Source organism: Allorhizobium sp. nf9_anc, from assembly GCF_056323085.1.
Genome location: NZ_CM150481.1, coordinates 4,126,972 through 4,340,000 on the forward strand (window position 1 = coordinate 4,126,972; position 213,029 = coordinate 4,340,000).

General features: G+C 62.1%; 211 protein-coding genes and 2 tRNA genes (2 of these 213 only partly in view). 119 read left to right on the forward strand and 94 right to left on the reverse strand.

Features of this window, described 5'->3' with window-relative positions; genetic code table 11:
* A protein-coding gene (locus tag AC02Y0_RS20065) for a TetR family transcriptional regulator C-terminal domain-containing protein (protein WP_476380766.1) crosses the window boundary here: on the reverse strand, positions 1-511 show its 5' portion. Its footprint begins 125 nt before the window's first position; only the first 511 of its 636 coding nucleotides appear in the window; the start codon lies at positions 509-511; the stop codon falls past the left edge of the window.
* A gap of 135 nt (positions 512-646) precedes the next feature.
* Here AC02Y0_RS20065 and AC02Y0_RS20070 point away from each other — a divergent pair, with 135 nt between their 5' ends.
* Positions 647-1,810, forward strand: a complete 1,164-nt coding sequence (locus AC02Y0_RS20070) for a M20 aminoacylase family protein (RefSeq protein WP_476380767.1) — start codon at positions 647-649, stop codon at positions 1,808-1,810.
* On the opposite strand, the gene AC02Y0_RS20075 is transcribed toward AC02Y0_RS20070, so the two are convergent.
* A complete protein-coding gene (locus tag AC02Y0_RS20075) occupies positions 1,792-2,670 on the reverse strand; it encodes a DMT family transporter (RefSeq protein WP_476380769.1) in 879 nt (292 codons plus the stop codon). The two genes, AC02Y0_RS20070 and AC02Y0_RS20075, sit on opposite strands and share 19 nt — an antisense overlap.
* Before the next feature lie 203 nt (positions 2,671-2,873).
* Here AC02Y0_RS20075 and AC02Y0_RS20080 point away from each other — a divergent pair, with 203 nt between their 5' ends.
* The 3 genes from AC02Y0_RS20080 to AC02Y0_RS20090 all read left to right on the forward strand — a co-directional run bounded on the left by AC02Y0_RS20080 (position 2,874) and on the right by AC02Y0_RS20090 (position 6,209).
* Complete coding sequence (locus AC02Y0_RS20080) at positions 2,874-4,067, forward strand: MFS transporter (protein ID WP_476380771.1); 1,194 nt, start codon at positions 2,874-2,876, stop codon at positions 4,065-4,067.
* Positions 4,068-4,202: 135 nt separating this feature from the next.
* Positions 4,203-5,468, forward strand: a complete 1,266-nt coding sequence (ispG, locus tag AC02Y0_RS20085; RefSeq protein WP_172450204.1) for a flavodoxin-dependent (E)-4-hydroxy-3-methylbut-2-enyl-diphosphate synthase — start codon at positions 4,203-4,205, stop codon at positions 5,466-5,468.
* Positions 5,469-5,543: 75 nt separating this feature from the next.
* Positions 5,544-6,209 carry a YiaD family glycine zipper/OmpA-like lipoprotein gene (locus AC02Y0_RS20090; protein ID WP_444556878.1) on the forward strand — a complete coding sequence of 222 codons (666 nt, stop codon included), beginning with the start codon at positions 5,544-5,546 and terminating at the stop codon, positions 6,207-6,209.
* A gap of 55 nt (positions 6,210-6,264) precedes the next feature.
* Here AC02Y0_RS20090 and AC02Y0_RS20095 read toward each other — a convergent pair whose 3' ends face one another.
* From AC02Y0_RS20095 to AC02Y0_RS20105, 3 genes are all read right to left on the reverse strand, one after another.
* Positions 6,265-6,897, reverse strand: a complete 633-nt coding sequence (locus AC02Y0_RS20095) for a LysE family translocator (protein WP_476380772.1) — start codon at positions 6,895-6,897, stop codon at positions 6,265-6,267.
* Positions 6,898-6,959: 62 nt separating this feature from the next.
* Positions 6,960-8,015 (reverse strand): histidinol-phosphate transaminase, encoded by a 1,056-nt coding sequence (hisC, locus tag AC02Y0_RS20100; RefSeq protein WP_476380773.1) that lies wholly within the window; start codon positions 8,013-8,015, stop codon positions 6,960-6,962.
* Position 8,016: 1 nt separating this feature from the next.
* Positions 8,017-8,931: a polyprenyl synthetase family protein gene (locus tag AC02Y0_RS20105; protein ID WP_476380775.1), complete on the reverse strand. Its 915-nt coding sequence runs from the start codon at positions 8,929-8,931 to the stop codon at positions 8,017-8,019.
* 211 nt (positions 8,932-9,142) lie between these two features.
* On the opposite strand from AC02Y0_RS20105, the gene mtgA reads away from it, so the two are divergent.
* The 4 genes from mtgA to AC02Y0_RS20125 all read left to right on the forward strand — a co-directional run bounded on the left by mtgA (position 9,143) and on the right by AC02Y0_RS20125 (position 11,399).
* Positions 9,143-9,808, forward strand: coding sequence for a monofunctional biosynthetic peptidoglycan transglycosylase (gene mtgA, locus AC02Y0_RS20110; protein ID WP_476384100.1), 666 nt, complete (start codon positions 9,143-9,145; stop codon positions 9,806-9,808).
* Between the two features lie 71 nt (positions 9,809-9,879).
* A complete protein-coding gene (locus AC02Y0_RS20115; RefSeq protein ID WP_476380777.1) occupies positions 9,880-10,527 on the forward strand; it encodes a glutathione S-transferase family protein in 648 nt (215 codons plus the stop codon).
* A gap of 156 nt (positions 10,528-10,683) precedes the next feature.
* Positions 10,684-10,869: a 50S ribosomal protein L32 gene (rpmF, locus tag AC02Y0_RS20120; protein WP_006724402.1), complete on the forward strand. Its 186-nt coding sequence runs from the start codon at positions 10,684-10,686 to the stop codon at positions 10,867-10,869.
* Positions 10,870-11,003: 134 nt separating this feature from the next.
* On the forward strand, positions 11,004-11,399 hold the full coding sequence (locus AC02Y0_RS20125) for a hypothetical protein (protein ID WP_102021040.1): 396 nt from the start codon (positions 11,004-11,006) through the stop codon (positions 11,397-11,399).
* Between the two features lie 41 nt (positions 11,400-11,440).
* Here AC02Y0_RS20125 and phaR read toward each other — a convergent pair whose 3' ends face one another.
* Positions 11,441-12,019 carry a polyhydroxyalkanoate synthesis repressor PhaR gene (phaR, locus tag AC02Y0_RS20130; RefSeq protein ID WP_102021039.1) on the reverse strand — a complete coding sequence of 193 codons (579 nt, stop codon included), beginning with the start codon at positions 12,017-12,019 and terminating at the stop codon, positions 11,441-11,443.
* 224 nt (positions 12,020-12,243) lie between these two features.
* Between phaR and AC02Y0_RS20135 the strand changes: the two genes are divergently transcribed.
* Together AC02Y0_RS20135 and phbB are read left to right on the forward strand one after the other, a co-directional pair.
* Positions 12,244-13,425, forward strand: coding sequence for an acetyl-CoA C-acetyltransferase (locus AC02Y0_RS20135; protein WP_476380779.1), 1,182 nt, complete (start codon positions 12,244-12,246; stop codon positions 13,423-13,425).
* Between the two features lie 150 nt (positions 13,426-13,575).
* Positions 13,576-14,301 carry an acetoacetyl-CoA reductase gene (phbB, locus tag AC02Y0_RS20140; protein ID WP_476380781.1) on the forward strand — a complete coding sequence of 242 codons (726 nt, stop codon included), beginning with the start codon at positions 13,576-13,578 and terminating at the stop codon, positions 14,299-14,301.
* Positions 14,302-14,640: 339 nt separating this feature from the next.
* Here phbB and AC02Y0_RS20145 read toward each other — a convergent pair whose 3' ends face one another.
* The 3 genes from AC02Y0_RS20145 to AC02Y0_RS20155 are packed head-to-tail and all read right to left on the reverse strand — an operon-like array spanning position 14,641 to position 16,089.
* On the reverse strand, positions 14,641-14,895 hold the full coding sequence (locus AC02Y0_RS20145) for a glycine zipper domain-containing protein (protein ID WP_102021036.1): 255 nt from the start codon (positions 14,893-14,895) through the stop codon (positions 14,641-14,643).
* Between the two features lie 41 nt (positions 14,896-14,936).
* Positions 14,937-15,089 (reverse strand): DUF3309 family protein, encoded by a 153-nt coding sequence (locus tag AC02Y0_RS20150; RefSeq protein WP_476380783.1) that lies wholly within the window; start codon positions 15,087-15,089, stop codon positions 14,937-14,939.
* Positions 15,022-16,089 carry an alpha/beta fold hydrolase gene (locus AC02Y0_RS20155; protein ID WP_476380784.1) on the reverse strand — a complete coding sequence of 356 codons (1,068 nt, stop codon included), beginning with the start codon at positions 16,087-16,089 and terminating at the stop codon, positions 15,022-15,024. Before AC02Y0_RS20155 ends, AC02Y0_RS20150 begins: the two co-directional genes overlap by 68 nt.
* 358 nt (positions 16,090-16,447) lie before the next feature.
* Between AC02Y0_RS20155 and AC02Y0_RS20160 the strand changes: the two genes are divergently transcribed.
* From AC02Y0_RS20160 to AC02Y0_RS20175, 4 genes are all read left to right on the forward strand, one after another.
* A complete protein-coding gene (locus AC02Y0_RS20160) occupies positions 16,448-19,498 on the forward strand; it encodes a helicase-related protein (protein WP_476384101.1) in 3,051 nt (1,016 codons plus the stop codon).
* Positions 19,498-19,908 (forward strand): RNA-binding S4 domain-containing protein, encoded by a 411-nt coding sequence (locus AC02Y0_RS20165; RefSeq protein ID WP_102021032.1) that lies wholly within the window; start codon positions 19,498-19,500, stop codon positions 19,906-19,908. The genes AC02Y0_RS20160 and AC02Y0_RS20165 overlap by 1 nt, the downstream gene beginning before the upstream one ends.
* A 189-nt stretch (positions 19,909-20,097) precedes the next feature.
* Complete coding sequence (fdxA, locus tag AC02Y0_RS20170) at positions 20,098-20,436, forward strand: ferredoxin FdxA (protein ID WP_102021031.1); 339 nt, start codon at positions 20,098-20,100, stop codon at positions 20,434-20,436.
* A 381-nt stretch (positions 20,437-20,817) separates the two neighbouring features.
* Positions 20,818-21,393 (forward strand): CarD family transcriptional regulator, encoded by a 576-nt coding sequence (locus AC02Y0_RS20175; RefSeq protein WP_102021030.1) that lies wholly within the window; start codon positions 20,818-20,820, stop codon positions 21,391-21,393.
* Between the two features lie 141 nt (positions 21,394-21,534).
* Here AC02Y0_RS20175 and AC02Y0_RS20180 read toward each other — a convergent pair whose 3' ends face one another.
* From AC02Y0_RS20180 to AC02Y0_RS20190, 3 genes are all read right to left on the reverse strand, one after another.
* Positions 21,535-22,272: a Bax inhibitor-1/YccA family protein gene (locus tag AC02Y0_RS20180; RefSeq protein WP_148166131.1), complete on the reverse strand. Its 738-nt coding sequence runs from the start codon at positions 22,270-22,272 to the stop codon at positions 21,535-21,537.
* Positions 22,273-22,448: 176 nt separating this feature from the next.
* On the reverse strand, positions 22,449-24,995 hold the full coding sequence (locus tag AC02Y0_RS20185) for an ABC transporter permease (protein ID WP_476380787.1): 2,547 nt from the start codon (positions 24,993-24,995) through the stop codon (positions 22,449-22,451).
* Positions 24,992-25,705, reverse strand: a complete 714-nt coding sequence (locus tag AC02Y0_RS20190) for an ABC transporter ATP-binding protein (RefSeq protein WP_476380789.1) — start codon at positions 25,703-25,705, stop codon at positions 24,992-24,994. Before AC02Y0_RS20190 ends, AC02Y0_RS20185 begins: the two co-directional genes overlap by 4 nt.
* Before the next feature lie 75 nt (positions 25,706-25,780).
* Between AC02Y0_RS20190 and AC02Y0_RS20195 the strand changes: the two genes are divergently transcribed.
* Both AC02Y0_RS20195 and thpR read left to right on the forward strand, forming a co-directional pair.
* Positions 25,781-26,428: an arylesterase gene (locus tag AC02Y0_RS20195; RefSeq protein ID WP_476380791.1), complete on the forward strand. Its 648-nt coding sequence runs from the start codon at positions 25,781-25,783 to the stop codon at positions 26,426-26,428.
* A gap of 66 nt (positions 26,429-26,494) precedes the next feature.
* Entirely contained in the window at positions 26,495-27,088 is a 594-nt protein-coding gene (gene thpR / locus AC02Y0_RS20200; protein WP_476380793.1) for an RNA 2',3'-cyclic phosphodiesterase, read from the forward strand.
* Here the strand turns inward: thpR and AC02Y0_RS20205 are convergent.
* Complete coding sequence (locus AC02Y0_RS20205; protein WP_476380795.1) at positions 27,037-27,495, reverse strand: low molecular weight protein-tyrosine-phosphatase; 459 nt, start codon at positions 27,493-27,495, stop codon at positions 27,037-27,039. The genes thpR and AC02Y0_RS20205 overlap by 52 nt on opposite strands.
* 36 nt (positions 27,496-27,531) lie before the next feature.
* Here AC02Y0_RS20205 and AC02Y0_RS20210 point away from each other — a divergent pair, with 36 nt between their 5' ends.
* The 4 genes from AC02Y0_RS20210 to rlmN all read left to right on the forward strand — a co-directional run bounded on the left by AC02Y0_RS20210 (position 27,532) and on the right by rlmN (position 30,534).
* Positions 27,532-27,834, forward strand: coding sequence for a 4a-hydroxytetrahydrobiopterin dehydratase (locus tag AC02Y0_RS20210; RefSeq protein ID WP_476380797.1), 303 nt, complete (start codon positions 27,532-27,534; stop codon positions 27,832-27,834).
* Positions 27,835-27,910: 76 nt separating this feature from the next.
* Complete coding sequence (locus tag AC02Y0_RS20215; protein ID WP_444556891.1) at positions 27,911-28,291, forward strand: YkvA family protein; 381 nt, start codon at positions 27,911-27,913, stop codon at positions 28,289-28,291.
* A gap of 264 nt (positions 28,292-28,555) precedes the next feature.
* A complete protein-coding gene (locus AC02Y0_RS20220) occupies positions 28,556-29,059 on the forward strand; it encodes an invasion associated locus B family protein (protein ID WP_102021262.1) in 504 nt (167 codons plus the stop codon).
* A gap of 236 nt (positions 29,060-29,295) precedes the next feature.
* The gene (rlmN, locus tag AC02Y0_RS20225; protein WP_476380799.1) at positions 29,296-30,534 is read left to right on the forward strand and encodes a dual-specificity RNA methyltransferase RlmN; all 1,239 of its coding nucleotides are present in this window, start codon (positions 29,296-29,298) and stop codon (positions 30,532-30,534) included.
* Between the two features lie 33 nt (positions 30,535-30,567).
* Here the strand turns inward: rlmN and AC02Y0_RS20230 are convergent, their stop codons facing one another.
* Together AC02Y0_RS20230 and AC02Y0_RS20235 are read right to left on the reverse strand one after the other, a co-directional pair.
* Positions 30,568-31,209: a LysE family translocator gene (locus tag AC02Y0_RS20230; RefSeq protein ID WP_476380800.1), complete on the reverse strand. Its 642-nt coding sequence runs from the start codon at positions 31,207-31,209 to the stop codon at positions 30,568-30,570.
* A gap of 74 nt (positions 31,210-31,283) precedes the next feature.
* The gene (locus tag AC02Y0_RS20235) at positions 31,284-32,147 is read right to left on the reverse strand and encodes an SDR family NAD(P)-dependent oxidoreductase (protein WP_476380802.1); all 864 of its coding nucleotides are present in this window, start codon (positions 32,145-32,147) and stop codon (positions 31,284-31,286) included.
* A 238-nt stretch (positions 32,148-32,385) separates the two neighbouring features.
* Here AC02Y0_RS20235 and AC02Y0_RS20240 point away from each other — a divergent pair, with 238 nt between their 5' ends.
* Positions 32,386-33,609: an argininosuccinate synthase gene (locus tag AC02Y0_RS20240; RefSeq protein WP_476380803.1), complete on the forward strand. Its 1,224-nt coding sequence runs from the start codon at positions 32,386-32,388 to the stop codon at positions 33,607-33,609.
* 56 nt (positions 33,610-33,665) lie between these two features.
* On the opposite strand, the gene AC02Y0_RS20245 is transcribed toward AC02Y0_RS20240, so the two are convergent.
* Both AC02Y0_RS20245 and AC02Y0_RS20250 read right to left on the reverse strand, forming a co-directional pair.
* A complete protein-coding gene (locus AC02Y0_RS20245; RefSeq protein WP_476380805.1) occupies positions 33,666-34,856 on the reverse strand; it encodes a multidrug effflux MFS transporter in 1,191 nt (396 codons plus the stop codon).
* Positions 34,857-34,975: 119 nt separating this feature from the next.
* A complete protein-coding gene (locus AC02Y0_RS20250) occupies positions 34,976-35,410 on the reverse strand; it encodes a hypothetical protein (protein WP_245408002.1) in 435 nt (144 codons plus the stop codon).
* A gap of 190 nt (positions 35,411-35,600) precedes the next feature.
* Here AC02Y0_RS20250 and AC02Y0_RS20255 point away from each other — a divergent pair, with 190 nt between their 5' ends.
* From AC02Y0_RS20255 to AC02Y0_RS20265, 3 genes are all read left to right on the forward strand, one after another.
* Positions 35,601-37,664 carry a M3 family metallopeptidase gene (locus AC02Y0_RS20255; RefSeq protein WP_476380807.1) on the forward strand — a complete coding sequence of 688 codons (2,064 nt, stop codon included), beginning with the start codon at positions 35,601-35,603 and terminating at the stop codon, positions 37,662-37,664.
* Between the two features lie 157 nt (positions 37,665-37,821).
* Complete coding sequence (typA, locus tag AC02Y0_RS20260; RefSeq protein WP_444556897.1) at positions 37,822-39,642, forward strand: translational GTPase TypA; 1,821 nt, start codon at positions 37,822-37,824, stop codon at positions 39,640-39,642.
* A gap of 185 nt (positions 39,643-39,827) precedes the next feature.
* Positions 39,828-40,334 carry a GNAT family N-acetyltransferase gene (locus tag AC02Y0_RS20265; protein WP_102021017.1) on the forward strand — a complete coding sequence of 169 codons (507 nt, stop codon included), beginning with the start codon at positions 39,828-39,830 and terminating at the stop codon, positions 40,332-40,334.
* A 14-nt stretch (positions 40,335-40,348) separates the two neighbouring features.
* Here the strand turns inward: AC02Y0_RS20265 and AC02Y0_RS20270 are convergent, their stop codons facing one another.
* A complete protein-coding gene (locus AC02Y0_RS20270) occupies positions 40,349-40,975 on the reverse strand; it encodes a hypothetical protein (RefSeq protein WP_476380810.1) in 627 nt (208 codons plus the stop codon).
* Between the two features lie 121 nt (positions 40,976-41,096).
* Here AC02Y0_RS20270 and ppa point away from each other — a divergent pair, with 121 nt between their 5' ends.
* Positions 41,097-41,633, forward strand: coding sequence for an inorganic diphosphatase (gene ppa / locus AC02Y0_RS20275; RefSeq protein WP_102021015.1), 537 nt, complete (start codon positions 41,097-41,099; stop codon positions 41,631-41,633).
* Positions 41,634-41,635: 2 nt separating this feature from the next.
* Here the strand turns inward: ppa and AC02Y0_RS20280 are convergent, their stop codons facing one another.
* Both AC02Y0_RS20280 and AC02Y0_RS20285 read right to left on the reverse strand, forming a co-directional pair.
* On the reverse strand, positions 41,636-41,950 hold the full coding sequence (locus tag AC02Y0_RS20280; RefSeq protein ID WP_476380811.1) for a DUF167 domain-containing protein: 315 nt from the start codon (positions 41,948-41,950) through the stop codon (positions 41,636-41,638).
* Positions 41,947-42,237 carry a YggT family protein gene (locus AC02Y0_RS20285; protein ID WP_102021013.1) on the reverse strand — a complete coding sequence of 97 codons (291 nt, stop codon included), beginning with the start codon at positions 42,235-42,237 and terminating at the stop codon, positions 41,947-41,949. Before AC02Y0_RS20285 ends, AC02Y0_RS20280 begins: the two co-directional genes overlap by 4 nt.
* Before the next feature lie 126 nt (positions 42,238-42,363).
* On the opposite strand from AC02Y0_RS20285, the gene AC02Y0_RS20290 reads away from it, so the two are divergent.
* Complete coding sequence (locus AC02Y0_RS20290) at positions 42,364-43,611, forward strand: MFS transporter (protein WP_476380813.1); 1,248 nt, start codon at positions 42,364-42,366, stop codon at positions 43,609-43,611.
* Here the strand turns inward: AC02Y0_RS20290 and AC02Y0_RS20295 are convergent.
* The 6 genes from AC02Y0_RS20295 to hemC all read right to left on the reverse strand — a co-directional run bounded on the left by AC02Y0_RS20295 (position 43,596) and on the right by hemC (position 49,484).
* Complete coding sequence (locus tag AC02Y0_RS20295; RefSeq protein WP_476380815.1) at positions 43,596-44,330, reverse strand: glutamine amidotransferase; 735 nt, start codon at positions 44,328-44,330, stop codon at positions 43,596-43,598. The two genes, AC02Y0_RS20290 and AC02Y0_RS20295, sit on opposite strands and share 16 nt — an antisense overlap.
* Entirely contained in the window at positions 44,320-44,799 is a 480-nt protein-coding gene (locus tag AC02Y0_RS20300) for a tellurite resistance TerB family protein (RefSeq protein ID WP_476380817.1), read from the reverse strand. Before AC02Y0_RS20300 ends, AC02Y0_RS20295 begins: the two co-directional genes overlap by 11 nt.
* A gap of 11 nt (positions 44,800-44,810) precedes the next feature.
* Positions 44,811-46,475 (reverse strand): heme biosynthesis HemY N-terminal domain-containing protein, encoded by a 1,665-nt coding sequence (locus AC02Y0_RS20305; protein WP_476380818.1) that lies wholly within the window; start codon positions 46,473-46,475, stop codon positions 44,811-44,813.
* Between the two features lie 3 nt (positions 46,476-46,478).
* Positions 46,479-47,747 (reverse strand): COG4223 family protein, encoded by a 1,269-nt coding sequence (locus AC02Y0_RS20310; protein ID WP_476380820.1) that lies wholly within the window; start codon positions 47,745-47,747, stop codon positions 46,479-46,481.
* Between the two features lie 90 nt (positions 47,748-47,837).
* On the reverse strand, positions 47,838-48,551 hold the full coding sequence (locus AC02Y0_RS20315; RefSeq protein ID WP_476380822.1) for a uroporphyrinogen-III synthase: 714 nt from the start codon (positions 48,549-48,551) through the stop codon (positions 47,838-47,840).
* A 3-nt stretch (positions 48,552-48,554) separates the two neighbouring features.
* Positions 48,555-49,484 (reverse strand): hydroxymethylbilane synthase, encoded by a 930-nt coding sequence (gene hemC / locus AC02Y0_RS20320; RefSeq protein WP_476380823.1) that lies wholly within the window; start codon positions 49,482-49,484, stop codon positions 48,555-48,557.
* Between the two features lie 73 nt (positions 49,485-49,557).
* Here hemC and tsaD point away from each other — a divergent pair, with 73 nt between their 5' ends.
* Genes tsaD through AC02Y0_RS20345 form a run of 5 tightly spaced genes read left to right on the forward strand, consistent with a single transcriptional unit; the run spans position 49,558 to position 53,043 of the window.
* On the forward strand, positions 49,558-50,652 hold the full coding sequence (gene tsaD / locus AC02Y0_RS20325; protein WP_476380825.1) for a tRNA (adenosine(37)-N6)-threonylcarbamoyltransferase complex transferase subunit TsaD: 1,095 nt from the start codon (positions 49,558-49,560) through the stop codon (positions 50,650-50,652).
* A complete protein-coding gene (locus tag AC02Y0_RS20330) occupies positions 50,649-51,638 on the forward strand; it encodes an NAD(P)H-dependent glycerol-3-phosphate dehydrogenase (protein WP_476380827.1) in 990 nt (329 codons plus the stop codon). The genes tsaD and AC02Y0_RS20330 overlap by 4 nt, the downstream gene beginning before the upstream one ends.
* Positions 51,639-51,660: 22 nt before the next feature.
* Positions 51,661-51,954, forward strand: coding sequence for a YciI-like protein (locus AC02Y0_RS20335; protein WP_476380828.1), 294 nt, complete (start codon positions 51,661-51,663; stop codon positions 51,952-51,954).
* Positions 51,955-51,959: 5 nt separating this feature from the next.
* A complete protein-coding gene (locus AC02Y0_RS20340) occupies positions 51,960-52,391 on the forward strand; it encodes an EVE domain-containing protein (RefSeq protein WP_102021003.1) in 432 nt (143 codons plus the stop codon).
* Positions 52,392-52,398: 7 nt separating this feature from the next.
* Positions 52,399-53,043, forward strand: coding sequence for a class I SAM-dependent methyltransferase (locus tag AC02Y0_RS20345; protein WP_476380831.1), 645 nt, complete (start codon positions 52,399-52,401; stop codon positions 53,041-53,043).
* On the opposite strand, the gene AC02Y0_RS20350 is transcribed toward AC02Y0_RS20345, so the two are convergent.
* Positions 53,040-53,387, reverse strand: coding sequence for a hypothetical protein (locus AC02Y0_RS20350; protein ID WP_476380833.1), 348 nt, complete (start codon positions 53,385-53,387; stop codon positions 53,040-53,042). The two genes, AC02Y0_RS20345 and AC02Y0_RS20350, sit on opposite strands and share 4 nt — an antisense overlap.
* Before the next feature lie 288 nt (positions 53,388-53,675).
* On the opposite strand from AC02Y0_RS20350, the gene sdhC reads away from it, so the two are divergent.
* The 17 genes from sdhC to AC02Y0_RS20435 all read left to right on the forward strand — a co-directional run bounded on the left by sdhC (position 53,676) and on the right by AC02Y0_RS20435 (position 71,026).
* A complete protein-coding gene (gene sdhC / locus AC02Y0_RS20355; RefSeq protein WP_102021000.1) occupies positions 53,676-54,071 on the forward strand; it encodes a succinate dehydrogenase, cytochrome b556 subunit in 396 nt (131 codons plus the stop codon).
* An 11-nt stretch (positions 54,072-54,082) separates the two neighbouring features.
* Positions 54,083-54,463: a succinate dehydrogenase, hydrophobic membrane anchor protein gene (sdhD, locus tag AC02Y0_RS20360; protein ID WP_102020999.1), complete on the forward strand. Its 381-nt coding sequence runs from the start codon at positions 54,083-54,085 to the stop codon at positions 54,461-54,463.
* Between the two features lie 6 nt (positions 54,464-54,469).
* Positions 54,470-56,314: a succinate dehydrogenase flavoprotein subunit gene (gene sdhA / locus AC02Y0_RS20365; RefSeq protein ID WP_476380835.1), complete on the forward strand. Its 1,845-nt coding sequence runs from the start codon at positions 54,470-54,472 to the stop codon at positions 56,312-56,314.
* Between the two features lie 17 nt (positions 56,315-56,331).
* A complete protein-coding gene (locus AC02Y0_RS20370) occupies positions 56,332-57,111 on the forward strand; it encodes a succinate dehydrogenase iron-sulfur subunit (RefSeq protein ID WP_476380837.1) in 780 nt (259 codons plus the stop codon).
* 183 nt (positions 57,112-57,294) lie between these two features.
* Positions 57,295-57,822: a protease inhibitor Inh/omp19 family protein gene (locus AC02Y0_RS20375; protein ID WP_102021258.1), complete on the forward strand. Its 528-nt coding sequence runs from the start codon at positions 57,295-57,297 to the stop codon at positions 57,820-57,822.
* A gap of 60 nt (positions 57,823-57,882) precedes the next feature.
* On the forward strand, positions 57,883-59,058 hold the full coding sequence (zapE, locus tag AC02Y0_RS20380) for a cell division protein ZapE (protein ID WP_476380839.1): 1,176 nt from the start codon (positions 57,883-57,885) through the stop codon (positions 59,056-59,058).
* Positions 59,059-59,220: 162 nt separating this feature from the next.
* Complete coding sequence (gene mdh / locus AC02Y0_RS20385; RefSeq protein ID WP_476380841.1) at positions 59,221-60,183, forward strand: malate dehydrogenase; 963 nt, start codon at positions 59,221-59,223, stop codon at positions 60,181-60,183.
* A gap of 31 nt (positions 60,184-60,214) precedes the next feature.
* Positions 60,215-61,408 carry an ADP-forming succinate--CoA ligase subunit beta gene (gene sucC, locus AC02Y0_RS20390; RefSeq protein ID WP_102020994.1) on the forward strand — a complete coding sequence of 398 codons (1,194 nt, stop codon included), beginning with the start codon at positions 60,215-60,217 and terminating at the stop codon, positions 61,406-61,408.
* An 18-nt stretch (positions 61,409-61,426) separates the two neighbouring features.
* Entirely contained in the window at positions 61,427-62,329 is a 903-nt protein-coding gene (sucD, locus tag AC02Y0_RS20395; protein WP_006724463.1) for a succinate--CoA ligase subunit alpha, read from the forward strand.
* A gap of 159 nt (positions 62,330-62,488) precedes the next feature.
* Positions 62,489-65,485, forward strand: a complete 2,997-nt coding sequence (locus tag AC02Y0_RS20400; RefSeq protein WP_476380843.1) for a 2-oxoglutarate dehydrogenase E1 component — start codon at positions 62,489-62,491, stop codon at positions 65,483-65,485.
* Between the two features lie 57 nt (positions 65,486-65,542).
* The gene (gene odhB, locus AC02Y0_RS20405) at positions 65,543-66,772 is read left to right on the forward strand and encodes a 2-oxoglutarate dehydrogenase complex dihydrolipoyllysine-residue succinyltransferase (protein ID WP_444556917.1); all 1,230 of its coding nucleotides are present in this window, start codon (positions 65,543-65,545) and stop codon (positions 66,770-66,772) included.
* Between the two features lie 12 nt (positions 66,773-66,784).
* Positions 66,785-67,198 (forward strand): MAPEG family protein, encoded by a 414-nt coding sequence (locus AC02Y0_RS20410; RefSeq protein ID WP_444556918.1) that lies wholly within the window; start codon positions 66,785-66,787, stop codon positions 67,196-67,198.
* Positions 67,199-67,206: 8 nt separating this feature from the next.
* The gene (locus AC02Y0_RS20415; protein WP_476380846.1) at positions 67,207-67,701 is read left to right on the forward strand and encodes a hypothetical protein; all 495 of its coding nucleotides are present in this window, start codon (positions 67,207-67,209) and stop codon (positions 67,699-67,701) included.
* The gene (locus AC02Y0_RS20420; protein ID WP_476380848.1) at positions 67,698-68,447 is read left to right on the forward strand and encodes an SDR family oxidoreductase; all 750 of its coding nucleotides are present in this window, start codon (positions 67,698-67,700) and stop codon (positions 68,445-68,447) included. Before AC02Y0_RS20415 ends, AC02Y0_RS20420 begins: the two co-directional genes overlap by 4 nt.
* A 25-nt stretch (positions 68,448-68,472) precedes the next feature.
* Complete coding sequence (gene lpdA / locus AC02Y0_RS20425) at positions 68,473-69,879, forward strand: dihydrolipoyl dehydrogenase (protein ID WP_476380849.1); 1,407 nt, start codon at positions 68,473-68,475, stop codon at positions 69,877-69,879.
* Between the two features lie 128 nt (positions 69,880-70,007).
* A complete protein-coding gene (locus AC02Y0_RS20430) occupies positions 70,008-70,508 on the forward strand; it encodes a cytochrome b (RefSeq protein WP_476380851.1) in 501 nt (166 codons plus the stop codon).
* A gap of 17 nt (positions 70,509-70,525) precedes the next feature.
* Positions 70,526-71,026 carry a DUF2867 domain-containing protein gene (locus AC02Y0_RS20435; RefSeq protein WP_476380853.1) on the forward strand — a complete coding sequence of 167 codons (501 nt, stop codon included), beginning with the start codon at positions 70,526-70,528 and terminating at the stop codon, positions 71,024-71,026.
* Here the strand turns inward: AC02Y0_RS20435 and AC02Y0_RS20440 are convergent.
* Complete coding sequence (locus AC02Y0_RS20440) at positions 71,007-72,098, reverse strand: TraB/GumN family protein (RefSeq protein WP_476380854.1); 1,092 nt, start codon at positions 72,096-72,098, stop codon at positions 71,007-71,009. The genes AC02Y0_RS20435 and AC02Y0_RS20440 overlap by 20 nt on opposite strands.
* A gap of 90 nt (positions 72,099-72,188) precedes the next feature.
* Complete coding sequence (locus AC02Y0_RS20445; protein ID WP_476380856.1) at positions 72,189-73,112, reverse strand: tyrosine recombinase XerC; 924 nt, start codon at positions 73,110-73,112, stop codon at positions 72,189-72,191.
* Positions 73,113-73,257: 145 nt separating this feature from the next.
* On the opposite strand from AC02Y0_RS20445, the gene AC02Y0_RS20450 reads away from it, so the two are divergent.
* From AC02Y0_RS20450 to AC02Y0_RS20485, 8 genes are all read left to right on the forward strand, one after another.
* Positions 73,258-74,151, forward strand: coding sequence for a GNAT family N-acetyltransferase (locus AC02Y0_RS20450; RefSeq protein WP_476380858.1), 894 nt, complete (start codon positions 73,258-73,260; stop codon positions 74,149-74,151).
* A gap of 60 nt (positions 74,152-74,211) precedes the next feature.
* The gene (locus tag AC02Y0_RS20455; RefSeq protein WP_476380860.1) at positions 74,212-76,425 is read left to right on the forward strand and encodes a primosomal protein N'; all 2,214 of its coding nucleotides are present in this window, start codon (positions 74,212-74,214) and stop codon (positions 76,423-76,425) included.
* Between the two features lie 113 nt (positions 76,426-76,538).
* Entirely contained in the window at positions 76,539-76,922 is a 384-nt protein-coding gene (locus AC02Y0_RS20460; protein WP_476380862.1) for an AGROH133_08824 family phage infection protein, read from the forward strand.
* Positions 76,923-77,185: 263 nt separating this feature from the next.
* A complete protein-coding gene (locus tag AC02Y0_RS20465) occupies positions 77,186-77,752 on the forward strand; it encodes a F0F1 ATP synthase subunit delta (protein WP_476380863.1) in 567 nt (188 codons plus the stop codon).
* Entirely contained in the window at positions 77,752-79,281 is a 1,530-nt protein-coding gene (gene atpA, locus AC02Y0_RS20470) for a F0F1 ATP synthase subunit alpha (protein ID WP_476380865.1), read from the forward strand. Before AC02Y0_RS20465 ends, atpA begins: the two co-directional genes overlap by 1 nt.
* Positions 79,282-79,310: 29 nt before the next feature.
* Positions 79,311-80,189 (forward strand): F0F1 ATP synthase subunit gamma, encoded by an 879-nt coding sequence (locus AC02Y0_RS20475; RefSeq protein ID WP_307371454.1) that lies wholly within the window; start codon positions 79,311-79,313, stop codon positions 80,187-80,189.
* 24 nt (positions 80,190-80,213) lie between these two features.
* On the forward strand, positions 80,214-81,677 hold the full coding sequence (atpD, locus tag AC02Y0_RS20480) for a F0F1 ATP synthase subunit beta (RefSeq protein WP_476380866.1): 1,464 nt from the start codon (positions 80,214-80,216) through the stop codon (positions 81,675-81,677).
* Positions 81,678-81,748: 71 nt separating this feature from the next.
* Positions 81,749-82,156: a F0F1 ATP synthase subunit epsilon gene (locus AC02Y0_RS20485; protein WP_476380868.1), complete on the forward strand. Its 408-nt coding sequence runs from the start codon at positions 81,749-81,751 to the stop codon at positions 82,154-82,156.
* A gap of 67 nt (positions 82,157-82,223) precedes the next feature.
* Here the strand turns inward: AC02Y0_RS20485 and AC02Y0_RS20490 are convergent, their stop codons facing one another.
* The 4 genes from AC02Y0_RS20490 to AC02Y0_RS20505 all read right to left on the reverse strand — a co-directional run bounded on the left by AC02Y0_RS20490 (position 82,224) and on the right by AC02Y0_RS20505 (position 87,567).
* The gene (locus AC02Y0_RS20490; protein WP_476380870.1) at positions 82,224-83,843 is read right to left on the reverse strand and encodes a GMC family oxidoreductase; all 1,620 of its coding nucleotides are present in this window, start codon (positions 83,841-83,843) and stop codon (positions 82,224-82,226) included.
* A gap of 11 nt (positions 83,844-83,854) precedes the next feature.
* Positions 83,855-85,072, reverse strand: coding sequence for a mandelate racemase/muconate lactonizing enzyme family protein (locus tag AC02Y0_RS20495; protein WP_476380871.1), 1,218 nt, complete (start codon positions 85,070-85,072; stop codon positions 83,855-83,857).
* A gap of 42 nt (positions 85,073-85,114) precedes the next feature.
* Positions 85,115-86,539 carry an aldehyde dehydrogenase gene (aldA, locus tag AC02Y0_RS20500; RefSeq protein ID WP_476380873.1) on the reverse strand — a complete coding sequence of 475 codons (1,425 nt, stop codon included), beginning with the start codon at positions 86,537-86,539 and terminating at the stop codon, positions 85,115-85,117.
* Positions 86,540-86,640: 101 nt separating this feature from the next.
* Complete coding sequence (locus AC02Y0_RS20505) at positions 86,641-87,567, reverse strand: LysR substrate-binding domain-containing protein (protein ID WP_476380875.1); 927 nt, start codon at positions 87,565-87,567, stop codon at positions 86,641-86,643.
* A gap of 170 nt (positions 87,568-87,737) precedes the next feature.
* On the opposite strand from AC02Y0_RS20505, the gene AC02Y0_RS20510 reads away from it, so the two are divergent.
* The 9 genes from AC02Y0_RS20510 (at position 87,738) to AC02Y0_RS20550 (ending at position 96,512) form a co-directional block, all read left to right on the forward strand.
* The gene (locus AC02Y0_RS20510; RefSeq protein WP_476380877.1) at positions 87,738-88,670 is read left to right on the forward strand and encodes an L-lactate dehydrogenase; all 933 of its coding nucleotides are present in this window, start codon (positions 87,738-87,740) and stop codon (positions 88,668-88,670) included.
* An 87-nt stretch (positions 88,671-88,757) separates the two neighbouring features.
* Positions 88,758-89,123, forward strand: a complete 366-nt coding sequence (locus AC02Y0_RS20515; protein ID WP_102021255.1) for an ArsR/SmtB family transcription factor — start codon at positions 88,758-88,760, stop codon at positions 89,121-89,123.
* A gap of 29 nt (positions 89,124-89,152) precedes the next feature.
* Positions 89,153-90,091: a LysR family transcriptional regulator gene (locus AC02Y0_RS20520; protein ID WP_476380880.1), complete on the forward strand. Its 939-nt coding sequence runs from the start codon at positions 89,153-89,155 to the stop codon at positions 90,089-90,091.
* Between the two features lie 66 nt (positions 90,092-90,157).
* Complete coding sequence (locus tag AC02Y0_RS20525; protein ID WP_476380882.1) at positions 90,158-90,637, forward strand: formate dehydrogenase subunit gamma; 480 nt, start codon at positions 90,158-90,160, stop codon at positions 90,635-90,637.
* Positions 90,634-92,190, forward strand: coding sequence for a formate dehydrogenase beta subunit (locus AC02Y0_RS20530; protein ID WP_476380884.1), 1,557 nt, complete (start codon positions 90,634-90,636; stop codon positions 92,188-92,190). The genes AC02Y0_RS20525 and AC02Y0_RS20530 overlap by 4 nt, the downstream gene beginning before the upstream one ends.
* Positions 92,187-92,402, forward strand: a complete 216-nt coding sequence (locus tag AC02Y0_RS20535) for a DUF4287 domain-containing protein (protein ID WP_476380886.1) — start codon at positions 92,187-92,189, stop codon at positions 92,400-92,402. The genes AC02Y0_RS20530 and AC02Y0_RS20535 overlap by 4 nt, the downstream gene beginning before the upstream one ends.
* A gap of 63 nt (positions 92,403-92,465) precedes the next feature.
* Positions 92,466-95,348, forward strand: coding sequence for a formate dehydrogenase subunit alpha (gene fdhF / locus AC02Y0_RS20540; protein ID WP_476380887.1), 2,883 nt, complete (start codon positions 92,466-92,468; stop codon positions 95,346-95,348).
* Entirely contained in the window at positions 95,345-96,175 is an 831-nt protein-coding gene (fdhD, locus tag AC02Y0_RS20545; RefSeq protein ID WP_476380889.1) for a formate dehydrogenase accessory sulfurtransferase FdhD, read from the forward strand. Before fdhF ends, fdhD begins: the two co-directional genes overlap by 4 nt.
* Positions 96,168-96,512, forward strand: coding sequence for a formate dehydrogenase subunit delta (locus tag AC02Y0_RS20550; protein WP_476380891.1), 345 nt, complete (start codon positions 96,168-96,170; stop codon positions 96,510-96,512). The genes fdhD and AC02Y0_RS20550 overlap by 8 nt, the downstream gene beginning before the upstream one ends.
* A gap of 63 nt (positions 96,513-96,575) precedes the next feature.
* Here the strand turns inward: AC02Y0_RS20550 and AC02Y0_RS20555 are convergent, their stop codons facing one another.
* From AC02Y0_RS20555 to rocF, 4 genes are all read right to left on the reverse strand, one after another.
* Entirely contained in the window at positions 96,576-97,421 is an 846-nt protein-coding gene (locus AC02Y0_RS20555; RefSeq protein WP_476380893.1) for an asparaginase domain-containing protein, read from the reverse strand.
* A gap of 127 nt (positions 97,422-97,548) precedes the next feature.
* A complete protein-coding gene (locus AC02Y0_RS20560) occupies positions 97,549-98,025 on the reverse strand; it encodes a chemotaxis protein CheW (RefSeq protein WP_006724495.1) in 477 nt (158 codons plus the stop codon).
* Positions 98,025-99,809, reverse strand: a complete 1,785-nt coding sequence (locus AC02Y0_RS20565; protein ID WP_476380895.1) for a methyl-accepting chemotaxis protein — start codon at positions 99,807-99,809, stop codon at positions 98,025-98,027. Before AC02Y0_RS20565 ends, AC02Y0_RS20560 begins: the two co-directional genes overlap by 1 nt.
* A 218-nt stretch (positions 99,810-100,027) precedes the next feature.
* Positions 100,028-100,963, reverse strand: coding sequence for an arginase (rocF, locus tag AC02Y0_RS20570; RefSeq protein ID WP_476380897.1), 936 nt, complete (start codon positions 100,961-100,963; stop codon positions 100,028-100,030).
* A 124-nt stretch (positions 100,964-101,087) separates the two neighbouring features.
* Here rocF and AC02Y0_RS20575 point away from each other — a divergent pair, with 124 nt between their 5' ends.
* The gene (locus AC02Y0_RS20575) at positions 101,088-101,513 is read left to right on the forward strand and encodes an Lrp/AsnC family transcriptional regulator (protein WP_102020963.1); all 426 of its coding nucleotides are present in this window, start codon (positions 101,088-101,090) and stop codon (positions 101,511-101,513) included.
* 29 nt (positions 101,514-101,542) lie between these two features.
* On the opposite strand, the gene AC02Y0_RS20580 is transcribed toward AC02Y0_RS20575, so the two are convergent.
* The 3 genes from AC02Y0_RS20580 to AC02Y0_RS20590 form a co-directional block, all read right to left on the reverse strand.
* Positions 101,543-105,706, reverse strand: a complete 4,164-nt coding sequence (locus tag AC02Y0_RS20580) for a translocation/assembly module TamB domain-containing protein (RefSeq protein ID WP_476380899.1) — start codon at positions 105,704-105,706, stop codon at positions 101,543-101,545.
* Positions 105,707-105,732: 26 nt separating this feature from the next.
* A complete protein-coding gene (locus AC02Y0_RS20585; protein ID WP_476380900.1) occupies positions 105,733-107,667 on the reverse strand; it encodes an autotransporter assembly complex protein TamA in 1,935 nt (644 codons plus the stop codon).
* Positions 107,668-107,816: 149 nt separating this feature from the next.
* The gene (locus tag AC02Y0_RS20590; protein WP_102021253.1) at positions 107,817-108,080 is read right to left on the reverse strand and encodes a glycine zipper domain-containing protein; all 264 of its coding nucleotides are present in this window, start codon (positions 108,078-108,080) and stop codon (positions 107,817-107,819) included.
* A gap of 320 nt (positions 108,081-108,400) precedes the next feature.
* Between AC02Y0_RS20590 and AC02Y0_RS20595 the strand changes: the two genes are divergently transcribed.
* From AC02Y0_RS20595 to AC02Y0_RS20615, 5 genes are all read left to right on the forward strand, one after another.
* On the forward strand, positions 108,401-108,889 hold the full coding sequence (locus AC02Y0_RS20595; RefSeq protein ID WP_054149870.1) for a (2Fe-2S)-binding protein: 489 nt from the start codon (positions 108,401-108,403) through the stop codon (positions 108,887-108,889).
* 115 nt (positions 108,890-109,004) lie between these two features.
* Positions 109,005-111,371, forward strand: a complete 2,367-nt coding sequence (locus AC02Y0_RS20600; RefSeq protein WP_476380903.1) for a xanthine dehydrogenase family protein molybdopterin-binding subunit — start codon at positions 109,005-109,007, stop codon at positions 111,369-111,371.
* A 14-nt stretch (positions 111,372-111,385) separates the two neighbouring features.
* Complete coding sequence (locus AC02Y0_RS20605; RefSeq protein WP_476380905.1) at positions 111,386-112,186, forward strand: FAD binding domain-containing protein; 801 nt, start codon at positions 111,386-111,388, stop codon at positions 112,184-112,186.
* A 222-nt stretch (positions 112,187-112,408) separates the two neighbouring features.
* A complete protein-coding gene (hemA, locus tag AC02Y0_RS20610; RefSeq protein WP_444556951.1) occupies positions 112,409-113,623 on the forward strand; it encodes a 5-aminolevulinate synthase in 1,215 nt (404 codons plus the stop codon).
* A gap of 78 nt (positions 113,624-113,701) precedes the next feature.
* Complete coding sequence (locus AC02Y0_RS20615; RefSeq protein WP_476380907.1) at positions 113,702-114,820, forward strand: serine hydrolase domain-containing protein; 1,119 nt, start codon at positions 113,702-113,704, stop codon at positions 114,818-114,820.
* A gap of 8 nt (positions 114,821-114,828) precedes the next feature.
* Here the strand turns inward: AC02Y0_RS20615 and dxr are convergent, their stop codons facing one another.
* The gene (gene dxr / locus AC02Y0_RS20620; RefSeq protein WP_476380909.1) at positions 114,829-116,007 is read right to left on the reverse strand and encodes a 1-deoxy-D-xylulose-5-phosphate reductoisomerase; all 1,179 of its coding nucleotides are present in this window, start codon (positions 116,005-116,007) and stop codon (positions 114,829-114,831) included.
* Between the two features lie 107 nt (positions 116,008-116,114).
* Between dxr and AC02Y0_RS20625 the strand changes: the two genes are divergently transcribed.
* Positions 116,115-117,962: a heavy metal translocating P-type ATPase gene (locus tag AC02Y0_RS20625; protein ID WP_476380910.1), complete on the forward strand. Its 1,848-nt coding sequence runs from the start codon at positions 116,115-116,117 to the stop codon at positions 117,960-117,962.
* A 9-nt stretch (positions 117,963-117,971) separates the two neighbouring features.
* On the opposite strand, the gene AC02Y0_RS20630 is transcribed toward AC02Y0_RS20625, so the two are convergent.
* Entirely contained in the window at positions 117,972-118,715 is a 744-nt protein-coding gene (locus AC02Y0_RS20630; protein ID WP_476380912.1) for a BON domain-containing protein, read from the reverse strand.
* A gap of 163 nt (positions 118,716-118,878) precedes the next feature.
* On the opposite strand from AC02Y0_RS20630, the gene AC02Y0_RS20635 reads away from it, so the two are divergent.
* On the forward strand, positions 118,879-119,379 hold the full coding sequence (locus AC02Y0_RS20635; RefSeq protein ID WP_476380914.1) for a YciE/YciF ferroxidase family protein: 501 nt from the start codon (positions 118,879-118,881) through the stop codon (positions 119,377-119,379).
* Between the two features lie 69 nt (positions 119,380-119,448).
* Here AC02Y0_RS20635 and AC02Y0_RS20640 read toward each other — a convergent pair whose 3' ends face one another.
* From AC02Y0_RS20640 to AC02Y0_RS20650, 3 genes are all read right to left on the reverse strand, one after another.
* A complete protein-coding gene (locus tag AC02Y0_RS20640; protein WP_476380916.1) occupies positions 119,449-120,534 on the reverse strand; it encodes a DNA topoisomerase IB in 1,086 nt (361 codons plus the stop codon).
* On the reverse strand, positions 120,531-121,058 hold the full coding sequence (locus AC02Y0_RS20645; protein WP_476380918.1) for a sigma-70 family RNA polymerase sigma factor: 528 nt from the start codon (positions 121,056-121,058) through the stop codon (positions 120,531-120,533). The genes AC02Y0_RS20640 and AC02Y0_RS20645 overlap by 4 nt, the downstream gene beginning before the upstream one ends.
* 100 nt (positions 121,059-121,158) lie before the next feature.
* Positions 121,159-121,422, reverse strand: a complete 264-nt coding sequence (locus AC02Y0_RS20650; RefSeq protein WP_444556959.1) for a hypothetical protein — start codon at positions 121,420-121,422, stop codon at positions 121,159-121,161.
* A gap of 156 nt (positions 121,423-121,578) precedes the next feature.
* Here AC02Y0_RS20650 and AC02Y0_RS20655 point away from each other — a divergent pair, with 156 nt between their 5' ends.
* Together AC02Y0_RS20655 and AC02Y0_RS20660 are read left to right on the forward strand one after the other, a co-directional pair.
* Positions 121,579-121,911, forward strand: a complete 333-nt coding sequence (locus AC02Y0_RS20655; RefSeq protein WP_476380920.1) for a hypothetical protein — start codon at positions 121,579-121,581, stop codon at positions 121,909-121,911.
* Between the two features lie 117 nt (positions 121,912-122,028).
* Positions 122,029-122,217, forward strand: a complete 189-nt coding sequence (locus AC02Y0_RS20660) for a hypothetical protein (protein WP_476380922.1) — start codon at positions 122,029-122,031, stop codon at positions 122,215-122,217.
* Between the two features lie 73 nt (positions 122,218-122,290).
* Here AC02Y0_RS20660 and AC02Y0_RS20665 read toward each other — a convergent pair whose 3' ends face one another.
* From AC02Y0_RS20665 to AC02Y0_RS20675, 3 genes are all read right to left on the reverse strand, one after another.
* A complete protein-coding gene (locus tag AC02Y0_RS20665) occupies positions 122,291-122,518 on the reverse strand; it encodes a hypothetical protein (protein ID WP_102020950.1) in 228 nt (75 codons plus the stop codon).
* Positions 122,519-122,648: 130 nt separating this feature from the next.
* Positions 122,649-122,725: transfer RNA gene (locus AC02Y0_RS20670), tRNA-Arg, on the reverse strand.
* Positions 122,726-122,791: 66 nt separating this feature from the next.
* Entirely contained in the window at positions 122,792-123,955 is a 1,164-nt protein-coding gene (locus AC02Y0_RS20675; protein ID WP_476380924.1) for a M20 aminoacylase family protein, read from the reverse strand.
* Between the two features lie 189 nt (positions 123,956-124,144).
* Here AC02Y0_RS20675 and AC02Y0_RS20680 point away from each other — a divergent pair, with 189 nt between their 5' ends.
* Both AC02Y0_RS20680 and AC02Y0_RS20685 read left to right on the forward strand, forming a co-directional pair.
* Complete coding sequence (locus AC02Y0_RS20680; RefSeq protein WP_476380926.1) at positions 124,145-125,236, forward strand: serine hydrolase; 1,092 nt, start codon at positions 124,145-124,147, stop codon at positions 125,234-125,236.
* An 8-nt stretch (positions 125,237-125,244) separates the two neighbouring features.
* Entirely contained in the window at positions 125,245-126,375 is a 1,131-nt protein-coding gene (locus AC02Y0_RS20685) for a CobW family GTP-binding protein (protein WP_476380928.1), read from the forward strand.
* On the opposite strand, the gene AC02Y0_RS20690 is transcribed toward AC02Y0_RS20685, so the two are convergent.
* The 5 genes from AC02Y0_RS20690 to AC02Y0_RS20710 all read right to left on the reverse strand — a co-directional run bounded on the left by AC02Y0_RS20690 (position 126,372) and on the right by AC02Y0_RS20710 (position 130,181).
* Positions 126,372-126,626, reverse strand: a complete 255-nt coding sequence (locus AC02Y0_RS20690; RefSeq protein WP_476380929.1) for a sulfurtransferase TusA family protein — start codon at positions 126,624-126,626, stop codon at positions 126,372-126,374. The genes AC02Y0_RS20685 and AC02Y0_RS20690 overlap by 4 nt on opposite strands.
* 4 nt (positions 126,627-126,630) lie before the next feature.
* On the reverse strand, positions 126,631-127,875 hold the full coding sequence (locus AC02Y0_RS20695; RefSeq protein WP_476380931.1) for a L,D-transpeptidase family protein: 1,245 nt from the start codon (positions 127,873-127,875) through the stop codon (positions 126,631-126,633).
* Between the two features lie 182 nt (positions 127,876-128,057).
* Positions 128,058-129,011, reverse strand: coding sequence for an acetyl-CoA carboxylase carboxyltransferase subunit alpha (locus tag AC02Y0_RS20700; RefSeq protein ID WP_054149889.1), 954 nt, complete (start codon positions 129,009-129,011; stop codon positions 128,058-128,060).
* A gap of 62 nt (positions 129,012-129,073) precedes the next feature.
* Positions 129,074-130,015, reverse strand: a complete 942-nt coding sequence (gene xerD / locus AC02Y0_RS20705; protein WP_476380933.1) for a site-specific tyrosine recombinase XerD — start codon at positions 130,013-130,015, stop codon at positions 129,074-129,076.
* 13 nt (positions 130,016-130,028) lie between these two features.
* Positions 130,029-130,181 (reverse strand): hypothetical protein, encoded by a 153-nt coding sequence (locus tag AC02Y0_RS20710; protein WP_172450198.1) that lies wholly within the window; start codon positions 130,179-130,181, stop codon positions 130,029-130,031.
* 144 nt (positions 130,182-130,325) lie between these two features.
* On the opposite strand from AC02Y0_RS20710, the gene AC02Y0_RS20715 reads away from it, so the two are divergent.
* From AC02Y0_RS20715 to AC02Y0_RS20725, 3 genes are read left to right on the forward strand one after another with little or no spacing between them, the layout of a single operon-like run.
* The gene (locus AC02Y0_RS20715) at positions 130,326-130,916 is read left to right on the forward strand and encodes a shikimate kinase (RefSeq protein WP_102020934.1); all 591 of its coding nucleotides are present in this window, start codon (positions 130,326-130,328) and stop codon (positions 130,914-130,916) included.
* The gene (gene aroB, locus AC02Y0_RS20720; RefSeq protein ID WP_102020933.1) at positions 130,913-132,037 is read left to right on the forward strand and encodes a 3-dehydroquinate synthase; all 1,125 of its coding nucleotides are present in this window, start codon (positions 130,913-130,915) and stop codon (positions 132,035-132,037) included. The genes AC02Y0_RS20715 and aroB overlap by 4 nt, the downstream gene beginning before the upstream one ends.
* A 2-nt stretch (positions 132,038-132,039) precedes the next feature.
* On the forward strand, positions 132,040-133,344 hold the full coding sequence (locus AC02Y0_RS20725) for an HlyC/CorC family transporter (RefSeq protein WP_476384102.1): 1,305 nt from the start codon (positions 132,040-132,042) through the stop codon (positions 133,342-133,344).
* A 12-nt stretch (positions 133,345-133,356) separates the two neighbouring features.
* Here AC02Y0_RS20725 and AC02Y0_RS20730 read toward each other — a convergent pair whose 3' ends face one another.
* Entirely contained in the window at positions 133,357-133,638 is a 282-nt protein-coding gene (locus tag AC02Y0_RS20730) for a BolA family protein (RefSeq protein ID WP_113461457.1), read from the reverse strand.
* 102 nt (positions 133,639-133,740) lie between these two features.
* On the opposite strand from AC02Y0_RS20730, the gene AC02Y0_RS20735 reads away from it, so the two are divergent.
* The 5 genes from AC02Y0_RS20735 to AC02Y0_RS20755 all read left to right on the forward strand — a co-directional run bounded on the left by AC02Y0_RS20735 (position 133,741) and on the right by AC02Y0_RS20755 (position 139,036).
* Positions 133,741-134,367, forward strand: a complete 627-nt coding sequence (locus AC02Y0_RS20735) for a J domain-containing protein (protein WP_166600343.1) — start codon at positions 133,741-133,743, stop codon at positions 134,365-134,367.
* Positions 134,368-134,426: 59 nt separating this feature from the next.
* Positions 134,427-135,419 (forward strand): cobaltochelatase subunit CobS, encoded by a 993-nt coding sequence (cobS, locus tag AC02Y0_RS20740; protein ID WP_102020930.1) that lies wholly within the window; start codon positions 134,427-134,429, stop codon positions 135,417-135,419.
* Positions 135,420-135,431: 12 nt separating this feature from the next.
* Entirely contained in the window at positions 135,432-137,327 is a 1,896-nt protein-coding gene (cobT, locus tag AC02Y0_RS20745) for a cobaltochelatase subunit CobT (RefSeq protein ID WP_476380935.1), read from the forward strand.
* 13 nt (positions 137,328-137,340) lie between these two features.
* Entirely contained in the window at positions 137,341-138,336 is a 996-nt protein-coding gene (locus AC02Y0_RS20750; RefSeq protein WP_476384103.1) for an esterase-like activity of phytase family protein, read from the forward strand.
* 145 nt (positions 138,337-138,481) lie between these two features.
* Positions 138,482-139,036 (forward strand): hypothetical protein, encoded by a 555-nt coding sequence (locus AC02Y0_RS20755; RefSeq protein ID WP_476380937.1) that lies wholly within the window; start codon positions 138,482-138,484, stop codon positions 139,034-139,036.
* Between the two features lie 27 nt (positions 139,037-139,063).
* Here AC02Y0_RS20755 and AC02Y0_RS20760 read toward each other — a convergent pair whose 3' ends face one another.
* Positions 139,064-139,702 (reverse strand): queuosine precursor transporter, encoded by a 639-nt coding sequence (locus AC02Y0_RS20760; RefSeq protein ID WP_444556970.1) that lies wholly within the window; start codon positions 139,700-139,702, stop codon positions 139,064-139,066.
* 152 nt (positions 139,703-139,854) lie between these two features.
* Positions 139,855-140,145 carry a 50S ribosomal protein L28 gene (gene rpmB / locus AC02Y0_RS20765; protein ID WP_102020925.1) on the reverse strand — a complete coding sequence of 97 codons (291 nt, stop codon included), beginning with the start codon at positions 140,143-140,145 and terminating at the stop codon, positions 139,855-139,857.
* Positions 140,146-140,384: 239 nt separating this feature from the next.
* Here rpmB and AC02Y0_RS20770 point away from each other — a divergent pair, with 239 nt between their 5' ends.
* The 3 genes from AC02Y0_RS20770 to AC02Y0_RS20780 are packed head-to-tail and all read left to right on the forward strand — an operon-like array spanning position 140,385 to position 142,711.
* The gene (locus AC02Y0_RS20770; protein ID WP_476380939.1) at positions 140,385-141,146 is read left to right on the forward strand and encodes a DUF3108 domain-containing protein; all 762 of its coding nucleotides are present in this window, start codon (positions 140,385-140,387) and stop codon (positions 141,144-141,146) included.
* Positions 141,147-141,179: 33 nt separating this feature from the next.
* Positions 141,180-142,058: an aromatic amino acid exporter YddG gene (gene yddG / locus AC02Y0_RS20775; protein ID WP_476380941.1), complete on the forward strand. Its 879-nt coding sequence runs from the start codon at positions 141,180-141,182 to the stop codon at positions 142,056-142,058.
* An 11-nt stretch (positions 142,059-142,069) separates the two neighbouring features.
* Positions 142,070-142,711: a lysoplasmalogenase family protein gene (locus AC02Y0_RS20780; RefSeq protein WP_476380943.1), complete on the forward strand. Its 642-nt coding sequence runs from the start codon at positions 142,070-142,072 to the stop codon at positions 142,709-142,711.
* 3 nt (positions 142,712-142,714) lie between these two features.
* Here AC02Y0_RS20780 and AC02Y0_RS20785 read toward each other — a convergent pair whose 3' ends face one another.
* Positions 142,715-143,143: a cupin domain-containing protein gene (locus AC02Y0_RS20785; RefSeq protein WP_444556974.1), complete on the reverse strand. Its 429-nt coding sequence runs from the start codon at positions 143,141-143,143 to the stop codon at positions 142,715-142,717.
* Positions 143,143-143,913 carry a hydroxyacylglutathione hydrolase gene (gene gloB / locus AC02Y0_RS20790; protein ID WP_476380945.1) on the reverse strand — a complete coding sequence of 257 codons (771 nt, stop codon included), beginning with the start codon at positions 143,911-143,913 and terminating at the stop codon, positions 143,143-143,145. The genes AC02Y0_RS20785 and gloB overlap by 1 nt, the downstream gene beginning before the upstream one ends.
* Positions 143,914-144,004: 91 nt before the next feature.
* On the opposite strand from gloB, the gene AC02Y0_RS20795 reads away from it, so the two are divergent.
* From AC02Y0_RS20795 to AC02Y0_RS20805, 3 genes are all read left to right on the forward strand, one after another.
* A complete protein-coding gene (locus AC02Y0_RS20795; protein WP_102020919.1) occupies positions 144,005-144,757 on the forward strand; it encodes a class I SAM-dependent methyltransferase in 753 nt (250 codons plus the stop codon).
* A gap of 134 nt (positions 144,758-144,891) precedes the next feature.
* A complete protein-coding gene (hisC, locus tag AC02Y0_RS20800) occupies positions 144,892-145,995 on the forward strand; it encodes a histidinol-phosphate transaminase (protein ID WP_476380947.1) in 1,104 nt (367 codons plus the stop codon).
* Entirely contained in the window at positions 145,995-146,918 is a 924-nt protein-coding gene (locus AC02Y0_RS20805; RefSeq protein ID WP_476380949.1) for a prephenate/arogenate dehydrogenase family protein, read from the forward strand. Before hisC (AC02Y0_RS20800) ends, AC02Y0_RS20805 begins: the two co-directional genes overlap by 1 nt.
* A gap of 15 nt (positions 146,919-146,933) precedes the next feature.
* Here AC02Y0_RS20805 and AC02Y0_RS20810 read toward each other — a convergent pair whose 3' ends face one another.
* On the reverse strand, positions 146,934-147,944 hold the full coding sequence (locus AC02Y0_RS20810) for a DUF2125 domain-containing protein (RefSeq protein WP_476380951.1): 1,011 nt from the start codon (positions 147,942-147,944) through the stop codon (positions 146,934-146,936).
* 47 nt (positions 147,945-147,991) lie between these two features.
* On the opposite strand from AC02Y0_RS20810, the gene AC02Y0_RS20815 reads away from it, so the two are divergent.
* Complete coding sequence (locus AC02Y0_RS20815; RefSeq protein ID WP_476380953.1) at positions 147,992-148,525, forward strand: gamma-glutamylcyclotransferase; 534 nt, start codon at positions 147,992-147,994, stop codon at positions 148,523-148,525.
* 20 nt (positions 148,526-148,545) lie between these two features.
* Here the strand turns inward: AC02Y0_RS20815 and AC02Y0_RS20820 are convergent, their stop codons facing one another.
* From AC02Y0_RS20820 to ftsE, 4 genes are all read right to left on the reverse strand, one after another.
* Complete coding sequence (locus AC02Y0_RS20820) at positions 148,546-149,331, reverse strand: lysophospholipid acyltransferase family protein (protein ID WP_476380954.1); 786 nt, start codon at positions 149,329-149,331, stop codon at positions 148,546-148,548.
* Positions 149,332-149,412: 81 nt separating this feature from the next.
* On the reverse strand, positions 149,413-150,138 hold the full coding sequence (locus AC02Y0_RS20825) for a YdcF family protein (RefSeq protein WP_476380956.1): 726 nt from the start codon (positions 150,136-150,138) through the stop codon (positions 149,413-149,415).
* 76 nt (positions 150,139-150,214) lie between these two features.
* Positions 150,215-151,225, reverse strand: coding sequence for a cell division protein FtsX (locus AC02Y0_RS20830; protein ID WP_476380958.1), 1,011 nt, complete (start codon positions 151,223-151,225; stop codon positions 150,215-150,217).
* The gene (ftsE, locus tag AC02Y0_RS20835; RefSeq protein WP_476380960.1) at positions 151,218-151,877 is read right to left on the reverse strand and encodes a cell division ATP-binding protein FtsE; all 660 of its coding nucleotides are present in this window, start codon (positions 151,875-151,877) and stop codon (positions 151,218-151,220) included. Before ftsE ends, AC02Y0_RS20830 begins: the two co-directional genes overlap by 8 nt.
* A 199-nt stretch (positions 151,878-152,076) precedes the next feature.
* Between ftsE and AC02Y0_RS20840 the strand changes: the two genes are divergently transcribed.
* The 3 genes from AC02Y0_RS20840 (at position 152,077) to AC02Y0_RS20850 (ending at position 153,863) form a co-directional block, all read left to right on the forward strand.
* Positions 152,077-152,727 (forward strand): hypothetical protein, encoded by a 651-nt coding sequence (locus AC02Y0_RS20840; RefSeq protein WP_476380962.1) that lies wholly within the window; start codon positions 152,077-152,079, stop codon positions 152,725-152,727.
* Positions 152,728-152,810: 83 nt separating this feature from the next.
* Positions 152,811-153,353, forward strand: coding sequence for a hypoxanthine phosphoribosyltransferase (hpt, locus tag AC02Y0_RS20845; RefSeq protein ID WP_102020912.1), 543 nt, complete (start codon positions 152,811-152,813; stop codon positions 153,351-153,353).
* Positions 153,354-153,503: 150 nt separating this feature from the next.
* Positions 153,504-153,863 (forward strand): response regulator, encoded by a 360-nt coding sequence (locus AC02Y0_RS20850; RefSeq protein ID WP_476380964.1) that lies wholly within the window; start codon positions 153,504-153,506, stop codon positions 153,861-153,863.
* Positions 153,864-153,939: 76 nt separating this feature from the next.
* Here the strand turns inward: AC02Y0_RS20850 and AC02Y0_RS20855 are convergent, their stop codons facing one another.
* The 4 genes from AC02Y0_RS20855 to argH all read right to left on the reverse strand — a co-directional run bounded on the left by AC02Y0_RS20855 (position 153,940) and on the right by argH (position 159,739).
* Positions 153,940-156,621: a TIGR02302 family protein gene (locus AC02Y0_RS20855; protein ID WP_476380966.1), complete on the reverse strand. Its 2,682-nt coding sequence runs from the start codon at positions 156,619-156,621 to the stop codon at positions 153,940-153,942.
* A gap of 134 nt (positions 156,622-156,755) precedes the next feature.
* Positions 156,756-158,024, reverse strand: coding sequence for a diaminopimelate decarboxylase (gene lysA, locus AC02Y0_RS20860; protein WP_444556987.1), 1,269 nt, complete (start codon positions 158,022-158,024; stop codon positions 156,756-156,758).
* Between the two features lie 13 nt (positions 158,025-158,037).
* Positions 158,038-158,226, reverse strand: coding sequence for an LPS translocon maturation chaperone LptM (gene lptM, locus AC02Y0_RS20865; protein WP_246699803.1), 189 nt, complete (start codon positions 158,224-158,226; stop codon positions 158,038-158,040).
* Positions 158,227-158,335: 109 nt separating this feature from the next.
* Complete coding sequence (argH, locus tag AC02Y0_RS20870) at positions 158,336-159,739, reverse strand: argininosuccinate lyase (RefSeq protein ID WP_307371293.1); 1,404 nt, start codon at positions 159,737-159,739, stop codon at positions 158,336-158,338.
* Between the two features lie 24 nt (positions 159,740-159,763).
* Between argH and tlpA the strand changes: the two genes are divergently transcribed.
* Positions 159,764-160,429 (forward strand): thiol:disulfide interchange protein TlpA, encoded by a 666-nt coding sequence (tlpA, locus tag AC02Y0_RS20875; RefSeq protein WP_476380969.1) that lies wholly within the window; start codon positions 159,764-159,766, stop codon positions 160,427-160,429.
* 24 nt (positions 160,430-160,453) lie between these two features.
* Here the strand turns inward: tlpA and AC02Y0_RS20880 are convergent, their stop codons facing one another.
* The 11 genes from AC02Y0_RS20880 to AC02Y0_RS20930 form a co-directional block, all read right to left on the reverse strand.
* Entirely contained in the window at positions 160,454-161,476 is a 1,023-nt protein-coding gene (locus tag AC02Y0_RS20880) for a sulfate/molybdate ABC transporter ATP-binding protein (protein WP_476380971.1), read from the reverse strand.
* Positions 161,473-162,363 carry a sulfate ABC transporter permease subunit CysW gene (gene cysW, locus AC02Y0_RS20885; RefSeq protein WP_476380973.1) on the reverse strand — a complete coding sequence of 297 codons (891 nt, stop codon included), beginning with the start codon at positions 162,361-162,363 and terminating at the stop codon, positions 161,473-161,475. Before cysW ends, AC02Y0_RS20880 begins: the two co-directional genes overlap by 4 nt.
* A 3-nt stretch (positions 162,364-162,366) precedes the next feature.
* Positions 162,367-163,188 carry a sulfate ABC transporter permease subunit CysT gene (cysT, locus tag AC02Y0_RS20890; protein WP_476380975.1) on the reverse strand — a complete coding sequence of 274 codons (822 nt, stop codon included), beginning with the start codon at positions 163,186-163,188 and terminating at the stop codon, positions 162,367-162,369.
* Positions 163,189-163,256: 68 nt separating this feature from the next.
* Positions 163,257-164,240 carry a thiosulfate ABC transporter substrate-binding protein CysP gene (gene cysP, locus AC02Y0_RS20895; RefSeq protein WP_476380977.1) on the reverse strand — a complete coding sequence of 328 codons (984 nt, stop codon included), beginning with the start codon at positions 164,238-164,240 and terminating at the stop codon, positions 163,257-163,259.
* A 144-nt stretch (positions 164,241-164,384) separates the two neighbouring features.
* Positions 164,385-165,266: a 3-hydroxybutyryl-CoA dehydrogenase gene (locus AC02Y0_RS20900; protein WP_476380979.1), complete on the reverse strand. Its 882-nt coding sequence runs from the start codon at positions 165,264-165,266 to the stop codon at positions 164,385-164,387.
* A 140-nt stretch (positions 165,267-165,406) separates the two neighbouring features.
* Positions 165,407-166,336 (reverse strand): electron transfer flavoprotein subunit alpha/FixB family protein, encoded by a 930-nt coding sequence (locus AC02Y0_RS20905; RefSeq protein ID WP_476380981.1) that lies wholly within the window; start codon positions 166,334-166,336, stop codon positions 165,407-165,409.
* A 25-nt stretch (positions 166,337-166,361) separates the two neighbouring features.
* Complete coding sequence (locus tag AC02Y0_RS20910) at positions 166,362-167,111, reverse strand: electron transfer flavoprotein subunit beta/FixA family protein (protein WP_476380983.1); 750 nt, start codon at positions 167,109-167,111, stop codon at positions 166,362-166,364.
* Between the two features lie 174 nt (positions 167,112-167,285).
* Positions 167,286-168,143: a rhomboid family intramembrane serine protease gene (locus AC02Y0_RS20915; RefSeq protein WP_476380985.1), complete on the reverse strand. Its 858-nt coding sequence runs from the start codon at positions 168,141-168,143 to the stop codon at positions 167,286-167,288.
* A gap of 1,476 nt (positions 168,144-169,619) precedes the next feature.
* A complete protein-coding gene (locus AC02Y0_RS20920) occupies positions 169,620-170,198 on the reverse strand; it encodes a cob(I)yrinic acid a,c-diamide adenosyltransferase (RefSeq protein ID WP_476380987.1) in 579 nt (192 codons plus the stop codon).
* 3 nt (positions 170,199-170,201) lie between these two features.
* Positions 170,202-170,399, reverse strand: a complete 198-nt coding sequence (locus tag AC02Y0_RS20925) for a twin transmembrane helix small protein (protein ID WP_076396652.1) — start codon at positions 170,397-170,399, stop codon at positions 170,202-170,204.
* 30 nt (positions 170,400-170,429) lie between these two features.
* A complete protein-coding gene (locus AC02Y0_RS20930) occupies positions 170,430-171,254 on the reverse strand; it encodes an SDR family oxidoreductase (protein ID WP_476380989.1) in 825 nt (274 codons plus the stop codon).
* 93 nt (positions 171,255-171,347) lie between these two features.
* On the opposite strand from AC02Y0_RS20930, the gene AC02Y0_RS20935 reads away from it, so the two are divergent.
* Positions 171,348-172,238: a YihY/virulence factor BrkB family protein gene (locus AC02Y0_RS20935; protein ID WP_476380991.1), complete on the forward strand. Its 891-nt coding sequence runs from the start codon at positions 171,348-171,350 to the stop codon at positions 172,236-172,238.
* On the opposite strand, the gene gluQRS is transcribed toward AC02Y0_RS20935, so the two are convergent.
* A complete protein-coding gene (gene gluQRS / locus AC02Y0_RS20940) occupies positions 172,209-173,105 on the reverse strand; it encodes a tRNA glutamyl-Q(34) synthetase GluQRS (RefSeq protein WP_476380993.1) in 897 nt (298 codons plus the stop codon). The genes AC02Y0_RS20935 and gluQRS overlap by 30 nt on opposite strands.
* A gap of 44 nt (positions 173,106-173,149) precedes the next feature.
* Between gluQRS and AC02Y0_RS20945 the strand changes: the two genes are divergently transcribed.
* Positions 173,150-173,794: a DNA-3-methyladenine glycosylase family protein gene (locus tag AC02Y0_RS20945; RefSeq protein WP_476380995.1), complete on the forward strand. Its 645-nt coding sequence runs from the start codon at positions 173,150-173,152 to the stop codon at positions 173,792-173,794.
* A gap of 107 nt (positions 173,795-173,901) precedes the next feature.
* Positions 173,902-174,459, forward strand: coding sequence for an HNH endonuclease (locus tag AC02Y0_RS20950; RefSeq protein WP_062282563.1), 558 nt, complete (start codon positions 173,902-173,904; stop codon positions 174,457-174,459).
* 52 nt (positions 174,460-174,511) lie between these two features.
* Here the strand turns inward: AC02Y0_RS20950 and AC02Y0_RS20955 are convergent, their stop codons facing one another.
* The 4 genes from AC02Y0_RS20955 to AC02Y0_RS20970 all read right to left on the reverse strand — a co-directional run bounded on the left by AC02Y0_RS20955 (position 174,512) and on the right by AC02Y0_RS20970 (position 178,010).
* Positions 174,512-175,024 carry a disulfide bond formation protein B gene (locus tag AC02Y0_RS20955; protein ID WP_476380997.1) on the reverse strand — a complete coding sequence of 171 codons (513 nt, stop codon included), beginning with the start codon at positions 175,022-175,024 and terminating at the stop codon, positions 174,512-174,514.
* A 223-nt stretch (positions 175,025-175,247) separates the two neighbouring features.
* Entirely contained in the window at positions 175,248-176,738 is a 1,491-nt protein-coding gene (locus tag AC02Y0_RS20960; RefSeq protein WP_476380999.1) for a sensor histidine kinase, read from the reverse strand.
* A gap of 422 nt (positions 176,739-177,160) precedes the next feature.
* Positions 177,161-177,646, reverse strand: a complete 486-nt coding sequence (locus tag AC02Y0_RS20965) for a hypothetical protein (RefSeq protein WP_476381001.1) — start codon at positions 177,644-177,646, stop codon at positions 177,161-177,163.
* A gap of 279 nt (positions 177,647-177,925) precedes the next feature.
* Positions 177,926-178,010 (reverse strand) — tRNA-Leu (locus AC02Y0_RS20970).
* 239 nt (positions 178,011-178,249) lie between these two features.
* On the opposite strand from AC02Y0_RS20970, the gene AC02Y0_RS20975 reads away from it, so the two are divergent.
* Together AC02Y0_RS20975 and AC02Y0_RS20980 are read left to right on the forward strand one after the other, a co-directional pair.
* Complete coding sequence (locus AC02Y0_RS20975) at positions 178,250-178,741, forward strand: hypothetical protein (protein ID WP_476381003.1); 492 nt, start codon at positions 178,250-178,252, stop codon at positions 178,739-178,741.
* A gap of 195 nt (positions 178,742-178,936) precedes the next feature.
* Complete coding sequence (locus AC02Y0_RS20980) at positions 178,937-180,571, forward strand: AMP-binding protein (RefSeq protein ID WP_476381005.1); 1,635 nt, start codon at positions 178,937-178,939, stop codon at positions 180,569-180,571.
* Between the two features lie 37 nt (positions 180,572-180,608).
* Here AC02Y0_RS20980 and AC02Y0_RS20985 read toward each other — a convergent pair whose 3' ends face one another.
* The 4 genes from AC02Y0_RS20985 to secA form a co-directional block, all read right to left on the reverse strand.
* On the reverse strand, positions 180,609-181,880 hold the full coding sequence (locus AC02Y0_RS20985; RefSeq protein WP_476381007.1) for a GNAT family N-acetyltransferase: 1,272 nt from the start codon (positions 181,878-181,880) through the stop codon (positions 180,609-180,611).
* Positions 181,877-183,271: a lipopolysaccharide biosynthesis protein gene (locus AC02Y0_RS20990; RefSeq protein ID WP_476381009.1), complete on the reverse strand. Its 1,395-nt coding sequence runs from the start codon at positions 183,269-183,271 to the stop codon at positions 181,877-181,879. Before AC02Y0_RS20990 ends, AC02Y0_RS20985 begins: the two co-directional genes overlap by 4 nt.
* A 61-nt stretch (positions 183,272-183,332) precedes the next feature.
* Positions 183,333-184,538: an acyltransferase family protein gene (locus tag AC02Y0_RS20995; protein WP_476381011.1), complete on the reverse strand. Its 1,206-nt coding sequence runs from the start codon at positions 184,536-184,538 to the stop codon at positions 183,333-183,335.
* 109 nt (positions 184,539-184,647) lie between these two features.
* Positions 184,648-187,344 carry a preprotein translocase subunit SecA gene (secA, locus tag AC02Y0_RS21000; protein ID WP_476381013.1) on the reverse strand — a complete coding sequence of 899 codons (2,697 nt, stop codon included), beginning with the start codon at positions 187,342-187,344 and terminating at the stop codon, positions 184,648-184,650.
* A gap of 245 nt (positions 187,345-187,589) precedes the next feature.
* Between secA and AC02Y0_RS21005 the strand changes: the two genes are divergently transcribed.
* The 6 genes from AC02Y0_RS21005 to AC02Y0_RS21030 all read left to right on the forward strand — a co-directional run bounded on the left by AC02Y0_RS21005 (position 187,590) and on the right by AC02Y0_RS21030 (position 191,596).
* The gene (locus AC02Y0_RS21005) at positions 187,590-188,444 is read left to right on the forward strand and encodes a peptidylprolyl isomerase (protein ID WP_444557006.1); all 855 of its coding nucleotides are present in this window, start codon (positions 187,590-187,592) and stop codon (positions 188,442-188,444) included.
* Positions 188,445-188,509: 65 nt separating this feature from the next.
* Positions 188,510-189,751 (forward strand): bifunctional glutamate N-acetyltransferase/amino-acid acetyltransferase ArgJ, encoded by a 1,242-nt coding sequence (gene argJ, locus AC02Y0_RS21010; protein ID WP_476381015.1) that lies wholly within the window; start codon positions 188,510-188,512, stop codon positions 189,749-189,751.
* Complete coding sequence (locus tag AC02Y0_RS21015) at positions 189,732-190,532, forward strand: GNAT family N-acetyltransferase (RefSeq protein ID WP_476381017.1); 801 nt, start codon at positions 189,732-189,734, stop codon at positions 190,530-190,532. Before argJ ends, AC02Y0_RS21015 begins: the two co-directional genes overlap by 20 nt.
* Positions 190,532-190,945, forward strand: coding sequence for an 8-oxo-dGTP diphosphatase MutT (gene mutT / locus AC02Y0_RS21020; RefSeq protein WP_476381019.1), 414 nt, complete (start codon positions 190,532-190,534; stop codon positions 190,943-190,945). Before AC02Y0_RS21015 ends, mutT begins: the two co-directional genes overlap by 1 nt.
* A gap of 98 nt (positions 190,946-191,043) precedes the next feature.
* Complete coding sequence (locus AC02Y0_RS21025) at positions 191,044-191,364, forward strand: hypothetical protein (RefSeq protein WP_444557010.1); 321 nt, start codon at positions 191,044-191,046, stop codon at positions 191,362-191,364.
* 58 nt (positions 191,365-191,422) lie between these two features.
* Positions 191,423-191,596, forward strand: coding sequence for a Flp family type IVb pilin (locus AC02Y0_RS21030; protein ID WP_102020877.1), 174 nt, complete (start codon positions 191,423-191,425; stop codon positions 191,594-191,596).
* 9 nt (positions 191,597-191,605) lie between these two features.
* On the opposite strand, the gene AC02Y0_RS21035 is transcribed toward AC02Y0_RS21030, so the two are convergent.
* Positions 191,606-192,490 (reverse strand): methyltransferase domain-containing protein, encoded by an 885-nt coding sequence (locus AC02Y0_RS21035; protein WP_476381021.1) that lies wholly within the window; start codon positions 192,488-192,490, stop codon positions 191,606-191,608.
* Positions 192,491-192,626: 136 nt separating this feature from the next.
* Here AC02Y0_RS21035 and AC02Y0_RS21040 point away from each other — a divergent pair, with 136 nt between their 5' ends.
* Genes AC02Y0_RS21040 through AC02Y0_RS21060 form a run of 5 tightly spaced genes read left to right on the forward strand, consistent with a single transcriptional unit; the run spans position 192,627 to position 195,517 of the window.
* Positions 192,627-193,346 (forward strand): ComF family protein, encoded by a 720-nt coding sequence (locus tag AC02Y0_RS21040; RefSeq protein ID WP_444557045.1) that lies wholly within the window; start codon positions 192,627-192,629, stop codon positions 193,344-193,346.
* A gap of 45 nt (positions 193,347-193,391) precedes the next feature.
* Entirely contained in the window at positions 193,392-193,646 is a 255-nt protein-coding gene (gene grxC / locus AC02Y0_RS21045) for a glutaredoxin 3 (RefSeq protein ID WP_102020874.1), read from the forward strand.
* 10 nt (positions 193,647-193,656) lie between these two features.
* Positions 193,657-194,514 (forward strand): carbon-nitrogen hydrolase family protein, encoded by an 858-nt coding sequence (locus AC02Y0_RS21050; protein ID WP_476381023.1) that lies wholly within the window; start codon positions 193,657-193,659, stop codon positions 194,512-194,514.
* The gene (locus AC02Y0_RS21055) at positions 194,511-194,939 is read left to right on the forward strand and encodes a DUF1178 family protein (protein ID WP_476381025.1); all 429 of its coding nucleotides are present in this window, start codon (positions 194,511-194,513) and stop codon (positions 194,937-194,939) included. The genes AC02Y0_RS21050 and AC02Y0_RS21055 overlap by 4 nt, the downstream gene beginning before the upstream one ends.
* A complete protein-coding gene (locus AC02Y0_RS21060; RefSeq protein ID WP_476381027.1) occupies positions 194,936-195,517 on the forward strand; it encodes a DUF3291 domain-containing protein in 582 nt (193 codons plus the stop codon). The genes AC02Y0_RS21055 and AC02Y0_RS21060 overlap by 4 nt, the downstream gene beginning before the upstream one ends.
* Before the next feature lie 7 nt (positions 195,518-195,524).
* On the opposite strand, the gene AC02Y0_RS21065 is transcribed toward AC02Y0_RS21060, so the two are convergent.
* A complete protein-coding gene (locus AC02Y0_RS21065; RefSeq protein WP_476381029.1) occupies positions 195,525-196,076 on the reverse strand; it encodes a DUF924 family protein in 552 nt (183 codons plus the stop codon).
* Positions 196,073-196,828, reverse strand: coding sequence for a bifunctional 2-polyprenyl-6-hydroxyphenol methylase/3-demethylubiquinol 3-O-methyltransferase UbiG (gene ubiG / locus AC02Y0_RS21070; RefSeq protein WP_102021243.1), 756 nt, complete (start codon positions 196,826-196,828; stop codon positions 196,073-196,075). The genes AC02Y0_RS21065 and ubiG overlap by 4 nt, the downstream gene beginning before the upstream one ends.
* A gap of 164 nt (positions 196,829-196,992) precedes the next feature.
* On the opposite strand from ubiG, the gene AC02Y0_RS21075 reads away from it, so the two are divergent.
* The gene (locus AC02Y0_RS21075; protein WP_476381030.1) at positions 196,993-197,574 is read left to right on the forward strand and encodes an SH3 domain-containing protein; all 582 of its coding nucleotides are present in this window, start codon (positions 196,993-196,995) and stop codon (positions 197,572-197,574) included.
* Positions 197,575-197,629: 55 nt separating this feature from the next.
* Here the strand turns inward: AC02Y0_RS21075 and AC02Y0_RS21080 are convergent, their stop codons facing one another.
* Together AC02Y0_RS21080 and mprF are read right to left on the reverse strand one after the other, a co-directional pair.
* Positions 197,630-199,006, reverse strand: coding sequence for a virulence factor family protein (locus AC02Y0_RS21080; RefSeq protein ID WP_476381032.1), 1,377 nt, complete (start codon positions 199,004-199,006; stop codon positions 197,630-197,632).
* A complete protein-coding gene (gene mprF, locus AC02Y0_RS21085; RefSeq protein WP_476381034.1) occupies positions 199,003-201,603 on the reverse strand; it encodes a bifunctional lysylphosphatidylglycerol flippase/synthetase MprF in 2,601 nt (866 codons plus the stop codon). Before mprF ends, AC02Y0_RS21080 begins: the two co-directional genes overlap by 4 nt.
* Before the next feature lie 281 nt (positions 201,604-201,884).
* On the opposite strand from mprF, the gene AC02Y0_RS21090 reads away from it, so the two are divergent.
* The 6 genes from AC02Y0_RS21090 to clpB all read left to right on the forward strand — a co-directional run bounded on the left by AC02Y0_RS21090 (position 201,885) and on the right by clpB (position 211,405).
* Entirely contained in the window at positions 201,885-203,159 is a 1,275-nt protein-coding gene (locus tag AC02Y0_RS21090; protein WP_102020866.1) for an aspartate kinase, read from the forward strand.
* Positions 203,160-203,245: 86 nt separating this feature from the next.
* Positions 203,246-205,513 (forward strand): phosphoenolpyruvate--protein phosphotransferase, encoded by a 2,268-nt coding sequence (ptsP, locus tag AC02Y0_RS21095; protein WP_112248052.1) that lies wholly within the window; start codon positions 203,246-203,248, stop codon positions 205,511-205,513.
* Between the two features lie 39 nt (positions 205,514-205,552).
* The gene (gene prfA, locus AC02Y0_RS21100) at positions 205,553-206,632 is read left to right on the forward strand and encodes a peptide chain release factor 1 (protein ID WP_102020864.1); all 1,080 of its coding nucleotides are present in this window, start codon (positions 205,553-205,555) and stop codon (positions 206,630-206,632) included.
* Between the two features lie 29 nt (positions 206,633-206,661).
* Positions 206,662-207,504 (forward strand): peptide chain release factor N(5)-glutamine methyltransferase, encoded by an 843-nt coding sequence (gene prmC / locus AC02Y0_RS21105; protein WP_476381036.1) that lies wholly within the window; start codon positions 206,662-206,664, stop codon positions 207,502-207,504.
* A gap of 330 nt (positions 207,505-207,834) precedes the next feature.
* Entirely contained in the window at positions 207,835-208,593 is a 759-nt protein-coding gene (locus AC02Y0_RS21110; protein ID WP_476381038.1) for a DUF4167 domain-containing protein, read from the forward strand.
* A gap of 208 nt (positions 208,594-208,801) precedes the next feature.
* Positions 208,802-211,405 (forward strand): ATP-dependent chaperone ClpB, encoded by a 2,604-nt coding sequence (gene clpB / locus AC02Y0_RS21115; RefSeq protein ID WP_476381040.1) that lies wholly within the window; start codon positions 208,802-208,804, stop codon positions 211,403-211,405.
* Positions 211,406-211,472: 67 nt separating this feature from the next.
* Here clpB and AC02Y0_RS21120 read toward each other — a convergent pair whose 3' ends face one another.
* On the reverse strand, positions 211,473-212,078 hold the full coding sequence (locus tag AC02Y0_RS21120) for a DUF805 domain-containing protein (RefSeq protein WP_476381042.1): 606 nt from the start codon (positions 212,076-212,078) through the stop codon (positions 211,473-211,475).
* 66 nt (positions 212,079-212,144) lie between these two features.
* Positions 212,145-213,029, reverse strand: the end of a protein-coding gene (locus AC02Y0_RS21125; protein WP_476381044.1) for a M23 family metallopeptidase. Its footprint extends 1,059 nt past the window's final position; 885 of the gene's 1,944 nt are visible here — the last part of the coding sequence; the start codon falls outside the window, past its right edge — the gene reads right to left on this strand; it ends in the stop codon at positions 212,145-212,147.

The following is a 213,029-nucleotide window of genomic DNA, read 5'->3' on the forward strand; positions in this document are numbered from 1 at the left end:
TCAGGCCGTTGATCGCGACGGCGAGATGGCGTGTCTCGGAGAAAGGCGCTTCATGTCGGTGCACCGTCAGCACCGCTCCGACGAGCTCTTCGAGAAGTCCGATAAAGACGAGATAGTTTTCCCGATGAATGCGGGCGAGTTCGTCGTCCGAGCGGACACGGCCGATGAAAGCTGCCCAAAGGGAAAGGGCCTTCGGGTCGGCAATCGGCGGGCTGACATTGGCGACGATGAAGTCATGGAGGCGCCGGCGAGGGTCGTCGCCTGCCTCGGCCATGGCGTCCACCGCAGTCCCGGTCATCCCGGCCAGCATTTCGCGATAGGCCGCCTGGACCATCTCGTCCTTGCCGGAGAAATAATGGCGGATCAGCCCGCCGGTCACGCCTGCACGGGCCGCGATGTCACGCACGGTGGCACCTTCCAGGCCATGCTCGGAGATGCTGTCCAGGGTCGCCGCGATGAGATCCTTCCGGCGCTCGGCTTCACCGGCACGTTGGAACGTGCGTCGTGTCATAGGTCTCTCCGGCGAGGATAAAGGGGGCGGCTGGTGGCGACCGCTCCCGCCCTTTTTATACGGTTGAACAACTAGCCGGCAAGTGCCACAGTTCGCGCCTCAACGAATGCCCTAGACGCCCGAAAGGTGAATTCCATGACGATCCACGCTCCCAATGTGATGGCAGAAGTGCTCGCGACGCGCCATCATCTGCATCGGTTTCCGGAGATCGGCCTGTCTGAGTTCAAGACGTCGGACTATGTGGCCGAGCAGCTTACGGCTCTCGGCTACGAGGTCACGCGTGGCCTCGCCAAGACCGGGGTGGTCGCGACGCTTCGAAACGGTTCAAGCGATCGCAGCATCGGCATCAGGGCCGACTTTGACGCGCTGCCGATCCTCGAAGAGACGGGGCTGCCCTATGCCAGCGAAATCCCGGGCGTCATGCATGCCTGCGGGCATGATGGTCATACCGCGATGCTGCTTGGTGCAGCGAAGATCCTTGCCGAGCGCCGGAATTTCGACGGTGTCATCCATCTGATCTTCCAACCTGCCGAGGAAAATTTCGGCGGTGCCCGCATCATGATCGAAGATGGATTGTTTGATCGCTTCCCCTGCGATGCGGTGTTTGCGCTTCACAACGATCCGGAGATCCCTTTTGGCCACATCGCCCTTCGCGAAGGCCCGATCATGGCTGCCGTCGACGAGTGCAAGATCACGGTCAACGGCCGCGGCGGTCACGGCGCCGAGCCGCAATCGACAGCCGATCCGATCGTGTGTGGCGCTTCGATCGTCATGGCCCTGCAGACGATCGTGTCGCGCAACATCCACCCGCTCGATCCGACTGTCATTACGGTTGGCGGTTTCCATGCCGGTGCTGCGAGCAATGTCATTCCGGAACGGGCCGAGATGGTGCTGTCGATCCGCTCCTTCGATCCCAAGGTTCGCGACCAGCTGGAAAGCCGGATCCGGGCCGTGGCCGAGGGACAGGCTGCTAGTTACGGGATGGGTGTTACCATCGACTACGAGCGTGGCTATGACCCGACCGTCAACCACAAGGCGGAAACGGACTTCGTCCGCGATCTTGCGGTGAGCTTTGCGGGTAACGACAAGGTATACGACCTGCCGCGACCGATGATGGGCAGTGAGGACTTCGCCTATATGCTGGCTAAACGTCCGGGCAGCTATTTCTTCCTCGGCACGCAGCGCACGCCCAATGACCCGCCGCTGCATCATCCGCGTTACGACTTCAACGACGACATTCTCCCCGTCGGCACCACCCTGTGGGTGGAACTCGCGGAACGTTATCTCTCGAGGTCCTGAGAGGGCGTGCTTCGCCGGGCGGCGAAGAGAATGATCAAGCCGGCGCCGGCGATGAGCACGGCGCCTGCCCATACGTTCGGGCCGGGCACGTCGCGCCAGATCGCGTAACCGAGCGCGAAGGCCCAGATCAGCGCGGTGTATTCGAGCGGCGCGATCACCGAGATTGGTGCGCGGCGCAACGCCTCGAAATAGCTCATCTGGCCGAGGCCGCCGATGAAGCCGACCGCAAGCAGCAGGATCTGCGTTGCCCCGCTCGGCATGGTCCATGTCATGAGGGCCATGGGTGTGGTCAGCATCAGGAAGAAGACATTGGTTATGGCCATCTGCACCATGCTGCTGGCGCTCTGGCTGGTGGTTCGCAGAAGCGTCGTCGCGATTGCCCAGCAGACGGCGGCGATCAATGCGAGATAGACCGGCCAGCCGGTGGCGAGGCCTGTCGGGTTGCTGGCGATGACCACGCCGACAAAGCCGGTTATGACCGCGATCCAGCTGCTCGGCGGGACCTTTTCGCCGAGGATCGGGATTGCGAGCAGGATCGCGGCAATCGGGGCTGCGAAATAGAGCGTCGTCAGGTCCGCAAGCGGCAAGTGCTTGGCCGCGTTGAAGTAGCAGAGCCATGCCGCCAGCAGGAAGAGGCTGCGCAGCATCATCGGGCGCAGGGCCGGCGACGTGACGGTTTCGCGGGCAAGCGACCGGCCACCCAGGATGTAGCATCCGAGCAGGATCGCAATGCTTCGGCAAAACAGGATCTGCCACACAGTCGTAGACTCCACGAGCAGCTTGATCATGGCGTCATGCATGGCGAAGAAGAGATAGGCGAGACTGGACAGCAAAATACCAGCGCCGACTGCGGTTTTCACGGACGTGTCTTTCGGGTAGGGCGGCCCCAGCATGTGGTCGCATCGGGTTTCTTGTTTCGGGTGTCGATGGACGACTGTCAATCCCCGGTTGGCGTTGCCGAGATTGTTGTCGCGCGAAACAAAAATTTACAGCCGCGGGATGCATGGGGCGTTGTCGTTTAAATCGATTTAATTAAAGTGCGCCCCGACCACGGGAGCAGGACATGAACGATATTTCGCAGACAATTACTTCCCCAGCCGCACCGGCGCCGATCGTGACGAGGGAGCGCGCAGCCGTCGCGTTGCTGTTCTTTCTGAACGGTCTCGTGATTGGCGCCTGGGCGCCGAAGATCCCGTTCTTTTCGCAGGCGCTTGGGCTTTCGGAATTGATGCTGGGGGTGATGATTTTCGTCTTCGGCGTGGGCTCGCTGGTTCTGATGCCGATCGCCGGTATGCAGATCGCTCGCTACGGCTCGCGTCGCGTGGTTGAGATCACCACGCTCCTGTTCATCCCGACGATCGTGCTCGTGACGCTCGTCGACAATATCTGGACGGGTGCCGTCGCGATCTTCCTGTTCGGTGGCCTGACCGGGGCGATGGACGTTGCGATGAATGCCAATGCCGTCGAAGTCGAGCGCAACATGCGCCGCTCGATCATGTCCTCCTGCCACGCCTTCTGGAGCCTGGGTGGTCTGTGCGGTGCGGCGACCGGTGGTTTCCTGATCGCCTCGCTCGGCGTAACCGGTCACGTGCTGCTGCTGGCTGCCGTCTGTGTCGTCCTCTTCCTTGTCGCCCGTCCGATGATCCTTGCCGATGCGCCGCATCCGAGTGACGAGCCCGCCAAGGCCAAGCTGCCGATGACGCCGCTGCCCTGGCTGATCGGCACGATCGCGCTGTTCTGCATGATCCCTGAGGGCACCGTGCTCGACTGGAGCGCGCTTTATCTGCGCAACGAGCTGAATGCTTCGACCGAAATGTCGGGCTTTGCCTTCGCCGCCTTCTCTTTCACCATGGCCGTCTGCCGCTTTGCCGGTGACTTCGTTCGTGACCGGTTCGGTGCCGTCAATACGCTGCGCTTCTGCGGGGTCGCGGCGATCATCGGCCTTGTGATCGCCGGGCAGTCGAGCAATGTGACACTCGCCCTGATCGGGTTTGCGATCACCGGGATCGGGATCTCGAACATGGTGCCGATCGCCTTTTCGGCCGGTGGCAATATCCCGGGACTGGCTCCGGGCGTCGGTCTCTCCGTGGTCACGACCATGGGCTATTCCGGCATTCTCTTCGCGCCGTCGCTGATCGGTTTCATCGCCGAGTTTACCTCCCTGTCGACGGTTTACACCGCGATCCCCTCCCTGTTGATCGTCGTGTTGGCTCTGTCCGGCCTTGCCCGGCATGCTGACCGGTCAACGGGTCACTGAACTGATGCGAGTGCGCAGCTCGCCTGAGCGATGCCTGCGCACTCGTGCATGTGATTGCGTTCCGATGTCTTGCGGTTGACAAGCGATCGGCTTTGATCCACCTCCATGGCGATTGAGGCTTGCAGAGAAACAGCCATGACCGCACCCATCATCCAGCCCGCCGACGCCTTTGATCCCAAGCCGCGCCGCTCATCGGTCGCCGTTGAAGTCGGAGGCGTTATCATCGGCGGCGGGGCGCCCGTCGTCGTTCAGTCGATGACCAATACCGATACGGCCGATATCGATGCGACCGTCGCCCAGGTGGCCGCCCTCTACAAGGCCGGTTCCGAGGTGGTGCGCATCACGGTTGACCGCGACGAGAGTGCGGCCGCCGTGCCGAAGATCCGGGAGCGCCTGCTGCGCCTCGGCATGGATGTGCCGCTGATCGGCGACTTCCACTATATCGGCCACAAGCTGCTCGCCGATCACCCTGGTTGCGCCGAGGCGCTGGCGAAATATCGCATCAATCCGGGCAATGTCGGCTTCAAGGACAAGAAGGACAAGCAGTTCGCCGAGATCGTCGAGATGGCGATCCGCTACGACAAGCCTGTCCGCATCGGCGTCAATTGGGGTTCCCTCGACCAGGAACTGCTGACGCGTTTGATGGATCAGAATGCGGCTCAGGGCTCGCCGCTGTCGGCGCGTCAGGTGACGCGCGAGGCGATCGTGCAATCGGCGCTGCTCTCGGCCGAACTGGCTGAGGAGATCGGCCTGCCGCGCAACCGCATAATCCTGTCCGCCAAGGTCAGCCAGGTACAGGATCTGATCGCCGTTTACTCGATGCTTGCCGAGCGCTCGAACCATGCGCTGCATCTGGGGCTGACCGAGGCCGGCATGGGCTCGAAGGGCATCGTCGCCTCTTCGGCTGCGATGGGCTATGTGCTGCAGCATGGCATCGGCGACACCGTGCGCGTTTCGCTGACCCCCGAGCCGAATGGCGATCGCACCCGTGAAGTGCAGGTGGCGCAGGAGCTGCTGCAGGTGATGGGGTTCCGGCAATTCGTGCCCGTGGTCGCTGCATGTCCCGGCTGTGGGCGCACCACGTCCACCGTGTTCCAGGAGCTCGCCCAGAAGATCCAGGACGATCTGCGCAAGAACATGCCGGTCTGGCGCGAAAAGTATCCCGGCGTCGAAGGTCTGAACGTCGCGGTCATGGGCTGCATCGTCAATGGTCCGGGCGAAAGCAAACACGCCGATATCGGCATCTCGCTCCCCGGCACCGGTGAAAACCCAGCGGCGCCTGTCTTCATCGATGGCGAAAAAGCCATGACCTTGCGCGGTCCGAACATCGCGGCGGATTTCGAGGCGCTGGTGGCGGACTATATTCAGAAGCGCTATGGACAAAAGTCGGCGGCGGAGTGAGCCTGCTGGTAACTTTTTGTTGCCGCAATTTCACGGTTGACGGATGATCAGCCGAATCCTGGAGGGACCCCGAGCATGATCAAGAAGATCGCTATTCTCGCGCTTTGCGCGACCTATCTGAGTGCCTGCACGACGACAGATCCCTATACGGGTCAGCAGAAGGTGTCGAACACGACGGGCGGCGCCGCACTTGGCGCGGCCGTGGGCGCGCTCGGTGGTCTCGCCGTCGGTGGTTCGCCGGTAGGCCGGCGCAATGCAGCGCTCATCGGTGCCGGTATCGGCGCGCTCGCCGGTGGCGCCATCGGCAACTACATGGACCAGCAGGAATCGGAACTGCGCGCACAGCTGCAGGGCACCGGCATTTCGGTCACCCGCGTCGGCGACCGCATCATCCTGAACATGCCGTCCAACATCACCTTCAACACGGATCAGGATGCGGTCATGCCGCAGTTCTATCCGACGCTGAACTCGGTCGCGATCGTGCTGCGCAAGTTCGACCGCACGCTGATCGACATCAACGGTCACACCGATTCGACCGGCAGCCAGGGTTACAATCAGGGTCTGTCCGAGCGCCGTGCGATGTCCGTTGCCGGTTACCTCAACAGCCAGGGCGTCGACCCACGGCGTGTATCCGCAGTCGGCTTTGGCCCGAACCAGCCGGTCGCGTCCAACGCAACGCCGGATGGCCGCGCGCAGAACCGCCGCGTGGAAATCCAGATCTCGCCGCTCACCCAGGGCTGAGGTCTGTCCACTTCAAGGATCAGAGGCGCCGCATCCGTGCGGCGCCTTTTTCGTTTCAGCGCAAGGTGAGCAGCTTCACGCCGGCAAAGGTGAAGAGGACGGCGAGCGTCCCGTCGATATAGCGACGCGCGGCGCGATAGATCCGGAGCGCGCCCGGCGTTGAGAAGAGCAGCGCATAACCCATGAAGACGATGAAGCCGGTCACCAGGCAACCGCAGACGACGATGGCGACCGCAGACGGCGTCGCCCCGGCGGGCAGTCCCAGCGAGATAATGGCCAGCCAGGCGAAGATCGCCTTGGGGTTCGTCAGGTGGATCGCATAGCCCATCAGAAAGGTACGCTTTAGGCTCGCTGTCGCCTTGGTGACGCCAAGCGGATCGATCTTGCTCGCAGCGGAGCGGAAGGCGCGCCAGGCGAGATAGAGCAAGTAGAGACCGCCCAGGATCCGCATCAGCACCAGCGCCTGCGCATATTGGGAAAGGATGGCGGCAAGACCGAGAGAGGCGGCGATAGCCCAGGTCATCGAGCCGCAGAAGATGCCGGCTGCAATCGTCAATCCATGCCGACGCCCCTGGCCAAGCGAGGCGGAGGCAATCGCCATGGTCGCCGGACCCGGGCTCAAGACCGCGACCAGGTAGACGAGGTAGGCTGCCGCAACCTGCGGCCAGTATTGAAGGATTTCAGTCAAGGATGTGCTCCGGCGCTTGCAACAGGGGCCGGAGACTAGCCGCTATCGGTCAATTCCACACGTCAGATGATTGGATCGATCGCCTTCAGAAACTGATGGCATTCCTCTGTCGTGCCGATCGTAACCCGCAGGAAATCGGAAACCCGTGGCTTGTTGAAATGCCGTACGAGGACAGCGCGCTCGCGCAGGCCCTTTTGAAGATCCGCACCCTGATGCGCTGGATGACGCGCAAAGACGAAGTTTGTCGACGAGGGCAGGACCTCGAAGCCGCGGGCCTTCAACGCTTCCGTGACCATCGCGCGGTTGGCGATGATCTTGCCGCAGGCGTCGTCGAACCAGGCTTCGTCCTCGATCGCGGCGGTTGCCGCTGCCTGGGCCAGCATGTCGACGGGATAGGAGTTGAAGCTGTCCTTCATCCGCTCCAGCGCCTCGATCAGCGGCCGCTGGCCGAGCGCGAAGCCGACGCGCAGGCCAGCCAGCGATCGGGACTTGGAGAAGGTCTGGACGACGAGCAGGTTCTCATAGCGCGAGATGAGCGATGCCGCGGTCTCCGCGCCGAAATCCACATAGGCCTCGTCGATCACCACGACCTGATCCGGGTGGGCGGCGACGAGCTTCTCGATCTCGGAGAGCGGCAGGGCGATGCCCGTCGGCGCGTTCGGATTGGCGAGGATAATGGCGCCGCAGGGACGGTCGTAGTCCTCGATGCGGACCTGCAGGCCGTCATCCAGCGCGATCTCCTCGACCTTCACTTCGAAGAGCCGGGCATAGGTCTTGTAGAAGCTGTATGTGATGTCAGGGTAGAGCAGGGGAGCGTCGTGCTTGAGCAAGGCAGCGAAGGTGAAGGCCAGGACTTCGTCCGAGCCGTTGCCGACAAAAACCTCGTCCATCGTCAGGCCGTAGCGCTTCGCAATCGCCTTGCGCAGGTCCGTGGAGGCCGGATCGGGGTAGAGGCGCAGTCCTTCACCGGAGGCAGCTGCGATCGCGTCCAGCACGCGCTGCGATGGGCCGTAGGGGCTCTCATTGGTGTTGAGCTTCACCAGGCCCGGGATTTTGGGCTGTTCACCCGCGACATAGGGCTCCAGCGCATGGACGGCAGACGACCAGAAACGGCTCATACTATTTCTTCCTGTAGGCGATGAAGTGGGCGGCTTCCTTCAGCGGCTCGGCCTTAGCGCCATAGGGATCGAGCAGCGCATTGGCTTCAGTGACCAGTCGGTCGAGTTCGGCCCGGGCCCAGTCCGTGCCCTTCAGACCAACGAGGGTCGCCTTGCCTTTGGCCGCGTCCTTGCCGGTCGCTTTGCCGAGGGTCGCGGCGTCCGAGGTTATATCTAGGAGATCGTCGGCCACCTGGAAGGCGCGGCCGATGATTTCACCGAAGCGGCGCAGGCGATCGCGGTCTTCCGCCGGTTGACTGGCGATGATCGCCCCGGCCTCGCAGGCGAAGCGCAGGAGTGCGCCGGTCTTCATCGCCTGGAGCGTGACGATGCCTGCTTCATCGGGCTGGTCTTTGTCTGCAGCAAGATCGAGCATCTGGCCACCGGCCATGCCGCCGATCCCGGCTGCGCGCGAAAGCTCGAGCAACAGTGCCACCTTGGCGGCATCGGCCAAGGGCGTTTCCGGCGACGCGATAATGTCGAAGGCATAGGTGAGCAGGCCGTCGCCGGCCAGGATCGCTGTCGCTTCGTCGTACTTCTTGTGCACGGTCGGCTTTCCACGGCGCAGGTCGTCGTCGTCCATGGCCGGCAGGTCGTCATGGACCAGCGAGTAGCTGTGCAGGCATTCTAGCGCGCAACCGACCTGAAGAGCCGCCTCGTCGCTTCCGCCAAACAGGCGCGTAGCCTGCATTACGAGATAGGGGCGCAGGCGTTTTCCGCCGTTCAGTGCGCCGTAATGCATGGCTTCGATCAGTTGTCGGGGGCGCGCCAGTTCCGCGTGACGAGGGGTCCCGTCCAACAGGGTTGCGAGCCTTGCCTCGACGATCTCGGCATAGGCGGACAAGCTTTGTTCAAAGGCATCGGCGCTCTTGGTCATGCGGGCTATTTGGCACGCGGCCCCCTGTCAGGCAACGGGAAATTGACGTTGATGAAAGGCTACTGGCCCTAGCCTGTCTGGTCATTTCGTCACGGGGCCGCTAAGAGGAGGCATCATCGATCATGGACCCACCTCATTGACACTGGAAGTCGAGGCATTGGAGCAAGACGAGCAGTTTGCGCCGGCGGAAGAGCGGAGGCGGCGGCCCCCGATCATCCGGGCCGTGCTGATTGCTCTGCTTCTGTTGCTCGTCGGGCCTTATCTCCTGATCCTCGTTTATCGCGTGGACTTTATCCGCCCGGTGTCCACGCTGATGCTGGCGGATCTTGCCACCTTTCAGGGCTATGATCGTCGCTGGGTCGATTTCGAGGATATTTCGCCGAATGTCGTGCGTGCGGTGATGATGTCGGAGGACGGGCAGTTCTGCAATCACGGCGGCGTCGACTGGAACCAGCTGCAGTCGGTCATCGACGATGCCATGGCCGGAGAGGCGACGCGGGGCGCCAGCACCATCCCGATGCAGACGGCGAAGAACCTTTTCCTCTGGAACGGCCGATCCTTTGTCCGCAAGGGCCTGGAGCTGCCGCTTGCCATTGCCGCTGACACCGTCTGGCCCAAGCAGCGGATGATGGAGATCTACCTCAACGTCGCGGAATGGGGTCCTGGCATCTACGGGATCGAGGCCGCCGCGCGGTATCACTTCAAGACATCGGCCGCAAAGCTCAGCCGTCAGCAGGCGGCGCTGCTGGCCGTCTCCTTGCCCAACCCGATCGACCGCGTGGCGAGCAAGCCTGGTCCGGGCTTGAAGCGGTTGGCCGGGGTCGTGGATCGACGGGCCCGCGCTTCGGGTGAATACATCACCTGCCTTTATGATTGAAATCAGAAGCTTTCGTTGGTCCGCAAGCCGGTTATGGGTCTAGGTTGGAGCTCAACTGTTCGGAGAGCCTGATGGACGAACTGACCCTTTACATCGCCAACAAGAACTATTCCTCCTGGTCGTTCCGGCCGTGGATCGCAATGACCGCCGCAGGCATCCCGTTTCGCGAGGAACTGATCCCGTTCGGGCCAGGTGCCACCCATCCGCGCTTTCGGGAGATGTCGCCGACCGGGCGGGTACCGGTGTTGCACCACGCCTCGGTCCGGGTCTGGGAATCGCTTGCCATCATCGAATATGTTGCAGAGCTCTATCCGGATGCCGGGCTCTGGCCTGCCGACTGCGAGAGCCGCTCGCTGGCGCGCTCCATCTCCATGGAAATGCTATCCGGCTTTCGGGCTTTGCGCGGGGCCTGCCCGATGAACATGCGTCGGCCGGTGAAAGCGATCCCACTGCCCGACGGCGTGACGGCCGATGTCGCTCGCATCGAGGCGATCTGGCGGGACATGCTGCAGCGCTCCGGCGGTCCCTTCCTGTTTGGCGCTTTCTCCGCGGCCGACGCCATGTTCGCACCGGTCGTCAATCGCTTCAGCGCCTATGATCTGGTTCGCAATGCCGAGACGATCGCCTATATGGATGGGATGCGTGCGCATCCGGCCTGGCGGGCCTGGGAAGACGCGGCGCTGGCCGAACCCTGGATCGTGCCCGAGGACGAGGCCTGATCGGCCTTGTCACGGATTCGAAAAAAGTGACCTGGGGACTGGTCAAACCCACTTCGGGCATGTATAAGCCCGCCAAATTCCGAGATCGAGACAGGTTCTGTCCGGCCTCATCGAGGCCGCATAAACCCGTCTTGTCCGTCACGTGGAGTAACGAAAATGGCTGTACCGAAAAGAAAAACAAGCCCGTCCAAGCGCGGTATGCGCCGCTCTGCTGACGCGCTGAAGGCATCGACCTATGTCGAAGACAAGAACTCCGGCGAACTGCGCCGTCCGCACCATATCGATCTGAAGACCGGTATGTATCGCGGCCGCCAGGTTCTGACGCCGAAGGAAAGCGCATAACTTCTGCGCTTCGACTGACTGTTTTGAAAGGCCGGCGCTTGCGCCGGCCTTTTCATTTGTCATTAGGCATAGTTAAATCGCGCGGCTGATCGCCCCCGAGCGCGGTGCGATCGCATTGTCAGGAAGGATTCTGCATGCTGGTCGCCATTCCACTCATGGTCGTGCCGTTCATCTTTTATAATGCCGTGATGCTGGGAAGCGGGGTTTCGGCATTCTCCGGCGTGATCATGACTGTGCCAATGCTGTCCGGGGCCGTCTGGACAATGACGCTCGGCGACCTCGTCATCCTGTCCGCCCTCATCTGCCTGTTTTTCGAGATGCTGAAGGCGACGCTCAGCAATCGTGGTTCGTTGATGAACCATATGCTGTCGATGCTGGTCTTCGTCGGATTTCTCGTGGAATTCCTGCTCGTGCGCGATGCGGCCACGCAGCTCTTTTTCAGCCTGATGGTGATCGCCTTCATCGATGTCGTCGCTGGCTTCACAATCTCCAACCGGGCTGCAGGTCGCGACGTTTCGATCGGGCTTTGATCCCGTCGTGAAAAAGGCCCCTTCCGGGGCCTCGTCTCGTTTTACAGATTGTCGAGCTTGTTCTGCAGGGAGCGCAATTGCTCCTTCAGTTCGTCGATATCCTTGGCCTCGGCCTTTTTCGTTTCCTTGGCTGGCTGCTGGCCGCCGAGGAAGGGCGAGAACATCTGCATGGCCTGCTGGAACATCTCGGTGTTGCGCTTCACCTGCTCTTCCATCAGTTGTATCGGCATCTGCAGGTTCTTCGACAGCGGATGGTCGCCGAAGGCCTTGGTCATCTGCTCGCGCATCTGGGTCTGCTGCTCGGTGAAGGCCTTCATCGAATGTTCGAGAAAGCTCGGAACGACCATCTGCATCTGGTCGCCGTAATAGCTGATGAGCTGGCGCAGGAAGGAAATCGGCAGCAGCGTGTTGCCGGTCTTGGATTCCTGCTCGAAGATGATCTGGGTCAGGACGGAATGCGTGATGTCTTCACCGGACTTGGCGTCCTGCACCAGGAAATCCTCTCCCTTCTTGACCATCTTGGCCAAGTCCTCGAGGGTGACATAGGTGCTCGTGCCGGTGTTGTAGAGGCGTCGATTGGCGTATTTCTTGATAACGATTTCGCCATCGGCTTTGGCCATTTCTGTCTCCTAACCCGTCGTTTTTCGATTGTTTTTGCTCTTCCCGGTCAGGAGTGTAAGCGCAAATTCAGTCCGGTGACAATCTCTTTGTGCGATGCATGATCGGCATTTGACGAAAGACAGGGAAGCGCAACCAAAGAACGAGAAGTGAGGGTTTATCTTGTTTGACACCGGCGGGAGTCTTTGTCAGTTTCTCCTCAATCACAAAACCCGAGGAGACGTCCATGAGCACCCCGTCCATCGTCATCGCGAGCGCTGCCCGAACCCCGGTCGGATCTTTCAACGGTGCCCTGTCGTCCGTCGCGGCGCATGATCTCGGTGCCATCGCCATCAAGGCCGTGCTGGAGCGCGCCGGCGTCGAGGCTGGTGAAGTCGACGAAGTCATCCTCGGCCAGATCCTGACAGCGGGTCAGGGCCAGAACCCGGCGCGTCAGGCCGCCATGAAGGCCGGCATTCCGCAGGAAGCGACCGCATGGGGGCTCAACCAGCTCTGCGGCTCGGGCCTGCGCGCGGTTGCCATCGGCATGCAGCAGATCGCAACCGGTGATGCGAAGATCATCATTGCCGGCGGTCAGGAATCCATGTCCATGGCGCCGCATTGCGCGCATCTGCGCAATGGCACCAAGATGGGCGACCTGAAGATGGTCGACACCATGATCAAGGACGGCCTGACCGACGCCTTCTACGGCTATCACATGGGCACGACGGCAGAAAATGTCGCTCGCCAGTGGCAGCTTACCCGCGACGAGCAGGACGCATTCGCCGTCGCTTCCCAGAACAAGGCCGAGGCCGCCCAGGTCGCCGGTCGCTTCAGGGACGAGATCGTGCCGGTCATCGTGCCGGGTCGCAAGGGTGACGTCACCGTCGACCAGGACGAATACATCCGTATCGGTGCGACGCTCGAAAGCATGCAGAAGCTGAAGCCGGCCTTCGACAAGGAAGGCACTGTTACCGCCGGCAATGCATCCGGTATCAACGACGGCGCTGCCGCAGCACTCCTGATGACCGAGGCAGAAGCCTCGCGTCGTGGTATCGCGCCGCTTGCCCGCGTCGTTTCCTGGGCGACTGCCGGCGTCGACCCGAAGATCATGGGCACCGGCCCGATCCCGGCCTCGCGCAAAGCGCTTGAAAAGGCCGGCTGGAAGATCTCCGATCTCGATCTCGTCGAGGCCAACGAGGCCTTTGCAGCACAGGCCTGCGCCGTCAACAAGGACCTCGGCTGGGATACGTCGATCGTCAACGTCAATGGCGGCGCAATCGCGATCGGCCATCCGGTCGGCGCATCGGGTGCGCGTATCCTCAATACGCTTCTGTTCGAGATGAAGCGCCGCGGCGCCAAGAAGGGCCTCGCCACGCTCTGCATCGGCGGCGGCATGGGCGTTGCCATGTGCCTCGAGGCCTTCTGATCCGGGCAGCCAGGATGGCGCCGGCTCATCATTGACATCACCAAGTTCTGTCCCGGCCTGAAGCCGGGATGGCGAAGTCATGCCGTTGCGATGGGAACCGCAGCGGTTGATCCAGACGGGAACCCATACAGAAAAAACGGGGAGGACAGCATGAGCAGAGTGGCTTTGGTAACCGGCGGTACGCGCGGTATTGGTGCTGCGATTTCGATCGCTCTGAAGAATGCCGGCTACACGGTGGCCGCAAACTTCGCCGGAAACGAGGAAAAGGCGAAGGCCTTTGAAGCAGAGACCGGCATTCCGGTCTTCAAGTGGGACGTCTCCAACTACCAGGCCTGCGTTGACGGGATCGCTGCCGTCGAGGCTGCCCTCGGCCCGGTCGACGTGCTGGTCAATAATGCCGGCATCACGCGGGACACCATGTTCCACAAGATGACGCCGGACCAGTGGAACGAGGTCATCAACACGAACCTCACCGGCCTCTTCAACATGACGCATCCGGTCTGGACAGGCATGCGCGACCGCAGTTTCGGACGCGTGATCAACATCTCGTCGATCAATGGCCAGAAGGGCCAGATGGGCCAGGCCAACTACTCTGCCGCCAAGGCGGGTGACCTCGGCTTCACCAAGGCGCTGGCGCAGGAAGGCGCTGCCAAGGGCATCACGGTCAACGCCATTTGCCCCGGTTATATCGGCACGGAGATGGTGCGCGCGATCCCTGAGAAGGTGCTCAACGAGCGCATCATCCCGCAGATCCCGGTCGGCAGACTCGGTGAACCGGAAGAAATCGCCCGCTGCGTTGTCTTCCTCGCTTCGGATGATGCCGGCTTCATTACGGGATCGACGATTTCGGCGAATGGTGGCCAGTTCTTCGTCTGAGCAACCGTCAGTGTTTCGCCTCGGGGCCGGCCTAGTGCCGGCCTCTTGCATTTGTATGGCGTGAACTATCTCAAGACTGGGTAGCGTTTCGGATCTCCGATGGGAGGTCGGTTAGGCCGTTAAGGATTGCCCTCTTTTCTGCCGGCAAAGTTCTTAATATCCACCGCGCCCTATGGTTAACTAATTGTTATTCAACAATATCTAGCGGTGAACAAACCGGGAAGATGCTTAAGTCCGCGATTCGTCGTTGATTCGTTCCGGATTTGATCGCGAAGTTAATTCCGCGCACAAAAAAAGCCGCCGAACCCGAGGTTCGGCGGCTTTTTGCAGATATGCCTATTAGCGGCAACGTGCTTCGTAGGTGCGGCCGTAGCGATCGCGGTAGACGCAATAGCCGGAACGTTCCTGAGAATTGCCGATCAGGGCGCCGGCGACACCGCCGACTGCTGCGCCAACGGCTGCGCCGCGGACGTTACCGGTAGCAACGCCACCGATGACTGCGCCAGAAGCCGCGCCGATGCCGGCGCCACGTTCAGTTGCCGTGCAGGATGCGAGCGGGGCGATCAATGCGAGTGCCAGAAGGGTCTTTTTCATCGTCCTATACCTTTTATGTCGAGTTGGATTTTCACTTCAGGTCAAATTCGACCCATCAACATCAGGATGATGAGGATGAGCAGTACGAGGCCCAAGCCTCCCGACGGGCCGTAGCCCCATCTGCGGCTATGTCCCCAGTTTGGCAGGGCGCCGATCAGCAACAGAATAAGAATGACGATGAGGATAGTACTCATGGGGGCCCTCTCCTAAGCCTTGGTGCAGAATGCTGTCTTGTGCGGTCTGAACGCGACCAGCCGGACTTTGTTCCGTCCGGTTCAGGCTCATGCTCATGAACTGAAACATCTGGGCTGCGGCTTTGCCTGCCATGGGGCGGCGGTTTTTCGCCTGCAGCGTGGCAATGCCGTCAACGAATGCGCTGATGGCGCTTGCGGTCAGGGTCTGATGCTCGACCATCGGCAGATGCCCGCAATTGCGCAGAAGGACCGTCTGCACCTGCGGAAGCAGCTTGGACACGCGCAGCTGATGGGCCGGCGGCACGATGGCGTCATCGGCCCCGACAATGTTGAGAACCGGTACACGGATTGACGGCAGGTCCGCGACCAGGGTCGTCGCCGACATGAAATGAATGCAGGCCGCGATGTCTTCGGGCCTCGCCTGCAGCAATTGCAGCCGCACATCTTCCATGGCCTCGACCGCGCGATCGTTCTGCCAGGGGCATCCCTTGTCGAAAACGCATTCGACAGAGCCCCAGCGAAACTGCTCACTCGTGGAGATCCAGCGCTGGAAGAACTGGCGAAATAGGAAGTATCCAACCCGCGGAACGCGCAAAAGCTTGGCCGGCAGGCGCTCCTGGCCCTCGAAGCGACCGCAGGCGAAGGCGCCGATCAAGACGATCGACTTCACCAGTTCGGGATAATGCCGTGCAATCAGCAGCGAGACGAAGCCGCCCGTGGAGTGGCCGATCAGCGTGACTGGCCTGCCGCCGAAATCGCGCCTGAGCGCCTCAGCATAGGCTGCAGCTACCGCCTCGGGCGTAATCAACTGGCCAGGTGCTGAGAGTTTCCAGGGGTGGTGGCCGGGTAGGGCGTAGGCCGCGCTCTTTGATTTTCGCACAACGTCCGGCGCATAGGTGCGCCAAAAGGATGGCGCCATGACCATGCCGTGGATCAGGGCGTAGTCCTGAGCCAACTCGTTGTTTCCGATCCATTCTGGGGGCGGCGGGGATAGCGTCATCAGTTTCACCTCGGCGGCGGAACGTGAAGATGTTCCCGATTGTTCCATCGACCGGCTGTTGGGAAGGTTGATGCGGTCGGAGGGTGATTCAGCATCTGGTGTGGCGGAGCCCAGAAGGCTTCCAGATCTAGCCGTGAACAAACACTGAATCAGCCGGAGTCACCGATTCGTCGCTGATTCGTTCGCAGAGTGTTCCTGATTCAGAAAGATGATTCTGATCAAGGGTTTGCGAGGAATTCTGGGGTGTTTGCGACAAGCGCCTTGCCTTTGCCCCTGTTCGTCGCCATGTGTTGGCCAAGGGTGCCGGAATGCAGAAGCGCGGTCCCGGCAAGCGGAGCGGTCCTTGAATACCCAACCCATGATCTTGAGTGGCCGCGGCGTCAACGCTGTGCTGGGGCCAACGAACACTGGCAAGACCCATTTCGCCATCGAACGTATGGTCGCGCACGGGTCGGGCATGATCGGGTTGCCGCTCAGACTTCTGGCCCGCGAGGTCTATACCCGTGTTGTCGAGCGGGTCGGCGTCAAGAACGTCGCTCTCGTCACCGGTGAAGAGAAGATCAGCCCTCCGAATGCCCGCTTTTCCGTCTGCACCGTCGAGGCTATGCCGCGGGAAACGAAAGTGGCCTTCGTCGCGATCGACGAGATCCAGCTCGCCGGCGATCTTGAGAGAGGGCATATCTTCACGGATCGTCTGCTGCATCTGAGAGGGCGTGAAGAGACGCTGCTGCTCGGCTCGGCGACGATGAAGTCGATCCTCATCCAGCTGCTGCCCGGCATCACCATCGTCGAGCGCCCCCGGCTTTCGCAGATCTTCTATGCGGGCCAGAAAAAGATTACCCGCCTGCCGCAGCGCACCGCCATCGTCGCCTTCTCCGCCGACGAGGTCTATGCGATCGCCGAGCTCATTCGGCGCCAGCGCGGCGGAGCAGCCGTCGTGCTGGGTGCTCTCAGCCCGCGGACGCGCAACGCCCAGGTTGGCCTCTACCAGGAAGGCGATGTCGATTATCTCGTTGCCACCGATGCCATTGGCATGGGGCTCAACCTCGATGTCGACCATGTCGCCTTTGCCCAGGACCGCAAGTTCGACGGCTACCAGTTCCGCAATCTTAATCCAGGCGAACTGGGCCAGATTGCCGGTCGCGCCGGTCGACACATCAAGGATGGCACGTTCGGCGTTACGGGCCGCGTCGATCCGTTCGATGAGGAACTGGTCGAGCGGCTTGAGACCCATCAATTCGATCCCGTCAAAGTTCTGCAATGGCGGACCGAGAAGTTCGACTTCTCGTCGATTGCCGGCCTGCAGCGAAGCCTTGATGCGGTACCCCGCGTCGAAGGACTGACGCGCGCCCTGCCGGCGACCGATCAGCAGGCGCTTGAGTATCTGTCGCGCTATCCTGAGATTTCCGACATCACGGACCGACCGGAACGCGTGGAAAAACTCTGGGAAGCCTGTGCTCTGCCTGACTATCGGCGCATTACGCCTGCACAGCATGCAGATCTGATTCAGAGTCTCTATTTTGATTTGGTCAGGCGGGGCACCGTGAACGAGGATTTCCTCGGCGAACAGGTGCGCCGGGCAGACCGGACCGATGGCGAGATCGACACGCTTTCGGCGCGGATCGCCCAGATCAGAACATGGACTTACGTGTCGAACCGGCCCGGCTGGCTTGCCGATCCGACACACTGGCAAGAAAAGACGCGGGAAATCGAAGACCGATTGTCCGATGCGTTACATGAACGGTTGACGAAACGCTTTGTTGATCGCAGGACATCTGTGCTCATGAAGCGCTTAAGAGAGAATGCAATGTTGGAAGCTGAAATCAGTGTGAACGGCGATGTCTTCGTGGAAGGCCATGCCATGGGACAACTCTCCGGTTTCCGGTTCACGCCGATCTCCGGCATGGAAGGTCCGGATGCCAAGGCAGTTCAGGCCGCCGCATACAAGGCTCTGGCGCTGGAGTTCGAAGCGCGGGCAGCACGCCTGCATGCTTCTGGCAACAATGACCTTGCCATCGGCTCGGATGGTCTCGTCCGCTGGCTCGGCGACCCGGTTGCCCGTCTCACCGGTACGGATCACATCCTGCATCCGCGTGTCATTCTGCTTGCCGACGAACAGCTGACCGGCATTGCCCGTGATCATGTTGCTGCGCGCGTCGAGCGCTACGTCAATCATCACATCTCGACCGTGCTGAAGCCGCTCGATGACCTCTCCCGCGCAGAAGACCTGCAGGGCCTGGCCAAGGGTCTCGCCTTCCAGCTCGTCGAGAACCTGGGCGTGCTCTTCCGCCGTGACGTGGCAGACGACGTCAAGACGCTCGACCAGGATGGTCGCGCATCGATGCGCCGCTACGGCGTGCGCTTCGGCGCCTACCACATCTTCATGCCGGCTCTGCTGAAGCCGGCTCCGGCCGAACTGATCACGCTGCTCTGGGCGCTGAAGAACGACGGCCTCGACAAGCCGGGTTATGGCGATCTGATCCCGGTGCTGGCTGCCGGCCGTACCTCTGTCGTCACGGATCCGAGCTTCGAGCGCATGTTCTACAAGCTTGCCGGCTTCCGCTTCCTCGGCAAGCGTGCGGTGCGCATCGACATTCTCGAGCGTCTCGCAGATCTCATTCGTCCGCTGCTGCAGTGGAAGCCCGGTTCGCCGGCGCGTCCTGACGGCGCTTATGACGGCCGCCGCTTCACGACAACGACGGCCATGCTCTCCATTCTGGGTGCCACCCCTGACGACATGGAAGAGATCCTCAAGGGTCTCGGCTATCGTGCTGACAGCGTTTCGGCCGAAGAGGCTGCTGCTTTCCTCGCTGCTCAGACGGGGTCGGCTGCGGCTGAGGCTCCGGCGGCTACTGAAAAGAGCGACGACGCCGTTGATGATGCCGACCAATCCGCCGAGGCTTCTGCCGAAGGCGAGGCACCGGCTGTTGTGACTGAAGAACCTGCTGCAGCGGTTGCCGCTGAAGTGGTTGAGCCTGCCGCTGCCGAAGAGCAGTCGGCCGAGCCGACCGAGCCGAAGCCCGTTCTTCTCTGGCGTCCGGGTGGTCGTAACGACAACCAGCGTGGCACGGGCCGTCCGGCTGGCGATCGCCGTCCGCAGGGCCAGCGCAACCCGGCCCCGCGCGAAGGCGGCGAGGCTGCTGGCGAGAAGCGCGGCGAAGGCCGTCGCGATGATCGTCGGTCGGACAATCGCGGCGAGCGTCGAGACGACAATCGTGGCAAGTTTGCCGGCAAGGGTGATCGCCAGGATCGTGGTGACCGCAAGGACCGTGGTCCGCGGCCGGAGCGCGACAACAACAAGTCGCAGCCGGCACGCTTCGAAGCAAAGCCGCCGCGCAAGGAGAAGCCGATCGATCCGGATTCGCCTTTCGCCAAGCTCGCGGCTCTCAAGGAGCAGCTGAAGAAGTAATGGACGACAAGCAGTCACAAAGCGGTTCGCGCCAGCGCATCGACAAGTGGCTGTTCTTCGCCCGTGTGGCAAAATCACGCAGCCTCGCGCAAGAGCGCGTGGCTTCCGGCCATGTCAGCGTCAATGGCCAGAAAATTCGCCAGGTCAGCCACCAGGTCAAGCCTGGCGACAAGCTTGAGATCGCAATGCCCGAGCGCGACCTTGTGCTGGTCGTGAAACTACCCGGCGAGCGGCGAGGCCCTTACGAGGAAGCAAAGCTCCTCTACGAGGATCTCACGCCTCCGGCCGAGAAGAAGCCCTTCAGCCCATCCGAGCCTGGTGTTCGGGCGCCCGGAGCCGGGAGGCCGACGAAGAAGGAGCGCCGCGCGCTCGATGAACTGCGTGGCGAGCCGGATTGGTCGGCGGATTAGAAAATTTCTACAAAGGCGCCAGAATTGAGGGTGTTTATCCTTGCCTTGTCGGGGATTCCGCTTTAGCTCACATGCCGTCCGACATTAATTCCCGGTGGGGCGCGAGCCTTCCGAACAGGGTGTCACCCGATCGGAATACCCGCATTCGTCTCTCTCCTGCCGTTCGAGAACGTCATCCTGGAGTGCCGCATGACCTATATCGTCACTGACAACTGCATTCGCTGCAAATACACCGATTGTGTCGAGGTCTGCCCCGTCGATTGCTTCTATGAGGGCGAAAACTTCCTCGTCATCCATCCGGATGAATGCATCGACTGTGGTGTCTGCGAGCCGGAATGTCCTGCTGAGGCGATCAAGCCGGATACCGAGCCGGGTCTCGACAAGTGGCTCAAGATCAACGCCGATTACGCGAAGATCTGGCCGAATATCACTGTCAAGAAAGAGCCGATGCCGGAAGCCAAGGAGATGGACGGCGTTGACGGCAAGTTCGAGCAGTTCTTCTCGGAGAATCCTGGTTCGGGCGACTGATACCAGGACTAAGGTTGGGCCTGAGTGAATCCTGCCCAAATTTCCATCACTTGACGGCGGATTCGCCCTTGTGTGCGTCACGATTGTGGCGCACTGCACTAAAATATTGATTTCCTCGTCTTTTTGTGATAGCCTCTTGGAACTGTTCCACTTTGCGGCATAGCTATGCCCTGAACCATCACGAAAGCAACTTCACCAACGCGCGATTTCCGTGACATCGGCGACACCGCTTGTGTCGTGTCTCCGTCGCGACGAGGTGGCTTTGACTGTGTGGCGGACTGGATCAGGATGACAAGTTTCGCAGTCTTGTCGTCTCATCCGGGCCTGACCGACCCGGCGCCGGCATCTCGCCGGGAGCAAAACAGGGAGTATTTGAATAGAATGACGACCCAGCAGAAGAAGAATTCCTCGGCGCGCCACGGCTTCAAGACCGGCGAGTCGATCGTATACCCCGCTCACGGCGTGGGTACCATCACCGCCATCGAAGAGCAAGAAGTGGCCGGGATGAAGCTCGAGCTTTTTGTGATCGATTTCGAGAAGGACAAGATGCGTCTGAAGGTTCCGGTCGCCAAGGCCGTGAGCATCGGAATGCGCAAGCTCTCCGAGACCGATTTCGTCGATCGCGCTCTCAAGGTCGTGCAGGGCAAGGCCCGCGTCAAGCGCACCATGTGGTCGCGTCGCGCCCAGGAATATGATGCCAAGATCAATTCCGGTGACCTGATTTCGATCGCAGAAGTCGTTCGCGACCTCTATCGCGCCGAGAACCAGCCGGAGCAGTCTTATTCCGAGCGTCAGCTTTATGAAGCTGCCCTCGACCGCATGGCTCGCGAAATCGCTGCCGTGAACAAGATGTCCGAGACGGAAGCCGTTCGCCTTGTCGAGGTCAACCTCGCCAAGGGTCCCAAGCGCGGGAAGACGATCGAAGAAGACGATACCCAGGAAGAAGAAGCGGCGTAAAGCAGCTTCAGTGCATGGTCATGAAAAAACCTCCGGTGAGAACCGGAGGTTTTTTTGTATCTGTCGCCCGCTCGTCGGCTACATCGCGGACAAAGAAAAACCCCGCCGGAGCGGGGTTTCCCAGAACTTGCCTCTCAGCTGTTACTCGCGGTTTCCGAGGAAACGCAGCAGGAACAGGAAGAGGTTGATGAAGTCGAGATAGAGGCGCAGCGCGCCCATGATGGCGTTGCGGCCAGCCATCTCGCTGGAGTGGCTCTCGTGGTAGGACTCCTTGATCGACTGCGTGTCGTAGGCGGTCAGGCCTGCAAAGATCAGGACGCCAATCACCGAGATCGCGAAGTCGAGGGCCGAGGAGGCCATGAACAGGTTGACCAGCGACGCGATGATCAGGCCGAAGAGACCCATCATCAGGAACGAGCCCATGGCCGACAGGTCACGCTTGGTGGTGTAGCCGTAGAGCGACAGGGCACCAAAGGAGGCCGCGGTCACGAAGAAGGTCTGCACGATGCTCGCGCCGGTGTAGATCAGGAAGATCGACGACAGCGACAGGCCCATCATCGCAGCATAGACCCAGAAGGTCGTCTGTGCGGCTGCGACGCTCATCTTGTGAATGCGGAAGCTGAGGAAGAACACCATGGCGACCGGCGCCAGGATGACCACCCACTTCAGCGGGCTCAGGAAGATTGCCTGGCCGAAAGCGGTCAGCTCGCCGTTCGATACGGCCATCTGGAAGGTTGCGAAGGCTGCGATACCGGTGATGGCGAGGCCCAGTGCCATCAGGTTGTAGACCTTCAGCATATAGGCGCGCAGACCTTCGTCGATCATCGTGGCCGACTGGGTCTGACCCGTGCGGCTCTGATAGTTACGAAGTTCGGACATGTTTTCCTCTCTCAAAGCTTCGATGTTGGACGGCAGAGCCTTTAGAAAGGCGCCCGCACCGCTGCGAAGCCCAGCATGCGTGATCTCAATATGAGGGGTTCCCGTGTCCTCGACAAGGGCCGCAAGCTTAAATCGCGGTAATGCTGAGCGGATGGCAGATCCATCCGCCCTTGGCATCATAACTCGCGAAGCACGGGAGCTGCCTTCTGGCCGAGGATGCGCCAGGTCCCAGCAAGGCCGATGCCGATCGTGACGACGAGTGCGATGGCAAGCGTCATCAAGGCAACATCGGGCAGGAAGTTGGACGGCAGGTTCATGATCTGGCTCAACACGAACCAGGCAATGCCGCCGCCGGCGATCAATGCGAAGATCGCAGTCGCCGCCCCAAGCAGCATATACTCATAGGTGAAGGCCCGGATCAGCATGGCACGCGTGGCGCCGAGCGTTTTCAGGATGACGGCGTCGTGTGTGCGAGCCCGGTTGCCGGCTGCCAGTGCGCCGGAGAGGACGAGAACCGAGGCGATGAGTGCAATTGCCGCTGCTGCCCGGATGGCGGTTGCCAACTGCCCTACGAGGCGGTCGACAATATCCAGTGCATCCTTGACCCGGACCGTCGTGATTGTCGGGAATTGCTGGGTGACCGATCGCAGGATCGAGGCTTCCTCAGCCGCCGTCGCTTCCTGATCGATCAAGGTTGCCAGCCAGGCATGGGGAGCACCGGCGAAGGTGTTCGGCGAGAAAACCATGACGAAGTTCATCGACAGGCTTTCCCACTCCACCGTGCGGAAGTTGGCGATCTTTGCTGTGATGTTGCGGCCGAGCACGTTGATAGTGATCGTGTCGCCGATCTTCAGGCCGAGTTCGCGGCCTTCCTGTTCTGCGAAGGATACGAGCGGTTCGCCTGTGTAGTCGTCGGTCCACCATTCGCCTTCGGTGACGGTGCTGTTCTCAGGTACGTTGCGGGCATAGGTCAGGCCTCGGTCGCCACGCAACACCCAGCGTCCTTCCGGCGGCACCTCGACCTTGGCCACATCGGTGCCATTGAGCTCGACGATACGGCCGCGCAGCATCGGCACTTCGATCAACTTGCCTTCGGGCGCCATGCCTTCAACCAGGGTTCGGAAACCGTCGATTTCGCCGCTCTGAATGTCGACGAAGAAGAAATTGGGTGCGCGCTCCGGGAGGTTACCTGTCAATTCACGTCGCAGGTTGCCGTCGATCAAGGCGAGTGCCACGAGGAGGCTGAGGCCGAGGCCGAGCGAGAGCGTCACCGCAGGAGTCAATGCACCGGGACGGTGGATGTTGCCGACTGCCAGTCTGAGCGCTGCCGAGTGGATGGGGGGGCTGCGCTTGGCAAGCCAGGCGATGCCCATGGCGACCACCCGCAGCAGTACGAAGCCGGCTGCCATGGCGGCAAGGAAGATCGTCGCGATCCGCTGCTGTTCAGAGGTGAAGATCGCAAGCGCCGCCAGTGCGCCAAGCGACATCGCCATGGCGAGCAGGTACGGCCACGACGGCAGCCCTGCGGCCTCGAAGCCCTGTTCGCGGAAGAGTGCCGTTGCCGGAACCTTGCGCGCATGGCCGAGCGGCAGGATGGCGAAGGCGAACGTCACCAGCATGCCAAACACCGCTGCCAGCAACAACGCGCGCGGGTATATCGTCGCTTCGGCAGAAATCGGCAGGAGGCCAGACAGGTAATTCGCGACGATTGGCGGGGCGATGATGCCAAGCAAGAGGCCGGCCACGATGCCGATCGAGGCGACCAGCGTGATCTGGATCAGATAGACCATGACCACCACGGAGGCCGGCGCGCCAACGCATTTGAGCGTTGCGATCACGGTGCGCTTGGAATCGAGGAAGGCGCGCACGGCATTGGCAACGCCAACCCCGCCGACCACGAGGGCCGTCAGGCCGACGAGCGTCAGGAACTGCGAGAAGCGTTCGATGTTTTCGGTGAGCGCGGGCGCTGCGCGGTCGCTGCCGCGAATGGACCAGCCGGCGGTGGGGAATTCGGCTTGCGCTTGCTGGCGGATCGTCTCCGTGGCGGGCGCAGGATCGGCGTAGCGGATCTTGTAGGCATGCTCGACGAGGCTGCCGGTCGCCACGAGACCACTTGCAAACAGCCCTTCGCGGCTGGTGAGGAAGCGCGGGGCAAAGCCGAAACCGTCGGAGATGCTATCCGGCTCGGTTATGATCGTGCCATTGATGCGGAACCGCGCATTGCCGACGAGCAATTCGTCGCCGACCTTCATGTTCATGCGTTCCAGCAGCAGAGGGGCGACGACCGCGCCATAGGCGCCGTTGTCGGTGGCCAGAAGTTCGCCGAGGGGGCGATCGGGTTCGGCGACGAGGCGGCCGTAAAGCGGATAGGCTTCATCGACGGCCTTTATCTCGACCAGAGACTGGTCGGAGCCATCGGCGAGGCGGGCCATCGAGCGCAGGTTTGTCGTAACTGACACCGCACCGAAGCGCTCGAGGAAGGCGAGTTCTTCCGGCGTTGCCTCTCTGTTGTCGAGCTCGAAGCGCACATCGCCAGCCAGCAGGGTGCGTCCCTCCGAGGAGATCGCATCGGTTATCGCCGTCGACACGGAATTCACGGCCGCAATGGCGCCGGTCCCGAGCGCAATACAGGCGAGGAAAATGTAAAATCCCTTCAGGCCGCCACGCAGTTCACGCAGCGCGATGCGGAAGGCGATGGAGAAGCGTGCGCCGAAGGACGTCATGCGGACACCGAAGCGAGACGGGCCTGCTCGGTTCGGCTATCGCCTGCGATCTGGCCGGATGCGACCCGGATCTGGCGCGTGCAGCGTGCGGCGAGTGACGGATCATGGGTGACGAGGATCAGCGTCATGCCGCGCTCCTTCTGCTTTGAAAACAGAAGATCGGCGATCTGGCGGCCAGTTTCGGTATCCAGGTTGCCGGTCGGCTCATCGGCGATCAGCACTGCCGGCGATGGTGCAAGGGCTCGAGCGATCGCAACGCGCTGCTGCTCACCGCCGGACAACTGGCCAGGGTAGTGGCTGAGGCGCTCGCCGAGCCCGACGGCTTCCAGCTCCTTGCGGGCAATGTCGAAGGCGCCCCTTACGTTGGCGAGTTCCAAGGGGACGGCGACATTTTCGAGCGCCGTCATGTTGGCGATCAGATGGAAAGACTGGAAGACGATGCCGATGTTCTTGCCCCGGAAGTCGGCAAGGCGGTCTTCACTCAACGTGTGCAGCGGCGTGTTGCGGACATGGATTTCGCCGCTGTCGAGGCGTTCGAGACCTGCCAGCACCATCAGAAGCGTCGACTTGCCAGACCCGGACGGCCCGACAATCCCCACCGCCTCGCTTTCCGCGATGGAAAGGTCGATGCTCTTCAGAACGTGAACGGAGGCTGCGGCATTGCCCAGGGTGAGATCGGCGCTTTTCAGTTCGATGATGCTGTTTCTCACACTCATCCATCCTATATCTGCGGGGACTGAAGCTTCGCCGCACTGCGGCATTCTTGCCAATCTAGGGAAGCCACCATGACATTTAAAGCAGCGTTCCTTCATTTCGCCGTGATACTGCTCGCCACCCTTGCCGGGCCCAGGATTGCTGCGGCTGAACCGCTCCAGCTCGTCGGTCTCGGGGACAGCCTGATGGCGGGCTATCAATTGCCTCAGGAAGACGCCTTGCCGGCCCAGCTGCAGCGGGAGCTTGTGGCCAAGGGCCATGACGTCGTGATCAGCAATGCCGGCGTTTCCGGAGACACGACTTCGGGCGGACTTTCCCGCGTCGACTGGTCAGTGCCGGAGGGGACAGACGGGGTCATTCTCGAACTGGGCGCCAACGACGCGCTGCGCGGCATTCCACCGGAGCAGACCGAGAAGAACCTCGAACAGATCATTACCCGGCTGAAGGAGCGCAATATCCCGATCCTGCTCGTGGGCATGCTGGCGCCGCCGAACATGGGTGAGGACTACGGCAACAGGTTCAATGCGATCTATCCGCGGCTTGCGGAGAAGCATAATCTGCCGCTCTACCCCTTCGTGCTCGACGGCGTGATCACCGAACGCAGTCTGCTGCTCGAGGACGGGATGCACCCCAACACGGAAGGCTTGAAGCTGATGGCGGAACGCATCTTGCCTCTCGCCGAATCTTGGGTGGCAGGCATCAAGGGTCAGTCGAATTAAACGCTTGCGCCTGATGCCGTTGCATGATTCGCTGTGAGCACCTGCAAAAGATTCGGGGAGCGCTCCATGCCGAGATTGTTCACTGCCCTCGAAATTCCACGCAACGCTGCCATGAGCCTCTCATTGCTGCGCGGTGGCCTGCCTGGAGCGCGCTGGATCGATGTGGAGAATTACCACATCACACTGCGCTTCATCGGTGACGTAGACGGCAGGACAGCGGACGAGATTGTCGACAGGCTCGATCGGATCGATCGTCCCGAGTTTTCCCTGACCTTGAACAGCATCGGCTCCTTCGGATCGAAGAAGCCACACTCCATTTGGGCCGGTGTCTCGGCCGCGCCGGAGCTCTATGCGCTGCAGGGCGAGATCGAACGGATCTGCCAGAGGATCGGCCTGCCACCCGATCCGCGCAAATTCACCCCGCATGTCACGCTTGCCCGGCTCAAGGCGTCTCGTGTCGAGGATGTCGTGCACTACCTCGGCGGTCGCGGCGATTTCCACACCATGCCGTTCCGGATCGGACGCTTCGTGCTTCTCTCTTCCCGGGAATCAGTTGGTGGTGGGCCCTATCTGACCGAAGAGGTCTTCCCGCTTCGCGAGGCGGCCGGCTACTCGAATTTTGCGACGACTGCGCTGCAGCCTGAAAAGAGCATGCTGTAAACCGCTTCGAAGTCTTCCAGGTCGCCGTAATAGGGATCGGGGACGTCCTGTCGCGTGCCGAAGGCGAGCTCTGAAAACAGGTGCAGTCGAGCCGTTGCCTCCGATGGCATCAGGCTTTCAAGTCTCGCGAGATTGCTGCTGTCCATCGCGACTATAAGATCGAATTTGAGGAAATCCTCGGGGCGGACCTGCCGCGCGCGCTGACGCGAGATGTCGATCCCCTTCGCGGCTGCCACCTTGATCGATCGCCGGTCGGGCGGGTTGCCGACATGCCAGCCACCGATACCAGCGGACGCAATCACAGGCTTTCCGCTTCCAGCCTCGGTCAGGTGGCGATAGATTCCTTCCGCCAGCGGTGAGCGGCAGATATTGCCCAGGCAGACGAAGAGAATTGATGGTGCCGGCATTGGTTGATCCTGCAAGGCAAACGAGGAGTGAGGCCTTTGAAATACGAAAAACTGAATGCGGCGTCCATCGCAGCGCGCCTTGGCGAGATGCATGGCTGGGCGGTCGGGCGCGACGGTGCTGCCATCGAAAAGCACTATGTGTTTCGCGACTTCCGCCAGGCCTTCGGCTTTATGGCCGAATGTGCGCTTGCCGCCGAGAAGCTCGACCACCATCCGGAGTGGTTCAACGTCTACAAAAAGGTCGATGTGACGCTGACGACCCATTCGGCTGGCGGCGTGACGGAACTCGACTTCAAGCTTGCCGTTCTCATGGATCTGGCCGCGGCCCGAAACGGATAAGTGTGTGCGGCGATTGAATTCGGCTTCCTCGCTTCACATATGATTGATCGGGTCCGAACGAAGGGATCGATGGGCTATGGATGATGTGAAGATCGGTGAGATTCTGCTTCCGGGCGACGAAAAGACGCAGGAAAAGCAGGAAGCGAAGGTGCGCAGCCGTTTCTGGCCGACCTTCAAGAAGGCTGCACGGCAGATCCCTTTTTCACGGGATCTGGTGGCTGCGTATTACTGCGCGACGGACCGCGAAACCCCGTTCCGCGTCAGGGGTATCCTGCTGGCGGCCCTGGGCTATTTCGTCCTACCGATCGATGTCGTGCCGGACATTCTTGCGGTGGTTGGCTTCACCGATGACATCGCGGTGCTGACCACAGCGATCGCCTTGATAAACAGGCATATCAAGGATCGTCACTACGACGAGGCCGATAAAGCCCTTGCGGACGACGTCCAGCCGACCTGAATGGTCACGAGGCCGCCTTGGTGTCCAAGGCAGCCCAACTCTTGCCTTTTTCTTTCATTCTACATCGTCAGCAGGATCGAGGTCCGAAAACCGTTTTTTGCCGGATTTCGGGGCGCCAGACAGGACGTTGACGCCAAATATGACAACAAGGCGTGCGCCGTTCATCGTTTGGTAAGGTAAATTAAGTCAAACTGAACACAGGTTTTGACGATGAGCGCCCGGCCGCATGGTCGGGTGATGGATGGAAACAACCGGCAGGAAGACATGTTCGTAAGAAGTAGCGTAACCGCACTGGCAATCCTCCTGGCGAGCAGCGGGCTCGCCAACGCGCAATCGCCCACGCGGATCGAGCAGTTCAAGGCCTGGGGCGCCTATTCCTACAAGTCGAATGGCGGCACTGTTTGCTACGTGCTGTCCGTTCCGACCACCAAGGAACCGGCCAGCGTCAATCACGGCGACATCTTCTTTGTCGTGTCGCAGCGTCCCGGCCAGAACATCTCGTATGAGCCGCAGGCCATGATGGGTTACCCGATGAAGGGCGACTCCAAGGTCAATGTGAAGATCGACAACAAGAACTTCGTCTTGTTCGTCAAGGATACCTCCGCCTGGGTCGAGAATGCAGCTGAAGAGCCTGCGCTCGTCGCTGCGATGAAGGGTGGCTCGTCGATGACCGTCACCGCGACATCGGCTCGTGGTACGGCCACAAACTACACCTATTCGCTTTCCGGTATCTCGGCAGCTCTGCAGAAGATCCAGAACTGCAACTAAGGCCGGAACGCCTGAATTTTACGGAAGGGGCCGGCAGCATCTGCCGGCCCCTTTCATTTGCGCATGGCCGCCCCGCAGGCGGTTGGGGTGACGGAAGCTAAAAAAGCTGCTATTGGCCGCTGCAAATTAGGGCATGGGCTCGATCCCCTGTCCGCCATGATCCATGAATTCACACCTGCCAGCCGGGACGCGCTCGATCCGAGCATGCTTCTCCATATGGTCCAGAGGTCCAGACGATGACAGTTTCAGTGACGCTTCCTGAGCGTAGCCAGACTGCGGCTCCGGTTCGCCCCACCGCTTTCGCCGAGAAGCCGAGCCTGCTCGGCCTCGACCGCGAGGAGCTGGGTGAGGCCCTGCGCGGCAAGGGTGTGCCGGAAAAGCAGATCAAGATGCGCGTGGCGCAGATCTGGAACTGGCTCTATGTCCGCGGCATCTCCGACTTCGACCATATGGCGAATGTCTCCAAGGACATGCGTGAAATGCTGAAGACGCATTTCACCATCGCGCGTCCCGAGATCGTCGAAGAGCAGGTGTCGAATGATGGCACCCGCAAATGGCTGCTGCGCTTTCCGCCGCGTGGCGCGGGTCGGCCTGTGGAAGTTGAAAGCGTCTACATTCCGGAAGAGGGTCGCGGGACGCTCTGCATTTCGAGCCAGGTCGGCTGTACGCTCACCTGCTCCTTCTGCCACACCGGCACGCAGAAGCTGGTGCGCAATCTGACGGCTGAGGAAATCCTCTCTCAGCTTCTGCTCGCGCGTGACCGTCTCGGCGATTTCCCGGACCGCGAGATCCCGGTGGGCACCATGATGCCGTCGAGCGATCGCAAGATCACCAACATCGTGATGATGGGCATGGGTGAGCCGCTCTACAATTTCGAAGAGGTGAAGAAGGCGCTGCTGATCGCGACCGATGGCGATGGCCTGTCGCTGTCCAAGCGTCGCGTCACCCTGTCGACCTCGGGCGTGGTGCCGGAGATCTACCGGACCGGCGACGAGATCGGCGTCATGCTGGCGATCTCGCTGCACGCCGTCCGTGATGAACTCCGCGACATGCTGGTGCCGATCAACAAGAAGTACCCGCTGAAGGAGCTGATCGAAGCCTGTCGTAACTATCCGGGCCTGTCGAATGCCCGCCGCATCACCTTCGAATATGTGATGCTGAAGGACGTCAACGACAGCCTCGAAGATGCCAAGGGTCTGATCCAGTTGCTCAAGGGCGTACCGGCGAAGATCAATCTGATCCCGTTCAACCCGTGGCCGGGCACCAATTATCAGTGTTCCGACTGGGCGACGATCGAGAAGTTCGCTGATTTCATCAACCAGGCCGGCTATGCCTCGCCGATCCGCACACCGCGCGGCCGGGATATTCTGGCCGCCTGCGGTCAGCTGAAGTCGGAATCCGAGCGCATGCGCAAGACCGAGCGCCTGGCGTTTGAAGCGATGATGATCGCCAATCACGGCGAAGACGACGATTGAGGGTGAGGCGGGGCCGCTGTCCCGCCGACCAGCCTATTTGGCCTGCGTCATGAAGATCTTCACCGCGAAAATGGAGAAGACACCGGCAAAGGTGTAATCGATGCCGCGCAGAACCTTGCGGTTCGCCTGCAGCCAGCTCGACATGAAATCCGCCCCATAGACGATGCCGACGCCGATCGGCAGCGACAGGATTATCGACCACATGCCGAGGAAGATCAGCTTTCCGGTGACGTTGGGGTCGGTCGCGGTGACGAATTGCGGCAGGAAGGTCATGAAGAAGATGATGACCTTGGGGTTCAAGAGATTGACCCAGAGCCCGTTCAGGAAGGCGCCCTTTTTCGAGATGACCGCATCACCATCCGCCTTGATGACGAAATTCGATCCATGTCTGACAGCCTGGAGCGCCAGCCACAACAGATAGGCGGCGCCACCCGTCTTGAGCAGCATGAATGCCGTCGGTGAGGCGACGATAAGCGCCGAAATACCGAAGGCAACCAGCAGGGTGTGGATCGAGATCCCGAAGCTGGTTCCGGCGAGAGTCATCAGGCCAATCGCACGACCATCGCGGAGTGAGCGGCTGATCCAGAGCGTCATGTCCGGACCGGGAGTGATGGCAAGGAGCAGCAGCGCCAGGCTGAAGGCGAGGAAGACGGGAAGGCTCGGGATAAAATCCATTGATGTCACCGCATGATGAAGCACCCGCTAGCTGCGGGTGATCAATCCATAACGGCCTTCATCGACCTTGCCAATCAGCCTCTGGGGATCGACAGGTAGGTCTTGAAGGCATCGGCATAGTCCGGGTGCCAGCGCGAGAGGGGCGGGCGGTTTTCGATGATGTCGCCGGCGGCCCAGGCGATCCGCTTTTCGTCCAGGGCGCGGTTCACATCATTGTCAGGGCAGAGGATATAGAAGTCGCCTCTGACAAGGCTTTCCAGCATGAACTCGACCGTTTCCTCTGGTGTCCAGGCGCCTGCCGGCTTCTCGGTGCGGCCGTTTGCGGTCAGGCCCGTGAAGACGAAGCCGGGGATCAGCAGGTGGGCTGTGACATTGCAGTCCGGCGTGTTGCGCAACTCGTGCTGAAGCGCCTCGGTGAACGCCTTCACGCCCGCCTTGGAGACATTGTAGGCGGGATCGCCGGGCGGGGTTGTGATGCCCTGCTTCGAGCCGGTGTTGATGATCAAGGCCGCATCCTTGTGGGCGACCATGCCGGGGCCAAAGGTGCGGGTGCCATTAATGACGCCCATCAGGTTGACGCCGAGAACGTTCTCCCAGTTTGCCTGCGGCCCGAAGAGCGCACTGCCCGGCTGGATGCCGGCATTGTTCATCAGTACATGCACGCGTCCGAACCGCTGGATGACGGCGCGCTCCAGCGCTTCGAGTTCATCCAGCTTCGACACATCCGTGCCGATGGCGACGACATCCGTGTCGCCGTTTGCGGACAGCGGGGCGACTTCCAAGGCTGCGGCGGCCAGCTGATCGCCGTCGAGGTCAACCAGAACGACGCAGAGACCCATGCCAGCAAAGGCCTTGGCGGTTGCGAGGCCAATGCCAGAGGCGGCGCCGGTGATGACGGCGACATGACCTTTCACGAGTGCTGGATGTGGGGTCATCATGGGCAAATTCCTTCCAGGTCAATGGCTTTGGCAGTGATGGCGATATGGTACCCGTGTTCGGCTTCGTCAACATGACGGCAAATCGGTCCCTGGCTTGCCCGGCTATCAGACCCAACCGATCTTGGCCGCCACCTCGGCCGGTCGATGCCCTTGCGTACCGGCGGAATCTCGCTAAAAGTGCCGCCATTCTTGATCCAGGCGGGGTTTGAGCCTCGCTCCTTCCAGACGGAACATCGACATGGCACTCCCCAAAGACGTGAAGAAAGTCGTCCTCGCCTATTCCGGCGGTCTCGACACCTCGATCATCCTGAAATGGCTTCAGACCGAACTCGGTGCAGAAGTCGTCACCTTCACGGCCGACCTCGGCCAGGGTGAAGAACTCGAGCCGGCCCGCAAGAAGGCCGAGATGCTCGGCATCAAGGAGATCTTCATCGAGGACGTGCGCGAAGAGTTCGTCCGCGATTTCGTCTTCCCGATGTTCCGTGCCAATGCCGTCTATGAAGGCGTCTACCTGCTCGGCACCTCGATCGCCCGTCCGCTGATCTCCAAGCACCTGATCGATATCGCCAAGAAGACCGGCGCCGATGCCATCGCTCACGGCGCGACCGGCAAGGGCAATGACCAGGTTCGCTTCGAACTCTCGGCCTATGCACTGAACCCCGATATTAAGATCATCGCTCCGTGGCGCGACTGGGCCTTCAAGAGCCGCACTGATCTGCTCGCCTTCGCCGAGCAGAACCAGATCCCGGTTGCCAAGGACAAGAAGGGCGAGGCGCCGTTCTCGGTCGACGCCAACCTCCTGCACTCCTCGTCCGAGGGCAAGGTTCTCGAAGATCCGTCCGTCGAGGCTCCCGAATACGTGCACATGCGCACGATTTCTCCGGAAGCCGCTCCGGACAAGGCCACCATCATCAAGGTCGGCTTCGAAAAGGGTGATGCTGTCTCGATCAACGGCGTTCGCATGAGCCCGGCAACGCTTCTCGCCGCACTCAACGACTACGGCCGCGACAACGGCATCGGTCGCCTTGACCTCGTCGAAAACCGCTTCGTCGGCATGAAGTCGCGCGGCGTCTACGAGACCCCCGGCGGTACGATCCTGCTTTCGGCACACCGCGCGATCGAATCGATCACGCTCGACCGGGGTGCAGCCCATCTCAAGGACGAGATCATGCCGCGCTACGCCGAGCTGATCTATTACGGCTTCTGGTTCTCGCCGGAGCGGGAGATGCTGCAGGCCCTGATCGACAAGAGCCAGGAGCATGTCGAAGGCGAAGTGACGCTGAAGCTCTACAAGGGCAATGTCATGGTCATCGGCCGTGAGTCGTCGAAGTCGCTGTATTCCGACCAGCTCGTCACCTTCGAGGACGACCAGGGCGCCTACGACCAGAAGGATGCGGCCGGCTTCATCAAGCTGAATGCGCTGCGCCTGCGCACGCTCGCCAAGCGCAATCTCGGCAAGTAAGCCCTACTCAGCAAAGACGACAGATAGCCCGTCTGCCCTTTGGCAGGCGGGCTTTTTTATGCCCGTCGTTCGAGGTGGCGCAACCAGAGGAAGCCGGCAACAGCGCTCAGTTCCATGAAGGGAATGATGATGCCGAAGGCGGTGAGCGGATCGCCGATCGAGGCTGCGGCGACACCGCCTGCGAAGCCTGCACTCATCTGCAGGAAGCCTGTCAGGGCAGACGCTGACCCCGCGATATGCGGGAACGGGGCCATGCTCATCGTCACGACATGAGGGCTCAAGAAGGCGAGCCCGAAAGTGCAGACCGCCACCGGTCCCATGACCGACAGGAAGAAGGGTGGCACGAAGGCGACCGACAATGCCATTGCGATGGCACCCGTGCCGCAGAGTGCGATGCCGATCCTCGACGCGGTGAGACCGGAAATCTTGCGAGAGACGAGTTTCAGCGTCAGTGATCCCGTCAGATAGGCGCCTGATTGCATCAGCATGCCCAGGCCGAACTGGGTAGGTGTCAGGCCGACCTCGTTGATCAGGACAAAGGGCAGCATCGTGGACTGGGCGTAGAGGGCGCCGATCGTGCCACTGAGCACCAGGGAGGCGGCGATGAAGCGGGCATTGCCGGCGACTTCGATATAGTTGCGCCACAACTGGCCTGGCCTCAGGCGCCCCAAGTCCGGAACGATCGTTTCCCGGAGTAGAAGCAGTGTGAAGGCCATGGCCATCAGGCCGAAGGCGACCATCAGCAGGAACACCGCATTCCAGCCGAAGGCAGCAAGGGTCAGACCGCCGAGAGTTGGCCCCATGGCCGGACCGACCGCGAGGAAGATGCCGATCGTGTTGAGGATGCGTGCTGCATCGGCGCCTGTATAGAGGTCGCGAACGATGGCGCGGCCGACGACGACGCCGACGGATGCGCCGATACCCTGCACAAGGCGTGCCGCCAGGATGAATTCGACGCTCGGCGCCACGAAGGCCAGAAGCGAGCCGGCCAGATAGATCGCCAGAAAGATCAGCGTTGCCTTTTTTCGACCGAGCGCATCGGCAAGCGGTCCGGCAACCAGCTGGGCGAGGGCGAAGCCTGCGAAGAACATCGAGAGACTGAGCTTGATTGCGGCGTCCGTCGTTCCGAAGGCGCGTACGAGTTCGGGCATCGCCGGCGTGTAGATCGCCATGGAAATGGGGCCGAGCGTGGTCAGGAAGGCACCGAGAAACGTGGTGCGGCGCTCGCTCATGCGCATTTGGGTCATGAAAACTCGCTCAGTGTATCGCTGTTGGCGCGGCATGCATGCCAGCGCCTGTGTGCACTTAGAGCGAATGCGTGTCCGGATCGAGTCCCACTTCAAGAGAAGTCGGGACGATCGGGTAATCAGGTGTTGCGGGCGAAGAAGTCGAGGACCTTCGAATACGAGTCTGCCACGTCCATGTCGCCGATCATTTCGGCGAGGGATTGCTGGGTCCTGTAATATTCGGCGTAGTCGAACTGCGAATCGTCAGTGAGGGTGGAGAGATCCGTGACGTTTCCGTTGCGATCGACCATCTGCAAGGGCAGCTCGGTCGAGAGTTCGCGATAGGTATTTTCGTCGATCTCGTCGCGCTGGAAGCTCTCGCTTGCGATTTCACGCATGCGCCGCGGTGTCATGCTGGCGAAGACGGACAGAGCCTCTTCGAAAACTTCCGTCTCACGGCTTACGAGCTTCTTCGGCTCGAGATCGGAGAGGCGGATGTCTGTCTGAGTATTGCTCTCTTGGACGCGGAACGACGACGCGCCGACCGGCTTGATCGGAAAGATTTCCATGGCCATGGACCGTCCTTTCATAGGATCCATCGATCTATGGGCCTATTCGAATGTACGTCAATGTTGCGAGAAAGCGGCGTTGGAAAATTCTGTTCTTTTTCACTGATTTTTGCGTGCGCGTCTTTATTCGGCCGGGATAGCATGGGGCAAATCAGTGCGCCGCCGCTGCCATGCGGTGCCCAAGGAGGTATCTGAAATGACTGAGTCGTCCGTGTTCAATCCCGCTGTCGTCGACTGGAAAGGCCTGCATGGCCTGCCGCAATTCGAGAAGGTCGGTGACGACGACTATGCGCCGGCCTTCGAGGCTGCCCTCAAGGATCATGACGCCGAGATCGATGCGATCGCGGATAATCCGGAGCCGGCCACCTTCGCCAACACCATTGTGGCGCTTGAGATTGCCGGCGATGCGCTCTCGCGCGTCTCGGCCCTGTTCTGGAACCGGGCCGGTGCCCATACCAATCCGGGCATCCAGGCGCTGGAACGCGAGATCGCGCCGAAAATGTCGCGCCACTATTCGAAGATCGGCATGAACGCAGCCCTCTTCCGCCGCATCGACGACCTCTGGACCCGGCGTGATGAGCTCGGGCTCACGCTCGAGGAGACGCGCGTTCTCGAACGTCACTGGAAGGGCTTCGTCAAGTCGGGCGCCAAGCTGCCCAAGGCCGAGCAGGAGCGCCTCGCCGCGATCAACGAGCGGCTGGCGAGCCTTGGCGCAAACTTCGGCCAGAATGTCTTGGCGGATGAATCCTCCTGGATCCTGCCGCTGTCTGATGAAGACGACCTCGCCGGTATCCCCGCCTTCCTGCGCGATGCAATGGCGTCGGCCGCTGCCGCGAATGGTAACGGCCATACCCACGTGGTCACGCTCTCCCGATCGATCATCGAGCCATTCCTCACCTTCTCTGAGCGCCGTGACCTGCGCGAGATCGCCTTCAAGGCCTGGACCTCGCGTGGGATCAATGGTGGCGAGACTGACAATCGGGAGATCGTCAAGGAGACGCTCGCGCTTCGGGCGGAAAAGGCGCAGCTGCTCGGCTACAAGGACTTCGCGTCCTTGAAGCTCGACAATACGATGGCGAAGACGCCTGAGGCGGTGAACGGGCTTCTGATGCAGGTCTGGGAAAAGGCCGTTTCGCAGGCCCGGACTGAAGAGGCTGAACTCGCAGCCTTGATTGCCGAAGAGGGCAAGAACCACGAAGTCGCGCCCTGGGACTGGCGTCATTATGCGGAGAAGCTGCGGGCGCAGAAGTTCAACTTCTCGGAAGCCGAGCTGAAACCCTATCTGCAGCTTGAGAAGATCATCGAGGCCTGCTTCGACGTTGCCGGCCGCATCTTCGGGATCCGTGCGGTGCCTCTCACCAATGTCGTCGGCTATCACCCCGATGTTCGCGTCTTCGAGATCCGCGACCGCAACGATACGCTGGTTGCTCTCTTCCTCGGCGACTATTTCGCCAGGCCGTCCAAGCGCTCGGGTGCCTGGATGAGCAGCTTCCAGGCCCAGCACCAGCTGACCTTGAAGAACGGTCGGAAGGGCGAATTGCCGATCATCTACAATGTCTGCAATTTCGCAAAGCCAGAGCCGGGCAAGCCGGCGCTGCTGTCGCTCGACGACGCACGGACGCTCTTCCATGAATTCGGCCATGCCGCGCATGGCATGCTGTCTAATGTCACTTATCCCTCGGTGTCCGGCACGGGCGTCTCGCGCGACTTCGTCGAACTGCCCTCGCAGCTTTACGAGCACTGGCTGACCGTGCCCGAGATCCTGAAGACCTACGCGGTGCACTATCAGACGGGCGAGCCGATGCCGCAGGCCCTGCTCGACAAGGTGTTGGCAGCGCGCACCTTCAATGCCGGGTTCAATACGGTCGAGTTCACGTCGTCTGCGCTCGTCGACATGGCCTTTCATACGCAAGGGGCCGTCGAGGATCCGATCGCCGTGCAGGCCGAGGTGCTGGCGAAGATCGGCATGCCGGCCTCGATCGTGATGCGCCATGCGACGCCGCACTTCCAGCACGTGTTCTCCGGTGACGGTTATTCGGCCGGCTACTATTCCTACATGTGGTCGGAAGTGCTCGATGCCGATGCCTTCGCCGCCTTCGAGGAAACCGGCAATCCCTTCGATCCGGAGATGGCACGAAAGCTCAAGACCCATATCTATGCATCGGGAGGATCGGTCGATCCGGAGGATGCCTACAAGGCCTTCCGTGGCAAGATGCCGAGCCCGGAAGCTATGCTGAAGAAGAAAGGGCTTGCGGCTTAAGGCAGGCAGCACCGAGCAAAACCGACGCCGGCGGTAACCATCGCCGGCGCATCGGGCGTTTCCCCCTTTCGCAAATGCAAAAAACAAGGTATGAGCGCGCCAAAGTAAATCGGCGCCTCTCTCCCGTATTGCGCCCCAGCTATCAGAGATCACAAACATGAAAATGCGCAACATCGCGATTATCGCGCACGTCGACCATGGAAAAACGACCCTTGTGGACGAGCTTCTGAAGCAGTCCGGCTCTTTCCGTGAGAACCAGCGCACCGCCGAGCGCATGATGGATTCGAACGATCTCGAAAAGGAACGTGGCATCACGATCCTGGCCAAGGCGACCTCGATCGAGTGGAAGGGTCACCGCATCAACATCGTCGACACCCCCGGCCACGCCGACTTCGGCGGCGAAGTTGAGCGTATCCTGTCGATGGTTGATGGCGCGATTGTTCTGGTCGATAGCTCGGAAGGCCCGATGCCGCAGACCAAGTTCGTTGTCGGCAAGGCGCTGAAGGTTGGTCTTCGCCCGATCGTCGCGATCAACAAGATCGACCGTCCGGACGGCCGCCACGAAGAAGTCATCAACGAAGTCTTCGACCTTTTTGCCAATCTCGACGCGACCGACGATCAGCTCGACTTCCCGATCCTTTACGGCTCTGGTCGCGATGGCTGGATGAACGTCAATCCGGAAGGCCCGAAGGATCAGGGCCTGGCCCCGCTTCTCGACCTCGTTCTGGAACATGTTCCGGAGCCGAATGTTGAAGAAGGCCCGTTCCGCATGATCGGTACGCTTCTGGAAGCCAACCCCTTCCTCGGCCGTATCATCACCGGTCGTATCGCTTCCGGCTCGATCAAGCCGAACCAGGCCGTCAAGGTTCTTTCCCAGGACGGCAAGACCGTTGAAACCGGCCGTATCTCGAAGATCCTCGCGTTCCGCGGCATCGAGCGCCAGCCGATCGAAGAAGCCCATGCAGGTGACATCGTCGCCATCGCCGGCCTCTCCAAGGGCACCGTTGCCGACACCTTCTGCGATCCGTCGATCACCGAAGCCATGACCGCGCAGCCGATCGACCCGCCGACGGTCACCATGTCCTTCCTCGTCAACGACAGCCCGCTTGCCGGCACCGAAGGCGACAAGGTCACGAGCCGCGTTATCCGCGATCGTCTGTTCAAGGAAGCCGAAGGCAACGTCGCGCTGAAGATCGAAGAATCTGACGGCAAGGACTCGTTCTTCGTGTCCGGCCGTGGCGAATTGCAGCTGGCCGTTCTCATCGAGACCATGCGCCGCGAAGGCTTCGAGCTTGCCGTGTCGCGTCCGCGCGTCGTCATGCACAAGGACGAGAACGGCACCACCATGGAGCCGATCGAAGAAGTCGTCATCGACGTCGACGAAGAGCATTCCGGCGTCGTCGTTCAGAAGATGTCCGAGCGCAAGGGCGAAATGGTCGAGCTTCGTCCGTCGGGCGGCAGCCGCGTTCGTCTGCGTTTCTACGCACCGACCCGTGGCCTGATCGGATACCAGTCGGAACTGCTGACCGACACGCGTGGCACGGCGATCATGAACCGCCTGTTCCACGACTACCAGCCCTTCAAGGGTGCGATCACTGGTCGCGTCAACGGCGTCCTTCTTTCCAACCAGTCCGGTGAAGCCGTCGCCTATGCGATGTTCAACCTGGAAGATCGCGGCCCGATGATCATCGAGCCAGGCGAGAAGGTCTATGCCGGCATGATCATCGGCATTCACACCCGTGACAACGACCTTGAGGTCAACGTCCTCAAGGGCAAGCAGCTGACCAACATCCGTTCGGCCGGCAAGGACGAAGCCGTAAAGCTCACACCGCCGATCCGCATGACGCTCGACCGCGCGCTGTCCTGGATCCAGGACGACGAACTGATGGAAGTCACGCCGAAGTCGATCCGCCTGCGCAAGATGTTCCTCGATGCGAACGATCGCAAGCGCATGGAAAAGTCCAAGGCTGCCATCTGAGGCGCAAGTCTCTGAAAATATGTATCGTTTTGAAACCCCGGTCTTCCAGGCCGGGGTTTTGTTTGTGCATCCCCCTCCTTCTGCCTTGCGAGTAATCTTAAAAAAGCGTTAAATTTTCCCCGTGGACCGATGCAGGTCCAGGCTCCGCGTCTCCTTAGTCGGGCGCGCCAGGGTGGGTTTACGTTATGAAGACGTTGTCGATCGACATGCGCTTGGCAGGTCCCGGTGATGCCGCAGCGATCGCTGACGCTCACCGCAATGCCTGGACACACGCCTATTCCGGCATCATTCCCTATCGTGCCCTGACCCGGATGATCGAGCGCCGCGGCGAAAGCTGGTGGCGCAAGGCGACGCGTGGCCCCGCCACCATCCTGCTTGCCGAGGTCGCTGGCACGGTCGCAGGCTACGCCTCACTGGGCTATAACCGCGCCCGCGCCTTGCCGCATGAAGGCGAGATCTACGAGATTTACTTGCGCCCCGAATATCAGGGCATCGGCCTCGGCTATCAGCTGTTCCATGAGGCAAAGCGCACGCTGAAATCGCTCGGCTGCAATGGAATGGTCGTCTGGTGCCTCGAGGACAGCGAAATTGCCGCCAATTTCTTCCGCTCCAATGGCGGCGTGGATGCCGTCGAAGGCATGGAAGACTTCGACGATGTGCATCTGAAGAAGCTCGGCTTCATCTGGAACTGACAGCGCGCGATCGTCTATTCCACCACATATCCTTCGGGCCAGTTGAACGTCCTGTCGCTGGTGAGTTGGCCACGCTCGCCGTACCAGGCCGGTGACTGCATGCCGCAATCGAACCCGGGCGCAACCTGATCTGCCACCTGACGGGCCAAGAGGTTTGCATTGGCATTGGCCTTCGCATCGACCATCCCGACAAAGCACGAGCCCGGATAATCAGGTGTGGCGACGCGGGAGATGACCAGAACCTGGCCCGTGCTTTCTGGGCTCGGTGAGCCGTCCGGTCCGGGGTTTTCGATGAACCAGCGCAGGATTGCCGCGAAGGGCTTGCCGGACGCATCCCGCCGCCACTCGATCTTGTCATTGACCCGGTTGAAGGCACTGAAACTCTCGAAGGCGCCGTGCTGCAATTCTCGATCGACGGGACCAAAGAGTACGCTCTGGCGCAGGTCGCCCTCTTTGAAATGCACCTCCAGACCCTTGAAGCCTTTGCACAGTAAGCTGGCACCCATCGCGTCGGCTTCGATGGTCTGGCAGTTGTCGAGGTTGAGATCGGTATAGGCGCTGTCGTTGGCGTGGACTGCTGCCGCGACGAACATGCTTGCGGCAAACATCACCGCGATCGGCAAAGGGCTGGTGGCATGCATTGTCTGGCATCCTCATATTCCGCCGGCTTGTGCGGGGCGGCTTCTCCCAAAGCCGTGTTGCATTGCGCCATATTTCGCATTAGGTAGCGCAGGAATTCAACACTCTACGGGGTCCAATAATATGCGTATTGATGCAATTGCCATCGGCAAGAACCCGCCGGAAGACATCAACGTCATCGTCGAAGTTCCTGTCGGCGGCCAGCCGATCAAGTATGAGATGGACAAGGACGCCGGCACGCTGGTCGTCGACCGCTTCCTCTACACCCCGATGACCTATCCGGGCAATTACGGCTTCGTGCCGCACACGCTCTGCAAGGACGGCGACCCGCTCGACGTTCTCATCTGCAACACGCGTCCGCTCGTTCCGGGCTGCGTCATCAATGTTCGCCCGATCGGCGTGATGATGATGGAAGACGATGGCGGTATGGACGAGAAGATCCTCGCCGTTCCGGTGCCGAAGCTGACGCGTCGCTACGACAAGATCGCCAACTACACGGATCTTCCGGAAATCACGCTCAAGCAGATCCAGCACTTCTTCGAGCACTACAAGGATCTGGAGCCCGGCAAGTGGGTGAAGATCGGCGACTGGATGGATGTCGATGCTGCAAAGCAGATCATCCTGGACTCGATCCAGCGCGCCAAGGACGAAGGTAAGTAAGCTCAGGCTGAGGCCAGCGCTTCTATCCGCGATTGCAAATCCTCCGGGTCGCCCTCGATCCGGAGGATTTTTTGTCTCGAGGTCTCGCCTGAAGCGACTGATATCGAGGACTTCGGGACCTTCAAGGCTTTCGAAAGCAGGGCGACAAGGGCCTTGTTGGCCTTGCCCTTTTCCGGCACGGCGGTCACGCGCGCCTTGAGGTGTGCCAGACCGTCAGCGGCAACCTCCACCCCGTCAAACGCATCGCGCCCGCCGTTCGGTGTCAGCCGGACGGCGAGAAGGATATGGTCATTGCCAATACGGCAGGGGCTTGTCACGCCACCAGCGGGTAGATGCTGTTCCAGAGGAAGGAACGCAGGAAAAAGATGATCAGCAGCAAGACGATCGGCGAGATGTCGATGCCGCCAAGATCCGGCATGAAGCGGCGGATCGGGCGCAGCACTGGCTCGGTGACGTTGTAGAAGAACTGTCCGAGCGTCGCCACGAAGCGATTGCTGGAATTGATCACGTTGAAGGCAAAGAGCCAGGAGAAGATGGCACTGCCGATCAGAATCCAGGTGAAGATGCTCAAGGCAAGGTCGATCGTCTGAAACAGTGCGTACATTCAGGTCTCCATTTCTCGGTTGACAGAGATGTAGACATTGGCGACTTAACGGACAAGTGGATGGGGCCCACGCAATCCGAATCATGTTTAACGGCGGGCCCGTCCCGCAGTCCAAGGTATTGTTCGATGCACGCCTCCTCAGCCGACGACCGTTTTGCTGCGTTCCGGCATTCTTCCTACACGCGCTTCTTCTTTGCCCGCTTCCTCGGCGCCTTCGCCACCCAGATCCTCAGCGTCTCGGTCGGTTGGCAGATGTACGACATGACGGGGAATGTATTCTATCTCGGCCTGATCGGTCTGGTGCAGTTCCTGCCATCGCTCCTCTTGATCCTGGTGACCGGATCCGTGGCCGACCGGTATAATCGTCGTGCCATCGTCTCCATCTGCATGATCGTCAGCGCCATCTGCGCCGGTGCGTTGCTTGGGCTTACGATCGCCGACGCTTTCGAGCCGACCATCGTCTTTGCTATTCTCGTCGTCTTCGGCATCGAGCGCGCCTTTGCAGCGCCTGCGGTGCAGTCGCTCGCGCCCAATCTGGTGCCGCAGAAGGATCTGTCGAACGCAGTCGCCTGGAATTCATCCTCCTGGCAGACGGCTTCGATTGTCGGTCCGGTCGCTGGCGGCCTGCTCTACGGGGCAAGTCCCGTCGTTGCCTATTCCGTGTCCTTCGGCTTCTTTGCGGCCGCAGCGATCCTCGTCTTCCTGGTCAAGCGTCCGCCGCAGCGGAAGTCCGAAAAGGCCGTGACGCTCGATACGCTGTTTGCCGGCTTCCGCTTCATCTTCGGTGAAAAGGTCGTGCTGGGTGCGATTTCGCTCGATCTGTTCGCGGTGCTCCTCGGTGGCGCCGTGGCGCTGATGCCGGTCTTTGCGCGTGACATTCTCGATCTCGGCCCCTGGGGCCTCGGCCTTTTGCGCGCCGCACCCGGGATCGGCGCCATCATCGTCGCGATCGCGCTGGCAAGCTTCCCCATCCGCCACAATGCCGGGACCTTCATGTTCATCGGTGTCGCCCTCTTCGGCGTCGGGACGATCCTTTTCGGCTTCTCCGAGACGGCCTGGCTGTCGATCTTCGCGCTGATGCTGATGGGCGCTGCCGACATGGCGTCCGTCTATGTTCGCGAGACGCTGATTGCGCTCTGGACGCCTGATGAGGTCCGCGGCCGCGTCAACGCCGTCAACATGGTCTTTGTCGGCGCCTCAAACGAACTGGGTGAGTTCCGGGCCGGCACCATGGCGCATTTCATCGGGCCGGTGCCTGCCGTCGTGCTTGGTGGCTTTGGGACGCTGGCCGTTGCCGCCGTCTGGGCGCTCGGCTTCCCGCAATTGCGCAAGATCGACAATCTCGAGGCGCCGGAGCGTCAGGAAGCCCGCTGATCGCGATTGAAGATCAGGTCGAGGTAATCGGAGAGCCAGGCACGCAGCGGCGCGTCGAAGATCATCCGGCCTTCCAGATGTTCGCGCCCCTGCTGGGCATTCGGTAGCACGAAACGATGGGCACCATGGACCACCCAGCGGTGCATCATGGCGCGGGTCAGTTCTGCATGGAACTGCACGGCCCAGGCGTTCTCACCATAGCGGAATGCCTGGTTCGGATAGATCTCTCCGGTCGCCAACAGCTTGGCGCCCTGTGGCAGGCTGAAGCCTTCGCGGTGGAAGTGATAGACCATCTTCGGCCAGTGCATCAGCAGGCGGCCATGTTCGGTCGGCTTGATCGGATACCAGCCGATTTCGGTGCGCTCATCCCTGTCAGCCTCAACCTTGCCGCCGAGGTGACGAACGAGCATCTGGGCGCCGAGGCAGATGCCGAGGAAGGGCTTGTTTTCCTTCAGCGGCACGTCGAGCCAGTTGATTTCGGTCTTGATGTAGTCGTCGGGATCGTTCGCGCTCATCGGACCGCCAAAGACGACAGCGCCCGCATGGTTCGCCAAGGTTTTTGGCAGAGCCTGCCCAAGTACCGGACGGCGGATGTCGAGGGGATAACCTTTCTCCTCCAGCATCTGGCCGACACGGCCGGGGCTCGATCGCTCCTGGTGCAGGACGATCAGAACAGGCTGCTTGCGATCGCGCGGGCGCGATCGTTCGTCACTTGGCATCGTCGATCGCTCCAAGGCCGGCTCGTTCGGCGGCTTCCTGCCGTTGGACGATGCGTTCACGCCCGGATACGCCGAGCAGGTCCGCGACCCGCCAGATGGCGTGGTCTTCCATCTCGCTGCGGCTGCCGTCTGCATAGACGATGTCCCAGAGGATGCCGACCAGATGTTGGCGCTCGTCCTCGTTCAACTGTCGCTTCAGTTCCGTCGTGAAGCGGTAGTAGTCGACCGCCTCGCTCTCGGCGTCTTGACCGGCCGCGATCAAGGCGTCGAGGTCGCTTTCTTCGAGCCCGTATTCCTCCTTGAGGATTTCCCGCAGTTTTGCCTTTTCAGCGTCGCGGACGACGCCGTCCGCTTCCATGACCTGGAGACAGAGGGCGGCAACGGCGATCCGAGGGTCGTCAGGTGCAAAGACCGCCTTGGGGCGGTCCTGCATTACGGATTGGAAGAAGGATTGCAGGCGATCGAGCATGCCGGTTCCTGTCAGAAGAGTTTCAGGCGGGTCTTGGGTTCTGGTGCTGCGAGCGCCGGATCCTTGACGCCGGGATCATCGGGGGGGCGGCCGAAGAAGGGTTCGACGACCGCTGGCTCCTTTGCGGGCGTGCTTTCCTTCGTCGCATCGACCACTTGTGCCCCCTGCTTCGTCGGCTTTGCCAAAGGCACCTCTGGCTCTGCCGATTTTGCCGAAACCTCACCGTCGATCACCTGGCCTTTTGTCTCCACCACCATCGGGCGTGTCGGCTCGACCGCAGGCTCGGGCTTGGCTGCAGTTTCCGTCCGCGCAACAGGCGGAAGGGATGCGAGCGCTTTTTCGCCTTGGGACGCAGAGCCTTCCTCGATCGGGCCGGCCAACTGGTCGAAGGGCGTCTTCCATTCGAAGGCGTCGAGGCGGCCGGTGACCGGAGAGATCGGCATCCAGCGCTCCGACACGTGGCCGTCGGCCACCCAGGATGGATCGCGCGGCGCTTTGAGAGCCTGACCCATCCAGTGGCGGATACGGCCCTGGTCACCGGTCTCGGCTTCCTCGATGTCAGCCAGCAGCAGATAGACGCGTTCGCGCGAGGCAATGCGAGCCGCTGCTTCGGCCTTGGCACGGGCCTTCTTGAAGTCCTGCGTGTCGAGCGCTGCTTCCGCTACCGCGAGCAGGGATTCGTAGTTGTTCGGCTTCAGAGCTTCCAGCTTCTCGGCCTTCTTGAGGCGGTCGACGGCGCTGTCGCCGCTGCGGGCACGGACATAGGCTCGGGCGATTTCCGGATGCGGCTCGATCTTCCAGACCTGCTCCAAGGTGTTCGACGCCTTGCGCAGATTGTCTTCGCGCATGTAGGCCTTGGCAGCGACGATGGCTGCGGGCACCAGATCTTTGGCGAGTTTCAATGCCTTCAAGGCGCTGTCGCGGGCGCCGGCCGGATCGGCTTCCAGCTGGTCTTCAGCCTTTGCGGTGAGCAGGACCGCCTTCAGGCGTTCGGCTTCATGACGTTCAAGGACATGGGCGATCTTCTGCTGATCGAGCAGGCGGATCGCATCGTCCCAATGACCGGCGCGGCAGCGATGCTCCAGCGTCGCCTTCGCTGCCCATGGCAGGTAGGGCGCAGCTTCTGCTGCGGTTTCGGCATATTGCCGGGCAGCCTCATGCGCGCCGAGGCGGTTCGCTTCCACATATAGGCCGCGCAGGCCGAGCTCCCGGGTCTCGGGATCCTCCGACATCTCCTGGAACAGGCGACGCGCCTCGTCGTGACGTCCCTCGATCAGGGCAGCCTGAGCGTCCAGCACGCGGATCAACGGTTCCTGGTCGGCGCGGATCAGCCCACGGGCGCGGGCGCTCATCTTCCGAGCGAGAATGGCATTGCCGGCGCCCGCTGCGATCAGGCCGGTAGAGATTGCCTGGTAGCCACGGTCCCGTTTGCGGGCGCGGAAAAAGCGGCGGACCGAATGGGGCGAGGTCCACAATGTGCGGAGCAGCCACCACAGCAGCATGAGGGTGGCGACGAGGGCGACGAGCGCCGTCACCGCGACGATGAGGTCGGTATTGTATTGTTGGCCTTCCCAGATCAGCGAGATTTCACCGGGACGATCGGCGATCCAGGAAAAGCCGAAGCCCAGCGCCAGGATAAAGCCGAAGAAGAAGAGGATCTTGAGGATGGTGGTCATGCGTCAGCCTCCGTTCCCGGCCACGGTCTGGGACAGGGCGGCGGCAACGCGCTCCTCGGCCTCAATTCTGTTTTTCAGCTTGGTCGAAAACTCGAAGGATGCCTGCTTGCCAGCCTCGGGCAGCGTCTCCCATTCAAGGGCAGCGCCCTTCAGGTCGCCGTTTTGCAGCTTGTTCTCGACGCGGGCAACGATGGCCTCAGGCGTCTCGCCTTCGACATTGCCGACGGGCCGAACCTTGACCAGAGACCGAGCGCTTGCGAGCAGACGGTCCGTCCAGCCTTCGCCGGTTGCCGGCTGGTTGATAGCGGCAAGGATGTCCTCTGCGACCTGGTTGAAGTCGCGAGCAAGATCCGAGCGGGACGGCACACCGGCGCTCGCAAGCGGGGTGAGTGCCGCAACAGCCGGATCTTCCGGCGACACGCTCTTTAGTGCATCGAGCTCGGACAGGAAGGGGCCGCCGCGATCGATGGCGGTCTTGAGGCCTGCCAAGGCAATCGCCCGCGCCATTTCCACATCGCTGCGCGGCTCTTCGAGCTTGCGCTCGGCTTCCGTCAGACGGGTCGTGCTCTGGTCCAGCACCTGCTTGTTGCTGGCGATTTCGGCACGCAGCGATTCGATTGCCTGTTCGGCGGCTACAAGCTGGGTCTTCAATGCTTCAACCGCTGCGGCATCGGCTGCAGGAGCCGAGCCGGCATTTGCAACGCTGGTTTCCAACGCCGCTATGCGCTCAGCAAGGGCAGGGTCGGTCGCCGGTGCCGCCGGTTGCGCAGCCAGACGCGCGACGTCCGCCTTCAGGGCATCCAACTCTGCCGTGTCGATGGCGGGTGCTTCGGTCCTCTGCTCCGGTCCGATGCCCGGAACGATCCCTGCATATTGCATGCTGCCGGCAAGCGCGAGCGCCACAAGGCCACCGAAGATACCGGAGGCGACCAGCGTCGAGGTCGGGGGCGACTGGCGGACGGGCGCCTTGGCAGGGGAGGTTTCGGTGTTCGCCGTGATGTCGGCGGGCGTATCACTCTCGTCGGTCGACGTGGTTGCTTCCGAAGGCTCGGGCGCCGGTGTCCATGGATCGGCAGGCGCATCGGCTGGGGCGTCGCTTGCTGCCGCGGCGTTTGTTGCCGCTTCGTCTGTCACTAAAGACGAGGCCGTGGCATCGGAATTCGTACCCGAGGTGCCATCTTCCTTCGGCGTCGCGGTTTCCTGAGCGGTCAGGTCGATTGTCACCGGATCATCGGTGGCTTTCGATCGACGGGGTGGCTTTCCGGAAACCATGGCAACCTCTTCATTTCGCGCGTGTGATTAAACCTAGTCAGTCCTCATGGCGAAGGAAAGGCCTGAGGTTCCATTTCACGCGGCACTGCATCAAAGCAGAAGAAGCAGTTGATCCTCCCGAGGTTCCATCGACCACTGGCTCTTGGGCTGAATTTCTGCGGGGAGGGCCCTGGCGATTTTTTCGCTGAGACAGAGGAAGCGCACATGTTGCCAGTCGAGCAGGGCACACGTGGCATGATGAAGTTCGCCGAGGCGGCGGGCCGTTTCCGCGGAATAGACGAGAATTGCGTCCGGCATCGGCGTCAGTGTCTTGAGGACCTCCCGATTGTCGGGAGTGGCAGGGACCATCCGGTAACATTCGCGCACATCGATTACTCGACCTGCTTGCTGCAGGTCGGTTTCGAAGTCGGGTGAGCGGGGGGTGCCGGTCAGGTAGAGGATCGGCGTTGCTGCATCGTGTGTCGCGACCAAGAGGCTCGCCAGGGATCTCCCGTCGCCATCTGCGACCGAGACATCCGTAAATCCGGCATCACTGGCCGCGCGTGCGGTCGCGCGACCGACTGCGAAGAGCGGCAGGGCGAGCAAAGCTTGCCTGGCTTCCTCGGGCAATGTCTCGAGAACCCGGATCGCCTCGGCGCTGGTGACGGCGATGGCAGCCGTGTCGGGCAGGGCAGGCGTTACCAGCGCGTGCGGCTCATGGATTGCCTGCATTAGCGGCAGCAGGACCGGCTCATGGCCACGACGCTTGAGCTCGGCGGCGGTTCTGGCCGATGCCGGCTCGGGGCGCGTCACCAGAACGCGCATTTGTCAGTTCCAGCTATCGAAGAAATCGCTGCTAGCCTTGCTGCGCACCGTTCCGCCTGCCGTGGCGCCGAGCACTGCGGCCGCCGTGCGGCTGCCTTCGATCTCTACATCGTGCCAGCGGCTGCCATCGGGCGTCAGGATCATGCCGGCAAAGCGGATTGCGTCCCCATCGACCGTCGCATGGCCCGCAATCGGGGTGCGGCAGGAGCCGTCGAGAGCGCCGAGGAAGGCTCGCTCGCAGCTGACCGCATCGAAGGTGTCATGGTGGTTGATCGCCTCCAGCAGCTCGCTCACCCTGGTATCGCCGATGCGGCTCTCGATGCAGATCGCGCCCTGGGCGGGGGCCGGAGGAAAATCGCTGGGGTCGAGCAGTTCGGTCGGAACGTCCGGCTTGCCGAGGCGCTTCAGGCCGGCGAAGGCGAGCAGGGTCGCATCCACCTCACCGTCGGCAAGCTTGCGCAGGCGGGTGTCGACAAGGCCACGGAAAGTGATGACGTTGATGTCAGGGCGGATGCGGCGGATGAGGGCCTGGCGACGCAGTGAAGACGAGCCGACGGTCGCACCGTGCGGGAGTTCCTTCAGCGTCGGTGCGGTGCGTCCGACGACGGCGTCGCGAACATCCTCGCGCGGCAGGAAGGCCGAGAGAAACAGGCCTTCGGGCAGCTTGGTCGGCATATCCTTGGAGGAATGGACCGCGAAGTCGAGATCGCCCGAGAGGAGCTGATCCTCCAGCTCCTCGGTGAACAGCCCCTTGCCGCCGATTTCGGACAGCGCACGATCGGTGATGCGGTCGCCCTTGGTCGAGAGCACCACGATCTCGAACATGTCTTCGGGAAGGCCATGCGCTACCATGAGGCGTGCGCGTGTCTCAGAAGCCTGGGCCAGAGCGAGCGGGCTGCCCCGCGTGCCGATGCGAAAAGGTTTTGTTTGCATCCGAACTTGTCCGTTGTTACCGACAGATTTCGTAGACCGGTTTCTCGGCGACCGCAATCAATGAACAGGTTCCATGACATCCAAACTGCGCATCCTCGGCATCGAAACCAGCTGTGACGAGACGGCGGCGGCTGTCGTCACGCGGCTTGCGGACGGCTCTGCCATCACAGAGGCTGATGTCGTGTTGAGCCAGCTCGACGAACACAGCGCCTATGGCGGCGTGGTGCCGGAGATCGCAGCGCGTGCGCATGTCGATGCGCTCGATACGCTGATCGAGGAGGCGCTGACCCGGGCTGGCATCACGCTGGCCGAGGTCGATGCGATCGCGGCCACGTCCGGCCCTGGCCTGATCGGTGGATTGCTGGTTGGCCTGATGACTGGCAAGGCGATCGCACGAGCGACGGGCAAGCCGCTTTACGCCGTCAATCATCTCGAAGGCCATGCGCTGACGGCCCGCCTGACGGATGGCGTTCCATTTCCCTATCTGATGCTGCTTGTTTCCGGTGGTCACACCCAGCTCGTGCTGGTCAAAGGCGTTGGCGAATACGAGCGCTGGGGCACGACCATTGACGATGCTCTGGGCGAGGCCTTCGACAAGACGGCGAAGCTTCTCGGTCTTCCATATCCGGGTGGTCCGGCTGTCGAGCGGGCGGCGGCCACGGGCAATCCCAAGCGCTTTGCCTTTCCCCGGCCATTGGTTGGCGAGGCCCGCCTCGATTTTTCCTTCTCGGGGCTCAAGACCGCCGTGCGCCAGGCGGCAGAGGGCATCGCGCCTGTCACCGACCAGGACATTGCCGATATCTGCGCCTCCTTCCAGCATGCCATCTCGCGAACGCTGAAAGATCGCATTGGCCGAGGCCTGCAGCGGTTCAAGGAAACCTTTCCCGATGTGGCCGAGCCTGCGCTGGTCGTCGCCGGCGGTGTCGCTGCCAACAAAGAAGTGCGCCAGACGCTCGATACACTCTGCACCGAGCACCGCTTCCGCTTCGTCGCTCCGCCGCATCATCTGTGCACCGACAATGCCGTAATGATCGCCTGGGCCGGTCTTGAGCGCATGGCGCTCGGAATGCCCTCGGATGATCTTGCGATCGCCCCACGGTCGCGCTGGCCGCTGGACCAGGATGCCAAGGCGCTGCTCGCCTATGGCAAGCGGGGAGCCAAGGCATGAGCGGGATGCAGCGTATCGCCGTCATCGGCGCGGGTGCTTTTGGTACCGCGCTTGCCGCCGTGGTGGCGCAGACGGGGAGGGCGCAGGCCCTGCTGATCGGTCGCGATGCCTCGGTCATGGCCGATCTTGCTGCAAGCCGCATGCATGAGTCCGCACTGCCGGGCATTCAATTGCCTGCCTCGCTGTCCTTTTCCGCCCGGGCGGAGGATCTCGGCGAGGCTGATATCGTGCTCTTCGCCATGCCGTCTCAGGCGCAGGTCGCGGCCGCTGAAACCTATGGGCCGCATCTCAAGCAGGGCGTACCCGTCGTCATCTGCGCCAAGGGCATCGAGAAACAGAGCTCACGCCTGCTCACCGACGTGCTGGAAACAGCTCTTCCCGGCCATCCGATCGCCATGCTTTCCGGCCCCGGTTTCGCGGCCGATATCGCCAAGGGCCTGCCGACGGCCATGGCGATCGCGGCAGAGGATCTGTCCCTTGCCGAACACTTAGCCAAGGCGATCTCCGGCCAGACTTTCCGTCTTTACGCCTCGGATGATCGGATCGGGGTGCAGCTCGGCGGCGCGCTGAAAAACGTGCTGGCGATTGCCTGCGGCATCGTCGAGGGCATGGGGCTTGGCGATTCGGCCCGTGCTGCCCTGATCGCCCGTGGCCTTGCGGAGATGTCGCGGCTTGTTGATGCGATGGGCGGGCGAGGCGATACGGTGCGGGGCTTGTCTGGCCTCGGGGACCTTGTTCTAACGGCAACCAGCCATCAGTCGCGCAATCTGCGCTTCGGCATAGGGCTCGGCAAAGGTGAACCGATTGCTGCCCAGCAAGGCGCGCTGGTCGAAGGCGCTTTTGCAGCGGCAGTCGCTGCCCGGCTTGCCGAAGGTTACCAGATCGAGATGCCGATCACGGAAGCCGTTGCCGCGATCATCGATGGCAGACTGGACATCCCGACCGCGATCACCCAACTGATGTCGCGACCGATCACCACCGAATAAGAGACCCCTTAGGAGAGACAAGATGCTGTTTGCCGTCATCTGCGCCGACAAGCCAGGCCACCTGAACCTTCGGATGGAAACACGTCCGCCGCATATCGAGTGGCTGAACGGGCTTAATGCCGCCGGCCAGTTGAAGATCGCCGGCCCGTTTCTCGATGCCGACGGCAAGCCCTGTGGTTCGATGCTGATCATCGCTGCCGATGATATCGAGGCTGCAAAGGCGCTGGCAGCACAGGACCCCTATGCCAAGGCCGGCCTGTTCGAGACGGTTGAGATCAAGCCCTATAACTGGGTCTTCAACAATCCGGAGGCGTGAACTGCATGGCATTCTGGCTCTACAAGTCCGAACCCTTCAAGTGGTCCTGGGAAATGCAGAAGGCCAAGGGTGACGTCGGCGAAGAATGGACCGGCGTTCGCAATTATCTCGCGCGCAACAACATGCGGGCGATGAAAATCGGCGACAAGGGCTTCTTCTACCACTCCAACGAGGGTCTGGAGGTCGTCGGTATCGTCGAAGTCTGCGCCCTTTCCCATCCGGATTCGACCGCCGAGGGGGACGCCCGCTGGGACTGCGTCGATATTCGCGCCGTCTGCGACATGCCCAAACCGGTAAGCCTGAAAGATGTCAAGGCGAACGAGAAGCTGTCGAAGATGGCGCTCGTCACCTCCATGCGGCTCTCGGTCCAGCCGGTGACGGACGACGAATATTTCGAGGTCTGCCGCATGGGTGGTCTCGAGAATCCGCCGGTCTGAGCCGCCCGTGAAGACCGATCCCGATCGCTTCATCCTCGAGAACACCAGCGCGATTGCGCCGCCGCATGTGCCGGAGATCCGGCTTCATCTGGCGAGCGAAGTGCATGACCTCTGGCAAAAGACGGAAGAGGATCTTGAGGCGATCGGCCTGCCGCCGCCGTTCTGGGCCTTTGCCTGGGCGGGTGGCCAGGGGCTGGCGCGCTATGTGCTCGATCATCCGGAGACGGTTCGGGGCAAGCGGGTGCTGGATTTCGCCAGCGGATCTGGTCTGGTCGCAATCGCTGCGGCCATGGCGGGCGCAGTCGAGGTTCTTGCGGCCGATATCGATCCCTGGGCGAAAACTGCGGTGCGGCTGAATGCCGCTCTCAACGGGGTGACGCTGGCCTTCACCGATGATGATCTCATTGGTCGGTCGGTCGATTTCGACGTGATCCTGGCGGGCGACGTATTTTACGACAGCGAATTTGCGCGCGCGCTGGTCAGCTGGTTTGCCACGCTGGCCAAGAGTGGGTGCCTCGTTCTGGTGGGTGATCCCGGGCGAAGCTATCGCCCCACAGACCATCTCGAGCCGCTTGCGACCTACGAGGTTCCGGTGACGCGGATCCTCGAAGACAGCGAAGTGAAGAAGACGACGGTCTGGAAGTTTCTTTAGTTCTTCGGCCTGATAACGCAGACATCGGCTTCGAAAGAGCACGCGTCCTCAGGGTTTTCTGCTGAGATTTCAATGATTTTCGCCTTCGGCGCGCGGTAGGCAATCACCTTCGGTCCCGTGGCCCGGTCGATGGCGAAGAAGACACCGTTGCCCTTGATGCGCAGACCGGAAATGCTGCCGGCAAAGGTGCCGATGCCAGGAATGACGGAGGGCAGACCATTGCTGCCGACGACCGCTTCGCCGCGTCCGTGATAATGGCCGTAGCTATCGCCAGCCTGAGCGATGCCGCCTGCGGATCCGAGCGCGACGGTCAAAACCGTCATGGCGAGACGATACTTTAGCATGGGGCGACCTCCGGAACGCGGTTAACAAATCGTTAACGCAACATGCCGCAAGTGGTTGCTAAAGTCATCCACCTCAACGCTTTTTTCGTATTGCGTCATGCGGTTCGCAGTGACGCTAAAGTTCTATTCACGCGAATCGATTAAATTGAAATCGTCAAGCGAATGTGCTTGTCGTCCGGGAGTTCGAGGATTAAACGTCCCCCTGATGCGATGCACAACAATCGTTATGGCGCATTGCAAACAATATGTCCGTATGATCGGACCGCATCGAGACGCCGCGAGGTTTAGATGGCGAATGTGACTAAAAACCGGCCTATGTCGCCGCATCTGCAAGTTTACAAGCTTATTCCCACCATGTTGATGTCGATCGTGCACCGCATTACCGGCGGCGCGCTCTATTTCGGCACCATCCTGGTTGCGTGGTGGCTGGTGGCCGCTTCGACGGGTGCCGAATACTTCGAATGGGTCAACTGGTTCATGGGCACCATCATCGGTCGCCTGATCCTGCTCGGCTATACCTGGGCGCTCATCCATCACATGCTCGGCGGTCTGCGCCATCTGATGTGGGATGTCGGCTATGGTTTCGACAAGCATTTCTCGACGAAGCTCGCCAAGGCGAACATCATCGCATCTGTCGTCCTGACGCTCCTCGTCTGGATCGTCGCCTATATCATTCGCACCTGAGGCACCATTCCATGGATATGCGCACTCCGCTCGGCAAGGTCCGCGGTCTCGGCTCGGCCAAGGAAGGCACTGAGCATTTCTGGCGTCAGCGCGTAACGGCCGTCGCCAACATTCCGCTGATCCTCTTCTTCATCGGCTTCCTCGTCATGTACAACGGCGCGCCTTACGCCGAGGTGGTTGGCGCATTGTCGCACCCGCTCGTTGCCGTCGTCATGGCTCTGGTCGTGCTGTCGGCCCTGATCCATATGAAGCTCGGCATGCAGGTGGTCATCGAGGACTATGTCCACACGGAGATCGCCAAGCTTTTGCTTCTGATGCTGAACACGTTCTTTGCAATCCTGATCGGTGGCCTCTGTCTTTTCGCCATCTTGAAGATCGCATTCGTAGGGTAAATCAACATGGCAACCATTCATAACTTCGCCCAGACCGGCAAGGCCTACACCTATGTTGACCATTCCTACGACGTCGTGGTCGTCGGTGCCGGTGGCGCAGGTCTGCGCGCAACGCTCGGCATGGCCGAACAGGGCTTCAAGACGGCCTGCATCACCAAGGTTTTCCCGACCCGTTCGCACACGGTCGCAGCCCAGGGCGGTATCGCCGCCTCGCTGAACAACATGACGCCCGATTGCTGGCAGTGGCACCTCTATGACACCGTCAAGGGTTCCGACTGGCTCGGCGACGTCGACGCCATGCAGTATCTCGCCATGGAAGCTCCGAAGGCGGTCTATGAGCTCGAGCATTACGGCGTGCCGTTCTCGCGTAACGAGGAAGGCAAGATCTATCAGCGCCCGTTCGGCGGTCACATGCAGAACTATGGCGAAGGCCCGCCGGTACAGCGCACCTGCGCTGCCGCCGACCGTACCGGTCACGCCATTCTGCACACACTTTATGGCCAGTCGCTGCGCAACAATGCAGAGTTCTTCATCGAGTATTTCGCGCTCGACCTGATCATGTCTGATGACGGCAGCCGCTGCACCGGCGTCGTTGCTTGGAACCTCGACGATGGCACGATTCATCGCTTCTCGGCCAAGATGGTCGTGCTGGCGACGGGCGGTTATGGCCGCGCCTACTTCTCGGCGACATCGGCTCACACCTGCACCGGCGACGGCGGCGGCATGGTCGCCCGCGCGGGTCTTCCGCTGCAGGACATGGAATTCGTCCAGTTCCACCCGACCGGCATTTACGGTGCTGGCTGTCTGATCACCGAAGGCGCACGCGGCGAAGGCGGCTATCTCGTCAACTCCGAAGGTGAGCGCTTCATGGAGCGTTACGCTCCGTCGGCCAAGGACCTTGCCTCGCGTGACGTCGTGTCGCGCTGCATGACGATGGAAATCCGTGAGGGCCGCGGCGTCGGCAAGAACAAGGATCACATCTTCCTGCATCTCGACCACCTCGACCCGGCTGTTCTTCACGAGCGCCTGCCGGGCATTTCGGAATCGGCGAAGATCTTCGCCGGCGTCGATGTGACCCGCGAGCCGATCCCGGTCCTGCCGACCGTTCACTACAACATGGGCGGCATTCCCACGAACTATTGGGGTGAAGTGCTGAACGCCGATTCCAGCAATCCGGAGCGGATCATCCCCGGTCTGATGGCCGTCGGTGAAGCCGGTTGCGCCTCGGTTCACGGTGCGAACCGCCTCGGCTCCAACTCGCTGATCGACCTCGTGGTCTTCGGCCGTGCGGCTGCGATCCGGGCTGCGGAAGTCATCGACCGTACGTCGCCGATCCCGGCGCTCAACATCGCCGCCTGCGATAAGATCATGGATCGCTTCGACGGTACCCGTCACGCTTCCGGCCAGACGCCCACCGCCGTGCTGCGCGACAAGATGCAGCGCGCCATGCAGGACGATGCGGCCGTGTTCCGCACGCAGGAATCGCTGGAAAGCGGTTGCAAGCGGCTGTCGGCGATCTGGAAGGAACTGCCGGACATCAAGGTCACCGACCGCTCGATGATCTGGAATTCGGATCTGGTCGAGACGCTCGAACTGCACAACCTGATGGCCAACGCCATCACCACGGTCTATGGCGCGGAAGCGCGCAAGGAAAGCCGCGGCAGTCACGCGCGCGAGGACTACGTTGACGGTCCCTTCGGCGGCCGTGACGACGTCAACTGGCGCAAGCACACCCTTGCCTGGGTCAACGAGGCTGGCGATGTGAAGCTCGACTACCGTCCCGTCCACACCGAACTCATCGCCGAAGGCATCGATCCCTACAAGATCGCGCCGAAGGCACGTGTTTATTGATTTGAGAGGAACTGGACATGGTTGAACTTGCTCTTCCCAAAAACTCTCAGGTCACCGAAGGCAAAGTCTGGCCGAAGCCGGCCGGTGCCAAGAACATTCGGGAATACCGGGTCTATCGCTGGAGCCCTGATGATGGCGCCAACCCGCGCATCGATACCTATTACATCGATGTCGACGATTGCGGTCCGATGGTTCTCGATGGTCTCTTGTACATCAAGAACAATATCGACCCGACGCTGACGCTGCGCCGTTCCTGCCGCGAAGGCATCTGCGGTTCTTGCGCGATGAACATCGACGGCACCAATACGCTGGCCTGCACCAAGGGCATGGATGAGGTGAACGGGACGGTGAAGGTCTATCCGCTGCCGCATCTGCCAGTCGTCAAGGATCTAGTGCCGGATCTGACGAATTTCTACGCCCAGCACCGCTCCATCGAGCCCTGGCTGAAGACAGTGTCTCCGGCGCCGGCCAAGGAATGGAAGCAGAGCCACGAGGATCGCCAGAAGCTCGACGGTCTCTACGAGTGCATTCTCTGCGCCTGCTGCTCGACGTCCTGTCCGAGCTACTGGTGGAACGGCGACCGTTATCTCGGTCCGGCCGTGCTGCTGCAGGCCTATCGCTGGCTGATCGACAGCCGCGACGAAGCGACCGGCGAGCGCCTCGACAACCTCGAGGACCCCTTCCGCCTTTATCGTTGCCACACGATCATGAACTGCGCACAGGCATGCCCGAAGGGTCTGAACCCGGCCAAGGCGATTGCCGAGATCAAGAAGATGATGGTCGAGCGTCGCGCTTAAGCCACATCGTCAAAACATTGAGAGGCCGTCCGGGAACTGTTTCGGGCGGCCTTAATTTATCCGTATAGTGCCGGCTATCGATCGGACGCGAGATGGAACTTGATTAACCATATTCGCGTAACATATTTCTAACCCAGTTGTACGGCAGGTTGCGGCGCAGGTCGCGAGAGCGGGAGTATAATGATGAAATTCAGCCATGCAGTCACCGGAGCAGCCATCCTTCTGGCGCTCGCAGGTTGCCAGCGCACATCCTATAGCAGCATGAATGCCGCCAACAGTGCGCTTCCGCCGCTGCAGGCGCAGCCCGTGCCTTCGGTGCAGTCGGGCCAGCTGCCGCCTCCTGGTGCTGCAGGTTCCGCCCAGTTCCCGGCAGCGCCCACCACGACGACTGCAGCACTCGACCCGGCCGCTGGTGCGCCTGCGACCGCGCTCGATGTCACCAAGGAATCGATGGTCGGCAACTGGCGCGTCCAGAGTGCGGGATCGAGCTGTGACATGTTCCTGACGCTGACCAATCTCGGCAGTGGTTCGCGTGGCGGCACCCGCGGTTGCGCCGGCGAACTCACGGCAATGGGATCCTGGGAAGTCTCGGGCAAGTCGGTTGTCCTCAAGGACCGCAACGGCAATACCATCGGCAGCCTCTACAAGACGGCCGATGCCCGTTTCGACGGCAGCACCGCTTCCGGTCAGCCGGTCAGCCTGAGCCGCTGATTCATCTCTCATCCCAGCGGTGGCCCTTGACGGGCCACCCACCCGGCGGGACATCATTCCATGCAGCCAGTTCCTGACTACGGCTTGAGCGTCGCCGAGCAGTTGCGCGCGATGACGGAGGCGGGGACCCTTCAGCCTGATCGTTACCAGTTCGGCGTGGCTGAAAAGCTCGACCGCATCCTGACGGAGTTCAAGGCGCGCAAGCCGGCAGCGAAAAAGAGTGCGCTCGGCTGGATGTTTGCCCAGAAGCGCAAGCCGCAAATCCCGATCCAGGGTTTGTACATTCATGGCAGCGTTGGTCGCGGTAAGACGATGCTGATGGATCTGTTCTTCAAGCTCGCGCCTGTCGAGAAGAAACGCCGCGCCCATTTCCATGAATTCATGGCCGATGTGCATTCGCGCATCCATGCCCATCGGCAGAAGTTGAAAGCCGGGGAAACGAAGGAGGCGGATCCTGTTCCTCCGGTGGCAGCGGCCCTGCGCGACGAAGCCCAGCTTTTGTGCTTCGACGAGTTCACGGTGACCGACATCGCCGATGCGATGCTCCTTGCGCGGCTGTTCACCGAGCTTTTCGCCCGCGGCTGCACGCTGGTGGCGACCTCGAATGTCGAGCCGGACAGTCTTTATCGGGACGGGCTCAATCGCGGGCTGTTTCTGCCTTTTGTCGACCTGCTCAAGAAGAATGTGCAAGTATCGACGCTGGACTCGCCGACGGATTACCGGCTCGAGAAGATGGAGAGCCTCCCCGTCTACGTCTCGCCGCTCGATGACGCGCCCAAGATGATGGATATCGCCTGGAAGCGTGTGACAGAGGGCTCTCCCGAGCAGCCGGTCTCGATCGCCATGAAGGGGCGGACCATCGAGATCCCCCGCGCCGCTGGCCGATGCGCCCGGTTCACTTTCAGCGATCTGTGCGAGAAGCCACTCGGGGCATCGGACTACCTGGCGATTGCCAAGCGCTTCGATGTTGTCTTCGTGGAGAACATTCCGCATCTCGGCCCCGAGAAACGCAACGAGACGAAGCGCTTCATCATCCTGATCGATGCCCTCTACGATGCCAGCGTGCGGCTTTTTGCGTCCGCAGTCGCACTGCCGGAGACTCTCCTCACCGAGAAGAAGGGTACCGAAGGCTTCGAATTCGATCGTACAGTTTCACGCCTTTTCGAGATGCGCAGCGCAGATTATCTCGAACTACACCAGTCGAAGCGTGACAAACATGACGAAGCTGTGACGTAGTATTTGACGTTTACGTAAGAATTTTATCTTCTAACCGATTGAAATTGATACACCGAAAATTATCGTTTGCGGTTTAGACCCTTTGGAGCTATGCGGTTTGTCCACAAGGGCAGGCTAACACTCGCCCTCGGCCTTGGTCGCGGATCCAAAAGGAAGTCTACAATGGCGCGCAAGAAGATCGCTCTTATCGGTTCTGGAATGATTGGTGGAACGCTGGCGCATCTCGCCAGTCTGAAGGAACTGGGCGACATCGTCCTGTTCGACATTGCCGACGGTATCCCGCAGGGCAAGGGTCTGGATATTGCGCAGTCGGGTCCGGTCGAGGGCTTCAATGCCAAGCTGTCCGGTGCCAGCGATTACGCCGCCATTGAAGGCGCTGATGTCTGCATCGTGACTGCCGGTGTTGCCCGTAAGCCTGGCATGAGCCGCGACGATCTGCTCGGTATCAACCTCAAGGTCATGGAACAGGTCGGCGCCGGCATCAAGAAGTATGCCCCGAACGCCTTCGTCATCTGCATCACCAACCCGCTCGACGCGATGGTCTGGGCCCTGCAGAAGTTCTCGGGCCTCCCGACCAACAAGGTCGTCGGCATGGCCGGCGTTCTCGACTCCGGTCGTTTCCGCCACTTCCTGTCTGAAGAATTCAACGTGTCCGTCCAGGACGTTACCGCTTTCGTTCTCGGCGGTCACGGCGACACTATGGTGCCGCTCGCTCGTTACTCGACCGTTGGCGGCATCCCGCTGACCGACCTCGTCAAGATGGGTTGGGTCACCAAGGAGCGTCTGGAAGAAATCATCCAGCGCACCCGTGATGGCGGCGCCGAAATCGTCGGCCTGCTGAAGACCGGCTCGGCCTACTATGCACCTGCTGCTTCCGCCATCGAAATGGCCGAGTCCTACCTCAAGGACAAGAAGCGCGTTCTGCCCTGCGCCGCTTACCTCACCGGCCAGTATGGCGTGAAGGACATGTATGTCGGCGTTCCTGTCATCATCGGCGAAGGTGGTGTCGAGCGCGTCATCGAGATCGACCTGAACAAGGCCGAGGAAGAGGCCTTCCAGAAGTCCGTCGGCGCCGTTGCCGGCCTCTGCGAAGCCTGCATCAACATCGCGCCGGCTCTCAAGTAATTGCCATTTCGCCCAAAACAGGGACACGACAATGAACATTCATGAATATCAGGCCAAGGCTCTTCTGAAGAGCTTCGGCGCACCGGTCGCCGAAGGTGTGGCGATCTTCTCCGCAGAAGAAGCCGAAGCTGCCGCAAAGCAGCTTCCCGGCCCGCTCTACGTGGTCAAGAGCCAGATCCATGCTGGCGGTCGCGGCAAGGGCAAGTTCAAGGAACTGTCGCCGGAAGCCAAGGGCGGTGTTCGCCTCGCTTTCTCGATCGACGAGGCCAAGGCACATGCCAAGGAAATGTTCGGCAACACGCTGGTGACGGCCCAGACCGGCGACGCCGGCAAGCAGGTCAACCGCCTCTACATCGAAGATGGCGCGGACATCGCTCGGGAACTCTATTGCTCGCTGCTCGTCGACCGCTCGGTCGGCCAGGTTGCCTTCGTCGTCTCGACCGAAGGCGGCATGGACATCGAAGCCGTCGCGCATGACACGCCGGAAAAGATCCACACGATCGCGATCGACCCGGAAGCTGGCGTAACCGCCGCTGACGTGGCCAAGATCTCTGCTGCTCTCGAGCTCTCGGGTGCTGCTGCAGAAGACGCCAAGGCGCTCTTCCCGATCCTCTACAAGGCCTTCGTCGAGAAGGACATGGCCCTGCTCGAAGTCAACCCGCTGATCGTCATGAAGAATGACCATCTGCGCGTGCTCGACGCCAAGATGTCCTTCGACGGCAACGCGCTGTTCCGCCATGACGACGTTCGTGCACTGCGCGACGAAACCGAAGAAGACGCCAAGGAAATCGAAGCCTCCAAGTGGGACCTCGCTTACGTGGCCCTCGACGGCAACATCGGCTGCATGGTCAATGGTGCCGGTCTCGCCATGGCGACGATGGACATCATCAAGCTGTACGGCAAGGAGCCGGCAAACTTCTGCGACGTCGGCGGTGGCGCTGGCAAGGAGAAGGTGGCTGCTGCCTTCAAGATCATCACGGCTGACCCGAAGGTCGAGGGCATCCTCGTCAACATCTTCGGCGGCATCATGAAGTGCGACGTCATCGCGGAAGGCGTGATCGCCGCCGTGAAGGAAGTCGGCCTAAAGGTTCCGCTCGTTGTTCGCCTCGAAGGCACCAATGTCGAACTTGGCAAGAAACTCCTGAACGAATCCGGCCTCGCGATCACCGCAGCCGACGATCTGGACGACGCAGCCAAGAAGATCGTTGCGGCGATCAACGGCTAATCTCAAGGGACCTAACTGATGTCTATTCTTGTAAACAAGAACACCAAGGTCCTCGTTCAGGGCCTGACCGGCAAGACCGGCACCTTCCACACCGAACAGGCGCTAGCCTACTACGGCACGCAGATGGTCGGCGGTATCCATCCGAAGAAGGGTGGCGAAAACTGGACCGGCTCCAAGGGTGAAACCCTGCCGATCTTCGCGACCGTCGCCGAAGCCAAGGAAAAGACCGGCGCTGACGCGTCCGTCATCTACGTTCCGCCGGCTGGTGCAGCCGACGCCATCATCGAGGCGATCGACGCCGAGATCCCGTTCATCACCTGCATCACCGAGGGCATCCCGGTCATGGACATGGTTCGGGTCAAGGCGAAGCTCGACAAGTCGAAGTCGCGCCTGCTCGGCCCGAACTGCCCGGGCATCCTGACGCCGGAAGAATGCAAGATCGGCATCATGCCGGGCTCGATCTTCCGCAAGGGTTCGGTCGGCATTGTGTCGCGCTCGGGAACACTTACATACGAAGCTGTGTTTCAGACCTCGAACGAAGGCCTCGGCCAGACGACGGCTGTCGGTATTGGTGGCGACCCGGTCAAGGGTACCGAATTCATCGACGTGCTCGAGATGTTCCTGGCCGATCCTGCCACGACCTCGATCATCATGATCGGCGAAATCGGCGGTTCGGCTGAAGAAGATGCAGCCCAGTTCCTGATCGACGAAGCCAAGAAGGGCCGCAAGAAGCCGATGGCCGGCTTCATTGCAGGCCGTACGGCTCCGAAGGGCCGCACCATGGGCCACGCCGGCGCTGTCGTTTCCGGCGGCAAGGGCGACGCAGAATCGAAGATCGAAGCCATGGAAGCTGCAGGCATCAAGGTTTCGCCTTCGCCAGCACGCCTCGGCAAGACCCTGGTCGAAGTCCTCAAGGGCTGAGACCTGACGAAAATCAAGCCAGGCGAAGGGTTGGTCCCCCAATCCTTCGCCTGGACTTCGCATATTTGAGACGATTCGCTTTTGCGATCGTGAGCGGCAGGCCGGGCATCCGGCCATCAATTCAAGTCGGGAGGCGAGCCGAGACGCTCGCGAAGCACCATGGGTAGGCAAGAAGCCAACGAGCAGTTTCTGATCACGTCCTTCCTCGACGGATCGAATGCGGCCTATATCGAACAGCTTTACGCGCGCTATCAGGAAGACCCCTCTTCGGTCTCCGATGAGTGGCAGGCCTTTTTCAAGGCGCTGGCCGACAATCCGACCGATGTGACGAAGGCCGCGAAGGGCGCTTCCTGGCAGCGCAAGAACTGGCCGATCGCCGAGGGCGGCGATCTCGTCAACGCGCTCGACGGCAACTGGGGCGTGGTCGAGAAGGCCATCGAAAAGAAGGTCCAGGCCAAGGTTGAAGCGACCGCCGCTTCGACGGGCAAGGCCCCTTCCGAAGCTGAAGTCCTGCAGGCAACGCGCGATTCGGTTCGCGCCATCATGATGATCCGTGCCTACCGCATGCGTGGTCACCTGCATGCCAAGCTGGACCCGCTCGGCCTCGCAGCGCCTGTCGACGATTACAACGAACTTTCTCCGACGGCCTACGGCTTCACCGAGGCCGATTACAGCCGCAAGATTTTCATCGACAACGTGTTGGGTCTGGAATACGCCACGATCCCGCAGATGCTCGACATCCTGCAGCGCACCTATTGCTCGACGCTCGGCGTCGAATTCATGCACATCTCCAATCCGGAAGAAAAAGCCTGGATCCAGGAGCGCATCGAAGGCCCCGGCAAGGGCGTCGAATTCACGCCAAACGGCAAGAAGGCCATCCTTCAGAAGCTGATCGAGGCCGAGGGCTTCGAGCAGTTCATCGACGTCAAGTACAAGGGCACCAAGCGCTTCGGCCTTGATGGCGGTGAATCGCTGATCCCGGCGCTTGAGCAGATCATCAAGCGTGGCGGCCAGGAAGGTCTCGAGCAGGTTGTTCTCGGCATGGCCCATCGTGGCCGTCTTAACGTCCTGACCAACGTCATGCACAAGCCGCATCGCGCGGTCTTCCACGAATTCAAGGGCGGTTCCTTCAAGCCCGATGAAGTCGAAGGTTCCGGTGACGTGAAGTACCACCTCGGCGCTTCCTCCGACCGCGAGTTCGACGGCAACAAGGTTCACCTGTCGCTGACGGCCAACCCGTCGCATCTGGAAATCGTCAACCCTGTCGTCATGGGCAAGGCCCGCGCCAAGCAGGACCAGCTCGCCAAGGTCTGGGAAGGCGACGTCATCCCGCTCAAGGAGCGCGCCAAGGTTCTGCCGCTTCTCCTGCATGGTGATGCAGCCTTTGCCGGCCAGGGTGTGACTGCCGAAATTCTCGGCCTGTCGGGCCTGCGCGGCCACCGCGTGGCCGGCACGCTGCACGTGATCATCAACAACCAGATCGGTTTCACTACCAATCCGGCCTTCTCGCGTTCGTCGCCTTATCCGTCCGACGTCGCGAAGATGATCGAAGCGCCGATCTTCCACGTCAACGGTGACGATCCGGAAGCCGTCGTCTATGCGGCCAAGGTCGCGACCGAATACCGGATGAAGTTCCACAAGCCTGTCGTCGTCGACATGTTCTGCTACCGCCGCTTCGGTCACAACGAAGGCGACGAGCCGAGCTTCACCCAGCCGAAGATGTACAAGGAAATCCGCGCCCACAAGACCGTGGTGAACATCTATGGCGAGCGTCTGATCGCCGAAGGCCTGATCACCGAGGGCGAACTCGAGAAGATGAAGGCCGACTGGCGCGCCCATCTCGAGCAGGAGTTCGAGGCCGGCCAGAGCTACAAGCCGAACAAGGCCGACTGGCTGGATGGTGCCTGGTCGGGTCTGCGGACCGCTGACAATGCCGACGAACAGCGTCGCGGCAAGACCGCGGTGCCGATGAAGCAGCTTAAGGAGATCGGCCGCAAGCTGTCGACCATTCCGGAAGGCTTCAAGGCACACCGCACGATCCAGCGCTTCATGGAAAACCGCGCGCAGATGATCGAGACCGGCGAAGGCATCGACTGGGCCATGGGCGAAGCACTCGCCTTCGGTTCGCTGTGCCTCGACGGCCACAAGATTCGTCTGTCGGGTCAGGATTGCGAACGCGGCACCTTCTCGCAGCGTCATTCGGTTCTCTACGATCAGGAGACCGAAGACCGCTACATCCCGCTCGCCAACCTGGCGCCGAACCAGGCTCGCTACGAAGTCATCAACTCAATGCTTTCGGAAGAAGCCGTGCTCGGCTTCGAATACGGCTATTCGCTGGCCCGTCCGAATGCGCTGACGCTCTGGGAAGCGCAGTTCGGTGACTTCGCCAACGGTGCACAGGTCGTCTTCGACCAGTTCATCTCGTCGGGCGAACGCAAGTGGCTGCGCATGTCGGGCCTCGTCTGCCTTCTGCCGCATGGCTATGAAGGTCAGGGTCCGGAACACTCTTCTGCCCGCCTCGAGCGCTGGCTGCAGATGTGCGCCGAAGACAACATGCAGGTCGCGAACGTCACGACGCCGTCGAACTACTTCCACATCCTGCGCCGTCAGATGAAGCGTGACTTCCGCAAGCCGCTGATCATGATGACGCCGAAGTCGCTGCTGCGCCACAAGCGCGCAACGTCCAGCCTTGCCGAACTGGCTGGCGAAAGCTCGTTCCACCGCCTGCTGTGGGACGATGCCGAAGTCATCAAGGACGGCCCGATCAAGCTGCAGAAGGATGCCAAGATCCGTCGCGTCGTCATGTGCTCGGGCAAGGTCTATTACGACCTTCTGGAAGAGCGCGAGAAGCGTGGCATCGACGATGTCTACCTGCTGCGCATCGAACAGCTCTACCCGTTCCCGGCCAAGGCGCTCATCAACGAGCTCAGCCGCTTCCGCAATGCGGAGATGGTCTGGTGCCAGGAAGAGCCGAAGAACATGGGCGCCTGGTCGTTCATCGATCCGTATCTGGAATGGGTGCTTGCCCATATCGACGCCAAGTACCAGCGGGTGCGCTACACCGGTCGTCCGGCTGCCGCCTCGCCGGCAACCGGCCTGATGTCCAAGCATCTTGCCCAGCTCGAAGCCTTCCTCGAGGACGCACTGGGCGGTTGATCCGCCCCGTCACTCCCTCGCAGACCGAAACGTTCTCTGACCAACGGAATTGAGATCATGGCCACTGAAATCCGCGTACCCACCCTCGGCGAATCCGTCAGCGAAGCCACTATTGGCACCTGGTTCAAGAAGGTCGGTGACACCGTCAAGGCCGACGAGCCCCTCGTCGAGCTGGAAACCGACAAGGTGACCGTCGAAGTCCCGTCGCCGGTCTCGGGCGTTCTGACCGAAATCGTCGCCCAGAACGGCGAGACTGTCGGTCTCGGCGCGCTTCTCGGCCAGATCGCTGAAGGTGCTGCAGGCTCCGCCGGTGCAGCCGCTCCGGCCCCTGCCGCAGCACCGGCTCCTGCTGCTGCGCCTGCTCCGGCCGCCGCTGCTCCGGCTGCTCCCTCGGCCATGCCGGCCGCTCCGGCTGCCGCGAAGCTCGCTGCCGACAACAACATCGCGACCTCCGACGTCGACGGCTCCGGCAAGCGTGGCCAGGTCCTCAAGGGTGACGTGCTCGCTGCGATCGCCAAGGGTACGGCTGCTCCGGCTGTTGCCGCAGCCCCCGCTGCTCCGCGTCCGGCCTCTTCCGGCGACGACGCATCGCGCGAAGAGCGCGTGAAGATGACCCGTCTGCGCCAGACGATCGCCAAGCGCCTCAAGGACGCCCAGAATACGGCTGCCATGCTCACCACCTACAACGAGGTGGACATGAAGGCGGTCATGGATCTGCGCAACCGCTACAAGGACATCTTCGAGAAGAAGCATGGCGTGAAGCTCGGCTTCATGGGCTTCTTCACCAAGGCCGTGACGCACGCCCTGAAGGAACTGCCGGCCGTCAACGCCGAAATCGACGGTACCGACATCATCTACAAGAACTACTGCCACATCGGCGTTGCCGTTGGCACGGACAAGGGCCTGGTCGTTCCGATCGTGCGCGATGCCGATCAGATGTCGATCGCCGAAATCGAGAAGGACATCGGTCGTCTCGGCAAGGCTGCACGTGACGGTCAGCTCTCGATGGCCGACATGCAGGGCGGTACCTTCACCATCTCCAACGGTGGCGTCTACGGCTCGCTGATGTCCTCGCCGATCCTGAATGCACCGCAGTCGGGTATCCTCGGCATGCACAAGATCCAGGAGCGTCCGGTTGTTGTCGGCGGCCAGATCGTCATCCGCCCGATGATGTATCTCGCGCTCTCCTACGATCACCGTATCGTCGACGGCAAGGAAGCAGTCACCTTCCTCGTCCGCGTCAAGGAAAGCCTTGAGGATCCGGAACGTCTGGTTCTCGATCTCTAAGGAAATTTCACGATGGAGCCGGTATCCGCTTCCGCCTCTCCGCTTGTCCTGCTCCTTGCCTGGAGCGTGGTCCTGCTGGTCGCGCATGTCCTCTTGCAGGGCATGCTCGCCACCAAGGAGCTGGGCACGGAGTGGAATGCCGGCCCGCGTGACGACGACAAGCAGCCGGCGAGCAAACTCGCCGGCCGTGCTGCCCGGGCGTCCTCGAACTTCCGCGAGACCTATCCGGCCTTCGTCGCACTTGCGGCAGGCCTTCTGTTTACAGGCGAGACGTCGGGCCTCGCTCTGATCGGCGCCATCATCTGGTTTGTCGGCCGCATCGTCTATTACCCGCTCTATCTGGCTGGCATCCCCTATATCCGCTCGCTCGTCTGGACTGGCGCTATGGCCGGCCTCGGCCTGATGTTCCTCGCACTGGCGTTTTGAGGTGAGGCATGGGCGCGTCGTCAGGAGCAGCCGTTCTTCTTGCCGCGCTTGCGTTCTCTCACGCGGCCTCGGCCGCCGATTGCCGGATTGAGAAAGCCACCTATCGCGAAGCCGAAACCGGGGTCGAGCTCGTCTTTGCTGCGGCCAGCGGCGAGAACACGCCGGTCAGCCATGGTTTCAAGACTGAAATCGGCAAGTTCAAGCTTGATGGTCATGTGATGTTCGATCCCGAGATCGAACGGCCCGTCGGCATGCTGATGAACAATTGCCCGGACGGCGACGTCACTGGCGCAACCATTGCCGCCTGCACCGTCTGGAAGGGTATCGTCTACGGCATCGACGAGGCGACAGGCCATGTCGACCTTCTACCGCCGGAAGGGGCCGACGCGCCCGATGTGCTTGTCCTGCCTGGCTTTGGCCCGGCCATCCTGTCGTCTGCTGTCGGCAAGGGCATGGAAAGCGCCCCATGGGATGTCTTCGAGTTCAAGGGATGCGCCTCATGACCAGCCGTCCTCTCCTTCTCGTCACCGGCGGCAGCCGCGGCATCGGCGCTGCCGTCTGCCGCAAGGCCGCAGCGCAGGGTTATGACCTGCTCGTCAATTATCGCTCGGACAAGGCGGCCGCCGAGGCCGTCGCCGCGGATTGCCGAACGCTCGGCGCCAAGGCCGAGATTGTGCAGGGCGACACCGCCACCGAAGAGGGCATTGCCGCGATCTTCGCCGCCGCCGATCTCCTCGGACCGCTCCATGGTCTGGTCAACAATGCCGGCGTGGTCGATGTCACGGCGCGGGTCGAGGAATTCGACCGGGCGCGGCTCGACCGCATGTTCGCCGTCAATGTGATCGGCAAAATCCGCTGCGCCACGGAAGCGGTGAAGCGCATGTCGACGAAGCATGGCGGGCAGGGTGGCGTGATCGTCAACATCTCGTCCATGGCCGCCGTGATCGGAAGTTCGGGCCAGTATGTTGACTATGCCGCCGCCAAGGCCGCGGTTGACACCTTTACTGTGGGCTTGTCCCGCGAAGTCGCGACCGAAGGCATCCGGGTCAATGCCATCAGGCCCGGGATCATCGACACCGAAATTCATGCATCCGGCGGATTGCCGGACAGGGCGCGCGATCTGGCTCCCATCGTGCCGATGCAAAGGCCCGGAACGGCGGACGAAGTGGCCGACAGCGTTCTTTATCTCCTCTCGCCTCAGGCATCCTATGTGACGGGTGCCCTCTTGAATGTCAGCGGCGGTCGGTAACCGTCGAAAACGAAGGAAGCTTCCCATGTCTTATGATGTCATCGTTATCGGCTCCGGCCCCGGCGGCTATGTCTGCGCCATCAAGGCGGCCCAGCTCGGCATGAAGGTTGCCGTCGTCGAGAAGCGCGCCACCTATGGCGGCACCTGCCTCAACATCGGCTGCATTCCGTCCAAGGCCCTGCTGCACGCGTCGGAAGTCTTCCACCAGGCCGCTCATGGCATGGCGGACCTCGGTGTCGAAGTCGGCGCACCAACGCTGAACCTTTCGAAGATGATGGCCCACAAGGACGCGACCGTGAAGTCGAACGTCGAGGGCGTCGCCTTCCTCTTCAAGAAGAACAAGATTGAGGGCATTCAGGGCACGGGCAAGATCCTCGGGGCCGGCAAGGTTGAGGTCACCAACGACGCCGGTGAAGTCAAGGTTCTCGAAACCAAGAACATCGTTATCGCTACTGGTTCCGATGTCGCCGGCATCCCGGGCGTTGCCGTCGAGATCGACGAGAAGATCATCGTGTCCTCGACCGGCGGCATCGCGCTTGAAAAGGTCCCGGCCAAGATGATCGTCGTCGGCGGCGGTGTTATCGGCCTCGAGCTCGGCTCGGTCTGGTCGCGCCTTGGCGCCAAGGTCACCGTCATCGAATATCTCGACACGATCCTCGGCGGCATGGATGGTGAAGTCTCCAAGCAGTTCCAGCGCATCCTTGCCAAGCAGGGCATGGAATTCAATCTCGGCGCCAAGGTCACCGGCGTGGTCAAGTCGGGTGATGGCGCCAAGGTCACGTTCGAGCCGGTCAAGGGCGGCGAAGCCCAGACGCTCGACGCCGACGTGGTGCTCGTCGCCACTGGCCGCAAGCCCTACACGGCTGGTCTCGGCCTTGAAGAATCCGGCGTTGCGCTGGACAATCGTGGTCGCGTCGAGATCGACGGCCACTACCGCACCAATGTCGCCGGCATCTATGCCATCGGCGACGTGGTCAAGGGTCCGATGCTCGCCCACAAGGCGGAAGACGAAGGCGTGGCGCTTGCCGAAATCCTCGCTGGACAGCATGGCCATGTGAACTACGAGGTCATCCCCGGCGTCGTCTACACCCAGCCGGAAGTTGCTTCCGTAGGCAAGACCGAGGAAGAGCTCAAGGCTGCAGGCGTCGCTTACAAGGTCGGCAAGTTCCCGTTCACGGCGAACGGCCGTGCGCGCGCGATGCAGGCGATGGACGGTTTCGTCAAGGTTCTCGCCGACAAGGACACCGACCGCGTGCTCGGCGTTCACATCATCGGCCTCGGCGCCGGCGAGATGATCCACGAGGCTGCCGTGCTGATGGAGTTCGGCGGTTCGTCGGAAGATCTCGGCCGCACCTGCCACGCCCACCCGACCATGTCGGAAGCCGTGAAGGAAGCCGCTCTCGCGACCTTCTTCAAGCCGCTGCATATGTGAGCCAGCTGACCTGACATAGGTCAATGATTATATTTCGGTAAGGTTGAAGGCCGTCGCTTGTGCCTCAAGCGGCGGCCTTTATCATGCGTGGTCAGTGCCTCCCTTTGCTCCTCCCGAAAGGCAAGACCATGGCCCATGTCGCGCCCGCTTCCTATTCCATCCCGCAGAAGGCCCTTCACTGGTTGATGGCCTTGCTCATCCTGTTCAATCTCATCTTCTCCGATGCGATGGAGGAGGTTGCCGAAGCCTATGAACGCGGGGAGGTCCCTTCGCCTGAGGACCTGACCTTCGCTAATATCCATGCCTATGTCGGGATCGCCGTGATCTGTCTCGGGCTTGTCCGGCTCGCGGTCCGGCTGACACGCGGTGCGCCACCCGCGCCGGCCGAGGAGCCGCCGCTGTTGGCACTCGCTGCCAAGCTGGCGCATGGCACCTTCTACGCGCTCTTTTTCCTCATTCCGCTGAGCGGCATCGGCGCCTACTACTTCGGCAATGAGACGGCGGGCTTCGTGCATGGTGGCCCGCTGAAAAGCCTCATGTGGCTTTTGATCGCAGTGCACATCCTGGCGCTTCTGATACATCAGTTCTACTGGAAGACGCCGGTCGCCAAGCGCATGACGCGGGGGTGATCGCTAAGGGGGACAGGATGGGTGTTGTCGTCGAACAGCGCGTGACGCTTCCGCATCACGACCTTCCCGAGGCCGACTGGGCTGATAGCTACGCAGTGCGGCTAGATCGGTCCGACCTCGATCCTATGGAGGTCGCGAGGGATCTCATGGGTCGAGCGCCGCGCTGGGTCGGGGTTCTGCTCAAGATCCGCAATCGGATTGTCGGTCTCTTCGGATTAAAATCGGCTGAGCTTGAACTGACCGGCCAGGATAAGATCGGCGGCTTTCCGGTGATTGATCATGATGGCGAGCGCGTCCTGCTCGGCTTTAACGACAAGCATCTGGATTTCCGGATCATCGTGACGGTCGAGCCAGAGGGTGCCGGCCATCAACACGTGTCGCTGACGACGCTCGTCAATCGACACAATCTGTTTGGCCGGATCTACATCCTTGTCGTCACGCCGTTCCACAAGCTGATCGTGAAGACCTTCCTGAAGCGCTTTGCCGCTTCGAAAGGCCTCAGCCGTCGATCCGCGTAACGGTGTAGCCCTGGCCGCGCAGAAGTTCGACCAAGCCTTCTTCGCCCGGCAGATGCAGTGCACCGACGGCGATGAAGGCATTGCCCTTTTCGAGATGCTGCTTGCTGCCTTCGGCCATGACCAGATTGCGGTCGCGGACGATCCGCGTCTCGAAGGCGGCATAGGCGCTTTCGTCTTCACCTGACTCGGTCGGGGCCACGGCCTTCAGCATGGGCATGGTCATGCCGATGTCACCGGCGAGATAAAGCTCGGTCATCGTCTCGATGACGTCTTCCATCTTCTCGCCGAGCGCGATTGTCTCGATCAGAGCCTTGAAATGAAAGTCGACCGGCAGGTCGGCCATGGCTTCGAGCTGCTCAACAAGGGTTTCCAGCCCGGCGATCGGCTTGCCGGCTTTGACCGCATCTTCCGCGATCTGCTTGTCGAGGAAGGAGGCGCCGGCTGCCTTGCGCGACATCTCGCAGGCGGGGAGCGCAACGAAGCTCGCGAGGATCCAAGGCTTCATCCGGGCAACGGCGCCGAGCGCCAAGCCGCGCTCCTTCAGGCCGGATTCCAGTTTGGCCAGTTCTTCGGCGTCGAGGTGGTCCTTCACGGACTTGCCGTCCGTGAACATGGTGAGTTCGGGATGCATGAGCAGGGAAGCGGCGGCCTTCTGCTCGTCGAGGATCTCGTCTGATTCGATGACAACAACATCTGCCGCTGCAGCCGCTTCGCGGGCGCCGTTGGGCATGGTGAGAACGCGCGGATCAGTGACATGCATGGTGCCGAGCAGGTAGGAGGGCTTCAGGCCCTCCCTCTCGACCTTCCAGAAGATACCCTGGCCATTTGGCACCTTGGCGGCTTCCGCGCGGATCTTCGCAAGCTCTTCCGGCTTTTCCTTTTCCATGGCCACAAGCAGGTTCTCGCCATGGCAGGCAGTGTCGGAGGCTCGGGCAGGGCTGACTGCAAGCAGGGTAGCCAGCAGCAGGGCGACAAGCACAAGCGGCAGCGCGCCAGCGATCCAGAGGCCGATCTCGGACGGCGAAAGGCGCGGCAAGGTCGGCCGCAGCGTGAAAAGGCGATGCGCGTTCATGTCGTCTCCTGTCAGAAGTGGGGAGAATAGGAGCGATCGCCCTCACGTTCGATTAAGGATCTTGGTTAACGCAGGCGCGATCGGGACGCGTCAGGCGCGCGGATGGGCGCGGTCGTAGATGTCCAGAAGCCGTGCGCTGTCGACGCCGGTATAGATCTGCGTGGTCGAGAGGCTCGCATGGCCAAGCAGTTCCTGGATCGTCCTCAAGTCCCCGCCACTGCCCAGAAGATGTGTCGCGAAGGAATGGCGCAGAGCATGGGGCGTGGCCGAATCCGGCAGGCCAAGGGCCGAGCGCAGCTTCTGCATCTCGCGCTGGATGATCGCCGGCTGAAGCGGTCCACCACGGGCACCCCGAAAGAGGGGAGCATCGCCTTCGAGATAATAAGGGCAGAGGCCATAATAGGTTTCGACCGCCTCCATGACGACAGGTAGCAGCGGTACGAGCCGCATTTTGCCGCCCTTGCCGGTGATGCGCAGGCTGGTCGGCCTGCCCTGGAAAACGTCGGGTGTCAGTCCGAGAGCCTCAGAGATACGAAGGCCGCATCCATACAGGAGCGAGAGCACGGCTGCGTCACGGGCGGCGATCCAGGGCTCTTCGTGCATCTGCGTGTCGATCGCGACGACGGCCAGAGCCTGACGGCCGCTGAGTGGCTTGGGCAGGGACTTCGGCTGCTTCGGTGAGCGGATCGCACTCGCACCCGCCGCATTGACCAGGCCCTTGCGTTCCAGGTGGCGCAGGAAGGAGCGCAGGCCTGCCAGATGGCGACCGAGCGTTCGCGCACCGGCCCCGTCCTTGCGGCGATGGGCGAGGAAGCCGCGCAGATCCGCCGGGCGCAGCGCCTCGATATCGCGGATCTTCACCATGCCCCCGACATGCGTGGACAGGAACTGAAGGAATTGCCGCGTGTCGCGTTCATAGGCTTCCAGCGTATTGCCCGACAGCCGACGCTCGGCGCCCAGGCTTTCCAGCCAGGCGGCGCGTTCGCCTAGGAGTTTTTCGTCTGCCTGGATCAATTTCCCGCCTTCCGCGTTGTTGGGTGTCGGCCAGCCCTCGCACGATGGCGCGGGAGGGTTAACGAAGGACGAATATCGGGGCTGTCATGATCGGATCACAAATCGCTGCCAGAACCCCTCTGGAACTCTGGCGAGGTATTTGCTGATGCGCCGCTCTCCCGTCTCCACCTTCGCAAGCGTCACCGACACCCTGTCGCTTCTTTCCCACGGTCGCCCCGGGCATATCGTCGACACGCTGATTGCCGAGCGTGGGCAGAAGCTCGTCGAGCATCCGCTTTGGCCCGCGATGCGGCCCTTCCTTTATAGCGTTCTGCGCTACGACAAGGCGATCCAGTTCGCCAATGACGTTGCCAACCTGCCGGGTCCGCAGGTGTTCGACTATCTGAGCGCTGCTCTCGGCCTCGATATCCAGGTCCGACATGCCGATCGCATCCCGTCATCCGGCGGGTTCATCCTGGTCAGCAATCATCCGACCGGCATTGCCGACGGGGTTGCGATGTATGACCTGCTGAAGGATCCCCGTCCCGACATGACCTTCTTCGCCAACCGCGATGCCGTCAGGGTCAATCCGCGGCTTGCCGAAATCATCATCCCGGTCGAATGGCGCGAAGAGCACAAGTCGAAGCTCAAGGCACGCGAGACGCTGAAGCTCACCACGCGGGCCGTGGAAGAGGGCAGGGCTACCGTGCTCTTCCCGTCCGGCCGTATCGCCTATTGGGATGAGGGCAAGCTGAACGAGCGGCCCTGGAAGACGTCGGCCATCTCACTTGCGCGCAAATATAATCTGCCGATCCTGCCGGTGAACATGAAGGCCCGCAATTCTGGCCTGTTCTACTGGTTCGCCCGCTGGTCGACAGAGCTGCGCGACATGACCGTCTTTTACGAGCTTCTGAACAAGCGCGGCGGGCGTTTCGATTTCACCGTCGGTAATCTGATTCCGGTCGAGGCGCTCGACGGTGATCCCGCCGAGGTGACCAAGGCGCTGGAAGACTACACGGTCCACCAACTGCCTGCCGATCCCGACCGCAGCTTCCGCTGATCTCCTCCGTCACATAAAGCCTGTTTTCTTTCTGTTCTTCCGGGGGCAAGTTGCAGCCCGATGAAGGACGATTCGAAAAGCCTGTTTGGGGAACTGTTTGAGACACCGCGCCGCAAGGTGGTGCCGGTGCTCGTGCCTATGCCCGCGCCGACGGCCTACAGCTATGCCGTGCCTGAGAACCTGACGGTCGAGCCGGGTGCGATCGTACAGGTGCCGCTCGGGCCGCGTCAGGTGATCGGTGTGGTCTGGGATGGCGGCGAGGACACATCAGTCGATCCGAAGAAGCTCAGGGAAATCACCAAGGTCTTCGATTGCCCGCCGCTCGATCAGGACATGCGCACCTTCCTCGACTGGGTCGCTGCCTACACGCTCTCTCCGCCCGGCTATGTGGCCCGCATGGCGCTCCGGGCGCCTGCCGCATTTGATCCCGAACCTATGATCGAGGGACTGCGCTATGCCGGTTACGAGCCGGAGCGCCTGACCCCTGCACGACAGAAGGTGCTGGAGATGGCGGCGGACGGTCTCTCCTGGACGAAGAGCGGGCTTGCTCACGCGAGCGGCGTCTCGACGAGCGTCATCGATGGTCTGGTCAAGCAGGGCGTGTTCGAACAGGTCTTCCTGCCGCCGCCGCCGCTGGTTGCGGCTCCCGATCCGGACTATGCGGAGAACCGGCTCGCCGGTCCGCAGAAGGAGGCGGCCGAAGAGATCCTCGACAGCCTGCGCAAGGGCGGCTTTGCCGTTTCCCTGATCGATGGCGTGACGGGCTCCGGCAAGACGGAGGTCTACTTCGAGGCGATTGCCGAGACGCTGAAACAGGGCAAGCAGGTGCTGATCCTGCTGCCGGAAATTGCACTCACCGCCAACTTCCTCGAGCGCTTCCAGGATCGCTTCGGCTCCAAGCCCGGGGAATGGCATTCGGATCTCGCGACACGCACGCGTGAAAAGGTCTGGCGCCAGGTGGCGACCGGCGAGATCCGCGTCGTTGCCGGTGCGCGCTCGGCGCTCTTCCTGCCCTTCGAAAATCTGGGCTTGATCATCGTCGACGAAGAGCATGATCCGGCCTTCAAGCAGGAAGACCGTGTCTTTTATAATGCGCGGGACATGGCGGTCGTGCGGGCGCGGATCGCGAACTTCCCGGTCGTGCTTGTCTCGGCGACGCCATCTGTCGAGAGCCAGGTCAACTGCATCGCCGGTCGCTACACGCGCATCCATCTGCCGACGCGCTTTGCCGATGCCGCAATGCCGGATCTGCATCTCATCGACATGCGGCGTGCGCCGCCCGAGCGGGGCGGCTTTCTGTCGCCGATCCTGCTTCGCTCCGTCGGTAAGGCCGTGGAGCGCGGCGAACAGGCGCTCCTCTTCCTCAATCGACGGGGATATGCGCCGCTCACGCTCTGCCGGGTCTGCGGCCACCGATTCCAGTGCCCGCAATGTTCGAGCTGGCTGGTCGAGCATCGTTTTCGCGGTCAGATCCAGTGCCACCAATGCGGCTATCACGAGCCGACGCCGAATTCCTGCCCGGAATGCGGCACGCTCGATCATCTCGTCGCCTGCGGCCCCGGTGTCGAGCGCATCGCCGAGGAAGTGGAGAAGCACTTTCCCGATGCGCGCACACTGGTGCTCTCTTCGGATATCGGTGGAGTGAAGCGTCTGAGACTGGAGCTTGAGGCCATCGCCAATGGTGAGGCCGATATCGTCATCGGCACCCAGCTCGTCGCCAAGGGGCATAACTTCCCGCTGATGACGCTGGTCGGCATTATCGATGCGGATATCGGTTTGTCGAACGGCGATCCCAGAGCTGCCGAGCGGACCTTCCAGCTGCTTTCCCAGGTCACAGGCCGCGCGGGCCGAACCGGGCGCAAGAGCCTTGGTCTCCTGCAGACCTTCCAGCCACAGCATCCTGTCATGCAGGCGATCGTATCGGGGGATGCGGGCGCCTTCTATGAACGCGAGATCACCGAGCGCGAGCGAGCGCAGCTCCCGCCTTACGGGCGGCTGGTCTCGATCATCGTCTCCGCTGATACCCGCGCCGAAGCGGAAGGCCATGCCCGCGGCCTCCGACAGGCTGCGCCGCAGGAAAGCGGGATCATGATCCTCGGGCCTGCAGAGGCGCCGCTTGCCCTGATCCGGGGGCGGCATCGCTTCCGGCTGCTGGTGCACGGGCGCCGCAACAGCGACATGCAGGCTTTCGTGAAAAGCATGTTGGAGCGGGGGCCGAAAGAGCGGCGCTCGATCCAGGTGCAGGTCGATGTCGATCCGCAAAGCTTCCTGTGAGCGTTTTTCAGCCGATTGAGGTCGCATCGTCCTCAGAATGAGCCGCAAAGCCCATACCGCCACCGCGCGTTTCGTGCCATAAGCCCCGCGATTTCTTTCACGCGGGTCGATCCATGGAATTCTACTTCCCCACTGAACTTGGCGAGCAACTGGCCTTCCTCTCCGCTGCCGCTGCCGCGCTCATCGGCTGCTTCGTTCTCTTTGCTCCAGGCCTCACCCTGAAGGCGCTGGGTCTCACCGCCGGCGACGGGCGACCGGAAGGTCTGGGTGCTGCGCGGTCCATCGGCGGGCTCATTGTCGGTTTCGCCGGAACGGCACTCCTGCTCGCTCAGCCGACTGTCTATCTGGCCTTTGGCGCGGCTGTCGGGCTGTCTGCCTTTGCCCGTGTCCTGTCGATCATGTCGGACCATGGCGGCACCTGGCGCAATCTTCTCCTTCTGGTTGTGCAGGCGGTCATCGCTTCTCTCGCACTTGCCTATGTCTTTGGTCTGACATGAAGATCGGTCAGGAATTGGATCTCCGAACAATCCCGCCAATTTGACGCAGATTTGGACAAAAAACGCCGCAAGGCCTTGCTCTGAAGTAGCAAACCTTTAATACGCGTGTTGCGAGTCTAGACCTGCTATGCTAGACGGACCGCGAAATTCGGAAAACGCAAGTGCAACATGCTTGTGTTTCTGGGGAAAAACAAAACGATATCAGGAGTTTGAGAGGCCTCAATCGAGGTGTCCGGCATCCTGGATCAAGATCAGGGAATTTTTTGCCCGTGGCAGACGCATCCCAAGTGATTTCAGGCGTGGCGGAGCGTTACGCTTCGTCGCTTTTCGAGCTCGCGCTCGAAGGCGGCGCAATTGACGCCGTTGCTGCCGATCTCAACCGTTTCCAGGCGATGATCGACGAAAGCGGCGATCTGAAGCGTCTGGTCCTGTCGCCCGTCTTCACGGCTGAAGATCAGGTCAAGGCCATCAACGTTATCGGCGAAAAGGCCGGTTTCAACGCGCTGGTGTTGAACTTCCTGAAGGTCGTTGCAAGCAATCGCCGCCTGTTTGCCGTTCCTGGCATGGTGGCTGCCTATCGCCAGATCGCTGCCCGTCACAAGGGTGAGATCACGGCTGACGTCACCTCTGCTCATGCCCTTACGGCTGAGCAGGAAACCGAACTGAAAGCGGCGCTGAAGGGCGTTACCGGCAAGGAAGTCTCGATCTCCGTCACGGTCGATCCCTCCCTGCTCGGCGGCCTGATCGTGAAGGTCGGCTCCCGCCAGATCGACACGTCCCTTCGCACCAAACTTTCCACCCTTAAGCTTGCACTGAAAGAGGTTGGCTGATGGATATCCGCGCCGCGGAAATTTCCGCAATTCTGAAAGATCAAATCAAGAACTTCGGCAAAGAGGCGGAAGTCTCTGAAGTTGGCCAGGTTCTGTCCGTCGGTGACGGTATCGCCCGCGTCTACGGCCTCGACAATGTTCAGGCCGGCGAAATGGTCGAGTTCCCGGGCGGCATCCGCGGTATGGCGCTCAACCTCGAAGCCGACAACGTCGGTGTGGTTATCTTCGGTGCCGACCGTGGCATCAAGGAAGGCGACATTGTCAAGCGGACCGGCGCCATCGTTGACGTTCCGGTTGGTCCGGAACTGCTCGGCCGCGTCGTTGACGCGCTTGGCAACCCGATCGACGGCAAGGGCCCGATCAACGCGACCCGCCGTTCGCGCGTCGACGTAAAGGCTCCAGGCATCATCCCGCGCAAGTCGGTTCACGAGCCGATGTCGACCGGCCTCAAGGCCATCGACGCCCTCATCCCGGTTGGTCGTGGCCAGCGCGAGCTCGTCATCGGCGACCGTCAGACCGGCAAGACCGCGATCATCCTGGACGCCTTCCTCAACCAGAAGGCCATCCACGACAACGGTCCGGACGCTGAAAAGCTGTACTGCGTCTACGTGGCCATCGGCCAGAAGCGTTCGACGGTTGCGCAGTTCGTGAAGGTTCTCGAAGAGCGTGGCGCTCTCCAGTACTCGATCATCATCGCTGCTACCGCATCCGACCCGGCTCCGATGCAGTATCTCGCACCGTTCGCCGGTTGCGCGATGGGCGAATACTTCCGCGACAACGGCATGCATGCCCTGATCGCCTATGACGACCTGTCCAAGCAGGCTGTCGCTTACCGCCAGATGTCGCTTCTTCTGCGCCGTCCGCCGGGCCGCGAAGCTTACCCGGGCGACGTCTTCTATCTGCATTCGCGTCTTCTCGAGCGCGCCGCCAAGATGGGCGACGCTGCCGGTGCTGGCTCGCTGACCGCTCTGCCGGTTATCGAAACCCAGGGCAACGACGTTTCGGCCTTCATTCCGACCAACGTAATCTCGATCACCGACGGTCAGATCTTCCTTGAAACCGACCTGTTCTACCAGGGTATCCGTCCGGCCGTTAACGTCGGTCTCTCGGTTTCGCGCGTTGGTTCTGCCGCTCAGATCAAGGCGATGAAGCAGGTTGCCGGCTCGATCAAGGGCGAACTCGCCCAGTATCGCGAAATGGCCGCCTTCGCCCAGTTCGGTTCCGACCTCGACGCCGCCACCCAGCGCCTGCTGAACCGCGGTGCCCGTCTGACGGAGCTCCTGAAGCAGCCGCAGTTCTCGCCGCTGAAGACGGAAGAGCAGGTTGCGGTGATCTTTGCTGGCGTCAATGGTTACCTGGACAAGGTCCAGGTCAACCAGGTCGGCAAGTTCGAGCAGGGCTTCCTTTCCTACCTCCGTTCGGAAGGCAAGGCGATCCTCGATGCGATCCGCACCGAAAAGGCGATCAGCGACGATACCAAGGGCAAGCTCAAGGCCGCTCTCGATACTTTCGCGAAGAACTTCGCCTAATTCAGGCTCAAGCCAAGGACGGATAACGGATGCCTTCACTTAAGGATCTGAAAAACCGGATCGCCTCCGTCAAGGCGACGCAGAAGATCACCAAGGCGATGAAGATGGTCGCCGCGGCGAAGCTGCGTCGTGCGCAGGAAGCGGCCGAGGCTGCCCGCCCGTACTCGCAGCGCATGGGTGTCGTCCTGGCCAACATCGCGCAAGCCGTGGGTTCGGACGACAGCGCACCGCGCCTGATGACCGGCACCGGCAAGGACGACGTGCATCTGCTCGTCGTCTGCACCGCCGAGCGTGGTCTGTGTGGCGGTTTCAACTCGTCGATCTCGCGTTTCGCTCGTGACCATGCGCGCAAGCTTTTGGCCCAGGGCAAGACGGTCAAGATCTTCTGCGTTGGCAAGAAGGGCTACGACAGCCTTCGCCGCGAATTTGCCGGCATGATCGTCGAGCGTGCGGATCTGCGCGAAGTGAAGCGTATCGGCTTCACCAATGCAGATGCCATCGGTCGCAAGGTCATCGGCATGTTCGAGCGTGGCGAATTCGATGTCTGCACGCTGTTCTATTCCGAGTTCAAGTCGGTGATCAGCCAGATCCCGACCGCTCAGCAGATCATCCCGGCCGCTCCGGCCGAAGCTGCTCCGCAGGGTGGTGCATCCGCGCTTTACGAATACGAGCCGGATGCGGCTGGGATCCTCGAGGATCTCATCCCGCGCAACATCTCGGTTCAGATTTTCCGGGCCCTGCTCGAAAACGTTGCTGGTGAAATGGGCGCCAAGATGAGCGCCATGGACAATGCGACGCGCAATGCCGGTGAGATGATCAACAAGCTGACGCTTTCGTACAACCGCCAGCGTCAGGCGCAGATCACCAAGGAACTCATTGAAATCATTTCGGGCGCGGAAGCGCTCTGAGGTTAAGGAAAGAGGGTAAGATAAATGGCTAAGGCAGCTACCCCCAAGTCTAAGGCGGTGAAGTCCGCAGCCGGTGCTCTCGGCAAGGTCACGCAGGTCATCGGCGCCGTCGTTGACGTCGCATTCGAAGGCGAACTGCCCCCGATCCTGAACGCGCTGGAAACCGACAACGGCGGCAACCGCCTCGTTCTCGAAGTCGCGCAGCACCTCGGCGAAAACCAGGTCCGCACGATCGCCATGGACTCGACCGAAGGTCTCGTCCGCGGCCAGCCGGTCTCCGACACGGGCGCTCCGATCTCGGTTCCGGTCGGTCCGGAAACGCTCGGCCGCATCATGAACGTCATCGGCGAACCGGTTGACGAAGCTGGTCCGCTGGTCACCGAATCGAAGCGCGCCATCCACCAGGAAGCCCCGGCTTACGTCGAGCAGTCGACCGAAGCCCAGATCCTGGTCACCGGCATCAAGGTCGTCGACCTCCTGGCTCCTTACGCCAAGGGCGGTAAGATCGGCCTGTTCGGCGGCGCCGGCGTTGGCAAGACCGTTCTCATCATGGAACTGATCAACAACGTCGCCAAGGCGCACGGTGGTTACTCGGTCTTCGCTGGCGTGGGTGAACGTACCCGCGAAGGCAACGACCTTTACCACGAGATGATCGAGTCCGGCGTTAACAAGCACGGCGGTGGCGAAGGCTCCAAGGCTGCCCTCGTATACGGCCAGATGAACGAACCGCCGGGCGCCCGCGCTCGCGTCGCCCTGACCGGTCTGACGATCGCTGAAGATTTCCGTGACAAGGGTCAGGACGTTCTGTTCTTCGTCGACAACATCTTCCGCTTCACCCAGGCAGGTTCGGAAGTGTCCGCTCTGCTCGGCCGTATCCCGTCGGCCGTTGGTTATCAGCCGACGCTTGCTACCGACATGGGTCAGATGCAGGAACGCATCACCACCACGACCAAGGGCTCGATCACCTCGGTTCAGGCCATTTACGTTCCCGCCGACGACTTGACCGACCCGGCTCCGGCCACCTCGTTCGCCCACCTGGACGCAACGACGGTTCTGTCGCGCTCGATCGCTGAAAAGGGTATCTACCCGGCCGTTGACCCGCTCGACTCGACCTCGCGCATGCTTGACCCGATGGTTGTCGGCGAAGAGCACTACGAGATCGCTCGTAAGGTTCAGACGACCCTGCAGCGCTACAAGTCGCTCCAGGACATCATCGCCATCCTCGGCATGGACGAACTGTCCGAAGAGGACAAGATGACTGTTGCGCGCGCTCGTAAGATCGAACGCTTCCTGTCGCAGCCGTTCTTCGTGGCCGAAGTCTTCACCGGTTCGCCGGGCAAGCTGGTTGCTCTCGAAGACACGATCAAGGGCTTCAAGGGCCTCGTCAACGGCGACTACGACCACCTGCCGGAAGCTGCCTTCTACATGGTTGGCTCGATCGAAGAAGCCATCGAGAAGGCCAAGCGCCTGGCTGCCGAAGCCGCTTAAGGCTCAAGGGAATGCCGACACGCGGGATTACCCGCGTGTCGCTTAATCCTTCATCAGAGAAGTGAACGACCATGGCCGACAATTTCAACTTTGAGCTCGTTTCGCCCGAGCGTCTTCTGCTCTCCGAACAGGTGATCGAAGTCGTCATTCCGGCAAGGGAAGGCGAAATGACCGTCATGGCCAATCATGCGCCGACCATGACGACGATCAAGCCGGGCGTGGTGAGCGTCAAGCTCGCCTCCGGTCAGGTGTCCAAGTATGTGGTATTCGGTGGTTTCGCCGACGTCCTGCCGACCGGCTGCACGCTGCTTGCCGAATCCGCTGTTCCACTTTCGGAAATCTCGGCTGACACGCTGACCAAGCGTATCGACGAAGCCCGCAAGGAACTTGACGGTGTCGAGCATCACGAGCACCGCACCAAGCTCGAGCAGTATCTCGCCGAGCTCACCAACCTGAACGGCGTTCTCGTCGCTGCCTGATCGGCTGCGCACGACGGACAAGAATTGAAGCCGGGCCTTTGGGTCCGGCTTTTTTCATGCACGGATGTCAGGCGGAGACGGCGTCTTCAAGGATCATCGCTGCACCCTTTTCTGCAACCATCATCGTCGGGGCATTGATGTTGCCGGCGGTGATATTCGGGAAGACAGAGGCGTCGACGATCCGGAGCCCCGGCACGCCATGCACCCGGAGCCGCGCATCGACTACGGTCTCGCGCGGATCGGTCCCCATCGCGCAGGTGCCGCAGAGGTGATAGATCGAGCCGCTGTTGAGGCGGAAATAGTCGAGCAGCTTGTCATCGGTATCGGCAGCCTTGGAGGGCGACACCTCCTCCTCCACCCAACCATCAAGCGCCCGCGCATCCGCGATGCGGCGCATAAGCCGGCTCCCCTGCAAGACTTCCTCGATGTCGCGATCCGTCGACAGGTAGTTCGGTCGAATGAGCGGTGCGTCCGACGCGTCGGGCGAGGCGATCGAGATCGTGCCCTTGCTGGTCGGGCGGCAGGCGTTGAAGGCGATGAGAAAGCCCGGATAGGGCTCCGGTGTCAGGCTGGCCTTGGGACTGTCCGGGATCCGATAGGAGAGCGGGTTGAAATAGACCTGGATATTCGGCCGCGTCTCCTCAGGCGATCCGCGGAAGAAGCCACCGGCCTGATTGACGCTCATGGCGAAGGGCCCGCTGCGCTTCAACAGCCACATCAGGCCGAAGCGGGCCTGGCCCATGAGGCTCGCGAATTCGCCATTCAGGGTCGGCTGTTTCGACCGGTAATAGAAGCTGGCGCAGAGATGGTCCTGCAGGTTCCGGCCGACCGCCGGCAAGTGTTTGCGGGTTTCGATACCCCGGGCAAACAGCGTCGACCCATCGCCGAATCCGGAAAGCTGCATCAGTTTCGGGGTATCCACCGCACCGGCCGTCAGGATCACCTCGCGGCGCGCGGTAAAGCTCTTCAACCGGCCATGCTGCATGACCTCCACGCCGGACACCCTGCCATCCTGATCCACCAGCAAGCGGCGCGCATGGGCCTGGCGCTCGATGGCGAGGTTCGCCCGCTTCAGGGCGGGGCGCAGATACTCGGCGCTGGAATGCGAGCGTTGACCGCGCCTTGTATTGACGTCGTAGACACCGGCGCCCTCGATCGCCGCCCCGTTGAAATCCTCGTTCAGCGGTACGCCCAGTTCGTCACAGGCGTCGAGAAAGGCATCGCTCACCGGGTGGGTAGACCCGCGCATCGGCGTCACGTGGATCGGGCCGCTACTACCATGCCAAGGGCTCTCTCCCCGCGCATGGGTCTCCAGCTTCCGGAAGTAGGGCAGCACATCGTCAAAGCCCCAGCCGGGGTTGCCGGCGGCCTGCCAGTCGTCGAAATCCTCTGCGGCACCTCGCACGAAGACCATCGCATTGATCGAGCCGGAGCCGCCCTGCACCTTGCCGCGCGGGGCGTAAATGCGCCGGCCGCCGAGATTGGGCTCGGGTTCGGTGCGGTACATCCAGTTGACCTTGGGATTGTAGTAGCTCTTGGCGTAGCCCACAGGGATCTTGAACCAGATGGACTTGTCCTCGCCACCGGCCTCGATGAGCAGCACGGAATGACGCCCGCTTTCACTCAGGCGGCTGGCCACGATGCAGCCTGCGGAGCCTGCACCGACCACGATGAAATCGAAGATCATGGCGTGATCCTTTAGCCCTTGGCCGGCATGAAGGCCTTCACATCGGCATGCTCCGGCGCCATCTGCAGATGCAGCCTGTCGCCGGTATAGGGCGTGTGGCGGGCGATGACGTCGTGGTTCAGCTCGATGCCGAGGCCAGGTTCGCGCGAGGGAATGAGATAGCCGTCGTCAAAGCCGAGCTTTGTCTTCACCACCTCGGCGTGGAAGCCGCCGAAATCCATGATCGCCTCATGGATGAGGAAGTTCGGGCAGGTTGCCGCGAGCTGGATGGAAGCGGCTGCCCCGACCGGGCCGTTGTAGAGATGCGGCGCGATCTGCGCATAAAAGGACTCGGCCATCCCGGCGATCTTTTTCGCCTCCAGCAAGCCGCCGACGCGAGCGACATTCATCTGCAGGATGGAGGCAGAGCCAAGCTGCAATACTCTCTGGAATTCGTATTTCGTCGTCAGGCGCTCGCCCGTCGAGACGGGGATCGAAGTGGCGCGAGCGACTTCCGCCATCGCGGCTTCCTGGCCGGGCGGTACGGGCTCCTCGAACCAGAGCGGATCGTATTTCTCCAGCCGCTTGGCGAGACGGATGGCCGAGGACGGCACCATCTGGCCGTGGGTGCCGAAGAGGATGTCGGCGCGGTTGCCGATGGCATCGCGGATCTTCTGGCAAAACTCCTCACAGCGATCCATGACGGGAAGCGACAGCTGATGGCCGGAATAATTGGTGTAAGGCCCGGCCGGATCGAATTTCAGCCCGGTGAAGCCGGCCTCGACCATGCGGATCGCCTCTTCGGCGGCGAGATCCGGATCGTTGTAGTCGTATTCTCCGGCTGAATTCTTCGGATATAGATAGGTGTAGGCGCGCAGCTTGTCGTGGACCGGGCCGCCGAGAAGATCGGCGACAGGCCGTCCTGCCGCCTTGCCGATGATGTCCCAGCAGGCGATTTCGAGACCCGAGATGATCCCGACCATGGTCGGATCCGGCCGCTGGGTGAAGCCGCTCGAATAGGCGGCGCGCCAGAAGCGTTCGATCTGGTGCGGGTCGTGACCTTCGAGATAGCGGGTGAAGACGTCTTCCACGAGGACGGCGATGCCCGAGGGATGGAAGGCAGTCGAGTAGATCTCGCCCACGCCCTTGATCCCGCAGGCCGTCTCCAGCTCGACGAAGATCCAGTACATGCCGCCGATATGCGGCGCGGGCGTTGCGACGACGTGTGTCTTGAGCGAAGCGACTTTCATGGATGCCCCCGATGAAGAATTCTTGAGCCGGCTAATCGGCGATCAGTGTTTGAGGATGACGAGGCGGGTCTGGGTGAATTCCAGCATGCCGTGCTTGCCGTCATCGCCGCCGAGGCCGGAGCGCTTCCAGCCGGCGTGGTAGCCCTGATACGGATCGGCCGGGAAGCGGTTGATGTAGAGCTCGCCCGCCTCGATCTCGTTCGCGGCCTTCATCACCTTGCGGTAGTTCTCGGTAAAGACGACGGAGGCGAGGCCAAACTGGTGGTCGCTTGCCATGGCAAGTGCCTGGTCGAAATCGGTATAGGGGATGACGGCGAGCACGGGCCCGAAGACTTCCTCCTGGATGATCTCCATGTCCTGGCGGCAGTCGGAGAGCAGCGTCGGCGGATAGAAATAGCCATCGCCTGCGGGCAGGAAGCCACCCGTCTCGATGACAGCGCCATCGGCCTTGGCGCGTTCGACCATGTGATGAACCCTGAGACGTGCTGCGGCATTGGCGAGCGGTCCCATGCGGGTCGGATCCTCGGAGCGATCGCCATAGTGACGGCGCTCGAAGGCGTCCTTCAGCTTGGCGAGAAGCGTGCCATGCACTGAAGCATGCACGTAAAGCCGCTCGACGGAGGTGCAGACCTGGCCGCAATGGGCGGTCTTTGCCGCAAGCACGCTTTTCGTCACCACATCGAGATCGGCATCCGGCTCGACGATGACAGGTGTCTTGCCGCCGAGTTCCAGTGAGGGCTTGGCGATGTTGGCCTTGCAGTAGTCCAGAACCGTCTGGCCTGCGGCGACGCTGCCGGTCAGCGTAATCATCCCAACTTCGCGGCGGGTGGACATGACCTGGGCTACCTCATGGCTCATCGCCATGATGCTGACGAGGCCTGCGGGAAGATCTGCCTCCTTGATCGCTTCAGCAAAGACGAAGGCCGAGGTCGGCGTGTTGTTGCTGGGCCGGACCACCACTGCATTGCCGGTGATCAGGGCCGGGGCAATCTTGCGCACCAGCGTATAGATCGGGAAGTTGAAGGGGATCAGGCAGGCGACGACGCCGATCGGGGCGCGCTTCAGCATCAGCGTTTCATCAGGCGTGTCACTCTCGATGACCTCGCCCTCGACGCGGCGTGCCCATTCGGCGTGGTAGCGCATCAGCTCAACACCGTAGCCGGTTTCGGCCACGGCATCGTCAAGGCTTTTGCCGGATTCCTGCGCCAGTGCTGCACCGATCTTCTGCTGATGGCGCTCAACGGCATCAGCAAGCCTGCGGAGTGTATTTCCGCGCTCGATGGCCGGCAGGCGACCCCAAGGCTTCTGAGCGACAGCTGCGGCGTCCACCGCCTCGATGACGTCGGCTTCCGTCGCCGAGGTGACCGATGCGAAAACGCGTCCGGTCGCTGGGTTTTTCACCTCGATCGTCGGGCGTGGCCCCGTCTCGCGAAACGATCCGGCAATGAAGTTCTGGAAGGTGGACATGACAGGCGCTCCGGCAACGGACAGTACCCCCAAGTAGGGATCTGGCCCTCTTGCTTCGCAAGCGACTTATTGTCGGGGTGAGCATTCCAAAAAGGAATGTTTCAGGCGTTCACCTGTCTGAGTGCCGGCATCGAGCCTGTGCCCATTTCATGGCTTAGCCAGCGTCTGAGAGCCTCGACATGCGGGGATAGCGATCTGTCAGTGCGGGTCACGAGCCAGTAGGATTCGTGGCCCTCGACCTCGACATCCAGCACCTGGGTGAGCGCACCCGTCTGCATCAGGGGTGCGACCATCGACCTGTCCGCCACCGCGACCCCCAGCCCGTTGCAGGCGGCTTCGATGACGAGATCCAGCAAGTCGAATTCCAGTCCGCCTTGCGTGTCGGTCTCTGTGAGACCCGCCGCATCCAGCCAGCGTTGCCAGGTGAGATACCGCTGGTCGGCAGAAGCCAGCACATGCAGGAAAGTGAAGCGGGAGAGGTCGATCGCCTCGCCATCCCGCAGGCCTTGGACGAGATGGGGCGCGCAGACGGCGATATGGCGTTCGGTGAAGAGACGTTCCGAGCGCAGGCTCGGCCACTCCCCGTCGCCGAAACGGATGGCGCAATCCAGCATGCCGCGTTCGGAGAGGTTGTCTTCAAGGTCGGTGGTGATGCTGAGATCGACGTCGGGCAGAAAGGCCCTGAGGCTCATCAGGCGCGGCATCAGCCAGCGCTTGGCAAAGGTCGGCGGCACATTGATCCGCAGACGGCGGAGATTGCTTTTCTCGCGAATGTTGCGAACCGTCATTTCTACCGTGTGGAAGGCGTGCTGCAGCGATGCCAGGAGTTCGGCGCCCGATGCGGTCAGCTCGAGGTGATGATGCCGGCGGATGACCAGCGTTTCGCCCAGCTGTTCCTCCAGATTGCGAACCTGGCGGCTGACCGCGCTCTGGGTCAGGTTCAGCAATTCCGCGGCACGCGTGAAGCTGCGGGTCTGGCCGACCACCTCGAACACCTTCATCGCGGACAGGGCCGGCAGCCGTCTCATGATCCCTCGCGCCATCTCGTTTTATGCCTGAAGCATTAAATCAGAGGCGATCGGCGTGCGCCATGCAGTTATGACGCGAATTTGTCATGCTTTGCGCTATAGCTGGCTGCTAGCGTCGGGTGACCGATGAGGCGGGTTTCGGGAATTTTGTGCGTTTGGGGGGAAATGGCATGAAAGTCGGTATCGTGGGTGCGGGAATGGTCGGCAGCACGGCGGGTTATGCGCTGGCGCTGATGGGGCTTGCGAGCGAGATCGTGCTGATCGACCGCAACGATGCACTGGCCGTCGCGCAGGCCGAGGACATCGCCCATGCGGTTCCCTTCATGTCCTCGACCGTGGTGAATGCCGGGCAGTACCGGGATCTGGAGGGGGCCGGCGTCGTCATTCTGGCTGCGGGTGTCAGCCAGAAGCCTGGCGAAACGCGCCTTGAGCTCCTGGAACGGAATGCCGCCGTCTTCCGCGCTGTTCTCGCCGAGGTCCTGCCGGTCGCGCCGGATGCAATCCTGCTGATTGCATCCAACCCCGTCGATGTGATGACCCAGATCACCACCCGCCTGTCCGGCATCGATCCGCGACGGGTGATCGGCTCCGGTACCATCCTCGACACGGCCCGCTTCCGCAGCCTAGTCGGCCGGCATCTCGGGATTTCCCCACAATCGGTGCATGCCTATGTGCTCGGCGAACATGGCGATAGCGAAGTGCTCGCCTGGACGAGTGCGCGCGCCGGCTCGGTTCCACTCTCGTCCTTCGCCGCCCAGGTCGGGTCTCCGCTCACCGCAGAGGTGCGCGCGCAGATCGATGATGGCGTGCGCAATGCGGCCTACAAGATCATCAACGGCAAGGGCTCGACCTATTATGGCATCGGTGCTGGTCTCGCCCGCATCGTCAAGGCGATCGCCCGCGACCAGCGGGACGTTCTTTCCGTCTCCATCACGACAGCGGAGGTGGCCGGTGTGCGGGATGTCGCTCTGTCGATCCCGCGTGTGATCGGTGCCGAGGGTGTTCTGGCCGATCTGTTCCCGGATCTCGACGAGGCGGAATATGCCGCCCTGAACCGCAGCGCGTCGCTTTTGAAGGAACGGGCCGACGCCATTCCTTTGTAGGTAAGGCAGCCTATATGCTAGACTGCCCGCGCAGCCATCCTGCCGTCGCGCTTATTCAGAAGCGCATCTCGATTTCTGGACCTCGTCATGACCGAAACGCCGCCACTCACCCCTGAGGCTCTCGACGACTTTCTTTCGAAGGCGCGTGCGGCCAGTGGTCTTCTGAAGGCGCTGTCGCACGAGACACGCCTGCTGATGCTTTGCATGCTCTGCCAGGGCGAGAAGACCGTCACGGAGATCGAGCACTTTCTCGGCATCCAGCAGGCCGTGGTTTCCCAGCAGCTCGCGCGGCTCAGAAGCGACAAGGTCGTCCAGACCCGCCGCGAGGGACGGCAGATCTACTACCGTATCGCCGATCCGCAACTCGCCGAACTGATCTCCGTGCTCTACAAGATGTATTGCGGCCCGGCGCCCGTCATGCACGGTGAAGCAGAAGCCCTCACCGAGGCCTGAGAGCTTCGGCGCGATCGAAGGGCGGGGACATGATCGACAAGCTGGAATACTTCATCGCGCTCGCCCGCCAACAGCATTTCGGCCGTGCGGCGGAAGAATGCGGCGTGACGCAACCGACGCTGTCTGCCGGCATCCGCCAGCTCGAAGAGCAGCTGGGCGTGATGCTGGTGCAGCGCGGCTCGCGCTTTCTCGGTCTCACTCCGGAAGGTCAGCGGGTGCTCGAATGGGCGCGGCGGATCGTGGGCGATACCCGCACGATGCGCGAGGAGATGCGTGCCGCGCGCCGGGGTCTTGCGGGGCATATCCGGCTCGCGGTCATTCCCACCGCGCTTGCCATGGTGCAGAAGCTCACCGAACCCTTCCAGACCCGGCATCCGGACGTCACATTTTCTGTCCTGTCCCGCACTTCGCTGCAGGTTCTGAGCCTCCTGGAAAACCTCGAGGTCGACGCCGGCATCACCTATCTCGACAACGAGCCGCTGGGACGCGTCACCAGCGTGCCGCTCTATTCGGAGCGCTATCACCTGATCACCGCTCTCGGCACGCCGCTTGCCGATCGTGACAGCGTCACCTGGAGCGAGGTCGCCGATCTCCGGCTCTGTCTCTTGACCGCCGACATGCAGAACCGCCGGATCATCAACCAGCATATGACGGAGGCGGGTGTATCGCCCAAGCCGACACTCGAATCCAATTCGATGATCGTGCTCTTCTCGCATATCCGGACGGGCAAATGGGCCTCGATCATGCCGAGAAACGTGGCGGAATCCTTCGGCTTCGGCGAGGAGATCCGAATGATCCCGATTACCGCGCCCGAGGCCGAACATCTGGTCGGGCTGGTCGCCACGCATCGCGAGCCTTTCACGCCGCTGGTCTCCGGACTACTGCACGAGGCACGCTTGCTGGCATCCTCGAATGCCTTCGATAGAAATCTTCTATCGAGCGACGGAAGCGCCGTATTGACCTCCTGACATCGGACCCATCATCATCTTCCGATAAACGAACCTGCCAGAGCTCGGCGGGTGAGGAGGATTTCGATGAATATTCGTGTGGCTGCGGACGACGTCTCCGCCCGCATATCGGCTGTGATCGCCGAGTTGCAGCATCTGGAGGGGCCGATGCTGCCGATCCTGCACCGTGTGCAGGAGGAATTCGGCTACATCCCTGAGATCGCCAAGCAGATCATCGCCAGCGCGTTGAACCTGTCGCGTGCCGAGGTGCATGGCGTCATCACCTTCTACCACGATTTCAAGGCCCATCCCTCCGGGCGACATGTTCTAAAGCTCTGTCGCGCCGAGGCTTGCCAGTCGATGGGCTGCGAGCCTCTTGCGGAGAAGATCAAGGCCAAGCTCGGCATCGACTGGCACGAGACGACGGCTGATGGTGCCGTCACCCTCGAACCCGTGTTCTGTCTCGGCCTCTGCGCCCAGGCGCCGGCCGCCATGCTGGACGGCGAGCTGCATGCCCGCCTCGACGAGCACTGTCTCACTGACATGCTGGCGGAGGTGCGCTCATGAGCGTTACCGTCTTCGTCCCCCGCGATGCGGCAGCGCTTGCCGTCGGTGCAGACAAGGTAGCGGCTGCCATCGAGCGTGAAGCCAAGGCGCGCGGTCGGGATGTCACCATCGTGCGCAATGGCTCGCGCGGCATGCTGTGGCTGGAAGTGCTGGTCGAGGTCCGCACCGAGCGCGGGCGTGTTGCTTATGGTCCGGTCAAGGTCGCCGATGTGCCATCGCTCTTCGACGCCGGCTTCCTTGATGGCGGCGAGCACCCCCTCGGCCATGGCCTGACAAGCGAGATCCCCTTCCTCAAGGGGCAGACGCGGCTGACCTTCGCCCGCTGCGGCGTCACCGATCCGCTGTCGCTCGATGATTACCGCCACTACCCGGGCCTCAAGGGTCTTGCCAATGCCATCGCCATGGCACCGGCCGAGATCGTCAAACAGGTGACCGACAGCGGCCTGCGCGGTCGCGGTGGTGCCGGCTTCCCGACCGGCATCAAGTGGAAGACAGTCGCAGACGCCAAGGCCGACCAGAAATACATCGTCTGCAATGCCGACGAAGGTGACAGCGGCACCTTCGCCGACCGGATGATCATGGAGGGTGACCCCTTCGTTCTGATCGAAGGCATGGCGATTGCCGGCATCGCGGTCGGCGCCACCAAGGGCTATGTCTATACCCGCTCCGAATATCCGCATGCCATCGCCATGATGGAAGAGGCGATCGAGATTGCGAGGGCTGCGGGCATCCTCGGCGCCTCGGTCATGGGCTCGGCTTACGCCTTCGACATGGAAGTGCGCATGGGCGCCGGCGCCTATGTTTGCGGTGAAGAGACTTCGCTGCTCAATTCGCTGGAAGGCAAGCGCGGCGTGGTGCGGGCCAAGCCGCCGCTTCCCGCACTTCAGGGTCTGTTCGGCAAGCCGACCGTCGTTAACAACGTCATGTCGCTCGCCTCCATCCCCGTCATCATGGATCGCGGCGCGCAGTTCTACCGGGACTTCGGCGTCGGCCGCTCGCATGGCACGATCCCGATCCAGCTTGCCGGCAATCTGAAGCATGGCGGCCTTTACGAGACCGCCTTCGGCCTGCCGCTCGGCCAACTGATCAACGAGATCGGCGGCGGCACGATTTCGGGCCGTCCGGTCAAGGCAGTGCAGGTCGGCGGGCCGCTCGGGGCCTATTTCCCGCCTGCACTGTTCGACACGATCTTCGACTACGAGGCCTTCACCGCTGCTGGTGGCCTGATCGGCCATGCGGGTGTCGTCGTCTTCGACGATACCGCCGACATGCTGAAGCAGGCGCGGTTTGCCATGGAGTTCTGTGCGGTCGAAAGCTGCGGCAAGTGCACGCCCTGCCGTATTGGCTCGACGCGCGGCGTCGAGACGGTCGACAAGATCGCCCAAGGCATCGAGCCAGAGAAGAACAAGGTGCTGCTGGAGGATCTCTGCAACACCATGAAGTTCGGCTCGCTCTGCGCGCTGGGCGGCTTCACGCCCTATCCGGTGATGAGCGCCATGACGCATTTCCCGGAGGATTTTGTGCCGGCGCCGGTCAGGGAGGCTGCGGAATGAGCGAGACACTGAAGGTCAAAGGGCCTGCCTCCTACTTCCCGTCGATCGAGAAGACCTATGGAAAGCCGATCCAGCATTGGCAGGACATTGTCCGGCAGCAGCAGGGCAAGACGCATATGCAGATCGTCGCCTTGCTGAAGACCTATCACGGTCTCGGCCATGGTCATGCCAATGCCATCGTCGCGGCGACGCTCGCCGAGACGAAATCCTGACACAGATACGAACTCGTTCCGCGCGGCCTCGTCCGCAGCGAAAAGACTGACCCGGAGGTTTTGATGCCCCTCGTTCCTGAAATCGACTACGGCACGCCCGCCTCGCGCTCCGAGAAACTGGTGACGCTGACCATCGACGGACGCGCAATCACGGTGCCCGAGGGCACGTCGATCATGCGCGCCTCGATGGAGGCCGGCATTCAGGTGCCGAAACTCTGCGCCACCGACATGGTCGATGCCTTCGGTTCCTGCCGCCTGTGTCTGATCGAGGTCGAGGGCCGCAATGGCACCCCCGCCTCCTGCACCACGCCCGTGGCACCCGGCATCGTCGTCCACACCCAGACGGAACGGCTCAAGGCCATCCGCAAGGGCGTGATGGAGCTCTACATCTCCGACCATCCGCTCGACTGTCTGACCTGCGCGGCCAATGGCGATTGCGAATTGCAGGATATGGCCGGTGCCGTTGGTCTGCGCGACGTGCGTTACGGTTACGACGGCGAGAACCACGTCAAGGCGCGGTCTGCCGATGGCGGGATCAACGCCCAGTGGATGCCGAAGGACGAGAGCAATCCCTATTTCACCTATGATCCGTCGAAATGTATCGTCTGTTCGCGCTGCGTGCGCGCCTGCGAAGAGGTGCAGGGTACGTTTGCACTGACCATTGAGGGCCGTGGCTTCGACAGCCGCGTGTCACCCGGCGCGCATGAAGCCTTCCTGTCGTCGGAATGCGTCTCCTGCGGCGCCTGCGTCCAGGCCTGCCCGACCGCGACGCTGACGGAAAAGTCCGTCATCGCCATCGGCCAGCCGGAGCATTCGGCTGTCACCACCTGCGCCTATTGCGGCGTCGGCTGTTCCTTCAAGGCGGAAATGCGCGGCGAAGAGCTGGTGCGCATGGTGCCATGGAAGGATGGCCAGGCCAATCGCGGCCATTCCTGTGTCAAGGGCCGTTTCGCCTATGGCTATGCCAGCCACAAGGACCGCATTCTCAACCCGATGATCCGCGAGAAGATCACCGATCCCTGGCGCGAAGTGACCTGGGAAGAGGCCTATGCGCATGTCGCCTCCGAGTTCAAGCGTATCCAGTACCAGTATGGCCGCGAAGCCATCGGCGGCATCACCTCGTCGCGCTGCACGAACGAAGAAACCTATCTCGTCCAGAAACTCATCCGCGCCGGCTTCGGCAACAACAATGTCGATACTTGCGCCCGCGTCTGCCACTCGCCGACGGGCTATGGCCTCGGCCAGGCCTTCGGCACCTCTGCCGGCACGCAGAATTTCGATAGCGTCGAGCAGTCCGACGTGGTGCTGGTGATCGGCGCAAACCCGACCGATGGCCATCCGGTGTTCGGCTCGCGTCTGAAAAAGCGCCTGCGCCAAGGTGCCAAGCTGATCGTCATCGATCCGCGCCGCATCGATCTCGTGCGCACGCCGCATGTGGAAGCGGCCCACCATCTGCCACTGAAGCCCGGCACCAATGTCGCGGTGCTGACCGCGCTTGCCCATGTCATCGTCACAGAAGGCCTGTTTGCCGAAGCCTTCATTCGTGAGCGTTGCGACTGGTCCGAATTCGAGGATTGGGCCGCTTTCGTCTCCGAGCCGGAGCATTCGCCAGAGGAAACCGAGAAGTTCACCGGCGTACCCGCCGCCGAACTGCGCGGTGCCGCGCGTCTGTTCGCCACCGGCGGCAATGGCGCGATTTATTACGGCCTCGGCGTCACGGAACACAGCCAGGGCTCGACCACCGTCATGGCGATCGCCAACCTCGCCATGGTCACCGGCAATATCGGTCGCCCCGGCGTCGGCGTGAACCCGCTGCGTGGTCAGAACAATGTCCAGGGCTCCTGCGACATGGGCTCCTTCCCGCATGAGCTGCCGGGCTATCGCCACGTGTCCGATGATGCCACCCGCGAGACGTTCGAAAAGCTCTGGGGCGTCGAGCTCAGCAACGAGCCGGGCCTGCGTATCCCGAACATGCTGGATGCCGCCGTCGATGGCTCCTTCAAGGGCATCTACATCCAGGGCGAAGACATCCTGCAGTCTGACCCCGACACGAAGCACGTCTCGGCCGGTCTCGCCGCGATGGAATGCGTCGTCGTGCACGACCTCTTCCTCAATGAGACGGCCAATTACGCGCATGTCTTCCTGCCGGGCTCGACCTTCCTCGAAAAGGACGGGACCTTCACGAATGCGGAGCGTCGCATCAACCGCGTGCGCAAGGTGATGAGCCCGAAGAACGGCTATGCCGACTGGGAGGTTACCCAGAAGCTTGCACAGGCCATGGGCCTTGCCTGGAACTATACGCATCCTTCCGAGATCATGGACGAGATCGCGGCGACCACGCCAAGCTTTGCCGGCGTCTCCTACGACTATCTGGAAAAGATGGGCTCGGTGCAGTGGCCCTGCAACGAGACGTTCCCGGTGGGATCGCCGATCATGCATGTCGACGGCTTCGTGCGCGGCAAGGGCAAGTTCATCCGCACCGAATATGTCGCGACCGACGAACGCACCGGCCCGCGCTTTCCGCTGCTTCTCACCACAGGCCGCATTCTGTCCCAGTATAATGTCGGCGCGCAGACGCGGCGCACCGAGAATGTCGTCTGGCATGAGGAAGATCTCCTGGAGATCCATCCGCATGATGCCGAACAGCGCGGCGTGAAGGACGGCGACTGGATCAAGCTTGCCAGCCGTGCGGGGGATACGACGCTGCGCGCATTGATCACTGATCGCGTCGCCCCGGGCGTGGTCTACACGACCTTCCATCACCCGAATACGCAGGCCAATGTCATCACCACTGACTTTTCCGACTGGGCAACCAATTGCCCGGAATACAAGGTAACCGCCGTTCAGGTCTCGCCGTCGAACGGGCCGACCGAGTGGCAGGAAGGCTATGAGGAGCTGTCGCGTCAGTCGCGGCGGATCGCCGGCAAGCTGGAAGCGGCGGAATGAGCGATGTGATCGGCTCCACAGCGCGGATCGTCGGCGGTCTCAAGGCGAGCCATGGGCTCTTTTCGAGCAGCAGCCGGCTCGTGCCAGAGGAGGTGCCGATCGCCTTTTCCTATGGCGGTTCCACCCATGCCGTGATGATGGCGACACCCGATGATCTCGATGACTTTGCCGTGGGCTTTTCGCTCGCCGAAGGCATCATTGAGCGCGCGGGCGATGTCGTTTCGGTCGAAGCGATCGAGGCTGGCGAGGGGATCGACGTCCAGGTGACGCTGAAGGACATGGCTGCGGAGGCGCTGACTGCCCGACGTCGGCGCATGGCCGGGCCTGTCGGCTGCGGTCTCTGTGGCATCGAGTCGATCGAGCAGGCGAGCCGAGCGGTGCGCCCGGTAGGGTCGAACGACGTGCGACTGAGCGCCCGCGAGATCGCGGATGCGATGACGCTGCTCGGTGCCGCCCAGGCTCTCAACCGGCAGACGCGCGCCGTGCATGCGGCGGGTTTCTATAGCCCCCACGAAGGGCTGGTTGCCGTTCGCGAGGACGTCGGTCGGCACAATGCGCTCGACAAGCTCGTCGGCGCGGTTTTGCTGGGGGGCTGGGATGCTTCGCTGGGCGCGGTCGTCGTGACAAGCCGCCTCTCGGTCGAGATGGTGCAGAAGACAGCAGCACTTGGAGCGCCGGTCCTGATCGCCATTTCCGCGCCGACGGCACTCGCCATCCGCACGGCAGCGCAGGCCGGGATCACCCTGATCGGCATCGCCCGTGACGAAGATTTTGAAATTTTTACCCGGCCTGATCGCGTGGTCGAGGGAGTAGCAATGCATGTCTGAGACCGGCACCGACGCCAAGCTGATCCGCATGGCCAATCAGATCGCCACCTTTTTCCTGTCGCAGCCGCAGGACGTGCGCGTAGAGGGCGTGGCGACGCATATCAACAAGTTCTGGGAGGTCCGCATGCGCCGGCGCTTCTTTGAGCTTCTGGCGGTCCCCGATGTCGGTTTTCTGCCTCTGGTGATCGAGGCCGCCAGCAGCATCAAGCGCCCGGGTGAGTCCGATGCTACCGCCGTCGGCGTCGGTCAGGACGCTGCTGACGGCGCACCCGGCGGCCAAGGTGTGGCCGCAGGCGAATCGCTGTCGGAGCCGAGCATCCCGGAGACCACGCCCTGAGCGAGGCACCGCTCCCAGTGGGCGATGCCCGTTGAAGCAGGCGGGATGACCGAAGGGCTTTCGTCAGTTCAGCCATAGATGGATGAGGGCGGCCTCCGGCGTCTCGGTGCCCCCATTCTCGATGCCTGTCCCCCAGAGACCGGCACCGGCCGCGTAAGCACCGGGTGACAGGCCGCCTGCCTCGCACTGGCTGACAGCGCGCAGTCGCTTGCCGCTTCTCACCGCCTCGGCGAGCACAGACAGGACCGCTGGATCATTCATCGCCGTGCCTGCACCAAAGATGCGAAGCACCGCGCCATCAAGCGCTCCCAGCATGGCGTTCAGCGCATCTGCCGGGATCCCCGGGGAGAGCGTCAGAATAGCGAGCTTGCGGTCGTCGAAGGTCCGCTGCATCGGTGCTTCGTGTGCTGCCTGCGGCTGGGAGCGAAAGGCATCCGCTGCGTGGCTGTCATGCTTGACCAGACCGTCTGCCGCCAGGAGCTTGCCGGCAAATGCAAGCAGGACGCCGGGCTCGCTGCCCGTCGCGGCCGTGATCGCCAGTTCGAGATTGCCTTCGGCATCACCCTTTTGCCCGAGCGGCAGCATTGAGCCGCATAGGATAACGCGCCTATTTTCCCCCGCTAGAGCCTGGCTCAGGGCTGCACCGGAAAAGGCCATGGTGTCGGTGCCATGGGTGATGATCACGGCAGCGTCCGGATGGCTGCGGATGGTCTCCAGCATGCGGTTCCAGTGACGAGGGCCGACATCGGCGCTGTCGAGCAAGGGATCGAAGACGTCAGCGGTCAAAACCATGCCGGCGGGCAGGCGTGCCGCAATCGCTTCCTCCACGAGGCCCTTCATGGGGGCCAGTCCTTCGGGCGTCTCGGCCATCCCGATCGTTCCACCCGTGTGGATCAGCAGCAGTTTCATCGTCTCGCCTCCCGGATTTGTTGCCGTCTGGTAGGGCAGTGCGACGCGGAGATCAACCGGGTGCTGGAACGCGAAAGGACAGCGCCGTGAAGCGCTGCCCTTTCCAAACGGATGGTCTTTAGCCTGATCAGGCGGCCAGGTCTTCCAGATCGCTGCCCTTGAACATCTTGGCGAGGTTCAGGAAGCAGATCATGCCGTTCTCGTTGGCAATGATGCCTTCCGAGAAGGTCTTGTCGAAGGAGGCCGAGACTTCCGGAACCGGCTGAACCTGGCTCGACGGGATGGTCAGGATGTCCGAAACGCGGTCGACCAGCATGCCGATGACCATGTTGTGGACTTCGGCGACGACGATGGCCGAACGCTCGTTAGCGACGGTGCTCTTCATGCCGAGCTTGTAGGCAAGGTCGATGATCGGAATAACCGAGCCGCGAAGGTTCATGACACCGATAACATCGGCCGGCGCATGCGGGATCGGCGTGGACGGCGCCCAGCCGCGAATTTCGCGGATGGTCGTTGTCTTGACGCAGAACTCCTGATCATGAAGCCGGAAGGCGATGATCTCGAGGGTCTCGCTGCCGAAGCTGGTGGAGCTGATAGTTGCCATTAGAAATCTTCCCAACCTTCCTGTACCTTGGCGGCAGCGGCGCCACCTGCGGCGCGAGCGACACTCGCCATGAGTTTGCGTGCCGGTGATGCTACAGGTGAAGCATCGGGACGCGCTTCCATGACTTTATGCGAAGAGTGTTGCCCAATTCTAAACTGTGACACCAGTTCGCGCAGTGCAGAGGCCTGTTTTGCGAGGCTGTGGCTTGCAGCGGTCGATTCTTCGACCATGGCCGCGTTCTGCTGGGTGTTCTGATCCATGGCGTTGACCGCCTTGTTGATCTCCGCGAGGCCGGTCGATTGTTCGCGCGAGGCTTCGACGATCGCAATAACGTTGCGGTTGATGTCTTGAACTTCGGTGACGATCTGTTCGAGCGCCTTGCCTGTCTCGCCGACAAGCTGCACGCCGGTCTTCACCTGATCGGAGGAGGTGTTGATCAGCGCCTTGATCTCTTTCGCGGCCGTTGCCGAGCGTTGAGCGAGTTCTCGGACTTCCTGAGCGACCACTGCGAAGCCCTTTCCGGCTTCGCCCGCGCGGGCTGCCTCGACGCCTGCGTTCAGGGCTAGCAGGTTGGTCTGGAAGGCGATGTCGTCGATCACGCCGATGATGTTCGAAATCTCCTTGGAGGAGTTTTCGATCTGGCCCATGGCCTTGATCGCGTTCTTGACCACGAAGCCGGACTTTTCAGCCCCTTCCTTGGTGCGCGCCACAAGATGCCCGGCTTCGTTGGCTCGCTTCGAGCTGTCGGCGACGGTCTGGGTGATCTGTTCGAGCGCGGCTGCCGTTTCCTCAACGGCTGCTGCCTGTTGCTCTGTGCGTTTCGCCAGATTGTCGGAGGCTTCGCGGATCTGCGACGAGCCCGAGGCAATGGCGTCCGTGTTGTGGCTGACATTCTGCATCGCGGCTGCGACGCGCCCCATGGCGGTGTTGAAGTCGACGCGGATCTGTTCGAGCGAGGGGATAAAGGGCTTGTCGATGGTTGCCGTCAGGTCGCCCTGGGCGAGCGCCGTCAATCCCTTCGCGATTTCGTCGACGGCATTGACCCGACCCGTAATGTCGGTTGCGTATTTCACCACCTTGAAGACACGACCGCTGGCATCGAAGATCGGGTTGTAGGAGGCCTGGATCCAGACCACCTTGCCGCCCTTGCCGATGCGCTTGAATTCCTGGGACACGAACTGGCCTGAGGCCAGTGTCTTCCAGAAGTCGCGATAGGCTTCGGAGCGGGTATAGTCCGGCTCGCAGAACATGGAGTGATGCTTGCCGGCGATTTCACCCAGCGTGTAGCCGAGGGTCGACAGGAAATTCTCGTTGGCGGTGAGGATTTCGCCTGCCGGCGTAAACTCGATCGTGGCCTGAACGCGAGAGATCGCTTCGAGCTTGCCGGTGTCTTCCGCAGATTTGAGTTTGGCCGCCGTGATATCCGTGGCGAACTTGACGATCTTCCAGAGCTTGCCGCCGCGGAAGACAGGGTTATAGGAGGCCTGTATCCAGATCTCGCCGCCGTCCTTCTTGAAGCGCTTGTATTCGCGGCTCTCGAACTGCCCCTTGTTCAGCATGACCCAGAAATCGCGATAGTCGGCGGTCGTCGTATAAGCCGGATCACAGAAGATACGGTGATGCTTGCCCTTGATCTCTTCCAGGCTGTAGCCCAGCGCCCGACAGAAATTCTCATTCGCCGTGATGATCGTGCCGTCGAGCTTGAACTCGATGACCGCCTGCGAACGGCTCAAAGCGTCGAGAACCGACTTTGATTCAAGCCCCGGAAACGTAATCAATGCCATATGAACCCCCAAGATGGCTTTGCGCCGCAGATCGGCGTCAATGTGCCAATTTTAGCCTTGTGGATTTAAGCAATCGTCAATGTTCAACGATTTTCGCATAAAAGAGTGAGCGAAAATCGATCATACCCTCCAGAAATACATAGGGAAAATTGACGAAGATCAGCGCTGACCGCAAAAATTCATTCACTTCGCGGGAAGGGGATAGACAAGAGGCGTGCTCAACCGCCCCTTGTCGGACGATCGAGGATGCGTCTGCCAAACAGGCTGGCTGCCAGTTCCACCATGACGCGGGCGCTTCGGCCGCGATCGTCCAGGAAGGGGTTCAGTTCCACCAGATCGAGTGAAGAGACCAGCTCGCTATCGTGCAGCAGTTCCATGATGAGATGTGCCTCGCGGAAGGTTGCGCCACCCGGAACTGTCGTGCCGACGCCGGGCGCCACGTCCGGATCGAGGAAGTCGACGTCGAGGCTCACATGCAAAAGGCCGCCTGCCGCGCGGACGTCCGCCAGGATGCGTTTGACGATGCTGCCCATGCCTTCTTCGTCGACGGCCCGCATGTCGAAGACGTTGACCGCGTTCTCCCGGATCAGACGGCGCTCTTCCTCGTCCACCGAGCGGATGCCGATCTGGTAGACGCGCTTGGGATCGACGAAGGGACGATCTGGGCTCAGGATCGGGGCGAACTCCGCCTTGCCGCAGAAGAAGGCGACCGGCATGCCGTGGATATTGCCCGAGGGCGAGGTTTCCGGCGCGTTGAAGTCCGAATGGGCGTCGAGCCACAGGACGTAAAGTGGGCGCCCGAGTTCTGCCGCATAGCGGGCCATGCCGGATACGCTGCCCATGGACAGGCTGTGGTCGCCGCCGAGCAAGATCGGAACTGCACCACCGGCCGCCGCCCCATAGGTCTCCGCTTCGATCGCCCGGGTGAAGGCGCCGACGATCGGCAGATGTTTGGCGCGCTCCATCTCGGGAAGATCGGATGCCGGTGCAGGTCGAAGATCGCCACGATCCTCGACCTGAAACCCAAGATCACCAAGGGCAGATGCAATGCCGGCAATGCGGTAGGCCGCCGGACCCATGGCGCAACCACCACGTCCGGACCCTTCCTCGAGAGGTACCCCGATCAGCGCCACGGTTTTCTGCTGCTTGTCCATGTCTCGTCCTTATCTGTCGTGTCGCGCCATGATCGGCCAAACTGCCGTTGTCAAAAAGGTGGAACTTCGTCACAAAGCGCTATAGTTTGCGCATATCGCAACCAGCATGTGACAGTTTGTAAAGATGGACGATCTCGACCGCAGCATCCTCGGCGCGCTTCGCCAGAATGCCCGCCTGCCTGTCGCGTCTCTCGCTGCCATGACCGGCGCCTCGCGCGCGACGATTTCTGCGCGGATCGACCGGCTCGTGGCGAACGGGACGATTGCCGCATTCACGATTCTCACAGGCAGCGAAATCCAGCCGACGGGTGTGCGGGCCATCATCATGATCGAGGTTGTCGGCAAGTTCGCCGATCGCGTGGCCCATCAGCTGCGCGGCATGCCGCAGGTCCGTTCGCTGCACAGTACCAATGGCAAATGGGATTTCATCGCCGAGCTGGAAGAGCGGGATCTCGCCAGTTTCGACGAGACGCTGAGACGGATCCGGTTGATCGAGGGCATCAACTTCACCGAATCCAACATTCTCCTGAAAACCAGCAAGGTGGCCTGACGCGTGGGCAGTGAGCCTCGCCCCGCGGGTCAGTATTCCTTCTCGTAGAAGATGCCGCCACCGGCGCCGGATCCGCCGGCCTCACCCTTCAGCTTCAAGCCTCGACCGATGTCGAGATTGATCACCGCCTTGGCGCCACCGCTGCCACTCTGCTGCAACTCGATATAGGTGCGGTCGTTGAGATACTTGCCGGCGCTGATGCTGGTGCCGCCGGTTTCATCCGTGGAGATATCGAGATCGTCGATGCCGAGCGTGCTGCGCAGTGACTGGAACAGCGAGGTGCCGCGCCCGCCGGCGAGCTGGGCTGCAGCATCGGCAAGCTGCGCGATCTGCAGCGGTGAGAGCCGCGACAAGGATTGCCCGAAGATCAGCTGTGCCAGGATTTCGTCTTGGGGCAGGGACGGTGTCGAGCTGAAGCTCACCTGCGGATTGCTGGCAAGTCCGGTCAGCAGAATGACGATGGTGGCGTTGCCCGAGGTCGTGGTCGCTTCGAGATCGAGAAGGGGAACGAGGTCGCCGCCGAAGGTGATCGTTGCACGTGTGATGTCGAGGCGCTTCGTCAGGATTTGCATCCGACCGCGCCGCAGTTCGAAGGCGCCGGAGACCACGGGCGCTGCCGCCGAGCCGGTCAATGAGATCGTCCCGCCAAGCTCGGCATCAATGCCGCGTCCGCGCACAAAGGTCTGGGTGGGCGAGGAAATCGTGAGGTCGAGCGCAATCGGCGCGCTCGACGAGCGACCTTCCGCCGGCTGCTGCTCGCGTTGCTGACGCTGAACCGCAGCCGGTGCATTGCGATGCTCGATATCCAGCGCCTGCAGGCTTGCCGGGCGGCTCTCGGACAGAGTGATCGAGGTGCGCGACAGGTTGATCGCGCCCGCAAGTGTCGGGCCGTTCAGCAACTGCCCCGTGAGGGTCAGCCTGCCATCTGCCGTGCTGGTCACGGTGTTGCCATCGACATAAACGGCCTGGTCGAGGTTGATTGTCAGGTCGGCCGGCAGGCCGGGGCTTGCGATATCGATGCTGCCGCTCGCCGAGACACGACCGCCGGTCGCGAGGTTCCCGGTCAGGCTGCCAATCTCAGCCCGGGTGCCGGTGAGGTTCACCGTCGTTGCGATCTGCTCGATTGCGAGGTTGCGTCTGACGTCGACAATTCGGGCGCCGCTGGTCGATACCGTGCCGGTGATCCGCGGCTCGGCTCCGGTGCCGCCGATCGTCAGGTTGACGCTGGCATTGCCTTCGGCAACGAGGCCCTGAGCCGCGAGTTGGCCATTGGCGGCAGAGAGAGGAACCTCTCCCTGAACCCGGATATCGAGGCCCGGGCCGTTCTGAAGCGAGACATTTCCGCCTGCGGTGAGGCCGATGCCACCGCCGTCGATGCCGCTTTCAAGGGTGAGGGTCTGGTTTTCGAAACGACCATTGGCGGTGATCCCGAAGGGGGCGAGACCCGCACTCCGTGTTTGGGCGATTGCCGCGCCTTGCCAGTCGAGCCTGTAGTCTGCGACCGGCGCCGATGGCGAGCCGCCGACCGTGACGGTGCCGGAAATGCTCCCTTCCGGGGAAAGTTGCGGAGCAAGGGTCGCTGCGAGCGAGGCCGGAAGAGCCTGGATATTTGCGGTGAGATCGAGCGCCTCACCGACGGTGCCGGACACAGCCACGCGGCCGGAGCCTGCTGAGATCACCGTGTCAGCGATGGAAACTTCTCCGTCGGCGATGCGAACCGAAGTCGGGTTTGCCAGGGCAAGCGCAATGCCGCGCGGCGTCGCACGCAACTCCTGTACGGCCACGGAAAGGCCATCCGGGTTCTGACTGAGTGCTCCCCGCAGAACGACAGGCGCGTTGTCGTATTGCCCAGAGAGGTTAAACTCCGTTTCGGAGCCCGCCCGGGTGAAATCGAGCGCCACGCTTTCCAGCCGGTTCGCGCCTGAGGCGGCGCTCGTTGCGCGGATGGTGCCCTCTGCGGCAAGAGCCGAGACATCCGTCACTCTCAGGTCGACGCGCGGTTCGCTGATGGCGAGATTGCCCTGCGTAATGGCAGAGCCGGAGGCCTCGACGTCGGCGGAGAGCCTGCCCTCCGTCGACTGGAGGGAGACATTTCCCTTGAGATCGCCACCGATCGTCTGACCGGCGAGAGCGGCAAGCAGGCTGATATCAGGAAAATCGAAGGACACATCCCCGGCCGGTAGGAAGTCCGGGCCAAGATTGAGCGCGCCGGTCAGGCGGTTCGGGCCGATCGCGAGATCGATCGCATCGACTGTCGTCCTGCCCTCGGCGCTCACTACCTCGGCCTTGGCGTCCAGCGGTTTCCCATCGATCCGACCGCTGACTGTCAGATTGCCGCTCGGTGCTTGCCGATTGGCAACGCCATCGACCACAACGGTGAGATTTTCGATGCGATAACCGGCTGCCTGCCCTTCATCGACCGCGAGGTTGACCGTCGCCTCCAGGGCGTCGAGCGGACCGGATGCCGAGAGATTGAAGGAGGCAGGCGCCTGAATACGCTCGACGAAGAGGCCGATATCGCGGAGTTGGCCCGTCAGATCAGTGGCCAGAATGCCGTCTTGATCCAGGGAGAGAGAACCTTCCGCCTGGGCAATGTCGGTGGCGAGCACGATCTCGCGCAGCGCAATGGCGCGCGGCGCGACGAAATCGACACGGGCAGACAGATCTACCGGCCCCTGCAGGCGGCTCGATAGCGCTGGCGGCAAAAGGTCGGGCACGGCCTGAACGGCGAGCCTGCCGGAAAAGCCATTGCTGGCCAGCGTGTAGGTGCCGGACCCCTGCAGGTCGAGGCCATTGCTGTCAAAGACGAGTTGCTCGAAGGAAATGGCTTCTGTGGAGACGATCAGCGGTGCCGTGAGCGTCAGCGGGCCGCGGATATAAGGCCGGATTTCGGTATCGCGGATGGCAGTTCCCTGCACGGTGACCCCGAGGTTTACCGGGCCCTGCCGGTTGGCGAGGTCGAAACTGTCACTGTCGGCAGTCAGCGCGATGTCCGAGAACGTGCCCTGGGGAAGGCTGAGCTCTGCCAGGTCGGCGCGCAGCGAGAGCGCTGCTGCCGGAGCCTGTCCGTTGAGGGCCAGATCCAGGCTCCGCAGCTTCAGGCCGCCCGTGAAGTCCGGCGATTGCGAGGTGATGCCGACGGGTTCGCCGGTTGCGCGAGCCGAAAGACGCAAGTCATTCTGGCCGTTCGGATCGTAACGTCCGGCGGCTGTGACTTCCGCCGAGGCAGTCGTGAAGCGGCCCCTTTCGATCGCCACCGATCCGTCGGTGCCGAGTATCGTCGCCAGATCGATTGCCGTCTCGCCCGCGAAGATGTCGCGCAGCTCGGGCGGCAGAAGCCCCGAGAAGCGGCCGCCACCTGTTGCGGTCAGGGCGCGCGTACCGTCTGCGGCGAGCTTGTGGGTCGCGTCGACGGTGATCGTGCGCTCTCCATCCAGCGAGGCCATAATCTGGCCGGCCCAGTCGTCCAGAGGTCCGTCACCATCGACCTCGATGGCCAGTGCCGGCTGGCCCGGCAGTTGCAGCTGCTCGCCGAGAAGGCCTGCTGCGGGTTCCTGATAATCGAGATTGACGCGCAGCTGGTTGTCGTTCGGCGCATAGAGGAGATCGACAACGGCATTGTTGCCGGGTTCGTCCAGACGCGTCGCGGTCAGCCGGCTGGCGATCGTGTCGCCGACGATCTGCAGCGACCCTTGCGCTGATAAGGGGAGTTCGCGCTCGATGAGCGCTTCACCAATGGCGATCGAGGGCAGGTCTATGGTCGCGATGTCGATTTCAACCGGCAGCGAGAAAGGTTCATCGGTTTCCGGTTGCGGCTCTGTCGAGGGCAGGGGCGCGCGGCTGACGGTGACTTGCCGTGCCGAGATACGCTCTGCCGTGAAGCGCTTGCGGATCAGGTCCCGCGGCGTCCAGTCGAGCGCCAGGTCTTCGATCGAGGCGTAGACACCCTCGCTGTCGGCGACCGTAATCCGCTCCACCGAAAACTGGCTGCTCAAGAGCGGGCCGGTGCCGGAGAGGGTGATCTGTCTGTTATCGGTCGAGACAAGTGCTGCGATCCGGTCGGCCAGAAACTGGCTCCCCGTTCGGGAGAAGCCACCGACCAGGATCACGACGACGAACAGCGCGATCATCGCGGCCACGAGGCCGCCCATGAGCCGGATCGTCCAGGTCAGGATGCGCTTCAACCAGATCATGCTTACTGTCGTCCTGTCTTGCTCGGTCAGAAGCTCTGACCAATGCCGGCATAGATGGCATAACGGCTGCCGCCATCGTAAGGATCCAGCGGAACTGCCACATCCAGCCTCAAAGGGCCGAACGGGGTCATGTAACGCAGCCCGACACCGGCACCCATCTTGATGTCATTGAAATCGGGCACGGTGTTGTCCGCGACTGTGCCGATATCGAGAAAGGGCACGATGCCGATTGTATCCGTCACGTTGATGCGTGCTTCCAGATTGGCCGTCACATAGGAGCGGCCACCGGTGCCTTCATCGGCGGCGTTGTAAGGCGTGATTTCCTGGAAGGCATAACCGCGCACCGATCCACCGCCGCCGGAGAAGAAACGCCTTGTGGCGGGGATGGCAGAGAGATCGCCGCCGCCGACCAGGGAGCCGGCGCTCAGGCGACCGGCGAGCACGAAACGATCCTCCTCGCCAAAGCCGAGATAGGCCGAGATCGAGCCTTCGAGCGATGTGAAGAAGGTCTGGCCGAAGAAATCATAGCTCGGCGTCAGCGTCACGGTGCCGTAGTGGCCTTCGGTTGCGTTCAGCCGGTTGTCGCGGGTGTCCCTGACATAGCCCATCGGCAAGCCGAAGGTCAGGTACTCGTTGTCGTCGCCAAAGGCGTCGTCGATGCTGTCATAGGCGAGCGAAACGCCCGCGTTGACGGTGTCGAAATCGGTCAGTTCATAGGCGTAGGAGACCTTACCCGTCACCGTGGCGGCATCGTAATAGTCGGTCTCCAGCGTGCTGCCCTTGATGCTGGCCTCAAGCGTTCCCGAGGGAACGAAGGCGCCTGGCTTGATGAAGGTGATACCTGCCGTGTAGTCGAGCGACGAGACGTCACTGACATTCTCGAGCTCGCCCAGCCCGCGCACCGATCCCTCGATCCGCAGCGATTCCGCCTGGCCGAAGAGGTTTCGATGGCCCCAGTAGCCTTCAATGCCGCCACCATCGACGGATGAATAGCTGGCGCCGACGCCGAAATAGCGATGCTTTCCTTCCGAGACCACGATGCCGATGGGCAAGGATCCGTCCGCTTCCAGACCCTCGGCCTCATTGACCGTGACCGAGGAGAAGACGCCGAGCGTGCGCAGACGTTCGCCGGCTTTACGCAACTGTTCGGGTGAATAGGTCTGGCCGGGCCGGAGGCGCGAGTAATAGGCGATGAAGTCGGAGTTTACGGATCGACCACCCTTCACGGTGACGACGCCAAGGGGAGCGACCGGGCCAGCCTCGACCGCAATTGTCAGATCGATGGTCTGCGTCTCGTGATCGGCCACCACGTCGCGGCGCGTCACCTCGGTCAGGGGGCGGCCTTCTTCCTTGAGCTTGAGGGCCATGGCCTCGGCAGCCTTCAGGATCGTCAGAGAGCCTGCCTTCTCTCCTCGCACCAGATCGAACTCGGCGGGATCGAGGCGGGCGGCATCTCCTTCGAGACGGACTTCGCCCAGGGTGAATGTCGCTCCGGGCTGAATGGTAATCGATACGGGCACAGGCCGTGACCGGTCGAAGCTTGGATTGGGGGGCAGGCTGTCGATGTCGTGGCCATCGATCGTCACGGAGACCACGCCGCCATAAAGGGCGTTTTCATAGAGCGTCGCAATCAGGCGGTCGCGGTCGTCGCGGGCCTTGATGACCAGTCCGAGATCGCCCGATACGGGATCGTCTTCCTCCGCCAGCAGCAGCGAAGTCCGCTCCAGCGATTTCCGGAGCGTACGGTCGGCCTCACCGGTGTCGAGGGTGATCGTGTAATCCAGCGGGTCGATCACGTCGCGGCCCGCCTCATCGCTGCCGAAAAGACGAATTCCGAAGATCTCGAATGCGGCTGCTTCCGTGGCCACAGCTGGCAGAAGGGGGCTGGCGACGGACAATACGAGCCCTAGCCGTAACGCAAGACTATACTTCGGCAATGTCCATCCACTCGGTCTACGCATGTCGCTTTCATCGCGATCTGTCAGGCGTGCCCCACCCACCGGACAACTTAGGCGTAAATGCGTCGCAACGCATACCCCCTTTTTGAGCAGTTACGAAAAAAGGCGGGGAGTGTGATCTCCCCGCCCTGTTTCTATTGCGACGGGCGACCTTAGTAGCCGCGCGGGCAGGCGTCGATGTAACGGTTACCGTAGCGGTCGCGGTAGTAGCACTGTCCGGGCTGTTCCGAGACATTGCCGATGACGGCGCCTGCAACGCCACCGATTGCTGCGCCGACTGCAGCGCCCCGGACGTTGCCTGTGGCAATGCCACCGATGATCGCGCCGGAGGCAGCGCCGATACCTGCGCCGCGTTCCGTCTGGGTGCAGCCTGCGACCGTGAGGCCGACCAGCATCAGCACAAGAGCTTTCTTCATCTTCATCTCTCCAAGTTCCACGCGTCCGGGCGAGCCGGTCTTGTTTTTGACAGCATGCCCCACCGCTCGAGCTCTCCCCCGGGCGGCTTCAGGCTTCCTTGAGCATAGCCTTGACCGGGGGAAAGTCCATGGTCGTGGCTCACACCCTCGCGGGTGGTTCCATTGCATGAGGCATCGAAGATGAACCCAGGATTTACAGGCGGTTTGATGCTGCAATGCGGCACAGAATTTTTCGTTTGCGACCTTCTGGACAGTTGCACATGTCACACAAAACTCACACCATGCGTCTCGTGTCCGGGAGAGACACGAGGAGGAACAAGATGGCTAAAGTGACACTGACGGTGAATGGCCGGACAGTGAGCGGAGAGTGCGAGGATCGCACCCTGCTCGTGCATTTCATTCGCGAAAAACTTGGTCTGACGGGAACGCATGTGGGTTGCGATACCACGCAATGCGGAACCTGCGTCGTTCACATGGACGGCAAGTCGATCAAGAGCTGTTCGATCCTGGCCGTCCAGGCCTCGGGATCGTCGATCACGACGATCGAGGGCCTCTCTTCCGGCGGCGAGCTGCATCCAGTGCAGGCCGCCTTCAAAGAGCATCACGGCCTGCAATGCGGCTTCTGCACGCCCGGCATGGTGATGACCGCGCTCGACATGATCTGTCGTCACAACGGTGCGCTCGACGAAGCCACTGTCCGCCATGAGCTCGAAGGCAATATCTGTCGCTGCACGGGCTACCACAACATCGTCAAGGCCGTGCTTTCGGCCAATGAAGCGATGACCGCCGGCCGCCAGGCCGCCGAATAAGGACTTCGGCAGTTCCGGTCGCCGCGACCGAGCGCCTGACCAAGGCCTCTGCGATGCCGACTGCAATTGCCTCTGTCCGACTGCCTGAAGTCCTGTTTCTCTGGAGGAGAAGACAATGGGTGTTGAAGGAATCGGCGCGCGTGTGGCGCGCAAGGAAGACAAGCGTTTTCTGACCGGCAAGGGCCGGTATACCGACGACATGGTCGTCCCGGGCATGAAATATGCCTATTTTGTCCGTTCGCCTTATGCACATGCGAAGATCAAGTCGATCGATGTCGCCGCCGCCAAGGCCATGCCTGGCGTCATCGATGTGCTCGACGGCAAGCAGCTTCTGGCCGATGGCATCGGCAACCTGATCTGCGGCTGGATGATCCATTCCAAGGATGGCACGCCGATGAAGATGGGCGCCTGGCGTCCGCTGGCACATGAAACCGTTCGCTACGTCGGTGACGCGGTCGCCATCGTCGTGGCCGACAGCATCGGCGAGGCGCGCGATGCCTCGGAAGCCGTGGTGGTCGAATATGAAGAGCTGCCGGTCGTCACCGGTGCCGTCGACGCCCTGAAATCAGGCGCGCCGCAACTGCATCCGGAAGCGCCAGGGAACCTGATCTTCGACTGGGAGATCGGTGACAGTGCTGCTGCCGATGCCGCGATCGCCAGTGCCGCCCATGTCACAGAGATCGACATCTTCAACAACCGTCTGTCGCCGAACCCGATGGAGCCGCGCGCGACGCTCGGCATCTATGACGGGGCGGAAGACCATTACACCTGCTACACCACCTCGCAGAACCCGCATGTCGCGCGCCTGGTGATGAGCGCCTTCTACAATGTGGCGCCTGAGCACAAGCTGCGTGTCATCGCGCCCGATGTGGGCGGTGGCTTCGGCTCGAAGATCTATATCTATCCGGAAGAAGTGGTCTGTCTCTGGGCCTCCAAGAAGACCGGCGTGCCGGTCAAGTGGACCTCCGATCGCACCGAGGCCTTCCTCACCGACGCCCATGGTCGCGACCACGTCTCGAAGGTGAAGATGGCCTTCGACAAGGACCACAACATCATCGGGCTCAAGGTCGACACGATCGCCAATCTCGGCGCCTATATGTCGCTCTTCTCGTCCTCGGTTCCGACCTATCTCTATGCGACGCTGCTGTCGGGCCAGTATGCGATCCCGGCGATCCACGCCAATGTGCGCACGGTCTACACCAATACGGTGCCGGTCGACGCCTATCGCGGCGCCGGGCGTCCGGAGGCGACCTATCTCCTGGAACGAACCGTCGAGACGGCCGCGCGCGAACTGGGCGTTTCTCCGGCAGATCTGCGCCGGCAGAACTTCGTCCGGACCTTCCCGTACCAGACGCCTGTGATCATGTGTTACGACGCGGGCGACTACGACGCCTCGCTGGAAGCCGCCATGTCTGCAGCCGACTGGAACGGTTTCCCGGCTCGCAAGGCGGAAGCGGCGCGTCGCGGCAAGCTGCGCGGGATCGGCATGAGCTGCTACATAGAGGCCTGCGGCATCGCGCCGTCGGCGGCGGTCGGCTCGCTGGGTGCCGGTGTGGGTCTATGGGAATCCGCCGAGGTCCGCGTCAATGCGGTCGGCACTGTCGAAGTGCTCACCGGCTCGCACAGCCATGGCCAGGGTCACGAGACCACCTTCGCCCAGCTCGTCTCCGAACGCTTCGGCCTGCCGATCGACAATGTCTCCATCGTCCACGGCGATACCGACAAGGTGCAGATGGGCATGGGCACCTATGGCTCCCGTTCCGGTGCTGTCGGCATGTCGGCCATCGTCAAGGCGCTCGACAAGGTCGAAGCCAAGGCGAAAAAGATCGCCGCCCATCTGATGGAAGCCGACGAGAGCGACATCGTCATCGAGAATGGCGAGCTCAAGGTCGCTGGCACCGACAAGACGCTGCCCTGGTTCCAGGTCGCGCTTGCCGCATATACCGCCCACAACCTTCCCTCCGGCATGGAGCCGGGTCTGAAGGAGGGCGCCTTCTACGATCCCTCCAACTTCACCTTCCCGGCCGGCTGCTACATCGCGGAAGTCGAGGTCGATCCGGAAACCGGCAAGACCGAGATCGTGCAGTTCGTCGCGGCCGACGACTTCGGCAACATCATCAACCCGATGATCGTTGAGGGCCAGGTGCATGGCGGCATCGCACAGGGCATCGGCCAGGCGCTGCTGGAGGCCGTGCATTACGATCCGCAGACCGGTCAGCTGCTGACGGCAAGCTACATGGATTACGCCATGCCGCGCGCCGACGATCTGCCGTCCTTCAACGTCTCGCACCAGAACACGCCGTGCCCGGGCAATCCGCTCGGCATCAAGGGCTGCGGCGAGGCCGGGGCCATCGGATCGCCACCAGCGCTGATGAACGCGATCACCGATGCGATCGGCAACAACGACCTCAACATGCCGGCGACGCCGCTTGCCGTCTGGAGTGCGCTCCAGGCCAATGCGACCCGCCAGGCCGCCGAATAAGGAAGGAGAGAACCATGCAGCTCTATTCCACCAGCTATCATCGCGCCTCGTCGATCGAGGATGCCGGTAAACTTCTCTCCGGCGCCGAAGACGGCAAGTTCATCGCCGGCGGCCAAACGCTGATCGCTGCGCTGAAGCAGCGCCTCGCCCAGCCGTCTGACCTCGTTGATCTCCGGCATATCGCGTCGATGAAGGGCGTCACGGTCAATGGCCGTCAGGTCACCATCGGTGCTGCGGTCACTCATGCGGAGGTCGCCTCTTCGGCGGCCATCCGCGCAGTCTGCCCGGCGATCTGCCATCTCGCCTCGCTGATCGGCGATCCGCATGTGCGTCACCTTGGCACCATCGGCGGCTCCGTTGCCAATGACGATCCGGCTGCCGACTACCCCTCAGCCGTGCTTGGCCTCGGGGCGACGGTGGTCACCAATACTCGCGAGATCGCGGCGGACGATTTCTTCGTCGGCCTGTTCGAGACGGCGTTGGCTGACGACGAGATCATCACGGCGATCCGTTTCGAGGCTCCGGAAAAGGCAGGCTATGCCAAGTTCGCCAATCCGGCCTCGCGTTATGCGATGACCGGTGTCTTCGTCTCGAAGAGTTCAGGCGGCGTGCGTGTTGCCGTGACCGGTGCAGGATCGTCCGGCGTCTTCCGCCATGCCGGTCTCGAAGCGGCCCTTTCGACAGACTGGTCAGCGCAAGCTGTCGCAGGTGTCGAAATTGATTCGTCGGAGCTCATGTCAGACCTACATTGCACTGCAGAATACCGCGCAAATCTGATCCGCGTCATGGCAAAGCGAGCTGTTCAGGCCTCCTGATTGCGCTGCTTTTCCTGCAAGAACGGAAAAAGGGCGGCTTAGGCCGTCCTTTTTCTCTAGGTTTGACGCAGATCAAGTTTGCTTTGGCATGATCCGTTAGTATTTATGTGCAAGCGTTCTAATGTTCGCGCCATTTGTCGCAGTTTAGAATGAATTTACAAAACCGGGGTTGACCCCGACGCCGTAGAGACACAAAAGAGTGTCGTAGACTGGAGTTTAGGCATGGATTTCGAGGCGTTTTTCAAGGATCAGCTCGCGGGGCTTCACGAGGAAGGCCGGTACCGCGTCTTCGCTGATTTGGAACGCCAGCGCGGCAATTTCCCCCGCGCGACCCGCTACACCGAAAACGGCACCCAGGAGGTGACCGTCTGGTGCTCCAACGACTATCTCGGCATGGGCCAGAACCCGCTCGTCATCGACGCCATGAAACAGGCCATCGATGACTGTGGCGCGGGTGCGGGAGGCACCCGGAATATCTCTGGCACCAATCACTACCACGTTCTTCTTGAGCGCGAACTTGCCGATCTGCACGGCAAGGAATCGGCGCTGATCTTCACCTCGGGCTATGTCTCGAACTGGGCAGCGCTCGGCACGCTCGGTGCCAAAATCCCCGGCCTGATCATCTTCTCGGATGCGCTCAACCACGCTTCGATGATTGAAGGTATCCGCCATTCCAAGGCAGAGCGCGTCATCTGGAAGCACAACGACGTCAAGGATCTGGAAGCCAAGCTTGCCGCTGCCGATCCGCGCGCGCCGAAGATGATCGCATTCGAATCCGTCTATTCGATGGATGGCGATATCGCGCCGATCAAGGAAATCTGCGATCTCGCCGACAAGTATGGCGCGATGACCTATCTCGACGAAGTTCATGCGGTCGGCATGTACGGCGCCCATGGTGGCGGTATCGCCGAGCGCGAAGGCCTGATGGATCGCCTGACGATCATCGAAGGCACGCTCGGCAAGGCCTTCGGCGTCATGGGTGGCTATATCGCCGCCTCGACCGCTCTGTGTGATTTTGTCCGCTCGTTTGCCTCTGGCTTCATCTTCACGACGGCGCTGCCGCCGGCGCTTGCTGCCGGTGCGGTCGCCTCTATCCGCCATCTGAAGACCAGCCAGGTCGAACGCTTTGCCCATCAGGAGCGCGTGCGCCGTCTGCGCTTCATGCTTGACAAGGCCGGCATTCCGCATGTGCAGAACCCGAGCCATATCGTGCCTGTTCTGGTCGGCGATGCGTCGAAGTGCAAGTGGATCTCCGACCTGCTGCTCGATAACTGTTCCATCTATGTGCAGCCGATCAACTATCCGACGGTGCCGAAGAAGACCGAGCGGCTGCGCATCACTCCGACTCCTCTGCATTCCGATGCCGATCTCGAGCATCTGGTCGGCTCGCTGCACCAGCTCTGGTCGCGCTGCGCGCTCGCCCGCGCGGTGGCTTGATCGGGCCATAACAGACCTTCATAAAGATGCGGGTTCCGGAAACGGAGCCCGCATTTTTCTTTGGGAGGTTTTGAGAACGTGAGTATTGCCGCACGCGTGAATGCCCTGGTCGACAGGGTGATCGAGGAAGAACGCATTACGGGCGCCGTGGTGCTGGTGTATCAGGATGGCGAACCGATCCTTGAAAAGGCAGCGGGTTTTGCCGATCGCGAAGCCGGGTTGCCTATCCGTCTCGATACGATCTTCCGCTATGCCTCCGTCACCAAGCCGATCGTTGCGGTCACGGCCCTTGCGATGATCGATAAGGGGCTGCTCAAGCTCGACGACCGCGTCTCGCACTATCTGCCCTGGTTCCGACCAAAGGCGCCCGATGGTCGCGAAGGCGCGATCACCATCCGCCATCTTCTCACCCACACATCCGGTCTGCTGTACGATCCGGCTCTGGAGCTCCTTCCGGAGGGACAGCGCATGACGCTCGGCCTCGGCAATACGGATCTGAGCCTCGAAGACAATTTCAGCCGCCACAACGCCATCCCGCTCGCCTTCGAGCCTGGCAGTCGCTGGGCCTATTCCTTTGCCACGGACATTCTCGGCGGTGTCCTTGCTGCCCTGCATGGAGGGACGCTTGAAGATGCCGTCATCCATTATGTCACCGGCCCGCTTGGCATGGCCGACGCGCGCTTTCATGTGACGGATCCCGCGCGCCTCGCGGTTGCCTATGCCGATGACCCGGATCGACCCGTTCGCATGCCGGACCCCTGGGTCAGCGGCGATGAGGAAAACTGGCGGACTGTCTTTTCGCCGGGGCGCACCTTCAACCCCAGAGCCTTCCAGTCGGGCGGTGCGGGGATGGCGGGCACCGCGCAGGACGTGATGCGTCTGCTCGAAATGTTGCGAAAGGACGGAGCGGGTCTCTTCTCTGCGACCATGGCCAAAGCCGCGCTCTCCAACCAGATCGCGGAGATCGAGGGTGAGCCAGGCTATCGCTTCACCTTTGTCGGCGGGCTGGTCACGGACCCGGCCGCAGCGGGAACCGCATTGCCGAAAGGTGTCATCCAGTGGGGTGGCGTCTATGGCAACACCTGGTTCATCGATCCGGCCGAGAAGCTCACTGTTGTCAGCCTCACCAACAATGCGCTCGAAGGCTGCAACGGCGCTTATCCGGAAATGCTCCGTGCCGCCGTCTACGATCGGTGAGCTTCTGATTATCTCGCGGCAATCACCTCTGCCGCCTTGCGCCTCGCCTCGCGATCGGCGGCAAAGACGTCGTCGATCGTGTCTGCCGGCACGCCCTCGACCATCGCGTCCATGACCGTCTCGACCACGTCGGCCATGTCGAGGAAGCGGATCTTGTCCTCGACGAAAGCGTTGAAGGCGGTTTCTTCGGCGGCGTTCAGGATGGCGCCCTGCATGCCACCACGTTCGAGTGCCGTGCGGGCAAGCCGCAGGGCCGGGAACCTAGTCTCGTCCGGGGCTTCGAAATCGAGCCTTGCCAGCTTGGCAAAGTCGAGCCGGTCGACATTCAGCGCTGGACGCTTGGGATAGGTCAGCGCATAGCCGATGGCCGTGCGCATGTCCGGCACGCCGAGCTGGGCGATGACGGAGCCGTCGGTGTAACCCACCATGGAGTGGATGATTGACTGCGGATGCACGACGACCTCGATCTGGTCGGGCCGAACGTCGAAGAGGTGCTTGGCCTCGATCATCTCCAGCGCCTTGTTGAACATCGAGGCGCTGCCGACGGAGATCTTCAGGCCCATCGACCAGTTGGGATGGGTGCGCGCCGTCTGCACGGTGACATTGGCCATCTGTTCGCGGCTATGGGTGCGGAAGGGGCCACCCGAGGCGGTTAGCACGATCCGCTCGAGCGCGTGCCGCTGATCCTGCTCCAGGCACTGGAAGATTGCCGAGTGTTCGCTGTCGACGGGGATCAGGCGTCCGCCACCCTTCTTGACCGCATCGACGAAGAGGTGGCCGGCGGAGACGAGGCATTCCTTGTTGGCGAGCGCGATGTCGGCGCCGCGTGCGGCAGCCTTGAGGGTCGGGGGCAAGCCCGCCGTGCCGACGATTGCCGCCATCACCCAGCCGGCATCCATATCGGCTGCCTCGTCCAGTCCGCTCAAGCCGGCGGCAACGTCGATACCTGATCCGGCAAGCAGGTCCTTCAGCGCCATGTACTGGCTCTCGTCGGCGGTGACGGCGAGTTTGGCGCCGGTGCGACGCGCCTGATCGGCGAGCAGATCGAGATTGCCATTGCCGGTGAGCGCCATGACCTCGAAGGCGTCGCGGCCACCGAGTTGCTCGACGACATCGAGCGTGTTGACGCCGATCGAGCCGGTCGAGCCGAGGACTGAGAGGCGGCGGGGCCGGGCGTTGTCGATCATGCTGCTTACGTCCGATTGCTTCATGCTCAGAAGGCTCTACAAGGGAAAGGGAAGAGCAGCAAGAGAGGCCGATTTCGACCTCGCACCAGCGCCTCGGGATTCTGACCATGCCGGACTTTTTGCAGCCGACACGATTGCGTGAGAGCCTGCCCGTCATGCTTGCCGGGCTCGCTCTTCTCTGTCTCGTCGGTGGTGGAATTCTCTACATTGCCGAGTATCCTCAGCTCGCCGCAAAGGCCTGGTTCGTCGGCGCTGCCGCCGTGCTGGTCGTACTCGTCATCGATATCCTGCGCGCCCTGCTCAATGGTCGCATGGGGGTCGATGCGATTGCCGCTCTGTCGATCGGGGTGGGGCTTGCGCTTGGCGAAAACCTCGCGGCCGCGATTGTTGCGGTCATGTATGCCGGCGGACAATTGCTCGAGAGCTTTGCCGAGGGCCGCGCCCGGCGGGATATGACGGCACTGCTCGGTCGTGTCTCGCGCACGGCCATGCTCTATCGCGGCACGTCCCTGGAGAGCGTATCTATCGAGGCACTGAAGCCGCAGGACCGCATCCTGGTGCGCAAGGGTGAGGTCGTGCCGGTCGATGGCCGGCTGCTTGCCGCCACCGCCGTGCTCGACCTCTCGGCGCTGACGGGCGAATCGCTTCCCGTTCCCATCGCAATCGGTGCCGAAGTGCCCAGTGGTGCGACCGTGTTGGGCGACGCCTTCGATTTGCTGGTCTTGCGTCAATCCAAAGAGAGCACCTATGCCGGCATCGTGCGTCTCGTCGAACAGGCGCAGGCCAGCCGCGCGCCCATGGCACGGCTTGCGGACCGGTATGCGCTGGTCTTCCTCGGCATCACGCTGCTCCTTGCCGGTGGTGCCTGGTGGTGGAGCGGTGAGGCGACGCGCGCATTGGCCGTGCTCGTTGTTGCCACCCCCTGTCCGCTGATCCTCGCCATTCCCGTTGCCGTCATTGCCGGCATGTCGCGGGCAGCCTCCCACGGTGTTCTGGTCAAGACGGCTGGCGCGCTGGAAGCTCTGGCAGCCGTGACCACCGTCGTGGTCGACAAGACGGGCACAGTCACCTCGGCAAGGCCGGAAGTGAGCGATGTGCGAGCCGAAGCCGGCTTCACCGCCGATGACGTCCTTGCACTCGCCGCCTCGCTCGACCAGGCCTCCAGCCATGTTGCGGCAGAAGCGCTGGTGCGGGCCGCGACTGAGCGCGGGCTGACTTTGCCCCTCCCGCAAAGTGTGGTGGAGGATCCCGGTCGTGGATTGTCCGGCCGCGTCGGTGATCGCCAGATCGTGCTCGGCGGCAGCGGCTATGTGCTTTCGAAGCTTTCGGATGGCTCGGCGTTCACACGCGCTGGCGCTGACAGCGGCACGGCCATCGTCGCCGTCGGGATCGACGGGCATGCGGCCGGCCTTATCCTTCTCTCCGATCCCATCCGCACGGATGCAGGCGCTACGATTGCCGCCTTTCGGGCGGGAGGTGTTCGGCGGATCGTGATGGCGTCCGGCGATCGCACGGATGTCGCGGAGAAAGCCTCGTCAACGCTTGCGCTCGACGCGGTCGCTGGCGACCTCACGCCCGAAGGCAAGGTCGACCTGATCCGTCAGGAGAAACTGGGGGGCGTGGTGATGATGGTCGGCGATGGCGTCAATGACTCGCCGGCCCTGGCCCTTGCCGATGTCGGTGTGGCGATCGGCGCCAGGGGGTCTGCAGCCTCCTCCGAAGCCGCCGACGTGGTGCTGCTCGCCGATGATCTGTCGCGCCTGCCGCTCGCCTGCGGGATCGCGAGACGTTCCCGCAAGATCGCCCGGCAAAGTGCGGTTGCCGGGCTGGTGTTGTCGGGCGGAGCTATGGTGCTTGCCGCCCTCGGTTATCTCGCGCCGGTACAGGGTGCGCTGTTGCAGGAGGTGATCGACGTCGCCGTCATCCTCAATGCCTTGCGCGCCCTTCGCGGCTGAGGTTGCCGCTCAGGCCTGCGTCATGACGCTGCCTTCGCCCGATATCCGGATGCGCAGGTTGTTCTGCACATGGGTGACGCCACTGGCATTTTCGACGCAGTCCTCTGCCCGGCGCTTCTCGAAGCGATCGGTAACGTGACCCGTCAATGTCACCTCCGCGTCCTTCACCGTCACCTCAATATCGGAGGCATCCACCGAGGGATCGTCGGCAAGGCGGTCGTTGACGTCTTCCAGAATGCGCGCATCGGTTCTGCGATAGCCGCGCGGACCCTTGCCGCGGTGATTGTCCATCTCGCGGCGGTGGGTTGCGTCTTTGTCGCCGAACCAGGATGCGACCTCGTCGCCGGCGCGCTCCATAAAGCCGCGGTCGTCGTCGGCTTCCCGGTTCGCAGAGCCGTAGCCTCCGCGATTGGATGGGTTGTCAGACGGGTAATTGCCGCGCCCGCTGCCTCGGATCTGGCGGCGGCTGTCGTCACCGTAGCCTCTGTCGCTCGGTCCGCCCTGATACCCACGGTCGTCGTTGCTCCAGTCCGACTGTCCCATGCGGGGATAGTGAGACCCGCTCGCGCCATAACCGCCGTCCATGCCGAGTTCTCGCGAGCGCGCTCCGTCGTAGCGATCCGCATCCGGCCGGTTCTCGCCATAGCCGCGCACAAATCCGCTGTCGCCGGGGCCATAATCCCCGGATGGGCCACGTCGGGCGTTGCGGTTTCGGCCGTTCTCGGCATCCCAATTGTCGTTGCGATTGACCATTGTGTCCTCCTTCGGATTGGGGAAGCGACGCCTTGCGCCACCTGCAAAGCTAACCCTCCGGATGCCGGGATCGTTCCAACTGCCACGGGAAAAGCCCTCCGGAACAAAGCGCCATCGGGCCGGTTCTTCTCTCGCCAGAACCGAAACCGAAGAGATACCGACAATGGCTACCAAGACACTCGAAGACCTGTTCCACGAGACACTCAAGGACATCTACTACGCCGAACGGAAGATCCTGAAGGCGCTGCCGAAAATGGCGCGCGGTGCCCAGGACGAGAAGCTGAAGGCCGCCTTCCTGCAGCACAAGGAAGAGACCGAAGGCCAGGTCGAGCGCCTGCAGCAGGTGTTCGAAATCATCGGCAAGCGTCCGCGTGCCAAGACCTGCCCTGCCATCGACGGCATCGTCGAGGAAGGCGAGGAGATCATGGAAGAATTCAAGGGCTCGCCCGCTCTCGATGCCGGTCTCCTGGCGGCCGCGCAGGCCGTCGAACACTACGAGATCAGCCGCTACGGCACGCTGCGCGCCTGGGCTCAGCAGCTCGGCTACACCGATGCCGTGAAGCTGCTCGAGGAGACGCTTGCGGAAGAATCCAAGACCGATGAAGCGCTGACGAAGCTTGCGGAAAAGGCTGTCAACGCTGCAGCCCAGAAGAAAGCCGCCTGATATCCGTCAGCGGTTATGTCGAAGGGCCGGTTTTGCCGGCCCTTTTTCGTGTGCGCTTGATATCGAGCCTTAGGGCTTCTCCGCAGCCGGCGCGTCCTTCAAAAACGCCATCAACCGGTTTTCGTCGGCGCGCAACAGCGAACGGGCAGGGGCGGTGAGCACCCTTTCACGCGCGATTTCCAGGTCTGTCTCCTTGTCGGCCAGGGCCAGGATGGCGGGGTGCACATAGCTGGTGCGGCAGATGGTCGGCGTGTTGTGCAGCCTGTCCGAGGCGACCTCGCACATCTGACGAATGGTGGGACGCTCCCCGCCTTCCATCCTGCGCCAAGCCTCGCCAAATGCTGCGACGCTGCCGCCCCACGTGCGGAAGGTCTTGGCGGACAGTTTCAATCGGGTGATTTCGGCTAGGTAGGTGTTCAGCCGGCCTGAATCCACCCTGTGCAGCTGTCCCTGCTCGTCACGCCAGGAAAACAGGTCGCGGCCGGGCAGGTCGGCAATTTCTTCGAGGATCTTCTGGAGCCGCGGATGACGCAGCTTTCGGCGTACGCGCTTGCCACCCTTCGCAACGAAACTCAGGCGGATACCGTCCGGCTCGAATGTCAGGTGGCGCTTCTGCAGGGTCGTTGCCCCATAGGTGCGGTTCTCCTCCGCATAGGCGCGGTTGCCGACGCGCATATAGGTGACGTCCAGCAGGCTGATGAGCGCCGAGAGGAGGAAGTAGCTCTCCTCCTGATGTTCGGCAAGATCGCGCGCCACCCGTCGGCGGATCGAGGGCAGGGCGTCACCGAAGGCGATGAGGTCGTCAAACTTTCTCTCGCTGCGCCAGGCGGCCCAGTCCGCGTGATAGCGGTATTGTTTGCGCCCCCGTGCATCGTAACCCGTCGCTTGAAGATGGCTGCGGGGATCGAGACTGATCCAGACCCGTTCATAGGCAGGCGGCAGACCGAGCTTGCGGATGCGGGTCAGCACCTCGGGTGCTGCAATTAAGGTGCCGTCGCTCAGATGATAGGAGAAGCCCTTGCCTCTTCGGCGTCGGGTCAGGCCCGGCTCGGCATCCGTACCGTAGACTAGGCCGATTTCGGAGAGCTCCGCAGCATCGTCTGTCGATGGCGCCGGTCCCTCGGTCGCCATGTCTTCAGCATCAGTCGTTTTCATCCGACGGGGCTGTCCGTTCCCATCTCGCCAAGCTCCCGGCGCAATTGCTGGCGCGCGCGGCTCAACCGGCTTTTCACCGTGCCGACGGCGCAGCCGCAGATCTCCGCGGCGTCCTCGTAGCGTTCGCCCAGCATGACGATCAGCACCAGCATTTCCCGGTGATGTTCCGGCAGACGGTTCAAGGCGCGGCGAACTTCTTCCGCCTGCACCGACCATTCCTGGCTGGCCTCGGTGGTCAACTTGGCCGTCACCGCCTCAGGCAGGCCCACCGTCTCGCGGCTGCTTTTCTTGAAGCGGGTGCAAAACGTGTTGCGCATGATGGTGAAGAGCCAGGATTTCAGCCGGGTGCCTGGCTCGAACTTGTCGAGGTTCGCCAGCGCCTTGGTCAGCGTCTCCTGGACGAGGTCGTCTGCTTCCTCCGGTCGCTGACAGAAGGTTCGCGCGAATGCACGCAGCGCCGGGATTAACTCGACCACTTCAGATCGTGCGGCTAGCTCGGCTGTACGGGTCGTCAAGGTCGCCATCCTCCAATGTCTGTGGCACCAGGCACAATGACGCGAAAACGCCTGTCCTTCGGCTTGGTTCCTGAAAATGTGAGCGGTTGGCAAAGGTCGCGTGACATGGTCAGCTGCGGCTTACAAACTTGCTGAACCGACTAAGTTTTCCATCTGCGGTCTTGTCCTGATGAAGGAAGGCAAGGTCGCTTTTCTCGAAAATCTGAAAGAACTCCTCCCAGTCGATCGCCTCCAGCGCTTCTTCCGGGTCGCCGAAATCGATGCGCAGAATGCCCCCGTCGCCACTGTCGCGAACCCGTGAGGGGGTGCCCTTTCGGTCCTCGATCCAGCGGCGGATCTCGTCGTGGTCGGTTGTCTGGCTTGCGCTGCTCATCGGTGCCTCTCGCTCCCGCTTCCTCCTTCAGAACCCTTCGAATGAACGCCTTCCCCGATCCGAGGTTCCCGCTGTGCCGCCGCTTTTTCAAATGGAACCATGGATGGAATGGCGGGTTACTTGGCAGACCCAAGTCCGAGTAAAGAAAGACACATCATGACCCACGTGCAGAATGTCGACGGCCAGGGCCAGTTGCTGATTGGAGAACGTCTCTCACCGATGACTTACCATGTCGCCGTTGAGCGGCGGGGTCCGCGCTACCGCGCGACGGTGGAAATGCAGGCGCCGCGCGACTGGCTGATCCGGCAGGGATTTCAGACACGCGCAATCCTTGTCCTTGCCTCCGGAGGCAGGATCGAGATGGAACATGACGGGCCAGTGGAGGTTTCGGACAGCATCAGCGTCGTGCTGCAGGCGGCGGCGCTCGATTATGGTGATCGAGACGCACTGGTCGCCGTATTTCCAGAGCTTGGTGAGGAGATCGACTGACGGTCGAAAAAGCTCATCCAAGTTTCTTCTGATCTGCTGTCCACCAATCGTCGTAACGAGAGTGAGACGCAAATCAGATCGCGAATGTTTGCAGGACGCATGAAGTCGGAGGCCTCAATGGAAGACACCAAACGCCCATCCATGGAGGCACGCCGCGACCGCACGGGCGGCATCGTGCGGGACAAGCTCGATATCCTGATGGACGAGACGCGGCGAGAGAAGGTTCCGCCGCGTTTGATCGAGCTGGCGGAAGAGTTGCAATCCGCGATCGACGAGAAGCGGACAAGCACCGAGAGGGGCTCCTGATTTTCATCTGGCTATCAGGCAGCCGTAATTAAACAGCGCTAAGTTCGCTGTGCCTTAGCGGTATGCTTCAAGACTAGAGAAAGCTGCCATTGCTCGGATCATAGCGTTTGCCGTGGGCGATCCGGGCAAGCTCCACGAGCTCATCCTCATCGCGGATGCCATTCTTCACCAGATACGTCACCAGATTTGCCGCGTTTTCCTGCAAATGGGAGTCGGACGGTCTCTGGCCGTAAAGGCGCTTTACGGCGCGCTCAACGATGGCGTGTTCATCCTGGATTCTGCCGGGGGGGCTCGATGCCATGGCATTCCCTCCGTTCGAGGCCGACGATAAAAGAGTAAACACCCGTCGGCGTGGCATGCGAACATCATGCCGTATGGAAGCTCGAACGCAACCCTAGATTCGCAAGGGCGAAATCTCACTGCAGGTGAAGTGGTGATCCCGACGCGATTCGAACGCGTGACCCTCAGATTAGGAATCTGATGCTCTATCCTGCTGAGCTACGGGACCACTTCCTCCTCCATACAAAAGCACAGGCTTCAAGCCAAGCAGTTTTGCGTGGTGGAAATGCCGTGCTCAGCGCGGCAGACGCTGTTCGGCCAGACGGACCCAGTAGGATATGCCGGCCGCGATCGCCTCGTCGTTGAAGTCGTAAGCCGGATTGTGAAGGCCGGCCGTCTCGCCATTGCCGATCATGATATAGGCGCCGGGGCGCGACTGGAGCATGAAGGCGAAATCCTCGCCGGCCATGCTCGGATCCACTTCGGTGTCGACATTGTCAGCACCCACCACGTCGATCGCGGCACGCGCCGCATAGTCTGTCTCGGCGGGATGATTGACGGTCACGGGGCAAGCGCGCTCGTATTCATATTCGATGGTTGCGCCATGGGCTGCCGCAATGCCTGTTGCGATCTCGCCGATCCGGCGCTCGGCCAGATCGCGCACGCCTTCGTCCAGCGAGCGCACCGTGCCGGAGATGAAGGCCTCTTCGGGAATGATGTTGTGGGTCGTGCCGGCATGAAACTGGGTGACGGAGACCACGACCGAGCGCAGCGGGTTGGCGTTGCGGGCGGCAATCGTCTGAAGGGCGCCTACGATCTGCGCGCCGATGACGATCGTGTCAGCCGTGTTGTGCGGTTCGGCCGCATGGCCACCGAGGCCGGTCAGCTTCAGCTGGAACTTGTCGGGAGCCGCCATGATGCCGCCCTTGCGGATGGCGAAGGTTCCCACGGGCTTTCCAGGCATGTTGTGCATGCCGTAGATCTCCGCGATGCCGAAGCGATCCATCATGCCGTCTTCGACCATGGCCAGTGCCCCACGCCCACCTTCTTCGGCTGGCTGGAAGACGACGGCCACGGAACCTGAAAAATTGCGGGTCTCTGCGAGGTATTTGGCGGCACCCAGCAACATGGCGGTGTGACCGTCATGGCCGCAGGCATGCATGCGTCCTGCAATGGTCGAAGCCCAGGGCTTGCCGGTGATTTCGTCCAGCGGAAGCGCGTCCATGTCGGCGCGCAGGCCGATGGTGCGGCCATCACCTCCCGATCCCTTGATGATGCCCACCACGCCGGTGCGGCCAAGCCCGGTCACGACTTCGTCTACGCCGAATTCGCGCAGCTTTCCTTCCACGAAGGCTGCCGTGTTATCAACGTCGTAGAGGATTTCCGGATTGGCATGCAGATGGCGGCGCCATTCAGTGGCCTCCGTTTGGAGTTCGGAGGCTCGGTTCAGAAGAGGCATTCTCTCGTCCTGGGTTCAGTCCTGGTCACGCACAACTCGCATCACGCGATTGTCGGACACGAATGTGCGCCTTTCAATTGACGTATTCAATGGGCTTTGCCATTCCTTCCCTACATAAGATCTCGTCACGTGTTGACGAAGGCCCAGCCGAACAAGAGGATCGAAGTCGTGTTTGCGAAACGTCCCCGCATGTTGTCTTCAACCGGATCCGTCCGCCGACTGGCGGTCGCCGTCTCGCTGGTGGCAATGGTTCTGCCGGGTTTGGCTGCCGCCAATCCGATGATGGTCGTCGATGTCGGCAGCGGCCGCGTGATCGCGCATCAGGAAGCCTTCCGCAAATGGTACCCGGCCTCGCTTACCAAGCTGATGACGGCCTATACGACCTTCCGCTCGATGCGGACGGGCGAGCTTTCCCCCGAAACAGTCGTCGTGATGAGCAAGCATGCGGCCGACCAGCCGGCCAGCAAGATGTATTTCAAGCCGGGCTCGAAGCTGACCCTCGACAGCGCGCTGAAGCTCTTGATCATCAAGTCGGCCAATGACGTGGCCGTCGCGATCGGGGAAACCGTGAGCGGTAGCGAGGGTGCGTTCGTTCAGCGGATGAACCAGGAGGCGCAGCGTCTCGGCATGACCTCCACGCGTTTCGTCAATCCCAACGGATTGCCGGGCAAGGGCCAGTATACGACGGCCCGTGACATGGCCCTTCTCGCGGCAACCATCAGGCGGGAATTCCCGGAATATGCCGGTTACTTCGCGCTCGAAGGGGTGACGACGGGCAAGAAGGACTATCCGAACTTCAATCTGCTCGTAGGCCGCTTTCCGGGCGCCGATGGCATGAAGACCGGTTATGTCTGCGCCTCCGGCTTCAACCAGGTGTCGTCTGCCACCCGTAATGGCCGCACGGTGATCTCAGTCGTGCTCGGTGCCGACAGTCTCGGCGCGCGCGCAGACCTGTCCGCCGAACTCCTGCAGAAGGGGCTGACGACAACGGTCGCCGGCAATCGGCTGGAGCAGCTCGCACCTTATGGCGAGGGGCTGGATCAGGTGACCGATATCAGCGCCCAGATCTGCAACCCGCAGGCGCGCAAGGTGCGAAGCGAAGGCCGCGACGAGGCCGGGCGGATGAAGCTGCTCTCGCCCTATATCCGCGAGATGGGTCGCCCGCCGGCCATGAGCTTCGCAGGCCTCATCCCGGGTAGCGAACCGGTCGAGTCCAAGAAGGGGGCCGGCACGGGCGAGATCGCCAATGTGCCGATCCCCAAGCCGCGTCCCACCTTCTGAGCTGATCCATGACCCAGACCCGTATTCCCGTTTCCATCCTCACCGGCTTCCTCGGTGCGGGTAAGTCGACGCTCCTCAACCGGCTCCTCAAGGATCCGGCGATGAAGGATGCCGCCGTCATCATCAACGAATTCGGCGAAGTCGGGATCGACCATCTCCTCGTCGAAGCCTCCAACGATGCCGTGGTCGAGCTCTCCGATGGCTGCCTCTGCTGCACGGTGCGCGGCGAGTTGGTCGACACGCTTGCAGAGCTGATCGACGGCATGCAGACCGGCAGGATCAAGCCTTTGTCGCGGATCGTCATCGAAACGACCGGGCTTGCCGATCCCGCACCTGTCATGCAGTCGGTCATGGGTCATCCCGCCGTCGCCCAGCATTTCGACCTCGATGGCGTCGTGACGGTCGTCGATGCGGTGAACGGTCTTTCGACCATCGATGCCTATCCGGAGGCCTACAAGCAGGTGGCTGTGGCGGACCGGCTGATCCTCACCAAGAAGACGCTCGCCGACGAGGCGACGATCGCAGCGCTCACCCAGCGCCTGCGGTCGCTCAATCCGCGTGCGCCGATCACCGATGGCGACGCCGAGGATGCCGGCTCTGCTGCCATGCTGGTCAACGGGCTCTACGATCCCGCAAGCAAGATCGCCGATGTCGGTCGCTGGCTGAAGGACGAGATGGCGGCGGACGATCACCACCACCACGACCACCACCATGGTCATGACCATCATGACCATCATCATGCGCACGACGTGAACCGTCACGGCGCCTCGATCCGGTCCTATTCGATCCTGCATGACGAGCCGATCGATCCGATGGCGATCAACATGTTCATCGATCTCCTGCGCTCCACGCACGGCGAAAAGCTTCTCCGGATGAAGGCGATCGTGGCGCTCACCGACCGGCCCGATAAGCCGCTGGTGCTGCATGGTGTGCAGTCGATCTTCCATCCGCCGGTGCGCCTGCCGGCCTGGCCAGAAGGGTCAGATCGCAAGACGCGGCTGGTGCTGATCACGAAGGATCTGTCGGAGAGCTATGTGCGCGACCTGTTCGGTGCCTTCACCGGCAAGCTTGCGATCGACCGGCCGGACCGCGCCGCGATGATGGACAATCCGCTGTCCATTCCCGGCTTCAAGTTCTAGCCAGTCTCGGCCTGTGGCTCGGCCACGCCCTTGCGGATATGAAAGCGGTGACCGCTCTCCAGCCGCTCCTGCGCCAGCAATTGGTGGCCGTCTTCATTGCAGAAATGCGGAATGTCGATGCCGGCGAGGGGATCGCTGGTTTCCACGATCAGTTCGTCACCGGGCTTCAAGTCGGCCATGCGGCGGCGCGTCTTCAAAACGGGAAGGGGGCATTTCAGCCCCCTCAGATCGTATGTCGGCGCCTCGGGCATGCTCTTACCAGAGCTTCCAGAAAGGCTTCTTCGGCGCGACTTCGGGAGCCGCCTGTGCCGTCTGCGGTGCAGGGGCGAGCGGGTTCGGCTGCGGAACGGGGATGACGGTTGTTCCCGTAGCCGCTGCCGCTGCCGTTGCGGCAGTCGTGGTCTGTGCGGCCTGGACCTGAGGATCGCCGTTCGGATTGGTCGCCATCTGGTTGACGGCAGCGGTGCCGTTGGCGGGTGTCGACATTGCAGGAGGGACATCGTCGATGTCGAGCAGCTTGCCGGCTTTCAGGGCAGAACCCGTCGGTGCGAAAGCCAGATCGTGCGAACGCGACTTGCGCAGGTCTGCCACCAGCGCCTTGCGCTCGGCTTCGGTCGGGTCGTACCAGATCTTGCCGTCGTATTTCTTCAGCGCCTTGGCATAGGCTGCGTCATAGGCCTCGTTGTAGCCGTTAAGCGCCACGGACAGGGCCGGCGGCGTGCTGATTGGCGGGCATGCACCCTGCGGATTGAAGCTCGAACCGGCCGGAGCTGTCTGGTTGAAGACATACTTCTTCTCGCAGACATTGACCTCGGGCGGACGCTTGGTCACTTCGAAGTGGTCGTAGCCAACCTTCAGCGTCTTCCAGAAATCATAATGCGGGCTATGGCGATGGCGCGCCATGTTTTCCGCCGTCATGCGGAAGGGGAAGGCCTGCAGCTGAACGGCCTGCTGGCCGCCCTTAAAGGCGTCACGCGCAAACGCATAGATTTCCAGCATCTGGGCATCGGTCATGGAATAGCAGCCCGAAGACGAGCAGGCGCCATGGATCATCAGATGCGTGCCGGTCCGGCCGTTCGCCCGGTCGAACTGGTTCGGGAAGCCGGTGTTGATGGCGAGGAAATACTTGGAATTCGGGTTCAGGTGATAAGGCGTCAGCGGATAGAAGCCTTCCGGCGCCTGGCGGTCGCCTTCCTTCACCTTCGGGCCCAGCCGGCCCGACCATGCACAGATGTCGTATTCGACGACCTTGTCGAAGCGGTTGTTGGTTTTTGCCTTCCAGACCTCGAGCTTGCCCTCTTCCTTGAAGATGCGGATCATGATCGGCGAGTTGCGATCCATGCCCTTCTTCTGGATTTCGGCGATCAGGCGAGCGGGCAGCGGCTGCGCGACCTTGTTGGATACCCGCGGCGTATCATAGGCCGCGCTCTCCAAAGTGTCGTTGCAGCCAGCCAGGGCGGCGGCGAAAAACAGAACCAGGGCCGTCGATGTCAAGCGCATGCGCGAACGCTCTTTCCAGGAACACATGTTGCAGCTCGAAACGAGCCTTTTCATGCGTAGTTTAGAACTGCTTTCTTCACAAATTATAAACCAATCGCCACCGATTTCGCCATTGGTCTTCCGGCGCTAGTCCTGCAAAGCGGCGGAGTGATGGCGAATGGTCGCAGCCCTGAAGCGAAACCTCAGAGATTGCGGCCGATATCGAGGAATTTCTGGCGGCGGTCGGCGCGCAGCTTGTCGCCCGGCAGCGGGGTCAGTTCGGCAAGCGCACTGGCAATCACGTCACCGGTCATGCCGATCACCCGGTCCGGAGCGCGATGTGCGCCGCCAACGGGTTCCGGAATGATGGCGTCGATGATGCCAAGACCCTTCAGGTCTTCCGCCGTGATCTTCATGTTGGTCGCAGCTTCCTTGGCGCGGGTGGAATCGCGCCAGAGGATCGAGGCTGCACCTTCCGGCGAGATGACCGAATAGATCGCGTGTTCCAGCATGTAGACGCGGTTGCCGGTTGCGATCGCGATCGCGCCGCCCGAGCCACCTTCGCCGATAACGACGGAGACCATCGGCACCTTGAGGCCGAGACACATCTCGGTGGAGCGGGCAATCGCTTCCGCCTGGCCGCGTTCCTCTGCGCCAACGCCCGGATAAGCGCCGGCCGTGTCGATCAGGGTGATGACTGGCAGGCCGAAGCGGTCGGCCATTTCCATGACACGGATCGCCTTGCGATAGCCTTCGGGACGCGGGCTGCCAAAGTTGTGCTTGATGCGCGACTTGGTGTCGTTGCCCTTTTCCTGGCCGATCACGGCGACCGGCTGGCCGCGGAAGCGGGCGAGGCCAGCCTGGATGGCAGCGTCCTCGGCAAACTTGCGGTCGCCGGCCAGCGGCGTGAATTCGGTAAACAGCGCTTCGGCATAGTCGACGAAATGCGGCCGCTGCGGATGGCGCGCGACCTGCGTCTTCTGCCAGGCGTTGAGCTTCGAATAGATCTCCACCATCGCCTCGTCGACGCGGCTTTCCAGCCGGCTGATCTCTTCAGACGTGTCGATGCTCTCGTCCTCTTCCGCGATCTTCTTCAGTTCGCGGATCTTGGCCTCGAGGTCGGAGATTGGCTTTTCGAAGTCGAGATAGTTGTGCATGAACTCCGTTCCGATCGTTCGTTCCTGGCGCTCGCCGCCCTCAGGAACCGGCTTTGCCGGTCCTAATCGGGGTTTTTGGCCTGTTTTGCAAGGGGGTGATGCGTATGCACCAGTTGCTGCAGGCGTTCATCGAGCACATGCGTATAGATTTGTGTCGTTGAAATGTCGCTGTGGCCGAGCAGTTCCTGCACGGCGCGAAGGTCCGCACCATTGCCGAGAAGGTGGCTTGCGAAGGCGTGTCTGAGCACGTGTGGAGAGACCGCATTCGCCGACAAACCGGCACGGATCGCCAGATCCTTGAGTTCACGGGCGAAGACCTGGCGGGGCACGTGGCCCTCCTTGCTCGCTGCCGGAAAGAGGAAGGGGCTGTCTGCGTGTGCCGGGTCAGCCCCCCGGATTTTACCGTATCGCGCCAGAGCCTCGATGGCTGTGCGCGACAGCGGCACCAGTCGTTCCTTGTTGCCCTTGCCTCGCACCAGAAGGAAGCGCCCTTCCTGGGTCAGCACCTTCACCGGAAGCGAGACAAGTTCGCTGACGCGCATGCCGGTCGCATAGAGAAGTTCGAGAAGTGCCAGCCTCCTGATCTTCGTCGGCTGATCCGGCCCTTCGAGGTTCGCTTCCGCTTCGGCAAGCGACAGGAGGCCGGTCACATCCTCGACCGAGAGCACCTTGGGCAAGGGCCGCGATTTCTTCGGTGCATCGAGGATCGATGTCGGATCGTCGCCGCGCAGACCTTCCGCATAGAGAAACTTGTAGAACTGCCGCATGGCCGACAGGCGCCTGGCCTGGGAGGTCGGCTGGAAACCGCGCCGGGCGAGATCGGAAAGGTAGGCTGTGAGGTCGTCGCGTGTTGCAGCACCCAGGCTTACCTTGCGGCCCGACAGGAAGTCCGAGAGGTCGTCCAGATCGCGCTGATAGGAGATGAGCGTGTTTTCGGCTGCCCCGCGCTCTGCGCTCAGCATTTCCAGGAAGGCTTCGACGCGCGCGCTGCTGAGATCCGACATAAAGTGGTTCCTGCTACTGCTCGACCGGATTGATCCGCTCCGAGGGAATGCGCACGGTAACGTCCCGCTCCCGTGGCTCGACGAAGACCGCAAACGACCACATGGTCACATAGACCAGGCCGACGATGGTCCCGCAGACGAAGAGGAAGCGAAACAGTGTGGGCATGGTCGGTCCTTAACTTGTCGTCACAACACATAGGTTCAAGCATGGCGTTTACCAAGGCCGGGACAGGTCCCTTGGAATTGCAGCCATGGCTTGACGCTAGCCTCCTATATGTCAATAGGTCATGAAACAGTCGTGAACAGGCCGATGACCGATACGATCCTCAACCTTGCTCCCAGTCTGGGTGAGCGCGCCAAGGCGGCGCTCGGCAAACGCAATCTCGTTCTCGTCGGCCTGATGGGCGCTGGCAAGTCGGCGATCGGCCGCATCGTCGCGCAGCAACTCGGCTTGCCCTTCATCGACACCGATACCGAGATCGAGCGGGTCTCGCGCATGTCGATTTCTGAACTCTTTGCCGCCTACGGCGAGGAGGAGTTCCGGGCGCTCGAAACCCGCGTGATCAAGCGCCTGCTCAGAACCGGGCCACGCGTCGTCTCCACCGGCGGCGGGGCCTTCATCAACGAAAAGACCCGCAAGCAGATCGAGCGGGGCGGTGTTTCGGTCTGGCTCAGTGCCGACCTCGACGTGCTCTGGGAGCGTGTCAACAAGCGGGATCATCGGCCGCTTCTGAAGACAGAGAACCCAAAGCAGACCCTTCAGGACCTGATGGACAAGCGTTATCCCATCTACGGGCTCGCCGACATCACCGTCCAATCGCGCGACGTGCGCAAGGAAGTCATCGCCAATGAGGTCCTGACCTCGGTGATCGAACATTTCGGCAAGGACAAGACGCAATGACGAAGCTCGAGACATCGGAACGCCTGGTGCATGTGCCGCTGGGCGAGCGCTCCTATGATATCCTGATCGGACCCGGCCTCATGGCGCGTGCCGGCGGCGAGATCACGAGCCGCATCAAGGGTCGCCGTGCCGCCATCGTCACGGACGAAAATGTCGGCGCGCGTTATCTCGACGGGTTGATGGACAGCCTGCAGACCGATGGCATCGAGGCAGTCTCGGTGACCCTCCCGGCCGGCGAGAAGACGAAGAGCTTCGACTATCTCACCAAGGTCTGCGACGTGCTGCTCGAAGCGCGCATCGAGCGCAACGATACGGTGATTGCGCTTGGCGGCGGTGTCATCGGTGACCTCACCGGCTTTGCCGCCGGCATCGTGCGGCGTGGCGTGCGCTTCGTGCAGATCCCGACCTCGCTTTTGTCCCAGGTCGACAGCTCGGTTGGCGGAAAGACCGGCATCAATGCCCGCCAGGGTAAGAACCTTGTCGGCATCTTCAATCAGCCGGATCTGGTGCTTGCCGATACCGATGTGCTCGACACGCTGTCGGAGCGCGAATTCCGAGCCGGTTACGCCGAAGTTGCGAAATACGGCCTGATCGACAAGCCCGACTTTTTCGAATGGCTGGAGAACAACTGGCGCGACGTGTTTGCCGGCGGTGCGGCGCGCATCGAGGCGATTGCCGTCTCCTGTCAGGCCAAGGCCGATGTGGTGGCTGCCGACGAGCGCGAAAACGGTCGCCGCGCGCTGCTCAATCTCGGCCATACCTTCGGACACGCGCTCGAAGCCGCAACCCAGTATGACAGCAGCCGTCTGGTGCATGGGGAAGGGGTGTCGATCGGCATGGTGCTCGCCCATCGCTTCTCGGCCCGCATGAATCTTGCAAGCCCGGATCTTGCGGATCGTGTCGAGGCGCATCTGAAGGCCGTCGGCCTGCCCACCCGCATGGATCAGATCCCCGGCGAACTGCCGCCGACGGAGGTGCTGATGGATGCCATCGCCCAGGACAAGAAGGTGAAAAGCGGCAAGCTCACCTTCATCCTCACCCGCGGTCTCGGCCAGTCCTTCGTCGCCGACGACGTGCCCGCCTCTGAAGTTCAGCGTTTTATCGAGGAGATGCGTCCATGATGATGATCGAGCAAATCCTCGCCAGTCTCGGCGAATACTGGCTGACCCTGGTCGCCATCCTGCTCTTGATCTGTGCCTCTGCCTTCTTCTCCGGGTCTGAGACAGCGCTTACTGCAACGTCTCGTGCGCGCATGCACAGCCTGGAGGTGAATGGCGATCTGCGCGCGGGCGTGGTCAATTTCTTGATCGAGCGGCGTGACAGGCTGATCGGTGCCCTGCTGATCGGCAACAACCTGGTCAACATTCTCGCCTCGTCCCTGACGACCAGCCTGTTCCTTGGCCTGTTCGGAGATTCAGGCGTCGCCATCGCCACGCTTCTGATGACGGTCCTGCTCGTCATCTTCTCGGAAGTTCTGCCGAAGAGCTGGGCGATCTCGACACCAGAGCGGTTTGCACTGTTTGTGGCACCGCTCGTGCGCCCTTATGTGGCGGTTGTCGGTCCGCTCTCCAGCCTCGTCAACTGGATCGTGCGCAAGCTGCTCGGCCTGTTCGGCGTCTCGATTTCCGGCGAGGCCTCGATGCTTTCGGCCCATGAAGAGCTGCGCGGCGCCGTGGCGCTGCTGCATCGCGAGGGGTCTGTTATCAAGGCAGACCGTGACCGTCTCGGCGGTGTTCTCGATCTCGGCGAGCTCGAAGTCTCCGATATCATGATCCACCGCACCGCGATGCGTGCCGTCAATGCCGACGAGCCGCCGGAAGTTGCGATCCGCAATATCCTCGAAAGCCCCTATACGCGTATGCCGGTCTGGCGTGGGGCGACCGACAACATCATTGGCATCATCCACGCGAAGGACCTGATCCGGGCGCTGGCCGAGCCGAATGTCGAGCCGCAGGATCTCGATATCGTCAAGATCGCGCAGAAGCCCTGGTTCGTGCCCGATACCACCAACCTCAAGGACCAGCTCAACGCCTTCCTGCGTCGCAAGACCCATTTTGCCGTCGTCGTCGATGAATATGGTGAGGTGCAGGGCGTGGTGACGCTGGAAGACATCCTGGAAGAGATCGTCGGCGACATTTCCGACGAACACGATCTGGAAATCCAGGGCGTGCGGCAGGACAGCGACGGCTCGATCGTCGTCGATGGCGGCGTGCCGATCCGCGACCTCAATCGCGCCATGGACTGGCTGCTGCCGGACGAAGAAGCGACCACGATTGCCGGCCTCGTCATCCACGAGTCGAAATCGATCCCCGAGGAGCGCCAGGCTTTCACCTTCTACGGCAAGCGCTTCATCGTGTTGAAGCGCGAGAAGAACCGCATCACGCGGCTGCGCATCCGCCCGATCGACGCCGCCGAACCGGCGGAATGATCGTATCCGAGTTTACCAGCGTGTGGGCTCGCCCGGGGCGGCGGGCTCGATGGCTAGCGCATGCAGGCCGGCGTCCAGCTCGGGCTTCAGCAGATCGGTTACGGCCCGATGGCGGGCCAGGCGCGTCATGCCAGAAAAGGCCGATGCCACGATGCGCACGCGCATATGAGTCTCGCCGGTGCCGGTGATATCGGGCTGATGGCCGGCATGGTGATGGCTTTCGTCGATCACGACGAGCCGCTCGGGGCTGAAAGCCTCCGTGAGACGGGTCTCGATCCGGCTCTTTACCGACATGGTCTGCCTCTTCCTGCTGCTTCGCAAAACGCCCCACAAAGCGCGTAACAAACCGGTTTGTCAATTCTTGTCCGGCTCCAGCCTACGCCCCATAATTACGGCATGAAACTCGACTCGAAATACTTCGATCGGATCCGGACCCGGCGAAAGCGGGAGGCCGAGCCCGAGCCATCCAATCCAGTGTGCCAATGGGACGGCTGCGACAAGCCGGGTGCTCATCGCGCACCTGTGGGCCGCCATGCCGAAGGCCAGTTCTTCCTTTTCTGCTTCGAGCACGTGAAGGATTACAACAAGGGCTACAACTACTTCTCCGGCCTCTCTGACACCGAGATCGCGCGCTACCAGAAGGAGGCGATCACCGGTCATCGCCCCACCTGGACCGTCGGCGTCAACAAGGCGGCGAAAGCAAGCCCGCTTCACTCCACCATGCGCTCTGGTTCGGCTGCGTCACAGGCGCGCATGAAGGACCCGTTCGGCTTCGTCCAGCAAGGGCGCGGCGGCGCGTCGCGCTATCAGGCGGCGGATCGAAAACTCAAGACTCTCGAGGCAAAAGCCCTTGATACGCTTGGGCTTAACGTCAGCTCCACGCCGACCGACATCAAGACCCGCTACAAGGAGCTTGTAAAAAAACACCATCCTGACGCAAATGGCGGAGACAGGGCTTCTGAAGAGCGTTTTCGCGCTGTCATTGAAGCCTACAAATTGTTAAAGCAGGCCGGTTTCTGTTAGTCCAAACATACAGCAGCGATGAGATGCGGCCGGTCGGTGGCGCCCGGCATGGAGAAACGATGAGCAAAATTGATCTTGATATTACCAATCTCCCCGACACCACCGTGTCGGTGCGCGAAGTGTTTGGTATCGACAGTGACATCCGGGTGCCTGCCTATTCCAAGGGTGACGCCTATGTGCCGGATCTCGATCCGGACTATCTCTTCGACCGTGAAACCACGCTCGCCATTCTCGCCGGCTTTGCGCACAATCGCCGCGTCATGGTCTCCGGCTTCCACGGCACGGGTAAGTCGACGCATATCGAGCAGGTCGCGGCCCGCCTCAACTGGCCTTGCGTGCGCGTCAACCTCGACAGCCATGTCAGCCGTATCGATCTCGTCGGCAAGGACGCCATCGTCCTCAAGGACGGCAAGCAGATCACCGAATTCAAAGACGGCATCCTGCCCTGGGCCTACCAGCACAATGTCGCGCTCGTCTTCGACGAATACGATGCCGGCCGCCCGGATGTCATGTTCGTCATCCAGCGCGTGCTGGAGTCGGCCGGCCGCCTGACCCTGCTCGACCAGAGCCGTGTCATTCGTCCGCATCCCGCTTTCCGCATCTTCGCGACCGCCAACACTGTTGGCCTCGGCGACACGACCGGCCTCTATCATGGCACGCAGCAGATCAACCAGGCCCAGATGGACCGCTGGTCCATCGTCACCACGCTGAACTATCTGCCGCACGACAAGGAAGTCGACATCGTCTCCGCCAAGGTGAAGAGCTTCGGCTCGACCGCCGAGGGTCGCGATACCGTGTCGCGCATGGTCCGCCTTGCCGATCTCACGCGCGCCGCCTTCGTCAATGGCGATCTCTCGACCGTCATGAGCCCGCGTACCGTCATCACCTGGGCCGAAAACGCCGAGATCTTCGGCGATGTCGCCTTTGCCTTCCGAGTCACCTTCCTCAACAAGTGTGACGAGCTGGAGCGTACGCTGGTTGCCGAGCAGTATCAGCGCGCCTTCGGCGTGGAACTCAAGGAAAGTGCGGCCAATATCGTACTCGGCGCATAAGGACTGAGAAGCATGGCAGGGCGCGGCGACAATTCGAAGGCCAAGGCTGGCGGCAGCGTGGATACCGAGCCGCTGCGCCGTGCCATCACCGGCTGCGTGCGCTCGATCGCGGGTGATCCGCAGGTCGAGGTCGCCTTCGCCAATGACCGCCCCGGCATTGCCGGCGAGCGCATCCGCCTGCCGGATATCTCCAAGCGTCCAACCGCCCATGAACTCGCCGTGACCCGTGGTCTCGGCGACAGCATGGCGCTTCGGATCGCCTGCCATGACCAGAAGGTGCATGCCAGCATGGCGCCGCAGGGTGCCGATGCCCGTGCCATCTTCGATGCCGTGGAGCAGGCACGCGTCGAGTCGCTCGGCTCGTTGCGTATGCCCGGCGTCGCCTCGAATATCCAGTCGATGAACACCGAGAAATACGCGAAAGCCAATTTCTCGACCATCAGCCGTCAGGAAGATGCGCCGATCGGCGAAGCCGTGGCCATGCTGGTGCGCGAAAAGCTCACCGGCCAGAAGGCCCCTGAGTCTGCCGGTAAGGTGCTCGACCTCTGGCGCCCGTTCATCGAGGATAAGGCCGGTGCCGACCTCGATAACCTTGCCACTGTCATCGAAGACCAGCAGGCTTTCTCCCGCGTGATCCGCCACATGCTGTCGGCCATGGAAATGGCTGAGGACATGGGCGATGATCAGGAGCAGAGCGAGGATGAGCAGTCTTCCGATGAGGAGCAGCCGCGCAGCGGCGAGCAGGATCAGGAGTCGTCGGAAGACGAAGCCGGTCAGGATTCCGCCCCTGCGGAAGAAAGCGAAGCCTCGCAGGAACAGCTCGACGATGGCGAGATGGACGGTGCCGAGATTTCCGAAGAGGAGATGTCGGACGAAGGCGACGACGAGAGCGAGACGCCCGGCGAAATGCGCCGTCCGGCGACCCCTTTCGACGATTTCAACGAGAAGGTCGACTACAAGATCTTCACCCAGGAATTCGACGAGGAAATCACCGCCGAAGAGCTTTGCGATGAGGCTGAACTCGACCGCTTGCGTGCCTTCCTCGACAAGCAGCTTGCCCACCTGCAGGGCGCCGTCGGCCGACTGGCTAACCGCCTGCAGCGCCGCCTGATGGCGCAGCAGAACCGGTCCTGGGACTTCGACCTCGAAGAGGGCTATCTCGACCCGGCGCGCCTGACGCGCCTGATCATCGACCCCATGCAGCCGCTCTCCTTCAAAAAGGAGAAGGACACCAAATTCCGCGATACCGTCGTGACGCTCGTCATCGACAATTCCGGCTCGATGCGCGGCCGTCCGATCACGGTTGCGGCCTCCTGCGCTGATATTCTCGCCCGCACGCTGGAGCGTTGCGGCGTCAAGGTCGAGATCCTTGGCTTCACCACCAAGGCCTGGAAGGGCGGACAGTCCAGAGAGAAGTGGCTCGCAGGCGGCAAGCCGCCGGCGCCCGGCCGTCTCAACGACCTGCGCCACATCATCTACAAGTCCGCGGACGCCCCCTGGCGCCGTTCCAGGCGCAATCTCGGCCTGATGATGCGCGAAGGCCTGCTCAAGGAAAACATCGACGGTGAAGCGCTGATGTGGGCGCATAACCGTCTGATCGGTCGCCGCGAGCAGCGCAAGATCCTGATGATGATCTCGGACGGCGCACCGGTCGACGATTCGACGCTGTCGGTGAACCCCGGGAACTATCTGGAGCGGCATCTGCGCGCTGTCATCGAGCAGATCGAGACCCGCTCGCCGGTCGAGCTTCTCGCCATCGGTATCGGCCACGATGTCACGCGCTACTATCGTCGCGCCGTCACCATCGTCGATGCCGACGAGCTGGCGGGCGCCATGACCGAACAGCTTGCCTCGCTCTTCGAGGAAAAGCCCTCTGGCGGCACAGGCCGGGCGCGCCTGCGTGCCTGAGCGATCCGCACGGATGCTGGCGAGCGCCTGCGCGCTCTCCGCCCTCGTGGCGCTCGCGTCCTGCACGCCGGCTACCATACCCCCAGGTGAGATGCTGCCGATCGCCGTCGAAAGCAGTGTGATCGACGATCTCGGTGGTAATCCGACGCTGTCACCGGGCCTCACCTTTCTGGGCGGCATTGAGCTTTCCTCGCCGGAGGCGCTCTTCGGCGCGTTCTCCTCGATCCGCTTCCGCGACGACAAATCCTTCCTCGGTGTCTTCGATACCGGCTACTGGATCGAGGGGCGTATCCTGCGCGATGCGGAGGGGCGTCTGGCCGGGGTCGAGGCTGTCCGTCTCGCGCCGCTCCTCGACGCCTCGGGACGCGAGAGCCGAAGCAAATTCCAGGTCGATGCCGAGAGCCTGGCTCTGGATGGGGATCGCGGCTTTGTCGGCTTCGAGCAGCGCCATCGTGTGCTCGCTTATGCACCGCTCTCTGATCTTGGCAAGGCGCTGCCGTCCGCTCCGCTCGCCTTTCCCTTCGACCTCGACATCCTGCACAGCAATGGCGGTTTCGAATCCCTCGTGATTGCGCCCAAGGGCAGCCCCGTAGAGGGTGCGCTGGTCGCAATCTCGGAGAAGAGCTTCGACGAGAACGGCAATCTCTATGCCGCCATCGTCGGTGGAGCGCTTACCGGTGAATTCCGCGTGCGCCCACGTGATGACTTCGAGATCACCGATTCCACCTTCCTCCCCGACGGCGATCTCCTGCTGCTCGAACGCCGCTTCTCTATCGCGACCGGTGTCGGCATGCGGCTGCGCCGTATCGAAGGCGCGAGCCTGAGGCCGGATGCCGTGGTCGATGGAGAAATCCTGTTCGAAGCGAATTACCGCTCCCAGATCGACAATATGGAAGGCCTCGACGCCATCCCTGAGGCAGATGGCTCCGTCCGCCTGATCGTCGTGTCGGACGACAACCATTCGATCCTGCAGCGCAGCCTCATGCTCGAGTTCCGCTTGGACAAGTGACGCATGTCGGGCGCATTTTCCCGCGCGTTCGAAAAGCACCTGTTAACGGACAATCCAAGATCCCCTGTCGCGACCCCGCCGTGCGGTTGTCATTTCTGCCGATCCCAATCAGGCTGATCCCGATATCGTCAAGGACAGGGCCAATTTGAGCGCACAGGATCAGGAGATCACCGTCAGTCAGTCCATCCCCACGCCCCTGCGCGTGTTGCTGGCCTGTTTGGCAGTTGGGCTGCTGTTGTTGTTGTGGGATGAGTTGGGAGGAGGCCTGTGGCCTTTCTCAACGCTGACACCGTTTTTCGCCATCATTGTTGTCGGCGGTTCGGGTGTTTTGCTGAGCTTCCTGGTTTTTTCGGTCGCCGGACCGGATGAGCGCTGGACCTTTCGTCCTGGCATCATCGACGTGGAGCAACGTCTGTTTGATCGCCGACACCTTTTCCAGATGTTACCAGAAGACGGCGACTGTCAGGTCATCAAATCAGACACATCAGACTCGGGCGAGAGTTGGCACATCGTCATTCAGCTGAATACGCCTATTCCGGCGCCGGAGGATTCGCTGTTTCGTCTGGTGCTCACCCTGTTCAGATGGAGATTCCGAACGCAGCTGTCTTCTCCAGCTTTTTCCTGCGAGGAGCGGGCGCGGCATGCCCTCGACGTGCTTTTGCGAGAGCGCGGAGAGCGCGGAGAGCCGGGATCTGCGTGATCTCGGCTCTCCAAGGCTGTAGACGCCTCAGGCCGAACGAGCGGCCGTCGGCATGGGCCGCACAACGCTCATCAGGGCGCCGTAGGGCAGAAGCATGATCACGCCGATCAGCATCTTCACGCCGAAGTCGGCGATCGCCCAAGAGATCCAGCGCGGTGCCTCCGCCGACATCACGCCGAGGATCGGGGCGGCGGCGATCGCGAAGTCGTCATTCGGGCCGATGAAGCCAAAGACGGGTGCGAAGGACAGCGAGAAGAAGATCACTGTGTCGAGCGCCGAGCCGATCAACGAGCCCATCAGCGGCGCTTTCCACCAGGACTGCTGGCGCAGCCGGTTGAAGACCGAGATGTCGAGAAGCTGGCCGACCAGGAAGGCCGTGCCGGACGCGACCGCGATCCGCGGCGTGGCAAGCAGGATCGACAGGAGAACGCCGGCGATGAAGCCGACCAGCACCACACGGCGCGCGACCTGAGGTCCGAACTGACGATTGGTCAGGTCGGTGACGAGGAAGGCGATCGGATAGGTGAAGGCGCCGAAGGTCAGGAGATCGGCGAGATTGATGCCGGCCAGGACACCGTTGACCGGGTGCTGGACGAGGAAGTTCGATGCGACGACGATGGTCGTCATCAGAAGGCTGTAGATAAAGAAATAGCGCTTGTTCAGCATTTTTTTATCCTGGGTGATGCCACCAGTTGGAGGGACAATACTGTAAAGGGCGGATGCGCACGCCAGGCATTTGGCCTGCATGAACATCCCAAACGAAAAGGCTTGCCCGGCGAACCGGTCAAGCCTTTCGAAAGTCTGGCCGAATGACGCTATTAAGCGGCTTCAGCGGTCTTCTTGACGATCTGGCGACGCAGCAGACGAGCGCGCATGCTCAGGTCGTTTTCAGAAGCCTTGATCAGGAATGCGTCGAGACCACCGCGATGCTCGACCGTGCGCAGGGCAGCAGCCGAAACGCGCAGGCGGAAGCGCTGGTTCAGAGCGTCCGAGATCAGCGTGACGTCGCACAGGTTCGGAAGGAACCGGCGCTTGGTCTTGTTGTTCGCGTGGCTCACGTTGTTGCCCGACTGGACGCCCTTGCCGGTCAATTCGCAACTGCGGGACATGGTACACCTATTGTTTTTCTAGGCCATCGCATCGCTTCCGGCCAAATGCCGGCGAGGCAATCCAACAGCGTCTGATTGGAAAGTTGCGGTTCTATAGTCAGTGAGAACCGGCGCGTCAAGCCAAACCTTGGATTTTCCGGGCGGCAGGGCGGGTGTAGGATATTTTCTTGCCACAGTCCACGGCGAGACTGCATGTTCTCGACGCCGGTTCGCCGGCATTCCCCTGATGGAGATGGCCTTTGCGTCCGACCGGCTTCCTGACCGCCTTCCTCGTCCTTGTCGCCGGTGGTGCCGGTGCTGCCGATTATCGTTACGACACGTCCTACAAGGTTTCTCTCGGTGTCTTGCCGATTGCCCGCATGACGTTCCAGACGGCCGTCGAAAACGAGCGCTACACGATTTCCGGCCAGTTTCATTCATCGAGCCTCGTTGACATCGTGCGCGAGGTTTCTGCCGACAGCACCGTCTCGGGTCGCATGTCCGGCGGTGCCATGAGCCCGGAGCGCTATGTGCTCGACTACAAGAGCGGCAAGCGCAATCACGTCTACGAGGTGCTTTTTGCCGGCGGCAATGTGGTGGAAACCAAGGTGACGCCGGAGCGGCCGAAGCCGGATAGCTGGGTGCCGGTTCCGCCAGCCGATCTGCGGTCGGTCTTCGATCCGATCGGCGCCCTGCTCATTCCGGGTGATGCGGATGTCTGCGCGCAGACGCTGCCAGTCTATGACGGCGAGAGCCGCATGGATCTGGTGCTGTCGCCCAATCGCTCCGAGAGCTTCTCTGCGGGCCGCGCCAAGGGCGACGCGATCGTCTGTTCCGTGCGCTACGTGCCAAAGTCCGGCTATCGCAAGGGACGCAAGGACATCGAATATCTGAAGTCGGTCACCGGCATGGAGATCTGGTTTGCCAAGACGGCGACGCTGAAGCTATATGCTCCAGTCTATGCGAAGATCCCGACCCGCTACGGGACGGTGCATGTGACCGCAGAAAAGTTCGACGGCTAATTTCAGCGGGCGAGCCCCGCATCAGGGGATTTCATGAAGACCAAGGCAACGCTCATCGGGTTCACGGCGATCCTGATGTGGTCCTTTCTCGCCCTCATGACGGCAGCCTCCGGCACCATGCCGCCCTTCCAGCTTTCGGCAATCACCTTCGCCATCGGCAGCCTGCCCGGCATCGCACTGTTCATTGCCCGGCCGGAGCGGTTGAAGGAATTGCGCCAGCCGCCGAAGGTCTGGCTCGTCGGTGTCGGCGGTCTCTTCGGCTACCACTTTCTCTATTTTACGGCTCTCAGGAATGCGCCGGCCGTCGAGGCTGGGCTCATCGCCTATCTCTGGCCGCTCCTGATTGTCGTCGGCTCGGCCCTCCTGCCGGGCGAGAGGCTCGGCTGGCACCATATCGTCGGTGCGCTCTGCGGTCTCGCCGGCACCGTGCTCATCGTCGGCAAGAACGGCTTCGCCTTCGATCCAGCCTATAGCCTCGGCTATTTCACGGCTTTCCTCTGCGCCTTCACCTGGGCTGCCTATTCGCTTGTCAGCCGCAAGTTCGAGAAGGTCTCGACCGATGTGGTCACCGGCTTCTGCCTTGCCACCTCGATCCTGTCTCTCGTCTGCCATCTGGCGCTCGAGACCACCGTCTGGCCGGATACGACGGGGCAATGGGCGGCGGTGGTCGGCCTTGGGCTGCTGCCGGTCGGGCTTGCCTTCTATGTCTGGGACTATGGCGTCAAGAACGGCGATATCCAGATTCTCGGCGCATCCAGCTATGCGGCACCGCTTCTCTCGACGCTGATCCTGATCATTTTTGGCTTTGGCGAGATTAGCGTCAGAATTGGCCTGTCCTGCCTGCTCATCACCGGTGGCGCCGTGCTCGCCGCTCGCGATATGATCTTCAGGAAAACGGAACGGCCGACCTGACGGGAGATTGAATGGCGACTGCGACCGGCATCTTCTGTCTCTCGGTCGCGCTCGGTACCAGCTATCTCTGGATCCTGCCGCAGGACAAGACCGTGTTCCGCGCCGTCTGGAAGACGCTGCCGGTCCTGCTGCTTGCGCTCTACGCCTTTCTCATCGGCGCCCATCCCCTGCTGGTCGCGGCACTGGCGCTCGGCGCGCTGGGTGACTGGTCGCTGGCCTTCGAGGGGGACCGCGCCTTTGTCGGCGGGGTCGCGTCCTTCCTGTCCGCCCATGTCGCCTATGTCGCGCTGCTCGCCACCATCACCGATCCCGAGGTCGCCTTTGCCGAACCGTGGCGGGTGACGGCCGGCCTTCTCGTGGCACTCGTGACAACAGGCGTTCTCATGCGCATCTGGAAGCCAGCCGGCCGGCTGGCGCTCCCGATCGGCATTTATGTGCTCTTGTTCATGGTGCTTGTCTGGCTGACGCTCGGCCTTGCCAATCCGCTGGTCTTTGTCGGCGCGAGCCTGTTCATCCTCTCCGACATCGTGCTGACGATCCGGAAATACTGGACGGGGCCTGGCCACAGGATCGATGGTGCCGCTGCCTATTTCGTCTGGGTCACCTATTATGCAGCGCAGGTGATCCTGACGCTGACACTGTCTGAGGCCTGACCTTCAGGCTTGCTGGCCAGGCGCCCAGCCGGGCGGTGCCATCTCGAAGACCGCGAAGTCGAAGCCCGGGGCGACGGTGCAGCCGACCAGGGTGAACTCACCGAGGCTTTCAGCTGCCTGCCATTCGTCTGCATCGATGATCGCCTGTGGGCGCTCGCCTGCGGCGAGGTCGAGACCCAGGACCACCGTCTCCTGGTGCACACCGTCTTTCGACCGATGCAGCGCGAGCGGCGCGCCTGCATAATAGTGCCAGGCTTCGGCTGCGTCCTTCACCTTGTGCCAGTGCGATCTCTCGCCCTTCTCCAGCAGGTAGTAGATCGCCGTCGAGTGGCCGCGCGGGCCGCCGTGTTCGTCGCGATACGTCTCCACATACCAGCCGCCCTCGGGATGGCGCTGCATGCCGAGGGTTTCGATGATGTCGGCTGCCTGCATCAAAATGTGTCCTTGCGTTTGCGGATCTCGGCGAAGACCTCGTCATTGGTCGCACCTTCCATGCCGAGTGTCCGGCGTACATCCGGGTCGCCGGCGCGCAGGAAGGGGTTGGTCTCCTTCTCCAGCCCGATCGTCGTCGGAATGGTGAAATCGCCACGTGCCCGCTGGGATTCGATCAGCTCCGCTCTGGACCTAAGACGCATATTCTCAGGGTCGATGGTCACGGCGAAACGCGCATTGGAAAGCGTGTATTCGTGGCCAAAATAGACGATCGTTTCGTCGGGCAGGGCGGCAAGTTTCTGCAGCGAATGCCACATGTCGAGCGCCGAGCGTTCGAACAGGCGCCCGCAGCCGAGCGCAAACAGCGTGTCGGCGGCAAAGAGCAGCATGTCGTCGGGGAAGTGGTAGCAGATATGGCCCGCCGTATGCCCTGGCGTTTCGATCACGCGCACCGGCCGTTTGCCGAAGGTGAATTCGTCGCCGTCGCCGACGGTCCGGTCGATACCGGGGATCGCGGCTGCCTCATTGCGCGGGCCGATGATCTGGCAGCCGTATTTCTCCTTCAGCGCCAGATTGGCTTCAACGTGGTCGCCGTGGTGATGCGTGGTCAGGACATGGGTGATCGTCCATCCGCGCTTCTCCGCCGCCTTGACGATCGGATCGAGTTCCGGCGCATCGATCGTCGCCGTCTCGCCCGTTTCCGGGCAGTGAAGAAGTACGCCGAAGTTGTCACTTCGGCAGATGAAAACTTCAATCTGCAGTGATTTCATTGTCGACCCGCTTTTTTATGTCCCACCTCGTTGCTGCGAATGTACCCTCTCGCGGCTTGAAGTCCAATGATGGGCTGCTAACAATAAGTTCATGCATGTCGATATCGTCGATCTGAGGCAGTTTTATTATACGATGCTTGGCCGCGTGGCCGAGCAGTCGATCGCGCTGGCCGTTTCCTCGGTCTGGGCACGGCTGCCGCAGGAGCGGCTGGTCGGCATCGGCTACTGCATTCCCTTTCTCGAACGCTTCCGCGCCGATACCGAGCGCACCATGGCCTTCATGCCGGCCGGGCAGGGAGCTGTGAACTGGCCGGTCGGGGAGCCGTCCGCCACGGCACTGGTCTTCGATGAGGAGCTTCCGCTGCCGGACAGTTCCGTTGACCGCGTGCTGATGGTCCATTCGCTGGAATTTGCCGAGAACCCGCGCGAGACGCTGAAGGAAGTCTGGCGGGTGCTGGCACCCGGCGGTCGCCTGGTCATTGTTGTGCCCAATCGTCGTGGCGTCTGGGCGCGCATGGAGCACACGCCTTTCGGCTCTGGGCGACCCTATTCGCGGGGCCAGCTGACCTCGCTCTTGCGCGAGACCAATTTCACACCCGGCGCCTCCGCCGAGGCCTTGTTCTTCCCGCCGTCGAAGATCCGGGCGATCCTCAGGCTTCGGCGCGGTTTCGAGCGTCTCGGCCGCATCCTCTGGCCCGCCTTTTCCGGCGTTATCGTCGTGGAAGCCCAGAAGCGCCTCTATCAGGGCCTGCCCGTTGCCTCGCGCGCCTCCCGTCGCGTCTTTGCTCCGGTGCTCGCACCGCAGGGCGTGCCGACGACCCGTAGTCGGTCGCCCGAGGTCTGAAACGCCTGTTGTGCCGGGCGTCCGCCGGACAGGCTGCGGCGCTCGCCCGCCTCGACAAAGCGCGTTTTCCGCAGTAATCCCAATCCCATGTGAAGGGGTGGCCTCTTGCCATCCAACGGCCGGGAATGAGCCTCATGAACGCCTCGACGAAGCCGACACCCCGTCCCGGGGTTATGGAGATCGCCGCCTATGTTCCTGGCAAGGACCATGCGGGCGGGGTTTCGCGCGTCTTCAAGCTGTCGTCGAATGAAACGCCTGTTGGTCCAAGCCCCAAGGCCATGGACGCCTTTCGCATGGCTGCTGAAACGCTTGAGATCTACCCCGACGGTCAGGCCCGCATGCTGCGCGATGCCATCGCCGAGGTGCATGGCCTGAACCCGGCCAATATCCTCTGCGGCAATGGTTCGGGCGAATTGCTGGCGCTGCTTGCCAATATCTATCTCGGCCCCGGCGACGAAGCCATCATCACAGAGCATGGTTTCCTGCTCTACCGCATCCAGATCCTGGCATCAGGCGGAACGCCAGTGACGGTCAAGGAAACCGATCGGCGCGTCGATGTCGATGCGATCCTTGCTGCCATCACCGAGCGCACGAAGATCGTATTCCTCACCAATCCAGGCAATCCGACCGGCACCTACGTGCCCTATGCCGATATCAAGAGGCTGCATGCGGCGTTGCCTGCGCATGTCATCCTGGTGCTCGACGCCGCCTATGCTGAATACGTCCGCCGCAACGATTACGAGGCCGGTATCAAGCTGGTCTCTGCCAACCGCAATGTCGTCATGACCCGGACCTTCGCCAAGGTCTACGGGCTTGCGGCTCTGCGCATCGGCTGGATCTATGGCCCCGCCGAGATCATCGATACGATGAACCGGGTGCGCGGACCATTCAACATTAACACGCCGGCGCTTCTCGCCGGAGCTGCTGCCATGCGCGATCAGGCGCATGTGGCGAAAGCCGTCGAGCACAACCAGGTCTGGCTCGCGCGCGTCTCGGAGGCGCTGTCGGCGCTTGGCCTCGAGGTCACGCCCTCGGTGACGAATTTCATCCTGATCCACTTCCCCGATCAGGACGGAAAGCGGGCCGCGGATGCCGATCGCTTCCTGACAGAACGCGGCTTCGTCTTGCGCGCGGTCTCGTCCTATGGTTTTCCCAATGCACTCCGCATGACGATCGGCAGCGACGAGGCCAATACCGGCGTCATCGCCGCCCTCACTGAATTCATGGAACGCACGTGATGTCTGAAATCCTGTTCGACCGCATCGCCCTGATCGGTATCGGCCTTATCGGCTCGTCGATCGCCCGCGACGTCAAGAAGCTTGGGCTGGCGAAAGAGGTTGTCATTTCGACCCGCAGCGCCGAGACGCTGAAGCGGGCGGAAGAGCTGGAACTGGGCACGGCTTACGTCACCTCGGCAGCCGAAGCAGTGAAGGATGCCGATCTCGTCATCGTCTCCGTGCCGGTCGGTGCTTCCGAAGCGGTTGCCCAGCAGATTGCGCCAAACCTGAAACCCGGTGCCATCGTCACCGATGTCGGCTCGACCAAAGCATCCGTCATCGCGCAGATGGCACCGCATATGCCTGACGGTGTGCATTTCATTCCCGGCCACCCTCTTGCGGGTACGGAAAAATCGGGTCCCGACGCCGGTTTCCCGGGCCTCTTCAAGGGGCGCTGGTGCATCTTCACGCCGCTCGTAGGCACGGACGTCCAGGCGATGGCCCGTCTGCGCGGCTTCTGGGAGGCGCTGGGGTCGATGTGTGATGAGATGGATCCCCAGCACCACGACAAGGTGCTCGCCATCGTCTCGCACCTGCCGCACATCATCGCCTACAACATCGTCGGCACGGCCGACGACCTGGAAACGGTGACGGAATCGGAAGTCATCAAGTACTCGGCCTCGGGTTTCCGAGACTTCACCCGTCTTGCGGCGTCGGACCCGACGATGTGGCGGGATGTCTGCCTGCATAACAAGGATGCGATACTCGAAATGCTGGCACGCTTTTCGGAGGACCTCGCCTATCTGCAGCGGGCGATCCGCTGGGGCGAAGGCGATAAGCTGTTCGAACTCTTCTCGCGCACCCGCACCATCCGTCGCTCGATCGTTCAGGCCGGCCAGGATGTCGACGTGCCGGACTTCGGCCGTCACGCGCTGGACAAGTGAACCGTCTCCGCCGCGTCAGAGCGGCGGGATTTGCCCAAGCGGGATAAAGCCGAGCATCGCGACGCCGTTTTCGATGGTGATCTCGGCCTCGCTGTTGTCGCGACCGAAGGCGAGCGCCCGCAGCACGTTGGCGACATTGTCGATCATGTCTGACTGATCCGGATAGGCCGTCTTCACGGCATCCCGCCAGGCGCGGATCTGTTCGACCTGCAGCTTGATCCGTCCGGAAATCATCCCGTCATCGCCGACCTGGAAGGGGCCGCTCAGGGTCAGCACGCGGCCTTCGCCGAGATCGACGACCATGCGGCGGATTTCACCTTTGGTGCCGTAGAGCCGCTGATCCTGCGCCACCCTCGGATCGAGCAGGCCACCCTTGTCGGCGAGAGTCGCGTCGAGGCTGGCGGAGATCGGTGGCAGCGCAATCTTCTCGCCGCCGATGGACACGCCGAGATCACGGATGATCGTCGCGTAGTCGAGATTGCCGTCGTTCTGGCGCACATGCGACTGGGCGCTGGGTGCGGTCACCTGTAGGGCCAGGCTGGAGACCGTCGAGGTCACTGTCGCGTTCAAGCCCTCCAGCATCAGCGAACTGCGCGACAGGCCCGAGAGCCCGATGCGGAAGCTCGACTGCATGTTGGTCCAGTCGAGCGCCGTGTTGAAGCCGAGTGCCGAGCGAATCTCCGCCGGTGCATCCATCTCCCAGACCACATGGCCCGGATTGTAGATCTGCGCTGCGGCCCGCACCGGACCGAAGGAGGCAGCGACCCCCTGGAAATGATCGTCGAAGGCGAGGCGGGAGCAGTTGAGCCGGAAGCGGAAGGGATAGCCGCCCATCGTTGCATCTTCGCAGGAGGCGGTGACGCCTGCCGGATTTCCGCCGCCGAAGAAGGTCAAAATGCGCTTCTTCAGGAATTCTGCAGCGAAATACCACCCGACGCTATAGACAGCGATGACGAGGACGATCAAAACCCCGAGCCGGACAACCTTTCGGCTGATCGGGCTTTCCGGCGCGGTCGACATGGCCATGGGTGCTCCTCGTTTCGAACTTCTCGTGTCTTTGATTGGCGTGCGATATGGACGAATTTTGGGTCTTTGGCTACGGCTCGCTGATGTGGAATCCCGGCTTTCCCTATGAGGAACGGGTGCTTGCCCGTCTCGGAGGTTATCGCCGCTCGCTCTGCGTCCGCTCCTATGTTCACCGCGGCACCGAAGAGCGACCGGGGCTCGTGCTCGGGCTGGATCGCGGCGGTTCCTGCAAGGGCGTCGCCTTTCGCGTGGCGCCTGCTGACTGGCAGTCCACCGTGGACTATCTGCGCGAACGCGAACTCGTCACAAGTGTCTATCTCGAACGCACCGTCCGAACCCGTCTTGCCGATGGTCGCGACGTCCGCGCCCTGACCTACGTCATCGACCGTGCCCATTCGCAATATGCCGGCGCCGTCACCGTCGAGGAAGCGGCCCGCATCGTCGAAGGCGCCGTCGGCCGCTCCGGTCCCAATCCGGTCTATGTCGCCAATACCGTCGCCCATCTGCGCGAGCTCGGCATTCGCGATCATTGGCTCGAAAGCGTGGCTTCAGCCGTCGTCAGCGATCCCGCCTCCGACTGATCCTTCAGGCAAGAATGCCCTCAGAGCGCTCCGAGTTCCCTCAGCCTGTTTGCGGCGGTCGGTGGCAGGGGGAGATGCGGGTTGTCCTTGACCGTCTTCACCAGCAATTCGTCGCTTGCTGCCTCCAGCCGCTCGATCAGCGTCTCATGGAAGACATCAGGATCGAGGCCCGGTTCGATCGGCGGCAGAATGCGCACGATGAAATGGCCGGGAAAGCGCAGGAACTTGCGGCGCGGCCAGAAGAAGCCGGGATGCATGGCAACCGGCACGACCGGGACGTTGATGTCGCGGTAGAGGCGGGCGATGCCATATTTGTAGTCGGGTGCGGCACCCGGCGGGCGACGTGTGCCTTCCGGATAGATGATCAGCTGGCGGCCATTGGCCATTTCCATCTTGGTGCGTTCGATCACCTGCGCCATGACCTTGCCCTTGGCGCCGCGATTGACCGGGATCATGCGCTGCTTGGCGACATACCAGCCGAAAACCGGGATCCACATCAGCTCGCGCTTCAGGATATAGACCGGGTCATCCAGCCAGGGCAGCAGCGCATAGGTGTCCCAGAAGGACTGGTGCTTCGGCGCCAGAATGTAGCCGCCGCTCTTCGGAATGTTTTCCAGGCCTTCCACGGTGAAGGTCGTGCCGACGATCTTCTCCATCAGCCAGTGATTGGCGCGCGCCCAGTCCTTCGGCACGAAGAAGGCCTTCTTGCGCGGCAGCAGGAAATAGATCGGCGACAGCACGATCATCCTGAGGATGAGGTTGGCATAGAAGGCGATGTTGAAGAGGATGGAACGTAGCGCAATCATATCGTGGGGCTCTCGAGGGCGGGCGAAGACGTCCTTAGAGGAAAACTGCGGTCAGCAAAAGCGCTCGTGTCGGCCGATCCGTCAGGAGTTGCGGCCAGATTCGGTGATTTCGCCTTCCGGGCGCAGTCCCTGGTCACGGCTCCAGCCCGTCACGCCCCTGATATAGGCGACGACCGTCTTGCCGTATTCCGACAGCATGGTGCGCATCGCATCCGGCTCGCTATACCAGGCGCGCGTCTTCAGATCGGCATTGACCACGGGATAGCCGATGAAATCGGTATTAGGATCGCTGCGGCGCAGCTCCATCAGGCTGCGGGCAAGGTGATAGTTGCTTGTCACCACCAGCACCGAGCGATAGCCCTTGTCGCGGATCCAGATCGCCGTCTCGTTGGCGTTGCCAATCGTGTCAATCGCGCCGTAACCGATGTCGACGCAGCATTCGAAGACATCCGGCGAGGTGCGTGTCGCCTTGCGGATCTGGCCGGGTGTCGTCGCCGGATTGACGCCCGAGATCAGCAGTCTTTCGCCATAGCCCCGCTTCAGGAGATCAATTGCCTGCTCGATCCGCTGGTAGCCGCCGGTCAGCACCACAATCGCATCGGCCTTCACGGTTTCGGGCGGACGCATGCCGGTGACCGAATCAGCAAAGGCGAGGAAACCTGCGACAAGGATCGCGACGCACAGGATCACGATCATGCCACCATAGCGCAATGCCCTGCGAATCAACCCTTTTCGCGCAAACAGACCGGCGCCCGAACGGGGCCGGTCGCCGTCATGCAGCGGTTGATTTGGCGTCATGCGGTCCATGCTCATTGCCCGTGAATAGCCGGGATTTCCCACAGCGAACAGGCGGCTTTAAGGCAAGTCAACATGCGAGTTTTCGTCAATCGTCCAGCAGGCCATCCGTGCGGGCCGGATCGGAGCGAATAAGGTCGATTTCGTAGATCGTGCGCATGACCGTCAGCCGTGCCGTGATCGTGGTCAGAAGTGCGATGACGATCATGGTGGCGAAGATGCCGATATAGCCGCCCCAGCCGATGGTGAAGGTGCCGAAGAGTGCCGTCGCCTGGTCGCTTTCCGGGGTCGCCAGCGACCGGCTCTGCCAGAAACTGGCGAGCGCAAAGAAGGCGGCGGCGAGCAAACCGCCGGCGGCCGCCCCCTTGAGGCTGATCTTGAGAAAGTGCTTCTGGAACTCCTGGGCGACGAAGCTTCCTTCCGCGCCGACGAAATGCAGCACCTCGATGATGTGGCGATTACCCGACAGGGCGCCGCGGGTCGCAAAAATGACCGTCAGCACCATGGCGGTGAAGACCAGGATCAGGATGCCGGAGCCGATCAGCACGGTCGTGTTCGCCATCTGCACCAGCCGGTCGACCCAAGTGCGGTGATCATCGAGGAAAGCCTGCGGCACTTCCACCTTGAGGAGCGCGCGCATCGCCTCGAAATCCGGCGGATTGCTCTCGTCGATGGTGATGACGATCAGGCGCGGTACCGGCAGGTCTTCGAGATTGAGGCCAGTGCCGAGCCAGGGTTCGAGCAGCCGGGCCGTGGCGCTGTCGTCCATGATCTGGCCGTCGCGCGTGCCGACAAAGGTCAGCGCCAGATCGCGGGCTTTCACCAGGGCTGCCCCCATGTCGAGGCCATCTTCCGGCGTGATCTGGATTGTGATCTCACGGGAGATCTGGCTTTGCCAGCTCGACGCGGTTGCCCGCACCATGGAAACGCCGCCGAGCGTCAGGCAGGCAAGGAAGGCCATGATGGCGATCACCACCAGCAGCGCATTGCCCTGAATGTTGGAGGGCGGCAGAATCGGGCCTGTCGGCCTCACCGTCATCTCGACGCGGCGCTTCTGCTGGCCAGAGTTCTGGTTCGCGTTCTGGGCGATCTCATTCATAGATGTCGAGCCGCCCGTCGGTGAGGATCATCCGGCGCGCATCCACCTGGTCCATCAGCGCGAGATCGTGGGTCGCGATGACCACGGCCGTGCCAAGACGGTTCAGTTCCAGGAAGAGGCTGAGGAGCCTCCGTGCCATGGGCGGATCGACATTGCCCGTCGGCTCGTCGGCGAGCAGGATTTCCGGCCGGTCGATCAGAGCGCGGGCAATGGCCACGCGCTGCTTCTCCCCGCCCGAGAGCACCGGCGGCAGCACGTTGATGCGCTCGCCGAGGCCCACCCATTTCAGGAGTTCGATGACGTCCTGCCGGTAGGTCTGCTCGGCCTTGCCACGCACGCGCAGCGGCAGCGCGACGTTTTCATAGGTCGTCAGGTGATCGAGCAGGCGGAAGTCCTGGAAGACGATGCCGACGCGGCGTCGCAGCATAGGCAGTTCATTGCGAGGTATGCTGGTGATATCGCGGCCGAAGCTCTTGATCAGTCCGCGCGTCGGCTGCAGCGACATGAACAGCAGGCGAAGCAGCGTGGTCTTGCCGGCGCCGGACGGGCCGGTCAGGAACTGGAAGGACCCTTTCGGCAGGTCGAAGGTCAGGTCGCGGAGGATCTCCGGTCCCATCCCATAGCGCAGGCCGACATTTTCGAAATGGATCAAAGGGGGCCCAGTCTGACGTGTCCGAGGTCTGGGGCACGTAAACGAAGATCGTCAACGGCCGGTAAACATGCTCCCGGATCCGAGGCTTTTCCGCCCGTCTTTCCGAAGCATTAACCATTTGAATTTACGTCTGGAGAGGATTCGTTTCAACCGCCGACTTTCGGGGTATCCGATTTGGCTGTGCGAAAGGTCCGCACGCATGAGCGCTTTCCGTCATCAGAAGCAGGCCGCAGCCGCGGACCTCGACCTCCTGCCGCCGGATCGTGCCCGCCGCCGGATCGAGCCGCAGCAGCGTATGGGCCGTCCCGACGTTGTCGACGCGCAGTTCGTTACGGTGCGCGAGACGCCCAAGCCATCGCCGCGTCCGCCCGCAGCGCCCTCCATCGTACCCGCATCCTCTGATGTCAGCGCTTTGCTGCGGACAGTTATCGAACGCGTGGAAACCCGCCTTCAGCGGCTGTCGGATGTCGCCTTCTCGCTGCTCGTCGCGATCGCTTTCGTGTCGATGTTTTCGCTGGCCGGCCAGCTTGTCTTCGGCAGTGGCGAACATCCGGAAATCGCCGCCAAGCCGCTCGACTTCACCCATGTGAACCTGACACCACAGGACCGCAACGGCATGCGCGTCCTGCTGCTCAACGCGATCGTTGAAAATCGCACCGGCCGCGAAGTGACGCTTCCCAAGCTCCGCGCCGATCTCCTCATCGACGGTCAGGTCATCGCCAGCACCTATATCGAGCCGCCGGTGGACAGTCTTGATGGTGGCGAGAGCCGCGGGATTGTCACCCGGCTCCAGCATCCTGGTGGAAAAATGCCGGAAGTCCGGCTTTCCTTCGAAGAGGCGGGTGCCTAAGGCGCCGCCAGTGTGCTAAGGCCCGTGCCTTTCCGGCAGATTGCCGGCTCAAGGACCTCAGGTCGACACGCTAGGAGTTTCCCATGCCCGTTGTTCGCGGAAAGAACATCGAACCGCTCTTTACCGCCGAGCAGATCCGGCAGCGTAATCTCGAACTCGCCCAGGATATCATCAAGGGTCCCTGCGACGACCTTCTGGTCATCTCGGTGCTGAAGGGCTCCTTCATCTTCGCCGCTGACCTCATTCGTGCGTTGCATGATGTGGGTCTCGCGCCCGAGGTCGAGTTCATCACCCTGTCCAGCTATGGCACAGGTACCGTCTCCCAGGGCGTGAAGATCATCAAGGACATCGACAGTGACGTGAAGGGGCGCAACATCCTCCTCATCGACGACATTCTCGAGTCCGGCCGCACGCTGCTTTTCGCCAAGGAACTGATGTTCGAGCGCGGTGCCGCCAACGTCACGATCGCCGTCCTTCTCGACAAGAAAGTGAAGCGAAAAGAAGTGTTTGAGGCCGATTATGTCGGCTTCGAATGCCCTGACTATTTCGTTGTCGGTTACGGCATGGACGTGGCCTATGCGTTCCGCGAACTGCCCTTCGTCGGCGTGGTCACCGGCGACGCTTAAGCTGTTCCAGAAGGGAACATCTGACCATTCGACGGCAGTGAGCTGTTAACCATCGCGCGGGACGAGGCGTCCCGCGTTTACCACTCGACAAGGAAAGTCTGGTGATTTGCCTCTCGCAAGGCTCAAAGGACGCGGGAGAAGACTTCAACCATGGCGAGAATCCTCATCACCGAAGACGAAGACGCCCTCCGCTCTTTCGTGGCGCGTGCGCTCCGCCTCGATGGCCATGAGACGCATGAGGCCGCCGATGGTGCCGAAGGTCTCGAAAAGCTCTCCGAGAACGCCTTCGACCTGCTGCTCTCCGATATCCGCATGCCCGTCATGGACGGCATCGAGCTTGCGCATCGCGCCCATTCCGAATTTCCTGAGATGAAAATCCTGCTCATGACCGGCTATGCCGAGCAACGCGAGCGCGCCGACGACCTCTCGGCAAAGATCGTCGACGTCGTCTCCAAGCCCTTCGCCCTGCCGGATATTCGCAAAGCTGTGGCTTTGGCGCTTGCGGGCTGAGACAGCCGAACACATCGCCTAACAAACAAACGCCCGCTGATGCGGGCGTTGTCGTTTCTGCAAAATCGCTACGGCCTCACTGGATGTCCAGCAACCGCTCCAGATAGCGCCGCTCGATCTCGGGGCTCGAGTTCTCGCCGAGCTTTTCGCGGATGGCTTCCAGGATCTCGCGGGCGCGCTGGACGTCGATCTCGTCGGGAACCTTGACCTGCTCGCCGAAATCAGGGCCGCTGGTGGCCCTTGGGCGGCCCAGCGGGTCGCGGCCGTCCTGGTTGCCCTGACCCTGGCCCATCTGCGGCCCCTGGCCACCCTGGCCCTGCTGCGCCTGCATCATCTGGTTCATCATGTCGCGCGCACCCTGGCGCAGCGCCTCCATGGCGCGTCCCTGGCCTTCTACGGCCGGACCGCCCTGACCCTGGCCGAGAGCTTCGCCGGCGCCCTGCATTTCCTGCTGCGCCTCGCCGAAGCCCGGACCGGGTTCCATGCCGAGCCCCTTCAGGCCTTCCTGCAATTCGCCGAGCTGCTGGCCGAGCTGCTCCTGCTGCTCGCGCAACTGCCTGAGCGCCTCGCGCAGCTGTTCGGCGGTCATGCCGTCGAGGTTCGGCTGGCCCTGTTCGCCTTGCTGTCCCTGTTGACCCTGCTGGCCTTGTTGCTGCTGACCCTGTTGCTGCTGGCCCTCAGCACCTTCCTCGCCCTGCTGGGGATCGCCGCGCTGCATGCGGTCGCGCAGGGCCTGGTCGAGACGGAAGGTTTCGTCCATCAGCCGCTGCTGCTCCTGCATGATCTCGCCGAGCTTGTCGATCTGGCGGCGAGCCTCGCTGTTCTGCTGCTGCTGGCCCTGCTGCGGGCGACCGGCCTGCAGGTTGTTCATCATGCGCTGCAGTTCCGATAGAAGCTGCTGCGCCTGGTCGCGATTGCCGGAGCGGGCGAGGTTTTCCAGCTGGTCGAGCATGTTGTCGAGATCCTGTTGACGCAGCATGTTCTCGGCATTCTGCTGCGGCTCACCCTGCTGGTTGGGCATGCGCTCGGCCAGCGCCTGGAGGAACTCCTGCATCGCGGAGCGCAGCTCGGCCATCAGCCGCTGGATCTCCTCGTCGGATGCACCGTTCTCCAGCGCGTCGGACAGTGCCTGCTGGGCGTCGCGTAGACGGCGTTCGGCCAGCGACAGATCGCCGTCCTCCATGCCGAGCGCGATTTCCCAGAGATAGTTTGCCGTGTCCTTCAGCTGTTCCTCGCCACGGGCCATGCTCATTCGGGCACGGGCGCTTTCCAGCGCGATGAAGTTGCCAAGATCCGGGATGGTCTCGTCGGCGCGCAGAACGATGGCCTCGTTGAAGGCGATCGCCTGCGGCATCTGGCGGGTGTCGAGCGCAAAGATCTGCCGCTGCTCGGCCACAGAGGCAGCCAGCGGTTCGTTGAAGTTGCGCGAAGGCAGCTGCATCTCGACGGGCTCGCTGCGCCCTGTCTGGCCGGCGCCGTCGGTCGCGACCAGCGTGATCGTCACCATCTGGCCGGCGAGCGGGTGCTCGGTGATATTGCGGCTCGCAACACCCTTGGTGTCGCGGGCATTGTGGCGCGGCAGGTCGAGCTTGTAGTCTGGCAGCGGATAGAGCGGGGTAGCGCCCGGCTGCTGCTCGATCGGCATGATCTCGGCATGAGCCTCGCGCAGGCCGTAATCGTCCTTGGCAAGGAAGGCGATCTCCAGGGCGCCGTTGATCGCGCGACGCGGCACGCCGTCAAAGGCGATCTCCGGTGCCTTGTCCGGCGTCACGCCGATTGTCCACGTGCGGTCGGCAACGCGCAGTTCGCCGGCTTCCGCGAGTTCCAGCTCATGGGTGCGTGCGACCATCGGCGCGTTTGGCGCGGGCGCCGGCGGCGGGGTCGGGACGACCGTCTGACTGATTGCGTCTGTCTCGGAGCCGGCCTTGGGCCTGCGGGCCGCATCGTCCTTCTCCGCCACGTCGAGGACTGTGCCATCAGACTGCTGGACGAAGAGAACCTTCTCGTCGGACACGCCGCCGCTGATGCGCACGGTGATCTTGGATTTCTGTGGCACGGTCACGCCGGCTGCGTCCTGCGTGCCGAGGCCCGACAGGAAGACCGGCGGCTGGCCGGTATAGCCCGGCGGCGTGATCCAGGCGTCGATGCGGATCGTCGGCGCCTCGCTCTCCGGCACATGCTGGCGGAAGGCATCGGCAATCTGCCCGGCCCCGTTGGAGCCGGAATAGGCAAGAGCGGTGACAAAGAGCAAGGCCGGCACGGCGCGCAGCGCATAGCGGTCGTAGCGGGCGATGTCTGGCTGCGGCAGGCCGGCGTCGAGGGCTGCAATGCGCTCGGCCATGCGTCGCTGGTGTTCCTGCCAGAGTGCGCGGGCAAAGGGCGTCTCGGCGGAGAGCTTGTCGTCCTGCACGGCCACCGGCTGGTGGGCGAGGCCATTGCGCTCCTCAAGCAGCCGGTCGGCTTCCGGAATGCTTGGCAGACGAACTTTCAGGAACGGCAGGAAGGAAGCAACAAAAGCAAAGACGAGGATGAAGACGATCGCGAGGCGGACGAGATCCGGCACTTCCCGATAGATGCCGAACCAGGCAAGCGAGACGAAGAGCGCGGCGATGCCTGCGACCGGCAGGAAGAGCGGCAACAGGCGCTCGGCAAACAGCACGGAACGGGCAAGCACACGTTTGACGCCAACGCGACGCGCAAGTGCCGGGTCGTCCTTGAAGGCGCCTTTCCTGTGGCCGGCCGGGCGGGAAGAGCTCATCCGTCTGGTCTCCGAGAGCGCCGCGCGTCAGACACGGCTGATTGTTCTCGAAGATAGCAGTCTTTGTGGCGAAGACGAGGGCGGCAAGGATGAGGTGGGGGTTTTTCCCGCCTCATCGCCGAATTGTGAATGGATCAGGCCAGCCAATCGGGCACGCTGTCGAGCGCGATCAGGTCCTCATAGGTCGGACGCGGGCGAATCACATGGAATTCGTCGCCGTTCACCAGCACCTCCGGCACCAGCCGGCGGGTGTTGTAGGTGCCGGCCTGCACCGCGCCATAGGCACCGGCAGAGCCGACAGCGATCAGATCGCCGGGCTTGGGCATGGCCATCTCGCGGTCGAGCGCCAGATAGTCGCCGGTCTCGCAGACGGGACCCACGACATCGGCCTTGATGCGCGGGGCGTTCGCTGCCGAAATCACCACGGGCTTGATCTCGTGATAGGCCTCATACAGCGTCGGGCGAATGAGGTCGTTCATCGCGCCGTCGACGATGACGAATGTCTTGTCCCCGCCGTCCTTCACGTAGATGACCTCGGTCACCAGGATACCGGCATTGCCGACGATCAGGCGGCCGGGCTCGGTGACGATCCGGCAGTTGAGGCTCGACAGCTGATCCTTGACGATCCGGGCATAGGCATCCGGTTCCGGCGGCGGGTTGTTGTCGTCCTTGTAGGGAATGCCAAGGCCACCGCCGACGTCGACGTGATCGATGCTGTGGCCATCACCGCGCAGCGTCTCGACGAGTTCGCGCAGCAGGCGAAAGGCGTCTTCGAAGGGCTGCAGATCGGTGATCTGGCTGCCGATATGCATGTCGATGCCGGACACCTGGATGCCTTCCAGCGTCGCTGCCCGTGCGTAGACGGCACGCGCGCGCTCATAGGAAATGCCGAACTTGTTTTCCTTCTTGCCCGTCGAGATCTTGGCATGGGTCTTGGCATCGACATCAGGATTGATGCGGAAGGAGACATGCGCCTTCTTGCCGGCCTTGATGGCGCGCTGGTTCAGAACTTCCAGTTCCGGCTCGCTCTCGACGTTGAAGCAGTAGATGCCGGCTTCAAGCGCTAAATCCATCTCGCTCGGCGTCTTGCCGACGCCGGAGAACATGATGCGCTCTGCCGGGATGCCGGCTGCCAGCGCGCGGCGCAGTTCACCTTCCGAGACCACGTCCACGCCGGCGCCGAGGCGACCCAGCGTCTTCAGCACGGCCTGGTTGGAATTGGCCTTCATCGCGTAGCAGACGAGGGCGTCGACGCCGTCGAATGCCTTGGAAAAGACCTTGTAGTGACGCTCCAGCGTCGCAGTCGAATAGCAGTAGAAAGGCGTGCCGACGGTGCGCGCAATCTCGGGGATGGCCACGCCCTCGGCGTAGAGAACGCCGTCGCGATACTCGAAATGGTTCACGGGTTAAGCCCTGTCAAAGAAGCGGATCGAGGAGGAAGGGGGTGTCGGGGGTCTTTTCGGCCTCGACGCCGCGCTTGTTCTGCTGGTCGACCGGCGTGCTCGGCGGGTCGAGATCGCCCTTGCGGCCGCAGGCGGACAGAGCCAGCGAGGCGGCCAGCGCAATAGAGAGCGTGAGCGTCGTGCGTTTCAGCGAATTCACCATGACCCGGTCCATAGAAATGTTGTTGCTCTAGGCTCTAGCGAAAAAAGGGGCGCTTGTGCACCCCTCTTGTCGTGATGATTGGCAAGCGTTCGCGTGATCAGTTGCCTTGTCAGTTTCTGGCACGCCACCAGGCGATCTGCTTGCGGACTTCCGACGGCGCGGTTCCGCCAAAGCTCTTGCGGCTGGCGACCGAGGCCTCGACCGTCAGCACGTTGAAGACATCGGCGGTGATTGCCGCATTGATGCTCTGCAGCTCTTCCAGCGAAAGCTCGGCGAGATCGCAGCCCTTCTTCTCGGCCATGGCCACCGCATTGCCGGTCACATGGTGCGCGTCGCGGAAGGGCAGGCCGGCTTCGCGGACCAGCCAGTCGGCCAGGTCCGTCGCGGTCGAGTAACCCGAACCGGCAGCTGCCTTCATCTTGTCGGTGCGGATGGTCATGTCGGTGACCATGCCGGTCATCGCGGCAATTGCCAGTTCCAGGCTTTCGGCGGCGTCGAAGACCTGTTCCTTGTCTTCCTGCATGTCCTTGGAATAGGCGAGCGGCAGGCCCTTCATCACGGTCAGAAGTGCGATCAGCGAGCCGTTGATGCGGCCGGTCTTGGCGCGCACCAGTTCGGCTGCGTCCGGGTTCTTCTTCTGCGGCATGATCGAGGAGCCGGTGGAGAAGGCATCCGATAGGCGGATGAAGCCGAATTGCGGCGTCGACCAGATGACGATCTCTTCCGCCAGTCGCGAAAGGTGCACGGCGGCAATCGAGGCAATCGAGAGGAATTCGAGCGCAAAGTCGCGGTCGGACACAGTGTCGATCGAGTTGCGGGTCGGCTCGCGGAAGCCAAGTGCCTGCGCCGTCATGTGGCGGTCAATCGGATAGCCGGTGCCGGCAAGGGCTGCAGCGCCGATCGGGCTTTCGTCCAAGTGTTCGATCGCGTGACGCACGCGCTGGCGGTCGCGGCCAAACATCTCGACATAGGCCATGCAGTGATGCCCGAAGGTCACCGGCTGCGCCGTCTGGAGATGGGTAAAGCCGGGCATGACGGTGTCGGCATGTTCTTCGGCGCGGTCGAGGAAGGCTGCAATCAGGCCACTAAGCGCCTGTTCCGTCTTCTGCAGCTCTTCCTTCACCCAGAGGCGGAAATCAAGCGCCACCTGGTCGTTGCGCGAGCGGGCGGTGTGCAGGCGGCCGGCGGCGGAGCCGATCAGGTCGGCAAGGCGCGCCTCGACGTTCATATGGATGTCTTCGAGCTTGCGCGAGAAGACGAACTGACCGCTTTCGATCTCTGACAGGATCGTGTCCAGGCCGTGAAGGATCTTGTCTTTATCTTCGGCCGAGATGATGCCTTGGTGCGCCAGCATGGTCGCATGCGCCTTTGAGCCGCGGATATCCTGGGCGTAAAGCTTCTTGTCGAAACCGATGGAGGCATTTATCTCCTCCATGATGGCCGAAGGGCCGGAGGCGAAGCGACCGCCCCACATCTGGTTGGAGGATTTGGTGTCTTTTGTGCCCTCGGCCATGGAATGCCCGTCCTGGAGAATGACATGACAGAAAAAAGACGTAGCGGTCTCTTCCCCACCAAGCTGGTTGCGATCGCGGCGGTGGCCGGCATCGTCGCCGGCGCGGCTGCGGTATACGTGAGAGAGACCACGTCTGGCAATGCCGTGGAGACCGCGGATGCCGCGCAGTGCGAGGGTTCTGTCGCCAAGGCAGAGGCGCTGACGCCTTATCTGAAGGGCGATGTCGCGGCGATGATCCCCGTCAGCGAACCGAAGCTGATCCAGGGGCTGACATTCCAGGACAAGGCGGGCGCGTCGATGACCATGTCCAACTTCGCGAATAAGACGGTCCTGATCAATCTCTGGGCCACTTGGTGCGTGCCCTGCCGGGAAGAAATGCCGGCGCTCAACAACCTGCAAGAGGCCGCCGGCGGTGAGGCCTTCCAGGTGCTTGCGATCAACATCGACACCGGCGATGTCGAAAAGCCGCAGACTTTCCTCGAGGAAACGGGCGTCGACGCACTCGGTCTCTACCGCGATGCCTCGATGGGCGTCTTCAACCAGCTAAAGCGCGAAGGTCTCGCCTTCGGCCTCCCGGTCACGCTGCTTGTCGACGGCAAGGGCTGCCTTCTCGGCAGCATGAACGGCCCGGCCGCGTGGGATGGCACTGACGCCAAGGCGCTGGTGACGGCTGCTGCGACCGGAAGCTGAACTCCGGCGCTGCGTGCGGCCTTCTCAGTCCTGAAACACGCGTGGCCGGAGGATTTCGATGAATCCCTCATCGCCCTTGGCTTTGGAGAATTCGGGGGAGACGTCGAATTCGACGATCGTGTCGCCTGCGGTCTTCGCCAGTACGCGGCGCGAGCCCGGACGGTCGAGAACGCGCTGGATGGTCGCTGCCACACCCTTGGACGCGTCGTCGCTCCAGACGACGTCCGTCGGTCGGAACAGCAATTCTGCTGGCCCGTCCTTCAGGCCGTCTGCCGCATAGGTCATGTTGCCGACGGTTGCCTTGCCATTGGAAACGGACGCCTTCAGCGTATTGGTATCGCCGAGGAAGCGCATGACGAAGGCGTTCGCCGGCTGGCGGCAGACCTCTTCCGGCGTGCCCTGCTGAACGATCTTGCCCTTGTCGAGGATGACGACGCGATCGGCGAGGTCGAGGGCCTCTTCCTGGTCGTGGGTGACGAAGAGCGTGGTGATGCCGAGCTCGTCATGGATCGAGCGCAGCCAGCGGCGCAGGTCGCGGCGGACATTGGCGTCGAGCGCGCCGAAGGGCTCGTCGAGCAACAGCACGCGCGGATCGACAGCGAGTGCGCGGGCGAGTGCCACGCGCTGACGCTGGCCGCCGGAGATCTGGCCGGGGAAGCGCTCACCCAATCCGGCGAGCTGCACGAGGGAGAGCAGTTCTTCGACGCGGCGGTCGATGTCTGCGGTAGAGCGCTTCACCTTGGAGACCTGCATGCCGAAGGCGATGTTCTCGGCCACGGTCATATGCGGAAACAGCGCATAATGCTGGAAGACGAAGCCTACGCCCCTGTCCCGCACCGGGATGTTTGTCGCATCCTCTTCGCCGAAATGGATCTGGCCGCCATCGGCAAATTCGAGGCCGGCCACCATGCGCAAGATGGTCGTCTTGCCGGAGCCCGAAGGGCCGAGCAGCGCCACCAGTTCGCCGCTTTTGATGTCGAGCGAGACGCCATGCACGGCGCGGAAGGTTTCGAAGGTCTTGACGACCGTGTCGAGGCGAATGTTCACGAATTCATCTCCGAAGTATTGCCGGCGAGCGTCGCCGGGCGGCTTCTGCGACCGGCGCCCTGGCGTTCGAGGAAGACCTTGACCACCAGCGTCACGAGCGCCAGCGTCGCGAGGATCGAGGCAGCCGCGAAGGCACCGACGGCGTTGTAGTCCTGGTAGAGCAGTTCGATATGCAGCGGCAGCGTGTTGGTCTGGCCACGAATGTTGCCAGACACGATCGACACGGCGCCGAATTCGCCCATCACACGCGCATTGCAAAGGACGATGCCGTATAGCAGCGCCCATTTGATGTTGGGCAGTGTCACCGAAATGAACGTGCGAAAGCCGCTGGCACCCAGCGAGGTCGCCGCCTCCTCGAGATCTCGGCCCTGCGCCTGCATCAGCGGTATCAGCTCGCGGGCCACGAAGGGCGCGGTCACGAACATCGAGGCAAGCACGATGCCCGGCAGAGCAAAGAGGATCTTCAGACCGGCGCTGTCGAGGGCGGGACCGAAAATGCCCTGCAGGCCATAGACGAAGAGATAGGCGACGCCTGCGACAACCGGCGAGACCGAGAAGGGGATCTCGATCAGGATCGTCAGGATGCGCTTGCCGCGAAAATCATGCTTGGTGATCGCCCAGGCTGCAGCCACGCCGAAGATGGTGTTCAGCGGCACGGCGATCAGTGCGGTCAGCACCGTCAGCCCGATTGCATGGCCGGTGTCGGGATCCGCGATCGTCTCCAGAAAGAACGGCACACCCTTGGAGAAGGCTTCGATGCCGATGACGGCCAGCGGGGCCACGATGAAGAAGGCGACCAGGACGAGAACCAGGCCGATCAGCGTGTATTTGAACAGGGGCGCATCACCGACGCGGGGCGGGCGGCGATTGTTCGTGACGTGGCTCATGGTTCAGCCTTTCACCGTGTAGCGCAGCGCGCGGGCCTGCAGATAGTTGGTCACCGCCAGCATGACGAAGGCGGCAATCAGCATGACGGAGGCAATCGCGGCGGAGGCCGGGTAGTCGTATTCCTCGAGCCGGATGAAGGCGAGAAGTGCCGTAATCTCGGTCGAGAAGGGCTGGTTGCCGGCAATGAAGATGATCGCGCCGAATTCCCCCAGACTGCGGGCGAAGGCGAGCGATGTGCCGGCAAGAAGGGCCGGCGTCAGAAGCGGCAGGATTACGCGGCGGAAGATCGACAAGTCGCTGGAGCCCAGCGTCTGGCCGGCCTCTTCGAGAGCCGGATCGAGCTCTTCCAGCACCGGCTGCACCGTACGCACGATGAAGGGCAGGCTGGTGAAGGCCATGGCGACCATGATGCCGAGCGGCGTATAGGCGACCTTGATGCCGATCTCGCCGAGCGCTGCGCCGAACCAGCCGTTCGAGGCAAACAGTGTGGTGAGCGAGATACCGGCAACCGCCGTCGGCAGCGCAAAGGGCAGGTCAACGAGGGCGTCGACAATGCGGCGCCCCGGGAAGCGGTAGCGCACCAGTACCCAGGCAAGCGCCAGGCCGAAGACGAGGTTGAACAGGGTCGCGACCAGCGCCGAGCCAATCGTCACGCCATAACTCGCGACGGCACGGTCCGAGGAGACGATGCGCCAGTAATCGGCGGGGCCGAGGCTCGCCGCCTTGAAGATCAGGGCTGCCAGCGGCAACAGGATGATGATCGCGGCATAGACCAGCGTGATCCCGAGGGACAGTCTGAAGCCCGGCAATACGCGGCGTTTCAACGTCGTCGTCCTTTCATGAGAAAACCGGCGGAGCACCCGCCGGTCCTGACACCGATCGAATGCCGTGCTTAGCGGCTGCCATAGATCCCATCAAGGATGCCGCCTTCGGCGAAATGCTCCTTGGAAACCTTGTCCCAGCCGCCGAACGCATCTTCGACGGTCACGAGGCGGATTTCCGGGAACTGGTCCTTGTATTCGGCAGCAACGGCCTCGTCATGGACGCGGTGGCCGAATTCGGCGGCGATCTTCTGGCCTTCCGGGGAGTAGAGGAAGTCGAGATACTTCTTGGAAAGCTCCTGGCTGCCCTTGGCATCGGCAACCTTGTCGACGATCGCGACCGGGAATTCGGCGAGCAGGCTCACCGACGGCACGACCTGCTGGAACTTGTCCTCGCCGTACTGCTTGGCGATCGACTTGGTTTCGGCCTCGAAGGTGATGATCACGTCGCCCGTCTCGCGCTCGACGAAGGTCGTCGTCGCGGCGCGGCCACCGGTGTCGAAGACCGGCACGTTATCGAAGATCTTGTCGACAAATTCGGTCACCTTGGCCTCGTCGCCCGCGAACTTCTCTTTCGCGTAAGCCGTTGCCGCCAGATAGGTGTAGCGGGCATTGCCCGAGGTCTTCGGGTTGGGGAAGATCACCTGGACGTCGTCACGGGCGAGATCGTCCCAGTCCTTGATCCCCTTCGGATTGCCGGCGCGCACCAGGAAGGACGGGAAGGAGTAGAAGGGCGAGGCGTTGTTCGGGAATTCGCCCTGCCATCCCTCGTTGATGAAACCGTTCTTGGCCAGGAATTCGACGTCGGTCACCTGGTTGAAGGTCACGACATCGGCTTCCAGACCTTCGACGATGGCGCGGGCCTGACGCGAGGTGCCGCCATGCGACTGGTCGATGCTGACGCCCGGATTGGCCTTGATGAAGGCTTCGTTCTGGGCGGCGAAGATCTCGCGGGCGATGTCATAGGAAGCGTTGAGCAGCTTGTCGGCGGCACTGGCGGAAACCGGCAGGGAGAGGGCGGCGAGCGCTGCGCTGACGAGGAGGAGGCGTTTCATCGACTGGTACTCCGGTATGCGGGGGATCTGTATCTGCCCCGCAAACTAGAGGGTCGGCCCGTCTCTTCCGAGGAATGGCCGACCAATGATCACCCTAAGGGGCAAATATCTTTCCGCCGGAGGGTGCCCGGCCGGAATGGGTAATCAGCGGGTCGGAACGGGTACTTCGCCGCGATAGTCGTAGAAGCCGCGGCCCGACTTGCGACCGAGCCAGCCGGCCTCGACATATTTCACCAGCAGCGGGCAGGGGCGATACTTCGAGTCCGACAGACCCTCATGCAGCACCTGCATGATCGAAAGGCAGGTGTCGAGGCCGATGAAATCGGCGAGCTGCAGCGGGCCCATCGGATGGTTGGCGCCAAGCTTCATCGCCGTGTCGATGGCTTCCACCGAGCCGACGCCTTCATAGAGCGTGTAGATCGCCTCGTTGATCATCGGCAAAAGGATGCGGTTGACGATGAAGGCGGGGAAGTCTTCGGCTACCGTGATCGTCTTGTCGAGCGAGGAGACGAACTCCTTGGCCGTCTTGAAAGTCGTCTCGTCGGTCGCGATGCCGCGCACCAGTTCGACGAGCTTCATGACCGGGACAGGGTTCATGAAGTGAATGCCCATGAAGCGCTCCGGCCGGTCGGTGGCCGATGCAAGGCGGGTAATGGAAAGCGAAGACGTGTTGGTCGCAATCAGCGCCTCGGGCTTCAGCACGGGGCAGAGGGCAGCAAAGATCTTGCGCTTGACGCTTTCGTCCTCGGTTGCCGCCTCGATGACGAGATCGGCGGCGGCGAGGTCGTTGACGTCGGACGAGCCCGAAATCAGCGCCAGTGCTTCCTTGCGCTGTTCGTCGGTGATCTTGCCGTTGGTCACCTGGCGGGCGAGGTTGCCGTTGATGGTGGCCAAGCCCGCTTCGATCCGCTCCTTGGAGAGATCGTAGATCGTGACCTTGTAGCCGGCGGCGGCGGAGACCTGGGCAATGCCACAGCCCATCTGGCCGGCACCCACGACACCCACATTGCTGATCTTGTCCGTCATCGTCTCGCTCCTCACCCGTTCTCGTCTTCACTCAAGAAGATGGCACCGACAAAAATGCCGGACCCGCTGTCGCGGACCCGGCTGATTGATAGACCGCAAAGGTTTCTTTGACCAGTCCTTTCGCAGCTGCGAGATGGCGCTTAGAGCGCCTTCTCGAGCTCCGGCAGGGCTTCGAAGATATCGGCGACGAGGCCGTAATCGGCGACCTGGAAGATCGGCGCTTCCTCGTCCTTGTTGATCGCGACGATGACCTTGGAGTCCTTCATGCCGGCGAGGTGCTGGATGGCGCCTGAAATGCCGCAGGCGATGTAGAGCTGCGGGGCAACCACCTTGCCGGTCTGGCCAACCTGCCAGTCGTTCGGGGCGTAGCCTGCGTCGACGGCCGCACGGGACGCGCCCACGGCGGCACCCAGCTTGTCGGCGACGGGCAGGATCACTTCCTGGAACTTCTCCGAGGAGCCGAGGGCACGGCCGCCGGAAATGATGATCTTGGCCGAGGCCAGTTCCGGACGGTCCGAAGAGGACAGCGCGTCGGAGACATGGCTGGAAACGCCAGGATTTGCAGCCGCAGCAATGCTTTCCACGGCCGCAGACCCGCCGTCGCCAGCAGCGGCGAAGGAGGCGGTACGGACCGTGATCACCTTCTTGGCATCGGTCGACTGCACGGTCTGGATGGCGTTGCCGGCATAGATCGGACGCTTGAAGGTGTCGGGAGAGACCACTTCCGTGATTTCCGAGACCTGCATGACATCGAGCAGGGCGGCGACGCGCGGCATAACGTTCTTGCCGACCGAGGTCGCAGCCGCGATGATTGTGTCGTAGGAGCCGGCGAGCGAGACGATGAGTGCCGCCAGCGGTTCCGCCAGGCTGTTGCCGAGCGACGCGTCGTCGGCGAGCAGCACCTTGGAAACGCCCGAGAGCTTTGCAGCGGCATCGGCGGCAGCCTTGGCGCCGGAGCCGGCCACCAGCACATGCACATCGCCACCGATTTTCGTGGCGGCTGTCAGGGCCTTCGCGGTCTGTTCGGAAACGGTCGCGTTGTCGTGTTCTGCGAGAAGAAGAATAGCCATTTTACGTTTCTCCTGTCCGTTCCGCTTACAATACGCCGGCTTCGTTCTTGAGCTTGTCGACGAGTTCGGCGACGCTCTTCACCTTGATGCCTGCCTTGCGGCCACCCGGCTCTTCGGTCTTCAGAACCTTCAGGCGCGGAGCAACGTCGACGCCGAAGTCGGCGGGCGCCTTCTTGTCGAGCGGCTTCTTCTTCGCCTTCATGATGTTCGGCAGCGAGGCATAACGCGGCTCGTTGAGGCGCAAGTCGGTGGTGACGATCGCCGGCAGCTTGACGTCGATGGTCTGCAGGCCGCCGTCGACTTCGCGGGTCACGGTCGCCTTGTCGGCGCCGAGTTCGAGCTTGGAGGCAAACGTTGCCTGGCCCCAGCCGAGAAGGGCTGCCAGCATCTGGCCGGTCTGATTCGAATCGTCGTCGATCGCCTGCTTGCCGACGATGACGAGGCCCGGAGCTTCGGCTTCCACCACGCCCTTCAGGAGCTTGGCAACGGCGAGCGGCTCGACGGTTTCGTCGGTCTCGATCAGGATGCCGCGGTCAGCGCCCATGGCGAGTGCGGTGCGGATGGTTTCCTCGGCCTTGGCAGGACCGATCGAGACGACGACCACTTCCTCGGCCTTGCCGGCTTCCTTGAGCCGCAGGGCTTCCTCGACAGAGATCTCGTCGAAGGGGTTCATGGACATCTTGACGTTGGCGAGTTCGACGCCGGAACCATCAGGCTTGACGCGGATCTTGACGTTGTAATCCACAACCCGCTTGACTGGGACGAGTATCTTCATGGGTTCCTCTCTTCAAATCTTCCGCCGGAAAATGCGCTCAGATGCGCTCCGCCGTTTGTCGATTGGCGACATCGATACGCATTTTTTTCCCAAACACAACGATCGATGCCGTTTGGTCGACAGCAATAATTGACGTTGACGTTCACGTCAATATGTCCGACCCGCGACCTGTTGTCATCGTCCCCAGTGGGTGACCTTGCGGACCGGCTGGGCTGCCGGGGTTTCCGGGCGGAGTGCACCGCCTGCCCCCTCACCATCCGGCGCGTTTCCTGCGGGTCTCTGCCCCCAGGGGCCGACCGGCGCCACGTCGACGGACGCAGCCTCATGCTCGACGGCGCGGGGTGTGACGATCGCGCGGTCGAAGAGGGGCACGCCCGGACGTCGCAAAAAGAGCACCAGAAGCGCGCCTGCCAGGATCCCGCCGACATGGGCGCCCCAGGAGACATTGCTGTCTGCGTCGATCACCAGCATGACGAACTGCTGGCCGACCCAGAAGAGCAGCGGAATGAAGGCCGGAAGCGGCAGGGGGAAGCGCATGAAGACCAGCACCCAGACCCGCACCTTCGGATGCAGCATCAGATAGGCCGCGACCACCCCCGACACCGCGCCCGACGCCCCGATCAGTGGCGCTTCGCTCGCCGGCATAACCAGCCCATGCACCAGCGCGCCGGCTGCCGCGCAGGCGATGTAGAAGAACAGAAACTTGAAGTGCCCCATCGCGTCCTCGACATTGTCGCCGAAGACCCAGAGGAAGAGCATGTTGGACCCCAGATGCAGCCAGCTGCCATGCAGGAAGGAATAGGTGACGTAGGTCGCACTCTCCGGCACCAGGACCAGCCGCGGATCGAGTTCAGCGATATCGAAGGCGACGGCCGGGATAAACCCCATGCCATAGACCCCGATCTCGTAAAGCGCCTCCGGCGCCAGCGTCGCCAGCGCATGGGTCACGACATTGGCGAGAATCAGCCCCAGCGTCACATATTGCCGGCGAATATGTTTGAGCGCGTTTCGGTCATGCAGGGGAATGAACATCGCGCCTCGTCGGGGTTGGCCGGAGTTGGGTCGGTGGATGCTAGCGCAGGTTGGGGGATGGGGACAGGGGGGCAGGACGCCAGGCAGGCTCGCTCCCGCTTCTCCCCAGCGGGGAGAAGATGGTCCGCAGGACCAGATGAGGGGGGGGCGCGAAGCGCAAGGCGAGATGGCAACATGGTTAAGGTGCATGGTGATCCTCTGCCTTACGAGGTTCGGCTGCGCCGCCCCCTCATCCGGCGCTTGCGCGCCACCTTCTCCCCGCTGGGGAGAAGAGGAAAGCCGCCCTCGCCCCTCATCCGCCTGCCGGCACCTTCTCCCCGCAGGCGGGGAGAAGGCCACGACGGCCACCGCTTGCGCCCCCTCTCCCCGCCTGCGGGGAGAGGGTAGGGTGAGGGGCAAAGCCACAAACTCGGCGTTTCTGGCCGAAAAAGGGGGATGAGTTTGAGACATTTCCCAACAAAATCAAACCCCGACATGTTTTTTCATCCCCCACCATTCCCACCCCTTTACCCTATTCCCCGTCCCGCCCTCGGATACACCTGACGATGCGATGTCAGGCGAGGCGGGGCCGGCGCCGGGGTGGCGTGCTCTCGCAGGCACAAATCCCCGGCCCGCTGCAACGGTCTCCCTCCGGACGAGGGGGTGGAAGTGACGGTGGACGGTCGGATGCCGGACGCCTGAAACCCCTGATCGGAAGGACGTGCCTCAGAGGCACACAGACAAGGCGTCAATGCTGTCGCGAACATCCAGACGGCGGGGCGAATAAAACGGCGGGGATGATGGACGATCGCCAATGATCGAAAAGCATCCCCCGGGCGAGGGTCCCGGTCGGATTGGTGCACCATCCGGCGGGAACCTCCCGGGCCACCGGCCAGGCTGAAGCGTTATCTCCATGGTGACGCCGCAGCCGGACCCGCGCCCGGTCATCCATGGAACGCAAGTTCCAAGGACCGTCGCCGCCTTGCCAGAGAGACGCATGCAGCGGGAATAGACGCCGAACGAGGCGCCGGAAGGAGCCACATAAACTACTTAGACAGGTTGCTTCTGGCGCCTCGTCCGAGACAAGCATGAGACCGAACCGGAGGGAGTTGATCCCGACCGGCGGCGAAGCTTGGGGTTTTTGATAATTGGTTTTCCCCTCACCCTGAGGTGCCCGACACAGTCGGGCCTCGAAGGGCGAGGCCACGGGTACAGCAAAAAAGAGAGATGCTTCGAGGCCCGCGCTTCACGCGGGCACCTCAGCATGAGGGGCGAGGAATACGGGACGCCCATCTCCCCCTTGGTGGGGGGTAAAGCGATTTCGATGAATAAGGTGAGCGTAAGCAGCCTAAACATCAGAAATCGAAAGTGAGGGTGTCCGTTCTCCATGCCCGCAGCACCGATCCCCTCACCAACAAAATCTGAGGTTTAGCCGTGATCGGGCAAAGCCCTCGATTTTGTAACCTGTCCCACAACGGGGAGAGGTAGATTCACCGCCTACCTGTTCTTCCCCGGTACCCACAGAATATCCGCCTTGCCGTCATCATTGGCATGACGTGCCGCAACAAACAGAAAGTCCGACAGCCGGTTCACGTATTTCAGGGCTGGCTCGCCGACTTCCTCGCCGTCGAAGCGCGACAGTTCGACCATGATGCGCTCGGCCCGGCGCGAGGTGGTGCGGGCGAGGTGCAGATAGGCGGCAGCCGGTGTGCCACCGGGGAGGATGAAGGATTTGAGCGGGTCGAGATCGGCATTCAGTTGGTCGATCTCCTTCTCGATCCGGTCGACCTGAGCCTCGATGACGCGGAGCGGCTCGTAGGACAAGACTTCGCCGGTTTCCGGGGCGGCAAGATCCGCGCCGAGGTCGAAGAGGTCGTTCTGGATGCGCATCAGCATGGCGTCGAGCTCCGGCATCTCAGCCGTATGCAGCCGGGCGATGCCGATCGCCGAATTGGTCTCGTCGATCGTGCCATAGGCGTCGACGCGCAGGTCGTGTTTCAGGCGGCGCGGGCCTGTTACCAGGGCTGTGGTGCCGTCATCGCCGGTGCGGGTGTAGATCTTGTTGAGCTTGACCATGGATTAGCGTCCCCCGCCGGTCAGCCAGAGCGTCAGCATGATCAGCGCAATCGCGATTGCCTGCAGCACGATGCGCGCCTGCATCAGCTTGTTGGATGTGTTGCCGTCGCCACCCTTCAGCATGTTGAAGAGGCCTCTCACGAGGACAAGGGCAACGAGCCCCATGACGATGATGGCGAGGACATAGGTGAATGTGGACATAACTTGGGATGAGCCTTTGTTCGTCGCCGGTCAGTCCAGCGAGCGCATCAATCGATAGAAGAGGTCGGCCGGCAGCCAGCGCTTGAGCAGGGCCCCCTGTTTCGCCGGCTTGGTCACGAGATAATGTGGGCGGGCACGCCGGGCGGTCAAGGCGTGGGTGAGGACTTTGTAGACGGCATCCGGCCCGAGTTTGTGGCGGTTCACGGGGCCTGTGCCATCGAGTCGCGCCAGCTGCCGGCGATAGTCTTGCGCATGCACAGAGTTTTCGAGGTCGATCGCCTCGCGGATATGGTGAAGCGCATTTGCGGTGAAGCGGCTTTCGATCGGGCCGGGCTCTATCAGGCTTACCTGCACGCCGGAGCCTTCAAGCTCCATGCGCATCGTCAGGGACAGGCCCTCGAGCGCAAACTTGGAAGCCGTGTAGGCGCCGCGCCAACGATAGGGGATGATGCCGAGGATCGAGGAGCATTGCACGATGCGGCCTTCGCCTTGCTCTCGCATTGCCGGGATTACCCGGCGCGTCAGGTCATGCCAACCGAAGAGATTGGTCTCGAACTGGGTGCGCAGTGCCTCCGTCGGCAGATCCTCCACCGCGCCCGGCTGGCCATAGGCGCCGTTGTTGAAGAGTGCGTCGAGCCGTCCGCCGGTGCGCTCGAAGACCGTCGAAACGAGTGCTTCGATGCTGGCAGAATCGGTGTAATCCATGACCAGCGTCTCGATGCCCTTGGCTTCGAGGGCCGCCATGTCCCCCGGCTTGCGCACCGTCGCGAAGACCCGCCAGCCGTCGCGCTTCAAGGCCTCTGCACAATAGGCGCCGATGCCGGACGAACAACCGGTGACGATGATGCTCTTCACGGGGAAAACCTCGTTCTTCCTTTGCAAATGCCGATGGGTTTCCCATATTCGCCAGCAGCCTGCAATTGCCCTTAGAGGTCCGAAGGAGACCGGATGCCGACTTTCCTGCGTATGCTCTACAAGGTGGTGTTTGATGCCTTGTGGCATTTTTCCGAGGATGACGGCTGGGCGATGGCAAGCCATGTGGCACTTTCGGCGCTGCTCGCGGTCTTTCCCTTTCTTATCTTCGGCACGGCGCTGGCAGGCTTTCTCGGCGCCGATCAGTTCGCCGAGACCGCCGTGCATCTGATCTTCGACACCTGGCCGGAGACGATCGCCAAGCCGCTGTCCGACCAGGTGGTGCAGGTTCTGACGATCCCGCGCGGCGGGCTGTTGACGATTTCTGTGTTGGCAGCGGCTTACTTTGCCTCGAACGGGGTCGAGGCGCTGCGCGTTTCGCTCAACCGCGCCTACCGCGTCGCCGAGACCCGGCCCTGGTATGTGACACGCCTCGTCAGCTTCGGTTTCGTGCTCGGGGCGGTCGTGGTGCTGGCCGCGATCAGTGCGCTTCTCGTGGCCGTGCCCGTGGCGCTCGCCTTTGCGGAGCGCTATTTCCCGCTGCTGGAAGGCTTCCTTGCCATCGTCGCCAACTGGCGTGTTTACGGAACGGTGATCTTCCTCGTTCTCGGCCTGATGATCTTCCATCTCGGCCTGCCGGCCGGTCGCCGGCGGGTGATTGACGTCCTGCCCGGCGTGCTTCTGACGCTCGCGCTTTGGCTGGTCGGTGCCCTGGTCTTTGCCTACTACATTGGCACTTTCGCCAATTATGCGGCGACTTATGCAGGCCTTGCCTCGATCATGGTCGTGCTGGTCTTCCTCTACATGGTCGGCGCGATCTTCATCATCGGCGCGGAGTTCAATGCGGCGCTGATGAAGTTCCGGGTGGTTCCGGTGAAGGGCGCACCCGCCGGGATCTCAAATCCCGACCATGGCGCGGATATCTGAGGGCGTCTTGCCCTCGGCCCTCAATCGCGAGAGCGCCGTATCGCCAAGGCTTTTGGAGAGTTTTCTTCCATCGGGCCCCAGGATCAGCCGGTGATGGTGATAGATCGGTGCGGGCAAGCCAAGCAGGACCTGCAGCAGCCGGTGCACAGAGGTCGCGTGGAAGAGATCCAGACCGCGCACGACATGGGTCACCCCTTGTCCCGCATCGTCCACGGTGACGGCGAGGTGGTAGCTTGCCGGCGCATCGGAGCGCCAGAGCACCACGTCACCCCAGGCGGCGGGGTCCGCCTCGATCTCTCCCTGCGGGCCGTCGCCGGTTTCCTGCCAGGTGAGCGTTTCCCCCACGAAGTTCTGAGCCCTGTCGATGTCGAGCCGCCAGGCATAACGCTCGGCGGTCGCCAGCCTTTCCGCCCGTTCCGCCTCGCTCATCGCGCGCTCCTCGGTCGGGTAAAGCGGCGCGCCATCAGGGTCGCGCGGCCAGGTGCCGCCCTCGCGCTCATAGGCGGAGACCCGGGCTTTCACCTCGCCGCGGGTGAGGAATGCAGGGTAGACGAGACCCAGGGCTTTCAGGCGGTCTAGGGCCTGGCGATAAAGCGGAAAATGCTCCGACTGGCGGCGGACCGGCTGCTCGAAGTCTATTCCGAGCCAGTCGAGGTCGTCGAAAACAGCCTGCTCAAGCTCCGGCGTACAACGGGTGAGGTCGATATCCTCGATGCGCAGCAAAAGGCGACCATCCATTTTTTCGGCCATATCAGCGTTCAAAAGAGCCGAGAGCGCATGGCCGAGATGCAGCCGCCCGTTGGGGCTCGGGGCGAAACGAAAGACGGGGGCATCGTGGCCCACGGTTTGACGAGGACGTTCGGTCATGCTTTTCCTTCGCATGAGAGTGGAATGAGGAAAAGGGGACGGGTTTGACGACGATCCGATGCGAGGCTGATCTCGCTGCGGGGCTTTCCCTTTTGCTGACACGGGATCCCAGGCTCTGTCCGATCGCTGAAGTGTGCAGCCCGCTGCCGCTCCGGCTTTCGGCGCCGGGCTTTGCGGGGCTCGCCTCGATCATCGTTTCGCAGATGGTATCGCGGGCCAGTGCCGACGCCATCTGGCGGCGGATGACGGCGGTGCTGGGCAATCGGCCACTGGCGGAAGATTATCTGGCGCTTGGCCCCGAGCTGATCGGCACCTTCGGTCTGTCGCGCGGCAAGGCGCAGGCGCTCGAAGCGGCCGCCAAGGCCGATCTCGGCGGCCCCTTCCGCCTCGACGAGGTGGCGGAGATGCCGGCGGACGCCGCGATCGCGGCGCTGACGGGCCTCAAGGGCGTCGGCCCCTGGACGGCCGAGGTCTACCTGATGTTCTGCGGCGGCCACCCCGACATTTTCCCGGTTGGAGACGTGGCGCTGCGCATCTCCGTCGGCGATGTTTTCTTTGCCGGCGAACGCCCCTTGCCGGAGCAGGTGGCCGAGATCGCAGAGGCCTGGGCGCCGGTGCGCTCGGTCGCAGCACGGCTTTTCTGGGCCCATTATGCGCGCATCACGGGCCGCGTCGCGCTGCCCCGTTGAGGGGCGCGCCGAGAGGTCGCAACAGAGCTCAAAGATTCAGGCTTCACAATGCTGTAACAACGGACCTAATATAGAAGGGCAGATGCCGAATCGATCAGGAGTTAGCCTTGACGATTGCAGTTTCTCCCCAGGCCCTGCCGGCGCTCGTTCTGAATGCCGACTACCGGCCACTGAGTTATTATCCCTTGTCGCTCTGGTCCTGGCAGGACGCGATCAAGGCGGTCTTCCTCGACCGTGTGAACATCATCGCCGAGTATGAACACTCCGTCTGCTCGCCGAGTTTCTCGATGCGGCTGCCGAGCGTGGTCAGCCTCAAGACCTATGTTCAACCGACCCGGAATCCCGCCTTTACCCGCTTCAATGTCTTCCTGCGCGACAAGTTCGAATGCCAGTATTGCGGCTCGCCCGACGATCTGACTTTCGACCATGTCATCCCGCGTGCCCATGGCGGCGAGACGACCTGGGAGAACGTGGTCGCGGCCTGCTCGCCATGCAATTTGCGCAAGGGATCGAAGCTACCCAAGCAGGCGCAGATGTTCCCGCACCAGAAGCCGTACCGGCCGACGGTGCAGGACCTGCACAACAATGGCCGGCTCTTCCCGCCGAACTACCTGCATGAAAGCTGGGTGGACTATCTCTATTGGGACACCGAACTGCAGCCGTAAGGCCGCAGCTTGGGTTCCATTGGCGGCGCCTGTCCGGGCAGCCGCTCTCTTCTCAGACGGTAGGCTTGCGCAGCACGCCCCAGAGCGCGATGGCGGCAAGGGCTGCACTCGTCAGCACGTTCCAGCCGGCGAAGGACAAGCCCAGCACACGAAGCGTCGCCTCGGTGCAGGACGGCGCCTTGGTGGCGTTCAGCGCATCAAGCACGTTGACGGGCGTATCGCCACCGGTTGCGCCGATCGTGCAGGTGGAGGGACCTTCCCAGAACTTCCACTCGACGCCCGAATGATAGATGCCCAGCCCCATGCCGACGATCATCAGAAGGGCAACGGCGATCAGCAAGACCTTGGTGACGATAGGCGGCAGGCGGAAGACGGCGGACAGGACGGCCAGGAAACCGACGCCAATGCCGATGTAATAGGGATTGCGCTGCATCAGGCAGAGCGCGCAAGGGATATAGCCGCCGATATGCTCGAAGCCCAGAGCCGAGCCGACGACGATCGCCATGCCGAAGGTGACGAGAACGGCCGCTGCGCGGTCGGGATGGCGATTGAGAATTGCGAGCATCGGAGAGGGCCTGCAGCTGATTTCCACGTCGCCGGCACGAGCACCGGACAGGCCGGGTTCTATTGCGTTTGCGAAGGCGTGTAAATCACCGGTGGCTCGTGCGGTGGCCGCACGTCTGCGTGATGACGCATCGGGCAACAGCTTGACGGGTTTTCCGCATTTTCGAGCGGCGTTGCGATTGATGTGCTGAAAACAGGCTCGTCGGGTACAGGTCAGACGTCGTCTAAAGCAACTTCAACCGCGCCGAAAAACGGGTGCCGTTGCTGCCATCCAGCGTATAGCTGCCGTCGAGTTGGCGAAGAGAGCCTTCCATGAGTTTCGTTCCGGTGCCCCTCGATGCAGTCGCCGGATCGAAACCGATGCCGTTGTCCGCTATCGTCAGCGATGCCATGTCGTCGGTCTCTTCCCCGTGAAGACTGATCTCGATCCTGCCGCTTTCATGGGTCTCGAATGCGTATTTGAGACTGTTGCTGACGACCTCGTTGACGAGGAGGGCGAGGGCTGTCGCGCGGTCGTTGGACACGCTCAAAGGGGCGAGGTCGAAGTCGACCTGCACGCGGCTGCCATAGGCTCCGATCACGTTTTCGGTGACGCGGCGGACCAGCTGGGCGGCATCCAGAGCAGCATAGGCATCGTGCTGATAGATGAGTTCGTGGACTGCGACCATGGCCTTGATGCGGTCCGTCAGGGCCTGCGACTGTTCACCCGGCTTCAGATGAATGCGGATCAGGGACATGACGGACTGAAGATTGTTCTTCACCCGGTGATGGATTTCCCGCAGAAGAAGTTCGTTCTTGTCCAGTGCGTTTTGCAGTGCAACTGCCTGAGCGTCCTGGATGCGGAGCAGACTCCTGATCCGAAATGCCGCTCCGATCGATCCAAGGCAGGCGAGGGCGGTCACCACCACCAGAATTTCGATATTGTGCCAGAAGGGCCGCATCAGCAGATCCAAGTCCGCTGCAGCGACAGCCACGAAGGGCGTGCCTTCGACCTTTCTGTAGCCCACAATCCGCTGCACACCATCGAGCGGTGATGCCTCAGCCATGTAGGTGCCGGTCGGTGCACGCTTGAGGTAGTCCGCAAACAGGACATAGCCGCTCATGTCGAGACCGGCTTCGGGCTTGGGGTAGCGCGCAACCAATTGCCCATCATCTCGGATGAAGCTGACCGCGAAATTTCCACCGAGATTGACGGCTTCCCAGATCGGCTTCATCAACTCCGTCGAGAGCGACACGGTGACGACACCCGCAAAAACTCCTGCCTCTTCGAACCGGCGGCTGAAGACGAATATCTGGTCACCGCTGAGGCGGCTGATCAGAAGGGAGGAGACGTAGTCCTCACGGCCGGCCTCGAGCGCCTGGAAGTATTCGCGATCACGGATGTCGATTGGCTTCAGGCCGGGGTCGGTGGAGTACAACGTCCTTCCGTCGGCTGCGACCACATAGGCCTGGACCGCTCCCGGCAGTCCCTGGAGAGCCGCGCGGATGTCTTGCACCTCGCCAACCTGCAGAGGTGCCCGGCCGCTTTCAACGAAATCAACGAGCCGCCCCGTTGCCTGGGCCCCGAACTCATAGATCCATTTTGCGTGGGTTGCGACGACAAGGCTGGACGTGGAGACGCGATCTTCCGCGGCTTTGACCGTTGCGTGGTAAGACTGAAACGCCCAGGAGGACGCCAGCGCGATGAATCCTACCCACGCGACCACAATGGCCATGACGACGAATTTCTGGGCTTTGCCAGGTGCGTATCGCTCCATAAATGATCCCGGCCCTGCGGTGCGCTCCTCTTCGAGCCTGCCGCGAATTTTCCCCTGAAGTCTCAAAGGGTAGGGTATGCTGGAGGTCCTATCAACCCAGGATGAGCAATGACTTGCTTATACAGCGAGCTTGCACTCACGCTTGCCGCACAAGCCCGTCAAATCGGTGAGATTTCGCTGAAAGAAATGGTGCCCATGCCGGAATCGAAGCGCCAGGCTGCATTCATATATTTCAATGACTTAGACTGCCATCTGCGTATGCACGCCGTAGCAGTTCGAAGTGGCAGTTTCAAGCTGAATTGCGCTCGCGTCAAAGCGGGCGAAGCCGATGCCTATCGTGCTCGCAGAAGACCCAGAATAGAGCAAGGGACATCAGCGGGTCATGATGGGCCTGTTCCCTCACTTTTGGCGTGTATCGAGGTCGATCGCTGCCGTGCTTCAAGTGCGGCCAATCGGATAATTGTGTCCTGATGCCGCTGAAACCCTAAGTACCACCACAGAACGCCTACCCACAGGAACCCCATGCCAAGAAATAACAATGAATAGAAGTCACTCTTCCGGACGTCCTGCCATCCATAGTCGGACCTATTCTTGATCCGCATCATGAGTATTTCCTCGTTCAAATCACGAAGCTCTATAGCCTGTGAATGCCCAAGCGGAAGCGTTCGAATGAGATCACGGTACTCATGGTATCGATCATATACGCCCTCTTCCGAGATGTTATCGGCCAGCGGCTTCGGACTAAGCCCCACGTCCGTGAGCCGATCAACAAGAATGACCATACGGGCATAGGTATTGTTACCTGTCTCTTCGAACGGTTTACGTCCCGAATCCAACAGGTAGAAGGCTCCGATAAGCATCGCCATGCCAACGAACGTGACTAGCTTGTAGAGGTGATCTGTAGGCAGTTGAGGAAGTGGCCACATAAAGCGTAAGTTAACGTGATTCGCGCAAAACGCGATAAAGCGTTATCGCACTTTCGCAAATGTTAGCTCCTGCATTGCATTGGGCACTTGAGGTATATCTCTTCCGAAACGCGCTCAGCTAGCCACGTCTTCCATGGCCTCGCTGTAGCAGTTCGCCGTAGCAGATGGAAGATTAAGCCGTTGAAAACGCATCAGGTATCTGATTCGCCTGAAGGTTTTTGGTGCCCCATGCCGGAATCGAACCAGCACTCCTTTCGGAACTCGATTTTGAGTCGAGCGCGTCTACCAGTTCCGCCAATGGGGCACGGTCTGGATAAGCGCGACTTACCATGGGGTGCGGCGGGCTTGCAAGGGGTGGGGGGTGTCGTTTCTGTCAGGATTTGCAAGTGTGTCGCCGGCCCTGGTGACAGGCCGGAGGTGATTGCCTGGCATGTTGAAGCGTCTCTCCCGGAATGCTAGGGAAAGATCGATCCGCATGCGCAGTCGTGTGGGGCAACCCGGCCAGTTGTCGGGGCGATTTCACATCCATGGAAAGCAAGACGCATGACAACCTCGGCCAAGAAGATCCGCATTCCCCAGCCCGTCAAGCAGGTTGTCGTGGACGCGGCGCTGTTGCCGAAGGCGCCGGCCCAGCCTGTTGCTGCCAAGGGCAAGCGAAAGGCAAAGGCTGCGGCACCTGTGCTTGCCAGCCCAGCCGCTGCCGTCGATGGCAAGGCCAAGGTGAATATCGTTGCGCCCGTCGCGCCGCAGGTGGCCGCCATGCGGCAGAAGCTGAAGCAGCAGTCGGTCCAATCGCAGATCGCCCGCGTCGATGCCGCGATCGAGGCTGGCACCGTTCCGCCGGCGGAGGCCAAGACTCTCGTGCTGGCGCTTGCGATGAAGCGCCTCGGCTCGAAGGAAACGGCCGAGAAGTGGTATCGCAGCCAGCATCTTGAAGCCTTTGGCGGTCGTACACCGGCCCAGATGGTTCGCGGCGGCGAATTGAAGGCGCTCGTTGCGCTGATGCGTGCGGAAGCAGCCCAGAACAAGGGCTGATATCCGGCGGCGGCATGGTTCGCCTTGCTTGCTCTGCCGACCAAATCCCTTTTCGGACGTCGTGTCCCATCCGCTGCAGTCTTCGTCCTGCAAATTCGGCAGGTTTGCGTGTGATTTACGCTGATTTCAGCCCGTTATTGTGCATCTGCGAGATGAATGTTAGCAGAGACAGCATGACGATCCGGATACTCAGCCATGCTGCTTGAGCCGCGCGATACTTTCGAGGCGCTCCGCCGCGATTTCCGTTGGGAGATCCCCGCCGATTTCAACATCGGGCGGGTGGTGTCCGACGACTGGGCCGCCAAGGCGCCCAAGCGCATCTGCCTTCAACATTTCTCGCCGGATGGCGAACATCTCTCGATGACTTACGGCGCGCTTGCGGCGCAGTCCTCGGCGCTTGCGCATGGATTGACGGAACTCGGTGTTGTTCCCGGCGATCGGGTGGCGCTGCTCCTGCCGCAATGCTTCGAGACTGTGATCGCGCATGTCGCGATCTACAAGATGGGTGCGATTGCGCTGCCGCTGGCGCTGCTTTTCGGCGAAGAAGCGCTGGAATACCGGCTGCGGGATGCAGGCGCCAAGGTCATCGTGACCAATGGCTTTGGCCTCTCGCGACTGAAGACGCTGAGAGCCCGCCTGCCATCGCTGCAGAAGGTGATTTCGATCGAGGGTGCCGGGCCTGATGTCATCGGCTTCCCTGCGATTATCGAGGGCAGGCCCGATGTCTTCGAGATCGCCAAAAGCGGTCCGGATACGCCGGCACTGATGATCTATACGTCCGGCACAACAGGGCCGCCGAAGGGCGCACTGCATGGTCATCGCGTTCTGGCTGGCCATATTCCGGGGTTTCAGCTGGCGCATGATTACCTGCCGCAGCCTGGTGACAAGGTCTGGACGCCGTCTGACTGGGCCTGGGCAGGAGGACTGCTGAATGCACTGCTGCCGGCGCTGATGCTCGGCGTGCCGGTGGTTTCCTCGCCGGCGCAGAAATTCGATCCGCATATGGCGTTCCGGATCATGGCCGAGATGAAGGTGCGCAATGCCTTCATCCCGCCGACGGCGCTCAGGCTGCTAAAGGCCGTCGAGAAGCCGCGAGAGGTTTATGACCTCGTGTTGCGCAGCATCGGCTCTGCTGGCGAATCGCTGGGGCGCGAGACCTATGAATGGGTGAAGTCGGCACTCGGCATCGTGCCGAACGAGTTCTACGGCCAGACGGAGTGCAACTTCGTGCTGTCGTCTGCGGCGCATCTCGGCGTCACCAAGGGTGGCTTCATCGGCAAGGCCGTGCCGGGGCATGAGGTCGCGATCATCGATGCTGACGGTCGGGAAATGCCTGTTGGCGAGACGGGGCAGGTGGCGATCAAGCGACCGGATCCGGTGATGTTTCTTGGGTATTGGAACAATGCCAAGGCGACGGCGGACAAGTTCGTCGGCGACTGGATGAAGACGGGCGATCTCGGTCGGCAGGATGAAGAGGGCTATGTGCAGTTCTTCGGCCGTGACGACGACGTGATCACCTCTTCCGGCTATCGCATCGGCCCGGCCGAGATCGAGGATTGCCTGATCGGCCATCCGGCAGTGCGGCTGGCGGCCGTCATTGGCAAGCCCGACACGCTGAGGACGGAGATCGTCAAGGCCTTCGTCGTGCTGCAGGACGGTTTCGCCGGCAATCCGGGGCTGGCAGCCGAGATCCGCGACTGGGTGAAGAACCGGCTGTCGATGCATGAATATCCGCGCGAGATCGAATTCGTGGCGGAGCTGCCGCTGACGACCAGCGGCAAGGTGATCCGCCGGCTGCTCAGGGACCAGGAGATCGCCAAGGCGAGCTGATCGGTTGGGATGACAGTCCCGTCGATCTGGATGCCAATCAGTTGCCGAAGCGGCGGTTCAGGACCTTGTCGCGCAGGATGCGGGCGATGTTGCGGGTGTTGCGATACATGTGCAGCTGGGCGCCGACCTGGCGGACGTCGCGGTCGGCGTTTGATTTGAGGCCGATCACCAGGGTGCCCATGGCTTCGCGTTCCTTCCAGAAGCGGCTCATGATCGGATGGTCGGGCACGGCACAGCTGTCGGTGCGCACGATGTTGGCGTCGTCGAGATGCCATTCGGTGAGGTCGGCCATCAGCAGCTTGCCGGGCGAGAAGCGGGCATAGGTCTCGTCGAAGGCGGTCTTCCAGGTATAGGCCTCGCCGGCCATGATGAAGACGACCATGGAGGCGATCGCGCGACCGTCAAGGTCGAGCGTGTGGATACGCACGGCGTCGGCTTCGGCCAGATTGGTGATCGCCTCGCGGGCGAAGGCAGCGCGCAGGCGGTCGTTGACCATGGCGGAGCGCTTGCGCCCCTTCCAGCCGCTTGCTTCCAGGGCCAGGAATTCTTCCATCCGGAAGCGGATTTCTTCCGGCTGACGGGCGACGTTGTAGGTCACCGCTCCCTGTTCGGAAAGCAGCCGGAACTGGCGGCGCATCTCGCGCAGGTGGTTCTTGTTGAGCGCCGAGCGGAGATAGTTCGGGCCGTCGTCGAAGCTCTGCAGCATCGGCCGCTGGTATTCGTTGGTGAGCGTCAACGGCAGGTCGCGGGCAAGCGCCACGGCACGGGCGAGTTGGGCGAAGCGACCTTCGAGGCGAAGATCCGGAATGACGAGCAGGCTCGGCAGGCGGGCTTCCGGACGGCCGAGCGCTTCCAGCAGGTTGTCGATCGTCTCGGCAGCACCTTCGGCATCGACGAGCGGCGTGCCGAGCGGGCCGAAGGGATTGGCCCAGGCGCGGATGATCGAGGGGCCGACGGAGAAACCGGGCTTTTCGACCGAAAAGGGGAAGAGCATGCGCAGGCGCGAGCGGCGTTCGTCCTCGTCGCGGATGACGGCAAAGCGGACCTGACGCTCTTCCAGACGCGGCATGGCGGGCGCGAGGAAACGTGGGGCGAAGAAGACGTTCGCCTCCATCACCCGGTAGGTCAGGTATTCGAGCTCGTCCTGGAGTTCATAGCCCATCTGGCCGGGATAGACGCTGAGGCGACGACCTGGGCGGCCGACAGCCACTTCCATCTCCGCAATCGGGGCTGCGGGAGCGCCTGCGAGACTGCCGACCAGCCGGTTGGCGTCGCTGTTCATGCTCTCGTTGTAGATGCGTTCGGTCATGGGCGGACGGCCTCCGTGCGGGGCGTCAGGGCATGCGGATCGGCAAAGGCGAAGACGACGATGCCAAGCGCGCGGCGGACCGCGACATACAGGAGAAGGGCCTCGATGGTCATGGCGGCGGCCGTTGCGGTGGCGGCGCCTGCGAGACCCCAGGCGGGGATCAGCGTGATGTTCAGGCCGATATTGCTGGCGAGAGCGACGGCATAGACGGCAACGCAAAGTTGCTGGCGGCCGGCCATGGTGAGCAGCATTTCGGCCGGGCCGACGAGCGCCTTGGCCATGTTGCCGGCAAAGAGGATGACCATCAGGACATAGCCTGCGGTGAAAGCCGAGCCGAAAAGGCCGAGCAGCAACTGGCCCAACATCAGGACGACGGCACCGACGGCGAGCGAGGGCCAGAAGGTCCAGCGCGCGGCTGTGCCGGCGAAGCCGGCGAGACCATGGCGGTCATCGGCGGCCATCAGGGCGGAAAAGCGCGGGGTGGCGCCCGCCTTGACGGCGAAGAAAACGAATTGCACCAGCGCCATGGTCTTGGCGGCGGCGAAGTAGATGCCGACCTGGTCCGGCGGCAGGTAGAGGCCGACGACGATGACATCGGAATTGGTGAGCAGGAAGCCGAAGCCTTCGATGAGGAAGATCGGCAGGGCGACCTTGATCCAGGCTGCAAAATCGATCGTGCGGGCGCCGCGGTCGTAGCGGTTCAGAAGACGGCGGTCGACGAGGAGGAACTGGCCGAGCGTGGTGACATAGGTGGCGGCGAGCGCTGCCTGCATGGCAGTGACGGCGGTAGCAGGCGCCCCCCAATAGACGGCCAGAAGCATGAAGACGAGGATCAGGCTCGGGCGGATGATGTAGGTGAGGCTGAGGCCAAGGACTGCCCAGCGATTGGCGCGCGCGGTGCCATCCAGCACGTCGCCGAGCGCGATCATCGGCAGGGCGAAGACGGCGAGGAAGAGCGGCACGAGGTAATAGTGCTCGATGCTATCGCCGAACAGATGCAGGGCCGAGATGCCTGATAGGGCCATTATGCTGGCACTCGTCATGGCAAAGAGGCGGGCCGTGGAGGTCAGCCCGCGGATTTCGGCCTTGGCGTGGTCGAGATCATATTGGGGCAGGAAACGGATGACGGCTGTCGGGAAGCCGAGGGAGGAGAAACTGCCGGCCAGCACGACCAGCACCCAAACGAAGACGAAGATGCCGTATTCGAACTCGCCCATCAGGCGGGCCTGGATGATCTGCGAGAGGAAGGCGATGGCGGCGCTGACGATGCGGATGGCGAAGGCGATGGCGGCCATGCGCTGGGCACGGGCCGTCTCGTCGTCAGCCAAGAGCGCACGGACCAGACGCGGGCCCGCGGGCAACCATTTTTCCGCTGTTTCCAGAACAGTCATCGGTACGGACGCAATACTTCTCGCTGGGTCGGGTATGGCCTCCAGTGATGACAGATCAGGGTTAACGAAGTGTGGTGATGCTGCCTTGCGGGCGGTCGCCGTCCCGGGTCTTGCCGGACATCGGCACGCCGTTCAAGAGGAAAAGCGCCAGCGCCGAGCGCCGGATCAGGCGGTGGGCCGCATAGGACAGCACCGAGGTCACCAGGCAGACAAGCAGGAACTCCACCAGGGGTGGCCAGGTGGTGAGGAGGAAGAGCGTCGCCAGCGCATAGATGATCGGATGATGAAGGAGGTAGATGCTGAAGGAGGCGTCGACGATCCGGTCAATGCGGGGATCAGGGCGGTTCCAGAAGCGTTCAGTGATGCCGATTACGACAAGGCTCATGAGGACGGCAGCCGCGCCATCGACGGCATTGTAAGCGAGTTCGAGGCCGGCCGTATCGCGCCCGCGCAACAGGGAGGCGGCGATTGCGGTGATGACGGCCACAGTGGGGAGTGTCCAACCCCTTTGCCAGACGAATGCCGCCCTGAGATCGGCAGCCGATCTGAGGGCGACGCCGATCAGGAAGAAGGGAAGGTAGCGCAAATAGGGATCGATGCCGTGGGCAAGCAGATAGGGCAGGGTGCCATCTCGCGCGAGCATCGTCTGGTGCGCGAGGTGGACGAGAACCTCCCATGCCGTGACGGCGAGCGTGAGCAGCGCAAGTGCTGTGCGGGGATTGGCGAGGGTGGTCTGGTGAAGGCGCCGGACTAGCCCTGCCAGCGGTGGCTGCCGCAGCGGCTGCCAGACGAGGACGAGAAGGGTGCTGTAGGCCAGCAGTGCCGGCAGGAACCAGAGATGCATGATCCAGCTGAAGCCGGGATGGGTGACATCCCGGGCTGCCTGGTCGAGGGCTGATGTCATCGACATCGTGCCGGTCAGCGCTTGGTTGATGTCGACCAGGGCGATCTGCAAGGGCGCCAGCAGGGCAAGGCCTGTCAGGAAGGGGACGCCGAGCCGCACGAAGCGGCCGCGCAGCCAGGAACCTGCAGCTCTGCGCTCGAGCATCATGGCGGCGAAGTAGCCGGCTACGATGAAGAAGGCCGGCATGCGGAAGGTGACGAAGACGCCACTCAGGAAGGTGAGAAGCTCGCTCTTGTCGGGCGATTGGATGTCCCAGAGGACACGGGCATTGTAGGCCATGGCGGCGTGATAGGGGATGCCGAGAAGCATCAGGAACGCGCGCAGCGAATCCCAATGATGTTCCCGTGCTGCACCAGCCGACATCGCGACCCTCCAAAGGAAAGGGGAACCGGGCCGGGTGGCGCGGTTCCCCTCTTTCGTCGGAGGCTGACAGCGAAAGGTTGAAAAAACCTCAAGCTTTAAGGCTGAAAGATCAGGCTTCCAGCGCGCCGTGGCAGTGCTTGTACTTCTTGCCGGAGCCGCAGGGGCAGGGCTCATTGCGACCGACCGTGCCCCAGCTCTTTGGTTCGAGCGGATTGCGATCCTGCGGCGGCACCTGGGCGCCTTCGGCAAAATCGTCCTCGCCGGTGGTGGCGTCGAGGTGATGGCCTTCCATCGGCGGCGGGGTCGGGGCTGGCGGCGGATCGCGCACCAGTTCGACGCGCGACATCTGCATGGTCACGGCATCGCGCAGGTTGGCGAGCAGGGCCTGGAAGAGTTCGAAGGCTTCCGCCTTGTATTCCTGCAGCGGGTCGCGCTGGGCATAGCCGCGGAAACCGACGACCGAGCGCAGGTGGTCGAGGTTGACGATGTGCTCGCGCCAGAGATTGTCGATGGTCTGCAGAACGACGGAGCGTTCGACATAGGCCATCAGCTCGGCGCCGAAGCGCTCCGCCTTGTCTGCGGCGGCCTTGTCGGCGGCTTCCATGATGCGGTTGTAGATGTCGTCTTCCGCGATGCCTTCTTCCGCCGCCCAGACGTCGACCGGCAGGTCGAGGTTGAGGGTGTTCGCGACCTTCTGCTTGAGGCCCGCGACATCCCACTGTTCGGCATAGGCGTTCGGGGGAACGTGGATGGCGACCATGGTCTCGATGACTTCGTGGCGCATGTCGGTGACGGTTGCCGACACGTCGGTCGCGTCCATCAACTCGATGCGCTGCTCGAAGATAACCTTACGCTGGTCGTTGATGACGTCGTCATACTTCAGGAGGTTCTTGCGGATGTCGAAGTTGCGGGCTTCGACCTTCTTCTGGGCGCGTTCGAGCGCCTTGTTGATCCACGGATGAACGATGGCTTCGCCGTCCTTCAAACCGAGCTTCGTCAGCATGCCGTCCATGCGGTCGGAGCCGAAGATGCGCATCAGGTCGTCCTGGAGCGACAGGTAGAACTTCGAGCGGCCCGGGTCGCCCTGACGGCCGGAACGGCCGCGCAGCTGGTTGTCGATACGGCGGCTTTCGTGGCGTTCCGTGGCGATGACATAGAGGCCACCGGCTTCGAGAGCCTTCTGCTTCAGGGCCGCGATTTCGGCCTTGATGGCTTCGGCCTTGGCGTCGCGCTCCGGACCCGGCTCCATCTCGGCCAGTTCGTGCTCGAGGCGCATGTCGAGATTGCCGCCGAGCTGGATGTCGGTACCGCGGCCGGCCATGTTGGTGGCGATGGTGACGGCGCCGGGAACGCCGGCCTGGGACACGATATAGGCTTCCTGCTCATGGTAGCGGGCGTTCAGGACCTTGAAGTCCTTGAAGCCGGACTGGCTGAGCATGTTAGCCAGAAGCTCGGACTTTTCGATCGAGGTGGTGCCGACGAGAACCGGCTGGTTGCGCTCGCTGGCGGCCTTGATCTCTTCGATGATCGCCTTGAACTTTTCTTCGAAGGTCCGGTAGACCTCGTCGTCCTCGTCGATACGCTTGATCGGCAGGTTGGTCGGGACTTCGACCACTTCGAGGCCGTAGATATTGGCGAATTCTTCCGCTTCGGTTGCCGCCGTACCGGTCATGCCGGCGAGCTTCTTGTACATGCGGAAATAGTTCTGGAAGGTGATCGAGGCGAGCGTCTGGTTCTCGGGCTGGATCTGCACCTTTTCCTTGGCTTCGAGCGCCTGGTGCTGGCCTTCCGAGTAACGACGGCCCGGCATCATGCGGCCGGTGAACTCGTCGATGATGACGATCTCGTTGTTGCGGACGATGTAGTCCTTGTCGCGCTGGAAGAGCTTGTGGGCCTTCAGTGCGTTGTTGATGTGGTGGACGATCGCGACGTTTTCGACGTCGTAAAGGCTTTCGCCCTTCAGGAGGCCGGCTGCACGCAGCAGGTTTTCCAGCTTTTCGGTGCCGACTTCGGAGAAGTTGGCCGAACGCTGCTTCTCGTCGATTTCGTAGTCTTCATCCGACAGGAGCGGGATGTAGGCGTCGATCGTGTTGTAAAGGTCAGAGCGGTCGTCGAGCGGGCCGGAGATGATCAGCGGCGTGCGGGCTTCGTCGACCAGGATGGAGTCGACTTCGTCGACGATCGCGAAGTTGTGGCCGCGCTGCACCATCTGGCCGCGCTCATACTTCATGTTGTCGCGCAGATAGTCGAAGCCAAGCTCGTTGTTCGTCGCGTAGGTGATGTCGCAGGCATAGGCCGCGCGACGCTCGTCGTCGGAGAGGCCGTGGACGATGACGCCGGTGGTGAGGCCGAGGAAGCCGTACATCTTGGCCATGGTGGCGGCGTCGCGGCGGGCGAGGTAGTCGTTAACGGTGACGACGTGGACGCCCTTGCCTTCGAGCGCGTTCAGGTAGACGGCGAGCGTCGCCACGAGCGTCTTGCCTTCACCGGTCTTCATTTCGGCGATGGAATTGTCGTTGAGGATCATCGCGCCGATCAGCTGTACGTCAAAAGGACGCATGCCGAGCGCACGACGGGCGCCTTCGCGGGCGACGGCGAAGGCGGGGACGAGGATGTCGTCCAGCGTCTTGCCGGCGGCCAGTTCTGCCCGGAACTCGGCCGTCTTGGCGGCGAGCTGTTCATCGCTCAGCGCCTTCACCTTTTCCTCAAGGGCTGCGATCTGAGCGACGCGCGGGTTATAGGATTTTACGCGACGCTCGTTCGACGAGCCGAAGATTTTGCGCGCAAGTCCACCAAGACTGACCATATCGATGGTCCTTTCTGACCTTCGTCATATCGTTGACGTACCTTTCGGACCACCATTAGAGCAGTCGAATAGGCACAATGCGTCCTGAAACTACTCTGGACGCGAGGTTGCGTGACAGATAAGAGGGGGGTCGAATGATGTCAACGGCGCAGGCCAGTCGCAAATCCCCTCGATCGCCGGGCATCTGACAATATTTTGCCCGATTCGAACGGTCTTGAAACGGTTCACCATCCGAAAGGTCTTTCATGCTTCGCCTCAATAAAATCGTGCTCGCCGCCTGCGTTTCCCTCTCGGCCCTTTATGGCGCGGCTTCCGCGCAGGATGCGACTGTGGTCGCCAAGGTCGGTGATCTGGAGATCACCCAGTCCGAACTCGATCTGGCAATCGCCAATCTCGACCCGCAGCTGGCCCAGCTTCCCGACGAGCAGAAGAAGGTCGCAGCCCTTTCCGGCGCCATCGACGTGAAGCTGCTTGCCGCCAACGCGACTGCTGCCGGCCTGCAGGACGATGCAGACTACAAGCGCCGCATGGCATTCATCGCCGAGCGCGAACTGCACAACGCCTTCTTCAAGAAGAACGTCGTCGACGCCGTCACCGAAGATGAGGTGAAGGCCCGTTACGAAAAGGAAATCGCAGCCCTTCCGAAGCAGGAAGAAGTGCGCGCCCGTCACATCCTGGTGAAGACCGAGGAAGAGGCCAAGCAGATCATCACCGATCTCGACGCCGGCAAGGACTTCATCGAAATCGCCAAGGAAAAGTCCACGGACCCGAACAAGACCGAAGGCGGCGACCTCGGCTACTTCACCAAGGGCCGCATGGTTCCGGAATTCGAAGAGGCTGCCTTCGCACTCGAAAAGGGCGCCTACACGAAGACCCCGGTCCAGACGCAGTTCGGCTTCCACGTCATTCGTCTGGAAGACAAGCGCGACGCCCCGCCGCCGGCTTTTGAAGCCGTCGAGCAGCAGGTGCGCCAGCTCGTAATGCGCGACAAGTATCTCGCCATCATCGAGAAGGCCAAGAGCGAGCAGAAGATCGAGATCGTCGACGAAGCGCTCCGCAAGGGCTATGACGAGGCAAACAAGGCAGAGCAGCAGCAGTAAGCTCTCCTTCATCGGTATTTCTTTCAAGGCCCGCAGTTTGCGGGCCTTCCATTACGGGCCGCTCCATGTCTTCCAGCATTTCTCCCCTCGCTCCGAAAACCTATGCCGACATGCCTGTCATCCGCGGAGTGCGGATGGCGACGGCTGCAGCGGGTATCAAGTACAAGAACCGCACCGACGTGCTGTTGATGGCCTTCGATGAGCCGGCGTCCGTCGCGGGTGTGTTCACCAAGTCGAAGTGCCCTTCGGCGCCGGTGGATTTCTGCCGGCACAACCTCGCGCATGGCGTGGCGCGCGGCGTCGTCGTCAATTCCGGCAATGCCAATGCCTTTACCGGCGTGAAGGGCAAGGCTGCGACAGAACTCACGGCAAAGTCGGCTGCGGCTGCGCTGGGCTGCGGTGAAAACGAGATCTATCTCGCCTCGACCGGCGTCATCGGCGAGCCGCTCGATGCGACGAAGTTTTCCGGCGTGCTGGACCAGATGGCGAAGGACGCCACCGGGGACTTCTGGTTCGAGGCCGCCAAGGCAATCATGACCACGGATACCTATCCGAAGGTCGCGACGCGCAGCGCCACGATCGATGGCGTGACCGTCACGATTAACGGGATTGCCAAGGGTGCCGGCATGATTGCGCCAGACATGGCGACGATGCTGTCCTTCGTGGTGACGGATGCCAATATCGCACCGGCTGCCCTGCAGGGGCTGCTGTCTGCAGGCGTCGAGCCGAGCTTCAATTCGATCACCGTCGACAGCGACACCTCGACCTCCGACACGCTGATGCTGTTTGCGACAGGTGCTGCGGCGGCCGATGGCCAGGCGAAGATCGAAGCTGCTGACGATGCACGGCTTGAGGGTTTCAAGGCGGCGCTGAACGACCTTCTGAAGGATCTGGCGCTGCAGGTCGTGCGCGACGGTGAGGGCGCGCGCAAGATGGTGGAGATCACCGTCAAGGGTGCCGAAAACGACCTCGCGGCCAAGAAAATTGCGCTTTCCATTGCCAATTCGCCGCTGGTGAAGACGGCTGTTGCCGGCGAGGATGCCAATTGGGGCCGTATCGTCATGGCGGTCGGCAAGTCGGGCGAAATGGCCGATCGCGATCGTTTGGCGATCTGGTTCGGCGATGTGCGCGTAGCGGTGAATGGTGAGCGCGATCCGGCCTATTCGGAAGAGGCGACCACGGCGGTGATGGAACGGGAAGATATTCCGGTTACCGTCGATATCGGTCTTGGTTCCGGCACCGCGACGGTGTGGACCTGCGACCTGACCAAGGAATATGTCGCCATCAATGGCGACTATCGGAGCTGACGTCTCTATGCATGCAATGGTGAGTGATCCCAACCTGCCGCTCGTCCGGCGTCTCGAAGCGGTGGGTTTTCGGGCCTGGCCGGCGAGCAGCGTCGTCTATGACGGCAGCTGGCAGGTGCGTCTGACCGGTGGGCATCCCGGCAAGCGGCTGAATTGCATCGTGCCGCTCGATCCTTCCGACAGCCGCGACATCGCGATCCGGATCGAGAAGGCCGGCAAGCGCTTCGAAGCCCACGGGCGTCCGCTACTGGTGCGCCAGACGCCGCTTTCACCAAAGCCGCTGATCGACTTCCTCGCGGCTGAGGGCTGGGAGCGCTTCGAGGAAGTGGTGACGATGACCGCCGACCTCGGTGGCATGACCTTTCCCGATACGCTCGATCATCTGCCGACGCAGGATGTCGGGCGCTATGTGGACGCCGATATTGTCGTGCATGGCAGCGATCCGGCCCTCAAGCCGGCGCTCGCGGAGGTCATCACCGGCATCAAGCCACCGTCCGGGCTATTCGTCATCGAGGATGCAGCCGAGGGCGCGCTTGCGGTCGCACTTTGCGTCCAGGACAATGATCTCGCCGGCATCATGTCGCTTGCGGTCAGGGCTGACCGCCGGCGGCAGGGGCTCGGTATCGAGATATTGAGCTCGGCCCTGCGCTGGGCACGGATGCGCGGTGCACGCACGACCTGGCTGCAGGTTGTCGCCGAGAATGCGGAGGCGCTTGCGCTCTATCGCAAGATGGGCTTCGAGGAAGTCTATCGCTATGCCTATTGGCGGAAGGCTTCCTGATGGCCGAGGCAAAGAAGCCGATTCTCCTTGTCGCGGCCTGTGCGCTTGTCGATACCGACAACCGTATCCTGCTTGCGCAGCGTCCCGAGGGCAAGTCGCTTGCCGGGCTCTGGGAGTTTCCCGGCGGCAAGGTCGAGGCTGGCGAAACGCCCGAGGAGACACTGGTGCGCGAGCTTGAGGAAGAGCTCGGCATCCAGACCAAGGTTGCCTGCCTGGCACCACTGACCTTTGCCAGCCATACCTACGAGACGTTTCACCTGCTGATGCCGCTTTACATCTGCCGGCGTTACGAGGGCATTCCGCAGGGGCGGGAAGGCCAGGCTATCAAGTGGGTCAAGGCGAAGGCCCTGCGCGACTATCCGATGCCGCCGGCCGACGAGCCGCTTATTCCGGTTCTGCAGGACCTTCTGTGAGACGTCGCTGATTTTAGCGCCGTCGTTAATCAAAAGTTTATACCCCGCACCGCAATATACCCTCTGTTCATACGTCGAATACGTGTGTGGAGCGTAATATGGTAAACGAGGATTTCTGGAAGGCCGCACGGTCCAGAGAGCGGTCTTCGATCAAGACGGGCAGGACTGGGGTCCTCAACATCGCGCTGCTGTTTGGCACGGCGGCGATTGCGTTGTCGCTCGTGCTGACCCCGATGCTCGCCTCCAAGACCGATCGCAAGACCCTGGCTTTCCAGCCGGACGAGTTCGACATGATGACCACCGGGTCTATCCCGAAGGACGATAGCGGCAAGCGATACACCATCCGCCGCAGCGTGCTTCAGGAAACTCCGGGTTCCGTCTGCATCATCGACGGCTACGGCTCCGGCCAGGCCTGCTAACCCAATCGTGGCCGGGGCGGGGGGCAACCATCTCGGGTCCAGACCATCAGGAGCGAGAATGCGTCTCTTCCGTCAGTTGATGTCCGACCTGCGTGGTGCAACCGCGATCGAGTATGGGCTGATTGCAGCCATCATGAGTGTGGCCTTGATCAGCGGCTATGGTGCCCTCACCGGCTCGCTGCTGGGCACGCTCAACACTGTGGAAACCCACATCACCAACGCCAACAAGTGATCTTTGCCGTCAGGGCTGATCGGAACGCTTGGTCGGATCGAGAGCGTCGGCAAGGCGCATCTTTGCCGATCCCGGCTTGAGCGGCTTTTGCTGGCTCTCGTGCGGAGCCCAGCCGGACAGGAAGACGATCGAGAAGGTGGCGCGGATGCGTCCATCCGGATCGGAGAACCGTTCGGCATAGAGTTCGGCTGCCCTGAGGAAGAAGCGGCGCGAAACGGGGCGGCGGCTTCTGCCCTTCAGCGGGTTCGCCATGCCCATGGCCTTCAGATCCCGCATCAGCGCAAAGATATGATCGTAGCGAACGGTGAAGCTTTCCTCGTCGATGACGGGAAGGGCAAAACCGGCGCGCTGCAATAGAGAGCCGATATCCCTGATGTCGGCGAAGGGCACGACGCGGGGGCTCGCGCCGCCATAGATTTCCGTTTCGGCCGCAAGCAGCACCTCGCGCAATTCGGACAGCGTGCCGGCCCCCGGGATTGCGGCCAACAGCAGGCCGTCCGGCTTCAGCGCACGACGCATCTGGATCAGCATGCCGGGCGTGTCATTGGTCAGATGCAGCGAGAGCGGCGAGAGGATGAGGTTCACGGACTGGGGCTCGAGCGGGACGCTCTCGAAATTCGTGATCGCGACAGGCTGGTCCGCTTCACCGAATCCTTCATGGGTTTCGATGCGCCGCAGACGTTCGATCTTGCCGGTGGCCATGGCGGCTCTGGCGGTGAGGCCCGTTGCGCCGAAGAGTTCGACAGCGTTCTCGAACCGGCGCTCGACGATGGCCAGGCGGTCGGCGAGTTCACGCGCCGTCAGTTCCAGCAAAAAATCGCTGCCGGCTGCATTGCGGAACAGCGCGCGTTCCCGGTTCCGGGCAATCAGGGCTTCGTCGAAAAGCTCGTTCATGGGTATTCCTGGTTTTCGGCCTGAATTCGGCAGGATTTCCGGCATTGGCCGAACGCCGCAGCGGGCGTAAAGTCGATGCATGTGGGCTCATTTAGTGCAGAAAAGCGCATCCGTCAGCCGGCATCATGCCGCGACGATGCTGCGTGGGCTTTTTCATCTCGTCTATCCACCCGCCTGCGCCCATTGCCATGGCCATGTCGCCAGCCATCACGCTCTTTGCCCCCGGTGCTGGGGCGAGATGCGGCTGATCGAGAAGCCCTATTGCCCCGTTCTTGGTCTGCCCTTCGCGCATGATCCCGGAGAGGGCATGGTGTCGCCGCAGGCGATTGCACATCCACCCGTCTTCGACCGACTGCGGTCGGTTGCGCTGCATGAGGGCGTGGCACGGCACCTGGTGCATGATCTCAAATACCGGGATCGCGTTGACCTTGCGCCGATGATGGCCGGCTGGATGGTTCGCGCGGCATCTGCGGAGATCGCGGCGGCGGATGCCATCCTTTCCGTGCCGCTGCACCGGATGCGGATATTCCGGCGGATGTTCAACCAGTCCGCCGAGCTTGCGCGGCATGTCGCGCGGCAATCGGACAAGCCGTTTCTGGCGGAGGCGCTGGTGCGCCGCAAGCGCACGCAGCAACAGGTGGGGCTGACGGCAAACCAGCGCTCACTCAATGTGCGCGGCGCCTTCAGCGTGCCGGAGGGATGCGAGGATCTCGTCTTCGGAAAGAGGCTGGTTCTGGTCGATGACGTCTATACCACGGGAGCGACGGTCAGTGCCGCGACGGCTGCCCTGAAAAAGGCAGGGGCTGCGGATGTCACTATTTTGACCTTTGCAAGGGCTCTTGCCGGGCCTATATGAGGGGTCCAATTCCTTGTCCCACCGATGCTTTCCGGCGGAGTACCCATGGCTGACGTCACGATCTACACACGGCAATTCTGCGGCTATTGCGCCAGTGCCAAGGCACTGCTCGACGGTAAGGGCGTCGCCTATGTCGAGCATGATGCCACCGGCAAGCCTGATCTGCGCGAGGAAATGATCGCGAAGTCCGGCCGCAACACATTCCCGCAGATCTTCATCGGCAGCCAGCATGTCGGCGGTTGCGATGATCTGCATGCGCTCGACCGGGCCGGCAAGCTCGATCCCCTTCTTTCTCGTTAAGGACAGACCCATGGTGTTCAAGGCCGCTGCCGTCCAGATGTGCTCCGGGGTCGATCCGGAGAAGAATGCAGAGAGCATGGCGCGGCTCGTCCGCGAGGCCCATCGTCGCGGTGCGATCTATGTCCAGACGCCCGAAATGACCGGTGCCGTGCAGAAGGATCGTGCGGGTCTGGCGGCAGTGCTGCGCGACGAGGAAACTGATCTGATCGTCAAAAAGGCTTCGGAGCTTGCCAAGGAGCTCGGCATCCATCTGCATGTCGGCTCGACCGCCATCAAGCTCTCCGACGGCAAGATCGCGAACCGGGCGTTCCTGTTCGGCCCCGATGGTCACAAGATCACCTCCTACGACAAGATCCACATGTTCGACGTCGATCTCGACAATGGCGAGAGCTGGCGCGAGAGCGCCGTCTACCGTCCGGGAGAACGGGCCGTGGTGGCGGATCTGCCGTTCGGAAAGCTCGGCTTCGGCGTCTGCTACGACTTGCGTTTCCCGCATCTCTTCCGGGCGGAAGCCATGGCGGGCGCCGAGATCCTGACGACGCCGGCGGCTTTCACCAAGCAGACCGGCGAGGCGCATTGGGAGATCCTGCTGCGGGCGCGCGCGATCGAAAACGGCGCCTATGTCATTTCGGCTGCGCAGGCGGGCGTGCATGAGGATGTGCGTGAGACTTTCGGGCATTCGATGATTGTTGGGCCCTGGGGCAAGGTGCTGGCGTCTGCCGGCGGTGCGGGCGAGGACGTTGTGGTGGCCGAGATCGATCTCGAAGCGGTCAAAGCCTGCCGGGCCAAGATCCCGAACCTCAAGAACGGTCGCGACTTCCAGCTCGACATCGCGCCGGTCCTTGCCAAGGGAGGCGTCACGGTTTGATCCGCTATTCCCTGTGCTGCGAGAAGGCCCATGAATTCGAAGGCTGGTTCTCGGAGAGCGCCGAATTCGACCGACAGAAGGTGTCCGGTTATCTCACCTGCCCAATCTGCGGGTCTGGCGAGGTCTCGAAGGTGTTGATGGCGCCTGCCGTGACGACCGCTCGACAGAAGGAGGGAACGCAGGCGCTTGCGGTCTCTGCCGCGCAGAAGCAGGCGATGTCCAAGCTGAAGGAAGCGATCCAGGAAATACGGGCGTCCAGCGAGGATGTTGGCGAGAAGTTTCCGGAAGAGGCGCGCAAGATACACTACGGCGAGGCGGAAGCCCGCGGCATTATCGGCCAGGCTTCGCCCGTCGAGGTCAAGTCGCTGATCGAGGAAGGCATCGAGATCGCGCCTTTGCCGGTTCTGCCTGACGACGTGAATTGAGCGCCGATTCCCATCATATCGCGATCTACAACTTCGGGGTCCATACCGAGACCTATCTGACTGCATCGGTTCAGGGTTTCGCGTTGCGGGAGCCGCTGAATTTCGAAGCGGCGACGCGTTCTGCCGGTTTCGTGGGGCGTTCCGGTTATGCGGGGGAACCGGGACCTGAAAGCTGGGGCGAACAGGAGTTTCCTCGCTTTCTGCAAGTCGGTCAGACTGGCGCGGTGTCGTCACTCTCGGTGTGGCGAGATATCGAGAGCCTGATGGCCTTCACCTATTCAGGGGTGCATGCCGACGCGCTGAAGCATGCCCGCGAATGGAACCAGACGCAGGCTTGGCCGCCACTGGTTCTCTTCTGGATCGAAGCTGGGGACGTGCCGAATTGGAGTGAAGCGGTGCAGCGGTTCGAACGGCTCGCTGACCAAGGGCCGACGCCGGAGGGCTTCACCTTCAAATGTGCCTTTGCCCCTGATGGAAGCGCACTGCAGCTCGACCGCCAGCGAGTAAGGGAACTTGCCGCGAAGAATGCGGACGCGCAGGCTGACCTGCTTGCTGAGGTCAGGACCTTGCCCGTTTAGACGATTGTCAGCCCTTGAAGCCGTCGGCGTCGAGATAGGCCTGTTCTTCAGGCGTTGTCTCGCGGCCGAGGGCTGCGTTGCGATGCGGGAAGCGACCGAAGCGCTCGATCAGTTCGAGGTGCACGATCGCCCATTTCAATGGCTCGGCGTCGCCCGTCTCGTCGCGGTGTTTCTCGAAGAGGGAAATACTTAACTCCTGGTCTTCAAGCTCTTCCGAATGCTCGAAGGGCAGATAGAAGAAGGGGCGCAGGATCGGCTCGACCTTGACGTCGAAACCCTTGGCGAGCGCGCGACGGGCCGTGGCGCGGGCCAACGGATCGGTGGCATAGGAATGGCCGCTGCCGCGAAAGAGGTTGCGCGGGAACTGGTCGAGCAGGAGGAGCAGCGCGAGCGTTCCCTCTGGTGTGTGCTCCCATTCCGAGAGTGCGCAGCACGAAGCCTGGAAATGCAGGTCGGCGTATTCCGCCTGAATTTCGGCATCCAGCGCTTCATTGCGGGAGAACCAGGCCTCCGGGCCGTGGCGCAGCCAGCAATCGATGACGGCCTGTGGCGAAGTCATGCCGTCTGGCCCGGGCGGCTGGCGAGCATCATGTAGTTCACGTCGATATCGGCGGAGAGGTTCCACTGGTTCTGCAGTGGATTGAAGAAGACGCCCTTGCGCTCGAGGATCTGCATGCCGCTTGCCGACAGCGGGCGCTCGATCTCTTCCGGACGGACCAGCTTTTCATATTGGTGGGTGCCGCGGGGCAGCCAGCGAAGCACGTATTCGGCGCCGACGATCGCAAGCGCTGCCGCCTTCAAAGTGCGGTTGATGGTGGAGACCAGCATCAGGCCGCCGGGGCGGACCATCGAGGCGCAGGTCGAGAGGAAGAAATCGACATCGGCGACGTGCTCGACGACTTCCATGTTGAGCACGATGTCGAAGGTTTCACCCTGGGCTGCCAGTTCCTCGGCGGTCACGGCGCGGTAGTCGACCTCGACGCCGCTCTGGGCCGAATGGGTCATGGCGATCTTGATGTTCTTTTCGGACGCGTCGGCCCCGAGCACGCTCGCACCCATGCGGGCGACGGGTTCGGATAGCAGACCCCCACCGCAGCCGATATCGAGGATGCGAAGGCCTTCGAGCGGGCGGGCGCTTCTGGGATCGCGGCCGTAATGCTCGACGACCTTGTCCCGGATGTAGGCGAGACGCACGGGGTTGATCTTGTGCAACGGCTTGAATTTGCCGGTCGGGTCCCACCATTCCGCGGCCATGGCGGAGAAGCGGTCGACTTCTGACTGATCAATGGTGGTGCGTGCCTCTGCACTCATGACGGAACCTCCTGCGGCGATGGCCATGAAGTCGTCCCGATGGCTTGCAAAGTCAAGGGCAGGGACGTCGCAGGTGGGCAGGAGCGGGAACCTCGGGAGGGGCCAGACGTTGAAAGGCGGACCGCAGCCCTCGCGGGCGATCGGTGAACAGGAGTTTGAAGACCATGAAGAAGATGTGGATCATCGCGGCGCTTGCCGCATCTGCAGGTGCCCTGCCGGCCGTTGCCGAGGCGGCTACGGCCTTCTCGACCGCCAATGTCAACATGCGGTCCGGGCCCAGCACACGCTATCCTGCCGTGATCGTGGTGCCGGCCGGCACGCGCGTCAACATCCAGGGCTGCATGTCGAGCGCCAATTGGTGCGACGTTTCCTTCGCGGGTTACCGTGGATGGGTTTCGGGCTCGTATCTGCAGACGACCTATTCGCAGCGCCGCGTGGCGGTCGGGCCGCAATATTACCGCCCGCTCGGCATTCCGACCGTGACCTTCAGCATTGGCCGGTACTGGGATGATCACTACCGCGGCCGCGCCTTCTATCGGGATCGCGATCGCTGGCGGGATGGTGACGGCTGGCGCGACGATCGTCGCGACCGGGACCGCGACCGCAGGGTCGACAACGACAGACCCCGTCGCGACGATGATCGCCGGGTGCGTCGCGAATCCGAGCTGCTGGACGATCGGGACCGGAATCCAGTCTTTCGCATGAGGGCTGAGCGTTGCGAGCGTAATCCGAGCGCTTGCCGCTAGCTTCGCGTTCCTGGAAATGTAGAACGAGGGGGCACATTGCCCCCTCTCTTTGCGTTTAGCGTGACATTCGCTTGTCCAGCCCGTCAACGATACGCTTGGCGAGGGCAGGATAGTCGCCGTCGAAGTGGTGCCCGCCCTTGATGCCGATCGTTTCGATCGGTCCGCCTACGAGATCCTTGCAGGCGTCGTCGTCTTCGTCCGTGCCGTACATGCATTGAACGCGTGCGGGATCTATCTTCGCAACATCCGTGAGTGGATCGGCGCTGCCGGACCCACTGCTGCCGAGCCAGCCTGAAACCGAGACCTCATAATCGGCCTGGTGGGAGAGGGCGAGTAGGCTTACCTGTGCGACGCGCGACTTCAGCTTGTCGGGCAGCCCGTTATAGGCAGCGGGCAGGATGTCGGCGCCGAAGGAATAGCCGATCAGGACTACGTGCTTCACCTTCCAGCGCTTCTCGTAGGTATGGATGATGGTGGCGAGATCCTCGCTCGTCTGTTCGGGCGTCTTCTTCGACCAGAAGTAACGGAGCGAATCCACGCCGACGACGGGGATGCCTGCGGCCTGCAGATTGGTGCCGACCTGGCTGTCGAGATCGCGCCAGCCGCCATCGCCCGAATAAATCACCGCCATAGTATCGCGAGAGGGCGTCGCGTCGAGAATGGTCAGCGGCAGGCCGAGCGGGGTTTCCGCCGCATTGGTCGCCGCGACCAGTTCGTCGATCGTGTCGGAAAAGGCTTTGTCCGTATCCGAATCGATGTCGCGCTGGTCGATGTCCGAATGGCTCGCCAGGAGGTCAGTGACATGGGCGCGGGCATCGGCCTTGACAGCGGGGCTGAAGAGGACGGTCGCTGGATCAGGGAGGTCGCCCGGTGTGAGGCCGTAGATCATCCTGTCGCCATCGACCTTCTTCTCGGCCGGCGTGCAGAACTGTTCGGTGAGCGGAATGCCGGCTTCCGGGTCGAGGGCCAGCGTCTGGCCGATGGTGGCTCTTGGAGTCTGGGCGAGGATGGCGAGCGCCAGGGCGCCGCCTTCGCCGCGGCCAGCGACGATTGGCGGCAGAAAGTTCGCATTGCCGGCCTTGCGCTGCAACTGGTGACCGAGCGCCTCGATATCGGAGACGGTGTAGATGCAGTCGCCTTTGTCCTGTGAAAGCGAGGCAATATATTTCGGCGTGTCGATGCCGACGACGATCGCGCCGTTTGCCTGCAGGCGCTCGGCTTCCTTCTGGTCTGTATCCTTCCAACCCGGGGCGTCCGACAGCAGCACGACCAGCGATTGCGGATCTCCGTCGGGCAAGAGTGTGACCGGCGAGGGGATCATGCCGGTTTCGAGCGGCGGGTCTTCTGCATGGGCCGGACCGGGCGCGATGGTTGGCGAGAGCAAGGCAAGGAGGGGAAGTGCGAGCAGCGTCGCGCGGAAGGAGGTCTTCATTTTTTCACCACGCCTTTCAGGCCGCCGCCGATCAGAAGCGTTGCATCGAGCAGGGCCAGTACGGGATTGAGACCGCCGGCGACCGCGAGATAACGCGGTTGCCAGTCGGGATGGAACTTGGACTTGAAGGCGCGCAGGCCCTTGAAGTTGTAATAGCGTTCGCCGTGTTCATAGAAAGTGTTGGCGACGCGATCCCAGACGGGCGCGACCTCGCGGCGCGACAGGCCCGAGAGCGGCGCCATGCCGAGGTTGAAGTGACGATAGCCCTGGTCGCGGAGGGTCGTCATCAGGCGCACAAAGAGGAAGTCCATCGCGCCTTTCGGGGCATCGGGGGCGAAGCGCATCAGGTCGATCGATGCCTCCTCGCGTGTGTCCGTCAGCAGAATGTCGGCGAAGGCGACGATGCGGCCCTCGTGGCGGAGGATCGCGACCGGTTGGGCTGTCATATAGGTCTCTGTGAATGCGCCGAGCGAAAAGCCCTTTTCCTTCGCTCTGTGGTGGTCGAGCCAGGCATCGGAGATGTGGCGCAGGTCGTCGAGGATATCAGCGACGTTTTCCGTCGGGATGATCTCGAAGGTAAGGCCGTCACGCTCGCCCTTGGCGGCCGCCTGGCGCAGGCCAGACCATTTGCCGCCCTTGAGGTCGAAAAGTTCAAGGTCGACCACGGCCATCTCGCCGAGCTTGAAGGCCTTCATGCCGGCATCGGCGATAACTGGCAGGATGGCGGGCGAGGCCTGGTAGAATACGGCGCGGCATCCGCTCGCACGCGCGGTTTCGACGAATTGCCAGACGAGCTCGTCACACGAGGCTTTGGGCCCGACGGGATCGAGGAAGGCAATCAGGGACCGACCCTGGCGGCCATACATCAGGAAGGCTTCGCCATCGGCTGAGATCATCACGGACTTGTCGCCGGTGCGCACGAGATTGGCGTCGGCCACATCGTGGCGGTCGAGAATGGCGACGGCCTTGGCCAGTTCCTCCTCGCTTGCCGGACGGATCGCGGGGGCTGCCGGGCGCATGAGGCTGAAAAGGCAGACGCCCATAGCGACGACGGTGAGGCCGAGCATGGCGCGAAGCGAGCGCGGGGCCTCGGCATCGAAGGCGAACTGCCACCAGAGCGCATGGCTATATTCGACGTCGCGGTAGACGAAGAGGAGGACAATGGCCGCGCCGCCGATCAGGACTGCAACGGCGAGCAGCCATGAGGAGGTGAGGGGCCGGCCGAGAGACGCCTTGCGGTGAAAAAGGCGGCGGCTCGGGATGAGGCCGATGACGAGGATGGCAAGCAAGGCCGCTTCGTAGACGGCGACCGCCTTGGCGAGTGACAGGACCAGCGCAAGCACTGCGATGAAGAGGGCTCCCCACCAGGCGCCGTCGAGGCGCTGCGCAAGGCCGCGGGAGATAATGACGAGCATCAGGCCGAGGATGCTGGCGAGGAAATGGGCGCCTTCGACCACGGGGAGCGGCAGGAACCCGGCGAGGAGGTCGAGATTGTCGCTTGGGGTCGGGGTGACGCTCGACAGGACCAGTATGGCGCCGAGGACGAAAGCGAGTGCGGACAGCAGCGTCGGCGCGAGGCGTCCGGCCGTTCTGGCGACGCCTGTTGCAAGCGGGCTCGACGACAGCTGGCGAAGTTCGGTTGCCGTGACCACGAGGATCGCGATGACCAGCGGCAGGACATAATAGATGGCGCGGTAGGCGACGAGCGAGGCAAGCAGCGCGTCGTTCGGAACCTGTGAGCCGAGGGCGGCCAGCATCACGGCCTCGAAGACGCCAAGGCCGGCGGGCACGTGGCTGACGATGCCGATGCCGATGGCGACCGCATAGACCGCGAAGAAGGCGGGCCAGGAGATTTGCGCTTCCGTGGGCAACAGGGCGTAGAGGACAGAGGCCGAGAAGGCGACATCGAGCACGGTCACCAGGAATTGCCGCGAGAGCGTGCCGGTGTCGGGAAGGCGGAGTGTGCGGCCGGCAATCGTCAGTCCGGTTCGGCTGGCAATGCCGAGAAGCAGGAGGATCGCGAGCAGGATGATGGTGCTCGCGGTTGCAAGCGTCGCCGAGGAGATCCCGAGCAGTGGCGCAATTTCGCCGGCCATCGGGATCAGGCTGCCCGTGGTCAGGAGCGCGAGACCGACCGAGAAGGACACGGTGACGAAGGCGATGATGCGGCCGATTTCCTCAGGCGAAAGACCGGCGCGGGCATAGGCACGGTAGCGGATGGCACCACCCGACAAGGCGCCGAAGCCTGCGACATTGCCGACGGCATAAGCGCTGAAGGCGGTGAGCGCTACTTCCGGCCAGGGGCGCTTGCGACCGATATGGGCAAGCGCGTTCAGGTCGTAGAAACAGAGTGTGATGAAGCTCAGGCCTGTGAATAGGACGGCGAGCGCGATCGACGAGGAATGCGTTAATGCCAGTGCGCGCAGCACATCGGCATAGGTGACTTCCTTCGTCAGCCGGTAGACGGCATAACCGACAGCGGCAAAGACGATGAGTGCCGCGATTGCCGCGATCGACTTTGCATGTCTCTTAAGGAAGGAGGGCGGCGGGAGCGTGTCGCCCACGGCAGTCTCGGGGAATGCGTCAGCTGCTTTCATGACACCCTATCCGGTATCCTTCGACGAAACGAGACGATCCGGCCTCCCAGTCCGGGCGTCGCCTCATGGTTGGCGCTCGAATTCGATCCAAATTAAGGCAGTGTTCCCTCGGGGTAGAGGCGTGGAAAAATCCGCGCCATAGCGTACCGTTTGAGGGCTAAGTGGCCGTTGCGCCCCTTGGCCAGATAGACTAAAAGCCCGGCAACCTGAGGCTTATCCGCCCAGGCCGGTATTTCTGTGCCGGGGTCCCGGCGTCATTCAAGGGCATATGGTTCAAGTCTATGGCTCGCATCGTCATGAAATTCGGCGGGACATCCGTCGCCAATCTGGATCGCATCTATAACGTCGCGCGCCATGTGAAACGCGAAGTGGATGCGGGTCACGAAGTGGCCGTTGTCGTGTCGGCCATGTCCGGCAAGACGAACGAGCTGGTCGACTGGGTGCAAAACATGCCCAAGGTCGCCGGTGCCGCTTCGCCCTTCTACGATGCGCGCGAATATGATGCCGTCGTCGCCTCCGGCGAACAGGTGACTGCCGGCCTGCTGGCAATCGCGCTCCAGTCGATGGACATCAATGCCCGCTCCTGGCAGGGCTGGCAGATCCCGATCAAGACCGACAACGCGCATGGTGCTGCCCGTATCCAGGAGATCGACGGCACCGAAATCATTCGCCGCATGAGCGAGGGCCAGGTGGCTGTCGTCGCCGGTTTCCAGGGTATCGGCCCTGACAATCGCATCGCGACGCTCGGCCGTGGTGGCTCTGATACCTCGGCCGTTGCGATTGCCGCTGGCGTGAAGGCTGACCGCTGCGACATCTATACTGACGTCGACGGCGTCTACACGACCGACCCGCGCATCGAGCCCAAGGCACGCCGCCTGAAGAAGATCGCGTTCGAGGAAATGCTCGAGATGGCCTCGCTCGGCGCCAAGGTGCTGCAGGTCCGCTCCGTCGAACTCGCCATGGTGCACAAGGTCCGCACCTTCGTGCGCTCCAGCTTTGAAGATCCCGATGCACCGGGCATGGGCGATCTGATGAACCCGCCCGGTACGTTGATTTGCGATGAGGAAGAGATCGTGGAACAGGAAGTCGTCACCGGTATTGCCTATGCCAAGGATGAAGCCCAGATTTCGCTGCGCCGCCTGGCCGACCGGCCGGGTGTGTCGGCTGCGATCTTCGGACCGCTCGCCGAATCCCACATCAATGTCGACATGATCGTCCAGAACATCTCGGAAGATGGTTCGAAGACCGACATGACCTTCACTGTTCCTTCTGGTGACGTGGACAAGGCGCTGGCCGTTCTCGGCTCCAACAAGGAGAAGATCGGCTTCGACGTCGTCCAGAGCGAGAAGGGTCTCGTGAAGGTTTCCGTCATCGGCATCGGCATGCGCAGCCATGCAGGTGTTGCTGCGACCGCTTTCCGTGCGCTGGCCGAGAAGGGCATCAACATCAAGGCGATCACGACCTCGGAGATCAAGATCTCCATCCTGATCGACGGTCCCTATGCCGAGCTTGCGGTTCGGACTTTGCATTCCTGCTACGGTCTGGATAAGAATTGATTCCTGAGAGCGGACACGCGTGACCCGACCCCTGAAAAGGTAAGGGTAACAATCCGCTGACCAATGGGAAGTGGAGCAAAAACGCGATGAGAGACCTTTCTGCGGGTCCCCGCGTCCTCCTCAAGCGGCTGCGCGAACTGATGGCGGAGCCGCTCGAGCCGCAGGAGCGACTTGATCGGATCGTTCGCCAGATCGCGAACAACATGGTCGCAGAGGTGTGCTCCGCCTATGTCCTCCGCTCCGATGGGGTTCTGGAACTCTATGCGACCGAAGGTCTGAACAAGGACGCGGTTCACCTGGCCCAGCTGAAGATGGGCCAGGGTCTCGTCGGTACGATCGCGGCCTCTGCCCAGTCTCTCAATCTTTCGGACGCCCAGGCGCATCCGGCCTTCCGCTACCTGCCGGAAACCGGCGAAGAGATCTACCACTCCTTCCTCGGTGTGCCGATCCTGCGCGCCGGTCGAAGCCTCGGCGTTCTCGTCGTGCAGAACAAGGCGCAGCGGAACTATCGCGAAGACGAGCTGGAAGCGCTCGAAACGACCGCGATGGTGCTCGCCGAGATGATCGCCACCGGCGAGCTGAAGAAGATCACCCGACCCGGCCTCGAACTCGACCTGACGCGACCCGTCTCGATCGACGGGGACAGCTATTCCGAAGGCATCGGCCTCGGCTATGTCGTGCTGCACGAGCCGCGCATCGTCGTCACCAATCTCCTGAATGAAGACAGCGAGACGGAAATACGCCGGCTGGCCGACGCGCTCGGCTCGCTGCGCATTTCGATCGACGACATGCTGTCGCGGCGTGAAGTGTCCATGGAAGGCGAGCACCGCGACGTGCTCGAAACCTACCGCATGTTTGCCCATGACCAGGGCTGGGTGCGGCGCATGGAAGAGGCGATCCATAACGGCCTGACGGCGGAAGCGGCGGTCGAGAAGGTGCAGAGCGACACCAAGGCGCGCATGATGCGCCTCACCGATCCTTATCTGCGCGAACGGATGCACGACTTCGACGATCTGGCGAACCGGTTGCTGCGCCAGCTCACCGGCTTTTCGCCGCATAGTGCAGCCGAAGGGTTTCCCAACGACGCGATCGTCTTTGCGCGCGCCATGGGGGCGGCGGAGCTTCTCGATTATCCGCGCGCCAACCTGCGCGGCCTCGTGCTCGAAGAGGGTGCTGTTACCAGCCACGTCGTGATCGTGGCGCGGGCCATGGGTATTGCGGTCGTCGGCCAGGCCGCGGGTGCGGTGGCGCTTGCCGAAAACGGCGATCCCGTCATCATCGATGGTGATGACGGCAAGGTGCATGTGCGCCCGGTCGCCGATCTGCAGAAAGCCTATGAGGAAAAGGTCAAGCTGAGGGCCAAGCGGCAGGAACAGTTCCGCGCGCTGCGCGATGTAGAGCCGGTTACCAAGGATGGTCATCGGATCAAGCTGCAGATGAATGCCGGTCTGCTTGTCGACCTGCCGCAGCTTGCCGATTCCGGTGCCGATGGCATCGGGCTGTTCCGGACCGAATTGCAGTTCATGATCTCCTCGACCATGCCCAAGGGCGAGGAACAGGAGAGCTTCTACCGCAATGTGCTGAAGCAGGCGGCTGGTCGCCCGGTGACCTTCCGCACGCTTGATATCGGCGGTGACAAGGTCGTTCCCTATTTCCGCTCTCAGGAAGAAGAGAACCCGGCGCTCGGCTGGCGGGCGATCCGCCTGTCGCTTGATCGCCCCGGCCTGTTGCGCACCCAGCTCCGCGCGCTTCTCAAGGCTGCCTCCGGTGCCGAGCTCAAGATGATGCTGCCGATGGTGACCGAAGTCTCGGAGATCCGGCAGGTGCGCGAGCTGATGCAGAAGGAGATCCAGCATATCTCCAAGTTCGGCCATCAATTGCCGAAGAAGCTGCAGTTCGGCGCCATGCTCGAAGTGCCGGCGCTGCTCTGGCAGCTCGACGAGCTGATGGATGAGGTGGATTTCGTATCGGTCGGGTCGAACGACCTGTTCCAGTTCGCCATGGCCGTCGACCGTGGCAATGCGCGCGTGTCGGATCGTTTCGACGTGCTGGGGCGGCCATTCCTCAGGATCCTCCGGGACATCGTCCGTGCCGGCGAGCGGAACAAGACGCCGGTGACGCTGTGCGGGGAGATGGCGTCGAAGCCGCTTTCGGCCATGGCGCTGCTCGGGATCGGCTTCCGCTCGATCTCGATGTCGCCAACCGCAATCGGTCCGGTCAAGGCGATGTTGCTCGGGCTTGATATCGGCCGGTTGTCCGAGGTTCTGACGGCTGCGCTTGACGATGACACCCCGGGCGTGTCAGTGCGCGACCTGCTCGTCCGCCATGCGGAAGAGCACAACATCCCCGTCTGACTTTGACGACTGATTTTGGCGACTGACCTGGAGTAAAGGGTGGCGAAGCTTCCTGTCGAGAAAATGCGCGAACTCGAACGCCGCTTCGGTGAGATCGAGGCGCGAATGTCGGCGGGACCGGCAGCTGATGTCTATGTGAAGCTCGCCTCCGAGTATTCCGAGCTCGAGCCGGTTGTGAAGAAGATCCGCGAATATCAGGCTGCGATCGACGAGGCCGACGGCTTGCGCGCCATGCTTTCCGACAAGGCGACGGACCGCGAGATGCGCGATCTCGCCGAGATGGAATTGCCCGAGATCGAAAGCCGGATCGAGGCGCTTGAAGGCGAGATGCAGATCCTGCTTCTGCCGAAGGATGCCGCCGACGAGAAGAGCGCCATCCTGGAAATTCGCGCTGGAACCGGCGGTTCCGAGGCGGCCCTCTTTGCCGGTGATCTCTTCCGCATGTATGAGCGCTTCGCCTCGACCAAGGGCTGGAAGGTGGAAGTGCTCTCCGCCAGCGAAGGCGAAGCCGGCGGTTACAAGGAAATCATTGCAACGATCAGCGGGCGGGGCGTGTTCTCCAAGCTGAAATTCGAATCCGGCGTTCACCGCGTTCAGCGCGTGCCGGAAACGGAAGCGAGCGGGCGCATTCATACGTCTGCGGCGACCGTTGCCGTTCTCCCGGAAGCCGAAGATATCGACATCGAGATCAAGCCCGAGGATATCCGGATCGACACGATGCGCGCTTCGGGTGCCGGTGGACAGCACGTCAACACCACGGACTCGGCTGTGCGCATCACGCACTTGCCGACGGGGCTGATCGTGACGTCCTCGGAGAAGTCGCAGCACCAGAACCGCGCCAAGGCGATGCAGGTTCTGCGTTCCAGGCTCTACGACATCGAGCGGCAGAAGCTGGACAGCGAACGGTCGGCGAACCGCAAGAGCCAGGTCGGCTCGGGCGACCGATCGGAACGCATCCGCACCTATAACTTCCCGCAGGGGCGCGTCACCGATCACCGGATCAACCTGACGCTCTACAAGCTCGACCGGATGATCGAAGGCGATCTCGACGAAATGCTGGATGCGCTGATTTCCGACTATCAGGCCGGGCAGCTCGCGCAACTTGGCGAAAACCAGTGAGTGGCGTGGCGCCATCCGCAAGGTTGCTGATGGCCGAGGCACGGCGGCGCTTCGAGGCGGCCGGGCTTGCCGACCCGGCAACCGATGCCCGGGTGCTGATCTGCGGTCTTTTGGACCTAAGCCCGACGGCCCTTTTGCTTGATGGCGACAAGCCGGTGGCTGCAGACCTCGCGGCACGTGTGGAGGCGGCTATCCTCCGGCGGCTCGCGCGGGAGCCGGTCTATCGCATTCTCGGCCGGCGCGACTTTTATGGTCTCGATCTCGCGCTATCCCAGGGCACGCTCGAGCCGAGACCGGATACCGAAATCCTCGTTGACGTGATCCTGCCACATCTCCGGACTATGATCTCTGCAGGTTTGAAGCCGAAGATCGTCGATCTCGGCACGGGCACCGGAGCGATTGCTCTTGCCCTGCTTCAGGAATGCCCGGAGGCCGAGGCCATGGGTATCGATATCTCAGAGGATGCGTTGAAGACGGCTGTGGCCAATGCCGAGCGCAACGGGCTTTCGTCGCGCTTCACGACTCGAGCAGGTCCATGGTTCGAAAGGACATCGGAGCGTTTCGACCTCATCATCTCCAATCCGCCTTACATCCGGAGCGATGTGGTGGTGGGGCTGGAGCCCGAGGTGACGAATTTCGATCCGATGGCTGCTCTGGACGGTGGCGCGGATGGGCTGGAGGCCTACCGTGCCATTGCGGCAGAAGCGCTGGAGCATCTCGAAGATCATGGGCTGGTTGGCCTGGAAATTGGTTTCGACCAGCGGGATGACGTGACGCAAATCTTTGAAGAGGCTGGATTTTCTCTTCTTGAAGAACGTCGCGACTATGGTGGTAACGACCGTGTTCTTGTGTTTGCACCAAAGCTTAATTAGGCCCTTTGCTGCGCCTGCTAAGGATAATTGCAGGAAAGCCAGAAAAAGGCTTGGTTTTCCAGATGAAGCGTAATAGTTTGCGGGCACGCAACGGGCGGCGGGGAAAGAACGAAGATTCGTTCGCGACTAGGCCGGCTTCGAAAAAGTTCGCTGTCGAACTCCGCGAAGCACGACTGGACCGATGCGTAACTCAGTAAACTCGACTTTCACCAGCGGCGAGCAAGGCGAGAGCGCGGTCTGTCGGCGGCGCGCATAGACTTGGTCCGGTTCAACCAGAGCCAATGACGTTGCCCTTTATCAGCACAACAAAGACATTCAGGTGAAGCATCTATGAGGCCAGGACAGCAAAACAAGCGTGGTCGGGGGCGTAACAACAATGGCGGCGGCGGTGGCGGCGGCGGTGGAAACAACAATTTCAACCGCAAGGGCCAGAACCCGCTTACCCGGACCTATGACAGCTCCGGCCCAGATGTGAAGATCCGCGGCACCGCTCAGCATATCGCCGAGAAGTATTCCACGCTCGCTCGCGACGCCCAGAGCGCCGGCGACCGCGTCATGGCGGAAAACTACCTGCAGCACGCCGAGCACTATAACCGCATCATCGCGGCCGCTCAGTCGCAGATGCAGGAGCGCTTCCAGCGTGACGATCGCGATGGCGGCGACGATCGCCAGGATTACAACGAACGGGACGGCGAAGACTTCGACGGTTCGGACGACAATTCCGGCCAGGGAAATGATCGCGGCAACCAGCAGGCACCGCAGCATCAGCAGCCGCAGCAACACAATCGCTCGCAGCAGAACGAGCGCCGCGAGCGTCAGCCTCAGCCGCAACCCCAGGCGCAGCCGCAGCCTGAGATCGCCGGTACCGGTCCGCAGCCCGTGCTTGAAGACATGCCGGCCGAAGCCGTCGCCGCTGCTGCCGAAAGTGCAGCGGAAGCCAGCGGCGAACGCCAGCCGCGTCGCCGCAATGCCGGCAACCGTCCGCGCCGTCAGCCGCGCCGCAGCGCCGGTGGTGATGAGGGTGGTGAAGGTGGTGACAATGGCGAAGGTGGCGAAGCACCCGCTCTCGCCGACGTGACTTCCGAATGAGCTTTTCCGGCTCTATTTGACGATTGCAAAACTCCGGGCTCCCACCCGGAGTTTTTCGTTTATCTGCCTCTTTAAAGGGCAAAATCCCGCTCCCATATCTCGGTCAAGGGAGCGGTTTCCGCTCCGGGGTCCGCCGCTTTCGGGGGCCTCATCCACACCATCCGATCTGTGCCGATTGCGGGCAGGGCGGAGACAAGGGAGAGTGACGATGAATATCGAGAAATATTCCGAACGCGTGCGCGGTTTTCTGCAATCGGCGCAGACTTACGCCCTGTCGGAAGGGCATCAGCAATTCACACCCGAACATGTGCTGAAGGTTCTGCTCGACGACGAGCAGGGCATGGCTTCCTCGCTGATCAGCCGTGCGGGTGGTGATGCCAAGGCCGTGCGCATTGCTAATGATGCAGCGCTTGCCAAGTTGCCGAAGGTCTCCGGCGGCAATGGTCAGGTCTATCTGGCCCAGCCGCTCGCCAAGGTGTTTTCCACCGCCGAAGACGCAGCCAAGAAGGCCGGCGACAGTTTCGTCACCGTCGAACGTCTGCTGCTGGCGCTTGCGATCGAGAGCTCCGCTTCCACATCCGCCTCCCTCAAGAAGGGCGGCGTGACCGCGAATGCGCTGAACCAGGTGATCAACGAGGTCCGCAAGGGCCGGACCGCTGACGGCGCTAATGCGGAAGCGGGCTTCGACGCCTTGAAGAAATATGCCCGCGACCTGACGGCTGAAGCCCGCGAGGGCCGGCTCGATCCGGTCATCGGTCGTGACGACGAAATCCGCCGCACGATCCAGGTTCTGTCACGCCGGACCAAGAACAATCCTGTCCTGATCGGTGAACCCGGCGTCGGCAAGACGGCGATTGCCGAGGGGTTGGCCTTGCGCATCATCAATGGTGACGTGCCGGAAAGCCTGAAAGACAAGAAGCTGATGGCGCTCGACATGGGCGCCCTGATTGCCGGGGCCAAGTATCGCGGCGAGTTCGAGGAGCGGTTGAAGGCCGTTCTCAACGAAGTGCAGGCCGAAAACGGCGAGATCATCCTGTTCATCGACGAGATGCACACGCTCGTCGGTGCCGGCAAGGCCGACGGCGCGATGGATGCCTCGAACCTGTTGAAGCCGGCGCTTGCCCGCGGCGAGCTGCATTGCGTCGGGGCAACCACGCTCGACGAATACCGCAAGCATGTCGAGAAGGATGCAGCGCTTGCCCGGCGCTTCCAGCCGGTCATGGTCGAAGAGCCCACGGTCGAGGACACGATCTCGATCCTGCGCGGTCTGAAAGAAAAATACGAGCAGCACCACAAGGTTCGGATCTCGGATTCGGCCCTGGTAGCGGCTGCGACCCTGTCGAACCGCTATATCACCGACCGTTTTCTGCCCGACAAGGCGATCGACCTGATGGACGAGGCCGCCTCGCGGCTCAGGATGCAGGTGGATTCGAAGCCGGAAGAGCTCGACGAACTCGATCGCCGCATCATCCAGCTGAAGATCGAGCGCGAAGCCCTGAAGAAGGAAACCGACGCGGCCTCTGCCGACCGGCTGAACCGCCTGGAAACCGAACTCACCTCGCTCGAGGAAGAGGCGGATGCGCTCACCGCCCGATGGCAGGCGGAAAAGCAGAAGCTGGGTCTGGCCGCTGACCTCAAAAAGCAGCTGGATGAAGCCCGCAACGAGCTTGCGATTGCGCAGCGCCAGGGTGAATTCCAGCGGGCCGGCGAGCTCGCTTATGGCATGATCCCGAAGCTCGAAAAGGAGCTGGTCGCCGCTGAAGCCCAGGACGGTTCGGGGGCTGCCAACATGGTGCAGGAAGTCGTCACACCCGACGGTATTGCCCATGTCGTTTCCCGCTGGACCGGGATCCCGGTCGACAAGATGCTGGAAGGCGAGCGTGACAAGCTGCTCAGGATGGAAGACGATCTCGCCAAGTCGGTGGTCGGGCAGGGCGATGCGGTGCAGGCCGTGTCCCGGGCGGTTCGCCGTGCGCGTGCAGGGTTGCAGGATCCGAACCGGCCGATCGGCTCGTTCATCTTCCTCGGTCCGACCGGGGTCGGCAAGACCGAGCTCACCAAGTCGCTTGCCCGCTTCCTGTTCGACGACGAGACGGCGATGGTCCGGCTCGACATGTCGGAATTCATGGAGAAACATTCGGTCTCTCGGCTGATCGGGGCACCTCCGGGCTATGTCGGTTACGAGGAAGGTGGCGCGCTCACGGAAGCGGTGCGGCGCAAGCCCTATCAGGTGGTGCTGTTCGACGAGATCGAGAAGGCGCATCCCGACGTGTTCAACGTGCTCCTGCAGGTGCTCGACGACGGTCGTCTGACGGATGGTCAGGGTCGCACAGTCGACTTCAAGAACACGATCATCATCATGACCTCGAACCTCGGGGCCGATTATCTGACCAGCCTCGGGGAGGACCAGGATGTCGATCAGGTTCGCGACCAGGTGATGGATGTGGTGAAGGCTTCGTTCAGACCGGAATTCCTCAACCGCGTCGACGAGATCATCCTCTTCCACCGGCTGCGCCGCTCGGAAATGGGCGCGATCGTCGATATCCAGATGAAGCGGCTGCTCTCACTCCTGGCGGAGCGCAAGATTCGCATCGAACTGGCACCGGATGCCCGGAGCTGGCTCGCCGACAAGGGCTATGATCCCGTCTATGGCGCTCGCCCCTTGAAGCGGGTGATCCAGAAATACCTGCAGGATCCGCTCGCCGAGCAGATCCTGTCGGGTCAGGTGCTCGACGGATCCGATGTGACGATCGAGGCCGGCAGCGACCGGCTGCTGATCTCGCCCAAGGCCTCGGTGAGTGCTGCGGCCTGAAAGCTTTGATAGATGAAGAAAAGGGCGGCTCGCATCGAGCCGCCCTTTTTCGTAGCCGGTTGGACCGTCACACCCCGCGCCGACCGAAGCTCGGTTTCGTCCCCGCGTGTCGCACCCGTGTCGATGCTTCCTCGCTATGTCTCGGAGTGGTCCTAACCCCTACTGCGTCTTCACTGCGGATCATCGCTGTGCGCCGATAAAGAAGGGCCGAGTTGTCATCGAGCGGGTCCGGCGGTTCTGATGTGTGAGACCCTTCCCCCGGCATCAGCAGCAGGAAAAAGCCGAAAAGTGCCTGCAGGGCGATCGTCAGACCTGCCAGCACCGTACCGAGCTCGGTATCCTTCATCGTTTCCTTGCCGATATGCGCCATGGAATAGACGATCGTGAAGGCCATGATGACAAGAAGCGGGCTGAGGCCGATATCACGGATACGTGCGGCCTGCAGGCTGAGGGCCATCCAGATCAGAGCGATACCAGCCAAGGCGAGGGGTGCGATCGCGCCCGCTCCTGCGCCATTTCCCATCGATACCACGCCGAGGAGCAAAATGCCGCCGCCGACCAGATGAGTCAGAACGCCTGCCAGCAAATATTGAAGCCTATTGAGGCGGCCTCCGAACATGAAAAGTGCTTCGATCATATCCAATCCCTGCTTAAAAATTGCAGGCAAGGACATCATACAACTGCTGAGCTTTGATGAAGCAGACGGCTCGAATTTGATTCAAGTTTGGCGCCATCGGCGCTAGCGGCTGGCCACTTGCGCTGGCCGTCCGCCGCTTTCGAGCAGGGTGTCGATGCGCTGGCGTTCCTGCTGGAAGCTGGCCAGTACCTCGCCTTCGAGCGCCTTGCCGCCGGGCAGGCGCACCTTCATCGCATCGACCTTGGTGCCGTTGACGATCAGCTCGTAGTGCAGGTGCGAGCCGGTGGAGGAGCCGGTCGAGCCGACGAAGCCGATGACCTGGCCCTGCTTGACCTTGGCGCCTGGGACGATGCCCTTGGCGATCCCGCTCTGGTGATTGTAGGAGGTGACGTAACCATTGGCATGGCGGATCAGGGTCTGATTGCCGTAGCCGGAGGCCCAGCCGGCCTTCTCGACTACGCCGTTGCCTGAGGCGATGATCGGCGTACCGCGCGGGGCCGCCCAGTCGACGCCGGTATGCATGCGGGAATAGCCGAGGATCGGATGGCGGCGCATGCCAAAGCCCGAGGTGAAGCGGCCATTCGGTACGGGGTTGCGCAGCAGGAACTGCCGGATCGACTTGCCGTTCTCGTCGAAATAGTCGATCGAGCCGTCTGCCGGATCCTGGAAGCGATAGAACTGGGTGACCGTGTCGCCGAAGCGTGCGCGGACATAAAGCAGTTCGGACTCGTCGGTCGCCATACCCTGGTCGTCGGTGACCGAAAAGACGGCTTCGAGCATGTCGGACGGCTTCAACTGCGCCTGGAAGTCGACATTGGCAGCGAGCAGCCGAATGACCTGGCCCGTCAGGTCCTGGTTCATGCCATAGGAGAGTGCGGCCCTGTATATGCCGTCATAGACGCGCGGCAGGTCGCGGCCCGACATCATTGCCGGCTGGGAATTGTCGAAGGCGCCGGCGATCGCATCGAGCGCCGGGGGAGCCGCACC

Coding starts and splice junctions, on each gene's coding strand:
- AC02Y0_RS20070 (WP_476380767.1), top strand. CDS start 647: ATGACGATCCACGCTCCCAATGTGATGGCAGAAGTGCTCGCGACGCGC.
- AC02Y0_RS20080 (WP_476380771.1), top strand. CDS start 2,874: ATGAACGATATTTCGCAGACAATTACTTCCCCAGCCGCACCGGCGCCG.
- ispG (WP_172450204.1), top strand. CDS start 4,203: ATGACCGCACCCATCATCCAGCCCGCCGACGCCTTTGATCCCAAGCCG.
- AC02Y0_RS20090 (WP_444556878.1), top strand. CDS start 5,544: ATGATCAAGAAGATCGCTATTCTCGCGCTTTGCGCGACCTATCTGAGT.
- hisC (WP_476380773.1), bottom strand. CDS start 8,015: ATGAGCCGTTTCTGGTCGTCTGCCGTCCATGCGCTGGAGCCCTATGTC.
- AC02Y0_RS20105 (WP_476380775.1), bottom strand. CDS start 8,931: ATGACCAAGAGCGCCGATGCCTTTGAACAAAGCTTGTCCGCCTATGCC.
- AC02Y0_RS20115 (WP_476380777.1), top strand. CDS start 9,880: ATGGACGAACTGACCCTTTACATCGCCAACAAGAACTATTCCTCCTGG.
- rpmF (WP_006724402.1), top strand. CDS start 10,684: ATGGCTGTACCGAAAAGAAAAACAAGCCCGTCCAAGCGCGGTATGCGC.
- AC02Y0_RS20125 (WP_102021040.1), top strand. CDS start 11,004: ATGCTGGTCGCCATTCCACTCATGGTCGTGCCGTTCATCTTTTATAAT.
- phaR (WP_102021039.1), bottom strand. CDS start 12,019: ATGGCCAAAGCCGATGGCGAAATCGTTATCAAGAAATACGCCAATCGA.
- AC02Y0_RS20135 (WP_476380779.1), top strand. CDS start 12,244: ATGAGCACCCCGTCCATCGTCATCGCGAGCGCTGCCCGAACCCCGGTC.
- phbB (WP_476380781.1), top strand. CDS start 13,576: ATGAGCAGAGTGGCTTTGGTAACCGGCGGTACGCGCGGTATTGGTGCT.
- AC02Y0_RS20145 (WP_102021036.1), bottom strand. CDS start 14,895: ATGAAAAAGACCCTTCTGGCACTCGCATTGATCGCCCCGCTCGCATCC.
- AC02Y0_RS20150 (WP_476380783.1), bottom strand. CDS start 15,089: ATGAGTACTATCCTCATCGTCATTCTTATTCTGTTGCTGATCGGCGCC.
- AC02Y0_RS20155 (WP_476380784.1), bottom strand. CDS start 16,089: ATGACGCTATCCCCGCCGCCCCCAGAATGGATCGGAAACAACGAGTTG.
- AC02Y0_RS20160 (WP_476384101.1), top strand. CDS start 16,448: ATGATCTTGAGTGGCCGCGGCGTCAACGCTGTGCTGGGGCCAACGAAC.
- AC02Y0_RS20165 (WP_102021032.1), top strand. CDS start 19,498: ATGGACGACAAGCAGTCACAAAGCGGTTCGCGCCAGCGCATCGACAAG.
- fdxA (WP_102021031.1), top strand. CDS start 20,098: ATGACCTATATCGTCACTGACAACTGCATTCGCTGCAAATACACCGAT.
- AC02Y0_RS20175 (WP_102021030.1), top strand. CDS start 20,818: ATGACGACCCAGCAGAAGAAGAATTCCTCGGCGCGCCACGGCTTCAAG.
- AC02Y0_RS20180 (WP_148166131.1), bottom strand. CDS start 22,272: ATGTCCGAACTTCGTAACTATCAGAGCCGCACGGGTCAGACCCAGTCG.
- AC02Y0_RS20185 (WP_476380787.1), bottom strand. CDS start 24,995: ATGACGTCCTTCGGCGCACGCTTCTCCATCGCCTTCCGCATCGCGCTG.
- AC02Y0_RS20195 (WP_476380791.1), top strand. CDS start 25,781: ATGACATTTAAAGCAGCGTTCCTTCATTTCGCCGTGATACTGCTCGCC.
- thpR (WP_476380793.1), top strand. CDS start 26,495: ATGCCGAGATTGTTCACTGCCCTCGAAATTCCACGCAACGCTGCCATG.
- AC02Y0_RS20205 (WP_476380795.1), bottom strand. CDS start 27,495: ATGCCGGCACCATCAATTCTCTTCGTCTGCCTGGGCAATATCTGCCGC.
- AC02Y0_RS20215 (WP_444556891.1), top strand. CDS start 27,911: ATGGATGATGTGAAGATCGGTGAGATTCTGCTTCCGGGCGACGAAAAG.
- AC02Y0_RS20220 (WP_102021262.1), top strand. CDS start 28,556: ATGTTCGTAAGAAGTAGCGTAACCGCACTGGCAATCCTCCTGGCGAGC.
- rlmN (WP_476380799.1), top strand. CDS start 29,296: ATGACAGTTTCAGTGACGCTTCCTGAGCGTAGCCAGACTGCGGCTCCG.
- AC02Y0_RS20230 (WP_476380800.1), bottom strand. CDS start 31,209: ATGGATTTTATCCCGAGCCTTCCCGTCTTCCTCGCCTTCAGCCTGGCG.
- AC02Y0_RS20235 (WP_476380802.1), bottom strand. CDS start 32,147: ATGATGACCCCACATCCAGCACTCGTGAAAGGTCATGTCGCCGTCATC.
- AC02Y0_RS20240 (WP_476380803.1), top strand. CDS start 32,386: ATGGCACTCCCCAAAGACGTGAAGAAAGTCGTCCTCGCCTATTCCGGC.
- AC02Y0_RS20245 (WP_476380805.1), bottom strand. CDS start 34,856: ATGACCCAAATGCGCATGAGCGAGCGCCGCACCACGTTTCTCGGTGCC.
- AC02Y0_RS20250 (WP_245408002.1), bottom strand. CDS start 35,410: ATGGCCATGGAAATCTTTCCGATCAAGCCGGTCGGCGCGTCGTCGTTC.
- AC02Y0_RS20255 (WP_476380807.1), top strand. CDS start 35,601: ATGACTGAGTCGTCCGTGTTCAATCCCGCTGTCGTCGACTGGAAAGGC.
- typA (WP_444556897.1), top strand. CDS start 37,822: ATGAAAATGCGCAACATCGCGATTATCGCGCACGTCGACCATGGAAAA.
- AC02Y0_RS20265 (WP_102021017.1), top strand. CDS start 39,828: ATGAAGACGTTGTCGATCGACATGCGCTTGGCAGGTCCCGGTGATGCC.
- AC02Y0_RS20270 (WP_476380810.1), bottom strand. CDS start 40,975: ATGCATGCCACCAGCCCTTTGCCGATCGCGGTGATGTTTGCCGCAAGC.
- ppa (WP_102021015.1), top strand. CDS start 41,097: ATGCGTATTGATGCAATTGCCATCGGCAAGAACCCGCCGGAAGACATC.
- AC02Y0_RS20285 (WP_102021013.1), bottom strand. CDS start 42,237: ATGTACGCACTGTTTCAGACGATCGACCTTGCCTTGAGCATCTTCACC.
- AC02Y0_RS20290 (WP_476380813.1), top strand. CDS start 42,364: ATGCACGCCTCCTCAGCCGACGACCGTTTTGCTGCGTTCCGGCATTCT.
- AC02Y0_RS20295 (WP_476380815.1), bottom strand. CDS start 44,330: ATGCCAAGTGACGAACGATCGCGCCCGCGCGATCGCAAGCAGCCTGTT.
- AC02Y0_RS20300 (WP_476380817.1), bottom strand. CDS start 44,799: ATGCTCGATCGCCTGCAATCCTTCTTCCAATCCGTAATGCAGGACCGC.
- AC02Y0_RS20305 (WP_476380818.1), bottom strand. CDS start 46,475: ATGACCACCATCCTCAAGATCCTCTTCTTCTTCGGCTTTATCCTGGCG.
- AC02Y0_RS20310 (WP_476380820.1), bottom strand. CDS start 47,747: ATGGTTTCCGGAAAGCCACCCCGTCGATCGAAAGCCACCGATGATCCG.
- AC02Y0_RS20315 (WP_476380822.1), bottom strand. CDS start 48,551: ATGCGCGTTCTGGTGACGCGCCCCGAGCCGGCATCGGCCAGAACCGCC.
- hemC (WP_476380823.1), bottom strand. CDS start 49,484: ATGCAAACAAAACCTTTTCGCATCGGCACGCGGGGCAGCCCGCTCGCT.
- tsaD (WP_476380825.1), top strand. CDS start 49,558: ATGACATCCAAACTGCGCATCCTCGGCATCGAAACCAGCTGTGACGAG.
- AC02Y0_RS20330 (WP_476380827.1), top strand. CDS start 50,649: ATGAGCGGGATGCAGCGTATCGCCGTCATCGGCGCGGGTGCTTTTGGT.
- AC02Y0_RS20335 (WP_476380828.1), top strand. CDS start 51,661: ATGCTGTTTGCCGTCATCTGCGCCGACAAGCCAGGCCACCTGAACCTT.
- AC02Y0_RS20340 (WP_102021003.1), top strand. CDS start 51,960: ATGGCATTCTGGCTCTACAAGTCCGAACCCTTCAAGTGGTCCTGGGAA.
- AC02Y0_RS20350 (WP_476380833.1), bottom strand. CDS start 53,387: ATGCTAAAGTATCGTCTCGCCATGACGGTTTTGACCGTCGCGCTCGGA.
- sdhC (WP_102021000.1), top strand. CDS start 53,676: ATGGCGAATGTGACTAAAAACCGGCCTATGTCGCCGCATCTGCAAGTT.
- sdhD (WP_102020999.1), top strand. CDS start 54,083: ATGGATATGCGCACTCCGCTCGGCAAGGTCCGCGGTCTCGGCTCGGCC.
- sdhA (WP_476380835.1), top strand. CDS start 54,470: ATGGCAACCATTCATAACTTCGCCCAGACCGGCAAGGCCTACACCTAT.
- AC02Y0_RS20370 (WP_476380837.1), top strand. CDS start 56,332: ATGGTTGAACTTGCTCTTCCCAAAAACTCTCAGGTCACCGAAGGCAAA.
- AC02Y0_RS20375 (WP_102021258.1), top strand. CDS start 57,295: ATGAAATTCAGCCATGCAGTCACCGGAGCAGCCATCCTTCTGGCGCTC.
- zapE (WP_476380839.1), top strand. CDS start 57,883: ATGCAGCCAGTTCCTGACTACGGCTTGAGCGTCGCCGAGCAGTTGCGC.
- mdh (WP_476380841.1), top strand. CDS start 59,221: ATGGCGCGCAAGAAGATCGCTCTTATCGGTTCTGGAATGATTGGTGGA.
- sucC (WP_102020994.1), top strand. CDS start 60,215: ATGAACATTCATGAATATCAGGCCAAGGCTCTTCTGAAGAGCTTCGGC.
- sucD (WP_006724463.1), top strand. CDS start 61,427: ATGTCTATTCTTGTAAACAAGAACACCAAGGTCCTCGTTCAGGGCCTG.
- AC02Y0_RS20400 (WP_476380843.1), top strand. CDS start 62,489: ATGGGTAGGCAAGAAGCCAACGAGCAGTTTCTGATCACGTCCTTCCTC.
- odhB (WP_444556917.1), top strand. CDS start 65,543: ATGGCCACTGAAATCCGCGTACCCACCCTCGGCGAATCCGTCAGCGAA.
- AC02Y0_RS20410 (WP_444556918.1), top strand. CDS start 66,785: ATGGAGCCGGTATCCGCTTCCGCCTCTCCGCTTGTCCTGCTCCTTGCC.
- AC02Y0_RS20415 (WP_476380846.1), top strand. CDS start 67,207: ATGGGCGCGTCGTCAGGAGCAGCCGTTCTTCTTGCCGCGCTTGCGTTC.
- AC02Y0_RS20420 (WP_476380848.1), top strand. CDS start 67,698: ATGACCAGCCGTCCTCTCCTTCTCGTCACCGGCGGCAGCCGCGGCATC.
- lpdA (WP_476380849.1), top strand. CDS start 68,473: ATGTCTTATGATGTCATCGTTATCGGCTCCGGCCCCGGCGGCTATGTC.
- AC02Y0_RS20430 (WP_476380851.1), top strand. CDS start 70,008: ATGGCCCATGTCGCGCCCGCTTCCTATTCCATCCCGCAGAAGGCCCTT.
- AC02Y0_RS20435 (WP_476380853.1), top strand. CDS start 70,526: ATGGGTGTTGTCGTCGAACAGCGCGTGACGCTTCCGCATCACGACCTT.
- AC02Y0_RS20440 (WP_476380854.1), bottom strand. CDS start 72,098: ATGAACGCGCATCGCCTTTTCACGCTGCGGCCGACCTTGCCGCGCCTT.
- AC02Y0_RS20450 (WP_476380858.1), top strand. CDS start 73,258: ATGCGCCGCTCTCCCGTCTCCACCTTCGCAAGCGTCACCGACACCCTG.
- AC02Y0_RS20455 (WP_476380860.1), top strand. CDS start 74,212: ATGAAGGACGATTCGAAAAGCCTGTTTGGGGAACTGTTTGAGACACCG.
- AC02Y0_RS20460 (WP_476380862.1), top strand. CDS start 76,539: ATGGAATTCTACTTCCCCACTGAACTTGGCGAGCAACTGGCCTTCCTC.
- atpA (WP_476380865.1), top strand. CDS start 77,752: ATGGATATCCGCGCCGCGGAAATTTCCGCAATTCTGAAAGATCAAATC.
- AC02Y0_RS20475 (WP_307371454.1), top strand. CDS start 79,311: ATGCCTTCACTTAAGGATCTGAAAAACCGGATCGCCTCCGTCAAGGCG.
- atpD (WP_476380866.1), top strand. CDS start 80,214: ATGGCTAAGGCAGCTACCCCCAAGTCTAAGGCGGTGAAGTCCGCAGCC.
- AC02Y0_RS20485 (WP_476380868.1), top strand. CDS start 81,749: ATGGCCGACAATTTCAACTTTGAGCTCGTTTCGCCCGAGCGTCTTCTG.
- AC02Y0_RS20490 (WP_476380870.1), bottom strand. CDS start 83,843: ATGATCTTCGATTTCATCGTGGTCGGTGCAGGCTCCGCAGGCTGCATC.
- AC02Y0_RS20495 (WP_476380871.1), bottom strand. CDS start 85,072: ATGAAAGTCGCTTCGCTCAAGACACACGTCGTCGCAACGCCCGCGCCG.
- aldA (WP_476380873.1), bottom strand. CDS start 86,539: ATGTCCACCTTCCAGAACTTCATTGCCGGATCGTTTCGCGAGACGGGG.
- AC02Y0_RS20505 (WP_476380875.1), bottom strand. CDS start 87,567: ATGAGACGGCTGCCGGCCCTGTCCGCGATGAAGGTGTTCGAGGTGGTC.
- AC02Y0_RS20510 (WP_476380877.1), top strand. CDS start 87,738: ATGAAAGTCGGTATCGTGGGTGCGGGAATGGTCGGCAGCACGGCGGGT.
- AC02Y0_RS20515 (WP_102021255.1), top strand. CDS start 88,758: ATGACCGAAACGCCGCCACTCACCCCTGAGGCTCTCGACGACTTTCTT.
- AC02Y0_RS20520 (WP_476380880.1), top strand. CDS start 89,153: ATGATCGACAAGCTGGAATACTTCATCGCGCTCGCCCGCCAACAGCAT.
- AC02Y0_RS20525 (WP_476380882.1), top strand. CDS start 90,158: ATGAATATTCGTGTGGCTGCGGACGACGTCTCCGCCCGCATATCGGCT.
- AC02Y0_RS20530 (WP_476380884.1), top strand. CDS start 90,634: ATGAGCGTTACCGTCTTCGTCCCCCGCGATGCGGCAGCGCTTGCCGTC.
- AC02Y0_RS20535 (WP_476380886.1), top strand. CDS start 92,187: ATGAGCGAGACACTGAAGGTCAAAGGGCCTGCCTCCTACTTCCCGTCG.
- fdhF (WP_476380887.1), top strand. CDS start 92,466: ATGCCCCTCGTTCCTGAAATCGACTACGGCACGCCCGCCTCGCGCTCC.
- fdhD (WP_476380889.1), top strand. CDS start 95,345: ATGAGCGATGTGATCGGCTCCACAGCGCGGATCGTCGGCGGTCTCAAG.
- AC02Y0_RS20550 (WP_476380891.1), top strand. CDS start 96,168: ATGTCTGAGACCGGCACCGACGCCAAGCTGATCCGCATGGCCAATCAG.
- AC02Y0_RS20555 (WP_476380893.1), bottom strand. CDS start 97,421: ATGAAACTGCTGCTGATCCACACGGGTGGAACGATCGGGATGGCCGAG.
- AC02Y0_RS20560 (WP_006724495.1), bottom strand. CDS start 98,025: ATGGCAACTATCAGCTCCACCAGCTTCGGCAGCGAGACCCTCGAGATC.
- AC02Y0_RS20565 (WP_476380895.1), bottom strand. CDS start 99,809: ATGGCATTGATTACGTTTCCGGGGCTTGAATCAAAGTCGGTTCTCGAC.
- rocF (WP_476380897.1), bottom strand. CDS start 100,963: ATGGACAAGCAGCAGAAAACCGTGGCGCTGATCGGGGTACCTCTCGAG.
- AC02Y0_RS20575 (WP_102020963.1), top strand. CDS start 101,088: ATGGACGATCTCGACCGCAGCATCCTCGGCGCGCTTCGCCAGAATGCC.
- AC02Y0_RS20580 (WP_476380899.1), bottom strand. CDS start 105,706: ATGATCTGGTTGAAGCGCATCCTGACCTGGACGATCCGGCTCATGGGC.
- AC02Y0_RS20585 (WP_476380900.1), bottom strand. CDS start 107,667: ATGCGTAGACCGAGTGGATGGACATTGCCGAAGTATAGTCTTGCGTTA.
- AC02Y0_RS20590 (WP_102021253.1), bottom strand. CDS start 108,080: ATGAAGAAAGCTCTTGTGCTGATGCTGGTCGGCCTCACGGTCGCAGGC.
- AC02Y0_RS20595 (WP_054149870.1), top strand. CDS start 108,401: ATGGCTAAAGTGACACTGACGGTGAATGGCCGGACAGTGAGCGGAGAG.
- AC02Y0_RS20600 (WP_476380903.1), top strand. CDS start 109,005: ATGGGTGTTGAAGGAATCGGCGCGCGTGTGGCGCGCAAGGAAGACAAG.
- AC02Y0_RS20605 (WP_476380905.1), top strand. CDS start 111,386: ATGCAGCTCTATTCCACCAGCTATCATCGCGCCTCGTCGATCGAGGAT.
- hemA (WP_444556951.1), top strand. CDS start 112,409: ATGGATTTCGAGGCGTTTTTCAAGGATCAGCTCGCGGGGCTTCACGAG.
- dxr (WP_476380909.1), bottom strand. CDS start 116,007: ATGATCGACAACGCCCGGCCCCGCCGCCTCTCAGTCCTCGGCTCGACC.
- AC02Y0_RS20625 (WP_476380910.1), top strand. CDS start 116,115: ATGCCGGACTTTTTGCAGCCGACACGATTGCGTGAGAGCCTGCCCGTC.
- AC02Y0_RS20630 (WP_476380912.1), bottom strand. CDS start 118,715: ATGGTCAATCGCAACGACAATTGGGATGCCGAGAACGGCCGAAACCGC.
- AC02Y0_RS20635 (WP_476380914.1), top strand. CDS start 118,879: ATGGCTACCAAGACACTCGAAGACCTGTTCCACGAGACACTCAAGGAC.
- AC02Y0_RS20640 (WP_476380916.1), bottom strand. CDS start 120,534: ATGAAAACGACTGATGCTGAAGACATGGCGACCGAGGGACCGGCGCCA.
- AC02Y0_RS20645 (WP_476380918.1), bottom strand. CDS start 121,058: ATGGCGACCTTGACGACCCGTACAGCCGAGCTAGCCGCACGATCTGAA.
- AC02Y0_RS20650 (WP_444556959.1), bottom strand. CDS start 121,422: ATGAGCAGCGCAAGCCAGACAACCGACCACGACGAGATCCGCCGCTGG.
- AC02Y0_RS20655 (WP_476380920.1), top strand. CDS start 121,579: ATGACCCACGTGCAGAATGTCGACGGCCAGGGCCAGTTGCTGATTGGA.
- AC02Y0_RS20660 (WP_476380922.1), top strand. CDS start 122,029: ATGGAAGACACCAAACGCCCATCCATGGAGGCACGCCGCGACCGCACG.
- AC02Y0_RS20665 (WP_102020950.1), bottom strand. CDS start 122,518: ATGGCATCGAGCCCCCCCGGCAGAATCCAGGATGAACACGCCATCGTT.
- AC02Y0_RS20675 (WP_476380924.1), bottom strand. CDS start 123,955: ATGCCTCTTCTGAACCGAGCCTCCGAACTCCAAACGGAGGCCACTGAA.
- AC02Y0_RS20680 (WP_476380926.1), top strand. CDS start 124,145: ATGTTGTCTTCAACCGGATCCGTCCGCCGACTGGCGGTCGCCGTCTCG.
- AC02Y0_RS20685 (WP_476380928.1), top strand. CDS start 125,245: ATGACCCAGACCCGTATTCCCGTTTCCATCCTCACCGGCTTCCTCGGT.
- AC02Y0_RS20690 (WP_476380929.1), bottom strand. CDS start 126,626: ATGCCCGAGGCGCCGACATACGATCTGAGGGGGCTGAAATGCCCCCTT.
- AC02Y0_RS20695 (WP_476380931.1), bottom strand. CDS start 127,875: ATGCGCTTGACATCGACGGCCCTGGTTCTGTTTTTCGCCGCCGCCCTG.
- AC02Y0_RS20700 (WP_054149889.1), bottom strand. CDS start 129,011: ATGCACAACTATCTCGACTTCGAAAAGCCAATCTCCGACCTCGAGGCC.
- xerD (WP_476380933.1), bottom strand. CDS start 130,015: ATGTCGGATCTCAGCAGCGCGCGCGTCGAAGCCTTCCTGGAAATGCTG.
- AC02Y0_RS20710 (WP_172450198.1), bottom strand. CDS start 130,181: ATGCCCACACTGTTTCGCTTCCTCTTCGTCTGCGGGACCATCGTCGGC.
- AC02Y0_RS20715 (WP_102020934.1), top strand. CDS start 130,326: ATGACCGATACGATCCTCAACCTTGCTCCCAGTCTGGGTGAGCGCGCC.
- aroB (WP_102020933.1), top strand. CDS start 130,913: ATGACGAAGCTCGAGACATCGGAACGCCTGGTGCATGTGCCGCTGGGC.
- AC02Y0_RS20725 (WP_476384102.1), top strand. CDS start 132,040: ATGATCGAGCAAATCCTCGCCAGTCTCGGCGAATACTGGCTGACCCTG.
- AC02Y0_RS20730 (WP_113461457.1), bottom strand. CDS start 133,638: ATGTCGGTAAAGAGCCGGATCGAGACCCGTCTCACGGAGGCTTTCAGC.
- AC02Y0_RS20735 (WP_166600343.1), top strand. CDS start 133,741: ATGAAACTCGACTCGAAATACTTCGATCGGATCCGGACCCGGCGAAAG.
- cobS (WP_102020930.1), top strand. CDS start 134,427: ATGAGCAAAATTGATCTTGATATTACCAATCTCCCCGACACCACCGTG.
- cobT (WP_476380935.1), top strand. CDS start 135,432: ATGGCAGGGCGCGGCGACAATTCGAAGGCCAAGGCTGGCGGCAGCGTG.
- AC02Y0_RS20750 (WP_476384103.1), top strand. CDS start 137,341: ATGCTGGCGAGCGCCTGCGCGCTCTCCGCCCTCGTGGCGCTCGCGTCC.
- AC02Y0_RS20760 (WP_444556970.1), bottom strand. CDS start 139,702: ATGCTGAACAAGCGCTATTTCTTTATCTACAGCCTTCTGATGACGACC.
- rpmB (WP_102020925.1), bottom strand. CDS start 140,145: ATGTCCCGCAGTTGCGAATTGACCGGCAAGGGCGTCCAGTCGGGCAAC.
- yddG (WP_476380941.1), top strand. CDS start 141,180: ATGAAGACCAAGGCAACGCTCATCGGGTTCACGGCGATCCTGATGTGG.
- AC02Y0_RS20780 (WP_476380943.1), top strand. CDS start 142,070: ATGGCGACTGCGACCGGCATCTTCTGTCTCTCGGTCGCGCTCGGTACC.
- AC02Y0_RS20785 (WP_444556974.1), bottom strand. CDS start 143,143: ATGCAGGCAGCCGACATCATCGAAACCCTCGGCATGCAGCGCCATCCC.
- gloB (WP_476380945.1), bottom strand. CDS start 143,913: ATGAAATCACTGCAGATTGAAGTTTTCATCTGCCGAAGTGACAACTTC.
- AC02Y0_RS20795 (WP_102020919.1), top strand. CDS start 144,005: ATGCATGTCGATATCGTCGATCTGAGGCAGTTTTATTATACGATGCTT.
- hisC (WP_476380947.1), top strand. CDS start 144,892: ATGAACGCCTCGACGAAGCCGACACCCCGTCCCGGGGTTATGGAGATC.
- AC02Y0_RS20805 (WP_476380949.1), top strand. CDS start 145,995: ATGTCTGAAATCCTGTTCGACCGCATCGCCCTGATCGGTATCGGCCTT.
- AC02Y0_RS20810 (WP_476380951.1), bottom strand. CDS start 147,944: ATGGCCATGTCGACCGCGCCGGAAAGCCCGATCAGCCGAAAGGTTGTC.
- AC02Y0_RS20815 (WP_476380953.1), top strand. CDS start 147,992: ATGGACGAATTTTGGGTCTTTGGCTACGGCTCGCTGATGTGGAATCCC.
- AC02Y0_RS20820 (WP_476380954.1), bottom strand. CDS start 149,331: ATGATTGCGCTACGTTCCATCCTCTTCAACATCGCCTTCTATGCCAAC.
- AC02Y0_RS20825 (WP_476380956.1), bottom strand. CDS start 150,138: ATGGACCGCATGACGCCAAATCAACCGCTGCATGACGGCGACCGGCCC.
- AC02Y0_RS20830 (WP_476380958.1), bottom strand. CDS start 151,225: ATGAATGAGATCGCCCAGAACGCGAACCAGAACTCTGGCCAGCAGAAG.
- AC02Y0_RS20840 (WP_476380962.1), top strand. CDS start 152,077: ATGAGCGCTTTCCGTCATCAGAAGCAGGCCGCAGCCGCGGACCTCGAC.
- hpt (WP_102020912.1), top strand. CDS start 152,811: ATGCCCGTTGTTCGCGGAAAGAACATCGAACCGCTCTTTACCGCCGAG.
- AC02Y0_RS20850 (WP_476380964.1), top strand. CDS start 153,504: ATGGCGAGAATCCTCATCACCGAAGACGAAGACGCCCTCCGCTCTTTC.
- AC02Y0_RS20855 (WP_476380966.1), bottom strand. CDS start 156,621: ATGAGCTCTTCCCGCCCGGCCGGCCACAGGAAAGGCGCCTTCAAGGAC.
- lptM (WP_246699803.1), bottom strand. CDS start 158,226: ATGGTGAATTCGCTGAAACGCACGACGCTCACGCTCTCTATTGCGCTG.
- argH (WP_307371293.1), bottom strand. CDS start 159,739: ATGGCCGAGGGCACAAAAGACACCAAATCCTCCAACCAGATGTGGGGC.
- tlpA (WP_476380969.1), top strand. CDS start 159,764: ATGACAGAAAAAAGACGTAGCGGTCTCTTCCCCACCAAGCTGGTTGCG.
- cysW (WP_476380973.1), bottom strand. CDS start 162,363: ATGAGCCACGTCACGAACAATCGCCGCCCGCCCCGCGTCGGTGATGCG.
- cysP (WP_476380977.1), bottom strand. CDS start 164,240: ATGAAACGCCTCCTCCTCGTCAGCGCAGCGCTCGCCGCCCTCTCCCTG.
- AC02Y0_RS20900 (WP_476380979.1), bottom strand. CDS start 165,266: ATGACGGACAAGATCAGCAATGTGGGTGTCGTGGGTGCCGGCCAGATG.
- AC02Y0_RS20905 (WP_476380981.1), bottom strand. CDS start 166,336: ATGGCTATTCTTCTTCTCGCAGAACACGACAACGCGACCGTTTCCGAA.
- AC02Y0_RS20910 (WP_476380983.1), bottom strand. CDS start 167,111: ATGAAGATACTCGTCCCAGTCAAGCGGGTTGTGGATTACAACGTCAAG.
- AC02Y0_RS20915 (WP_476380985.1), bottom strand. CDS start 168,143: ATGTTCATTCCCCTGCATGACCGAAACGCGCTCAAACATATTCGCCGG.
- AC02Y0_RS20920 (WP_476380987.1), bottom strand. CDS start 170,198: ATGGTCAAGCTCAACAAGATCTACACCCGCACCGGCGATGACGGCACC.
- AC02Y0_RS20925 (WP_076396652.1), bottom strand. CDS start 170,399: ATGTCCACATTCACCTATGTCCTCGCCATCATCGTCATGGGGCTCGTT.
- AC02Y0_RS20935 (WP_476380991.1), top strand. CDS start 171,348: ATGCCGACTTTCCTGCGTATGCTCTACAAGGTGGTGTTTGATGCCTTG.
- gluQRS (WP_476380993.1), bottom strand. CDS start 173,105: ATGACCGAACGTCCTCGTCAAACCGTGGGCCACGATGCCCCCGTCTTT.
- AC02Y0_RS20955 (WP_476380997.1), bottom strand. CDS start 175,024: ATGCTCGCAATTCTCAATCGCCATCCCGACCGCGCAGCGGCCGTTCTC.
- AC02Y0_RS20960 (WP_476380999.1), bottom strand. CDS start 176,738: ATGGCCATTGTGGTCGCGTGGGTAGGATTCATCGCGCTGGCGTCCTCC.
- AC02Y0_RS20965 (WP_476381001.1), bottom strand. CDS start 177,646: ATGGCGATGCTTATCGGAGCCTTCTACCTGTTGGATTCGGGACGTAAA.
- AC02Y0_RS20975 (WP_476381003.1), top strand. CDS start 178,250: ATGACAACCTCGGCCAAGAAGATCCGCATTCCCCAGCCCGTCAAGCAG.
- AC02Y0_RS20980 (WP_476381005.1), top strand. CDS start 178,937: ATGCTGCTTGAGCCGCGCGATACTTTCGAGGCGCTCCGCCGCGATTTC.
- AC02Y0_RS20985 (WP_476381007.1), bottom strand. CDS start 181,880: ATGACCGAACGCATCTACAACGAGAGCATGAACAGCGACGCCAACCGG.
- AC02Y0_RS20990 (WP_476381009.1), bottom strand. CDS start 183,271: ATGACTGTTCTGGAAACAGCGGAAAAATGGTTGCCCGCGGGCCCGCGT.
- AC02Y0_RS20995 (WP_476381011.1), bottom strand. CDS start 184,538: ATGTCGGCTGGTGCAGCACGGGAACATCATTGGGATTCGCTGCGCGCG.
- secA (WP_476381013.1), bottom strand. CDS start 187,344: ATGGTCAGTCTTGGTGGACTTGCGCGCAAAATCTTCGGCTCGTCGAAC.
- AC02Y0_RS21005 (WP_444557006.1), top strand. CDS start 187,590: ATGCTTCGCCTCAATAAAATCGTGCTCGCCGCCTGCGTTTCCCTCTCG.
- argJ (WP_476381015.1), top strand. CDS start 188,510: ATGTCTTCCAGCATTTCTCCCCTCGCTCCGAAAACCTATGCCGACATG.
- AC02Y0_RS21015 (WP_476381017.1), top strand. CDS start 189,732: ATGGCGACTATCGGAGCTGACGTCTCTATGCATGCAATGGTGAGTGAT.
- mutT (WP_476381019.1), top strand. CDS start 190,532: ATGGCCGAGGCAAAGAAGCCGATTCTCCTTGTCGCGGCCTGTGCGCTT.
- AC02Y0_RS21025 (WP_444557010.1), top strand. CDS start 191,044: ATGGTAAACGAGGATTTCTGGAAGGCCGCACGGTCCAGAGAGCGGTCT.
- AC02Y0_RS21030 (WP_102020877.1), top strand. CDS start 191,423: ATGCGTCTCTTCCGTCAGTTGATGTCCGACCTGCGTGGTGCAACCGCG.
- AC02Y0_RS21035 (WP_476381021.1), bottom strand. CDS start 192,490: ATGAACGAGCTTTTCGACGAAGCCCTGATTGCCCGGAACCGGGAACGC.
- AC02Y0_RS21040 (WP_444557045.1), top strand. CDS start 192,627: ATGCTGCGTGGGCTTTTTCATCTCGTCTATCCACCCGCCTGCGCCCAT.
- grxC (WP_102020874.1), top strand. CDS start 193,392: ATGGCTGACGTCACGATCTACACACGGCAATTCTGCGGCTATTGCGCC.
- AC02Y0_RS21050 (WP_476381023.1), top strand. CDS start 193,657: ATGGTGTTCAAGGCCGCTGCCGTCCAGATGTGCTCCGGGGTCGATCCG.
- AC02Y0_RS21065 (WP_476381029.1), bottom strand. CDS start 196,076: ATGACTTCGCCACAGGCCGTCATCGATTGCTGGCTGCGCCACGGCCCG.
- ubiG (WP_102021243.1), bottom strand. CDS start 196,828: ATGAGTGCAGAGGCACGCACCACCATTGATCAGTCAGAAGTCGACCGC.
- AC02Y0_RS21075 (WP_476381030.1), top strand. CDS start 196,993: ATGAAGAAGATGTGGATCATCGCGGCGCTTGCCGCATCTGCAGGTGCC.
- AC02Y0_RS21080 (WP_476381032.1), bottom strand. CDS start 199,006: ATGAAGACCTCCTTCCGCGCGACGCTGCTCGCACTTCCCCTCCTTGCC.
- mprF (WP_476381034.1), bottom strand. CDS start 201,603: ATGAAAGCAGCTGACGCATTCCCCGAGACTGCCGTGGGCGACACGCTC.
- AC02Y0_RS21090 (WP_102020866.1), top strand. CDS start 201,885: ATGGCTCGCATCGTCATGAAATTCGGCGGGACATCCGTCGCCAATCTG.
- ptsP (WP_112248052.1), top strand. CDS start 203,246: ATGAGAGACCTTTCTGCGGGTCCCCGCGTCCTCCTCAAGCGGCTGCGC.
- prmC (WP_476381036.1), top strand. CDS start 206,662: ATGGCCGAGGCACGGCGGCGCTTCGAGGCGGCCGGGCTTGCCGACCCG.
- AC02Y0_RS21110 (WP_476381038.1), top strand. CDS start 207,835: ATGAGGCCAGGACAGCAAAACAAGCGTGGTCGGGGGCGTAACAACAAT.
- clpB (WP_476381040.1), top strand. CDS start 208,802: ATGAATATCGAGAAATATTCCGAACGCGTGCGCGGTTTTCTGCAATCG.
- AC02Y0_RS21120 (WP_476381042.1), bottom strand. CDS start 212,078: ATGTCCTTGCCTGCAATTTTTAAGCAGGGATTGGATATGATCGAAGCA.